Source organism: Mesorhizobium sp. WSM4898, assembly GCF_029625845.1.
In the GTDB taxonomy this organism is placed as follows: domain Bacteria; phylum Pseudomonadota; class Alphaproteobacteria; order Rhizobiales; family Rhizobiaceae; genus Mesorhizobium.
Map to the genome: position 1 here is coordinate 225,654 of NZ_JARTVQ010000004.1, position 184,128 is coordinate 409,781.

General features: G+C 63.3%; 172 protein-coding genes, 1 tRNA gene, 3 pseudogenes and 1 riboswitch (1 of these 177 cut by a window edge). Of the genes and pseudogenes, 71 read left to right on the forward strand and 105 right to left on the reverse strand.

Annotated features, from left to right (window positions below):
- Positions 1–452: the final stretch of a DegT/DnrJ/EryC1/StrS aminotransferase family protein gene (locus P9228_RS20395; protein ID WP_095823761.1), read on the forward strand. Its footprint begins 691 nt before the window's first position; 452 of the gene's 1,143 nt are visible here — the last part of the coding sequence; the start codon falls outside the window, past its left edge; its stop codon occupies positions 450–452.
- Between the two features lie 21 nt (positions 453–473).
- Here the strand turns inward: P9228_RS20395 and cysQ are convergent, their stop codons facing one another.
- From cysQ to cysD, 3 genes are read right to left on the reverse strand one after another with little or no spacing between them, the layout of a single operon-like run.
- Positions 474–1,259 carry a 3'(2'),5'-bisphosphate nucleotidase CysQ gene (gene cysQ / locus P9228_RS20400; RefSeq protein WP_278055475.1) on the reverse strand — a complete coding sequence of 262 codons (786 nt, stop codon included), beginning with the start codon at positions 1,257–1,259 and terminating at the stop codon, positions 474–476.
- Between the two features lie 10 nt (positions 1,260–1,269).
- Entirely contained in the window at positions 1,270–3,207 is a 1,938-nt protein-coding gene (cysN, locus tag P9228_RS20405; RefSeq protein ID WP_278055220.1) for a sulfate adenylyltransferase subunit CysN, read from the reverse strand.
- A 2-nt stretch (positions 3,208–3,209) separates the two neighbouring features.
- On the reverse strand, positions 3,210–4,115 hold the full coding sequence (gene cysD / locus P9228_RS20410) for a sulfate adenylyltransferase subunit CysD (RefSeq protein WP_066997810.1): 906 nt from the start codon (positions 4,113–4,115) through the stop codon (positions 3,210–3,212).
- 454 nt (positions 4,116–4,569) lie between these two features.
- Here cysD and P9228_RS20415 point away from each other — a divergent pair, with 454 nt between their 5' ends.
- Positions 4,570–5,859, forward strand: a complete 1,290-nt coding sequence (locus P9228_RS20415; RefSeq protein WP_278055221.1) for an O-antigen ligase — start codon at positions 4,570–4,572, stop codon at positions 5,857–5,859.
- On the forward strand, positions 5,856–6,791 hold the full coding sequence (locus P9228_RS20420; RefSeq protein WP_278055222.1) for an NAD-dependent epimerase/dehydratase family protein: 936 nt from the start codon (positions 5,856–5,858) through the stop codon (positions 6,789–6,791). The genes P9228_RS20415 and P9228_RS20420 overlap by 4 nt, the downstream gene beginning before the upstream one ends.
- Here P9228_RS20420 and P9228_RS20425 read toward each other — a convergent pair.
- From P9228_RS20425 to P9228_RS20435, 3 genes are all read right to left on the reverse strand, one after another.
- Positions 6,779–7,273: a sugar transferase gene (locus P9228_RS20425; RefSeq protein WP_127243227.1), complete on the reverse strand. Its 495-nt coding sequence runs from the start codon at positions 7,271–7,273 to the stop codon at positions 6,779–6,781. The two genes, P9228_RS20420 and P9228_RS20425, sit on opposite strands and share 13 nt — an antisense overlap.
- Positions 7,274–7,318: 45 nt before the next feature.
- A complete protein-coding gene (locus P9228_RS20430; protein WP_278055223.1) occupies positions 7,319–8,230 on the reverse strand; it encodes a glycosyltransferase family 2 protein in 912 nt (303 codons plus the stop codon).
- A gap of 84 nt (positions 8,231–8,314) precedes the next feature.
- Positions 8,315–10,351 carry a nucleoside-diphosphate sugar epimerase/dehydratase gene (locus tag P9228_RS20435; RefSeq protein WP_278055225.1) on the reverse strand — a complete coding sequence of 679 codons (2,037 nt, stop codon included), beginning with the start codon at positions 10,349–10,351 and terminating at the stop codon, positions 8,315–8,317.
- Positions 10,352–10,640: 289 nt separating this feature from the next.
- Here P9228_RS20435 and P9228_RS20440 point away from each other — a divergent pair, with 289 nt between their 5' ends.
- Positions 10,641–11,378, forward strand: a complete 738-nt coding sequence (locus P9228_RS20440; RefSeq protein WP_278055226.1) for a class I SAM-dependent methyltransferase — start codon at positions 10,641–10,643, stop codon at positions 11,376–11,378.
- Positions 11,375–13,168 (forward strand): capsular polysaccharide synthesis protein, encoded by a 1,794-nt coding sequence (locus P9228_RS20445; RefSeq protein ID WP_278055227.1) that lies wholly within the window; start codon positions 11,375–11,377, stop codon positions 13,166–13,168. Before P9228_RS20440 ends, P9228_RS20445 begins: the two co-directional genes overlap by 4 nt.
- Here the strand turns inward: P9228_RS20445 and P9228_RS20450 are convergent.
- The 8 genes from P9228_RS20450 to P9228_RS20485 form a co-directional block, all read right to left on the reverse strand.
- Complete coding sequence (locus P9228_RS20450) at positions 13,053–14,579, reverse strand: ABC transporter ATP-binding protein (protein ID WP_278055228.1); 1,527 nt, start codon at positions 14,577–14,579, stop codon at positions 13,053–13,055. The genes P9228_RS20445 and P9228_RS20450 overlap by 116 nt on opposite strands.
- Entirely contained in the window at positions 14,569–15,354 is a 786-nt protein-coding gene (locus tag P9228_RS20455) for an ABC transporter permease (RefSeq protein ID WP_278055229.1), read from the reverse strand. The genes P9228_RS20450 and P9228_RS20455 overlap by 11 nt, the downstream gene beginning before the upstream one ends.
- The gene (locus tag P9228_RS20460; RefSeq protein WP_278055230.1) at positions 15,351–19,244 is read right to left on the reverse strand and encodes a glycoside hydrolase family 99-like domain-containing protein; all 3,894 of its coding nucleotides are present in this window, start codon (positions 19,242–19,244) and stop codon (positions 15,351–15,353) included. Before P9228_RS20460 ends, P9228_RS20455 begins: the two co-directional genes overlap by 4 nt.
- Entirely contained in the window at positions 19,241–20,143 is a 903-nt protein-coding gene (rfbD, locus tag P9228_RS20465) for a dTDP-4-dehydrorhamnose reductase (RefSeq protein WP_278055231.1), read from the reverse strand. Before rfbD ends, P9228_RS20460 begins: the two co-directional genes overlap by 4 nt.
- Positions 20,140–21,306: a dTDP-glucose 4,6-dehydratase gene (rfbB, locus tag P9228_RS20470; protein WP_245433003.1), complete on the reverse strand. Its 1,167-nt coding sequence runs from the start codon at positions 21,304–21,306 to the stop codon at positions 20,140–20,142. The genes rfbD and rfbB overlap by 4 nt, the downstream gene beginning before the upstream one ends.
- An 11-nt stretch (positions 21,307–21,317) precedes the next feature.
- Positions 21,318–21,872 (reverse strand): dTDP-4-dehydrorhamnose 3,5-epimerase, encoded by a 555-nt coding sequence (gene rfbC / locus P9228_RS20475; protein ID WP_095800261.1) that lies wholly within the window; start codon positions 21,870–21,872, stop codon positions 21,318–21,320.
- Positions 21,865–22,755 carry a glucose-1-phosphate thymidylyltransferase RfbA gene (gene rfbA / locus P9228_RS20480; protein ID WP_095800341.1) on the reverse strand — a complete coding sequence of 297 codons (891 nt, stop codon included), beginning with the start codon at positions 22,753–22,755 and terminating at the stop codon, positions 21,865–21,867. The genes rfbC and rfbA overlap by 8 nt, the downstream gene beginning before the upstream one ends.
- A gap of 212 nt (positions 22,756–22,967) precedes the next feature.
- Positions 22,968–23,558 carry a biotin transporter BioY gene (locus P9228_RS20485; RefSeq protein WP_095778026.1) on the reverse strand — a complete coding sequence of 197 codons (591 nt, stop codon included), beginning with the start codon at positions 23,556–23,558 and terminating at the stop codon, positions 22,968–22,970.
- Between the two features lie 201 nt (positions 23,559–23,759).
- Here P9228_RS20485 and P9228_RS20490 point away from each other — a divergent pair, with 201 nt between their 5' ends.
- Positions 23,760–24,668, forward strand: coding sequence for an MBL fold metallo-hydrolase (locus P9228_RS20490; protein ID WP_278055232.1), 909 nt, complete (start codon positions 23,760–23,762; stop codon positions 24,666–24,668).
- A gap of 1 nt (position 24,669) precedes the next feature.
- On the opposite strand, the gene P9228_RS20495 is transcribed toward P9228_RS20490, so the two are convergent.
- The gene (locus tag P9228_RS20495; RefSeq protein ID WP_278055234.1) at positions 24,670–25,455 is read right to left on the reverse strand and encodes a DUF1499 domain-containing protein; all 786 of its coding nucleotides are present in this window, start codon (positions 25,453–25,455) and stop codon (positions 24,670–24,672) included.
- Between the two features lie 79 nt (positions 25,456–25,534).
- Entirely contained in the window at positions 25,535–27,163 is a 1,629-nt protein-coding gene (locus tag P9228_RS20500; RefSeq protein WP_278055236.1) for a fatty-acid--CoA ligase, read from the reverse strand.
- Between the two features lie 197 nt (positions 27,164–27,360).
- On the opposite strand from P9228_RS20500, the gene P9228_RS20505 reads away from it, so the two are divergent.
- Positions 27,361–27,717 (forward strand): hypothetical protein, encoded by a 357-nt coding sequence (locus P9228_RS20505; RefSeq protein WP_095777947.1) that lies wholly within the window; start codon positions 27,361–27,363, stop codon positions 27,715–27,717.
- A gap of 152 nt (positions 27,718–27,869) precedes the next feature.
- Entirely contained in the window at positions 27,870–28,259 is a 390-nt protein-coding gene (locus P9228_RS20510) for a DUF427 domain-containing protein (RefSeq protein WP_278055238.1), read from the forward strand.
- Between the two features lie 77 nt (positions 28,260–28,336).
- Here the strand turns inward: P9228_RS20510 and P9228_RS20515 are convergent, their stop codons facing one another.
- From P9228_RS20515 to ppdK, 3 genes are all read right to left on the reverse strand, one after another.
- Entirely contained in the window at positions 28,337–29,083 is a 747-nt protein-coding gene (locus tag P9228_RS20515) for a polysaccharide deacetylase family protein (RefSeq protein WP_170950236.1), read from the reverse strand.
- A 152-nt stretch (positions 29,084–29,235) separates the two neighbouring features.
- Positions 29,236–30,054 (reverse strand): glycosyltransferase family 9 protein, encoded by an 819-nt coding sequence (locus tag P9228_RS20520; protein ID WP_245322292.1) that lies wholly within the window; start codon positions 30,052–30,054, stop codon positions 29,236–29,238.
- Positions 30,055–30,460: 406 nt separating this feature from the next.
- Positions 30,461–33,145: a pyruvate, phosphate dikinase gene (gene ppdK, locus P9228_RS20525; RefSeq protein ID WP_095800265.1), complete on the reverse strand. Its 2,685-nt coding sequence runs from the start codon at positions 33,143–33,145 to the stop codon at positions 30,461–30,463.
- Positions 33,146–33,363: 218 nt separating this feature from the next.
- Here ppdK and P9228_RS20530 point away from each other — a divergent pair, with 218 nt between their 5' ends.
- The 4 genes from P9228_RS20530 (at position 33,364) to P9228_RS20545 (ending at position 36,028) form a co-directional block, all read left to right on the forward strand.
- A complete protein-coding gene (locus P9228_RS20530; protein WP_066997872.1) occupies positions 33,364–33,708 on the forward strand; it encodes a VOC family protein in 345 nt (114 codons plus the stop codon).
- 171 nt (positions 33,709–33,879) lie between these two features.
- A tRNA-Gln gene (locus P9228_RS20535) sits at positions 33,880–33,954 on the forward strand.
- A gap of 359 nt (positions 33,955–34,313) precedes the next feature.
- The gene (locus P9228_RS20540) at positions 34,314–35,261 is read left to right on the forward strand and encodes an ABC transporter substrate-binding protein (protein ID WP_278055243.1); all 948 of its coding nucleotides are present in this window, start codon (positions 34,314–34,316) and stop codon (positions 35,259–35,261) included.
- Positions 35,262–35,392: 131 nt separating this feature from the next.
- A complete protein-coding gene (locus P9228_RS20545; protein WP_066997878.1) occupies positions 35,393–36,028 on the forward strand; it encodes a TetR/AcrR family transcriptional regulator in 636 nt (211 codons plus the stop codon).
- Between the two features lie 61 nt (positions 36,029–36,089).
- Here P9228_RS20545 and P9228_RS20550 read toward each other — a convergent pair whose 3' ends face one another.
- From P9228_RS20550 to P9228_RS20560, 3 genes are read right to left on the reverse strand one after another with little or no spacing between them, the layout of a single operon-like run.
- Positions 36,090–36,761: a 4-carboxy-4-hydroxy-2-oxoadipate aldolase/oxaloacetate decarboxylase gene (locus tag P9228_RS20550; protein ID WP_067327894.1), complete on the reverse strand. Its 672-nt coding sequence runs from the start codon at positions 36,759–36,761 to the stop codon at positions 36,090–36,092.
- A gap of 35 nt (positions 36,762–36,796) precedes the next feature.
- Positions 36,797–37,819: an amidohydrolase family protein gene (locus tag P9228_RS20555; protein ID WP_067327893.1), complete on the reverse strand. Its 1,023-nt coding sequence runs from the start codon at positions 37,817–37,819 to the stop codon at positions 36,797–36,799.
- Between the two features lie 19 nt (positions 37,820–37,838).
- Positions 37,839–38,936: an alcohol dehydrogenase catalytic domain-containing protein gene (locus P9228_RS20560; RefSeq protein ID WP_164746630.1), complete on the reverse strand. Its 1,098-nt coding sequence runs from the start codon at positions 38,934–38,936 to the stop codon at positions 37,839–37,841.
- Between the two features lie 236 nt (positions 38,937–39,172).
- Here P9228_RS20560 and P9228_RS20565 point away from each other — a divergent pair, with 236 nt between their 5' ends.
- Both P9228_RS20565 and P9228_RS20570 read left to right on the forward strand, forming a co-directional pair.
- The gene (locus P9228_RS20565; RefSeq protein ID WP_278055248.1) at positions 39,173–39,526 is read left to right on the forward strand and encodes a DoxX family membrane protein; all 354 of its coding nucleotides are present in this window, start codon (positions 39,173–39,175) and stop codon (positions 39,524–39,526) included.
- Between the two features lie 28 nt (positions 39,527–39,554).
- The gene (locus P9228_RS20570; protein ID WP_067327891.1) at positions 39,555–40,094 is read left to right on the forward strand and encodes a cupin domain-containing protein; all 540 of its coding nucleotides are present in this window, start codon (positions 39,555–39,557) and stop codon (positions 40,092–40,094) included.
- 54 nt (positions 40,095–40,148) lie between these two features.
- Here P9228_RS20570 and P9228_RS20575 read toward each other — a convergent pair whose 3' ends face one another.
- Positions 40,149–41,048 (reverse strand): LysR family transcriptional regulator, encoded by a 900-nt coding sequence (locus P9228_RS20575; protein WP_278055477.1) that lies wholly within the window; start codon positions 41,046–41,048, stop codon positions 40,149–40,151.
- Between the two features lie 107 nt (positions 41,049–41,155).
- Here P9228_RS20575 and P9228_RS20580 point away from each other — a divergent pair, with 107 nt between their 5' ends.
- The 3 genes from P9228_RS20580 (at position 41,156) to P9228_RS20590 (ending at position 44,441) form a co-directional block, all read left to right on the forward strand.
- Complete coding sequence (locus tag P9228_RS20580) at positions 41,156–42,535, forward strand: aminomethyl transferase family protein (RefSeq protein WP_278055250.1); 1,380 nt, start codon at positions 41,156–41,158, stop codon at positions 42,533–42,535.
- Between the two features lie 156 nt (positions 42,536–42,691).
- The gene (gene purU, locus P9228_RS20585) at positions 42,692–43,540 is read left to right on the forward strand and encodes a formyltetrahydrofolate deformylase (protein ID WP_278055252.1); all 849 of its coding nucleotides are present in this window, start codon (positions 42,692–42,694) and stop codon (positions 43,538–43,540) included.
- 16 nt (positions 43,541–43,556) lie between these two features.
- On the forward strand, positions 43,557–44,441 hold the full coding sequence (locus P9228_RS20590; RefSeq protein WP_278055254.1) for a methylenetetrahydrofolate reductase: 885 nt from the start codon (positions 43,557–43,559) through the stop codon (positions 44,439–44,441).
- Between the two features lie 183 nt (positions 44,442–44,624).
- On the opposite strand, the gene P9228_RS20595 is transcribed toward P9228_RS20590, so the two are convergent.
- Complete coding sequence (locus P9228_RS20595) at positions 44,625–45,209, reverse strand: YceI family protein (protein WP_095781687.1); 585 nt, start codon at positions 45,207–45,209, stop codon at positions 44,625–44,627.
- Positions 45,210–45,243: 34 nt separating this feature from the next.
- A complete protein-coding gene (locus P9228_RS20600; protein WP_278055258.1) occupies positions 45,244–46,071 on the reverse strand; it encodes a hypothetical protein in 828 nt (275 codons plus the stop codon).
- Positions 46,072–46,425: 354 nt separating this feature from the next.
- Here P9228_RS20600 and P9228_RS20605 point away from each other — a divergent pair, with 354 nt between their 5' ends.
- The 7 genes from P9228_RS20605 to P9228_RS20635 all read left to right on the forward strand — a co-directional run bounded on the left by P9228_RS20605 (position 46,426) and on the right by P9228_RS20635 (position 52,615).
- Positions 46,426–47,220: an ABC transporter ATP-binding protein gene (locus P9228_RS20605; protein ID WP_245432996.1), complete on the forward strand. Its 795-nt coding sequence runs from the start codon at positions 46,426–46,428 to the stop codon at positions 47,218–47,220.
- Positions 47,217–47,927, forward strand: coding sequence for an ABC transporter ATP-binding protein (locus tag P9228_RS20610; RefSeq protein ID WP_066997920.1), 711 nt, complete (start codon positions 47,217–47,219; stop codon positions 47,925–47,927). The genes P9228_RS20605 and P9228_RS20610 overlap by 4 nt, the downstream gene beginning before the upstream one ends.
- A 1-nt stretch (position 47,928) precedes the next feature.
- Complete coding sequence (locus P9228_RS20615) at positions 47,929–48,216, forward strand: hypothetical protein (protein ID WP_067327883.1); 288 nt, start codon at positions 47,929–47,931, stop codon at positions 48,214–48,216.
- Positions 48,213–49,094: a branched-chain amino acid ABC transporter permease gene (locus P9228_RS20620; RefSeq protein WP_067327882.1), complete on the forward strand. Its 882-nt coding sequence runs from the start codon at positions 48,213–48,215 to the stop codon at positions 49,092–49,094. The genes P9228_RS20615 and P9228_RS20620 overlap by 4 nt, the downstream gene beginning before the upstream one ends.
- Entirely contained in the window at positions 49,091–50,092 is a 1,002-nt protein-coding gene (locus tag P9228_RS20625) for a branched-chain amino acid ABC transporter permease (RefSeq protein WP_278055266.1), read from the forward strand. The genes P9228_RS20620 and P9228_RS20625 overlap by 4 nt, the downstream gene beginning before the upstream one ends.
- 8 nt (positions 50,093–50,100) lie before the next feature.
- A complete protein-coding gene (locus tag P9228_RS20630) occupies positions 50,101–51,315 on the forward strand; it encodes an ABC transporter substrate-binding protein (RefSeq protein ID WP_278055268.1) in 1,215 nt (404 codons plus the stop codon).
- Positions 51,316–51,625: 310 nt separating this feature from the next.
- The gene (locus tag P9228_RS20635; RefSeq protein WP_278055270.1) at positions 51,626–52,615 is read left to right on the forward strand and encodes a membrane dipeptidase; all 990 of its coding nucleotides are present in this window, start codon (positions 51,626–51,628) and stop codon (positions 52,613–52,615) included.
- A 43-nt stretch (positions 52,616–52,658) separates the two neighbouring features.
- On the opposite strand, the gene P9228_RS20640 is transcribed toward P9228_RS20635, so the two are convergent.
- From P9228_RS20640 to P9228_RS20660, 5 genes are all read right to left on the reverse strand, one after another.
- A complete protein-coding gene (locus P9228_RS20640) occupies positions 52,659–53,285 on the reverse strand; it encodes an arylsulfatase (protein WP_336618891.1) in 627 nt (208 codons plus the stop codon).
- A gap of 108 nt (positions 53,286–53,393) precedes the next feature.
- Complete coding sequence (locus P9228_RS20645; protein WP_067327877.1) at positions 53,394–53,630, reverse strand: hypothetical protein; 237 nt, start codon at positions 53,628–53,630, stop codon at positions 53,394–53,396.
- 256 nt (positions 53,631–53,886) lie between these two features.
- Positions 53,887–55,218: an HlyD family type I secretion periplasmic adaptor subunit gene (locus P9228_RS20650; protein ID WP_067327876.1), complete on the reverse strand. Its 1,332-nt coding sequence runs from the start codon at positions 55,216–55,218 to the stop codon at positions 53,887–53,889.
- The gene (locus P9228_RS20655; RefSeq protein WP_164748217.1) at positions 55,211–56,944 is read right to left on the reverse strand and encodes a type I secretion system permease/ATPase; all 1,734 of its coding nucleotides are present in this window, start codon (positions 56,942–56,944) and stop codon (positions 55,211–55,213) included. Before P9228_RS20655 ends, P9228_RS20650 begins: the two co-directional genes overlap by 8 nt.
- A gap of 589 nt (positions 56,945–57,533) precedes the next feature.
- The gene (locus P9228_RS20660) at positions 57,534–58,916 is read right to left on the reverse strand and encodes a calcium-binding protein (protein WP_095823789.1); all 1,383 of its coding nucleotides are present in this window, start codon (positions 58,914–58,916) and stop codon (positions 57,534–57,536) included.
- A gap of 929 nt (positions 58,917–59,845) precedes the next feature.
- Here P9228_RS20660 and P9228_RS20665 point away from each other — a divergent pair.
- Positions 59,846–61,558 (forward strand): HAD family hydrolase, encoded by a 1,713-nt coding sequence (locus P9228_RS20665; RefSeq protein ID WP_278055275.1) that lies wholly within the window; start codon positions 59,846–59,848, stop codon positions 61,556–61,558.
- Positions 61,559–61,587: 29 nt separating this feature from the next.
- Here the strand turns inward: P9228_RS20665 and smc are convergent, their stop codons facing one another.
- The 3 genes from smc to P9228_RS20680 form a co-directional block, all read right to left on the reverse strand.
- Entirely contained in the window at positions 61,588–65,046 is a 3,459-nt protein-coding gene (smc, locus tag P9228_RS20670; RefSeq protein WP_278055277.1) for a chromosome segregation protein SMC, read from the reverse strand.
- A gap of 60 nt (positions 65,047–65,106) precedes the next feature.
- Positions 65,107–65,835, reverse strand: coding sequence for a DsbA family protein (locus tag P9228_RS20675; RefSeq protein WP_067327871.1), 729 nt, complete (start codon positions 65,833–65,835; stop codon positions 65,107–65,109).
- 197 nt (positions 65,836–66,032) lie between these two features.
- Entirely contained in the window at positions 66,033–66,533 is a 501-nt protein-coding gene (locus P9228_RS20680; RefSeq protein WP_067327870.1) for a DUF721 domain-containing protein, read from the reverse strand.
- A gap of 31 nt (positions 66,534–66,564) precedes the next feature.
- Here P9228_RS20680 and mutY point away from each other — a divergent pair, with 31 nt between their 5' ends.
- Both mutY and P9228_RS20690 read left to right on the forward strand, forming a co-directional pair.
- Positions 66,565–67,698 carry an A/G-specific adenine glycosylase gene (gene mutY, locus P9228_RS20685; RefSeq protein ID WP_095800286.1) on the forward strand — a complete coding sequence of 378 codons (1,134 nt, stop codon included), beginning with the start codon at positions 66,565–66,567 and terminating at the stop codon, positions 67,696–67,698.
- Positions 67,699–67,708: 10 nt separating this feature from the next.
- Positions 67,709–68,320, forward strand: a complete 612-nt coding sequence (locus tag P9228_RS20690; RefSeq protein ID WP_095800287.1) for an HAD family phosphatase — start codon at positions 67,709–67,711, stop codon at positions 68,318–68,320.
- Positions 68,321–68,365: 45 nt separating this feature from the next.
- Here the strand turns inward: P9228_RS20690 and P9228_RS20695 are convergent, their stop codons facing one another.
- A complete protein-coding gene (locus tag P9228_RS20695; RefSeq protein ID WP_095800288.1) occupies positions 68,366–69,499 on the reverse strand; it encodes a site-specific DNA-methyltransferase in 1,134 nt (377 codons plus the stop codon).
- 175 nt (positions 69,500–69,674) lie between these two features.
- Here P9228_RS20695 and P9228_RS20700 point away from each other — a divergent pair, with 175 nt between their 5' ends.
- Complete coding sequence (locus tag P9228_RS20700; RefSeq protein ID WP_127323564.1) at positions 69,675–70,364, forward strand: HAD family phosphatase; 690 nt, start codon at positions 69,675–69,677, stop codon at positions 70,362–70,364.
- 30 nt (positions 70,365–70,394) lie between these two features.
- Here P9228_RS20700 and P9228_RS20705 read toward each other — a convergent pair whose 3' ends face one another.
- The gene (locus tag P9228_RS20705; protein ID WP_128372353.1) at positions 70,395–71,138 is read right to left on the reverse strand and encodes a hypothetical protein; all 744 of its coding nucleotides are present in this window, start codon (positions 71,136–71,138) and stop codon (positions 70,395–70,397) included.
- 128 nt (positions 71,139–71,266) lie between these two features.
- On the opposite strand from P9228_RS20705, the gene thrC reads away from it, so the two are divergent.
- The 4 genes from thrC to P9228_RS20725 are packed head-to-tail and all read left to right on the forward strand — an operon-like array spanning position 71,267 to position 77,476.
- A complete protein-coding gene (gene thrC, locus P9228_RS20710) occupies positions 71,267–72,664 on the forward strand; it encodes a threonine synthase (RefSeq protein ID WP_278055280.1) in 1,398 nt (465 codons plus the stop codon).
- 14 nt (positions 72,665–72,678) lie between these two features.
- On the forward strand, positions 72,679–73,971 hold the full coding sequence (locus tag P9228_RS20715) for a pitrilysin family protein (RefSeq protein ID WP_066997977.1): 1,293 nt from the start codon (positions 72,679–72,681) through the stop codon (positions 73,969–73,971).
- A 16-nt stretch (positions 73,972–73,987) separates the two neighbouring features.
- Positions 73,988–74,584, forward strand: coding sequence for a GNAT family protein (locus P9228_RS20720; RefSeq protein WP_066997979.1), 597 nt, complete (start codon positions 73,988–73,990; stop codon positions 74,582–74,584).
- 3 nt (positions 74,585–74,587) lie between these two features.
- Positions 74,588–77,476, forward strand: a complete 2,889-nt coding sequence (locus P9228_RS20725) for an EAL domain-containing protein (RefSeq protein ID WP_095830423.1) — start codon at positions 74,588–74,590, stop codon at positions 77,474–77,476.
- Between the two features lie 136 nt (positions 77,477–77,612).
- Here P9228_RS20725 and P9228_RS20730 read toward each other — a convergent pair whose 3' ends face one another.
- Positions 77,613–78,221 carry a YqgE/AlgH family protein gene (locus tag P9228_RS20730; protein WP_066997984.1) on the reverse strand — a complete coding sequence of 203 codons (609 nt, stop codon included), beginning with the start codon at positions 78,219–78,221 and terminating at the stop codon, positions 77,613–77,615.
- 127 nt (positions 78,222–78,348) lie between these two features.
- Here P9228_RS20730 and P9228_RS20735 point away from each other — a divergent pair, with 127 nt between their 5' ends.
- From P9228_RS20735 to P9228_RS20745, 3 genes are all read left to right on the forward strand, one after another.
- Positions 78,349–79,155, forward strand: coding sequence for a protein-disulfide reductase DsbD domain-containing protein (locus P9228_RS20735; protein ID WP_278055288.1), 807 nt, complete (start codon positions 78,349–78,351; stop codon positions 79,153–79,155).
- Positions 79,156–79,294: 139 nt separating this feature from the next.
- Positions 79,295–79,777, forward strand: coding sequence for a peroxiredoxin (locus P9228_RS20740; protein ID WP_095800347.1), 483 nt, complete (start codon positions 79,295–79,297; stop codon positions 79,775–79,777).
- Positions 79,777–80,253, forward strand: coding sequence for a DUF2938 domain-containing protein (locus P9228_RS20745; protein ID WP_095781701.1), 477 nt, complete (start codon positions 79,777–79,779; stop codon positions 80,251–80,253). The genes P9228_RS20740 and P9228_RS20745 overlap by 1 nt, the downstream gene beginning before the upstream one ends.
- Positions 80,254–80,266: 13 nt before the next feature.
- On the opposite strand, the gene rnhA is transcribed toward P9228_RS20745, so the two are convergent.
- From rnhA to coxB, 11 genes are all read right to left on the reverse strand, one after another.
- Positions 80,267–80,800: a ribonuclease HI gene (rnhA, locus tag P9228_RS20750; protein ID WP_278055290.1), complete on the reverse strand. Its 534-nt coding sequence runs from the start codon at positions 80,798–80,800 to the stop codon at positions 80,267–80,269.
- Positions 80,797–81,759 carry a homoserine kinase gene (locus P9228_RS20755; protein WP_067327860.1) on the reverse strand — a complete coding sequence of 321 codons (963 nt, stop codon included), beginning with the start codon at positions 81,757–81,759 and terminating at the stop codon, positions 80,797–80,799. The genes rnhA and P9228_RS20755 overlap by 4 nt, the downstream gene beginning before the upstream one ends.
- A gap of 6 nt (positions 81,760–81,765) precedes the next feature.
- The gene (gene ispH, locus P9228_RS20760) at positions 81,766–82,770 is read right to left on the reverse strand and encodes a 4-hydroxy-3-methylbut-2-enyl diphosphate reductase (RefSeq protein ID WP_067327859.1); all 1,005 of its coding nucleotides are present in this window, start codon (positions 82,768–82,770) and stop codon (positions 81,766–81,768) included.
- A gap of 73 nt (positions 82,771–82,843) precedes the next feature.
- On the reverse strand, positions 82,844–83,599 hold the full coding sequence (locus P9228_RS20765; protein WP_278055292.1) for an SURF1 family protein: 756 nt from the start codon (positions 83,597–83,599) through the stop codon (positions 82,844–82,846).
- Positions 83,596–83,982, reverse strand: coding sequence for a DUF983 domain-containing protein (locus P9228_RS20770; RefSeq protein ID WP_278055294.1), 387 nt, complete (start codon positions 83,980–83,982; stop codon positions 83,596–83,598). The genes P9228_RS20765 and P9228_RS20770 overlap by 4 nt, the downstream gene beginning before the upstream one ends.
- Before the next feature lie 82 nt (positions 83,983–84,064).
- On the reverse strand, positions 84,065–84,946 hold the full coding sequence (locus tag P9228_RS20775) for a cytochrome c oxidase subunit 3 (RefSeq protein ID WP_066998007.1): 882 nt from the start codon (positions 84,944–84,946) through the stop codon (positions 84,065–84,067).
- A gap of 1 nt (position 84,947) precedes the next feature.
- Entirely contained in the window at positions 84,948–85,574 is a 627-nt protein-coding gene (locus tag P9228_RS20780; protein WP_278055296.1) for a cytochrome c oxidase assembly protein, read from the reverse strand.
- Between the two features lie 7 nt (positions 85,575–85,581).
- Positions 85,582–85,764, reverse strand: a complete 183-nt coding sequence (locus P9228_RS20785) for a hypothetical protein (protein WP_067327855.1) — start codon at positions 85,762–85,764, stop codon at positions 85,582–85,584.
- On the reverse strand, positions 85,761–86,705 hold the full coding sequence (locus tag P9228_RS20790; RefSeq protein WP_095823801.1) for a heme o synthase: 945 nt from the start codon (positions 86,703–86,705) through the stop codon (positions 85,761–85,763). The genes P9228_RS20785 and P9228_RS20790 overlap by 4 nt, the downstream gene beginning before the upstream one ends.
- Positions 86,706–86,775: 70 nt before the next feature.
- The gene (ctaD, locus tag P9228_RS20795) at positions 86,776–88,425 is read right to left on the reverse strand and encodes a cytochrome c oxidase subunit I (protein ID WP_066998019.1); all 1,650 of its coding nucleotides are present in this window, start codon (positions 88,423–88,425) and stop codon (positions 86,776–86,778) included.
- 38 nt (positions 88,426–88,463) lie between these two features.
- The gene (gene coxB / locus P9228_RS20800) at positions 88,464–89,336 is read right to left on the reverse strand and encodes a cytochrome c oxidase subunit II (RefSeq protein WP_245299655.1); all 873 of its coding nucleotides are present in this window, start codon (positions 89,334–89,336) and stop codon (positions 88,464–88,466) included.
- A gap of 339 nt (positions 89,337–89,675) precedes the next feature.
- Between coxB and P9228_RS20805 the strand changes: the two genes are divergently transcribed.
- From P9228_RS20805 to P9228_RS20820, 4 genes and pseudogenes are all read left to right on the forward strand, one after another.
- Entirely contained in the window at positions 89,676–90,209 is a 534-nt protein-coding gene (locus P9228_RS20805) for an invasion associated locus B family protein (protein WP_066998026.1), read from the forward strand.
- A 131-nt stretch (positions 90,210–90,340) separates the two neighbouring features.
- Positions 90,341–91,753 (forward strand): metalloprotease TldD, encoded by a 1,413-nt coding sequence (gene tldD / locus P9228_RS20810; RefSeq protein ID WP_067327853.1) that lies wholly within the window; start codon positions 90,341–90,343, stop codon positions 91,751–91,753.
- 79 nt (positions 91,754–91,832) lie between these two features.
- Positions 91,833–92,107, forward strand: a pseudogene (locus P9228_RS20815) (AbrB family transcriptional regulator).
- A 247-nt stretch (positions 92,108–92,354) separates the two neighbouring features.
- Complete coding sequence (locus P9228_RS20820) at positions 92,355–92,957, forward strand: transglutaminase-like cysteine peptidase (protein ID WP_278055301.1); 603 nt, start codon at positions 92,355–92,357, stop codon at positions 92,955–92,957.
- A gap of 155 nt (positions 92,958–93,112) precedes the next feature.
- Here P9228_RS20820 and P9228_RS20825 read toward each other — a convergent pair whose 3' ends face one another.
- From P9228_RS20825 to P9228_RS20835, 3 genes are all read right to left on the reverse strand, one after another.
- Entirely contained in the window at positions 93,113–95,818 is a 2,706-nt protein-coding gene (locus P9228_RS20825) for a caspase domain-containing protein (protein WP_278055303.1), read from the reverse strand.
- Positions 95,819–95,962: 144 nt separating this feature from the next.
- Entirely contained in the window at positions 95,963–97,204 is a 1,242-nt protein-coding gene (locus P9228_RS20830; protein WP_278055305.1) for a class I SAM-dependent RNA methyltransferase, read from the reverse strand.
- A complete protein-coding gene (locus P9228_RS20835; RefSeq protein WP_278055306.1) occupies positions 97,201–97,974 on the reverse strand; it encodes a TlyA family RNA methyltransferase in 774 nt (257 codons plus the stop codon). Before P9228_RS20835 ends, P9228_RS20830 begins: the two co-directional genes overlap by 4 nt.
- A 114-nt stretch (positions 97,975–98,088) precedes the next feature.
- Between P9228_RS20835 and P9228_RS20840 the strand changes: the two genes are divergently transcribed.
- Entirely contained in the window at positions 98,089–98,490 is a 402-nt protein-coding gene (locus P9228_RS20840; RefSeq protein ID WP_278055308.1) for a GFA family protein, read from the forward strand.
- Here P9228_RS20840 and P9228_RS20845 read toward each other — a convergent pair.
- The 6 genes from P9228_RS20845 to P9228_RS20870 all read right to left on the reverse strand — a co-directional run bounded on the left by P9228_RS20845 (position 98,487) and on the right by P9228_RS20870 (position 103,536).
- Entirely contained in the window at positions 98,487–98,771 is a 285-nt protein-coding gene (locus P9228_RS20845; protein ID WP_278055310.1) for a hypothetical protein, read from the reverse strand. The genes P9228_RS20840 and P9228_RS20845 overlap by 4 nt on opposite strands.
- A gap of 150 nt (positions 98,772–98,921) precedes the next feature.
- A complete protein-coding gene (gene dxs, locus P9228_RS20850) occupies positions 98,922–100,835 on the reverse strand; it encodes a 1-deoxy-D-xylulose-5-phosphate synthase (protein ID WP_278055312.1) in 1,914 nt (637 codons plus the stop codon).
- A 132-nt stretch (positions 100,836–100,967) separates the two neighbouring features.
- Complete coding sequence (locus tag P9228_RS20855) at positions 100,968–101,888, reverse strand: pirin family protein (RefSeq protein ID WP_095777992.1); 921 nt, start codon at positions 101,886–101,888, stop codon at positions 100,968–100,970.
- Between the two features lie 8 nt (positions 101,889–101,896).
- Positions 101,897–102,163, reverse strand: a complete 267-nt coding sequence (locus P9228_RS20860; protein ID WP_127215633.1) for a DUF2277 domain-containing protein — start codon at positions 102,161–102,163, stop codon at positions 101,897–101,899.
- A gap of 191 nt (positions 102,164–102,354) precedes the next feature.
- Entirely contained in the window at positions 102,355–102,606 is a 252-nt protein-coding gene (locus P9228_RS20865) for an exodeoxyribonuclease VII small subunit (RefSeq protein ID WP_095778033.1), read from the reverse strand.
- Between the two features lie 3 nt (positions 102,607–102,609).
- Positions 102,610–103,536 carry a histone deacetylase family protein gene (locus P9228_RS20870; RefSeq protein WP_066998053.1) on the reverse strand — a complete coding sequence of 309 codons (927 nt, stop codon included), beginning with the start codon at positions 103,534–103,536 and terminating at the stop codon, positions 102,610–102,612.
- Positions 103,537–103,650: 114 nt separating this feature from the next.
- Positions 103,651–103,829, forward strand: a riboswitch (cobalamin riboswitch).
- 42 nt (positions 103,830–103,871) lie between these two features.
- Between P9228_RS20870 and bluB the strand changes: the two genes are divergently transcribed.
- The 3 genes from bluB (at position 103,872) to P9228_RS20885 (ending at position 107,178) form a co-directional block, all read left to right on the forward strand.
- Positions 103,872–104,603, forward strand: coding sequence for a 5,6-dimethylbenzimidazole synthase (bluB, locus tag P9228_RS20875; protein ID WP_278055315.1), 732 nt, complete (start codon positions 103,872–103,874; stop codon positions 104,601–104,603).
- Between the two features lie 347 nt (positions 104,604–104,950).
- Positions 104,951–106,132, forward strand: coding sequence for an aminotransferase class V-fold PLP-dependent enzyme (locus P9228_RS20880; RefSeq protein ID WP_278055316.1), 1,182 nt, complete (start codon positions 104,951–104,953; stop codon positions 106,130–106,132).
- 191 nt (positions 106,133–106,323) lie between these two features.
- Positions 106,324–107,178 carry a D-amino-acid transaminase gene (locus P9228_RS20885; protein ID WP_278055317.1) on the forward strand — a complete coding sequence of 285 codons (855 nt, stop codon included), beginning with the start codon at positions 106,324–106,326 and terminating at the stop codon, positions 107,176–107,178.
- Positions 107,179–107,420: 242 nt separating this feature from the next.
- Here P9228_RS20885 and P9228_RS20890 read toward each other — a convergent pair whose 3' ends face one another.
- Complete coding sequence (locus P9228_RS20890; protein ID WP_095777995.1) at positions 107,421–108,401, reverse strand: hypothetical protein; 981 nt, start codon at positions 108,399–108,401, stop codon at positions 107,421–107,423.
- Positions 108,402–108,545: 144 nt separating this feature from the next.
- Positions 108,546–109,136: a TetR/AcrR family transcriptional regulator gene (locus tag P9228_RS20895; protein ID WP_066998060.1), complete on the reverse strand. Its 591-nt coding sequence runs from the start codon at positions 109,134–109,136 to the stop codon at positions 108,546–108,548.
- A 121-nt stretch (positions 109,137–109,257) separates the two neighbouring features.
- On the opposite strand from P9228_RS20895, the gene P9228_RS20900 reads away from it, so the two are divergent.
- A complete protein-coding gene (locus P9228_RS20900) occupies positions 109,258–110,481 on the forward strand; it encodes an MFS transporter (protein WP_095800305.1) in 1,224 nt (407 codons plus the stop codon).
- Between the two features lie 25 nt (positions 110,482–110,506).
- Here the strand turns inward: P9228_RS20900 and P9228_RS20905 are convergent, their stop codons facing one another.
- The 3 genes from P9228_RS20905 to aroC all read right to left on the reverse strand — a co-directional run bounded on the left by P9228_RS20905 (position 110,507) and on the right by aroC (position 113,386).
- Positions 110,507–111,043: a GNAT family N-acetyltransferase gene (locus P9228_RS20905; RefSeq protein ID WP_095800306.1), complete on the reverse strand. Its 537-nt coding sequence runs from the start codon at positions 111,041–111,043 to the stop codon at positions 110,507–110,509.
- A gap of 31 nt (positions 111,044–111,074) precedes the next feature.
- Positions 111,075–112,175, reverse strand: coding sequence for a 3,4-dihydroxy-2-butanone-4-phosphate synthase (gene ribB / locus P9228_RS20910; RefSeq protein WP_067327840.1), 1,101 nt, complete (start codon positions 112,173–112,175; stop codon positions 111,075–111,077).
- 101 nt (positions 112,176–112,276) lie between these two features.
- Positions 112,277–113,386, reverse strand: a complete 1,110-nt coding sequence (gene aroC, locus P9228_RS20915; protein ID WP_278055322.1) for a chorismate synthase — start codon at positions 113,384–113,386, stop codon at positions 112,277–112,279.
- A 212-nt stretch (positions 113,387–113,598) separates the two neighbouring features.
- Between aroC and P9228_RS20920 the strand changes: the two genes are divergently transcribed.
- Positions 113,599–113,856, forward strand: a complete 258-nt coding sequence (locus P9228_RS20920) for a DUF1344 domain-containing protein (RefSeq protein ID WP_066998075.1) — start codon at positions 113,599–113,601, stop codon at positions 113,854–113,856.
- A 207-nt stretch (positions 113,857–114,063) separates the two neighbouring features.
- Here P9228_RS20920 and P9228_RS20925 read toward each other — a convergent pair whose 3' ends face one another.
- The 4 genes from P9228_RS20925 to P9228_RS20940 all read right to left on the reverse strand — a co-directional run bounded on the left by P9228_RS20925 (position 114,064) and on the right by P9228_RS20940 (position 117,120).
- Positions 114,064–114,651: a histidine phosphatase family protein gene (locus P9228_RS20925; protein ID WP_095800309.1), complete on the reverse strand. Its 588-nt coding sequence runs from the start codon at positions 114,649–114,651 to the stop codon at positions 114,064–114,066.
- 52 nt (positions 114,652–114,703) lie between these two features.
- Entirely contained in the window at positions 114,704–115,522 is an 819-nt protein-coding gene (fabI, locus tag P9228_RS20930) for an enoyl-ACP reductase FabI (RefSeq protein ID WP_059186698.1), read from the reverse strand.
- A gap of 107 nt (positions 115,523–115,629) precedes the next feature.
- On the reverse strand, positions 115,630–116,556 hold the full coding sequence (locus P9228_RS20935; RefSeq protein ID WP_278055327.1) for a DnaJ C-terminal domain-containing protein: 927 nt from the start codon (positions 116,554–116,556) through the stop codon (positions 115,630–115,632).
- A gap of 99 nt (positions 116,557–116,655) precedes the next feature.
- Complete coding sequence (locus P9228_RS20940) at positions 116,656–117,120, reverse strand: RT0821/Lpp0805 family surface protein (RefSeq protein ID WP_067327836.1); 465 nt, start codon at positions 117,118–117,120, stop codon at positions 116,656–116,658.
- 40 nt (positions 117,121–117,160) lie between these two features.
- Between P9228_RS20940 and pdxH the strand changes: the two genes are divergently transcribed.
- Positions 117,161–117,778, forward strand: a complete 618-nt coding sequence (pdxH, locus tag P9228_RS20945) for a pyridoxamine 5'-phosphate oxidase (RefSeq protein WP_067327835.1) — start codon at positions 117,161–117,163, stop codon at positions 117,776–117,778.
- Between the two features lie 21 nt (positions 117,779–117,799).
- Here the strand turns inward: pdxH and P9228_RS20950 are convergent, their stop codons facing one another.
- Positions 117,800–118,552, reverse strand: a complete 753-nt coding sequence (locus P9228_RS20950; RefSeq protein ID WP_127241113.1) for a crotonase/enoyl-CoA hydratase family protein — start codon at positions 118,550–118,552, stop codon at positions 117,800–117,802.
- Positions 118,553–118,579: 27 nt separating this feature from the next.
- Positions 118,580–120,346 (reverse strand): acyl-CoA dehydrogenase, encoded by a 1,767-nt coding sequence (locus P9228_RS20955; RefSeq protein ID WP_278055329.1) that lies wholly within the window; start codon positions 120,344–120,346, stop codon positions 118,580–118,582.
- Between the two features lie 251 nt (positions 120,347–120,597).
- On the opposite strand from P9228_RS20955, the gene P9228_RS20960 reads away from it, so the two are divergent.
- The gene (locus P9228_RS20960) at positions 120,598–121,758 is read left to right on the forward strand and encodes a glycoside hydrolase family 25 protein (RefSeq protein WP_278055330.1); all 1,161 of its coding nucleotides are present in this window, start codon (positions 120,598–120,600) and stop codon (positions 121,756–121,758) included.
- A gap of 12 nt (positions 121,759–121,770) precedes the next feature.
- Here the strand turns inward: P9228_RS20960 and P9228_RS20965 are convergent, their stop codons facing one another.
- Positions 121,771–122,613, reverse strand: coding sequence for an AraC family transcriptional regulator (locus tag P9228_RS20965; protein WP_095801111.1), 843 nt, complete (start codon positions 122,611–122,613; stop codon positions 121,771–121,773).
- Positions 122,614–122,864: 251 nt separating this feature from the next.
- Here P9228_RS20965 and P9228_RS20970 point away from each other — a divergent pair, with 251 nt between their 5' ends.
- The 6 genes from P9228_RS20970 to P9228_RS20995 all read left to right on the forward strand — a co-directional run bounded on the left by P9228_RS20970 (position 122,865) and on the right by P9228_RS20995 (position 131,846).
- Positions 122,865–124,331 carry an alpha-glucosidase/alpha-galactosidase gene (locus P9228_RS20970; RefSeq protein ID WP_095800900.1) on the forward strand — a complete coding sequence of 489 codons (1,467 nt, stop codon included), beginning with the start codon at positions 122,865–122,867 and terminating at the stop codon, positions 124,329–124,331.
- Positions 124,332–124,439: 108 nt separating this feature from the next.
- The gene (locus P9228_RS20975) at positions 124,440–126,524 is read left to right on the forward strand and encodes an ABC transporter substrate-binding protein (RefSeq protein ID WP_278055333.1); all 2,085 of its coding nucleotides are present in this window, start codon (positions 124,440–124,442) and stop codon (positions 126,522–126,524) included.
- A gap of 111 nt (positions 126,525–126,635) precedes the next feature.
- Positions 126,636–127,643, forward strand: coding sequence for an ABC transporter permease (locus tag P9228_RS20980; RefSeq protein WP_066998120.1), 1,008 nt, complete (start codon positions 126,636–126,638; stop codon positions 127,641–127,643).
- Positions 127,644–128,777 carry an ABC transporter permease gene (locus P9228_RS20985; RefSeq protein WP_278055336.1) on the forward strand — a complete coding sequence of 378 codons (1,134 nt, stop codon included), beginning with the start codon at positions 127,644–127,646 and terminating at the stop codon, positions 128,775–128,777.
- 10 nt (positions 128,778–128,787) lie between these two features.
- Positions 128,788–130,458, forward strand: a complete 1,671-nt coding sequence (locus tag P9228_RS20990) for an ABC transporter ATP-binding protein (RefSeq protein WP_278055338.1) — start codon at positions 128,788–128,790, stop codon at positions 130,456–130,458.
- Positions 130,459–130,478: 20 nt separating this feature from the next.
- On the forward strand, positions 130,479–131,846 hold the full coding sequence (locus P9228_RS20995; RefSeq protein WP_278055340.1) for an alpha-glucosidase/alpha-galactosidase: 1,368 nt from the start codon (positions 130,479–130,481) through the stop codon (positions 131,844–131,846).
- A 101-nt stretch (positions 131,847–131,947) separates the two neighbouring features.
- Here the strand turns inward: P9228_RS20995 and purD are convergent, their stop codons facing one another.
- Positions 131,948–133,228 (reverse strand): phosphoribosylamine--glycine ligase, encoded by a 1,281-nt coding sequence (gene purD, locus P9228_RS21000; RefSeq protein WP_278055341.1) that lies wholly within the window; start codon positions 133,226–133,228, stop codon positions 131,948–131,950.
- Positions 133,229–133,632: 404 nt separating this feature from the next.
- On the opposite strand from purD, the gene ubiA reads away from it, so the two are divergent.
- Positions 133,633–134,616, forward strand: a complete 984-nt coding sequence (gene ubiA / locus P9228_RS21005; RefSeq protein ID WP_278055343.1) for a 4-hydroxybenzoate octaprenyltransferase — start codon at positions 133,633–133,635, stop codon at positions 134,614–134,616.
- Between the two features lie 163 nt (positions 134,617–134,779).
- Here ubiA and P9228_RS21010 read toward each other — a convergent pair whose 3' ends face one another.
- From P9228_RS21010 to P9228_RS21020, 3 genes are all read right to left on the reverse strand, one after another.
- Positions 134,780–135,346, reverse strand: coding sequence for a DUF6101 family protein (locus P9228_RS21010; RefSeq protein ID WP_067327821.1), 567 nt, complete (start codon positions 135,344–135,346; stop codon positions 134,780–134,782).
- Between the two features lie 184 nt (positions 135,347–135,530).
- Positions 135,531–136,961 (reverse strand): FAD-binding oxidoreductase, encoded by a 1,431-nt coding sequence (locus P9228_RS21015; protein ID WP_095800908.1) that lies wholly within the window; start codon positions 136,959–136,961, stop codon positions 135,531–135,533.
- A gap of 79 nt (positions 136,962–137,040) precedes the next feature.
- The gene (locus P9228_RS21020; protein WP_278055346.1) at positions 137,041–138,003 is read right to left on the reverse strand and encodes an L-threonylcarbamoyladenylate synthase; all 963 of its coding nucleotides are present in this window, start codon (positions 138,001–138,003) and stop codon (positions 137,041–137,043) included.
- A 276-nt stretch (positions 138,004–138,279) separates the two neighbouring features.
- Here P9228_RS21020 and P9228_RS21025 point away from each other — a divergent pair, with 276 nt between their 5' ends.
- Positions 138,280–138,762: a hypothetical protein gene (locus tag P9228_RS21025; protein ID WP_127246434.1), complete on the forward strand. Its 483-nt coding sequence runs from the start codon at positions 138,280–138,282 to the stop codon at positions 138,760–138,762.
- A gap of 57 nt (positions 138,763–138,819) precedes the next feature.
- Here P9228_RS21025 and glyS read toward each other — a convergent pair whose 3' ends face one another.
- Both glyS and P9228_RS21035 read right to left on the reverse strand, forming a co-directional pair.
- Positions 138,820–141,252, reverse strand: a complete 2,433-nt coding sequence (glyS, locus tag P9228_RS21030) for a glycine--tRNA ligase subunit beta (RefSeq protein WP_278055348.1) — start codon at positions 141,250–141,252, stop codon at positions 138,820–138,822.
- Between the two features lie 69 nt (positions 141,253–141,321).
- Positions 141,322–141,723, reverse strand: coding sequence for a DUF559 domain-containing protein (locus P9228_RS21035; protein WP_278055350.1), 402 nt, complete (start codon positions 141,721–141,723; stop codon positions 141,322–141,324).
- A 253-nt stretch (positions 141,724–141,976) separates the two neighbouring features.
- Between P9228_RS21035 and P9228_RS21040 the strand changes: the two genes are divergently transcribed.
- The gene (locus tag P9228_RS21040) at positions 141,977–142,159 is read left to right on the forward strand and encodes a hypothetical protein (RefSeq protein ID WP_127241108.1); all 183 of its coding nucleotides are present in this window, start codon (positions 141,977–141,979) and stop codon (positions 142,157–142,159) included.
- Here the strand turns inward: P9228_RS21040 and P9228_RS21045 are convergent.
- The gene (locus P9228_RS21045) at positions 142,156–143,100 is read right to left on the reverse strand and encodes a glycine--tRNA ligase subunit alpha (RefSeq protein ID WP_082954005.1); all 945 of its coding nucleotides are present in this window, start codon (positions 143,098–143,100) and stop codon (positions 142,156–142,158) included. The two genes, P9228_RS21040 and P9228_RS21045, sit on opposite strands and share 4 nt — an antisense overlap.
- Positions 143,101–143,272: 172 nt before the next feature.
- Between P9228_RS21045 and P9228_RS21050 the strand changes: the two are divergent.
- Positions 143,273–143,733, forward strand: a pseudogene (locus P9228_RS21050) (GNAT family N-acetyltransferase).
- A 49-nt stretch (positions 143,734–143,782) separates the two neighbouring features.
- Here the strand turns inward: P9228_RS21050 and P9228_RS21055 are convergent.
- From P9228_RS21055 to P9228_RS21075, 5 genes are all read right to left on the reverse strand, one after another.
- Positions 143,783–145,558, reverse strand: coding sequence for a tetratricopeptide repeat protein (locus P9228_RS21055; protein ID WP_278055355.1), 1,776 nt, complete (start codon positions 145,556–145,558; stop codon positions 143,783–143,785).
- A 187-nt stretch (positions 145,559–145,745) separates the two neighbouring features.
- Positions 145,746–146,162 carry a DUF1284 domain-containing protein gene (locus P9228_RS21060; protein ID WP_067327814.1) on the reverse strand — a complete coding sequence of 139 codons (417 nt, stop codon included), beginning with the start codon at positions 146,160–146,162 and terminating at the stop codon, positions 145,746–145,748.
- Positions 146,159–146,767, reverse strand: a complete 609-nt coding sequence (locus P9228_RS21065) for a biotin transporter BioY (protein WP_095830456.1) — start codon at positions 146,765–146,767, stop codon at positions 146,159–146,161. The genes P9228_RS21060 and P9228_RS21065 overlap by 4 nt, the downstream gene beginning before the upstream one ends.
- 209 nt (positions 146,768–146,976) lie before the next feature.
- Positions 146,977–147,642 (reverse strand): GntR family transcriptional regulator, encoded by a 666-nt coding sequence (locus P9228_RS21070; RefSeq protein WP_278055357.1) that lies wholly within the window; start codon positions 147,640–147,642, stop codon positions 146,977–146,979.
- A gap of 107 nt (positions 147,643–147,749) precedes the next feature.
- Positions 147,750–148,763 carry a polyprenyl synthetase family protein gene (locus P9228_RS21075; RefSeq protein WP_095801112.1) on the reverse strand — a complete coding sequence of 338 codons (1,014 nt, stop codon included), beginning with the start codon at positions 148,761–148,763 and terminating at the stop codon, positions 147,750–147,752.
- Positions 148,764–148,925: 162 nt separating this feature from the next.
- Here P9228_RS21075 and P9228_RS21080 point away from each other — a divergent pair, with 162 nt between their 5' ends.
- From P9228_RS21080 to moaB, 6 genes are all read left to right on the forward strand, one after another.
- Positions 148,926–149,150, forward strand: a complete 225-nt coding sequence (locus tag P9228_RS21080; protein ID WP_066999078.1) for a DUF2007 domain-containing protein — start codon at positions 148,926–148,928, stop codon at positions 149,148–149,150.
- Positions 149,150–149,944, forward strand: a complete 795-nt coding sequence (locus P9228_RS21085) for a methyltransferase (RefSeq protein ID WP_179294428.1) — start codon at positions 149,150–149,152, stop codon at positions 149,942–149,944. Before P9228_RS21080 ends, P9228_RS21085 begins: the two co-directional genes overlap by 1 nt.
- A 108-nt stretch (positions 149,945–150,052) precedes the next feature.
- Positions 150,053–150,910, forward strand: a complete 858-nt coding sequence (locus P9228_RS21090; protein WP_127241485.1) for a S49 family peptidase — start codon at positions 150,053–150,055, stop codon at positions 150,908–150,910.
- An 84-nt stretch (positions 150,911–150,994) separates the two neighbouring features.
- Positions 150,995–151,180, forward strand: a complete 186-nt coding sequence (locus P9228_RS21095; protein ID WP_066999017.1) for a hypothetical protein — start codon at positions 150,995–150,997, stop codon at positions 151,178–151,180.
- 26 nt (positions 151,181–151,206) lie between these two features.
- Positions 151,207–152,088 (forward strand): 4-(cytidine 5'-diphospho)-2-C-methyl-D-erythritol kinase, encoded by an 882-nt coding sequence (locus tag P9228_RS21100; protein ID WP_278055478.1) that lies wholly within the window; start codon positions 151,207–151,209, stop codon positions 152,086–152,088.
- Positions 152,088–152,636, forward strand: a complete 549-nt coding sequence (gene moaB / locus P9228_RS21105; RefSeq protein WP_278055360.1) for a molybdenum cofactor biosynthesis protein B — start codon at positions 152,088–152,090, stop codon at positions 152,634–152,636. The genes P9228_RS21100 and moaB overlap by 1 nt, the downstream gene beginning before the upstream one ends.
- A 14-nt stretch (positions 152,637–152,650) precedes the next feature.
- On the opposite strand, the gene P9228_RS21110 is transcribed toward moaB, so the two are convergent.
- Both P9228_RS21110 and P9228_RS21115 read right to left on the reverse strand, forming a co-directional pair.
- The gene (locus P9228_RS21110; protein ID WP_278055479.1) at positions 152,651–153,625 is read right to left on the reverse strand and encodes a hypothetical protein; all 975 of its coding nucleotides are present in this window, start codon (positions 153,623–153,625) and stop codon (positions 152,651–152,653) included.
- Between the two features lie 194 nt (positions 153,626–153,819).
- The gene (locus P9228_RS21115; protein WP_278055362.1) at positions 153,820–154,323 is read right to left on the reverse strand and encodes a glycosyltransferase; all 504 of its coding nucleotides are present in this window, start codon (positions 154,321–154,323) and stop codon (positions 153,820–153,822) included.
- Positions 154,324–154,471: 148 nt separating this feature from the next.
- Here P9228_RS21115 and P9228_RS21120 point away from each other — a divergent pair, with 148 nt between their 5' ends.
- Positions 154,472–155,626, forward strand: a complete 1,155-nt coding sequence (locus tag P9228_RS21120; RefSeq protein ID WP_127241487.1) for a PA0069 family radical SAM protein — start codon at positions 154,472–154,474, stop codon at positions 155,624–155,626.
- Positions 155,627–155,881: 255 nt separating this feature from the next.
- Positions 155,882–156,580 carry a ribonuclease HII gene (locus tag P9228_RS21125; protein WP_067327805.1) on the forward strand — a complete coding sequence of 233 codons (699 nt, stop codon included), beginning with the start codon at positions 155,882–155,884 and terminating at the stop codon, positions 156,578–156,580.
- Positions 156,581–156,814: 234 nt separating this feature from the next.
- On the opposite strand, the gene P9228_RS21130 is transcribed toward P9228_RS21125, so the two are convergent.
- From P9228_RS21130 to P9228_RS21160, 7 genes are all read right to left on the reverse strand, one after another.
- Positions 156,815–157,306, reverse strand: coding sequence for a F0F1 ATP synthase subunit B (locus tag P9228_RS21130; protein ID WP_066999035.1), 492 nt, complete (start codon positions 157,304–157,306; stop codon positions 156,815–156,817).
- 10 nt (positions 157,307–157,316) lie between these two features.
- Complete coding sequence (locus P9228_RS21135; protein ID WP_067327804.1) at positions 157,317–157,898, reverse strand: F0F1 ATP synthase subunit B; 582 nt, start codon at positions 157,896–157,898, stop codon at positions 157,317–157,319.
- Between the two features lie 62 nt (positions 157,899–157,960).
- Entirely contained in the window at positions 157,961–158,185 is a 225-nt protein-coding gene (locus tag P9228_RS21140) for a F0F1 ATP synthase subunit C (RefSeq protein ID WP_066999040.1), read from the reverse strand.
- Between the two features lie 79 nt (positions 158,186–158,264).
- Positions 158,265–159,026: a F0F1 ATP synthase subunit A gene (locus P9228_RS21145; protein ID WP_066999043.1), complete on the reverse strand. Its 762-nt coding sequence runs from the start codon at positions 159,024–159,026 to the stop codon at positions 158,265–158,267.
- A 65-nt stretch (positions 159,027–159,091) separates the two neighbouring features.
- Positions 159,092–159,484 (reverse strand): AtpZ/AtpI family protein, encoded by a 393-nt coding sequence (locus P9228_RS21150; RefSeq protein WP_066999046.1) that lies wholly within the window; start codon positions 159,482–159,484, stop codon positions 159,092–159,094.
- A 290-nt stretch (positions 159,485–159,774) separates the two neighbouring features.
- Positions 159,775–160,956: a cell wall hydrolase gene (locus tag P9228_RS21155; protein WP_067327803.1), complete on the reverse strand. Its 1,182-nt coding sequence runs from the start codon at positions 160,954–160,956 to the stop codon at positions 159,775–159,777.
- Positions 160,957–161,096: 140 nt separating this feature from the next.
- Positions 161,097–162,371: an MFS transporter gene (locus P9228_RS21160; protein WP_278055367.1), complete on the reverse strand. Its 1,275-nt coding sequence runs from the start codon at positions 162,369–162,371 to the stop codon at positions 161,097–161,099.
- 118 nt (positions 162,372–162,489) lie between these two features.
- Here P9228_RS21160 and P9228_RS21165 point away from each other — a divergent pair, with 118 nt between their 5' ends.
- Positions 162,490–163,407 (forward strand): LysR substrate-binding domain-containing protein, encoded by a 918-nt coding sequence (locus P9228_RS21165; protein ID WP_278055369.1) that lies wholly within the window; start codon positions 162,490–162,492, stop codon positions 163,405–163,407.
- A gap of 108 nt (positions 163,408–163,515) precedes the next feature.
- On the opposite strand, the gene der is transcribed toward P9228_RS21165, so the two are convergent.
- Both der and P9228_RS21175 read right to left on the reverse strand, forming a co-directional pair.
- Positions 163,516–164,946 (reverse strand): ribosome biogenesis GTPase Der, encoded by a 1,431-nt coding sequence (der, locus tag P9228_RS21170; protein WP_127246444.1) that lies wholly within the window; start codon positions 164,944–164,946, stop codon positions 163,516–163,518.
- Between the two features lie 6 nt (positions 164,947–164,952).
- Positions 164,953–165,618, reverse strand: coding sequence for a tetratricopeptide repeat protein (locus tag P9228_RS21175; RefSeq protein WP_066999055.1), 666 nt, complete (start codon positions 165,616–165,618; stop codon positions 164,953–164,955).
- 202 nt (positions 165,619–165,820) lie between these two features.
- Between P9228_RS21175 and P9228_RS21180 the strand changes: the two are divergent.
- Positions 165,821–166,822 (forward strand): annotated as a pseudogene (locus P9228_RS21180) (polysaccharide deacetylase); the annotation flags it as partial.
- Positions 166,823–166,916: 94 nt separating this feature from the next.
- On the opposite strand, the gene sbmA reads toward P9228_RS21180, so the two are convergent.
- The 3 genes from sbmA to P9228_RS21195 all read right to left on the reverse strand — a co-directional run bounded on the left by sbmA (position 166,917) and on the right by P9228_RS21195 (position 169,729).
- On the reverse strand, positions 166,917–168,176 hold the full coding sequence (gene sbmA, locus P9228_RS21185) for a peptide antibiotic transporter SbmA (RefSeq protein ID WP_127325099.1): 1,260 nt from the start codon (positions 168,174–168,176) through the stop codon (positions 166,917–166,919).
- A gap of 122 nt (positions 168,177–168,298) precedes the next feature.
- Positions 168,299–169,459: a YbfB/YjiJ family MFS transporter gene (locus P9228_RS21190; RefSeq protein WP_067327800.1), complete on the reverse strand. Its 1,161-nt coding sequence runs from the start codon at positions 169,457–169,459 to the stop codon at positions 168,299–168,301.
- Between the two features lie 72 nt (positions 169,460–169,531).
- The gene (locus P9228_RS21195; RefSeq protein WP_278055372.1) at positions 169,532–169,729 is read right to left on the reverse strand and encodes a hypothetical protein; all 198 of its coding nucleotides are present in this window, start codon (positions 169,727–169,729) and stop codon (positions 169,532–169,534) included.
- Between the two features lie 95 nt (positions 169,730–169,824).
- Here P9228_RS21195 and P9228_RS21200 point away from each other — a divergent pair, with 95 nt between their 5' ends.
- The 3 genes from P9228_RS21200 to P9228_RS21210 all read left to right on the forward strand — a co-directional run bounded on the left by P9228_RS21200 (position 169,825) and on the right by P9228_RS21210 (position 172,506).
- Positions 169,825–170,739, forward strand: coding sequence for a LysR substrate-binding domain-containing protein (locus tag P9228_RS21200; RefSeq protein ID WP_095823837.1), 915 nt, complete (start codon positions 169,825–169,827; stop codon positions 170,737–170,739).
- A 140-nt stretch (positions 170,740–170,879) separates the two neighbouring features.
- On the forward strand, positions 170,880–172,136 hold the full coding sequence (locus tag P9228_RS21205) for an aminopeptidase (RefSeq protein WP_278055373.1): 1,257 nt from the start codon (positions 170,880–170,882) through the stop codon (positions 172,134–172,136).
- Between the two features lie 22 nt (positions 172,137–172,158).
- The gene (locus P9228_RS21210) at positions 172,159–172,506 is read left to right on the forward strand and encodes a DUF488 domain-containing protein (protein WP_095823839.1); all 348 of its coding nucleotides are present in this window, start codon (positions 172,159–172,161) and stop codon (positions 172,504–172,506) included.
- Between the two features lie 197 nt (positions 172,507–172,703).
- Here the strand turns inward: P9228_RS21210 and P9228_RS21215 are convergent, their stop codons facing one another.
- The 9 genes from P9228_RS21215 to P9228_RS21255 form a co-directional block, all read right to left on the reverse strand.
- Positions 172,704–173,051, reverse strand: a complete 348-nt coding sequence (locus P9228_RS21215) for an ArsC family reductase (protein WP_082954003.1) — start codon at positions 173,049–173,051, stop codon at positions 172,704–172,706.
- Positions 173,052–173,235: 184 nt separating this feature from the next.
- On the reverse strand, positions 173,236–173,589 hold the full coding sequence (locus tag P9228_RS21220; RefSeq protein ID WP_066988871.1) for a nuclear transport factor 2 family protein: 354 nt from the start codon (positions 173,587–173,589) through the stop codon (positions 173,236–173,238).
- 107 nt (positions 173,590–173,696) lie between these two features.
- Positions 173,697–174,674 carry a 2-dehydropantoate 2-reductase gene (locus tag P9228_RS21225; RefSeq protein ID WP_278055376.1) on the reverse strand — a complete coding sequence of 326 codons (978 nt, stop codon included), beginning with the start codon at positions 174,672–174,674 and terminating at the stop codon, positions 173,697–173,699.
- Positions 174,674–176,203: an acyl--CoA ligase gene (locus tag P9228_RS21230; protein ID WP_278055378.1), complete on the reverse strand. Its 1,530-nt coding sequence runs from the start codon at positions 176,201–176,203 to the stop codon at positions 174,674–174,676. Before P9228_RS21230 ends, P9228_RS21225 begins: the two co-directional genes overlap by 1 nt.
- A 50-nt stretch (positions 176,204–176,253) precedes the next feature.
- Positions 176,254–177,840 (reverse strand): gamma-glutamyltransferase, encoded by a 1,587-nt coding sequence (ggt, locus tag P9228_RS21235; RefSeq protein ID WP_278055380.1) that lies wholly within the window; start codon positions 177,838–177,840, stop codon positions 176,254–176,256.
- 24 nt (positions 177,841–177,864) lie between these two features.
- Positions 177,865–178,665: an ABC transporter permease gene (locus P9228_RS21240; RefSeq protein ID WP_067327792.1), complete on the reverse strand. Its 801-nt coding sequence runs from the start codon at positions 178,663–178,665 to the stop codon at positions 177,865–177,867.
- The gene (locus P9228_RS21245; RefSeq protein WP_067327791.1) at positions 178,662–179,585 is read right to left on the reverse strand and encodes an ABC transporter permease; all 924 of its coding nucleotides are present in this window, start codon (positions 179,583–179,585) and stop codon (positions 178,662–178,664) included. The genes P9228_RS21240 and P9228_RS21245 overlap by 4 nt, the downstream gene beginning before the upstream one ends.
- Positions 179,582–180,664 carry an ABC transporter ATP-binding protein gene (locus P9228_RS21250; protein WP_278055481.1) on the reverse strand — a complete coding sequence of 361 codons (1,083 nt, stop codon included), beginning with the start codon at positions 180,662–180,664 and terminating at the stop codon, positions 179,582–179,584. Before P9228_RS21250 ends, P9228_RS21245 begins: the two co-directional genes overlap by 4 nt.
- 76 nt (positions 180,665–180,740) lie before the next feature.
- Positions 180,741–181,781, reverse strand: a complete 1,041-nt coding sequence (locus tag P9228_RS21255; protein WP_067327790.1) for an ABC transporter substrate-binding protein — start codon at positions 181,779–181,781, stop codon at positions 180,741–180,743.
- Positions 181,782–182,007: 226 nt separating this feature from the next.
- On the opposite strand from P9228_RS21255, the gene P9228_RS21260 reads away from it, so the two are divergent.
- On the forward strand, positions 182,008–182,709 hold the full coding sequence (locus P9228_RS21260) for a GntR family transcriptional regulator (RefSeq protein ID WP_164748502.1): 702 nt from the start codon (positions 182,008–182,010) through the stop codon (positions 182,707–182,709).
- Between the two features lie 9 nt (positions 182,710–182,718).
- Here P9228_RS21260 and P9228_RS21265 read toward each other — a convergent pair whose 3' ends face one another.
- Complete coding sequence (locus P9228_RS21265) at positions 182,719–183,804, reverse strand: ABC transporter ATP-binding protein (RefSeq protein ID WP_278055387.1); 1,086 nt, start codon at positions 183,802–183,804, stop codon at positions 182,719–182,721.
- On the reverse strand, positions 183,794–184,128 hold a 335-nt coding region (locus P9228_RS21270; RefSeq protein WP_278055389.1), incomplete at its 5' end, for a cupin domain-containing protein. The genes P9228_RS21270 and P9228_RS21265, both read right to left, overlap by 11 nt.

Consider the following 184,128-nt stretch of genomic DNA (forward strand, 5'->3'; position numbering starts at 1 on the left):
TCGGCATCAATTCCCGCCTCGACACGCTGCAGGCGGCGATCCTGATCGAGAAGCTCGCCATCCTCGAGGAGGAGATGGTGGCCCGCCAGGCGGTCGCCGACCGTTACGCCAATGGGCTTGGCGACATCGTCAAGGCATCACGCAATCTCGGCCACGGCCGCTCGGCCTGGGCGCAATATGCCATCGAGACGCCGAAACGCGACGGGTTGAAGGCCCATCTCGGCGAACAAGGCATCCCGTCGGTCATCTATTACGTGAAGCCGCTGCACGAACAAATCGCCTACCGCGATTATCCGCGTACGCCGACCGGTCTTGCGGTTTCGGAGAAGCTGCCGAAGCAGATCCTCTGTCTGCCGATGCACGCCTATCTCAGCGAAGCCGACCAAGACAAGATCGTCGAGACGATCCGCAATTATATCGGCTCCAACTCGGCGCAGGTCGCGGCTGCCTAATCTCGGCCCTTGAGCGGGAGATTAAACCTCCACGCCCTTCCCCGTCGCAATGAAATACGGGTTGGCGAAATCCGTGTCAGTGGCCTGGTTGCGTTTGCCGTAGACGAGCGGCTGGCCGTCCAGCGTGCGGGTCATGCCGCCGGCGGCGCGCAGCACCGCATCGCCAGCGGCCGTGTCCCATTCCATGGTGCGGCCGAAGCGCGGATAAACGTCGGCCTCGGCGGCGGCGAGCAGGCAGAATTTCAGCGACGAGCCTATCGAGACGATTTCGGTGGCGCCGAGATCGCGGATGAAGGCTTCGGTTTCCGGCGTGTTGTGCGAGCGGCTGGCGACGACGGCGAGCGGCGTGCCGCCTGCCCGCACGGTGATTGGCCGACGGCCGGCGATACGATAGTCGCCGTCGACGTCGATCGCTTCCGCCGTCCCCGCCCGACCGGAGAAGAAACGTCCTGTGCAAGGCGCGAACACGACGCCGACTTCCGGCACGCCGTGGCGCACCAGCGCAATGTTGACGGTGAAATCGGTGCGGCGGTTGACGAATTCCTTGGTGCCGTCGAGCGGATCGACGAGGAAGAAGGCACCGTCGAGGTCGGGCGTGGCAATACCCGCCGCAACCTCCTCCTCGGCGACGCAAGGGATGTCCGGATAAGCGGCGCGCAGGCCGGCCAGGATAATCTTTTCGCTTTCGCGATCCGCTTCCGTCACCGGCGAAGAGTCGGACTTGCTGTCGACGGCGCAGCCTTCGTGGAAAACGCGCATCACCGCGCGGCCGGCATCGAGCGCGAGGCGCTCGAACACGCCAAGCATTGCCGCGTCGTCAGATGCCGCCGCCATCGTCATACTGCTCTTCGGCAACGTCGCGCTCTGTCAGCCAGTGTTCCAGGGCTTCCGCCATCTCCTCGGGCGTCCTGCCGAGAGTCTTGAGGTGGATCTCGGGGTTCTCCGGCGTCTCGTAGGGAGAATCGACGCCGGTGAAGTTCTTGATCTCGCCGCTCAAGGCGCGGGCGTAAAGGCCCTTCGGGTCGCGGCGGGCGCATTCCTCGAACGGCGTGTCGACGAACACCTCTACGAATTCCCCCTCGCCCATCAGCTCGCGCGCCATGCGCCGCTCGGCGCTGAAGGGCGAGATGAACGAGACGATGACGATCAGGCCCGCATCGGCCATCAGCTTGGCCACTTCGGCGACGCGGCGGATGTTTTCGACGCGATCCGCGTCAGTGAAGCCGAGATCGCGGTTGAGGCCGTGGCGGACATTGTCGCCGTCGAGGATGTAGGTGTGGCGGCCGGACGCGAACAGCTTCCTTTCGAAGAGATTTGCGATGGTCGACTTGCCGGAACCGGACAGACCGGTGAACCAGAACACCGCCGGGCGCTGGTTCTTCAGGTCGGAGCGGCCACGCTTGCCGACGTCGAGCGATTGCCAATGGATGTTTTCGGCGCGGCGCAGCGAATGCAGGATCATGCCGGCGCCGACGGTGGCGTTGCTGATGCGGTCGATCAGGATGAAGGCGCCGGTCGTGCGGTTCTCGGCGAAGGGATCGAAGGCGATCGGCGCCCGGGTCGACAGGTTGCACACCCCGACCTCGTTGAGGTCGAGAGACTTCGCCGCCTCATGCGCGAAATCGTTGACGTTGACGCGGTATTTCAGATCGGTGACGGTCGCGCTCACCTGATCCGTTTCGGTGCGCAGGATATAGGACCGGCCGGGCAACAGGGCCTGCTCGTCGAACCAGACCAGATTGGCGGCGAACTGGTCGGCGACCTGCGGACGTGCGGCCGGTGATACCAGCATGTTGCCGCGCGAAACCTCGACCTCGTCCTCGAGGACGAGCGTGATGGCCTGGCCGGCAACAGCCTGCTCAAGGTCGCCGCCATGCGCGACGATGCGCTTGACCCGGGAGGCCCTACCCGACTTGGCGACCACGACCTCGTCGCCTTTGGAAACGGAACCGGATGCAATGGTTCCGGCAAAGCCGCGAAAATCGAGATTGGGACGGTTCACATACTGGACGGGGAAGCGGAACGGCAATTCGATCGCCGCCTCGTCGACAGACACGGTTTCCAGATGCTCGATAAGCGACGGCCCGGAATACCAGGGCGTTCGCTCCGAGCGGCTGGTGACATTGTCGCCGAAGCGCGCCGACATCGGAATCGGCACGATACTGTTGAAGCCTAGGCTTTGCGCGAAGTCGCCGTAGTCGGCGACGATCCGGTCGAACACGGTCTTGTCGAAGCCGACGAGGTCGATCTTGTTGACGGCAAGGACGATGTGGCGGATGCCAAGCAGCGAGGCGATGATCGAATGGCGCCGGGTCTGGCGCAGCACGCCCTGGCGCGCATCGATCAGCACGATGGCGAGGTCGGCGGTCGAAGCGCCCGTCGCCATGTTGCGCGTGTATTGCTCATGGCCGGGCGTGTCGGCGACGATGAACTTGCGCTTCGGGGTGGCGAAGAAGCGGTAGGCGACGTCGATTGTGATGCCCTGCTCACGCTCGGCCTCCAACCCGTCGACGAGCAGCGCGAAGTCGATGTCGTCGCCGGTGGTGCCGTGCTTACGAGAATCGTTCTCCAACGCGGCGAGCTGGTCCTCGAAAATCTGCTTGGTATCGGACAGCAGCCGGCCGATCAGCGTCGACTTGCCGTCGTCGACCGAGCCGCAGGTGAGAAAGCGCAGCAGCGATTTCTTTTCCTGCGCGGCCATGTAGTCGCGGATCGAATCGGTCGGGGCGAGGCTCGTGGCCAGGATGTGGCGCATGCTCAGAAATACCCCTCGCGCTTCTTCTTTTCCATGGAACCTGCCTCGTCGCGGTCGATGAGGCGGCCCTGGCGCTCGGAGGTGCGGGCGGTCAGCATCTCGCCGACGATGGCTTCGAGCGTGTCGGCATCCGATTCTATGGCGCCCGTCAGCGGATAGCAGCCCAGCGTGCGGAAGCGCACGAGACGGTTCTCGATTTTCTCGCCGGGGCGCAGTTGCATGCGGTCATCGTCCTTCATGATGAGCATGCCGTCACGTTCGACGACCGGCCGCTCCTTGGCGAAATAGAGCGGCACGATCGGGATGTTCTCCTGCAAAATATACTGCCAGATGTCGAGCTCGGTCCAGTTGGACAGGGGAAAGACGCGGATCGATTCACCCGGCGCGATCCGGGTGTTGAAGATCTTCCACATTTCCGGCCGCTGGTTCTTGGGATCCCAGGCATGCTGGGCATTGCGGAAGGAAAATATGCGCTCCTTGGCGCGCGACTTCTCCTCGTCGCGACGGGCGCCGCCGAAGGCCGCGTCGAAGCCGTATTTGTCGAGCGCCTGGCGCAGCGCCACCGTTTTCATCACATGGGTGTGGGTGTTCGAGCCGTGATCGAAGGGGTTGATGCCGTCGCGCACGCCGTCTTCGTTGACATGAACAAGCAGGTCGAAGCCGAGCTTCTGCGCCATCTGATCGCGAAAGGCGATCATCTCACGGAACTTCCAGGTCGTGTCGACATGCAGGAAGGGAAATGGCGGCTTGGCGGGATAGAAGGCCTTCATCGCCAGATGCATCAGCACCGAGGAATCCTTGCCGACCGAATAGAGCATCACCGGCTTGGCGAAAGAGGCTGCAACCTCACGGAAGATGTGGATGGATTCGGCCTCAAGCCGCTGCAGATGGGTGAGCGCGATGTTCATAAGCTATTGAGCGTTCTTTCGTGCCGGCCAGGCCTTGCAGCAGGCGATTGGCGCGGTTTGCTAAAACAGCCCGTCAAGCCCTGGACACTTGTCGCGGGCGTTCTAGCAGATCGCCATCGCCCATAACAATGCAAGACCCGCGCCGGGCACAGCGCTTTGGGAATGAATTTTCCAAGTGAGCTTGATAAGTCGGAAAATTCTCCCAGACAAGCCGAGCAATTGAAAGGGGCCGAACAAACCTATTTGCTTCGATCGGCTAGGTTGACTTCCAAGAGCTTTCGTCCACGCCGCCGATTTTTGGCTGGACATCCTTCGGTCGCCCTATCGGAGATCGGAGCCAGCCGCTATACCGGCGCGGGAGCGGGCGAGGCGCGGCAGAACGGGATCGGTCAAAGCCAATTGTTCGGTACCCCGGCGGGTCTGCGCACAACCTGGAAGATTGCGAAGCAAGGCATTGAACCCGTTTACATCGCTTCGGCGGCATCTCACGCCGACACAGATCAACATCTATTTCTCGATCGTCTGCTTCTTCTCGCCGCCGGTGCTGGGATCGGTGGTCAGCTTCGTTTTCAACGGCGGCGCGCTCTGGTCCGTATTTCTGCTCGCCATCAAACGGCGGCGGTTCAACATCGACCGGTCGATGCTGGCCATGACGGTGGCGATCTGTGCCTATTGCGCGGCCATCGTCCTTGCTTCGATCGTCAACGGCACGCTGGCGGCGGATCTGCGGTTGTTCCTGCCGCTGATCGCTTTCCTCTTCTTTCCGATCTCCTATTCGACCTGGAGCATCACGGAAAAGACCGTGCTTGTACGCATCGTCGTGCTGGCGAGCGCCGCGGCATGTTTCGGCGCGCTGCTGCTCGCCGTCGTTCAGTATTACTGGATCGGCACCAGGGCCGAAGGCGGTGCCGGGAATGCCATCGTATTCGCGACGGTGACCTGCCTGGCCGCGGCGATGAGCCTCGCAGGCGCGCTGTCGGGGATCGAGAAGCGCTGGAAGCTGCTGACTCTCGCTGCGCTGTCGGGCAGCTTGGCGGTGCTTTATTCGGGCTCCCGCATCATCTGGCTGGCGCTGCTGCTGGCGGGCATCGCCGTGCTCTCGATCAACCGGCGCCGGCTCAGCGGGTTGAAACTCGCGCGCATTGCGCTGATTGCCGGCGGCGCCTGCCTGCTGCTCGCCGCGATCGCGTTTCCCGTCATTGCCAATCGGGCTGACTTCCTTTTCAGCGACTTGGATGCGCTCACCACCAAGAACGACCATACGACGGCGCTTGGACTGCGGGTGGCGATGTGGGAGATCGGCACGAAGGCGTTTCACGAGGCTCCGATTTTCGGACATGGCATCACAGGCAGCCGGGCGCTGATGAAACAGGGTTTTCACGATCAATTTGGCATGGACGCGGGCTACAACCATTACCATAGCGGTTTTCTGACCGCGGCGGTGCAGGCCGGTTTGTTAGGGGCGTTCGCCTTGGCGGCGATCTTCGTCGTCGCGGCCTGGAACGCGGCAAGGGCGCTGCGCCGCAGCGCCGGCCCAGCGGAACGGTTCGGCGCAACGATGATCATCGTCACGGTCGTCACCTATCTCATAGGCGGGCTGACGGGTATCCTGGTCGGTCAGGACCTTCTCGATTCGACGCTGATGGTGTTCCTGGTTTCGGGAACCTATCTGGCTTGCGGACGAACGGTGCCGCCGACCGGCAAGAGCGCAGCCATTCCTTCGGCCGCCGGCCGGCGAACATGAAGGTCCTGGTCACCGGGGCGACGGGACTGATCGGACGCCAGGTGACCGGCCGGCTGCGTCAGGCCGGCTTCGACATGCGCATTGCGTCCCGCCGGCCGGAACGACTGCAGGCTGCGGGCGAGGTCTTTGCGCTGCCCGGCGCCGATGCGCCGGACGACGCCTTCCTGGCATTGATGCGCGAGGTGAGCCATGTCGTCCACTGCGCGGCGCTGAACAACGATCGGACTTTCAGCGACGCCGACCACCAGGCCGCCAATGCGACGCTGACCGCGCGGCTGGCCAAGGCCGCGGCTGCAGGTTGCGGCGGGCGCTTCATCTATCTTTCCTCGATCCGGGCCGTGGCGGGTCCCGGCTTCAGCGGCACGATCAACGAGGCGATGGCCCCTGCCCCGCAATGCGCCTATGGCCGCTCCAAGCGGGAAGGCGAGATCAGGATGATCGAGGCTTACGCCGGACGCCCGGATGCCACGGCACTGCGCCTGCCGCCCGTCTATGGGGAGAGCATGAGGGGCAACATGGCAGCGCTGATGCGGCTTGCCGACACCGCCCTGCCGCTGCCGACCGGCGTGCTGGCGGGTGTGCGCTCTCTGATCGCGTCCGACACCGCGGCGGGCGCGGTGCTGCACCTTGTCAGCCGTCCGGGACCGCTCCACCCGGCCTATGTCGCGGGCAACGCCGCCCCTCTTGCGACGTCCGAAATCATTGCCGCGTTCCGGCGTGGTTTCGGCCGTCCGCCGCGGCTTTTTCCCATGCCTGGGATGCCGCTGCGGCTGGCGGCAAGGCTGCTCGGCAGGCAGGCATCATGGCAAGCCTTGACCGCGACCCAGATCTGCGATCCGTCACTGCTGGCCGGGGAAGGTTGGATGCCGGAAACCGATACGCTCGGCCGGCTTGAGGAACTGGCGCGAAAGAAAGCCACTCAGGCCCGGTAGAATGTCCCCAGCAATATTCTGAGGTCGAGGCCGATCGAAGCGGCCTTCAGATAGGCAGCGTCGGTCTCGGCGCAGAGTTTCGGATCGGACATGTCGATGCCCTTGATCTGCGCCAGCCCGGTGATGCCCGGAAGCGCCGAAAGCACGCCCAGCCGCCGCCGGTGGCCGATCAGCTCCGTTTGCGTCGGCAGGCACGGACGGGGACCGACAAGGCTCATCTCGCCCTTGAGCACATTCCAGAGCTGCGGCAGCTCATCGATCTTGGTCGCGCGCAGCACCCTGCCCACCGCGGTGACCGACCCGGCAGGCGCCTCGTGCGTGGGCAAGGACGGGGTGTTGCGATGCATGGTGCGCAGCTTGTGGCAGGCAAAGACAGCGCCGCCGCGCCCGACGCGCGGCTGCGAAAAGATGGCCGGTCCGGATGACGTCGCCCTGACCGCCAGCATGGCGATCAGCACAACGGGAGACGTAACCGCCAGCATGACGGCCGCGATAGTCAGGTCGAAAGCCCGCTTAGCCGTCACGGCTCAGATCCTCCGCCAAAGAAAGGCAAGGTAGAGGCCGAGCGTGCCCATCAGGGTCTGCCGGTAGACGCCGCTTTTGCCGAGCAGGCGGAAGCGCCTGAGAGCATTGCCCTTGCGCGCCCTGATGAAGAGGCGAAGGCAACGTGCTGCATCGCGTGTAACGAGGTCGCGGTTGACGGCAAGGCCTCTGAGATTGCTGTCCGTCCAGGTGGCGAACTGGCCCTGGAACAGCCGCCCGAGCCTCGAAAGCCTTGCCCTCCAGGAGACGTTGGCGCCGACCAGGTTCGCCCCGTGCTGCCGGTATCTGACCAGCGGCCGCGGCTCGTAGCGGACCTTGCCGCCGGCAGCGGTGACGACGAGATAGGCCCACCAGTCATGGCTGACGAATTCGGTTCTTGCCGATGCCTTCGCCAGGAGGTCGCGCGCCGCGCGGTTGAAGAGCATGGTGTTGCCGCCGGCGATGCTCTGCACCAGGGCGTTGCGGAAGGATGGCGGGCGGTGGAACAGCGGCGAATGGCCGGCCGGGACGCCGGTCTCGGAAATGGTCGCCGTGCGCGAGCAGAACAGCAGCGGCATTGCCATATCCTGTGTCTCCATCCAGCGAATGGCGCTCTCCAGCCGGTCGGGCTCCCAGACATCGTCCTGGTCGCAAAAGGCGTAGTAATCGGCATCGACGCGCGGCTCGATGATCATCGAGCGGAAGTTGGCGGCGAAGCCGTTTCGCGGGCCCTGCACCACGGTAAGGGAGCCCTTGCTCCAGCGGGACCGCCACGCCTCGAGGATCGCGAGCGTGGCGTCCGTCGAGCCGTCGTCGGAAACCCAGAGATCGACATGGGGCCATGATTGCGCGAGCAGGGATTGCAACTGCTCGCCGATAAAGGCGGCGCCATCCCTCGTGCCCATGAGAACGGCCACGCGCTGATCGTTTCCGGTCACTGCTTCAGAACCCGCAGCGTTCGAACAGGCTTCAATAGCCGATTGCGGGCGGGCGGCACAGGCCTAGCCGATCTGTCCGGCCGCTTTCGGCACCGCCCGCTGGGGCGCGCCGCCAATGCCTTGCCCTGCCCGGTTGAGCCCGGCCAGGATCGCGAGCGCCGCGGCCTTGTCCTGGTCCCGTATGGCGGCCACCAGCGCCGGCAGCGCGGCCTCGATCCTCGGCCACTCGACGACGTCGGTCCTGAGGCCGAAGATCTTGGCGATGTCGAGCTTGACGACCTCCTCGCCTTCGCCATGCAGCGCCTCGTGCAGCTTCTCGCCGGGCCTGATGCCGGTGAAGCGGATCGGAATGTCGGTATAGGGGCTTTTGCCGGCCATGCGGATCATGGTTTCGGCGACTTCGAGGATCGGCACGGGCTTGCCCATGTCGAGCATGTAGATGGCGTAGTCGTCCCTGCCGTGGCGCCGCTCGGCATCGGCGGCCGACATGATGACGAGATCGACGGCCTCGGCCACCGTCATGAAATAGCGCGTCATGCGCCGGTCGGTGATGGTGACGGGCCCGCCGGCCTCGATCTGCGCCTGGAAGATGGTCGCCACCGAGCCGTTGGAGCCGAAGACGTTGCCGAAGCGCACGGCGATGAATTTGGTGCCGGGACGACGCACAGTTGGGGTGCCGGCATGGTGGCCGTTCAGCCCGCCGGCATGGAAAGGCGACGGCTCGGCGTGCGTTTCATGCAGCGAGGAGACGATCTGCTCGGCCGCGCGCTTGGTGGCGCCAAGCACCGAGGTCGGGTCGACGGCCTTGTCGCTGGAAATCAGCAGGAACTGCGGCACCCCGCATTCGGCCGCGACCTCGGCGCAGGCGAGCGTGCCGAAGACATTCGTTTCGATCGCCGCTTCCCAGTTCTCTTCCAGCAGCGGCACATGCTTCAGCGCCGCGGCGTGAAAGATGATCGCGGGTTTGAACTCGCTGACGAGGCGCATCATGTGCGGCCGGTCGGTGACATCGACGATGCGGCTGGCCAGCCGGTCGCGGTCTTTCTCGTCGATGATCTGATCGAGCTGGAAGATGCCGAACTCGGAATTGTCGGCCACCAGCACCGCCTCGGCGCCGAGCTCCAGCGCGCGCTTGACCAGCACACGGCCGATGGAGCCGGCCCCGCCGGTGACCAGCACGCGCTTGCCGCCGACGAAGACGCCGATGCGCGCGATGTCGGTGGCGACCGCCGAACGGCGCATGATGGTTTCCATCTCGACCGCATCGAGAACCAGCTTGCCGCCCCGCCCCAGCTCCGAAAGACCGGAGAACTGGACGACGGCGATGCCGCTGTGGCGGGCGACGCGCACCAGCTCGGCATAGTCCTCGATCTCGCGCTCGACCCCCTTGCCGAAGATCAGGAGGTCGAGGTTTTCCGTGCCCTTGACATACTCTTCCAGCACCTCGACCAGACGCGGCCGCAGCGCCACGACCGGAACGCCCTGGATCTGCGTACCGAGCGGCGCGCCGGCCTCCGTGGCCATGATGCCGGCGATGGCATATTCGGCCGGCACCGCCGTGCGGGTGAAGCGGACGATCACGTCGGCCTCGCTCAGCCGGCCGATGAACAGCGCCTGCTTGATCGACGCATCGCCGGCGGCGCGGCGCAGGATGCGCCAGGACGCACCGTCGCGCAGGAAACGATAGTAGAGCCTGGGTGCCGAAATGATGGTGAAGGAGACCAGGAAGAAGACGATGAACTGGCGCTCGTTGAGGCCGGCGACCGGCTGGAAAAAGGAGCGGAAGGCAATCGAGGCCAGATAGAGAACCACCGTCAGGCTGCCGCAGCCCTTCAGGATGTTGAAGAAGTCGGGCGTCGAGGCAAAGCGCCAGACGGTGCTGTAGAGGCCGCAGGTGCGAAACAGGAGATGGGCAAGGAGCACGATCAGCGCCCAGCAGGCGAGCCCGCCGGAGGAGAACGCATCGAAGGAAAGCCGCGACTGCGAGAGCGTGAGGCTGAGCGCCACCGCGATCAGGACCATGACGAGGTCCTGGACCATGATGATGGCGCGCCGCATCTTCGGTCGGAGGCCCGATACGGCTTCTACATAGGCGGTCATTGGGTAGTACTGAACTCCAGGCGCGGGAATACTATCAGAACGGCGCAGGACAGAACACCGTCCAACGCCACTCCAGATTGCAAATCCCCAACCCCGTCACCGGGTATGGCATTAGCGCGGAGTTGGGGGGAGAGCTAGGGGTTTTTTCCTGTTCTACTCGCCCACGAAGAATCGATTCACATGTTGCCTGTCGCGTTGCGGCAAAATAGATGTGTCGCTGGGTGGCATGCAGTCGGATTCTGGGCGGGACGCTCCACTGCTAAAGGCAGACGAGATTGGAGAGTCAGCAATGCAGGATGTCGACTTCAGAGAGCGTGTTTCAGGCAAGTCATATGTCAGCCTACTGGAAGATATCCACCGAGAGACGAAACCAAAGTCTTACTTCGAGATCGGCGTTCAATTTGGCGATACGATTAAGTTGGCGGAATGTGCGACGATTGGTGTCGATCCGCGTTTCAAATGCGAGACAAACATCATAGGGAGAAAGCCGAGCTGTCAACTATTTCAACAAACGAGCGACGCCTTCTTTCAGGAGCACAATCCGTCAACGATACTTGGCAAACACATCGACCTTGCTTTTCTGGATGGCATGCACCTGTTTGAATTCCTGCTTCGGGACTTTATAAGCACGGAAAAGTACTGCGCCCCTGAATCTATTATCGCCCTACACGACTGCTTGCCGCCGGGGTTCTATATGACTTCGAGGGACATCGCCGATGCGAACCACCCTCACTCCGCATTCCCAGGCTGGTGGGCTGGTGACGTATGGAAGATCGTGCCGACCTTGAAGCAATACCGGCCAGAGCTTTCGATTACGATTACGGATAGTGCGCCAACCGGGCTCGTCGTGATTACGCGCCTCGATCCTGCAAATGAGACACTTTCGGTCAATTACGAGAAAATCATCGCTGCCTTTGAGCCTATCGATCGGAATGAGTTCACTCGCTACTGGGCCTCGGTACCAATTGTTTCAGCAGGCTCTTTGGATCTCCAGGCATTCCAGCCCTTCCAACGAGAAAAACAATGATTCCTAGGATTGTCTGGATCCTGTGGCTCCAAGGACTCGAAACGGCGCCCGCGATCGTCAGAGCCAGCGTGAATTCTTGGGAAAGGGTCAACCCGGATTGGACGATACAAATCCTGAGCAGAAAGAGCCTGGGAGACTTTTTGCCCGAGGTGGACGACCCAAAGTCGATCCTCTCCATGTCACATCCGGACGCAACCTACAGTGATATTATTCGCATCGAATTGCTGTCGAGATACGGGGGGGTTTGGGTCGACGCTACTTGCTTCTGTCTGCAGCCTCTCAGCCGGTGGCTCGATGGCGTGACGTCAGAGAATTTTTTTGCCTTCGAGCGACCTACCCCGACACGAATGCTATCTTCATGGTTCCTGGCGGCCAGCCAGTCGTCTTACATCATCCATGAATGGCGCAAAAGGATCAACCGCCACTGGCAGAAGCGAACAGATGACCCGGATTATTACTGGTTTCACAATCTGTTTGGCAAAACCTACCAAGATGATGAAAAATTCCGTACCGTGTGGGACCGCGTTCCGAAAATATCGGCGGGCCCGCCACATATGTTCACACCTTATGAGACTAGGCTGCTTGGCCCAGTTTCAGAAGATGATCGACAGGTCGTGTTGTCTGCCAAAATTCCGGTCCTAAAGCTTACACACAAGGTCGACCACGGTGCGGCACGCGCTGGAAGTGTCTATGACTTTCTTTGCGACTACGCTAAGCTAATTTCTCGCCGCAGCACTGAGCACGCGAGCGGCCGATACACTGCAGTCTCCGGTAAGGTCTCCAAAACTCTGTCAGTTCTTTTGTGTTGGTATGGGTCGTTGGAGGGCAACGGAACTGTTGGAGATCTTTTCGCGGTTCAGAGCGTCGCTGATCGCTTAAAAGCGGCGGGGATAGGTTTCAGGCACCTAACAGCCAGTTCTGCCTTCGATATTTCAGGCCACAGAACGACTTGGGAAGAAGCCATCGAAAATGACTACACCACACTCGTTTTCGTGTGTGGTCCTGTCATCAAAAGTCATCCGATTGTAGACACGGTAATTCGCCGGTTTCCTTCGCTGCGAAAGATTGGGGTCAGTGTCAGCCAGTTCGCACCAGAACACGCCAACTACGTCCAGCCTTTCGACACTGTTCTGGCGCGCGAAGGAAGCCGTCAGCGTTTTGAAGACGTTGCCATTCTCGCTCCTCAGCCAGTCATCCAAAAGCACGTGCGAGAATTGGATAAACGCCTTGTCGTAGGCCTGGTGCTGCGCGGAGAACAGGGCGAATATGGACCTCAGACTTCGCTGCACGTCCGCACCAGTGCGCTCGTGGTCCACGTGCTCGAATCTCTCGCCGCCAAGCATCAAGTCGAGACGGTGGAGGTAGAACACCACTTGGCCCGCGCCGGTCGCCGGCCGTCTGAAATCGAAGCGTTGTATTCATCGTGCGATCTTGTGCTCACGTCCCGTTTCCATGGCGCAATTTTAGCCATGCGCAATGAAATTCCTTTCATCGCCATCGATCAAATTCGCGGAGGTGGAAAGTTGACAAATTTACTTTCCACGTCTGGATGGCCGTTTGTTTATCGGATTGAGCAGGCAAATATACAGGAAGTGAGCCGCGCTGCGTTGGAGCTTGCACATGGTCACAGTGGCGATCTCTTGCGTAACGTTACCGAGCGGGCGAAGACACGCGCTACTGAAACGCTGAATGCTTTGGAGGAATTGCTGGAGACAAAAGCACCTGCGATGTTGCGTCCAAGTTCACGCAACCTATTGCAGCGAGTTCGGGCTCGTTGGCGACGCGGATGAGTGCCCCCTCAACGATTTTGTGAAGCATACGAAAATCACCATCTACTGAACCTCGTACACCAGCGCTTACCAAATAAGATCCTGGTAACATTAAGCAGCTGAAAGTGAAGCTTATTTTCAGAGAAGAACCGACGGATACAAGCGGGATTCTTTCTCTTTTTACCTTGTGCGTATCCGTTCCTGCAATAACCAGACCCGTTACACTTTTGAATAAGAACTCGAATCCCACATCCATCGCCTCAGATGTGAAGTCAACCATATACTCAAATACATACCGCTTTCCCGCCTGCAAAACATTTATTTTCTCACCGCCAAGAGTCAGGACACTCATATCTCGGATGCGGGCTCCTCTCTCTTCAAGATAAATCGTAGACTTTGAACTTAGGTTGAGATCATAGTAGTCGGCGTCCTGCGCAATGACGCCGTTTGTTTCCGACTCCACCTTGGACGATACAACAACGGAATCAACTGTGGCTGACTCTGAGCTGGATAGCATTGAACAGGCCTCATTAGAAGAACCACCCTCTGCCGATTTTACGTGAGAGATAGAAGCATTTTTTTCGCCACTATCAACATCTGACCTTTGCGATTCCAGAAATGTTGTGTTAAGTTCTACGATCCCATTGCGAATTTCTTTCCCCATTTCGAGGCTTGCATTGACCAGTCGTTGATATTGGCTAGTGACGGTCTTTGGGCGGCCAATCATAATTACTTCGCCCGCATCGAGCAGTACAGCGCGATCGCAAAGTTGGACAATCGTCTGCGCCGCATGACTGACGAACAAAATCGTGCCGCCACGCTCTTTGATCTGTTCGATCCGCGCGAAGCATTTGCGGGAGAAGGCCTCATCGCCCACCGCTAAAGCCTCATCGACCACCAAAATATCGGGGTCGACATTGATGGCCACGGCGAAAGCTAGCCGTACATACATGCCGGACGAATAGGTCTTCACAGGCTGCTCGATGAAATCGCCTATGTCAGCGAAAGCAGCGATAGATCCGAAGCGCTTGTCCATCTCAGCACTGCTGAGCCCGAGGATAGACGCGTTGAGATAGGCGTTCTCACGACCGGTGAAATCTGGGTTGAATCCGGCACCCAACTCAAGCAAGGCCGCCACGCGACCGTTGACTGTGACCGAGCCGCTCGTAGGTTGCAGTGTGCCGCATATGATCTGCAGAAGCGTCGATTTACCCGAACCGTTGCGGCCGACAATGCCGACAGTCTCACCGCGCCGAACCTCAAGAGACACCTCGGTCAAAGCGGCAAAATCCCGGTAGTAACGCTTGGGCGCGCGCCCTACCAACCGCTGCAGTCGCGGCACCACCATCTGCCTAAGTCGATCCTCCGGCCGATCGAACATGAGGTGATGTTTGGAAACTGCCTTTACCGAGATGGCGATTTCAGAGGACATCAGCGAAGCCCTTCCGCGTGGCTTGGAAGAACAAGAATCCAAGCCCCGCAATGATCGCTGCCGCTATTGTATATACAGCCAGCGCCGACCAGTTCGGGATCTGGTCAAAAATTAGGACCTGGCGAGCCTGTTCTACCGGAATTGAAATTGGGTTCAGGGTCAGCCACGGTCGCACAGCACTCGGCAAGGCTTCTGCCGGCACAAAAATTGGTGACAGGAACATAAGCGCGCTTACGATAGGATTCAGAACTTGGCTGATATCCCGAAAATAAACCCCTGCTGCTGCGAAGAACCACGACAGGCCGATCAGAAGGAGCATAAAAGGAGCCACGACAATTGGGAGAAGTGGCGCCGTCAACGGGATTGAGCCTCGCGAAAGCAAAAGGAAAATGAGCATTACCAAAAAGCTCACCAGCATGTGAAACAGCGCAGCGGCTAGGGCAACCACGGGTAGGATTTCAAGCGGGAAAACAACCTTCTTAACGAAGCTGACATTTGCCAAAATAAGTGTCGGGGCCCTTGTCAGCATTTCGGAGAAGGTTTGAAAGAAGATGAGGCCCACGAACAATATGAGGGCGAACTCAGCTGTCGGCTGCGCATCGCCGCCGCCCGCCCAACGCATTCGCAGGACCGTGCCGAACATGAACGTATATACCGCCAGCATCAGCAACGGGGTCAGTAGCGACCACAAAATGCCGAGCATCGATCCCCGGTAACGACCAGCAACCTCCCGGCGCGTTAGGTTGACGATTACTTCCAAGTGGTTGAAGGTCACAGATTGATCACCTTGAGAAGAGCGCGGACGCGCTGCCTTAGCGCGCCTGTGTCGACTTGGGATGTTACTTCCCGCTGGGTCAAGTGAGGCTGGCCCGGGAACGGGCTTTCCACCATCTGCGATCGGCAGAGTAGAACTTCGTAGTCGAGCGAAAACACCGCGCTGGTGCGTGACAGCCACATTTCCGTGATGCCGTAGTCGTTCCAATAGCCGACCCAATCGTCGGGCATGACATCGATCAACTTGGTGCCGGGCTGGCACCAGACCACATTGGCGAAAGCCGAGCCATGCGCCCCAACGATTATTTTGGCACTTCGAAACAACCCCATCTGTTCGACGTAAGGAAGCTTGGATGGATCTATGGCAGTGAAGCCCAAGTTCTCCAGCGTTGAGATCACTTCGGCTTCGTTGTCGATGACGCGGTTTGAGTAGGTGTTGGCGCGGTCCCGCGCCAAGTAGATCAGTGCCGGGGCCTTGGACGCGCAGGGCAAAGCCGGTAGTGTGGCATATTGCGCTAAAGCGTCAGGGTTAGGATAATAGGTCGTGTTTGTCGTGAGGCCATTGCAGACAATCGCAGAGCGGAATCGGTAGGGGGTATGGGGAAGGATCAGAAAATGGTGCGGCAAGTACCCCCAGGTGGCCAAGATGCCACTCACCCATAACGGCGCATCATTCGGCAGCACTACCTTCAGACGCCCCTCTTTGATCTCCTTTTCCCAAAAAAGAATCTGAGGAACCACATCAAAGATGACGTGGCCAAATGCAAAGCTTGAATGAAGCGGCAAGATGACGTCTTCATCTATGAACTTGAACTTATTTGATAACAGAATGTACTTTTCGTCCGCTTCGTCCAGATAATCTAAAAGATTCAAATCTCGATAAACGTACCGGTACACGCGAATCGACTCTTCAACCAACGCTCCGCCTTGAGTAATTACCCCGATGGCTCGCGCGTGCGCCACGCAATTTAAAAATCGTCCAAATTGAAGCGGCACTGCATCAAAATGCTTCTCTGCGAAGAGATCGCTCAGCCGCTTCCGCTTCGTAGCATCCTTCCCGGCGGTCACCTCAACCCGTTTGCCAGTGACCGCCCTGCCGGGATAGGCGGTCAGGATAGCGTCGTTCCTCGCAGCCAGTAGCTCGGTTCGACTCTGGACTTCTCGCGCCGATCGGCCAAGAGAGACCGTCTCCAGAGCCATCGGGAGAGTATGTTGTCTCCCAGTAGCAGATGCCGCAAGGACGCGTTGTGAAGCTGACAACTGGCGCCACATTGACCGAGTTGGTCGCGCAAAGGCGCGAGCGGCTCGAAAGCCAAATCTGGCGATCTTGTAAGCTACCGGAGCGTGACTCAACAGGCTCTGTGTTTTCAACTTGATCGCGGCAAAACGCTGGGTCGGCACGTCTTCCACCCATATCGCGCTACTCGACACCGCGACGGAATTGTTCTCGTCCACGGAAGAGCGGAAAGGATGGGGATCAAAAACATCATCAAGGATAGATCTGCTCTCCTTGACTCGAAGGGTAGCATCCAGAAAAGCGCGGCCAAATTTTCTGTCGGGCTCAAGATGGCATCCTTCGGCCCATTCGTTCCACGCGTTTATGAAAACCAGGCGTTCGGTTGGGGCCCGCTCGGCTATAGTGCGAGACGTTGCGGCCCTCAACCAGCGCTCGTAGTTATCGGGGGTTGCGCCAAGCATCGCTACGGCACGACTGCCGAGACGGGCAGTGTTGTCCCACGACGGGACCACCGTGCGATAGACCTTCTTGTTCCGGTAATCACGTCGAAGGAAATCGCCAGCCACATCGGCATAATTCACGAACATTCCACCCAAGGGTTGGAACGGCGTAACCTCGCGGCTGATATTTTCCACCATCATATTGTGCGGCGGAAACTCGACCCCTGCATCGAAACCAAGACCTTCATAGTCTAGATTTCCATGCGTGAGCGCGGCGACGAGGTGGATTTCCCCAATACCGATTTTGCGGCAGTGCTCCCGCCACTTTGCGACGGCCTGCGCCGGTTGCGGAAGTTGCTGAGGCCGATAGACGAGCACAATTGGACGACCCTCGACGCGAAGGTACCGGTCATCGCGCAAGAACGGTGCTATACTCTCGATGAAACCGGCTTCATACCCCGGCTGATAGTCCTGTGAGATCAGCAACTGCTGCTCCGCACCATCCCAGCGCCGCGTCCAGTTTTCGTTTGCCCAAGACAAACAAAAGGGCATACGTGCCGTTTTGTCAGCGAGATAGGCATCGACAGGTTTATCCAACAGCCGCTTGCCGTCGTTGAACCAATAATAATGAAAGCAAAACGCATCAACACCGTACTGCTGAGCTAGCGCTATCTGCTCATGCTGCGTTTCGCGAACTCGAAGATCATAGAAACCGAGTTCTGTTGGCAAATGCGGTTGATAATGTCCTTCAAACAAAGGTGCTGCCTTCGTGACATTTGTCCACTCGGTAAAGCCCTTCCCCCACCAAGCGTCGTTTTCAGGAAAGGGGTAAAATTGAGGTAGATAGAACGCAATGTAGACTGATTTCTGAGACAATTCCTCTATCTTCCTTCTATTGTCCTCGACCTCCTCCTTAGTTTTTCTCGCATCCTCTTTGCTGCCGGCTATAAGGTTTTCGTTTTTTACAGTTATATTCTCTCGCCTTTTTAGAATAGCTTCTCGCTCAAGCGACGCCGGTATCTCCAAGTCGGCCAGTTGCCTTTCAGTTTGCTCCAACCGCGCTTTGACAGCATCCCCGCTCTCGACCAATTCGAGAATTTGTTTATCTTTCTGGGCGAGTAACTTGGATTGAGCATTTTTTTGCTCGGCCAACGCATCAGCTTCGGCCTGGACGCTAACGTTTTGATCTATCAACGTTTTGATTCTGTCGCTAAACGTGGCCCGTCTAGCATGCAACTCAAGAACGCAAGCTGCGCCGAATTGCCGTGAGCCGGCATCGAAACTGGTCTTAATTTGGCCCAATCCTATGAGGGTCCTCTCGTCGTTGGCATCTTTCTCAAGAGATCTAACCGCCAGATAGGTGTCTTTGGCCCAGTCTGCGATTTCGTCGTTTCCGAGTAGAAGTTCGGTCGTTGCCGTATGATGTTGATGCCTTGCGGACAAAAATCGGTCGATCTCTACCCTCGCCTCGGTGAGCGGCTTGGGCCAGTCTATTGACAACGTTTCGTCAACTCTTGCGATCGCGGGGTACCAATCAGTGACGAGGGATTCATAAGAAAGAAAGGCACGCGTCGCACCACGCGTCGCCCATTCAGAATCCAGTACATAGCGGAGCCAGAGCAGCGAAGCGTATGCAGGAGTCAATCCGTCGCGCTTCTTCAGTGACGCTATCACTGAGAGCGGATTGCGTACGGTTAGAACGTAGCGCATTTGAAAATTCATCGAGCCAAGGATTTCCTCGTAGAGAGGAACAAATCTTGAAATGCGCGGTTCTTTTAAAACGATTAGAGACTCATCACCGTACTCTGCCTCCACAATTCGAGCGACCTCGTTCTTGAAAAACTGTTTCCTGGCATTTGAGAGGCCACCGAGATCGAAAGACCGCCAGTCATCCCAGCTGCTGCCAGCTTCGGTGAGCATTTTTTCATTGAGCATATTGAGGCTGGTCGGCTCCCAATAGCCATTGGCATTGTTCTCGTCCGGAGCAATGACCTGTTTGGGAAGCGCCGCCCCCAGCAGGCTGATCGCCCTCGTCAGCGCGCTCGTGCCCGAACGATGCATGCCGAGCACCATGATGCAGGTGCGCTCTGCCGGCTTGGCCTTCGCTGACTTGGTATTCGCCGGTTTGCCGCCCGCGCGCTTCTTCGGCGCGACTTGATCGGCCGGCTGCGGCTTCGCGCCGTGCAATTGTTTCGGGGGCGGATTTTCGTTCATGCACTCAATGCCTGTTTCGTCTCGCCGCCCCCCAGCCGGCGAACCACGCTCTCCACCGCGACCCGCCACTCCGGCGCTGTCCACCCAAACACGTCCGCAAACTTCACGCTCGACAGCCGCGAATTGGCCGGCCGCCTTGCCTTGGTCGGATAATCCACTGTCGCGATGTCGCGCACGCGCGCGTACGGGCCACCAAACGCCCGGCTTGTGTCGAGGATGTGACGGGCAAAGCCGCTCCAGTTGGTCTCGCCGCTGCCTGTCAGATGGTAGATACCAAAGGCGGCGAAATTCTTGTCGTCTCGCAGCCTCGCCGCCGCATGCAGGATGGCGTCGGCGATGTCGAGCGCCGAAGTCGGATTGCCCCATTGGTCGGCGACGACCGAAATCTCGTCGCGGTCGCTAGCCAGCCTGAGCATGGTCTTGACGAAATTCCTGCCGAACGGGCTGTAGACCCAGGCGGTGCGCAGGATGAGGTGGCACGGGTTGGCGGCGGCGACAGCTTGCTCGCCGGCGAGCTTGGAGGCGCCGTAGACGCCGAGCGGGGCGGTCGCGTCGGTCTCGACATAAGCGCCGTCCTTGGCGCCGTCGAAGACATAGTCGGTCGACAAATGGATGACGGGAATGCCGAGCCCTGCTGCCGCCTCGGCCACCTTGCCGGCGCCGGTGGCGTTGACCGCGAAGGCCAATTCCTTCTCGTCCTCGGCCTGGTCGACATTCGTATAGGCCGCGGCCGAAACCACGATGTCGGGCCTTGCCTCTGCCAGCGCCGCAAACACCGTCTCGGGGCGCGCCAGGTCGAGCGCCGGCCGGCCGACGGGAACGACCTCGACATCCTTGCTGCCCCGCTCTATCAGGCTGGCGGCAACCTGGCCCTCGCGTCCGGTGACGGCAAGCCTCACGCGGCGCCCTCCCTGCTCTCGGCCTGCCCGTTTCCGACCTTCCTGACCGGGCTGTTTTCGATCGCCGCGTCTTCCATCGGGCCGTTCTCGATCGGGCCGTTTTCCATTGGACCCTGGCCCAGCCGCTCGCCATTGTAGCGCTGCTCGCGGATCGGGGCCCACCACCATTTGTTGTCGAGATACCAATCGACCGTCCTCGCCAGGCCGCTGTCGAAATTCTCCCGCGGCGCCCAGCCGAGATCGCGCGCGATCTTGGAGGCGTCGATCGCGTAGCGGCGGTCATGACCGGGGCGGTCGGTGACGAAGGTGATCAGGTCGCGGTAGCTTCTGCCGCCGGCGCGCGGGCGCCTCCGGTCGAGCAGATCGCAGATCGTCTCGACGACGCCGAGATTGGTGCGCTCGGAATTGCCGCCGACATTGTAGCTCTCGCCCGGCCGCCCTTTCGTCGCCACGAGTTCCAGCGCGCGGGCGTGGTCCTCGACGAACAGCCAGTCGCGCACATTGGCGCCGGCGCCGTAAACCGGCAGCGGCTTCTCGTCGAGCGCGTTGAGGATGACCAGCGGGATGAGCTTTTCGGGGAAATGGTAAGGGCCGTAATTGTTCGAGCAGTTGGAAAGCACCACCGGCAGGCCGTAGGTCTCGTGCCAGGCGCGCACCAGATGGTCGGAAGCGGCTTTGGACGCCGAATAGGGCGAGGACGGCGCATAGGCCGTCTCCTCGACGAACATGCCGCCGTCGAAGGGAAGGTCGCCGAACACCTCGTCGGTCGAGACATGGTGGAAGCGGAAGCCGGCCTTACGCTCCCCCGACAGCCCGCGCCAGTAGTCGAGCGCGGCGTTTAGGATGCGGTAGGTGCCAACGATGTTGGTCTCGATGAAGGCCCCGGGGCCGTCGATCGAGCGGTCGACATGGCTCTCGGCGGCGAGGTTCATGACGATGTCGATGTCGTCGCGGCGCAGAATCTCAAGCACCGCTCGCTCGTCGCAGATATCGGCCTGCTCGAAACGGTAATTATGCGCATTCTCGATCGGCCTGAGCGAAGCGAGGTTGCCGGCATAGGTCAGTTTGTCGAGATTGGTGACGCGGTGGGCCGGGTTGGCGCACAGATGCCGGCAGACGGCCGAGCCGATGAAGCCGGCGCCACCGGTGACCAGGAAATTCATGCCGCCCTCTCTCACGCAAACACCTCCGCCGTGGCGAGCAGAGACGCCTTGCGATCCTTGTCCGAAAGCTGGAATCCGCCTGGGATCGCCGGCCATTCGATGCCGATTTCGGGATCGTCGAAGCGGATCGACCTGTCATGCCCGGGCGAATAGGTGTCGGTCACCTTGTACAGGACTTCCGTGTGCGGAACGAGCGTGACGAAGCCGTGCGCAAACCCTTTCGGCACCAGGATCTGGTTGCCCTTCTCAGCCGATATTTCCAGCGCCACCCACTTGCCGAACGTCGCCGAGGAACGGCGGATGTCGACCGCGACATCGAAGACGCTGCCGCTTATCACGCGCAGCAGCTTATCCTGGGCGCGCGGCAGCAACTGGTAGTGCAGTCCGCGCAGCACGCCGGCGGCCGCGGAATAGGAGTGGTTGTCCTGCACGAAGGCGAGATCGATGCCGGCCTCGGCGAAACGCCCGGCATTCCAGGTCTCGCTGAAAAAACCGCGCGCGTCGCCGTGCCGCTTGGGCACGATCTCCAGCACGCCGTCGAGGCCGAGCGGCCTGACCTCAAGCAAACCGTTCCTCCGTCAGGTCGGCGGCCCGCTTGCGCAGATAGGCAGCGTACTCATTCTTGCCCAGGCGCGCGGCGCGCTCCAGAACCTTTTCAGCGTCGAGCCAACCCTGCTCCAGCGCTATCTCCTCCGGGCACGCGATCTTGATGCCTTGGCGATGCTCGATCGTGCGCACGAAAGACGATGCTTCGAGCAGGCTGTCATGCGTGCCGGTGTCCAGCCAGGCGTAACCCCTTCCGAGGCGGCGGACATGCAATTCACCACGCTCGAGATAGACATTGTTGACCGCCGTGATCTCGAGCTCGCCGCGCGCCGAAGGGCGGATCGTGGAAGCAATGTCGACGACATCATTGTCGTAGAAATAGAGACCGGTCACGGCCCAGTTGGACTTCGGCTTTTGCGGCTTCTCCTCGATCGTCAAAGCCTTGCCGGTGACCTTGTCGAAGGAGACCACGCCATAACGCTCCGGATCGTCGACATAGTAGGCGAAGACCGAGGCGCCGCCATCACGCGTCGCTGCCTCGCGGCAGAGTTGCGACAGGCCGCCGCCAAAATAGATGTTGTCGCCGAGGATCATCGACACACTGTCCCTGCCGATGAAGTCGCGGCCGATGATGAAAGCCTCGGCAAGACCATTCGGCTGAGGCTGCTCGGCATAGGAAAGCTCTACACCGAATTCGGAACCGTCGCCCAGCAAAGCCTGAAAGACCGGCAAGTCACGGGGAGTTGAAATGACCAGAATCTGGCGAATTCCCGCAAGCATCAGCACGCTCAGCGGGTAGTAGATCATGGGTTTGTCGTAGATCGGCAGTATTTGCTTAGAAACCGCTAATGTTAGGGGATAGAGGCGTGTTCCGCTGCCGCCGGCAAGGATAATTCCTTTCAACAAGCTCTCCTTGAACTACCGCGGCCCCCGCCTCGACGCCAAGTTGCCCGTGCTTATGTTTCGGGCACAGGCTTGTCAATTGTCGGCTTCATTTCTTCCCCGACGCTATTTCACTGCTTTCTACATCCGGCATGCGGCGATTGCGAGCGAATCCGGCGCAAAAGGGGCCGGCCGGCGCCAAGCGCCCACCGGCCCTTGTCATTTGGTCGCAATCAGGAGCGCTTGAGCAGCGCCCAGACCGCCGGCACGAGGCTCGCGGCCAGCGCCACCTTGATCAGGTCGCCGGCGATGAACGGCGCGACGCCGAACTGCCAGGACTTTTCCGGTCCGATGAGCGCCGCCAGCCAGGCAAAGCCCATCGCCATCATGACGATCTCGGCGGCAAGCATGGCGCCGAACAGCTTGAAGGGGTGGCGGTCCCAGCCGCGGTCGGCGGCCCAGCCGGCGATCGCCGCCATCACCACGAAGCCGGCAAGGTAGCCGCCGGTGGAGCCCAGCATATAAGCGATGCCGAGGCCCTTTTCCGGCGTGCCCTGGAACACCGGCAAACCAAAAGCGCCCTCGGCGAGGTAGAGAAGGAGCGTCGCGACGGCAAGACGCATGCCGAAGGCCGAGGCGATCAGCAGCACCGCAAGCGTCTGCAGCGAGATGTCGACCGGGCCCAACACCACTTTCGTCTTCGCAGACAGGGTGAGCAGGAGGGTTCCTGCAAGCGCCAGAAAGAGCTGGCTGGCAAGCCGGGCCGCGCCCTGGTCGGGCAGAGCGAGAGAAACGAGCGGGCGCATCGTGGTTGCAGTTGCCATGGTCTTCCCCATCGTGGCTGATTTGCTGGCTTTGAGGCGCGTCGCGGAGAAACGAGTTCAGGCGGCGCGCTTTAAGATTTCGTCCTGATGCGTGTCGTTCTCCCAAGACTGCTGCGCAGTTTTGGGCGACATGCATTGGTTTTCCTATATTGGCTTCCGCAGGATGCGGCAATCGTTTTGCCGCGAGCAGCAGGACCCGGCATGATGCTTGAATTCGACGCACGCTTCGCTCCTGCCTATGGCCAGGCGGTCACGGTCGCGCCGGACGTCCAGCGCGTCACGGCCAGGAATCCGAGCCCGTTCACCTTCCACGGCACCAACAGCTACCTCGTCGGCCGCGACACGCTGGCAGTGATCGATCCAGGTCCGGACGACGATGAGCATCTCGGAACGCTGCTCACGGCAATAGGCGGCAGGCCGGTCAGCCATATCTTCGTCAGCCATACCCACCGCGATCATTCGCCGCTCGCGGCGCGGCTGAAAGAACGCACGGGCGCTCCCGTGCTCGCCGAGGGCCCGCATCGGCCGGCGCGGCGGCTGCGCATCGGCGAGATCAATCCGCTGGATGCCAGTGCCGATTTGGGCTTCGTGCCCGACTTTGCGCTGGCGGACGGCAGCCTTACCCATGGCGACGGCTGGGCGATCCGCACCGTGCTGACGCCAGGGCATACCGCCAACCACGCGGCCTTTGCGCTGGAGGGGACAGGCATCCTGTTTTCGGCCGACCATGTCATGGCCTGGGCCACATCCATCGTGGCGCCGCCCGACGGGGCGATGGCCGACTATATGAAATCGCTCGACCGGCTGATCGAGCGCGACGACCGCCTGCTGTTGCCCGGCCATGGCGGACCGGTGACCGCGCCGCGCAGCTTCATGCGCGGGCTGAAGTCGCATCGCAAGATGCGCGAGCAGGCGATCCTGGAACGCATCCTGAGCGGCGACCGAACCATCAAGGAGATGGTCGCGGCGATCTATCGCGGCACCGACCCGCGGCTGCATGGCGCAGCCGGCCTTTCGGTTCTCGCGCATCTCGAGGACCTGGTGGCCCGCGGTCTCGTCGCCAGCGAAGGCGACCCGGCGATCGACGGGATTTTCAGGCCTGCCGGTTGACTCACTCGGCCGGCGCCGCGCCGACCTGGCCGGCGACCTCCTGATCGAGCTCGGCGAGGAAATCGGTGATACGGGCGGCATTGTCGCCCAAGTCATGACGCCCGTAGCGCGAGGCCGAACGCATGTCCACGACGACCGAATCGCCGTCGTCGGCGACGCGGATGGCCACATCTGCCGGCAGGCCGAGCACGAAGCCTCTCGCGACCGCGGTGATCGTTGCCTCGCTCTGGCCGTTGATGTCTGGATAGGGCGCGGTCAGTTGCCAGTCCCGCCGGTCGAGCACGGTCTCGACAGCATCGACCACGGTTTCGAAGGGCAGGTTGTAGCTGCGCCCGCTAACCAGCGGATATGCTTCCGCCTGCAGGCTCTGCTCGCCGGGCGTCGGCGGTGACAGCGCGTTCATGTCGCTTGTCCGGTCGCTGGTGTCGAGCGCCGGCGGGTCGTCGACGTCGGTCGAAATGTCGCGCAGCGGCGGATAGATGGTAGCCCAGTAGGCGGCGACACCGAAAGGCGCAAGCACCAGCACTGCCAGCAGGGCGCCGACGCTGAGATCGCGGCCGCCGCGGTCGCCGAAATTCCACAGCCTCGACAGCGCAAGCCCGGCGAGCAGCAGCGCGAGCGCCCCAAGCAGCGCGACGAGCGCCAGCACCCATAGGAAAGGCGGGGTGTCGACAAGGTCGAGGCGGTAGCCGGCAACGACGGTCAGCAAAAGGACGAGCGAGAATGCCCCGATCCGCCGCGACCAGCCGGCCGCCCTCGACGTCTGCCGTTCAGGAATTGTAGCCATCGTCTGCCGCATTACCCCAGTCCGCATCGAGACTTAGAGCTTTTTGCGCCAGCCTTGAAGCCGAAAGATTTAACAATCCTCAATCCGTCGGCAGCCGATACTCCTTGAATTGCTGGCGCAAGGTGGTCTTCTGGATCTTGCCCGTCGCCGTGTGGGGAATCTCACCGACGAAGGCGACGTCGTCGGGCATCCACCACTTGGCCACCTTGCCGCTCATGAAGGTCAGGATATCGCTCTTGCTCGGCTCCTTGCCCGGCTTGCACACGACCACCAGCAGAGGGCGCTCGCCCCATTTGGAGTGAGGCACGCCGATGGCCGCCGCCTCCGCCACATCGGAATGCCCGACGGCCAGGTTCTCCAGATCAATGGTGGAGATCCACTCGCCGCCCGATTTGATGACATCCTTGGCGCGGTCGGTGATTTGCATATAGCCGCTGGCGTCGATATGGGCGACGTCGCCGGTGTCGAACCAGCCGTCGGCGTCGAACTGCTCGGCGCCGACGCCGCCGTAATAGGCGCGCGCGACCGCCGGGCCGCGAACTTTCAGTCGCCCGAAGGTCTTGCCGTCCCAGGGCAGCGCGTTGTTCTCGTCGTCTGTCACCTTCATTTCAACGCCGAAGGGTGGGTGGCCCTGCTTGCCCTGGATATCGAGCCTGGCATCGCCGGTCAGCCCTTCATATTCCGGCTTCATGGTGCACAACGTGCCGAGTGGCGACATTTCGGTCATGCCCCAGGCATGCACCACCTCAACCGCGTATTTGCCCTGGAACTTGGCGGTGATGGCGCGCGGGCAGGAGGAACCGCCGATGACGACCTTGTTGAGATAAGGCAGCTTTTTGCCGGTCTCCTCGAGATATTGCAGCAGCATCATCCATACCGTCGGCACAGCGGCGCTGAAAGTTACCTTTTCGGTGTCGAGCAATTCGTAGATCGAGGCGCCATCCATCTTGCAACCTGGCATCACCAGCTTGGCCCCGATCATCGGCGCGGCCTGACCGAGTCCCCAGGCATTGGCATGGAACATCGGCACCACGGGCAGGACGACGTCGCGCGTCGAAACGCCCATGGCATCGGGCATGGCGGCCATCATGGCGTGCAGCACGTTCGAGCGATGGCTGTAGACGACGCCCTTCGGATCGCCGGTCGTGCCCGACGTGTAGCACATGCCGGCAGCCGTGTTCTCGTCGAATGTCTTCCAGGCGAAGGCGCCGTCGGCCTCGGCAAGCCATTCCTCATAGGCGACAGCGTTCGGCAACGAGGTTTGCGGCATATGCGCCTGGTCGGTCAGCACGATCACCTGCCTGAGCGACCTGACCTGGCCGGCGATCTTTTCCAGCAGCGGCACGAAGGTCAGGTCGACGAAGATCGCCTTGTCCTCGGCGTCGTTCATGATCCAGGCGATCTGTTCGGGAAACAGGCGCGGATTGAGCGTGTGGTAGATCGCGCCGATCCCCATGATGCCATACCAGGCCTCGATGTGGCGGGCGGTGTTCCAGGCAAGCGTTGCGATGCGGTCGCCGAGCCCGAAGCCGTCACGCTCTAGCCGCTGCGCCGCTTTGAGCGCCCGATGACGGACGTCGGCAAAGGTGGTGCGCACGATCGGGCCTTCGATCGAACGCGACACGATCTCGCGCCCGCCGTGCTGGCGTTCGGCGTGATCGATCAGCTTATGGCAGAGCAGCGGCCATTCCTGCATCAGTCCGAGCATCTCGGCTCCTCCCCTTTTTTCGCGCTTCCGCGTCATTGTTTCACGCATTGTGGAATGATCCGGCGGATTGTCCAGCCACCATAAGTCCAAGGCGGTCGGATGGGCGGAATGACCCGTGAAACCCGCCATAATCCGGCCATCGTCGCCGTTAAGATTCATTAATGGGCTGGGTGAGATTGGGGAATGGAGAGATTCGCATGGACGTGCAGCTCGATGAAAAAGCCCTCGAAAGCACGCTTGCCGAAAGTCTGGACGATCTGACGCCGGACTCCAAAACCGTTTCCGACGATGAATTTGCCGAAGTCGTCGGCGGCGCGCTGGAGGCCGTCGGCGGAACGCTGCTGTTCAAGATGTGCGTCGAGAATGACGGCGAAGGCCAGCATGTCGCTGCCGCAAGCGTCGGCGACGGCGGCAACCGCCAGTTCCTGCTGCTCACGCTGCCGACCGCCGGCGGCGCGCTGAAGGTCGAGACAGCGGCGAGAAGCAGCAATCCGGTCGCCGGCATCGCTGCCGCCTATGCCGGCCTCATGGACGCATTCAAGGCCGCCGCCTGACTGTCGGCGGTTAGAACATTATTTCGCTGCACGCGACGCGTCATCGCGCCGCCTTGCGCGAGGCGTCGGGCCGATCCACCTTTGACGGACGAGAGCGGTTCCGAACGGAAAAACCGCCGCGCACCTTCCTCAAACTGCCGATGAGACCCGTCTTGGACAAGCGTGCCAACCCCGCCCCCGGCTTTCAGCGCAATCCCGACAAGGTGATAACGATCGAGCCTTATCGCGGCGCCGTCACGGTCAGCGCCGGCGACGTCGTCATCGCCAGGTCAACCCGGGCCAGGCTCTTGTCGGAACCGCCCTACCCAGCGGTTTTTTACATCCCGTTCGACGATATCGATCTCAGCAAGCTCGCCAGGACCGAGCATTCGACGCATTGTCCCTATAACGGCAACGCGAGCTATTGGAGCGTGCTGCCGGCCGGCGACAGCGGCAGGGACGCGATGTGGGCCTATGAGCAGCCTTTCGACGAAGTGGTCGAGATCCGCGATCACGGCGCGTTCTATACGGGCAAGGTGACGGTCGAGACTAAGCCGGAGTGATAGACTGCGGCGGAAAGCATCGCGGATCTCCGAGGTCGCTGAGCCTCCCAGCCGTCGTCATCAACCTCCGCCACGGATCAATCCGTGGTGCCGTCGTTGCCGACGTCGTCGGCGTCGTCCAGCCGAACGAAGGTCAGGCCCTTCTGCTTCAGGGCGAGCAGGCCCTGGACGACACCCTCGCCCGCGGCATGGGTCGGTTGGTTGATGTGAGCGATGATGACGTCGCCATCCTTGGCAGCGGCGATGCGCCGGGCAGTTTCCTTGGCGCCGAGCAGTGAGCCGCCGTCGCCATTGACGGAAAAGCCCGCGACCTTGAAGCCCAGCTTGCGGATCATGGCGATCGCCGACGGGCTGTATTCGGCGGTGGCGCCGCGAAACCATTTCGGCGGCGGGCCGCCGGCGCTCGCAAGCGCCGCGGCACCCGACTCGACCTCGGCCTGAACGGCATCAGGACTGCCGGCACTGCTGATGCCGTAGATCTTGCGGGGCGTGTCGACCGCCGGGATGTGGCGGCCACCGTGGTTTTCCAGTTCGAACAGATCAGGATGCGCGCGCATGATCCCGACAGCGGCGGCGTTGCGCTTCAGCCAGATGCCGGTGACGAAGATAGTCGCGGGAATTTTGTTTTCTACCAGGGCCGAAAGAATGCGCGTATCGGTCTTCCCGCCGCAGGCGTCCAGCGTGAGCGCGACACGGCCACCGCCGCCTTGCGGCGTCAGATGCAACGTCGGTTCGACCAGCGTCCCGGCATTGCCAGCCGAGACCACGACAAGCGACAACGCGATCGCGCAAAGAGATTTTTGAAGCAAACCCGTCATTCCCATGCCCGGCCCGTCAAGCCGCTCAACCGCAAGATGGCGTCAACAAGACGCGCATCTAGGCGAAAATCGGAACGGTTCGCATCCGAAAAGCCACCGCGCGACAATTTGCATGGAGAGTAGCTGTAAAAGCTCAACACGCCTTTAGCAGACTTGAGCTAGACCGCCTGCTCAAGCGCCACGTCGGTACGCGCCAAAAGTTCGCGCACCGCCTCGACCACGGAATCCACTTCAAGGCGCCAGACACAGCATGCCTTGCTCGAATCGGTCCGACGGCACAGGTCGCCGCCGACGCAATCGCAGGGCATGGAGGGGCGCAACGAGATGCTGGGGACCCCGACCGGGCCCCATCGAACCGGATTGGTCCGGCCGAACAGACCAACGACCGGAGTGCCGGCTGCGGCCGCCATATGCATCGGGCCACTCTCATTGCCGAGGAATAACCTGGCCTCCTTGAGCAGCGCCAGCAACGTTTCGAGCGAGAGCGTGCCGACCAGATTGACGACCGGCGTTTTCGCTGCCGCCACGATCTTGTCCGCCGCCTCGTGCTCATCAGGGCCGCCGATCAGCACAGCGTCCAGGCCAGTTTCGGACGATATCCGTTCGATCGCGGCCGCAAAGCGCTCCGGCTGCCAGCGACGCCCGATGAAGCTCGCCCCCGCATGCACCGCCACGAAGGCATTTGGCCGCAAATGATGCTTGCTCAGCAAGGCGAGCGCTTGCGTCGTTTCGAAGGGCAGCGGACGGATAGCCGGTGCCCTGACGCGCAGGTCGACGCCGAGCACCTCGAGCGGCGACAAATAGCGGAAGAGATAATGTTTTTCGCCGAATCCGTACGGCTTCATCCTGACATTGGCAGGCTGGCGCTCAAGCCAGCGCAGAGGTCGCTCCGTCGGATAGTGGCCGACACGAATCGGGGCACGGACCAATCCGGACACCAGCCGCGAAGTCTTGGAATCGGTGATGTCGATGACCATGTCGAAGCGGTGCCGCCGCAAAGTTCGCACAACCCGGACAAGCTCGCGCCCGCGCTGGAGCGGCGTGCCGCGCATGCCGGCACGGCTGAACGAAACGACCTCGGCTGCGATGCCATGCGCTGTTAGAAATCCAGCAAACCTGGCATCGCACAGGAACACGACCTTCACACCTGGATATTCGAGCTGAAGGTTCTTCGCCAAGGCAGAGGCAAGCACGATGTCGCCTATGAACTTGGTCTGCATGATCAGGATCGATCGGAAAGAGGTGGGGGAAATCTGCAACATCTGTTTCACGCCCCGAGTAATTCGGAACCAGAAACTGCCCAGGAACGATGTCGAGATTGAGAACCAGCGCGCGCACGTTCGCGTGAGTTTCCATACGAAATCGTAAGATGGAGCGCGCCGTTCAGGCGCGCTTGGCTCTTCCCTTCGCGGCCTCCACGGCCGCCTGGGCCGCAGCCAGCCGGGCAATCGGTACACGGTAAGGCGAGCATGACACATAGTCGAGGCCGACCTCTTCGCAGAAGCGGATCGAGGCCGGGTCGCCGCCATGCTCGCCGCAAATGCCGAGCTTGATGTCGGGTCGTGTTCCCTTGCCCTTTTCCGCCGCAATCCGCACCAGTTCGCCGACACCGTCGATGTCCAGCGAAACGAACGGATCCTGTTCGATGATACCTTTCTGCCGGTAGGTTTCAAGGAAGGAGGCCGCATCGTCGCGCGAGATGCCGAAAGTCGTCTGGGTCAGATCGTTGGTGCCGAAGGAGAAGAACTCGGCCGCTTCGGCAATGACATGGGCGCGGATGGCTGCGCGCGGCAGCTCGATCATGGTGCCGGTAAGATAGTCGATCTTGGTGCCGGTCTCCTGCATGACGCTTTGCGCGACGGCATCGATGCGCGCCTTGACGTATTGCAGCTCCTTCACGAGGCCGACCAGCGGCACCATGATTTCGGGCACCACCAGCGCGCCGGCCTTGTGGCCGGCCTGAACCGCCGCCTCGAAAATGGCGCGTGCCTGCATCTCGGCGATCTCGGGATAGGAGACCGCCAGACGGCAGCCGCGATGCCCGAGCATCGGATTGAACTCATGCAGCGCCTCGGTACGCTGCCTGAGCTTGTCCGCCGGCACATTCATGGCGGTCGCGACCTCGGCGAGCTCGGCGTCGGTCTTGGGCAGGAATTCGTGCAACGGCGGGTCCAGCAGGCGGATCGTCACCGGCAAGCCCGCCATGATCTCGAACAGCTCGAGGAAATCCGAACGCTGCATCGGCAGAAGCTTGTCGAGCGCCGAGCGCCTGTCCTTCTCGGTGTCGGCCAGGATCATCTCGCGCATGGCGATAATGCGGTCACCTTCGAAGAACATGTGCTCGGTGCGGCAAAGGCCAATGCCTTCGGCGCCGAAGGAGCGCGCCATGCGCGCGTCGAGCGGCGTCTCGGCATTGGTGCGCACCTTCATGCGGCGCGCGGCATCGGCCCATTCCATGATGGCGGCGAAGTCACCGGACAGCTCCGGCTGCAGCATGGCGACGGCGCCCTTCAGCACCTGGCCGTTGCCGCCGTCGATGGTGATGATGTCACCCTTGCGGAAGGTCTGGCCCATCGAGATCAGCGTGCCGGCCTTGTAGTCGACTCGCAGCGAGCCGGCGCCCGAGACGCAGGGCTTGCCCATGCCGCGCGCCACCACGGCGGCATGACTGGTCATGCCGCCGCGCGTGGTGAGGATGCCTTCGGCGGCATGCATGCCGTGGATGTCCTCCGGGCTGGTCTCGACGCGCACGAGAATGACCTTGCGGCCTTGCGCCTTGGCATCCTCGGCCTCACCGGAGGAGAAGACGATCTCGCCGGTGGCCGCGCCCGGCGAGGCCGGCAGGCCGACGCCGATGACGTCGCGCGCCGCCTTGGGATCGATGGTCGGATGCAGGAGCTGGTCGAGCGAGGCCGGATCGATGCGGGCAACCGCCTCCTCTTTCGTGATCAGCCCGTCTTTCGCCATCTCGACGGCAATCCTGAGCGCCGCCTTGGCGGTACGCTTGCCGGAGCGGGTCTGCAGCATCCACAATTTGCCGCGCTCGATGGTGAATTCGAGGTCCTGCATGTCGCGGTAATGCTTCTCCAGCCGGTCGGAAATATCGACGAAGGACTGGAAAGCTTCCGGCATCAGTTTCTGCAGCGAGGGCTTGTCAGAGCCCGCAGCGATGCGCGCGGCCTCGGTTATGTTCTGCGGCGTGCGGATGCCGGCCACCACGTCCTCGCCCTGCGCATTGACCAGGAATTCGCCATAGAGCTGCTTTTCGCCGGTCGAGGGATTGCGGGTGAAGGCAACGCCGGTGGCGGAGGTGTCGCCCATATTGCCGAACACCATGGCCTGGACGTTGACCGCCGTGCCCCAGCTTTCCGGGATGTCGTGCAGGCGACGGTAGGTGATGGCGCGGTTGTTCATCCAGCTCGAAAACACGGCGCCGATGGCGCCCCAGAGCTGCTCGCGCGGGTCCTGCGGGAACGGCTTGCCGAGCTCCTCCTCGACCTTGGCCTTGTAGAGCGCGATCACACCCTGCCATTCGATGGCCGTCAGCTCGGTGTCGAGCTCATGGCCGAGGCTCGCCTTCTGGTCCTCGAGAATTTCCTCGAAAACCTCGTGATCGAGGCCCATGACGACGTCGGAATACATCTGGATGAAGCGGCGGTAACTGTCATAGGCAAAGCGGGCATCGCCGGAATCGGCGGCAAGCGCCTCGACCGTCTCGTCGTTGAGGCCGAGATTGAGCACGGTATCCATCATGCCTGGCATCGAAGCGCGGGCGCCGGAGCGCACCGAGACCAGAAGCAGCTTCGACGGATCGCCGAAATTGCGGCCGGTGAGCCTGCCGATATGGTCGAGCGCCGCAAGGACATCCGCTTCAAGCGAGGTCGGATAGGTGCGGCCGTTGGCGTAATAGGCATTGCAGACTTCAGTGGTGATAGTGAAGCCCGGCGGCACCGGCAGGCCGAGGCTGCACATCTCGGCAAGGTTGGCGCCCTTGCCGCCGAGCAGGTTGCGATCACCGGCTCGGCCTTCAGCGGCACCGTCGCCGAAGGTGTAAACCCACTTGGTCATGAATGCCCTCCAGGTCCCTTGGAAGATAGACAACACCCGGGCCAAGGCCCCGGTCCCCGCCCTTCCGATCCGAGCGATAAGATGCTGCATTGCGAAAGGCAAGCGCCGGCAAAGCAAGCGCCGCGACTACAATCGATTAAGCAAAAGCTGCGTCAAAAAGACTTGCCGGTGTGAGTTGCGCGAGATAGAACACAACAAGAACAAAGTGGAGTAGCGCGATGAAACTCGAGGGAAAACTCGACTATCTGGAACTTCCGGCCACCGGCGGCACGCTGGACAGCGTCAAATCCTTCTACAGCGCGGCGTTTTCCTGGTCTTTCACCGATTACGGGCCAACTTACTCCGCTTTTGCCGAGGGGCTCGACGGCGGCTTCCAGGCCGACGCGGGCGAAGCGCCCGCCAGACCGCTGCCCGTGCTCTATTCCGAAAACCTGGAGGAGACGCTGGAGGCCGTTGAGAATGCCGGAGGCAGCATCATCAAGCCGATCTTTTCCTTCCCAGGCGGCAGGCGGTTCCACTTCACCGACCCGGCCGGCAACGAGTTGGCCGTGTGGGGCGAATAGCCGGCAATTCCGGTCGCCGGATCGATCTCCCCTCCAGATTACGCCCGAACGCGGCGGCAATCCGCCGGCGCAGACATGCGGCAAGATTACTTTGGATGTCAGCGGTCCAAGCATTGAGCTTTCGACCGGCTCGTCCTATAAGGCCGCGCGCAGCGGGCACCGCCCGGCTGCTGGGGCGTCGCCAAGTGGTAAGGCATCGGTTTTTGGTACCGACATTCCCAGGTTCGAATCCTGGCGCCCCAGCCAACCATTTTTTATCTTTTATTCAATGATTTAGCTAAATCGATCAGGTCTTCGTCTAGGGCACTCGGCTAGGGCCTTGGATTGCGTGGACCGGCAGCAAGAATCTGGCGTCCGGAACTGGACTTAAGAGAAGCGGCGCCGTTTAGGACCGCTTCGAATTCACGATAGCATGTGCAGTATGGTGCCAAGGGCCGTAGCCCCTGTTGGCCGCTTTTCGCGATCGAGAGCACGCGGACCATTGTTCACGGTAGCTCAGTCAGCCGGGCTGCGAGGAAAAAAGCGCGGCCGATTGACATACCGCTTAGAATTCCAATACCTATAGTATTTAAACGCCCAGTGCTGAATACCGGCGGGAGGAGCCAATGGCCGAAAACACGACAGCTGATCCTTCCACGCCTGCCCAGCTTCGCCTCGCGGGCGGAGCGCAGGGATTCAATTGGCTTCCGGTCTTCCTTGCAGACGAGTTGGGATTATTCGGCAAGCACGGCATTGCCATCGAATACAAGCGCTTCGGCAGCGTCGACAAGGCAACGGGAGCTGTCCTTGAGGGTGAGGCCGACCTTGCGATTACGCCGCCAGAAGGAGCAGTCGCGGACTTCGTGAACGGTGGAGAACTGCGCATTGTTGCGGCCAATGCAGTGCGGCTGCCGATGTCTCTCGTGGCGCGGCCAGAAATCGCCACCCTGGCGGACCTTCGAGGAAAGAGGATCGGCACGTCCTCGCTCACCGAGGGTACTGCGATTTACACGCAGATTGTGCTGGCTTCCCAAGGACTGCACTACCCCGCCGACTACGAATTCGTGCTTGCGGGTATTCATACCAAACGGTGGGAGGCGCTGCAGGCCGGGCAAGTCGACTGTGCTCCCCAGCCCGCGCCGTGGAACTTCCTGGCCGAGGACCAAGGCTACAAGCTGATCGGCGAGGTCAATGAGTTCATACCCGAGATCCTCTTCACCGCGGTCATCGGCCGATCATCGTGGCTGCAAGCCAATCGAGATGTGGTCATACGCTTCATCAACGCCCTGATTAAGGCCCATGCGATCACCAATGAACCGGCGCGGCAGGACGTAACATTGCCGATCTTCCAACGCATCACCACGCCGGAAAGCTCCACCCTGGCCAATCGTGCTCTAGGATACATGCGTGACATGGGCATGTGGCCGGACAAGCTGGCCGTGCCGGCAAACGCATTGCGCACGACGATCGACCTGATGATCCGCGCGCATTTGCTCGATGAGGCCCTTCGGAGCCAAGCGCTGCACGCCTTCGATGCTTCTTACCTCGACGCCGCTTGCACCACTATCGGCTGAACCCATCCTGCCGTGCACCAAAGCAATCCCGCAACTGACCCCTCACCTTCGCTTGCCCTTGGAGGTCGACGACCCTAAGTTGCTTGCTCAGATACGCTGGGTATCCCGATACGTTCATTGGATGATCAAAGATGGCGCGACTGACCCGTGAACAAAGCCAAGCCTTGACGCGCGAAAAGCTTTTGGCTTCGGCCAGCGAGATGGTGGCCCGAGACGGCTATTCCGGCGCATCGATCGAGCGGATCGCAGAGGAGGCCGGCTTCTCGAAGGGGGCCTTCTACTCCAATTTCACGAACAAGGAAGACATCTTCCTGCAACTGCTGGAGCGCAACGCCGGCGGAGATGTGGTCGAACTGACCGAAAGGCTTCGCAGCGTTGACGAGCCGAAGGATGTCATCGAATCCATTTGCGAATGGGCCAACCAACGCGCCAAGGACAAGCGCTGGGGAACGCTGGCCATCGACCTGCTGCGCATCGCGCGCCGCGACAACACGCTGGAGGATCGGCACCTGCGCCTGTTCAGGGACCAGTGGGAAGGGCTGGGCAGGCTGTTGTCGGAGAAGCTGTTTCCGTATGGGGATGCGGAACCCCGGCCACTCTATGTCGGCGGTATCGTCCTCGAACTCGTCTATGGCGGCATGTCGAGTTTTATGGACGACAGGGCGCCCGGCGAAATGGTGCGGGTCGCGCTGACGTCGATGCACGAGGCTCATCTTTTTAGGCACAAGAACGGAAAGGCCGTGCGCAAGCGGACTGCAGCGTCCTGACGCGAACCATGCCACGCCACGTTGGAAGGCCGACCGATTCTCCTTCGTGGACGTCGGGTGCCTATTCGTAGACAAGTCCCTTCAAGCGCAGCCGTTCGCGCATTGAGTTGACGTCCAGGCTGAGCTTGCCTGCAGCGTAGAGGCGACGTTTGTCTTCCTCGGCCGCCTCCCGCTCTCGTGCCGTTCTCGCAACCAACTCGGCATTGGCACGGGGCACCACGCAGACGCCATCATCATCGGCGACGATCACGTCGCCAGGGCAGATGCGGGCACCGGCGCAGATGATCGGAACCTGGCAATCGCACGGCGTCTCCTTTACCGTTCCCTGAGCGAAGATCGCCTTCGACCAGACCGGGAACTTCATCGCTCGCAAAGCAGCCACATCGCGCACGCCGGCATCGATCACGAGGCCTCGGATGCCGAGCGCCATCGCCGATTCAGCCAGAAGGTCGCCGAAAAATCCGTCTTCGCATGGAGAGATCGGAGTCACGACGAGCACATCGCCCGGCCGCGCCTGCTCCAATGCAACATGAATGGTCCAGTTGTCGCCCGGCGCCACCTCGCAGGTAAGCGCATTGCCGCCGATCCTGGCGCCGTCATAGATGGGACGCAGCCGCGAGGCCAGCAGCCCCTTGCGTCCCTGGGCCTCGTGAACGGTTGCCACCCCCAGCGCGCCCAGTGCGTCGCACACTTCGATCGGCGTACGTTCGGTGTTTGTCACGACTTTTGCCATTGATATCTCCAGAGATTCGTGCCGGCCGGACCTCGCTAGCGACCCTGTCGCTTGAGCCTCTCGTCCAGCCGCGGGTAGACTTTGCGCGCATTGCCCTCGAACACCGCCGCGCGGTCGGCTTCGTCGAGGCCCAAAGCATCGATGTAACGGCGCGTGTCGTCGAAGTTGAAGCCGGTCAGCGGGTCAACCGCCTTGACCGCGCCCAGCAGTTCCGAGCCGAAGAGGATGTGGTCCGGACCGATCACGCGAAACAGCGTGTCGATCCCCGCCTGGTGGTAGACGCAGGTGTCGAAATAGACGTTGCGCATCAGGTGCGTGGCGAGATCCGGCTTTTCCATCATGATTGCCAGCCCGCGATAGCGGCCCCAGTGATAGGGAACCGCGCCGCCGCCGTGGGGAATGATTAGCTTGAGGTCTGGGAAAGCGCGAAACAGGTCGCCCTGGATCAACTGCATGAACACCGTGGTGTCGGCATTGATGTAGTGCGCACCGGTGGTGTGCAGGCAGTCCGAGCACGCGCCCGAGACATGGATCATGGCCGGCACCTGGAGCTCGACCATCCTCTCGAAGAGCGGATACCAGTAGCGGTCATAGATTGGCGGCGCGGACCAGAAGCCGCCGGACGGATCGGGGTTGAGATTGCAGCCGACGAAGCCGAGCTCGTCCACACAGCGCTCGAGTTCAGCCAGCACAGGAGCGAGGTCACCGCTCATCGACTGCGGCAGCTGGCAGACACCGGCAAAGTTCAGCGGGAACAGGTCCACGATGCGCGCAATGAGATCATTGGAGACACGGGACCATTCGGCATTCAGCGCAGCGCTGCCGACATGATGACCCATGCCCGAGGCCCGGGGCGACAAAATTGTCACGTCCGAGCCGCGCTCCTGCTGAAGACGAAGCTGGTTTTCTTCGACGGTCGCGCGAAGCGTCTCGTCGCTTATGGCGGGATAGACCGGACCTGCGTCGCGCTGGCCCTCGGCAAACGCCACCTGGGCCTTGCGATAGGCATGATGCGCCGGGGGCTCGGTGGTGTAGTGACCGTGGCAGTCGATTATCATGGCATTCTCCAACCGCAGCTCAGGGCTCCAGCACATAGTTGGTGAAGCCACCGTCGCCCGAGGCTACGCCGTTGATCGCCTCATTGATCTGGTCCAGCGGATAGGTGCGGGCTTCCAGCACGGACAGGTCGACCGCGCCAGACCGGACCAGCTCCGCTATCTCGATGCCCTCCGCGGTGCTGAGCCAGGCCGAACCGGTGAGCACCATCGAATTGTCCATCCACCATTTGGTGTTGAACAGCATGTCGGCGCCCGTACCGCCGATGTTGACGATGGTGCCGCCGCGTTTGACGCCCATCATCGCGTCCCTCATGGCGTTGACGTCGGCCACCGCGCCAAGGCTGTCGAGCATGAGATCCGCGCCGGAGTGGTGCTTGGAGCGCACCCAGTCCGCGACCTTGCCGTCCAGGCTGGAAAAAATCTCGATCCGGTTCGGCGCGAGGCGCTTCAGCTTTTCCAGCAATGGCTTGCCGCGCGCGACCGCGTAGATGGTGGATATCCCCATGGCGAGCGCGAACATGGTGGCGCCGACACCCAGCGTCCCGGTCGCGCCGTTGATGATCAGCGACTTGCCCGCAAGGTTGCCCAGCTTCTTGAGCGCCGAATAGGACGTGCCGAGATAGCCCATGCGGGCAGCCTGCGGAAACGTCATATTGTCGGGTATCTTGACGATGGCGCTCTGGGGCGCGCGCATGAATTGAGCGAAGCCGCCGCCGGGATAGCGCTTGTAGATTTCCAGGCTGTTGCGATTGAACCCGAAATATCCGGCGAAGGTGAAGTAGTCGCACTTCATCTGGTTGCCGCTGGCGCAGGCGTGGCAGGCACCGCACGAACGCAACGGATTGACGTAGACACGGTCTCCGGGCTTCAAGGCAACGACCTGCTCGCCCACTTCGTGCACGATGCCGGCGGGGTCAAGGCCAAACGTCGCGGGCTTGGGGGGCAGCGGCTGGTGAGGATACCAGTTCTCCCAGTTGTTCAGCACGTTGGCGAGGTTCGGGACCATACCGCAGGCTTTGACCTCGACCACGACATCTGTTCCGCACGCTCGAGGCTTGGCGATCTCCTCGATCCGCATTGGTTCGTTTACCGCATGCAACCGTGCGGCGCGCATCATCACTGTCACGATGTTCCTCCTCAAATACCGCCAAACCGGATCGAGTTGACATTCCGATTGGACTGTGGATACCGTACAGTATCTGGATTGGGAGACGCAAGACCCGATTTGCGGTGCCGGTACCAACCATCGCTGCTGCCCTCGGGCCTACGCTCGATTTCGCAGGGTGGCTGGCGGCCAAAACCGGGCCCGCTCACAACGACTGCAGCCGTCACGCTGCTGGGAGGAGACGTACAATGCCGTTCGAGTTGCAGCCTCAGGACTGCCTGAGGATCCTATGTGGAGTCTGGTTCCTGCCGCATCTGATCGGGAAGGTCAGGAACTTCGATAAGGCGCCGGTCACATTTGAGAAGGCCGGTCTGAAGCCTGGCAAGGCATTCCTTGTCCTGACAATCGTCCTCGAGGTGCTTGCCGCGCTCGGCATGATTTTCAACGTCTATTCGAAAGCAGCAACCGGTTGCGCGATCGTCGTGCTGCTCGGAGCAGCCTACGCAGTGGTGAAGATCAACGGCGCCAAATGGCGCTGGCAGCAGATGGGACCGGAATTCCCGCTTTTTTGGGCGCTCGCTTGCCTCCTCTCGGCACTGTGACTTTGAACATCTACCTGGGAGGTTTGATATGCAGGTTCGGCGCATCGTCACCGGCAGGGACAACGCCGGTAAGTCAGTGGTCGTCAGTGACGGTCCCTCCCCTGGGGAAATGGTCCTGCGCCACACGCCAGGTTTCGTATCGTCGCCACAGTGGAAAATCGAGGAGGCGCCAGAGCTGCGGAGCATCGACAACAAGGACCCCATGGAGACGACCGGCACCATGGTCATGCCGGCAGGCGGATCATCGTTCTGGATCATTACTTTCCCTCCCGACAGCGTCTACATGTCATCGGAATGGAACCCCGCGGTAGCTGGTCCCGAACTCATCGAGGCGTCACCTGGCATTGCCGAGCGGATGGAGCCGGACAGCCCTGGCATGCACCAGACCCCGACCGTCGACTACGTCACGGTGGTCAAGGGCAGACTGATCCTGGAACTCGATGACGGCAGGACTGTCGAGCTAAATGCCGGCGACACCGTAGTCCAGCAGGGCACTCGTCACGCATGGCGCAATCCAGGCGACCAGCCGGCGACGATCTCCGTGATCATGCTCGGCGCCACTGTCTGACGCGGCGGTTACCATCCCAGAGACCACACCAGCCTCGGCTGGGCTTCGGACCGCTCAGATCGTTGCCGCCACGTCGGCGAGGATCTGGCGCGTCCACGCATGCAGGCCCGAATAGTGAGAACGCTCGGTCCAATACATGTCGATCTGGATCAGCACCTCGAGAGGGAAAGGTTTTAACGTCAACTTGTCCGAAAGCCGGCGGGCCAGGCGATAGGGAATGGTCGCGACCAGCTCCGTGCCCCGGATCAATGCTTCAAGATTGTCGTGGCTCGGCACGATCACGCTCGGCGTAATCCTGACGTCGATTGCCCGAAGCGCCGCGAAGTACAATGCCTCCCACTGGCCATTGTGGGTCACGGCGATATGCCGCGTCTGCCGGTAGCGATCCATCGTCAGTTCGCCGGCCGCAAGCGGATGGCTGGAATCCATGATGCAAGCGTAGCGGTCGGTGAAGAGTTTGCGCCGGTAGTAGATATCGCCGAAAATCGCCACCGGGCCAAGCACGATATCGCAGATGTTTTCCTTGAGCTGCTTCTTGCCGTGGACGGCGGATTCAAAAATGTTGACCGCGATCTGGGGCGCCTGCTGCTGGACCTGGCGCACGAAGGCCGGCATCAGGAACATACGCTCGTGATGGTTACAGGAGATCGTCACGCTGCCCGTGGACGTAGCGGGATCAAAACCTTGCAGAGAGGACAACGCCTGCATGCGCTCGAGGACATCGCGCGCTTCCTGGGCGAGTTGACGGCATTTGTCCGTCAACAGGATCGAGTTGCCCTGCCGAACGAACATCGGGTCGTTGAAGGCCTTTCGAAGCCGCTTGATCGAATAGCTGATCGTCGACTGGTTGACGCCGAGGCGCTCCGACGCCTCTGAAAAGGACCGGCAGTCGTGGACCATGACCAATGCCTGCAAGGCATTCAGGTCGATCTGGGCAAGCTCCTCCGACAGCATGACGCCCACTCTCTATGCAAAATTTCGATCACCTGTATCGAACCTATTGGGTTGTTAGATGTCCTGCAAGGGCTTAGCCGGAAAGGAGCTGCACAGGAGGTTTGAAAATGGCTGCTAATCTCGAACAGAAGATCGCTGACGCTGGAAGCGCCCAAACCATGCTCTGGGAATCGCAGAGCCCGCCGATCGTCAGCACGCCGGTGACGGCGGAATTCACCAACTGGCGCGACGAACAGCTCGCTTGGCGCAGCAACGCCGTGCTCTATGACCAGTCGCACCATCTCGCCGACCTGAACATCCGCGGCAAGGATGCGCTGAAGCTCATCCGCGACACGGCGATCAACAGCGTTGAATACTTTCCCGTCAACGCCGCGAAGCAGTATGTAGCTGTCAACGACGAGGGCCAGCTCATCGGCGACAACATCCTGTTCCGCTATGAGGAAGACGAATTCCAGGCGGTGGGCATTCCGCCGACGATCAACTGGCTTCAATATCATGCCGAGACCGGCGGTTACGACGTCGAGCTTGTGCGGGACAATCCGTCCTATGCCCGCAAGGGAAATCCGCTGTGCTACCGCTACGAGATCCAGGGACCTGGCGCGTTCAACGTGATCCGGGAACTCATCGGCGGCGAGCCGCCGGATGTGAAGTTCTTCCACGGCACCCGCTTCACGATCGCCGGCAAGATGGTCCGCGCGCTTCGCCACGGCATGGCGGGCGAACCAGGCTTCGAGTTCGTCGGGCCCTGGGCCGATCATGAGGTCGTTCGGGCCGCTCTGCTCGAGGCGGGCAAAAAGCACAACATGATTCAGGTCGGCGGCCGGGCGTACCTGACCAACTCGCTCGAGTCCGGATGGCTTCCGCGCCCGTTGCCGGCGTTCTACTCGGGCAAGAGCACGGCGGGCTTCCGCAAGTGGCTTGGCGCGGACGAGATCGATGCCAATGTGTCTCTCGGCGGAAGCTTCTTTTCCGAGAACATCGAGGACTATTACTTCTCGCCCTACGACGTGGGCTACGGAAAGATCGTCAAATTCGACCACGACTTCATCGGCCGCAAGGCCCTCGAGGCCCAGGTCGCCGGCGACCAGACCACGGCCAACCGCAAGGTGACGCTGCAGTGGAACGGCGACGACGTCGCCAAGGCGTGGGCCTCGATGTACCAGCCAGGTGTCGGGGCGAAGTTCATCAACCTTCCGATCGCCCACTACGCGACCTATCACTACGACCGGGTCGAGGCGCCAAACGGAAGCTTGGCCGGGCGTTCGCTTCATACCGGATACTCGGCCAACTACCGTTCGATGATGTCGATCGCGGTCGTGGATGCGGCAGTGGCAGAGCCTGGCACCGAACTGGTGGTGGTCTGGGGTGAGCCCAAGCCATCCTCCAAGGTGCAGGTTGAAGACCACGTGCAGTTCAAGATCCGCGCCACCGTCCACCCGGCGCCGATCGACGCGCACGCACGCACCAGCTATCGCAAGAACGCCTAAGCCGCACGCCTGAACCGAGGGCGGCATCACGGCCGCCCTCCCCTCACGGCAACCGCACCCGACGACAACAGACTGGCGGGACCTCCTGCCGGTGTCGCCTTGCGACGCGAGAAACCGCCTTGCCCTTCAGCTCGGCCGTCAACCCGGAGACCGGGTATGGAAAAGTCCTATCTGCTTACGCTCCAATGCAAGAACCGGCCGGGCATCGTCGCCGGCGTGGCGAGCCGTTTGGCAGCACATGGCGCCAACATCACCGCGGCCCAGCAATTCGACGACTCCGAGACGGATCGGTTCTTCATGAGGGTAGCGTTCCATTTGCCTTCGCCCCTCGATGATCTCGCCGGGCGTTTTTCCGAGGAGGTCAACCGCTTCGGCCTGCAATGGACATTGCGGCCCCAGAACCTGCCCCGCAAGGTTCTGCTGCTTGTCTCGAAATTCGACCACTGCCTGGTAGACCTGCTTTACCGCCAACGACTGGGCGAGTTGCCCATGCAGGTTGTCGCCATCATCTCCAACCATCCGCGAGAAGGTCTCAACCTCACCTCCGACGACACCATTCCCTTCCACCACTTCCCGATCAGCCATGAGACCAAGGCCACCCAGGAGGCGAAGATCAAGCGCGTGATCGAAGATAGCGGCGCCGAGCTTATCGTGCTGGCCCGCTATATGCAGATCCTATCCGACGACTTCTCAGCCTATCTCTCCGGCCGCTGCATCAACATCCACCATTCTTTCCTGCCGGGGTTCAAGGGCGCCAAGCCCTATCACCAGGCGCATGAGCGCGGCGTGAAGATGATCGGAGCAACGGCGCACTACGTCACCGAAGACTTGGACGAGGGTCCGATCATCGCCCAGGACGTCGAACATGTGACCCATGCCGACACGCCCGAGGACCTCGTTCGCAAGGGTCGGGACATCGAACGCCGCGTGCTGGCCCGCGCGATCGCCTTCCACCTTCAGGATCGGGTCTTGCTCAATGGACGCAAGACCGTCGTCTTCGCCTAACAACGGAGCCACGCGCATGGAAAAAGCTGCTATCCGCCCCTCCTCTATCGACGCCTCGATCGAGATGGCGCCAAGCCAGGTGATCGACTCCCCTGACCTGCCGGGCCTTTTCCCGTCGGGGGTCCGGGTCTACATCACCGATATCGGCCTGGCGGACACGCCGACTCTGGTCAAGGCAGCGCGTCGCGGCGCGGACCTTGGCTACACCGCGGTTCCCCATATGGCCGCTCGCCGACTGACCACGCGCCAAGCGCTGGAAACGCGGGTGAAGGCTTTGGCTGAGGAAGCGGGTGTCCGCGACTTGCTCATCATCGGCGGCGACGTGGCTACCCCAGCCGGTTCATTTTCCTCCTCTTTCGAGGTGCTCGAGACTGGTTTCGTTGACAAGTACGGCATCACCGAGATCGGTGTAGCCGGCCATCCGGAAGGCAGTCGCGACTTTGGCGACGAGGCGGCGATTGCAGCGCTCCGGATGAAGAGCGCCTGGGCCGAGCGGACCGGGGCAAAGATGCGTGTCGTCACCCAATTTGGCTTCGACGCGGACAAGTTCATCGCCTGGGCGGACGGCCTGGCGGTTTCCGGGGCGGACCTGCCGGTCCATCTTGGCGTTGCCGGTCCCGCCAAGATCACGACCTTGCTAAAATACGCCGCCTTGTGCGGCGTCGGCAATTCGCTGAATTTCTTGAAAAAGCGCAGCGCCTCGCTTGCCGCCCTTGCCACCAGTCACTCGCCGGAGAGCTTCGTCGGCCCGATCGAGCACCATCTGCGGGCAAAGCCGGAGTCGGCAATCGCGCAGCTGCATGTCTTTCCGTTTGGCGGCATCAAGAATACGGCCAGGTGGCTCTACGAGCGTGGCTCGTGGCAAGACCTCGAAGCCGACGATCGCTCGTCGATCGCTTAAGCGCGCAGCCACCTCCCGAGAGCCGAGCCAGACCATGGCGCGCCGATCGTCGGCGCGCCATGGTCTCTCGTTGCCGCTACATGGGCGAATGTTGCGGCACGATTGCCACGCGCAGCCTATCAGTCAGCACCGCCGGACATCCGCGAGGACGTCCGGCGCGCTCAGGAGAACGCGAAGCCGCCGTCAGCTGCGGCCGCGCCCCTCCGTTTCAATGCGCAGCGTGACCTCGTCCCCGATCAGGGGAAGATTGGCCGTCATGCCGAAGTCGCTGCGCTTCAACTTGGCAGTCGCGCTGAAGCCGGCCTCAAGACTGCCGTCCCACGGGTTCTTGCCCTGGCCGTTGAAGGTCACGTCGAGCGTCACCGGCTTGGTCACACCGGCGATGGTGAGATCGCCCGTGATGGTGCCCTGCTTGTCGCTCGACTTGGTGAATTTGGTGCCGACGAAGGTGATGTCCGGAAACTCGGTGGCATTGAACCAGTCGGCGCCCTGGATGTCGCTGTCGCGCTGGGCATTGTTGGTGGAGATGCTGGACACCTTGACCTTGGCCTGCAGCTTGCTGGCCTCAGGCGCGTCCTTGTCGAAGGTGAATTCCCCGGAGAACTCCTTTGCGACGCCGATGACGTTGGAGAAGCCGAGATGATTGATGAAGAACACGATGCCGGAATGAACCGGATCGATGTCGAACGTGATCGGCTGTGCGGTTGCCGGCCCGATTGGCGCCGTTGCGAGTGCAGCTAGCAAAGCTAGTTTCAGTCTGTAGTTCATTCCATCCTCCTTTGTTGATGCACGAAAAGCGAATTCACAGCGGAAGGCTGAACCCCTTCCGTGCCAGCATCACTGCGACTGCCGCGACGGCCGGCACCAGGCAAAACCCTGCGAAGACGGACGTGGCGAGTGCAGGGGTTTTCTGATCGAGACGATCGAGGATCACGCGGCAGGCCGAAGGGACCAGGAAAAGCAGCAGGAGCACCGCAAGGGCGAGAAGGTCGATCTTACGAGTGATCAGCGCGACGGTCTGCGCCACAGCCATCATGCCCGCCGCTCCGCCGAGCAAGGATGCCCATCCGAAGCGGTAATTCGGCCGGGACAGGTGCCCAACCACGATGCCGGCGATGCCAAAGGCGACGCCAAGAGACAGTTGCAGGCTGGATGATGAAGCCCCCGTGAAGGCAATGGGAGCAAAGCCCGCGCTGGCAACCGCGAGCATGATCGCAGGGCGCAGGCCTGATCCCTCATCGGGATAGTCAGCTTCCCGATGAAGCGCATATAGCGCTGCCGCTCCGGCCAGAGCGGCGACAACCAGGTCGAGAGGCTGCGCCAGGGCAATCGTATCGCCGATGTAAGCTGCTGAGGCGACCGGCATTGCCGCCAACAGCAACTGTCCGAGCCTGCGGCTGCCTGTCCATTCCGTCGCCACGCCCAGGATCGATCCAACCGCCGCCAGGTAGAACACCTTGTTGACGGCGCCGACCGGAGGGAAGGAGGGAAGGCGATTGTAGGTCAACCAGTAGGACAGGAAGAAGCCGAGCGGGATCAAGAGATCGTACCAACGGCGATCGACGCGCCCCCATCGCATCAGGCCGCTCAAGGCGAACGACAAAAAGCCGCAAATGGCGACCGCCAGCATAACGGCCTCCTGCGGCGATCGGGCAACGCCAATCACGTCGCATTGCCGTTGTTGGCTACAGGATAGCGGGCACACGCTCGCGGCACCTTGCGGCAGGATGAAGTCACACCGTCCTCCCCGGTCTGAGTTCTCCATGACCGGCCCCTTCTGGATACCGGTCAGATTTCAAATACCAAAGCGTATCTCACTAACCTTGTCAATCCGACTGGGCAGCTGGCCGGAACCCGCCTCGCCTTCGTGCAGGTGCAACGGCGAAGTCGGTTGACATACGACTCAGACTTCAAATACTATATGGTATCTAAAGTGGGACAGACGCGGAAGCGCCGGTTCCGCTGACACGCCTGGGAGGAGTGCGTGGCTGTGCAGGAACATATCAACGCCTATTTGCCTGTGCTCGCGGCGGATGGCGTATCGGTCAGCTTCGGAGGCGTGCAGGCGCTCGACAATGTCTCGCTCGACGTCGGCGATGGCGAGATTTGCGGCTTGATCGGCCCGAATGGCGCGGGCAAGACCACCTTCCTGAATGCCATCACCTGCCTTGCACGCCTTCAACGCGGCACCGTAGAGCTGTCGGGTCGGATAATCTCCAATTCGGCGGTGCGCGACATCATCGGCCTCGGGATCGCTCGGACATTCCAAAATGTCGGCGTATACGGCTCGCTGAGCGTCCTGGAGAACGTCATGCTCGGCGCACACCACAAGATGGGTGGAAAAGTCGCGCGTGCCCTTCTCAATCCCTTCGGTGCGTGGGCCGAGGAGAAGACGGTCCGCCGCAAGGCTGAATCAATTCTGGATGAATTGGGAATGGCCGCATTATCGAGCGTGCGCGCTGACTCCCTGCCCTATCCCTTGCAAAAGCGGATGGAGATCGCACGCGCCCTGGCGGCCGAGCCCAAGCTCCTGTTGCTGGATGAGCCGGCCGGCGGACTGACCCATGGCGAGGTCACCGAATTCGGCACCCTCGTCAATACGATCCGGCACAGCCGCAGGCTCTCGATCCTCCTGATCGAGCATCACATGGGTCTGGTGATGAGCCTGTGCGACCGGATCCATGTGTTCCACCTCGGTCGAAATCTGGCGTCAGGACGCCCCGAAGAAATCAGGACCAATGAAGCCGTCATCGGCGCCTATCTCGGGAGGAGCACGTGAGACTGCTTGACGTCCGCAATCTCTCGGCCTCCTACGGCAAGGTACGGGCGCTTTTTGACTGCTCGCTCGCAATCGCGCAGAACGAATTCGTCGTCCTGCTCGGCGCCAATGGCGCGGGAAAAACCACTTTGCTGCGCGCGCTTTCGGGCACGATCCGCTCGGCCGGCGAGATCGCCTATATGGGAAGCGACTTGCAAAAGATGGCGCCGGAACGGCGTCTGCAACGCGGCTTAGCGCAGATTCCCCAGGGCAGAGGCACTTTCACGGAATTCACGGTCGACGAGAATCTGACGCTGGGCGCCACAATCGTCTCCGATGCCCGCCAGGTCCGACAGGACAAGGAGCGGTGGTACGATCGCTTTCCGCGATTGCGCGAACGACGCTCCCAACTGGCCGGCAATCTGAGCGGAGGCGAGCAGCAGATGCTCGCGGTTGCGCGAGCACTCATGTCGCGGCCAAAACTGCTGCTATGCGACGAGCCGTCATTGGGTCTCGCACCCGTCATCACGCGCGAAATATTCGCGATCTTCAAGGAACTCCGCGACATCGATGGCTTGACGCTCTTGGTCGTGGAGCAGAACGCGGACCTGTCGCTCAAGTTCGCCGACCGCGCCTATGTCATCGAGGCCGGGCATATCGTGGCCGGCGGCTCAGCCGGCGCGATACTTGCAGATGAGCATATCCAGAAATCTTACCTTGGGGACTAACGTGGCGACGTTTTACCAGATCATTGTTTGCGGCATTGCCCCAGGCGGAGTCTACGCCGTGCTGGTCATTGCCCTCGTGCTGGTCTCGCGTCTTACAAGGCGGGCGTCGGCCGACCGCCTCGATGCAGCCTCCTTCATCGACATTCACGATACCGCCGGACTGCCATTCCTGATGGTGGTAACCGCCATTTCCCCGTCCTCAAACGCCAGGGTTCCCTTGGCCAAGGCTCTCGGATCGAAGGCGCGCAGGTCGACGGCCTCGGCGTTGCAGTTGGGAGGCTGGGCTTGACCCTTTTCCTGCAAATCGTCCTCAGCGGTCTTGCCACCGGCGCCATCTATGCGGCTCTTGCCCTTGCACTGGTGTTGATCTTTCGCGCCACCAACGTCGTCAATTTCGGTCAAGGCGAAATGGCGACTTTCTCGGCATACTGCACCTGGCAGCTATGCCTGTGGGGCCTGCCATTGTGGCTTTCGATTGCAATCGGCCTGGCCGGTTCCTTTGTGCTGGGAATCTTGGCGTTTCGGGTCTTCGTCCGCCCGCTCCTGGCAGCACCAGTCGAGGCGACAGTGGTCGTCACGCTCGGCATGTTTGTGCTCTTCCAGGCGATGGTGACGTGGCTCTGGGGCGCCGAGCAGAAGCCGTTCCCCAGCCTTTTTCCCGAAGGCAGCTTCAGCCTCGGTGAGGTACAGGTGCTGGCTTCGTCGGCCGGTACCTTGCTGATCCTCATTGTCCTGGCCGCGGCCATCGCCTCCCTCTTCGCCTTCACAAGGCTTGGGCTCTCCATGCGTGCCGCGGCCTTCGACCGCGTTCGCAGCGTTCTGGTGGGCATCAACGTCGAGCGCATGTTGATGCTCGGCTGGGGTTTCGCCGCGGCGATCGGAATGATCGCGGCGGTGCTGGTCGCGCCACGGCTGTTTTTGAGCCCGACCATGATGACCCCGATCCTATTCTACGGCCTTGCCGCGGCAACCGTTGGCGGCTGGGACAGTCCGCTCGGCGCGATAGCCGGAGGCCTTCTGGTGGGCGTCAGCGAGAGCCTTGGCGCCAACTACATCGGCTTTCTGGGTGCGGACATGCGCATCGCGGTCCCGATCGGGCTCACCCTTTTCGTCCTGCTGGTCAAGCCGGTCGGTCTGTTCGGCTCACAGAAGGTCACCAAGCTATGAGCAACGACATTCGGCGCACGGTCGCGGCAACCGCTGGTTTTGTGCTGGTCGCCGCATTGCTGCCGGCCACTTTGTCAGGCTTCCAGTTGCAGCAGGTGAGCATCGCCATCTCCTATGCGGTCGCCATTCTTGGCCTCAACCTGCTTATGGGGTTTGCCGGGCAGATCTGCCTCGCCCAGGGGACGCTGTTCGGCATCGGCGCCTACGTCACCGCCATCTTGAACGCGACCTATGGCGTCCACCCGTTGGCGACCCTGCCTGCGGCAGCTGTTTTTACCGCGCTGGCCGGTCTCGTCGTCGGACTGCCGGCCCTGCGTCTGCAGGGGCTGCAACTTGCGATCATCACGTTTGGTGTCGCGGCGGCCTTTCCGCAGCTTCTGTTGAAGCTCGGCAGTTGGACGGGCGGAGTCTCCGCCTTGCCGATCGATTCCCTGGAGCCGCCTGCGTTCCTGGCCGATTACTCCGAGCTCTGGCTCTATCTGGTGTCGCTGGGGTGCGCCTGCGTCGCGGCATTCATCGTCTATCTCGTTCTCCTCGGCGACGTCGGCCGCGCGCTCCAGGCGCAACGGGACAGTCCGCAGATCGCGGAGGCTCTCGGCGTCAACCTGACCAAGACCAAGCTGTGGGCGTTCGCCATCAGCTCTGCGCTCGCCGGACTTGGCGGCGGCGTCTTCGCGATCCTCAACGGCTTCATCAGCCCGCAGTCCTTTCTCGCCTCACTTTCCATCACCATCGTGATCGGGAGCATCATCGGCGGCTCGACAAGCATTGTCGGCGCCTTCATCGGCGGGCTGTTCATCACCTTCGTCCCGACATGGACGTCCAGCATCAATCTCGCACTCGGCAACGTCATCTACGCGCTGGCACTGATCGGCATCATGCTTCTGGCGCGCGGAGGGGTTGCCGGTCTGCTGGAGAGACTCGCCGCTGCCTTGAAGGCGCGGTCGAACGCCAACGGCAAAGCCGGATCAATGAGCCAATCAGGGAGGAAGTTATGAGACCATGTATGCCAAGAATGCTTGCGACGGCGGCAATACTTGCGCTGGCCGTCGGTGTCGCTCCGGCGAAAGCTGACGAGACACCGGGCATCACCGACAGCACCGTGAAGATCGGCATCACCGGTCCGCTCACCGGTCCCGTCGCCGTCGTCGGCGCGGTCGCAGAAGGCATCCGCGCCCGGGTCGAGGCCGCCAATTCCCACGGCGGCGTCAAGATGTCCGACGGCAAGACCCGCAAGATCGAGCTCGTGATCAAGGACGACATGCTCGATCCGCAGCGAACGCTTGCGAATGTGCGCGAGATGGTGGAGCAGGACAAAGTTTTCGCTCTTGTCGGCACGGCTGCCACGCCGAACAATGTCGCCATCGGACGTTATATCGAACAACGCAAAGTGCCCAATGTCTTCATGTATTCAGGCGTCCACAAGCTGAACGCGCCGCACGAGGAAATAGGGTTCGTCCCGGCCTTCTCGACCGAGGCGGCGTCGTTCGCCACTTATCTGAAGGACAACAAGCCCGAGGCAAAGGTCGCGCTCCTCTATCTCAACACCGAGACCGGCGAAACCTTCATGAAGGCCTTCGACAAGGCCATCGACGGCTCAGGCGTCAAGGTCGTCGATCGGCAACCGGTGACTTCGCAGGATCCGACCGTCGAAACGCAACTGACAGCGCTCAAGGCTTGCGGCGCCGATACGCTGGTGATCATCGCCGCGCCGCAACAAGGCGGTGAAGCAATCCGCTTCCAGGCCGAGAGCGGCTGGAAGCCGCTGACGCTCGTCACCAACCTTTCCTCGGCCTACCCGATCCTGCAGGCGGTGGGGCTCGAGAACGCCAAGGGCATCATCACCTCGAATTTCCTGAAACCGATCGTTAGCCCGGAAAAAACCGGTGATGCGGGCATCGACCAGTATCTGGACGATATCGCCGCGGCCAAGGTCAACTTCGTCTTCGCCAACACGATCGGACAGGTCGGCTACGCGACCGGCGATGCTCTTGTGAAGGCGCTCGAGCACATGAAGAAGCCGACCCGGGCTGAGCTCCTCGACACCGTCTTCAACATGCAGAAGTGGGACGATCCACTATTGCTGGACGGGATCAAGCTGAACACCAAAGCCGGCTCCGATATTTTCCCGATTGAGGCACTGCAGCTCTATCAGTTCGACGGGCAGAAGTACGTGCCTGTTGGCAAGCTTCTGGATTTCGAGGGCAAGACGGAAGAGTAACGGACGATCGACACAGGTTGCTGCCGGCTGCGAGCGTCCGCGTTTTGCGGGCGCCTTTCTCGCGAGGACGAATTTCGATTTGTTTGAGCGATTCGTGGCCGACAATATCGTCGGCAGTCCTATCTGCGATCCGTTTTGCCGGAAGTCATTCGGCATAAGATGCTGGCGAAGGCGAATCCGGATTCCGTTGCGCGTGACGGCAGATCCAGCTTCAGGCAGTTTGCACCTGCTCTGCGTACCGGACGCAACTTCCCCATTCTAGCCAGTATGGTAGAGATTGGGGCTGGTGCAAATTCCGGTACGAACGGCAATGAACCTTCAAACCAGAGCCCGGTCCATTCTCGATAGCGAAGTCGTCTGGGACGCCCATTCCGGCTTCATGCCGGATCCTGCCGCGGACTTGAACAACCTGCGGATCTGGCGAGACGCCGGTGTCGACTATCTGTCCATCGATGTCGGGTTCGATCTTCTGTCCTGGGAAATGACGGTAACCAATCTCAGCTGCTTCCGCCACTGGATCCTGACGCATCCCGCCCACTACGTGCTGGTCTCGTCGGCCGACGAAATCCTCGCTGCCAAGGCGCAAGGCAAGCTGGCGGTCACCTTTGACATCGAAGGCATGAACGCCCTGGACGGCCGGATTGAGATGGTCGAGTTCTACCATGGCCTTGGCGTGCGCCAGATGCTTTTCGCCTATAACCGCAACAACCTTGCCGGCGGCGGATGCCATGACGAAGACCCGGGTCTGACCGCGTTCGGTCGGCAGGTGATCGACGAGATGAACCGCCTCGGCATGTTCGTGGATGTGAGCCACACCGGCTATCGCACCACCATGGACGTGATGGAGTACACGGACCGACCGGTCATCTTCTCGCACTCCAATCCGAAAGCGCTCTGCGCCCACGGTCGCAACATCACGGACGAGCAGATCAAGGCCTGCGCCCGCACCGGCGGCATCGTCGGCGTTGTCGGGCTCAGTCGTTTCCTTGGCGAGGCGCGCACCGATTCCGAACGGCTGGCCGACCATGTCGAATATCTGATCGATCTCGCTGGCCCACGCCATGTTGGCATCGGCCTCGACCATGCTTTCCCGGTCGAGATCGAAGGCATCGACGACATCATCGCCAGCAATCCGCATTTCTGGCCGAAGAGCGAATATGCGGGAGAAACGACCTATTCGGCACCAGCCCAAATGAAAGAGCTGACCGAGGTTCTGCTTCGTCGCGGTCAGCCGGAAGGAGCGGTCCGCGACGTCATAGGCGGCAACTTCATGCGCCTTGCCCGGGAAATCTGGAAATAACCACCGGAGCAGCTGTCGAGCGCTCCGTGGGACCTTCTTTTGGTCAGGCGGGTTGGTCCGCGCCAAGAAGGACGCGCAGCTTCGCGACGGCCGCATCCGGACTGGTCGATACGGGGATGTTCGTCGCCGCTTTGACCGCATCCCGCGCGCGCGCCATGGAGAACTGTGCCAAGACGATCGCATCGAAATCCTTCAGCTTGGCGGCTTCAGCCGCGATCAGCCGGTTGTGGGTTTCCACGTCTCCTGCACGCACCGCCTCGATCGCGCCCGGCACGAAATAGCTCGTGATGGTGGCAGCTTGGCCCATACGGGCGGCTTCGTCCCGGAACTCCTGCTCCATTCCTTCCCTCGACGGCGGGAAAGTGTAGAGCATTGCGGTGCGACCGCCACGGCGGATCGCCGTCTCAAACATGGCCTCGTTCGGTTTCAGAACCGGAACGTCCAGCTTCGCCGCGGCCTGTTCAATCGCTTGCCCGAACGCCGAGCAGGTGAACAGCACGGCATCGCTTCCGATCGAACGGGCATAGCTGGCCAAGGCCTCGACGCGCCGGACCATGTCGCTCGTCAGGTCAGCGGTTTTGGCGCGGTCCACTGCCAGGCTGTCCTCGAGGATATTGACGGTTTCGGCGCCAGGCCATCCCGCTTCGAACGCCCATCTGATCGGCTCCATCGAGATGGGCGTGGCATGGATCAGGGCAATGCGAGGCTGTGACGTCATTGTGCGAGACCGAATGATAAACGAGGCCGCCCCGAGAGCAAGCGGCGTTGGTACCGATGACTATTTCGGGGCTGCCGCCGCGAAGACCCATACGCTCTCGGCAGGGATCCGCGCCCATACATTGCCCGAGGCAAGTTGCCGCGCGCCGTGCGCCTTGGCGACGAAGTCGCCACGGCGCAGACGGTACTCCCGCTTGTCGCCGAGATAGATGCTGTCGTCGAGATGCATCTCGATGCCGTCCGGGTGCAAGGGACCGCGGTACTTCGAGATCGACACTCTCGCGATGGGCGGGATCATCCCGCTTATCCTTTCGAGGCCAGCTCACCATGGCAAGGAGGGAGGAAGGCGACCGCAGACCCAATAAGTGATCGCCCTTGCCCTCGATCACGTGGCGAGACAGCCATCACAAAGCCCGTCGCCTCGAGCGCTACGAGCGTGCGACGTTTTGGCCATGAAAACCGAGAACCGTGAGTGGCCGAACCCGGTTGCGCATAATCCGGCGGAAGAGTTCCACTTCGGGTAAGGTTGACGGCCGCAGGAGGCAGGATCGGGCCTATCTTTCCCGAAAGGCGCGCTGGAACGAATCCACCAGCGGCTTGGTCAGATAGCTCAGAAACGTTCGCTCGCCAGTTGAAATGAAGGTTTCGACCGGCATGCCTGGGTAGATCTGCTCGGGCTTGACCTGCGGTGGCAGCTTGTCGGCCATCTTAAGCCGCACGGTGTAATAGGGCTGTCCAGTGCTGGGAGTGGTCAGCCGGTCCGCCGAAATGTAGAACACCTTTCCCGGCACTTTTGGTGTTGTCCGTGCGTTCAGGGCCGTGAACATCATGTTCGCGCCTTGGCCGACTCGGATAGAATCGATGTCTTCAGGCTTGATCTTTGCCTCGACGATAAGTTCCTTCGTCGGCAGAAGCTCCATCGCAGGCTCGCCAGCACGAATGACGCTGCCTTCGGAATTGTAGAGAGAGCGGACGATGATGCCGTCCGCCGGGGCACGAATGGTCGTTCGCACCAGGACCGATCGAGCGGCGTTGATTTGTTCCTCAAGGTCGGCCACCTCTACCCGGGCCTTGTTCAATTCCGTGACGGCATCCTCGACCCGGGTGGTTGTTAGTCTTTCAATCTGCTGGCGCGCTTCCACGATCTGGGTGGCCGCGCTGGCGATTTGCGCCTCCAGCGATCCCTCCTGACCTACCAACTCGGCGGTGCTGCGCAGAAGATCGGTGTATTCGGAACGATTTGTCAGTCCCTTGTCGAGCAAGTGCTTTTTGCGTTCCGTCTCGGCATTGACGATCGCGAGCTGGTTTGCCGCAGCATCCTTTTGCGCCTTCAAGCCGGCAACAGCTTCCTGAAGGGCTGCCACCCGTTCCCTAAGGATCTCCTGATCTGCGCCATAGCGCGCTAGCCGAGCCCGGAACTCCTTGGTTTGCTCTGCAAAGACGTCACTGAATTCGGACGCGTCTGAGTAGGCGCCTAAATCGCGGGGCAGGACGATTTTCTCCAGGCCGTCCCGTTCTGCCTCGAGCCGCGCGATCTCGGCCTTTTGTGCGACCCACTGTTTGAGGACTCGGTTGAGCTGCGACTGCGCCACCGTTGGATCGAGCACGATCAGCGCCTGCCCTCGTAAGACTCTGTCACCTTCTCGAGCCTTGACGCTGCTGACCACGCCACCTTCGAGATGCTGGATCATGACATTCTGTCCAGCTGCTGCAATCACTCCTGGCGCGATCGTTGCTCCGGCAATCGGCGCCATTGCGCCCCAGAATACGAAGCCAAGCAAGAAAACGGACACGCTTGCATACCCCGCCAGCGTGATGCGATCTGTGCGTGTATCGACGTTGCGCTGCCAGCTATACGTCCTGGCGCCGATGGCTTGGCTAGTCATTGGCGACCTTTATCTCGCCTCGAGCAGATGAGGGGAAAGGCACCACTCCTTCGCGCGACTGAGAGGCTGCGGGCCACCCCGCTTGGGCGCGTCGCTCGACAAGTCTATCGAGCACGCCCTTGGTCAAACCGTAGATCTCGACCTGGCCATTGCGTAGCATCAATACGCGATCGCATTTGGAAGCGAGAGAGGGCCGATGGGTTATGACAAGCACGGTCGTTTTTCGTGAACGCGCCCCGCTAATCGCGCGCTCGAGCGCGGCTTCGCCGTTGGAATCGAGATTTGCATTGGGCTCGTCGAGAACCAGCACCTTGGGATCGCCGTAGAAGGCCCGAGCAAGCCCGATGCGTTGACGCTCGCCACCCGAAAGGCGAACGCCGGTCGGGCCGATCAGCGTCGAGTAGCCATCCCTCTGACCCAGGATGAGCTCATGCACTTGGGCCCGCTGGGCTGCTTGAACCAACTTCTCGCTGGGCGCATTCGGTTCGAACCGCGCGATATTTTGCGCGATGGTTCCCGGGAAGAGTTCCACATCTTGCGGCAGGTAGCCAATATGGCGGCCGAGTTGTTCCGGGTCCCAGTTCCGAATATCGCCGCCGTCGATCCGGATCGCCCCAGAGCGGGGCGCGATCGCACCGACGATGAGGCGCGCCAAAGTCGATTTTCCAGCCTGGCTCGGCCCTACGATCGCGACTGTCTCGCCGGCGGCGACCTCAAAGGTCAAGCGCTTGATCAGCGGCAGCGAGCCATCGGCCGCGCCCGGAAGATGATAGACTATTTGCTCCACGCTTAGCGCTCCTTCAGGAGCCGGCAATGCTACGTTCTCCTGGTTGTCGAGCCCGGACCGGAGAGCCGAAAGCCTCTTCCACGCAAGATTGGCGTCGATGATCTGCCGCCAACTCCCAATGATCTGATCAAGAGGTTGCAGAGCGCGCGCCGAAATCATCGAGGACGCAAATATCATACCGGCGGTCATCTCGTTGTGCAGAACCAGATAAGCGCCGGCCCCCAATATCGCGATCTGCAGTGTCGAACGAGTGGTGCGCGATACACCGCCATAAAACGAATTGATGCGAGCGAGCCCATCCGAGGCGTGTAGAGAGCCGGAAAAACGGGTGCCCCAGAATTCTATCGCGTTGGACACCATGCCAAGTGCTCGAACGGTTTCGAAGTTTCGGGCGAAAGCCTGCGCCGAATTCATCGAGGCGTTGAGACTCTCCGCCGCCTCCTTGCCAGGTCGCGAGCTCGCGACCTGGTTCAGCATGGCGATGGCGACCATGAGAACCGCCCCGACGACCGTCACGAGGAAGAGCAGCGGATGGATGAAATAGAGCAGGCCTACGAAAATCGGCCCGAAAGGAAGGTCGAAGAGAAAGAAAATCGTTCTCGAAGCGATGAAGCCTCGCACAGTGGCCAAGTCGCGCAAGGCTTGAACATCGCCGAGGCCAGCGCGAGGGCCACTCATTGCAGCGAGAAAAGACGATGTGCCCAAAGAGACATCCAGTCGCGCCGCGAGCCGGCTTGCGTATACACCCCGCACGACTTCGAGCACGCCGAAGAGCAAGAGCGTCGAAAGCGCAAGCAATGTTAGGTAGGTGAGCGTGTCCAAATTGGCGGCGGGCAACACCCGATCATAGACCTGCAGCATGTAGAGAGGCAGAACTAGCACCAGGGTGTTCATCACCGCGGAGAACAGGCCCATTTCGACCACGCTCTTCGACAGCACCCTTCTATTCGTGTAACTGGGCATCCCCGAAATCGTCTCTTTTGGTTAAGCGATCATTTTAGACAATGTTTATATATCATGCCAAGCAGCCGCGCTATCGCTTGCGACCTTTTGACAGCCTAGCCTCACTTTCACCGGAAGTTATCCACCGGGCATCCAGTTCGGCTGGGACGCCAGGAACCACCAATCCAGGATGGGGCTAAGCGTCTGATTCTCAAGCAGAGAATTGAATCGTCCAAACCTCGAAATTGCCCTAGTCAGCCAATCGTTTGCTGGCAGTGAAAATGACGTCTGCGAACGAGGCGGCGTGAAACTCTGGTTGCTACATGTTTTCCAATAATAGCGCCGCCGCCGCAGCAAGCTGGCCGCCGATAATGGTGTCGCCGCCATCGGCCCGATCGGTTTGGAATTGGTGATGGCAGCGCCGACCGCAAAGGCCGGCGCATGCGCATCCGCGGCGATCAATGTGGCCGACGTTTATGGCAACTTGATCGGCGTCCGCCGCCTTTCTGATCGGTGACCGTCGGAACCAGGCACGGCGGGGGGCGCGCCCGCCCCTCGCCATGCCATGGTCCGATCGCATGAACGATCAAACGACGAATACGTCGTGATAGGTCAGTGCCGCTCCGGGCTCCAGGTGGGCGATTTCCACCTGCGGGGCCGATCTCGAGCCGTCGGGATCATAGGACAAGACGCCCGTGGCCCGGTTGTAGAGCAGGTGATCGTTGCTATGGGTGGCGTGTTCTCGCAACTCAAAATACGACGAGTTCACCTGCGTCGGGCTGGACGAGGAACCGGCGCCGAGTTGGGTGAAGACGGCGTTGTCGAGATAGAGCGCGTCATTTACCGCGTCGAAGTCGGTCAGCGTGTCGACATTGCCGGCGCCATAGGCGGTGTCAAACACAAAGGTGTCGTGGCCCGCGCCGCCGGTCAGCACGTCGTTGCCACCCTTGCCCCGCAATGTGTCGTTGCCAGCCAGGCCATCAAAGGTATCGGCCGCGGCAGTGCCGACAAATGTATCGTTCCCGGTCGTTCCGTGGGTCGGGTCCGTCGGCAGGGTCGGAGATGACGGTAGCGGGTCGGTCGGCACGGTCGGAGATGACGGCAGCGGGTCCGTCCCGTCATGGGCTGCATGCCAGGCCGCCTTGGCGTTGGCCCAGTAATCGCGGGCCGCTTGGCCTTGAAGGACCGTCCAGCCGGCGGGCGGCATTGGATAATCCGCCGGCAGTGGCGTGTCGGAGAGGTTGAGATAGTAATTGCCGTGCGACTCGACCGTCTTGTCCCAGGCCCGCTGCACCCGCTCCAAGCCGTTGTGGTCAACGTCGGTGATCGCCACCACGCAGTCGATGAAGCGCAAGCTGGGAACGATATCGTCAGCGCCTGTGCCCTTGTCCAGTTTGAACGGCGAACCGTGCGTCATCTCGCCTTTGCGAAGATACTCTCCCATGCCTAGAAGCATGCCATCCATGGTGACCGTGTTGTCAGACCCATCGACGTCACCGTCGCCAAGGCTCACTCCGGAAAACACGTGGTCGAACAGCGAATCCCGGATGGTGCCGCCGATGACGTCGTCGTCCTCGACCGCGTCGTCTCGTGAGTAGCCGACATAGGTATCCTCGATGAGGAAGGTGCCAGTGCCGCCGACACGGATGCCATCCCAGGGCTTGGTGATCGTCCAGTCGTCGATGACAAAGTTGTGGGCTGAATTCACGCGGACTGCGGCGGAGTTGACGTAAACGTCCTCCCAGGCGCCGGTTTGGGAGACCGTGCCGTTGATCGTGCCGCCCGACGCCACGAGGTTGTCGCCGGGGTTGACGACCGCGAAGGGATAGAGGTTGGTGGAGCTTCCCTGATTGGCGACAATCCACGAGGCTTTGCTGGCATCGATAGTGGTGTCGGCGGGGAGACCGGATGCTTTATATTGGCGGTAGCCGTAGTCACCGCTCAAGACAATGGTATTCGTATCGGCCATTCTTGGCGACCTTTCACACCCCCACCCTTTCTGCCCAACATGCCTGAAGCCCGAATGGCTCGCGGCCAAAAGAGCCCAGGTTAGCGGTATGGAGCAAATCACAAAATTTAAAAAAAGTGTCTCAAAATGTAACAATATATCTCTCGCGGGAATTGGGTGGCGCGGCGATTTCAGCGCGGATTCTCTTCAGTGGTCTCAACGCGGCTTTCGATCCCTTGCCACCTCCAAAACCCACCGGCCTCGCAGGAGCAGTCCATGAGCGGAGACGGTGCGCACGGGTTCCATCGTTGCAAATCATCGAAATCCGGACGATTGGCGAGACGATCAAATTCGTCCGTGAGTTATGGGGCAAGAACGCACGCCGGGATGTCGAGCGCCCGGCAATGAACTGACCGATATTTGCGTCAGCTCGACATCACGCTCTCTCAATATGAAGTGGAAGTCCGTGCTCTGGTCGCGGCGAGCTGTGGGGCAGGTCCCTCGACAATATCGGCCCGACCTCCTATATGCTTCGCGCAAAAGCACGGAGAAAGGGTGTGTCCCGAGAGCGTGACGTGCTTATGTGGCGCGAAGCCGGGAAACTTGCGTTATCTGGCGACTATGAAGGATGGCTTGCCATCGAATGGGAGCTTCGTAGCAGAGGATTCTCACGCGCCAGGCTGTTGTTCGATAACGACCGGGTCCGAAAAAAATTGGATGAGATCTGCAAGAGGGCACAGGAGCAACGCGCCGACCCCAAACAGACCTAAAGACCAGAAACGCCCCGCCTTTCCAGAACCCAGCCAACCTTTCTCTCTTTCCGATGAGTTGCATTTCTCCACGCCAGGTTTCTCGCCAGGCAGGCGAAAGCGCCGGCCTAAACCTTTTCCGCCGACAGACGTTGTTTGTTCCAGACGGACCGAGCGACCGGCAGCGGAGAGGATCACCCGATGTATTTCATGGCACTGGCCACCGACTACGACGGCACGCTGGCGCATGACGGACTGGTCACCGCCAGCACGCTGTCGGCGCTGAAGAAGCTGAAGAAGTCCGGCCGCAAGCTCATCCTGGTCACCGGCCGCGAACTGCCCGATCTCAAAGAGGTGTTTCCGGAGGTCGGGCTATTCGACAAGGTGGTGGCCGAAAACGGCGCGCTGATCTACACGCCGGCGAGCGAAGAAGAGCAAACAATCTCGCCCTCGCCTTCCGCCGATTTCGTCGACAGACTGAAGAAGCGCGGCGTCAAGCCGCTCTCGGTCGGCCGCTCGATCGTTGCCACCTGGGAGCCGCACCAGGCCACCGTGCTCGACGTCATCAAGGAGCTCGGCCTTGAGCTGGAGATCATCTTCAACAAGGGCGCGGTGATGATCCTGCCCTCAGGCATCAACAAGGCCACCGGACTGGCGGCTGCGCTCAAGGACCTCAGATTGTCGCCGCATAATGTGGTGGGCATCGGCGATGCCGAGAACGACCACGCCTTCCTCAGGGCTTCGGGTTGCAGCATCGCCGTCGCCAACGCATTGCCCGCCGTGAAGGAAACCGCCGACCTCGTCACGAGGGAGGCGCGCGGCAAGGGTGTCGAAGAACTGATCGGCAAGCTGATAAAGCAGGATCATCTGATAGCTCGCAAGCGCTTGCGCGGCGTCCTGCTGGGAACTGCCAACGGCAAGAAGGTCTATCTGTCGCCCGTCGAGACCGTTCTGATCGCCGGAAGCTCCGGTATCGGCAAGTCGACATTGGCCACAGCGCTCACCGAGCGGCTTGCCGAACAGGGATTGCAGTTCTGCATTTTCGATCCCGAGGGCGACTATGACGGACTGGAGGGCGCCGTTCCGTTGGGTGATGGCTCGACTACACCCAGCAAGGAACAATTGCTGGAGCTGATCGAAAAGCCTAGCAACAATATCGTGGTCAACGGGCTGGCGCTGAAGGTCGACGAGCGGCCCGACTTCTTTGCCGAATTGCTGCCAGGCCTCGGCAGCGTCCGCTACCGCACGGCAAGGCCGCATTGGCTGATCATCGACGAGGCGCATCACCTTCTGCCCAGGCGCCGCGAGGACACGCGCGCGGTGCTGTCGCTCGAGCTGCCGGGCACGGTGCTGATCACCGTGCATCCGGAAGCGATTTCGACCGGGGTCCTGCGCCTGGTGACGGCGGTCATCGCGCTCGGTCCGAAGGCGAAGAGCGTGATCAAGACCTTCTGCAAGGAGGCCGGGCTGGAGGCGCCCAAGAGCATTCCTTCGCCGAAGGGTGACCGGGTTCTGCTGTGGCGGCCGCAGGACGGCAAGAAGCCGTTCACGGTCAAGGCGATCGAACCCCACCAATCGCTGAAGCGGCACAGCCGCAAATATGCCGAAGGCGAGCTCGACGAGGCCGGCAGTTTCTATTTCACGGGGCCGGAAAAGGCGATGAACCTCAGAGCCCACAACCTGATTATTTTCGCCCAAATGGCAGAAGGCATCGACGACAAGACCTGGGAATATCACCTGCGCGCCGGCGACTATTCCAAATGGTTCCGCCAACAGATCAGGGACAAGGAACTCGCCCGCGAGACGGCAGAGGCCGAGAAGGACAAGCGTCTATCGCCCGAGGACAGCCGCAAGCGCGTGCTGGAGGCCGTGCGCCGGCGTTACACGGCGCCAGCCACGGCACCGGAGAGGTAACTCAGTCGGTTCCGGACGCCAAGCCGCCCTCAACTCGCCTCGCGCATCGCCTCAGCCGCCTGCAGGTCGACCGAGACCAGCTGGCTGACGCCCTGCTCGGCCATGGTGACGCCGAACAGCCGGTCCATGCGCGCCATGGTGATCGGGTTGTGGGTGATGATGACGAAGCGCGTCTCGGTGGTCTTCGACATCTCGTCCATCAGATTGCAGAAGCGCTCGACATTGTGGTCGTCGAGCGGGGCGTCGACCTCGTCGAGCACGCAGATCGGCGCCGGATTGGTAAGGAAGACGGCAAAAATCAGCGACATGGCGGTGAGCGCCTGCTCGCCGCCGGAGAGCAGCGTCATGGTCTGCGGCTTCTTGCCCGGCGGGCGGGCGAGGATTTCGAGGCCGGCTTCCAGCGGATCTTCGGACTCGATCAGCTGCAATTCGGCCGTGCCGCCGCCGAAAAGATGCGAGAACAGGCGCTGGAAGTGGCCGTTGACCACCTCAAAGGCCGACAGCAGGCGTTCGCGGCCCTCGCGGTTGAGGCTCTGGATCGCCTGGCGCAGTTTTCTGATCGCCTCGATGATGTCCTCGCGCTCGGAAACGATGATTTCCAGGCGGTCCGACAGCTCCCTCTGTTCTTCCTCGGCGCGCAGATTGACGGCCCCGAGCCGCTCGCGCTCGATCTTCAGCCGGTCGAGCTGGCGCTCGACCTCGGCCATGTCCGGCGTCGGATCGTCGGTCTCTAGCCCGGTATGCTTGATGACGAGATGCGGCGGCGTGTTCAACGCTTCCTGGATGCGCGCCTCGACCTCGGCGCGGCGTTCGTCGGCTGCGGTCAGCCGCTCCTCGGCGCGGACGCGGGTCTCGCGCGCTTCGGCAAGCGACTGGATCGCCGCGGTCGCCGCCTTGTCGAGCTCGGCCTGCTTGGTCTCCGCTTCCTGCAGGCGATCGCCGGCGGCCTGGCGCAGCGCCTCGGCCTCGGAAAGCTGACTCAACAGCGCACGGCGCTTGGCGTCGATCTCGTCGGGCGCGTCGGCCAGCCGCTCGCGCTCAGCTTCGGCCTCAGCCTTGCGCTCGCCAAGCGCGGCGATCTGCGTCGAGGCGTTTTCGGCCCGCTCCAGCCAGTTCTTGCGCTCGGTGCCGATCGCGTCGAGCCGGCGCATGCGCGCTTCGGCCTCGCGCCGCAGGCCGTCATGCACGGCGCGCGTATCGGCAAGCGTGGCGCGGTCGCGAGCTACACTGGCGGAGGCCTGCTCGAGCTGGAGCTGCAGGTCGCCGAGATCGGGCGCGTCCCTGAGAATCTCCTCGGCTTCGAGGAAAGCGGCTTGCGTCTCTTCATGGCTGTCGACGATGCGCGCGCGGGCGTCATCCAAGGCAGCACGGCGGCTCGCCAGCTCGCCGCCGGCCTTCTCGGCCTCGGCCAGCGCGTTACGGGCGTCGTCCAGTGCGTGCTGGGCATCGCGGCCGGCCTGACGCGCGTTGCGCTCGGCCTCGCTCGCCTGGCGCATCGCCTGCTCGGCGCGCGCCAGCGCCTCCTCGGCCTCGCGCACGACGCGGGTCGCCTGCATGGCCTCGGCATCGAGCTCCGCCAGGCGGTTCTTCTGCGCCAGCCGCTGCGCCGCAGCGGTCGGCGCATCGGCGCTGGCCGTCAAGCCGTCCCAGCGCCAGAGCGCGCCGTCGCGGCTGACCAGCCGCTGGCCGGGCGCGAGCTGCGCTTGAAGATGACGGCCATCGGCGGCGTCGACGATGCCGATCTGCGCCAGGCGGCGGGCAAGCTGTGCCGGGGCGCGGACCACACTCGCCAGGCTCCTCACGCCTTTGGGCAGCGCCGCGTCACCCGGTTTAACCGCGCTCTCGCCCCAATGCACCGGGGCGCTGCGGTCGAGCGGCACGTCGAGGTCCTCGCCGAGCGCGGCGCCAAGTGCCGTCTCGTAGCCGCGCTCGACGCTGATCTGCTCCAGCACCGAAGGGAAGAGATCGCCGCTCGCGGCGTTGAGTATCTTGGCCAGCGTGCGCGCTTCCGTCTCGATGCGCTGCAATTCGGCCTTGGCATCCTGCAGAGGCGGACGGGCAGCACTTTCGGCGGCGCGCGCTTCGGCGACCGCCTGCTCGGCGGCGATGGCGCCTAGCTCGCTCTCTTCCAGCCGGGCAAGCGCGTCCTCGACCAGCAGCCGCTTCTCGGCGGGATCGGGCAGGCCGGAAATGCGCGCCACAATATCGGAGAGCTCGCGATCGACCTCGGCAAGCTGGCGAGCGAAGCGGTCGCGGCGCTCGGCGGTCTCACGCAAAGTGCGCTCGATCTGGTGGCGCGAGGCGGCCGCCTCGGCGCGTTCGGCCGTCAGCGCGGCAAGCCTGGCTTCGCTCTGCGAGAGCGTCGCGCCGGCCTGCTCGAAGGCGGCGCGGGTGGTGGCTTCGCGCTCGGCAGCACCTGCATTGTCCGAATTGAGCTCGGCTTCCTCGGCGCGGAGACGCTCGAGAATGTCGGCATTGTCGCGCACCATCCGCTCCTCGCGGGCGATGTCTGCATCGAGCTGTTGCAGGCGCCGCTCCAGCTCCGCCTGGCGCGAGCGGATGCGGCCGGCCTCTTCTTCGATCTGCGTCTTGGCGATCGACAGGCGCTGAAAGGCCGCCGCCGCGGCCGCTTCCGCGTCGCGCAGGTCGGGCAGGCGGTGGGCAGCGATGCCCTGCTCCCTCGCAGCGGCCATCTGGGCTGCGGCGCGGTCACCGACCAGCGTGGTCGCAACGGCAAGCGCCGAACGCGCTTCGCCTTCCTGAGTTTTGGCCAGCGTCCAGCGCAGATGCAGAAGCGTCGCCTCGGCCTTGCGGATGTCGGCCGACAGGTTCTTGAAGCGCGAGGCCTGGCGCGCCTGGCGCTTCAGGCTGTCGATCTGGCTTTCCAACTCGCCGACGACATCGTCCAGCCGTTCGAGGTTCTGTTCGGCCGCCTTCAGCCGAAGCTCCGCCTCGTGCCGGCGCGTGTGCAAGCCGGAGATACCGGCGGCTTCTTCGAGCAGCGCCCGGCGCGCCTGGGGCTTGGCCTGGATCAGCTCGCCAATGCGGCCCTGGCCGACCATGGAGGGCGAGCGAGCGCCGGTCGACTGGTCGGCGAAGAGCAGCTGCACGTCCTTGGCGCGCGCTTCCTTGCCGTTGATGCGATAGAGCGAGCCCGCCTCGCGTTCGATGCGGCGCGACACCTGCAATTCATCGGCGTCGTTGAAGGCGGCGGGCGCCGTGCGGTCCGAATTGTCGAGGAAAAGCGTGACTTCGGCGGTGTTGCGCGCCGGCCGCGTGCCGGAGCCGGAAAAGATCACGTCGTCCATGCCGGACGCGCGCATGTTCTTGTAGGAGCTTTCGCCCATCACCCAGCGCAGCGCCTCGACAAGGTTGGACTTGCCGCAGCCGTTCGGCCCGACAATGCCGGTCAGCCCGCGTTCGATGACGAACTCGCCGGGCTCGACGAAGGACTTGAAACCGAGGAGGCGAAGGCGCGAAAACTTCATTCGCGCCGCTCCGCAAAGACCGACATGCCGTAGCCAAGCAGCTTCGGCGCGGCCTGGACGTCAGAGCAGAGGGTCGATGATGGCCGACATTTCCTCAATCGACATCGCCCCTTTGTAGGTCTTTCCGTTGATGAAGAAGGTCGGCGTCGAGTCGACCTTGAACTCGTCCGCTCCGCGTTTCTGGACTGCTCTCACATCGTCCAGAAGCTTCTGGTCCGTCAAGCAGGCCTCAAATGACTCCTGTGTAAAACCGGCGAGCTTGGAAATCTGCAGCAGCGCTTCCTTGGTGTTGCTGACGCCGACCCAGCTCGGCTGCTGCTTGAACAACACGTCCACCATGGCGAAATAGTTGTCCTTGGCGCAGCGCGCCAGCATGAAGCCGGCCTCGGCGCTCGGGTCGAAGGGGAATTCGCGCAGGATATAGCGCACCTTGCCCGTGTCGATGTATTTCGACTTCAGCTCAGGGAAGGTTGTGTCGTTGAAATGCGCGCAATGCGGGCAGGTCATCGAGGCATATTCGACGATGGTGACCTTGGCGTCGTCCTTGCCGAGCTGCTTGTCGGGCAACGCGCCGGGCTTGAGCAGTTCCGCCATGTCGACGGTGCCCTGCGCTTCCGGCACCTGAGCGGCCGCGGGCGTGGCAGGCTTGGCTGGCGTCGACGGATTGGCGGGCTTCACATCGGCCGCCTTTGCCTCTTCACCCGAGTCGCTGCACGCGGCAAGCAGCGCCACTGCCGGAACGGCGGCCAGCGTGGTCAGAAGGTTTCTGCGAGACAAAGAGCGGTTCATGCGAATCACCTGATATCGGTTGGATTTTGCAATGCAAGGGCTAGAAAAGGCGAGAGTTGGCGCGAATTAAGGCATCGGCATCCCCAATCCAATCGCCAAATTTTTCGGGCGCGATCACGAATATGCGATATTGACGACAATTTTGCAGCGCGCTCCACGACTTTTCCCGAAACCGCCGGAACTTTCGGGAGACATGCTCAGGGCTTTTTTTGTCCGAGGATGGTCGCGCCGAGCCGCTCGAGCGAAGCGCGCAAGCCATCATCCTCGATCTTGCCGACCGTTCGCGCCAGCTTCGATTTCTCGGCCTCGCTGAGCGGCCTCGGTTGTGGTTTCGGCCGCGCTTTCGCCGAAAGGACCGGCTTCTGCAGGATCTTGATGCGGCCTATGGCGTTGAAACCCAGGAAGGCGTTGACGCGGTTGATGACCTCACCCGCCTCATGCTGAAGATGCAGCGCCGCCATGCCTTCGCAGGCAATGATCAGCACCGCCGGCTCGAACGGATCGTCCTCATGCAGGCGGCGCGGCCACTGGATCTTTTCCGGGCGCGAGTGGCTGGCCAGGCGCGGCCCGGCGATCTCTTCCCAGGACTGCACCAGCCCGATCGAGATGCCGGCGCGCTTCTTCAGGACAGGATCGAGGATCTCGGTCGCGAGATCGCTCACCGGAACGGGATTGCCGAAGGGCCTTTTCCCTGCCATGTGCGTTCTCCGATCCTAACTCACCCGATCAATGGCACCGCAAGACCAGACCCGCAAGGCCGCAGCCGAGAAGTGCGTATCCGGAGATAGCAGCATCGCCGTCCGCCTGCTTGCCTGGTACGACGCGCATCACCGCAACCTGCCCTGGCGCGTGACGCCGAGTGCGTTCTCGCGTGGGACAAAACCCGACCCTTATCGCGTCTGGCTCTCCGAGGTCATGCTGCAGCAGACCACGGTCGAGGCGGTGAAAGCCTATTTCCGGACGTTTGTCGAGAAATGGCCGACCGTCGAGGCGCTGGCGGCAGCGCCGGCCGAGGACGTCATGAAGGCCTGGGCCGGGCTCGGTTATTACTCGAGGGCACGCAATCTCAAAGCCTGCGCCGATCTCGTGGCGCAGCGGGGCGGCCGCTTTCCCGACACCGAGGCGGGATTGAAGGAATTGCCGGGCATCGGCGCCTACACGGCGGCCGCCATCGCGGCGATCGCCTTCGACCGGCCTGCCGCCGTCGTCGACGGCAATGTCGAGCGTGTCATCTCGCGGCTCTATTCGGTGGAGACGCCGCTCAGCGAGGCCAAGCCGGAAATCCGAGCGCTGGTCGAGAAGCTCGTGCCACGTGCAAGGCCCGGCGATTTCGCCCAGGCGATGATGGATCTCGGCGCAACGATCTGCACGCCGCGGCGGCCGCGCTGCACGCTGTGCCCGCTGCGCGAGGATTGCAGCGCGATCCTGTCAGGCGATCCGGAGCGCTTTCCAGTCCGCCTGCCCAAGGGCGACAAGCCGCTCAGGCGCGGTGCTGCCTTTGTCGCTCAACGCGATGACGGCGCCATCCTGCTGCGCAAACGGCCGGACAAGGGGCTGCTCGGCGGCATGACCGAGGTGCCGACCACGGCGTGGACGGCGCGGGCCGACGGCGCTACGACGGCGGACGCAGCGCCCATTTCGGCCGACTGGCGGCGCGCCGGGCGGATCGGCCATGTCTTCACCCATTTCGCGCTCGAACTCGACGTCTTCCATGCCCACATCAGGGGTGATGCGCCCAACGGGCATTTCTGGTCGCTAGCCCACGAAATTCCCGGGGAAGCGCTGCCCACCGTCATGAAAAAGGTAATCGAGGCAGCGATACCGGGCGCAACCAAAAAGCAAGCCCCGCTGCGCCCGCGTTGAAAGGACCGCAATGACTGACATCCGCCACATCGTGTTCGATATCGGCAAGGTGCTGATCCACTACGATCCGGACCTTCCGTTCAGCCGGCTGATCCCGGATGCCGAGGAGCGGAAATGGTTCTTCGACAATGTCTGCACCAGCGCTTGGAACATCGAGCAGGATCGCGGCCGCACCTGGCAAGACGCCGAGGCGCTGCTGATCGCCGAACACCCCGATCACGCCGAGAACATCCGCAACTTCCGCCGCTGCTGGCACGAGATGGTGCCGCATGCCTATGACGACAGCGTCGCCATCATGGTCGGCCTTATCGACAGGGGCCGCGATGTGACCATGCTGACCAATTTCGCCGCCGACACGTTCGCCGAAGCCCGCCGGCGCTTCGACTTTCTCAATCGGCCGCGCGGCGTCACGGTCTCGGGCGAGATCGGCCTGATCAAGCCGGACCAGGCCATCTACGACCGTCACGTCGCATCCTTCGACCTGGAGCCGGCCGCCACACTCTTCATCGACGACAGCCAGAAGAATGTCGACGGCGCCAAGGCCGCCGGCTGGCAGGCGGTGCTGTTCACCGATGCCAAGGCGCTTCAAGCGGATCTTGAACGGCTCGGGATTGCGGCCTGAACTGAATCACTTGCGGCAATCGGTTGAGCTTTCGATTCAAGCGGATCAGCCGCCTGCCCGCTCCATTCCGAGGCGGGCGATGCGGCGCAATTCGTCGATCGGGGTGAGGCCGCCGCTGCGCTCATAGTGCCAGAAGGTCCAGCCGTTGCAGGCGTCCAAACCCTGCACCTCGGCGCCGATCTTGTGGATCGAGCCGGCGCTGTCGCCGATGGCCAGCGTGCCGTCGGCGCGCACCTTGGCCGCCCAGCGCTTCTTGGCGTCGTAAAGTGTGGCGCCCGGCGCCACCAGGCCGGTGTCGATCAGGCTTATGAAGGCGACGCGCGGCTCGGCGCGCTTGCCGGACAGCACGGTGAGGTCGGCCTCATCCAGCGGGCGCACGGCGGCGATGCGCTCATTGGCGGCATCGATGTAGGATTGCTCGCGCTCGATGCCGACGAAGTGACGGCCGAGGCGCTTGGCGACCGCACCCGTGGTGCCCGAGCCGAAGAAGGGATCGAGCACGACATCGCCCGGCTTGGTCGAGGCCATCATGATGCGGGCCAGCAGCGCTTCCGGCTTCTGCGTGGGATGCAGCTTGTTGCCGTTCTCGTCTTTCAGGCGCTCGGCGCCGGTGCAGATCGGGAACAGCCAGTCCGAGCGCATCTGCAAATCGTCATTCGAGGCCTTCAGCGCTTCGTAGTTGAAGGTGTAGCCCTTGGACTTCTGGTCGCGCGAGGCCCAGATCATCGTCTCATGGGCGTTCTGGAAGCGGCGGCCGCGGAAATTCGGCATCGGGTTGGTCTTGCGCCAGACGACGTCGTTCAGGATCCAGAAGCCGAGATCCTGCATCCTGGCACCGACGCGGAAGATGTTGTGGTAGGAGCCAATCACCCAGATCGTGCCATTGGGCTTCAGCACGCGTCGCGCGGCAAGCAGCCAGGCGCGGGTGAAGGCGTCATAGGCCTCAAAACTCTCGAACCGGTCCCAGTCGTCGTCGACGGCGTCCACCTTGGACTGGTCGGGCCGATGCAGGTCGCCGTCGAGTTGCAGGTTGTAAGGCGGATCGGCGAAGATAACGTCGATCGACTTTTCGGGCAGCCTGTCGAGGGCGGCGACGCAGTCGCCTTTGAGGATCGTGTCCAGCCATTCGGACTGCTGGGGAGCGTGGGAAAGCTCGTCGAGAAGACGCACGGCAGACATCAAAACACCCAAAGCACGCGTTACGATTTACTGGCCGTTATGGTTACCGATCAGCGTAAACATTCGGTGAAGGTCGGGCGAGAGCCTGCGCCACTGATTTGCGAACATCGGCCCATTGGTGTATGCCGCGCCGCTTGGGCCAGTCAGGCCATTTTCCTCCCAGCTTCGGATTGCCATGCCCCAGCCAGACCTTGTCATCTTTGATTGCGACGGCGTGCTCGTCGATTCCGAAATCATCGCCGCGCGCGTCGAGGCCGAGCTTCTGACATCCGCCGGATACGAGATTTCGCCGGAGGAGCTTGCCGAGACCTATGCCGGACTGACCTTCAAGGACATCCTGATGCGGGTCGAGGAGAAATCTCACCTTCCTTTTCAGGCCTCGCTGATCGACCGCGCCGAGGAACTCGTCGATCGCAAGCTGCGCAGCGACGTGCGCATCATTGACGGCGCACGCGAGGCGGTGGCGGCGGTCACCGCGCCGCGCGCCGTCTGCTCCAATTCACGCACCGAGCGGATCGAGTTCATGCTTGAAAAGGTGCGCCTGCTGCCCTTCTTCGCCGGCCGCATCTTTTCGGGGCTCGACATCCCCGGCAAGAAGACCAAGCCGGCACCGGACGTGTTCCTCTATGCCGCCGAACAGCTCGGCGCCAACCCGAAGAACACTTTCGTCATCGAGGATTCGGTGCACGGCGTCACCGGCGCCAGGACGGCGGGCATGCGCGTCATCGGCTTCACCGGCGCGGGGCACAGCTATCCCGGCCATGCCGACTCGCTGACCGAAGCGGGCGCCGAAACCGTCATCCGCCGTTTGGCGGAACTCGGCAGCACGATTGCGGCATTGTCGGAGTGGTCGGAGGACGCTTAACCGCGGAAGCGCGATTGGCGGCGAACCAGATCAGTTTGTCGCCGCCGCGGCGACGCGCTTCTTCCTCTTGGCCTTGGACTTGTCCGTCGCTGCCGGCGCGTTCTCGTCATAGCCGGCATAGGCTTGGTAGTCGCGGGCGGTCGGCTCCGGCACCACGACATTGGTGTCGGTGAAGACGAACTGCGTCGCGGCAGACGGATCGGTGACCTGCACCTGATACTGATGAAGCTGCGAATAGAGCACGTCAGGCCCATGTTGGACCGCGATGCGGATCGGCATCGTCACGGTACCGGGCGTGAACAGCGGCCCCGGCACGACCTTACCGGCCACCGCGATCTTCATCGTCAGCTGGCCGTTTTCGTGAGTGCAGTCGCGTGTCACGTCGGTGATCGAGGCCTGATAAATGATCTTGGCGGGATCGCGATTGGGGTCGACGGGTTGACCGTTGGGTCCGGTCTGTGCGGCTGCGGCTGCCTGGGCTTCAGCGTCCGCCCCAGCATCGACTTTCTTTTTCTTCGTCTTGGCAGCGGTGCCCTTGGCATAGGTATTGAAGAAGGCGGTGCCGTCGCGCAGCGTCACTTTCGGACAGTAGGCGCGCAACTGGCTGGCAAGCACCTTGGGGTCCTGCGGCGGTGGCGGCGCGGTCGGGTCCTTCTTGCTGAAGCCGAAGTTCAAAATGCCATTGTCGCTCGATTGGCAGCCTGCGGCGGCAAGCATAAAGCCGGTGAGCGCCAGACCCGCGACAACACGGCGGTTGACCGAATAAAACCTCATGAACTGCACTTCCCTCTCACAAAGCCGGTGACGTATATCAACGCCGCGGCGAAAATGCGACTGAGCCGGCTCGGAAAATTAACCAATTTGCCGTGGTTGACGCGGCCGGCAGCAATGGGTTCTTGACGATGCAATATGTGAGTACCCGCGGGGATGCGCCCGTGCTTGGATTTTCGGACGCGGTGCTGGCCGGACTGGCGCGCGACGGCGGGCTTTACCTGCCGCGCGAATGGCCGCAGTTCTCGTCCGCCGATATTCGCGCCATGCGCGGCCTCGCCTATCCCGACCTTGCCATCCGCGTCTTGACACCCTTCCTCGGCGGCGAGATCGCCGCACCCGTCTTCGAACGGCTGGTGCGTGAAGCCTACGCGACTTTCCGGCACGATGCGGTCTGCCCGCTGGTGCAGACGGGCAAAAACACCTTCATCCTCGAGCTCTTCCACGGCCCGACGCTGGCCTTCAAGGACGTGGCGATGCAGCTGCTCGCGCGGCTGATGGACCATGTGCTGGCCGAACGGGGCAACCGCGCGACCATCGTCGGCGCCACCTCCGGCGACACCGGGGGCGCGGCAATAGACGCCTTCGCCGGCCGCGACCGCACCGATATCTTCATCCTTTTCCCGAACGGCAAGGTCTCGCCGGTGCAGCAGCGGCAGATGACGACGTCGAGCGCGGCGAACGTGCACGCGCTGTCGATCGAAGGCAATTTCGACGATTGCCAGGGCCTGGTGAAGGACATGTTCAACGACCACGGCTTCCGCGACAGGGTGTCGCTGTCGGGCGTCAATTCGATCAACTGGGCCCGCATCATGGCCCAGATCGTCTATTACTTCTCCTCGGCGCTGTCGCTGGGCGCGCCCGACCGGCCGGTGTCATTCACCGTGCCGACCGGCAATTTCGGCGATATTTTCGCCGGTTATGCCGCCAAGCGAATGGGGCTGCCGGTCGAGCGGCTGATCATCGCCACCAACGACAACGACATATTGGCGCGCACGCTTGCAAGCGGCGAATACCGCACCAAGGGCGTGTTCGCCACCACCTCGCCGTCGATGGACATCCAGGTGTCCTCGAACTTCGAGCGCCTGCTGTTCGAGGCGGCGGGCCGGGATGCGGCGACGGTCAGGCGCTACATGAACGGGCTGAAGCAGTCCGGCGCCTTTACCGTCGAAGCGGGCGAAATGGCGAGGATCCGTGCGGAGTTCGACGCCGGCCGCGCCAGCGTCGACGAGGTCGCGGCAACCATTCGCCAGACGCTTGAAGCGAGCAGCTATCTGCTCGATCCGCACACGGCCGCCGCTATGCACGTAGCGGCCGGCCATATGTCGGGCGCAGTGCCCATGGTGGTTCTCGGCACCGCGCATCCGGCCAAATTCCCGGCGGCGGTCGAGGCCGCCAGCGGCGTTACGCCAGCGCTGCCCGCTTGGCTCGCCGGCTTGATGACAGCCGACGAAAAGTACACCATACTTCCATCCGAGCTGAAAATGGTGGAAGAATACGTGAGCCGCCACACGCGGGCGGCCCGTTAGGGAGTAGTTGCCATATGGGTGTTGAGGTAAGCCGTCTGTCGAACGGCCTGACGGTCGCCACCGAAACCCTTCCAAGCCTCGAATCCGTTGCCCTTGGCGCCTGGGTCAAGTCGGGCGCACGCAATGAACGCGACGAAGAGCACGGCATGGCCCATCTGCTCGAACACATGGCTTTCAAGGGAACGAAACGGCGCAGCGCCTTCGAGATCGCCTCGGAAATCGAGAATGTCGGCGGCGAGATCAACGCGGCCACCAGCGTCGAGACGACCTCCTACTACGCCAGGGTGCTTTCCGCCGACGTGCCGCTCGCGGTCGACATCCTGGCCGACATCCTGCAGGAATCGGAGTTCGATCCGGAGGAACTGGAGCGCGAGCAGCATGTGATCCTGCAGGAGATCGGCGCCGCGCACGACACACCCGACGACATCGTCTTCGACCGTTTCACCGAAACCGCCTTCCGCCACCAGACCATCGGCCGCTCGATCCTCGGCACGCCGGAGACGGTCAAATCCTTCACCTCCAGGCAGCTGCACGATTTCATCGAACGGCAATATGGCGCCGAGCGCATGGTGATCGTGGCCGCCGGCGACATCAAGCACGACAATTTCGTGCGCGAGGTGGAAAGACAGCTTGGCGGCTTCCGCGCCAAGGCCACCAGCAACATCCCGCAATATGCGCAGTATGTCGGCGGCGACTTCCGCGAGGACCGCGACCTGATGGATGCGCAGATCGTGCTCGGCTTCGAGGGCCGCGCCTACCATGTGCGCGACTTCTACGCCTCGCAGGTGCTGTCGATGATCCTCGGCGGCGGCATGTCGTCGAGGCTGTTCCAGGAAGTGCGCGAGAAGCGCGGCCTGTGCTATTCGGTCTATGCCTTCCACTGGGGCTTTTCCGACACCGGCATTTTCGGTGTGCATGCGGCGACCGGACAGAGTGATATCGCCAAGCTGGTGCCGGTCATCATCGACGAATTGCAGAAGGCCGGGGAAAGCATCCAGCAGGATGAGCTCGACCGCGCACGCGCGCAATATCGCGCCGGCCTCATCATGTCGGCCGAAAGCCCGGCAAGCCGCGCCTCGCAGATCGCCAGGCAGTTGCTGCTGTTCGGGCGGCCGATCGCCAAGGAGGAGTTGATGGAGCGGCTGGCGGCGCTGACGGTCGAGCGGCTGACCGATCTCTCCTCGCGGCTGTTCTCGACCAAGCCGACGCTGACGGCGGTCGGCCCCGTGGGCACGCTGGCGCCCTACGAGGCGATCCTCGAATCGCTTGCGGGCCCGCAGACGACGGCTCGCAGGCTCGCCGTCTAACCTTCGTTCCAAAGTCGTGTTTGCGCTTCCTTTCTTTCGCCGCGACCTGCCGGCACTGAAGGGCGAAAAGGTCACGTTGCGCGTGCCTTTGACCAACGACTACCGCGAATGGTCGACGCTGCGCGGCGAAAGCCGCGCCTTCCTGGAGCCATGGGAGCCGCGCTGGCAGCCTGACGAGCTCGACCGCACCGCCTGGCGGCTGCGCATCGGCCGCTACCGCGAGGACTATGCGCAAGGCACGGCCATTGCCTTCTTCATCTTCGAGAAGTCGAGCGGCAAGCTCGCCGGCGGCATCACGCTCGGCAACATCCGCCACGGTGTCGCGCAAAGCGGCCACATCGGCTACTGGATCGGCGAGCGCTTCGGCGGCCGTGGACTGATGACCGACGCGGTCAAGGTGGTGTCGCGTTTTGCCTTCGATACGCTGCGGTTGCACCGGATCGAGGCTGCCTGTATTCCCGACAACGCACGGTCGATCCGCGTGCTTGAAAAAGCCGGATTCCGGCGCGAAGGACTTCTCAGATCCTATCTCCGGATCAACGGCATCTGGCAGGATCACTACCTCTACGCCCGGATCGCGGACGATCCGCCGGGTGATGGAACGAAGGGCTGATATGTGACGACTTTTTCGCGAATCGCGTCGCTGTTCGCCCTGATCCTGGCGCTCTTCGTCACGCTTTCAGCGGTTGCGCCGGCATTGGCCGTCGAGCCGATCAAGATTGCCCGCGACGACAAGGCGCTCGACCTTTCGGGCGCAGTCGAGATCTACCGGAACCAGGGCGAGAATTTCCAGGTCTCGACCGCGCCCGGCCCCGACGGCATCGTGCGGCGCATCGAGGTTGAGGCCAATGACGCGCGCTCGACCGGCGACTGGGCGGTGTTCGCGCTCGCCAACACCACCGACCAGCAGCTCGATAGGCTGATCGTCGCGCCGCATTTCCGCCTGGTGAATTCCGGTATTTTCTGGCCCGATCTCGGCTCGACGCGCATCGCGGCGATCACGCCCAGCGAAGGCTTCGCGCTCGACCGCCAGACCAGCCCCGACGCCGATGTGTTCCGAGTGACGCTCAACCCCGGAACGGTCGTCACCTTCATCGCCGAGCTCGCCTCGCCCAAGCTGCCGCAGGTCTATCTGTGGGACCCGGAATCCTACAAGGACTCGGTCAATTCCTACACGCTGTTCCGCGGCATCGTCATCGGCATCGCCGGCCTCTTGGCGCTGTTCCTGACCATCCTGTTCGTCGTCAAGGGAACCTCGATGTTCCCGGCCACCGCCGCGCTTGCCTGGGCGGTGCTCGCCTATATCTGCGTCGATTTCGGCTTCCTCAACAAGGTCATCGAAATCTCGCCCGGCAACGAGCAGATGTGGCGGGCCGGTACCGAGGTGGCGCTGGCGGGTACCTTCGTGGTGTTCCTGTTCGCCTATCTCAACCTCAACCGATGGCACGGCCATTTCAGCTACGGCGCGCTGGTCTGGATCCTCGGGCTGCTGCTGATTGCCGGCGTGGCCATCGTCGATCCGGCGGTCGCCGCCGGCATCGCCCGCATCTCGTTTGCCGCCACCGCGCTCACCGGCCTCGGCCTCATCATCTTCCTCGGAATTCGCGGCTATGACCGCGCGATCATGCTGGTGCCGAGCTGGGTGATGGTGCTGCTCTGGCTATGCGGTTCGTGGATGGCGATCACCGGCATGCTGGACAACGACATCGCCCAGCCGGCGCTCGGCGGCGGTCTGATCCTGATCATCCTGTTGATCGGCTTCACCGTTATGCAGCACGCTTTTGCCGGCGGCGCGCTGCACCAGGGCCTGTTTTCCGACCTCGAGCGCCAGGCGCTTGCAGTCGCCGGCTCGGGCGACATCGTTTGGGACTGGGACGTGCTGCGCGACCGCGTGGTGACCAAGCCCGACATCAGCCTGCAGCTCGGCCTTGCCCCTAACAGCCTTTCGGGCGCCGCCCGCAACTGGCTGCCGGTGCTGCATGCCGACGACCGCGACACCTTCCGCACAACGCTGGACGTGGTGCTGGAGCACCGCCGCGGCCGCGTGGCCCAGAATTTCCGCCTGCGCGGCGCCGACGGGCATTATCATTGGTTCGCGCTGCGCGCCCGCCCCGTAATCGGGTCGGATGGCGAGGTGATCCGCTGTGTCGGCACCATGGTCGACGTGACCGAGCAGAAGAAATCCGAGGAAAGGCTGCTGCACGACGCCGTGCACGACAACCTGACCGGCCTGCCTAACCGCGAGCTGTTCATGAACCGGCTGGAGGCGATCATCTCGATCGCCCGCACCGAGGACAAGGTGCGCCCGACCGTCTTCGTCATCGACATCGACCGTTTCAAGCAGGTCAATGACGGGCTCGGCATTTCGGCCGGCGACACCATCCTGCTGACCATCGCGCGCCGGCTGCACCGGCTCTTGAAGCCCAAGGATTCGCTGTCGCGCTTTGCCGGCGACCAGTTCGCGCTGATGCTGCTGTCGGAACAGGATCCGGCCCGCATCGCCGCCATGGCCGATGCCATCAAGCATGCGATCAACAATCCGATCACCTTTGCCAAGCGCGAGATCGTGCTCACCGCCTCGATCGGCCTGATCACCTGGACGACGGCGCAAACCTCGTCGGAGGACATGGTCAAGGACGCCGAGCTTGCTATGCATCAGGCCAAGCGTTTCGGCGGCGACAGGATCGAGCCGTTCCGGCCGGCCTTCCGCACCGTCGGCACCGACAGGCTGCAGTTCGAATCCGATCTTCGCCGCGCCATCGAGCGGCGCGAATTCACGCTTGCCTACCAGCCGATCGTGCGGCTGGAGGATGGCAGCGTCGCCGGCTTCGAGGCGCTGCTCAGATGGGATCATCCGCGGCGCGGCATGATCCCGCCGGGAGACTTCATCCCTGTGGCTGAGAATTGCGGCCTGATCGTGCAGCTCGGTCTGTTCGCCATGCAGCAGGCGGCTGAGGATCTGGCGGCCTGGCAGAAGCAGATCGGCGACGCGCCGCTGTCGGTTTCGGTCAACCTCTCCAGCCGGCAGCTCATCCGCCGCGACCTGGTCAGCGACGTGCGCTCCGTCATTGCGCGGGCCAACTTGAAGCCGCGCTGCTTCCGGCTCGAACTCACCGAATCGCTGGTGATGGACAATCCCGAGCAGACCGCGCATGTGCTGACCAAGCTCAAGCAGCTCGGCATCGGACTGTCGCTCGACGATTTCGGCACCGGCTATTCATCGCTCTCCTACCTGACGCGCTTCCCCTTCGACACGATCAAGATCGACAAGAGCTTCGTCGACGACGCAACGCCGAAACGTGCGGTGCTGCTCAAGTCCATGGTCAACATGGCCCATGAGCTTGGCCTGTCGGTCGTCGCCGAAGGCATCTCCGACGAGAGCGACGCGCTGGAGCTGCGCCAGATGGGCTGCGAGTATGTCCAGAGCTTCATGTTCGGCGCGCCGATGCCCGGCGAACTGGTGCTGAAGACGCTGAGGGAGCAGTACCCGCTCACTCAGGCTTAGAGAGCGTTGCTTCGGCGCTTACGAACTGCGGCGACCTTCCAACTTCGTTATCACCCTAAACGCTCAGAGCGCCGCCATTCCTCGGAGGTGATGACGAAGCCAAGGCGGGGTTCGACTGATCCCGCAGCAAAGGCGTTTAAGCGTGCCCCGCAGCGGCGCTCAAATGGGCGAGATCGATGCCGATCGAGGCAAGGATGCGATCGTATTTGCGCTCGATGTCGGCGTCGAAGAGCAGCTCAGGCGTCGCCGGGCAGGTCAGCCAGCCATTCTCGGCGATCTCGCTTTCGAGCTGGCCGGCGCCCCAGCCGGAATAGCCGAGCGCCATCAGCGCATGACGCGGGCCGCGACCCGTCGAGATGGCGCGCAGGATGTCGACCGTGGCGGTCAGGCAGATGTCGTCGGAGACGTTGAGCGAAGATTCCACGCGATAGTCGCCGGAATGCAGCACAAAGCCGCGGCTGCGGTCGACAGGCCCGCCATTGCGCACGACGAAATCGCGGGCATGCGCCGGCAAGCGGATTGCTTCCTGCTCGTTCACGATGCCAAGCTGCACCAGAAGGTCGGGGAACAGCATCTGCTGCGTTTGATTGATGATCAGGCCCATAGCGCCCTCGTCGCTGTGGGCGCAGATATAGATGACGGAGCGCGTGAAGCGGTCGTCCTTCATGCCGGGCATGGCAATCAGGAACTGATCGTCGAGAAAGCCGCGTCCGGCCGTCTTCTTTTTGTGGCGCAACAAGTCCATGGAGCTGAGGGTAACCCGTTTCCGCGGCGCCGAAAAGATGGTCAGGCTGCCCGATGTCACGCAAATATGATACCTGCAGGAACATGAAATCATTGCGCGGCCAAGAACGGGCGATCAAATCACCGTCATGCGATACCTGAATATTGTGGCTCTCGGCGCCGTCGTCGGCCTGGCAGCGGGGCAGCCGGCCGAGGCATCATCCTCGGCCTGGTACGACAGCGAAGGCGGCAAGGTGCGGCTGGTGACCAGCGGCAAGCCGGACGAGGCGGGCAAGATCCACGGCGTGCTCGACATCGCGCTGAAGCCAGGCTGGAAAACCTATTGGCGCGATCCCGGCGACGCCGGTGTGCCGCCGCAGATCGACATCTCGGCCAGCACCAACATCGCCGATGCAAAGCTGTCGTTTCCGCCGCCGCAGCGCCACGATGACGGCTACGGCAAATGGGCCGGCTATGACCGTCCCGTATCGCTGCCGGTGACCTTCACGCTGTCGGCGCCCGACCAGCCGGCGACGATCGATGCCAACGTCTTTCTCGGCATATGCGAGACGATCTGCATTCCGGTGCAGACGCGGCTCAGCCTCGATCCTGCTTCCGATCCGGACAACGCCACCGACGCGGCGCTGGTGAAGACTGCGCTTGCAACGCTCCCCGGCCCGGCGCGATCTGATTTCGGCATCCGCGTGCTGCCCGGCGATCACGAGACGCTCATCGTCGAGGCGCATCCGCCCGGCGATGCCGAGTCCGTCGACTTTTTCATCGCGGGGGAGCGCGACTATATGTTCGGCGCGCCGGTGCGCAGCGAGAAGGACGGCAAGCTTGTTTTCACCGTGCCGATCCTCGACCGGCCGTCGGCGACGCCCACGGACGGCGGGCTCTACTACACGCTGACAAGCGCCGAAGGTGCGGTGGACGGATTGCTGCCTTTCCCTTGAGCCAATTCGTCGTGGAGCCGCAATTGCGGATGGAAAACCGCTGGGCACTTTTCCTGGCATTGCTCTGAACGGTTGCGGAATGCGGCCCGGTTCGATATCGCAGGCACAGATCCTTCCCAATCTCCCAAACGAGGAAACCATGACCATTTCGGTTGGCGAAAAACTGCCCGAAGCGATTTTCAAGGTGATGACCGCCGATGGCGCCAAGCCGATGACCAGCGCCGAGATTTTCGCCGGCAAGAAGGTGGTGCTGTTCGGCGTTCCCGGCGCCTTCACGCCAACCTGCAGCAACAACCATCTGCCGGGCTATCTCGAGAACCACGACGCCATCGTGGCGCGCGGCGTCGACACTATCGCGGTCGTCTCGGTCAACGACGTCCATGTCATGGGCGCCTGGGCACGTTTCACCGGTGGCGAAGGCAAGATCCTCTATCTCGCCGACGGCAGCGGAGACTTCGCCAAGTCGGTCGGACTTGACAATGACCTTTCCGCGAACGGCATGGGGCTGCGCTCGAAGCGCTTTTCGATGATCGTCGATGACAGCAAGGTCGTGGCTCTCAATGTCGAAGCCAAGCCGGGTGTCGACGAGAGCGGGGCGGCCAAAATCCTCGAGCAGCTCTGATGCTCGACATTGTCTGGCGCGCCATCGCGATCGGCATCGGCGCCACGGTCTTCATGGACGTCTGGGCGATTATCCTCAACAAGGCGTTCGGGCTGCCGCGGCCGAATTGGGGCATGGTCGGCCGCTGGGTCCGGCATCTGCCCGAGAAGGTCTTCCATGACGATATCAGTCAGGCCGCGCCCTATACGCATGAAAAGGCGCTGGGCTGGGCGTTCCACTATCTCGTCGGAATTCTCTACGGCGTGATCCTGGTCGTGCTGGCGGGAACGGGCTGGCTGGCGGCGCCGACCTTCCTGCCGGCCTTCATCCTCGGCATCGTCACCGTCGGCGCCGGCTGGTTCCTGCTGGCGCCCGGCATGGGCGCCGGCTGGGCAGCGTCGAGGACGCCCAACCCGATGCTGGTGCGCGCGCTCAACCTCGTCTCGCACACGGTCTTCGCCCTCGGCCTGTTCTCCACGGCGCTGGCGATCCGGTAGAGGGTCAGGCGCGTCAATAGCTCTGGGTCGAGCGTCGGGGCGCGAGCTTCCTGGCCGGAGCGCCTTCCGGCTGCGGCGCAGCCGCAACCGGTGCCGGCCGCGCCTGCTTCGGCTTGAACGGCGCCATGCCTTGCCTTGCCAGTTCGTCGGCGCGCTCGTTCTCCGGGTGGCCGGCATGGCCCTTCACCCAATGCCAGATAACCTTGTGGCGCCTGTTGGCTTCGTCGAGCGCCTGCCAGAGCTCACCGTTCTTGACCGGCTTCCTCTCGCCGGTCTTCCAGCCGTTCTTCTTCCAGCCATGGATCCATTTGGAAATGCCGTCCATGACGTATTTGCTGTCCGTATAGAGATCGACCGTGCAGGGTTCCTTCAGCGCATCGAGCGCGCTGATGGCGGCAAGCAGTTCCATGCGGTTGTTGGTGGTCTCGGCCTCGCCGCCCGACAGCTCCTTGGTGATGCCGTTATAGCGCAGCACCGCGCCCCAGCCGCCCGGCCCGGGATTGCCCGAGCAGGCGCCGTCGGTGAAGATCTCGATTTGCTTGTTCATGTCAGTCCGTATTCGGATGGAGACTTAATCGCCCGGTGGAAGCGCATGCGGCGGATATATTCGGTCGGATCGCGCTTCATCACCAGCCCGCCGTTGGGAATGGTCAGCCAATCATAGAGCCTGGTCAGCATGAAGCGTAGCGCCGAGCCGCGCGCCAGCATCGGCAGCGCCGCTTTTTCCTCGCCCTCAAGCGGCCTCACCGACTGGTAGCCGGCAAGCAGCGCGGCCCCTTTGGTGAGGTTGAAGGAAAAGTCCTTCTCGAAGCACCAGGCGTTGAGGCACGTGGCGACATCATAGGCATAGAGGTCGTCGCAGGCGAAATAGAAATCGATCAGCCCCGACAGCTTCTCGCCAAGGAAGAAGACATTGTCCGGGAAGAGATCCGCGTGGATGATGCCTTGTGGCAGGCGGGTCGGCCAGTTGCGCCCAAAATCGAGGAAGTCCGCGTCGACTTCGGCCGCGAGCCCCAGCTCGACCTCGTCGGCGCGGTCGCGCGACGCCGCCCAGAGCTTGCGCCAGCCGTCGATGGCAAGCGCGTTCGGCCGCTTCATCGGGAAATCCCGCCCGGCGAGATGGAGCGCGGCCAACGCCTTGCCGACCTCGCCGCAATGCGCTGCCGTCGGGCGCCTCAGCGACAGGCCCTCGAGGAAGGTGATGATGACCGCCGGGCGCCCGGCGAGAGTGCCGATGACGGTTCCGTCATGCGCGGTGACCGGAAGCGGGCAGGAAATGCCTTTTCGCGCGAGATGGCCCATCAGGCCGAGGAAAAAGGGCAGATCGGCCTTGTCGACGCGCTTCTCGTAGAGCGTCAATATGTAGGAACCGGTGGAAGCATGGACGAGAAAATTCGAGTTCTCGGTCCCTTCGGCGATGCCCTTGTAGGACAGGAGCTCGCCCACCGGATAGGCTTTCAGAAACGCGCTGAGCTCGTTTTCGTTGACGTCGGTGTAGACGGCCATCTGGGTTTACGCGGCTCCGTTGACGAAGGCCATGTCAGCCGCCGTCAGTTCGACATCGCGCAACACCCGCATCACCGGAAAATCCTCCGTTTCCGTGGCCGTGATGGCCAGATCGATGGTGACGTCGAAGCGTTGCCGGAACGCGTCGATGATCTCGTCGACGATGATTTCCGGCGCCGAGGCGCCGGCCGACAGGCCGAGCGTCGAAATCCTGCCGATCTCATCCCACGGAATTTCGGAGGCCCGCTGCACGAGAAGCGACATCGCGGCGCCCGCGCGCTCCGCCACTTCGACAAGACGCCGCGAGTTGGACGAGTTCGGCGCGCCGACGACGAGGAAAAGGTCGGCACCGGCGGCCGTCTCCTTCACCGCCTCCTGGCGGTTGGTGGTGGCGTAGCAGATGGATTCGGCGGCCGGGGCGTGAAGCTCGGGGAAACGCTCTTGCAGCGCCCGGATGATGCCGGCGGTGTCCTCGACCGACAGCGTCGTCTGGGTGACAAAGCCAAGCGCCGCCGGGTCTGCCGGCACGAAGCTTGCCGCATCCGCCTCGGTCTCGATAAGGGTCACGGCTCCTTCCGGCAACTGGCCCATCGTGCCGATCACTTCCGGATGGCCGGCATGGCCGATCAGGAGCACATGGCGGCCGAGCCGCTGGTGCCGCATCGCCTGCTTGTGCACCTTCGACACCAGCGGACAGGTGGCATCGAGGTAGAACAGGTTGCGCGCCTCGGCGTCGGCCGGCACCGATTTTGGCACCCCATGCGCGGAAAAGACGACCGGCGACTGACGATGCTCGGGTGGGATCTCGGACAATTCCTCGATGAACACCGCGCCCAGGCTCTGCAGCCCCTCGACGACGTAGCGGTTGTGCACGATCTCATGGCGGACATAGACCGGCGCGCCGTATTTCTTCAGCGCCAGCACGACGATCTGAATGGCGCGGTCGACGCCGGCGCAGAAGCCGCGCGGCTGGCAAAGCCTGATCGTCAGCGGTGGCTTTTTTTCAATCATCAAAACGGGCCGGTTCAGTCGGAAAGCTGAAGGCGAAATGAGGCGTGCACCCCTGCCCTGTCAAGAGCGGCGCTCACTCCTCCTTCGCCGGGCGGCGAAGCCTGAGGATCAGCACCGCGGCAAGGGCGGCGGCAAGGCCATACCAGGTGACGGCATATTGCAGGTGGTTGTTCGGCAGATCGATGATGGTGACGCCGCCGACCGGCAGACCGCCGGGGTTAGGAGTCTTGTCGGCATCGATGAAGAAGGGCACCAGCACGGCTCCCGCTGGCAGACCGGCGCTCGAGGTCATGACGTCGCGGTCCTTCCAGTAGAAGATGTTCTTGGCGACGTCGTTGTCGGGCAGCATCATCGAGGGTTTTTCGGGCAGCGGATTGCGGGCAAGCCCGGTCACCGTCACCGTGCCGGCGACCTCGCCCTGCTTCCGCTTGGCCGGATCCTTGAGATCGTAAGGCACGAAGCCGCGGTTGACGAGTACGAAGCGGCCGTCGTCGAGCCGCAGGGGCGTGTAGACATTGAAGCCCGTGTCGCCTTCCCAAGTGGCGAAGAAATGGCGCTCGCCCTGGTGCAGGAAAGTGCCGGTTACAGTCACCGGCGTGTAGTCGACATCGTGTGTGGCGGCGAATTCTTTCTCGACATCGGTCAGTGGCAAAGGTGCCGCATGGGTGCGCTTGTCGATGGTATCGATCAGCCCTTCCTTCCAGTGCAAGCGCTGGACCTGCCACGTGCCGAGGCCGAGGAGAATGGCGAACAGGACAAGGCCGATCCCAAGCAGCAGCGCCGAGCGCGGCCGCGAAGCGCCGGCAGTCGAGGAGGTCGCATCGCTCATTGGCCGCTGTCCAGCCTGCCTTCCGCGGCCTTCTTGGAATATTGCAGGGTGATCAGCACGCCCTTGACCAGGCGCAGCGCCGCCAGGCTCAGCACCAGCGCCAGCGGTATCCACAAAATGAAATGCAGCCAGAGCGGCGGGCTCAGCGACACTTCCATCCACAGCGCCAGGCCGACGACGATGAAGCCGATGATGAGGATGACGAAGACCGCCGGACCGTCGCCGGCATCGGCAAAGGAATAGTCGAGGCCGCAACTGTAGCAGCCCCTGCCGACGGTGAGGAAGCCGGAAAACAGCTTGCCCTCGCCGCAGCGCGGGCAATGGCCGCGCAGCCCGGCCGAGATCGGGTCGACGGGTGGCCAGATTGCCTTGTCTTCGCTCATGTCCGCACCGTAGACCCGTTCGGTCAAAAAGATAAGGCGGCCACGTCGCCGCAGCCGCCTCGTGAACTCAATCCAAAGGGTCTCAGTGGGCTTCGATTACCGCGCCGCTCGAGGCCCAGACATAGATCGCGGTGAACAGGAACAGCCAGACCACGTCGACGAAATGCCAGTACCAGGCGGCCGCCTCGAAGCCGAAATGCTGCTTCGGGGTGAAATCGCCCCGCATCGCCCGGATCAGGCAGACGAGCAGGAAGATGGTGCCGATGATGACGTGGAAGCCGTGGAAGCCGGTCGCCATGAAGAAGGTGGCGCCGTAGATCGAGTCCTTGAAGCCGAACGGAGCGTGCATGTACTCGTAGGCCTGCACCATGGTGAACAGCATGCCGAGGCCGACGGTCAGGATGAGGCCGTTGATCAGGCCCTTGCGGTCGCCGTGCAGCAGCGAGTGGTGCGCCCAGGTCACCGTCGTGCCCGACAGAAGCAGGATGATGGTGTTGTAGAGCGGCAGGTGGAAGGGATCGAGAACCTCCAGACCTTTTGGCGGCCAAACGCCGCCGGTGAAGGTGGTGCGGGCATATTGCGCGGCCTCGCCCGGGAATAGGCTGGCGTCGAAGAAGGCCCAGAACCAGGCGACGAAGAACATCACCTCGGAGGCGATGAACATGATCATGCCGTAGCGCAGGTGCAGCGACACGACGCGCGTGTGGTGGCCCTCATGCGCTTCCTTGATGGTGTCCGACCACCAGGCGAACATCGTGTAGAGCACGATGATCAGGCCGATGAAAAACAGCCACGGATTGGCTATGTTGTGGCCGAATATTGGGAAGCTGCCGGCCTTCAGATACTGCATCAGGCAAACGCCGCCGACGGCCGTGACCAGCGCGCCGATCGAGCCCAGGAAAGGCCAAGGGCTGGGATTGACGAGATGGTAGTCGTGGTTCGGTTTTGCGTGCGCGTCTGCCATATCAACCCCCGAGGCTTGCTTCGGAATCTGGAACTTTGTTGCTGCTGCCAGCGGCCGGCGCGGACGACGCGACTGGCTGTTTCTTTTCGACCGGGAACATGGTGTAGGACAGGGTGATGGTCTTCAAGTCCTTCAGTTCCGGCACGTTGACGATGTCTGGATCGACATAGAACACGACCGGCATGTCCAGCGTCTCGCCGGGCTTCAGCGTCGTGTCGGTGAAGCAGAAGCACTCCACCTTGTTGAAATAGGCGCCGGCCATTTCCGGCTGCACGTTGAAGGAGGCGCGGCCGGTGATGGGGCGATCGAACTTGTTGGTGGCGGTGTAATGCGCCTGCGTGGTCTCGCCGATCTTGATCGTCACCGAGCGCGCGACGGGCTCGAACTGCCACGGAATGCCGTTGGTGTTGGCGTCAAAGCGGATGGTGATATCGCGGTCGAGCACGCGACCGGCATATTGCTTCTCGGCGCGCTGCGTCGTGCCGCCATAGCCGGTCACCTGGCAGAACATCTTGTAGAGCGGGACCGCCGCATAGGCCATGCCGACCATGCCGGTGAAGAAGGCAAGGCAGACCGCCACGACGATACGGTTGCTGTTCTTCCCGATGGGTCCGGTCTCGCCGCTCATCGCCGCCTCACATCAAATTCGTCGGTATCAGGCCGGAGGCATGGTGGCCGAAGCGCACGATGGTGGCGATGTAGAAGATGATGACGAGCGCGGCCAGCGCGACGCCGATGGCAACGGAGCGGCTGCGCCGCGCCTTCCGCTGGCGTTCGGTCAAGGTGACCAGTTCGAGGTTCTTGTCGGCCACGGTCATGCTCCCCCCATGACGAGGGCACGCCCGACCACGCTGTCGACGAGATAGGCGGCAAAGATTGCGAAGAGATAGAGCAGCGAATAGCCGAACAGCGCCTTGGCCGGCTTCATCGCGCGGTCGGCATCGCTCATGCCCAGCACCTTCCAGGCATACCAGACGAAGCCCAGGCCGAGCAGGACGGAAACCGCGCCATAGGCGGCGGTGGTGTAGCCGAGCAGCCATGGCAACACGCCGACCGGCGCCAGGACTAGCGCGTAGGCAAAGATCTGGCGGCGGGTCGAGGCGTGTCCGGCGACGTTCGGCATCATCGGGATGCCGGCGCGGGCGTAGTCGTCCGACTTGAACAGCGCCAACGCCCAGAAATGCGGCGGCGTCCACAGGAAAATGATCAGGAAAAGAATCAGGCTTTCGAGGCTGACCGATCCGGTCACCGCCGCCCAGCCGATCACCGGCGGGATGGCGCCGGCGGCGCCGCCGATGACGATGTTCTGCGGCGTCCAGCGCTTCAGCCACATCGTATAGATCACGGCGTAGAAGAAGATGGTGAAGGCAAGAAGCGCCGCCGACAGCCAGTTGATGAGCACGCCCAGCGTCATCACCGACAGCGCGGAGAGCACGAGCCCGAAGCTCAGCGCCTCACCCGGCGTGACGCGCCCGGCCGGCACCGGACGGCTCGCTGTCCTGGTCATCACCGCGTCGATATCGGCGTCGTACCACATGTTGAGCGCGCCCGAGGCGCCGGCGCCGATGGCAATCGCCAGGATCGCGATCACCGCCAGCAGCGGATTGATGGCGACCGGCGCGGCGACCATGCCGACAAAGGCCGTGAAGACGACCAGCGACATCACGCGCGGCTTGAGGAGGGCGAAGAAATCGCCCGCGGTGGCTTCCGACATGCGAAAGCCAACTTCCTCCATCAATTTGTGGTCGGCAAGGGCCATGCGTACTTAAAGTCCATCAATTCCGTTGGCCAAGACCGCCGGGCGAGCAGGCGGTCCTGTATCTGCGGCCTTACTTGATCTTCGGCAGCTGTTCCCACTGGTGGAACGGCGGCGGCGACGGCAGCTGCCATTCGAGCGTGGTGGCACCCTCGCCCCACGGATTGGCGCCCGCGACGCGCTTCTTCTGGAAGGCCTCGAACACGCCATAGAGGAAGATCGCAACGCCGACGGCGGCGATGTAGGAGCCGTAGGACGAGATCATGTTCCAGCCGGCAAACGCATCCGGATAGTCGACAGTGCGGCGCGGCATTCCGGCAAGGCCGAGGAAGTGCTGCGGGAAGAAGATCAGGTTGACGCCGACGAAGGTGACCCAGAAGTGGGTGTTGGCGATCACCGGCGAGTACATGTAGCCGGTCATCTTCGGGAACCAGTAGTACCAGCCGGCGAAGATGGCGAACACGGCGCCCAGCGACAGCACGTAGTGGAAATGGGCGATCACGAAATAGGTGTCGTGCAGCGAGCGGTCGAGGCCGGCATTTGCCAGCTGAACGCCGGTGACGCCACCGATCGTGAACAGGAAGATGAAGCCCAGCGCCCACAGCATCGGCGGCTTGAAGGAGATCGAGCCGCCCCACATCGTGGCGATCCAGGAGAAGATCTTCACGCCCGTCGGAACCGCGATGACCATGGTGGCGAACACGAAATAGCGCTGCGTGTCGAGCGACAGGCCGGTCGTGTACATGTGGTGCGCCCAGACGATGAAGCCGACGGCGCCGATCGCGACCATGGCGTAGGCCATGCCGAGATAGCCGAAGACCGGCTTCTTCGAGAAGGTCGAGACGATGTGGCTAACGATGCCGAAGCCCGGCAGGATCAGGATGTACACCTCGGGATGGCCAAAGAACCAGAACAGGTGCTGGAAGAGCAGCGGGTCGCCGCCCTGGTCCGGCACGAAGAAGGCGGTGCCGAAGTTGCGATCGGTGAGCAGCATGGTGATGGCGCCCGCCAGAACCGGCAGCGACAAGAGCAGCAGGAAGGCCGTGATCAGCACCGCCCAGGCGAACAGCGGCATCTTGTGCATGGTCATGCCAGGCGCGCGCATGTTGAAGATGGTGGTGATGAAATTGATCGCACCGAGAATCGACGAGGCGCCAGCGATGTGGAGCGACAGAATCGCAAGGTCCATCGCGGGGCCTGGCTGGCCGGATGTCGAGAGCGGCGGATAGATCGTCCAGCCGCCGCCGACGCCGAAGGCGCCGGGCGCGCTCGGTACGAACATCGAGCCGAGCAGCAGGAGGAAGGCCGGCGGCAGCAGCCAGAAGGAGATGTTGTTCATGCGCGGGAAGGCCATGTCCGGCGCGCCGATCATGATCGGCACCATCCAGTTGGCGAAGCCGCCGATGAGCGCCGGCATCACCATGAAGAAGATCATGATCAGGCCGTGCGCGGCGCCGAAGGCATTGTACATGCTCTTGCCGCCGTCGATGGCGGCATCACCCTGCATGCCGTAGACCATCTGCGCCAGACCGCTGAAGATCTGGATGCCGGGCTCCTGCAGCTCCATGCGGATGGCGACCGAAAGCGCGCCGCCGATAATCCCGGCCATGATCGCGAAGATCAGGTAGAGCGTGCCGATGTCCTTGTGGTTGGTCGAGTAGACCCAGCGGACCCAGCCATGCGGCCTGTGGTCGTGGTGGTCGTGAGCTGCAGCCTCTGCCATATTCCGCTCCGTTCCCTAATTCTTGCTAACCCGCGGCGTCAGTTGCCGGCGGCCGCTACCTTGTTGGTACCATCGATCTCGGCCATCAGCGCCTTGTTGGCGGCGGGCACGTCGGTCTTGGCCGTCTCCAGCCAGGTCTTGAACTGCGCGTCGGAGACGACGCGAACCGCGATCGGCATAAAGGCGTGATCCTTGCCGCAGAGCTGCGAGCACTGGCCGTAATAGAGGCCTTCCTTCTCCGCCTTGAACCAGGTCTCGTTGGTGCGGCCGGGCACGGCATCCATCTTGATGCCAAAGGACGGCACGGCGAAGGAGTGGATGACGTCGGTGGCGGTGATCAGCACGCGAGTCATGGTGTTGACCGGCACCACCAGCTCATTGTCGACGGCGAGCAGGCGCGGATAGAGGTTGCGGTCTTCCTTGCCGGCCTTGGCGCGGTCACCGTCCTGAAGGATCGCCGAGTTGAAGGAGAAGCTCTTGTCGACCTGGTATTCGTAGTCCCAATTCCATTGGTTGCCGGTCGCCTTGACGGTCAGCTTGGCTTCTTCCGGCGGGGTATACTGCGCGGTGAGCAGTTGGAACGAGGGGATGGCGATGAGCAGCAGCACGATGACCGGGCCGACGGTCCAGATCACCTCGATCAGCGTGTTGTGGCTGGTCCGGGAAGGAACCGGGTTGGCGCTCGCGCGGAACCGCAGGATGACATAGGCGAGCAGGACCAGCACCAGCAGGGTGATGACCACGATGAATACGAAGGTGTAGTTTCCGAACCATTCGATCTGCCGCATCATGTCGGTCGCAGGCGCCTGGAAGGCGGTTTCCCATGGCCGCGGCTGATCCGCATAGGCGGATGCGCTGGAGAGGAGCGTGCCCGCGGCCGCAGCACCTGCCAGAAGTCTGGCGCTTGCCATGAATTTTCTCATCGCCCTCTCGTCTCCCACTTCCTGCAATCGGATCGCACCAATAACGAACGACGCCGGGATGGGGAATCCCGGTCTGTCCCTAAGGTGGTTCAAACCATACTCTATTTCCCTCCGCAAGGAAGGAGCGGGCGAAACCGTGCGGCATTTTTGCGCGCAGCCCGAAGGGCATCCCCGACCATCGCCGCCCCCGCGCCGGGTGGTCGCAATTCGGGCGAATTTGCTCTGGAAAAGCGCGTAATTGCCGGTATCTGGGCGGGCTGGCGACGGTCTCGTCCTTTACTTGGCCTTGGCGCAGCTTAAAGTGCCGTGATTCGCAATGGAGCCGTTATGACTTCCTGGCTTTCGAGACCCCTGGCGAAGGTTATCTTCCTTGCCGCCTCGCTTAGCGCCAGCGTGGCGAACGCCGCGCCACCGCAGACCGCGGCGCCGCCCAGCGGCACGGTCAAGTCGACGCATGGCGCGTGGTCGATCATCTGCGACACGCCGGCCGGCGCAACCTCCGAGCAATGCGTGATGATGCAGAACGTCGTCGCCGAGGACCGTCCGGAGATGGGGCTTTCCGTCGTGGTGCTGCGCACCGCCGACAACAAGGCGGAGATCCTGCGGGTGCTGGCACCGCTCGGCGTGCTCCTGCCCAACGGGCTCGGCCTCAATGTCGACGGCAAGGACATCGGCCGCGCCTATTTCGTGCGCTGCTTCCAGGACGGCTGCTACGCGGAAGTGATCCTCGAGAAGCCACTGCTCGACACGCTGAAGAACGGCACGTCGGCCACCTTCATCGTGTTCCAGACGCCGGAGGAAGGCATCGGCATTCCGGTCGATCTGAAGGGATTCGCCGAAGGCTTCTCGGCTCTGCCCTAAGTCCAGCGGCGGCAACGCGGCCGCCAGTCGGCTCGGGGCGATGACGATCGCGTGTGAAGGCCGGCGATTGTCTTGACCTCACTTCGCCCCTACATCGGGGGAATGCGAAACCGCCAGCGGACAGCCCTGCCATGAACAGCCTGATCGGCCAATTCGACATTTCCGACGACCGCGTCAAAGAGATCGTCGCCGATACCATCAAGGGCGCCGACGACGGCGAGTTGTTCCTCGAATACAGCGAGAACGAAGCGCTGATGTTCGACAACGGCCGGCTGAAGACGGCGAATTTCAACACCGACCAGGGTTTCGGGCTGCGCGCCGTCGCCGGCGAGGCGAGCGGCTATGCCCATTCGAGCGACCTGTCGGAAGCCTCGCTGCTGCGCGCCGCCGATGCCGTCTCCGCGGTCAAGGGCGGCTATTCCGGAACGCTTGCCGCAGCGCCCGCGCGCACCAATCGCCACCTTTACGGCGACGAGAATCCCATCCCCTCGCCCAGTTTCGAGGCCAAGGCGAAGCTGTTGCAGGAGATCGACGCCTGGCTGCGCGCTGCCGATCCGCGCGTGCGCCAGGTGACGGCCTCGCTCGCCGCCTCCTGGCAGCATGTCGAGATCGTGCGCGGCGACGGCCAGGTGGTGCGCGATATCCGCCCGCTGGTCAGGATGAACGTCTCGGTGGTGGTCGGCGATGGCGACCGCCAGGAGAGCGGCTCCTACGGAATGGGCGGCCGCAAGAGCTTTGGCGAGTTCCTCACCGAGGAGAGTTGGAAGCACGCCGCGCGCGAGGCGCTGCGACAGGCGCTGGTCAATCTCGAGGCCGTTCCGGCGCCGGCAGGCACATTCGACATCGTGCTTTCCAGCGGCTGGCCGGGCGTGATGCTGCACGAGGCTGTCGGCCATGGCCTCGAGGGCGACTTCAACCGCAAGAAAACATCCGCCTTCGCCGGCCTGATGGGCAGCCAAGTAGCGGCAAAGGGCGTCACCGTCGTCGACGACGGCACGATCGCCGAGCGGCGCGGCTCGCTTACCGTGGACGATGAAGGCACGCCTTCGGCGCGCAATGTGCTGATCGAGGACGGCAAGCTGGTCGGCTACATGCAGGACCGCCAGAATGCGCGGCTGATGGGCATGAAGGCGACCGGCAACGGCCGGCGCGAAGGCTATGCCCACCAGCCGATGCCGCGCATGACCAACACCTACATGACCTCGGGCGATACCGCGCCGGAAGAGATCATCGCCTCGGTCAAGAACGGCATCTATGCCGTCTCCTTCGGCGGCGGCCAGGTCGACATCACCTCAGGCAAGTTCGTGTTCGGCTGCACCGAGGCCTACATGATCGAGGACGGCAAGGTGACGCAGCCGATCAAGGGCGCAATGCTGATCGGCAACGGGCCCGACGCCATGCACCGCGTCACCATGGTCGGCAACGACATGAAACTCGACAACGGCATCGGCATGTGCGGCAAGGCCGGACAGGGCGTGCCGGTCGGGGTCGGCCAGCCGCATCTGAGGATGAACCAGATGACGGTGGGCGGCACCAGGGTTTGAGCGCGCTCAATCCGGCAGGCTTGAATAGCACTCCGCCGCTTGAGTATCTTACCTGTGTCTTACATGGGGTAAGCTTGCGATGGCTGGTGCCGAAAGACTCATAACCACCGTCTCGATCAAGGGACAAATGATCCTCCCCAGCGCCATCGGAAAACGGAGAGACTGGGGTGCCGGCACGCGTCTGCAGGTCGAAGACACACCAGGCGGTGTTCTTCTGAAGCCAGCGCCGGCCTTCACCCCGACGCGACCGGAAGGCGTGTTTGGCCTGCTGCCGCACCGCGGCAGCCGAAGACGCTTGAAGAGATGAACGCGAGTGTCCTTGCCGAAGCGCGGCGGCGCCATGCTCGCAATTGATACCAACCTTGTCGTCAGACACCTGACGAACGACCATCCTGAACGCTCACTTCGATCCGGCCGGAAAGCTCACACCTAGCTACCTGCCGGAGCGCGAACACAATCGTGTTAGCAGATTATTAATTGTTCAATTGCTTTGGCCGACGCTTCCGACTTAACTATCAGCAGTCTTCTCGTTGCGGTGGTGTTGGCAGTGCTGCGTTCCCCTGGCGTCCTGACCTCTTCATTCCTCCTTGGCCTTTGCTCAGTGATCGGTGTGACGTCGCTTTGCGTCGACACGGCGGCGGCGCAGTCGACATTGTTCAAACGGCCATCGAGTCCGGTCGACCTGCGCTCCGCCACAGTGGGAGGACGTACCAGCGTCCCTTATGGCTGGATCGATTTCTGCCACCGCCGGCCGAAAGAGTGCAAAGTGCCTGCCCTGCAGCCGGCGAACGTCAAGCTGACCGCGCAGAACATGCGAACCCTCAAGCGCATAAACCAGAAAGCGAACCGCGCCATCAAGCCCGTCAGCAACTATGATCACTGGGGCACGATGATGGACCACTGGGACTATCCGGTGGACGGCAAGGGCGACTGCAAGATCTACGCGCTCTACAAGCGCAAGCTTCTCATGGAAGCGGGATTTCCCCGCCAGGCGCTGCTGATGACGGTGGTGCGCAACCTGAACAACGAAGGCCACACCATCCTGACCGTGAAGACCGACAAGGGCGATCTCGTGCTCGACAATCTGGTCGACGAAGTCCGGCCCTGGAACGCGACCGGCTATTATTTCCTGAAGCGCCAGTCGCAGCAAAACCCGAATATTTGGGTATCGATCAATCAGCGCGGCGGCACGCCGAAAACCTGACGGATGCCGCCAGGCTCGCAGACCGGACGGCCTGGACAGCCGAGGCATCCCGCTTTGACGGTTGATACGCCCTACAGACCGGCGCCCCCTGCCTTGCACGTTCATGGCCGAAAAATCGGCTCGCAAAGGTAAGGCGCAGGCTCGACCGCGCCAACCTATTGGTTGCAGGCCGGCTCGCCCTGCTGTCCGCAAGAGAGCTTCTTCTTGGGCTGCGGCTTCTCCCGGGGGACACTCCGCTCTTGCATCTGCGGCCTCGGCTGCGAACGGAATTCCGGGCGAGGCTCCGATCTCTGCCGCCGCAGCACCTGCTCGTTAGGCCTTTCCTGCCTGAACTGGCGCTGCGCATTGTCGTTCGGCCTGTTGACTTTGAAGTTGCGCTGGACGGTGACATCCCGGCCGGCGGAACCTTCTTCGTTCTGCAGCCGGCGCAACGTCCTGCGCCTGTCGTTCCCGCTGGCCGAGCCCTGATTCTCGTCGGAGAACAGGGTCGGACTGTTCCTCCTGAGCCGCTTCTGCACGGCCGGTCCATTGTCGGTTGGCCCACCACTAACGCTCGGCAGTCTGCGGAACTTCTTGCTCTTGGCCGAGCCCTGGTTGTCATCGGAGAACATTTCGGGGGTGTTCTTTCTGAGCCGCTCGCGCACGCTCGGCCGGTTCTCGGCCGGCATCCGGTTGACGGTAGGCAGCTTGCGGACCTTCCTGCCCTTGTCGCTCGCGGCGGCCGAACCTTGTTCGTTCGGTTCGACCACGGACTGGCCTGCGGACAAATCCTTGCGCGTCAGCTTCCTCGGCTTGCCACCGCTCCGTTCGGATAAAGCCTTGGGATTGTTCTGCCTGAACTTCTCCCGCGCGCTCTGCCCGTTGTCGGCCGGCGTGCCGTTGACGGCGGGCAGGTTGCGGAGCTTTTTGCCCCTGTTCCGATCCGTGTCCTGCTTCCCGGTCCGGTCAGGACCGGCATTTCCGATCGCCTCTTGGTTGCCGCCCGAGACGCCTTGCCTGCCGGGTTGCCTCTTCAACTTGTTGCCGGGCAAGTTCTGGCCGTCGGGCGCCGGCTTGCCGTTGACCAGCGGCAGCCTCTTGCCATCGGCTCCAGGCAAAGCGTGATCGGTTGAGAGCTTGCCGGTTCTGGACGAGGTCTCCGGCGAGGTGTCAGGCTGCTGGCGCTGGATAACACGCTGACCAGGCTTCGGCGGCAGGGCGCCCTGTTGCTGCTGATTGGATGTGGCCTGACGGAACTTGGCCGCCCTCTTCTGCAGAAGCGGCGGCAGGGGAACCTTGGCCGCCAGCGCATCGGCGCGGCCACCAACGGCGCCTTCCATCGTTTTCCGGGCTGTACGGCGGTCAAGCTGAACACCGGCGCTCGGTTGCGCGGCCCGATCGATGGTCTCGTTTTTGATCGTCGTGTTGATGGTGTTGATGACCGTCGTGTTGTGGATGTTGTTGAAGATGATGGCGTTCGGCGGCGGCACGACGTGGCGCGGCGGGTTGATGAATACGGGGATCGGCACGAATACCGGCGTCGGCAGGATGAAGACGTCGACCGGCGGCGGAGGTGGCGGAAGCACGATGAAATCCGGCGGCGGCGGCGGCAGGAAGATCACCGTGATCGGCGGCGGCGGTTCGAAGTCGAAATCGGGATCGTCGAAATAGAGCACCGGCCGGTCGATATAGATGATTTCCTCCTCCGGCGGCGGCGGCAAATCATACTCATAGACGGTGAACTCCTCCGGCGGCTCCAGGGCAGCGTCGAAATGTTCGAGCCGCCGTCGTGCGTCCCAGGCATGCGGACCACGCGGATAGCGCCGCAGATAAGACCAGTAGGCTTCCGGCGTGTCCTCCAGCCAGGTCTCGCGCCAGGTGATCGCCTCGCGCCGCGCAGCGACAATGGCGCGCACGCGCTTAGCCATCGGATCGTGTGGATAGGCGACGAGGAAATCCTCGTAGCCGCGCATCGTGTCGCGGTCGAGAGCCGCGATATAAGCGTCACGAGCGTCGAAATCCTGGATCGCCCTGGTCCGGTTGGAGCGGGATTCGGCCTCCGAAACCTTGGGCGCGGGCGCGTCCGCGGCACGGTCGAAGAAGACGAAAGGCGCGGTGATCTTCGAGGCATGCCACGGAACTTCCGCGCCTTGCGTCATCTCGTTGACGCGCAGCCGCGTGCGGTCGAACACCTCGTCAACCGACAACCCGCCCTCGCGTATCATTTCGGCGAGCGCCTGAGCATAGGCGCCGTAAGGGCCCTTGCCTTCCGGCGCGACCGTTCCCGGAGCCGCGTTGAACGCAATCAGCATGTTCGGGTCGGGATCGACAAGCGCGAGACCACCGGCCAGGGGCTGGCTCATCTTGGGCAAGGCATCAGGCCGCGCCGCGTCGAGCACGACGATGTTTACCTTCGTCGGCAATCCGGCCAACGACCGGGTGACATCGGAGAGCCGCATCGCCTGAAGCGGCACGTCGGCTGGACTGGCGATCTGGGCATCGACCGGAAGAAAGTAGTTCTCCCCCTCGAACTGCACGCCGTGGCCGGCAAGATAGACGAAGACGACCGCGTCGGGACCGGCGGCGGAAACCTTGCCGAGAAAATCGCGCAGCGCGCCGCGCAGCGAGTCCTGATCGACATCGCGCGCGCCGACGACGTCGAACCCTGCCGCCTGCAGGGTCTGCGCGATCAGGCCGGCGTCATTGGCGGCAGTCGCGAGCTCGCCGGACTGATAGGCGCCGTTGCCGATGACGAAGGCGAGACGTTTTTGCTCTTGCGCGAGCGCACCGGTCGCGGACGCGGCGCCAAAAGCGATGAGAACGATGAGGCTGAGGAATTTTAGAAGCGTCTGCATGGCAATGCGCTGTCCGTTATCCGCCATCCGCCATCCGCTTATTTCAGTAACGCCGAAAGAGCAGGAATGTTTCCCTAACAGCGCAAAACTAAGACCTGCAAGAAGGCGGCTTTAGGGCGCAAATTTCGGAAAAGAGAGGCTTCAAGTTTCTTGCGAACCGGCTCTCGCGGACTACCGGCGCCGCTTCGGCTTCTCCAGCAGCGCGACGGCCTCGACATGCGGCGACCACAGGAACTGGTCGATCGGCGTCACGCTCTTCAGTTGATAGCCGCCGTCGATGAGGATGCGCAGATCCCGCGCCAGCGTCGTCGGATTGCAGGAGACGGCCGCGACCAGCGGCACGTCTGAGCGGGCGATCTGCTTGGACTGATCCTCCGCGCCGGCGCGCGGTGGATCGAAGACGAGGCCGTCGAAGCCGCTCAACTCCTTGAAGGTCAGCGGCCTGCGGAAGAGGTCGCGACGCTCGCTGGTCACGCGCTTCAAGCCGCTGGCGAAGCGGAAAGCACGGTCGAGCGCGGCCAGCGCTGGGGCGTCTCCCTCCACGGCATGCACTTCCGACTTCGCCGCCAGCCGGAGCGCGAAGCTGCCGCAGCCGGCGAACAGGTCGGCGATCTTCTTGACACGCGACAGGTGCTGGCAGACGAGACCGGCCATCGTCTGCTCGGCGGCCTCCGTCGCCTGAAGGAAGGCGCCGGGCGGCAGGGCGACGGCGACCGAGCCGAACTGCACCACCGGCTTCTTCGGCTCCACGATCACCTCGCCGTCGATCGAAAGCCTCGCCAAGCCCGCGGCCATCACAAAATTGGAAGCGATGCGGCGCTGGTTTTCGCCGAGCTTGCCCGCGTCATGGACGGCGACATCGAGGCCGGACGCCGTGGCGGTGACGGTCATGTGGAAGGCTTTCGGCGTCGCGCAGACCAGTCCTGCCAGTCTTCGCAAAGGATCGAGCGCATCAACGATTGCCAGCAGCGAGATCGGGCATTCCTCGATAGGAATGATCTCGGAGGAGAGCGCGCGCACGAAACCGAGCAGCATGCCGGCCTCGGTGCGCCGAGCGCTGAAGACGACGCGGCGGCGCGTGTGCGGCGCGCAAGGCACCAGCGCGTCGATCTGACCAGCGATGCCCTTGATCTTGAGCGCCTGCACCACGCGTTCGCGTTTCCACTGCCGGTAGCCGTCGGCCTCGAAATGCTGCAACGCGCAGCCGCCGCATTCGGTGAAGTGGCGGCAGGGCGGATCAACCCTAAGCGGTGAAGTCTCAACAACCGACATCAGCGTCGCGCGGTCCTTCTGGCGCGCGGCGGTGACCGTCTCGCCAGGCAGCGTGAACGGGATGAAGACCTCACCGCCATCGGCACCGGCGATGCCGTCGCCCTGCGAACCGAGCCTTGTGATGGTGAAGCGCGCGCTCATGGCGATGCCGCGTCCTTGATCGCGGCGAGAAGGAACTCGCGGTTGCCGTCGCCGCCCTCGATCGGCGATGGATGCAGCCCAAGCACGCGCCAGCCCGGCATGCCGGCAAGCCAGTCGCGCAAACCGGCGGCGATGCGCTCGGCCCCGCTCGGGTCCTTGAGCAGTCCGCCCTTGCCGATCGCCTCGCGACCCGCCTCGAATTGCGGCTTGACGAGAAGCAGCGCCCTGGCGCCCTCGCCCGCCAAGGCCAGCGCCGGCGGCAGCGCCAGCTTCAGCGAGATGAAGCTGACATCACAGACCAGGAAATCCGGAACGCGGTCGCCAAGATCGGCGGCGGTCAGGTCCCGCGCATTCAGCCCTTCAATGACCGTGACCCGCCGATCGGTGGCAATTTCCGGGTGCATCTGGCCGTGACCGACATCGATCGCCGTGACATGGGTAGCACCACGCTCGAGCAGCACCTGGGTGAAGCCGCCGGTCGAGGCGCCGATATCGAGCGCCTCATGCCCAGAGGGATCGAGGCCGAAATGGTCGAGGCCGGCAATCAGCTTCAGCGCCGCGCGCGACACATAGGCCTGCGCCGGATCGTCGACGGTAACGACACAGTGTGGCGCGACGGGCTGGCCCGGCTTGCGGGCGACTGCGCCGTCGACAGTGACGGTGCCGCGTTCGATCGCGTCGCGGGCGCGGGAACGGCTGGCGAACAGGCCACGTGCGACGAGCAGTTCGTCGAGACGCGGACGCGCGCTGGCGGGCAAAGAGGAACTCATCGGCCTTCATTGGCGAAAGCCGGCGGCGAAGGCAATGGCAGCCCTGTTGAATATAGCGCGGGGCACGGCAGAATGCCGGTGCCTATAGTCCGCTCACCCGGGCGAGGAGGAGCCATGCTGAAGGGAACCTGCCATTGCGGCGCCGCTCACTGGACGCTGGAAGGCGATCCGGGATCGATCACCGCCTGCAACTGCACCCTTTGCCGCCGCTACGGCACGCTCTGGGCCTATGACTATGTCGACGAGCGCATCCGCATCGCAGGTCGGACGAGCTCCTACAGGCGGGTCGAGGTGGCCGAGCCCGCGCTGGAAATCTTGTTCTGTCCGAAATGCGCCTGCGTGCTCGCCTGGCGCGGGTTGCGCCCCGGCTCGAGCGGCCGCATTCGCATCGCCGTCAATGTCAGGCTGGCCCCGCCGGAGGCGGTCGCCGACCTGCCGATCGAGCATTTCGACGGCCTCGAAACGTTCGACGACCTGCCGCGCGACGGCCGCTGCGTGCGCGATATGTGGTTTTAGAAAATAGTCCGCGAGACCGGGCGCTCGACCGCCGGCATCAGGCCGTCATTGTGGGAGGCCTGCTCGCGCGGCTCAGCAGGAGCCGGCGCCGTCGGCGCGGCTTCCTGCGGCACCACCAGTTGGGGAGCCTGCTTGTAGGAGAAGCCGCCGCGGATGTTGCCCATCTTGCCGGCAACGATGTCCATCACCGCCTTTTCGAGGTTGCGGTCGTAACGCGTTTCGGCTGCCACCGGCGCGGCCATGGCACTCAGCAGGGCCATGCCGCAAAGGAACGATTTCATTGTTCTTATCCCCTGCCTAGGACCAGGGTTTTAGCAGGGCGCCCGTTGAAAATCGGCCAAAAGACAAGGTAACCGAACGGCCAAATGAAAACCTAAACAAACAGTTGCAGCCGCAGCCAGCAAACTCGATCGGAGAGCTGAGTTTTCGATTCAGGCGCGCTGCGCCTGCATTCCATGGCCGAGTGCGGCGAAAACCGTCCGCACGATGCCGGTCGTGTCGAGGCCCGCGTCGGCATACATCTTCTCAGGCTTGGCGTGATCGGTGAACTCGTCCGGCAAGACCAGCGGGCGCACCTTGAGACCGTTTTCCAACAGGCCTTCATGGGCAAGGAAATGCAGCACCTGGCTGGCGAAGCCGCCGACCGCGCCCTCCTCTACCGTCACGAGAACCTCATGCGAGCGCGCGAGGCGGCGGATGAGATCCTCGTCCAGCGGCTTGGCGAAGCGAGCGTCGGCAACGGTGGTCGAAAGGCCCGCGGCGCCGAGTTCCTCGGCGGCCAGCAGGCAATCCTGCAGCCGCGTGCCGAACGAGAGCAGCGCCACCTTGGTGCCTTCCTTGAGAATGCGGCCTTTGCCGATCTCGAGCACTGAGCCGCGCTCCGGCATGTCGACGCCAACGCCGTTGCCCCGCGGATAGCGGAAGGCGATCGGGCCGCCGTCGTAGTCGGCTGCCGTGCGCACCATATGGCGAAGCTCCGCCTCATCGGCGGCGGCCATGACGACGAAGCCGGGCAGCGAGGCGAGGAAGGTCGTGTCGAAGGCGCCGCAGTGCGTGGCGCCGTCGGCGCCGACGAAGCCGGCGCGGTCGATCGGGAAGCGCACCGGCAGTTTCTGGATTGCCACGTCGTGCACCACCTGATCGTAGGCGCGCTGCAGGAAGGTCGAATAGATGGCGGCGAAGGGCTTGTAGCCTTCGGTGGCGAGGCCGGCGGCGAAGGTCACCGCGTGCTGCTCGGCAATGCCGACATCGAAGGTTCGGGCCGGGAACACCTCGCCGAAGAGGTCGAGGCCGGTGCCACTCGGCATGGCGGCGGTGATCGCCACGATTCGTTCGTCCTCGCGCGCCTCCTGGATCAGGCTCTCGGCGAAGACCTTGGTGTAGCTCGGCGCGTTGGCCGGCGCTTTCGCCTGCGCGCCGGTGATGACGTCGAACTTGTTGACGCCGTGATACTTGTCGGCGGCGGCCTCCGCCGGCGCGTAGCCCTTGCCCTTCTGGGTGACGACATGGATCAGAATGGGACCGTCGCCATTGTCGCGGACGTTCTTCAGCACCGGGATCAGGTGCTCCAAATTGTGTCCATCGATCGGGCCGATGTGGAAGAATCCCATCTCCTCGAACAGCGTGCCGCCGGTGACGTAACCGCGCGCATGCTCGACGGCGCGGGTGATGGCGCTGTCGGCGCGCTTGCCGAGATAGGAGGTCAGCTTCTTGCCGAAATCGCGCAGGCCGAGATAGGTCTTGCCGGAGGCAAGCCTCGCCAGATAGGCGCTCATTGCGCCGGTCGGCGGGGCGATCGACATGTCGTTGTCGTTGAGGATGACGATCAGGCGGGCATTGAGCGCGCCGGCATTGTTCATCGCCTCATAGGCCATCCCGGCGGACATGGCGCCGTCGCCAATGACGGCGATGACATTGTTGCGGCCGCCCGAGAGGTCGCGGCCCATCGCCATGCCGAGGCCGGCCGAAATCGAAGTCGAGGAATGCGCTGCGCCGAAGGGGTCGTATTCGCTCTCTGCGCGCCGGGTGAAGCCGGAGAGACCGCCTTCCTGGCGAAGCGTGCGGATGCGGTCGCGGCGGCCGGTCAGGATTTTGTGCGGATAGGCCTGGTGGCCAACGTCCCAGATCAGCCGGTCTTCTGGCGTGTTGAAGACATAGTGCAGCGCAACCGTAAGCTCGACGACGCCGAGACCGGCGCCAAGATGGCCGCCGGTGTGCGACACCGCATCGATCAGCTCCGCGCGCAGTTCGGTCGCCAGCTGCGGCAGCTCGCTTTCATCAAGCGTCCGCAAATCCGCGGGGATGCGGACTTTGTCGAGGAGCGGCGTGTCAGGCTTCGGGTTCACTCTGGGACGGCCTGTCAACTTAACCTTGGGTTAACCTTCAAATATGCGCTTTGCTATGCGCGAGATAGGCTGATGGCGCGCCAATGTAAATGCGTGTCAGTGACGCGCCTGGCGCAGAATGTCCATCCTGCGCTAACCTTCCGGCAGCGGAATGAATTCTTCCTCATCGCCAGGAACGATATCGAAGCGGCCCGTCTTCCATTCTTCCTTGGCCTGCTCGATGCGTTCTTTCGAGGACGAAACGAAATTCCACCAGATATAGCGCTTGGAGCCCAGCGACGCTCCGCCGAACAGCATGAAATGCGCGCCGCGCTCGGACGACACGACGATTTCCTCGCCCGGTTTGAACACCAAAAGCCGCTCGGCCGGGAAACGGTCGCCGGCAATCGAAACCTCGCCCTCCAGCGTGTAGATGGCGCGTTCCTCGGCGTCGCCGGGGATTTTGACGCTGGCGCCCGCCGCCAGCCGCAGATCGGCATAGAGCGTTTCCGAGGCGGTCGCGACGGGCGAGCGCAGCCCGGAAAATTCGCCGATGACGACGCGGCCGCTAACGCCCTCGGCATCGATTTCGGGCAGTTGGACGACCGACGTGTTCGCGAACACCGGGGCGATTTCTTCCTTGCTGTCCGGCAGCGCCAGCCAGGTTTGCAGGCCGGAAATCGACATCGGCGCGCCGCGCAATTCCTCGGGCGTGCGCTCGGAATGAACGATGCCGCGGCCGGCGGTCATCAAATTCACGTCGCCCGGCGCGATCACCATTTCGGTGCCGAGCGAGTCGCGATGCCTGATCTTGCCGTCGAACAGATAAGTGACGGTGGAAAGCCCGATATGCGGATGCGGGCGCACGTCGATCGCATGGCCGGCGCGCAGGATGGCCGGACCCATGCGGTCGAAGAAGATGAACGGACCGACCAGCCTGCGCTTCGCCGTCGGCAAGGCGCGGCGAACCTCGAAGCCGCCAATGTCCTTGGCGTTCGGAATGACCATCAACTCGATCTGGTCGCAGGCGAAGGCGTCGCCGGCCTCAGGATCGTTGCCCGGAAAGAAGCTCATGACCGGCGTCAGGCGAAGCGGAGCGCGGATCGGGCCTTCGCCTTGGCGGCCTCATCCTCGCGGTTGCGCGGATGCTGGGTGGTTTCGAGGCTGTCAAGCAGCTCGCGCGCGGCGGCGGCGATCGCCTCGACGGCGTGGTTGAAGGCATGCTCGTTGCGCTTGGACGGCTTGGTCGCGCCGCTCAGCTTGCGAACGAACTGCAGCGCCGCGTCATGGACCTCGTCGTCGGTCGCCGGCGGATCGAAGTTGAACAGGGTCTTGATGTTTCGGCACATGCTTTAACTCCTTACCTGCTTTCTGCCCGAAGCGGTCTGACATTGTGCACCGAGGTGTGTTGAGATTCAGGTCAGACCGAGCCGAAAATGGCGGGTTCCGAGAACCGGACCGGAGCGTACTTGAAGGACGTGAGCACCGGAACCGCAGAAAGCCGCGTTTGCAGGCGGCCTCACCTGAATATCAATACACCTCACTCGGCGTCGAGCGGCTCCGTTCCAACCGGCTTGCCGTCGCGCGAGAGCCTGATCTTCTCGACCTTGTCCTCGGCGGCCTTGAGCAAGCGGTCGCAATGAGCCTTCAGCGCCTCGCCGCGCTCGTAGATCTTGATCGACTGGTCGAGCGGAACGTCGCCGCGCTCCAGATCATCGACGATCTTCTCCAGCGCGTCGAGCGCCTGTTCGAAGCTCATCGCCTTGACGTCTTGGTTAGCTTCATCAGCCATCATTCATCCCTTCATCAGCCGCCCGACATGGGCGGCGACCGAAAATGCCAATCCTTGCAGATCGTAACCGCCCTCCAGCAGGCTGACGAGCCGGTTGCCGCTGTGGCGCCCGGCGCGCTCCATCAGCTGGCCGGTCGCCCAGTCGAAATCATCCTCGGTCAGGTTGATCGCGGCCAGCGGATCGCGATGGTGCGCATCGAAACCGGCGGAAATGATGATCAGATCCGGCTGGAAGGCGTCGATCGACGGCAGCACGCGCGACAGGAAGGCGTCGCGGAACGTGTCGCTGCCGGTGCTCGGCGCAAGCGGCGCGTTGACGATGTTGCCGGCGCCGGTCTCGCTCTTGGCACCGGTGCCCGGATAAAGCGGCATCTGGTGGGTCGAGCAATAGAGCACCGACGGATCGTCCCAGAAAATGTCCTGCGTGCCGTTGCCGTGATGCACATCCCAATCGACGATGGCGACGCGCTCGGCCAGATGCTTCTCCTGCGCATAACGGGCGGCGATCGCCGCGGTGTTGAACAGGCAAAAGCCCATCGCGGTCGCTTTTTCGGCGTGATGGCCGGGCGGACGCGCGGCAACGAAGACATTGGCGGCACGGCCCTCGAACACATCGTCGACGGCGGCGTTCGCCGCGCCGATCGCCGTCACCGCGGCCTGCCAGCTTTTCGGGCTGGCGCTGGTGTCGGCATCGATCGAGACGATCCCCGTCTCGGGAATCGCAGCGCGGACACGGCCGACGAAATCCTCCGGATGCGCGTAAAGGATAGTCGCCTCGTCGCCTTCCGGCGCCTCGACGCGGTCGAGGGCCGAAAAAGCCTCGTCGTCGAGCACGCGCTCGATGGCGCGCAAACGGTCGGGCCGCTCGGGGTGGCCGGGCGGCGTGAGGTGTTCCAGGAATACCGGATGAGTGTAAAGACGAGTGGTCATGGCGCCTAATCTAGGCACCTGTCGCACGGATAGCCATGTTCCAGCGCCGAATGATTGGGGAAATCGCGCCCAATCGTGTCGCTGGCGGCATTGGCCCGGCTTCGGCTTCGCGATAAGGTCGCGTCGCTGCCTGGTGCCCGCAACGCGGGAGAATCGGGAACACGGTTGAAATCCGTGGCGTGCCCAACGCTGTGAGGGGGACCGCGCCGGCAAACGCCACTGTCCCAGACGGGAAGGCGCCGGATGCGGGTCGATCCCGAGCCAGAAGACCGGCCCGGCAGACATGGTCATCCGCATGGTCAGGCGGAGGACTGCTTATCGCAAGGGGACAAGCGATGCAGGCACGAACAGCCGCCGCCGGCGGCGATGACTTTGACCAATTGGCGCGCGACGCCGTCTACCGGGCCATGTTCACCCGGCGCGACGTGCGCAGCCATTTCCTTACCGACGATCTCGACGACAGCGTTTTGGCGCGGCTGCTCACCGCGGCACACCACGCGCCGTCGGTCGGCTACATGCAGCCCTGGAACTTCATCATCATCCGGGACGCCACAAGGCGGCGGCAGGTGCGCGACCTTTTCCTCGCCGCGCGCGAACAGGAACTGCCGGCGATCGAGGTGGAGCGGCGGGCGCTCTACCGCAAGCTGAAGCTCGAGGGCATCTGCGAAAGCGCGCTCAACCTCTGCATCACCTGCGACCGCCAGCGCTCGAAGAACTCGCCGCTCGGGCGCTGGCACAATCCGGAGATGGACCTCTACAGCACCGTCTGCGCGGTGCAGAATTTCTGGCTCGCGGCGCGGGCGGAAGGCGTCGGGGTTGGCTGGGTGAGCATCATCGAGCCCGAAGCGCTGAAGCGACTGCTGTCGATCCCCGAGCACGTCACGCCGATCGCCTATCTCTGCGTCGGCCGCGTCTCGGAATTCGCGCCAAGGCCCGACCTCGAAGCGCATGGCTGGGGCAAGCGCCTGCCGCTGCCCGAGCTGGTGATGAGCGAGACCTTTTGCGGCGCCGGCGAGGCGCCGCTCAAATCGGCGATCGCTCGTCTCGGAGAACGATTGAAGCCTTAGAACCGCTCGGCGTTCCATAGACCCGCCCCAACCGCAACGCGCCATCGCGCTTCGCGTTTGCGCAATGGCGCATTGGAAAGCCTGACCGTCGTTGCCCGCTCAGAAAACCGGGGATTGTTCGCGCATCGCTCGACAACGTGACGGTTCTTCCTGGCGTGATTGGGCCGGATCTCCGCACTCCCTTCCTCACGGCTAACCCTGTGCCAAGCGATGTCGTTCTCGGGCTTCAGCGTCTCGCGAATTCACCGGCGTTTCGCAATTAAATTCTGTCTTGTCATGTGAATAGGCAGATTGAGCTGGGCTACGGCGCTTATTGTCGGGCGATAGATGAGACCCGGCGTGTTCCCATGAATTTTTTTGCAATAGATCGGTCCGCCGAACATGAGGACGAAGCGGAATGGGAGCGCATCCGCGCAAAATACCCCCCGCAAGAACCATTCCTCAACTTGAACAACGCCGCGGTCAGTCCTCCACCGACTGTTGTCGAGGAAGCGACGGTTGACGCCTACCGCTTCATCAGTCGCAATCCCGACTACAATATGTGGAGCAAGCTCGACACAGCACTTCCTCATATCAAACGCGAGCTGGCGGAACTGATCGATTGCAGCCCCGGAGAGATCGCGCTGAACCGGAATTCGTCGGAGGGTCTTTCGACAGCGATCTTCGGAATACCGCTGACTAAGGGCGATCAAGTGCTGATCTCGCCTTGGGACTACCCCAGCGTTCGTGCGGGCTGGCTGCAGCGGCAACAGCGCGAGGGCATCGAGGTTTTAAACTGCACCTTCGACCTCATGGACAGCGACGACGACATCATCGAATCCTATGTTCAGGCGATGACCCCGCGTACCCGCGTCCTGCAGCTGACCCACATGTACCACTGGAACGGGCGTGTCCTGCCGGTGAACCGGCTCTGCGAAATCGCGCGGGAGCGCGACATCATGACTGTCGTCGACGGTGCCCAGACTTTTGCTCAGATGCCGGTCAGCTTCCGCGAACTCGATTGCGATTTTTTTGTCACCAGCCTGCACAAGTGGCTCGGTGCTCCTATCGGCAACGGGATGCTGGTCGTCAGCGAACGCCGGATCGATACCACCTGGCCATTGCTTGCACCTTTCGACCAGCCCGCGGTGCACATAGACAGGTTCGACCATTGGAATCTCGGCACCTACAATTCCGCTGTCCAGGCAGGAATCGCGCCCGCAATTCAATTCCACAAGGCGATCGGCGCGGAACGGATGCATGCGCGACTGCGCGAACTCACCCGATATTGGGTAGGTCTCGTCCAGGACATTCCCGGTTTCAGGCTCCATACGCCGACCGACACGGACAGCCTCGCTGCGATAAGTCTGTTTTCGATCGACAGCATCGACATGCAGCAACTCGAGCGCGACCTTCGCGAGAAACACCAGGTCCACGTGAAATACCGCAAGGTCGAGCACGTCGAGGGTTTGCGGGTTTCGCCACACATTTACATGCTTAAGCGCGATCTTGATGCCTTTGTCGCCGCGCTGCGAAGCGCTGTGGAGTGAACCGACGAATTTTCTCTGGCTGTGCCCGACCTTAGCCGTCTGCTGTCTGGCGAATAGCGTTTTCGCAGTCGAGGGGTGCAGGATGGCAGCGCCGCTATTTGCGCTTAAAGCTGCCCAGGCCTGCACCCTGACAAGAGTTCAATAGTTTCGCTCAAGGCGGTGAGCGTGGTCTGCATTTTTGAGGTCGATCAATGCGCCAAGTCTACGTGAGTGGATCCTATCTACCGGAAAGCGAGGCCCGTATCTCGGTCTTCGATCGGGGCTTCCTGTTCGCCGACGGAGTCTATGAGGTCACGCTCGTTCTTGATGGCAAGCTCGTCGATTTTGCCAGTCACATGGCGCGCCTGCGGCGATCGCTCCGTGAGCTCGATATGCCGTTCTCCCTGACCGAAGCAGATCTTTTGAAGATCCACAGGGAGCTCATTGGACGGAACAATGTATCCGAGGGACTTGTCTATTTGCAGATCACCCGGGGCGCGGCCGACCGCGATTTCATATTTCCTACTCGGGATACGCCCAACACCGTGGTGCTCTTCACACAAGAGAAGGCATTTGTCGAAAATCCGGTCGCCATACGCGGCCAGCACGTCATAACCGTGGAAGATCTCCGGTGGCGGCGCTGCGACATCAAAACGGTGCAACTCCTGTATCCCTCCATGGCCAAAATGCAGGCGAAATCACGCGGCGCCGATGACGCATGGCTAGTGAGGGATGGTTACGTCACGGAAGGCTCTTCCAACAACGCCCATATCGTGACTTCGGATGGGACGATCGTCACGCGGGATCTCTCGAGCGATATCCTGCACGGGATTACCCGGGCAGTCGTTCTGCAGTGCGCAAGTGAACTTCATCTGCGGGTGGAGGAGCGCCCATTCACAGTAGTAGAGACCAGACTTGCGACGGAGGCGTTTTCAACGTCATCATCCGGGCTGGTGAACCCGGTGGTCAGGATGGATGGTGCGCCGATCGGCAACGGGCTGCCGGGCGTAGTCACCCGGCGGTTGCGACAAATTTATCTCGATAGAAGCCGAGCATCGGCGATCTAGCGTTGATCGTCGACGGTGTTCTCTGCGGCGTCAAACCTCGATACGCAACCTGCCGGTGGCGTTACTCAGGGCGCATATAGACCGCGCTAACTCAAGCACTCCTGACGCCAGCCCTGCACGTGAATAGCTCGCCCGAGCACTCGCGGCGCCCAAGTAGCTTGACAAGGCCGCTGCTAGACTGGCGTTCGCGCCAGATGCTGTCGGCGATCCTTCCATTGGCGAGGCATCTTCTCTGACTCTAGTCAAGCGGTCCTTGGCGAATCCCAGCGCGAGCCGCCGAAGGGGCTGAGCGCCTTGTCGCGCAGCTCCCTGAACTTGGACGAGGCTTCGGCCAGGCGCCGGTCCCATTCCGGATTGGGGACCTGGCCCTCGATGGTGGCGAAGTAGACCTGCATCAGCGAAGCGATGGCGAAGGGCTCGATGAAAGCCGCCTTGAAGGCCCAGGCGAAGACGATGGCCAACACGAAGGCCCAGCCGGCAAGCTGGCCCGGCATGGCCCAGAGGATCGCGGCGGCGGGCGCCAGCATCAAAAGAAAGATGACGAAGGAAACACCCCACATGATCACCGCCAGCCAGACGGCGTTCTTGACCATCAACTTGCCGTTCTGCGCGTAGAGCACGACGCCTTGCCTGGCGGTCTCGAAAGGCGAGTTGGAATTGGTGCGGATGTTGTAGCCGAGGATGATCTCGTCGACATAGGTCAGCGACAGGCGGATGACGGTATTGATGAAGCTCACCAGACCGCTTAAGCCTGGAATGGGTAGGAACGCAGCAATGCCGCCGATCAGCCCTGTGATGGCGCGGATGGCGCCTTTCACCAGCTGGTCGACGACGAAAAGGATGTTGGCCTCGGCGAAGCGCTTCGTCACCACTTCGCGCGCATAGGCGATCTGGCCCTGGCCGTCGGGAACGTCCTGCCCGTCGATCAGATGGACCATGACGGCGATATGGCCTGCCTTGAGCACATAGAGAATGTATTCGCGGATCCAGTAGACGGCGATCGAGACCACGCCGAAGCCGACGACCCCACCCCACAAGGCAAAGGACATCGGCCCGTCCGGATCGGTCGAGATGTGGCCGACGCCGTAACCGACGCTGGCGCCGGTGCCGGTCGCCGTTATGTAGGCCACCGTGATGCCGAAATAGACGATGATGCGAAAGACGATGAACGGCCACGTCCGCATCATGATGGACACCGACCGGCCGATGCTGAAGTCCCACATGGCCCCGACCCTCCGCCTCAGAGAATTGGCGGGAGAGGATGCGCTCGCTCCTGCCAAAGTCAATGTCGGAGGGATTTTGAGCGGGGGACAATTGTCTGAGGCAGCGCGGACCCGAGTGATTGCCCGGAACGCCGCGACCGGATGCTATTTGGTTTTCAGGCCTTCCAGCAGCTGCTTGAACGCCGCCACAACCTTCTTCGACGTCGCTTCCGGATCCTTGGCATTGGCGATGCGCTGCGAGGCCTGGCTACTGGCGCCGTTGATGAGCCGCGCTGCGGTCTCGGGGTCGAGATCGGGAACGACGACGCCCTCCTCCTGCAGCTTTGACAGGTGATCGGTCATTGAAGCCGTGCAGGCGCTGGCGTTGGGCCACTGAGCCGGATCGCCGAGCACGGCCGGGCCGTCCCTGAACATGATGCGCTGGATTTCCGGCTCAAGCGCCATCTCGATATAGGTGGTGCATTCGTCGACGAAATGCTGCCAGCGAGTAGGCGCCCGCGAGGCCACCTCGTTCACCCGCGCCGCCATCTCGGCGTCGATCTCGGCGATCACCGCCTGCAGGAGCCCCTTCTTGTCGCCGAAATGATGATAGAGCGCGCCGCGCGTCAGACCCGCCGAAGCGGTGAAATCGTCCATCGAGGCCTCGGCATAGCCGATCGTGCCGAAGGCATGGCGCGCGGCCGCGATCAGCTTGGCGCGCGTCTCGGCGATCATCTCCTTGCGGGGTTTGTGCATGGCTCCTGGTCTTATTCACATACGCGTCGTATGCTAATTGACATACGCGACGTATGAACTATCTGACATTCATACGCTGCGTATGTAATTGCGGCGCCTTCCCTTGTCGAGGAACGGGACCATGCGAAACCCATATTCGGAAATCTTTCGGGCTCCTGGCACGAAGAGCTTCGCCGCGGCAGCCTTCATCGCCCGGCTGCCGATCGCCATGGCGCCGATCGGCATTGTGGCGATGCTGTCACAAACGCATGGCGAGTACTGGCTGGCCGGCGCCGTCTCGGCCACATACGCTTTGGTCAACGCCTTCCTGTCGCCGCAGGTCTCGCGGCTGGTCGACCGCCTCGGCCAGAGCCGGATTGCCGTGCCGACGACACTTGTCTCGGCGCTTGCCTTCGCGACCTTGATCGTCGCGGCCAACCAGCACTGGCCGGTGTGGACCTTGTTCCTATCGTCGCTGCTTGCCGCCTTAATGCCCAGCATCCCGGCGCTGGTCAGGGCGCGCTGGACCGAGATTTTTCGCGACCGCCCCGAGCTCAATACGGCCTTCGCCTTCGAATCGGCCGCGGACGAGCTGGTCTATGTCGCTGGGGCATCGCTGTCGGTGGGCTTGAGCGCCGCGCTATTCCCGGAAGCCGGGATGGTGGTGAGCACCTTGCTGCTCGCCTTCGGCTCGGCGGCATTCCTGCTGCAGCGTTCGACGGAACCGCCCATTCGCCCGGCCGAGGATGGCGCGGCCGGTTCGGCGATCCGCCTGCGGCCGGTGCAGATCATCACCTTTGCGCTGATCTTTGTCGGCGCGACCTTCGCAACCACGGAAGTCACCACCGTTGCCATTACTGAAGAGCTGGGCCAGCCCGAAGCAGCCAGCCTCGTCATCGGCGTCTATGCACTGGGATCCTTCGTGCTCGGCATCATCGTCGGCGCGCTCAGTTTGCGCACGCCGCTGCAACGCCAACTCGCGATAGCTGTCGCCGTCATCGCGCTCACCACGCTGCCGCTGCTTTTTGCCGACACGGTGCCGACCCTGGCGCTAGCCGTCTTCGTCAGCGGCGTTGCCATCTCGCCGACCTTCATCACCGCCTTTGGCCTGATCGAACGCCACGTGCCGCCGGCAATGCTCACGGAAGGCGTGACCTGGGTGACCACCGGGATCGGCATCGGCATGGCGCTAGGCTCCTTCGCCGCCGGCTGGATGGTCGACACTTTTGGACCGCAGAACGGGTTCTGGGTGTCGGTGGCGGCAGGCTCAGTCGCTTTGGTCACCGTGCTCGCCGGCCAGTGTCGGCTGGCGACGCCGGACTGCGACCCGAATGAATGCGAAGCGGCGATTGCTCCGGCTGGATGATACCGATGCATCCGGCTCTGGCTGCCTATATGTCCTGCTTTTGAACGAACTTCGCCGCCGGGACTGCGTAAAGCCCCGTCGGCGCGCCATGGAGCATGATCTCCCGCTCGAAGACGAAGCCGCATTTCTCCAGCACGCGCCGCGATGCCGGATTGGCGGGACGCGCCAGTGCGATCACCCGATCGGCGCGCAAGGGGCCGAAAGCCGCGTGCAAGGTCCCCCGGACCAGTTCCGTCGCGTAGCCATGCCCCCAGGTCTCGGGATGAAGATGATAGGACAGGTTCAGCCCATCGAAATCGCTCGATAAGGTGACACCGCCGAAGCCGATCAGCCTCTCGTTGGCTTCGACCGCCCAGCGACCAAATCCGTGCCTGTCCCAATGATCGATGTCGCGAGCGAGCCTTGCAGCGCTCTGCTGCGGCGTGTCCGGCGTCGGGTCGGGGCGATGCGCCACCAGTTCGGGGCGCGAAAAAAGATCGGCCAGAAACTCCAGATCCGCCTGTTTGGGCCGGCGCAGCAGCAATCGTTCGGTCTGCTGGCTGACAGGCAATGGCGCGGCCATCGTTTTTCTCCGCCGCCTGTCGGCCGAAACGTCAGAGAATTTCCGTTTTGGCGATGTGAATGCCGAATCCTTCGAGGCCGACATAGTGGCGCTCGCGCGAGGCGATCAGGTTGATCGAGGAAATGCCGAGATCCTTGAGGATCTGCGCTCCGAGCCCGATCTCGCGCCACTCGTTCTCGCGCCGGCGCGCCTCTTCGTGATCCTCGCGGTCGCCGCTTTGTGGCCGCTTGCGCTCCTGATGGGCGACGCCGACCGAGCCTTCGCGCAGGTAGACGATGACGCCACGCTTGCGCTCGCCCATCGCCTTCATGATGTGGTCCAAGCGGTGGCTGGTGCCGAAGACGTCGGTGACGACGTCTTCCGAATGCAGCCGCACCGGCACCTCCTCGCCGTCGCGGATGTCGCCGAAGACGACCGCGACATGGTGCATGGAATCCCAGGGCAGCGTGTAGGTGAAGACCTGCGCCTTGCCGCCGGGCGTCTCGATGTCGGAGCAGGCGACGCGCTCGACCAGCGTTTCCTTGCGCTGGCGATAGGCGATGAGATCGGCGACCGAAACCTGCTTCAGCCCGTGCTGCGCGGCGAAAGCCTGCACCTCAGGTCCACGCTTGACGGTGCCGTCGTCGTTGACCAGTTCGGAGATGACGCCGATCGGCGGCAGCCCGGCGAGTTTGCACAGGTCGACCGCGGCTTCCGTATGGCCCGAGCGCATCAAGACACCGCCTTCGCGCGCGATCAGCGGGAAGATGTGGCCGGGCCGCACGAAGTCGGAGGCACCAACATTGCCATTGGCGAGGTTACGCACGGTGAGCGTGCGGTCGTCCGCCGAAATACCCGTCGTGGTGCCGTGCTTGAAGTCGACGCTGACGGTGAAAGCCGTGGTGTGGGCGGAATCATTGTCGGCCACCATGGGCGCAAGGTTTAGCCTCCTTGCGTCCTCGCGCAGCATCGGCGTGCAGACGATGCCGGAGGTGTTGCGGACGATGAAGGCCATCTTTTCCGGCGTGCAGTGGACGGCGGCAACGATCAGGTCGCCCTCGTTCTCGCGCCCATCATCGTCCATGACGACGACGATCTCGCCGCGCTCGAAAGCGCGGATCGCTTCGACGATCTTCTTCTGGTCGTATGGCATGGACGCTCGCTAGCTCGCTTGGGGAATAGGGCGGTAAGGGAGTAGGGGAACGGAAAAAGTTTGGCGTCGCCGAATGCGACGTAACATACTCTCCTGCTGCCTTACTGCCCTCCTCCCCTTCCCGTCTGTCCTCTATGGCGCAGATAATGATCCGCAATCGCGCAGGCAACCATGGCCTCGCCGATCGGCACCGCGCGGATGCCGACGCAAGGATCGTGGCGGCCCTTGGTCATGACCTCGACGTCCTTGCCATCCTTGTCGATCGATTTCCGCGGCGTCAGGATCGAGGAGGTCGGCTTGACGGCGAAGCGGGCGACGATCGCCTGGCCGGTCGAGATGCCGCCGAGGATGCCGCCGGCATTGTTGGACAAAAACACCGGCTTGCCGTCATTGCCGATCCGCATCTCGTCGGCATTCTGTTCGCCGGTGATGCGGGCGGCTTCGAAGCCGTTGCCGATCTCGACGCCCTTGACGGCGTTGATCGACATCAGGCCGGAGGCGATGTCCTGGTCGAGCTTGGCATAGATCGGCGCGCCGAGGCCCGCCGGCACACCTTCGGCGACGATCTCGATCACCGCGCCGACCGACGAGCCGGCCTTGCGAATGCCGTCGAGATAGGCGGCAAAGACCGGAACCGAGGCCGGGTCGGGGGTGAAAAACGGGTTTTCCGCATCGCCGATGAAATTCCAGTTCCAATTGGCGCGATCGATTGACTTTTCACCCATCGAGACCAGCGCGCCGCGCACCACCATGCCCGGCACCACCTTGCGTGCCAGCGCGCCGGCCGCCACTCTGGCTGCCGTCTCGCGCGCCGAGGAGCGGCCGCCGCCGCGATGGTCGCGCAACCCATATTTGATCTCATAGGTGTAATCGGCATGGCCCGGCCGGTACTGGCGCGCGATCTCGCCGTAGTCCTTGGAGCGCTGATCCACATTTTCGATCAGCATCGAGATCGGCGTGCCGGTGGTGATCATCGTCTCGCCGTCCTCGTCGAGGATGAAGCCGGAGAGGATCTTGACCTCGTCCGGCTCGCGGCGCTGGGTGACGAAGCGCGACTGGCCCGGGCGGCGCCGGTCGAGCTCGGCCTGGATGTCCTCGCGCTTGAAGCGGATCCCGGGCGGGCAGCCGTCGACAACGCAGCCAAGCGCGGCGCCATGGCTTTCACCCCAGGTGGTGACGCGGAAAAGATGGCCGAAGGTGTTGTGAGACATGGAAAAAACGCCCTGCCCGGCGCGGACCCGGTTCGCCGGTTCAAGCGTGCCTTCTATTGGCGTTTTCCACAGCGGTCAAACGGTGATCGGATGCATCAATCTGTGATCTGGAGGATTTAGTTTTGACACATTCGGTTGGTTTCTGCTCTCTTCCATCCGCCGTTGAGGATCCGCCGTTGCTCATGCCGGCGCAATGACCAAAGAGGACGACGATGCGTACCCTGATTGGCGCCGCCTGCGCCATGTTGCTCATTTCCACCGCTGCCGCGTTCGCCGGCCAGACCGAAGGCTTGATCAAGAAGGTCGACAAGGACACGCTGACGCTGACGCTGGACGACGGAAAGTCCTACAAGCTCAACGCCGAAACCGATCTCGACGCGCTGAAGCCCGGCATGGATATCGTCCTCGCCTACGACGTGACCAATGGCGAGAATGTCGTGACCGATATGCAGCTGCCGGACAGCGACTAGAATCATCTGCGCCGCGAGGTCTTGGCTGACGGCGCAGTACGTTGGTAGCAGTACGTTGGTAGAGGACACCTTTGCCAATAGTCCGAGCGCCGAACGTTTCGTCATCCTGGAGCGAAGCAAGTGGCGCAGCGACGCAAACGCAGATTCCAGGATGGCGACGTTCGAGGCCTTCGGCCTACCTCCAACACACGGCCTGAAACGCAGGCCCTACAGCCACTCCAGGGTGCGGCCCTCGAGCCGTAGCAGGCGGTCCTGCGGTACGTCGAGGCTGGCGGCTTCCTGCTTGGAAATGCCGGTGACGAAGCGGAAGAAGCAGCGCATGATCCCGCCATGGGTGACGCAGACGGTCGGCTGGCGAAGCGCGTCGAACCAGGGTTTTATCCGCTCGAGCAGCATCTCGTAGCTTTCGGCGCCCTCGCCGGGCGGCTGGAAATCCCACTTCGCGGCGCGGCGGCTTTTGGTCGAACCCGGGACACGCTTTTCGAGTTCGGCAAAGGTGAAACCCTGCCAGTCGCCGAAGCTTAGCTCCACCAAGCGCGGATCGGTGCGATAGGCGAGCGGGTCGAGACCCATCGCCGCGCGCATCAGTTCCATCGTCTCGCGCGTGCGGCGCATCGGGCTGGCGACAAAATCGAAATCCGCGGCGTTTCCGATAAGGTCCGCCAACCGTCGGCCGTTTTGCGTCGCCTGCTCGCGGCCAAGTTCGTTGATATCGGTATCCGCCTGGCCTTGCAGCCGACCCTCGGCGTTCCACTGCGTCTGGCCGTGGCGCGCGATGTAGACGAGCGGATACATCAGGTCTCCGGAGGTCGGGCCAGGGCCTGGACGAATAGACAGGCGGAGAGAACTAGTCCTTGACGGTCGAGATGTCGGGCGCGTCGACCGCCTTCATGCCGACGACATGGTAGCCGGAATCGACGTGATGGACCTCGCCGGTCACGCCGCGCGACAGGTCCGACAGGAAGTAGACGCCGGAATCGCCGACTTCTTCCTGCGTCACCGTCTGCTTGAGCGGCGCGTTGTACTCGTTCCATTTGAGGATGTAGCGGAAGTCGCCGATGCCGGAGGCGGCAAGGGTCTTGATCGGGCCGGCCGAGATGGCGTTGACGCGGATCTTCTTGGCGCCGAGGTCGACGGCGAGATAGCGCACGCTGGCCTCGAGCGCCGCCTTGGCGACGCCCATGACGTTGTAGTGAGGCATAACCTTCTCGGCGCCGTAATAGGTCAGCGTCAGCAGCGAGCCGCCTTCGCTCATCAGCGGCTCGGCGCGCTTGGCGATGGTGGTGAAGGAAAACACCGAAATATCCATGGTGCGCAGGAAATTATCGCGCGTCGTCTCGACATAACGGCCGGTCAGCTCGTCCTTGTCCGAGAAGGCGATGGCATGGACGAGGAAGTCGAGCTTGCCCCAGTGCTTGGCGATGTCGGCAAAGACTGCGTCCAGGCTTTCCGGATCGGTCACGTCGCAATGGCCGGCGACATGCGCGTTGAGTTCCGCCGCCAGCGGCTCGACGCGCTTCTTGAACGCCTCGCCCTGATAGGTCAGCGCGATTTCGGCGCCGTGATCGACGCAAGCCTTGGCGATGCCGAAAGCGATCGACCGATTGTTTGCGACGCCAAGGATGAGGCCTCGCTTACCGGCCATCAGGCCCTGTCCACCCGCCATGTGCGCAATTCTCCGCAAGAATGTCTGCTTTGTGGAGCCCTATCGCACAGGCACAGGGCCCCTTCAAGCGTCGAAAACAGACTGGCTTGAGGAGAAAACCGCTTCGATCAGCCTTTCCGCTTGCGCATCAGGGCTTCGAGATCGGCGTCTCCACCCTCCGGCAGCATCAGCCGCACATGGGCGTAGAGATCGCCATGGCCACCTACTTTTTCCGGCAGGCCCCTGCCCTTCAGGCGCAACACCTTGTCCGAGCTCGACCATGCGGGAACGTTGACCGCGAGCTTGCCGGTCGGCGTCTCGACGGCCACCTTGGCGCCGAGCACCGCGTCGGCGAGTTCGATAGGCAGGTCGACATGCAGGTCGCGGCCCTCGATGCGATAGCGCGGATGGCGGCGAATGTGGATCTTGACCAGCGCGTCGCCCGGCTGGCCGGGCCCCTGCTCGCCCTGACCCTTCAGGCGGATGGTCTGGCCCTCCTCGACATAGGTGGGAAGCTTGACCGCCATCTTGCGGCCGTCAGGGAACATCGCCGTCACCTTCTCCGCGGTGGCGGCCTCTTCGACGGTGATGTCCAGCGTGACATTGAGGTCAGGCGCCTGGACCGGCTGGCGACGGTTGCCACGGCCTGGACCGCGCCCACCCGAAAAGGCCTCGCCGAAGATCTGGCTGAAGATGTCGCTGTTGCCGTCGAAAGGATCGCCGCCCGGACGACCGGTGCGGAATTCGAAATGCGCCCCGCCGGGGCCCTGCTGACGGCGGAATCCGGCAAACGGATCGCCACCGGCCGCGCCCTCGAAGCCCTGGAATCTCGGCTTGCCGTCGGCGTCGATCTCGCCGCGATCGTAAGCTGCGCGGCGCTTCTCGTCGCCGACGATCTCATAGGCCTGGTTGGCGGCCGCAAAACGCTCTTTCGCCTTCGGATCATTCGGATTCTGGTCCGGATGATGCTGCTTGGCGAGCTTGCGGTACGCCGATTTTATTTCCTTGGCCGAGGCGTTCTTGGCAACGCCCAGCACCTCATAGGGGTCGCGCATGCTTCCTGCCTGAAAGAGAGATTGGGTCCACAGTTGCCCTCTATATGCGCTCGCATAGGAAGAAATTCCAGTGGTGCAAGATGCCAATGGAGACTGAAATTAGAGCGCCTTGAACTCCTGCATGCGCCAGCCTCCGGCGTCGGCAATGCACAGCTCGCCCTGATACATGGCGACGCCGTCGAAACTTTCCCGCGTCGCGTTGAAGCGGCGGCAGGTCAAGCCGCCATCCTTGAGTTCCACCAGCTCGGTGATCGAGCCGCGGGAGCCGGTGCCGGCATTGGCCCATGGCACCGCCTGGCCGCCGAGCTCCTGGATGTCGGCGGAAGACACCGCATTGCCGATCGTGGTCTGGTCCGAGTCGTTGTCGCTGCTTGCCGGCACGGCGGGCGCGGACGGCGCGCTGGAGGTGATGATCGAGCGGTCAACCTCCGCCTTCTCGAGGCTGAAGCCGCCGGCGCCACAGGCCGCGAGCGGAAGCGCCAATGTCAGCAACGCAGCCTTGGCGCTGGCCGAAGCAATAACGCTCCATTGCCCGCTGTCAAAAGCTTGCGCGATACGCGACAATCGGCGAACTCCTCCCGCAACGTTAAAAATTTGGAAAACTATGAACGAAAGCGAGTTAACAAGCGGTGACTTCGCCGAGGCTTTGGAGCCGTTCCGGCTGTTTGCCGAGTGGCTGGACGACGCCGTCAAGAGCGAGATCAACGACCCCAACGGCGTTGCGTTGGCAACCGTCGACGCCGACGGCATGCCGGATGTGCGGATGGTGCTGCTCAAGGGGTTCGACGAAAGGGGATTTGTCTTCTACACGAATTTCGAGAGCGCCAAGGGCCGCGAGATTCTTGGCAGCATGAAGGCGGCGATGTGCTTCCACTGGAAATCGCTGCGCCGCCAGGTGCGCGTGCGCGGGCCGGTGGAGATCGTCAGCGACGCCGAGGCTGACGCCTATTATGCGACGCGGCCGCGCGGCAGCCGCATCGGCGCCTGGGCCTCCAAACAGTCGCGGCCGCTGGAAAGCCGTTTCGCGCTGGAGAAGGCGGTGGCCGAATACACGGCGCGCTATGCGATCGGCGAAATCCCCCGGCCGAAACACTGGTCGGGCTTCCGCATCCTGCCGCAGACGATCGAGTTCTGGCACGACCGCCCGTTCCGGCTGCATGACCGCATCGTGTTCTCGAGAAACGACGCCGGCGGCTGGGACAAGACGCGGCTCTACCCCTGAGGTCGCCGAGAGCGGAGATTTTCAGCCTTTCTTGCGGGTCATGAAGGCGGTCAACGCCGCGCGCGCCTCGTCGGACTTCAGCCGCTCGCGGAAATGCTCGCTCTCGACCTTGATGCGGGCGACGATTTCCTTGCGCGGCTCACGCATCAGATCGCGGGCAATCTTAAGCGCCTGCGGCGGCTTGGCGGCGATCTCGGCCGCCGCAGCCAGCACCGCGCCTTCCAGCTCGTCTTCCGCGACCACATCGTAGATCAGGCCGGCGGCCTTGGCGCGCTCAGCCGAAAAACCTTCGCCGAGACCGAGCAGCGCGAAGGCGCCCTGGCGGCCGAGGACCTGCGGCGCGAGCAGGCTCGAGCCGGCCTCCGGCACGAGGCCGAGGTCGACGAAGGGCGTGCGGAAGAGCGTTCGCGGCGTGGCGAAGGTCAGGTCGCAATGCAGATTGAGCGTGGTGCCGATGCCCACCGCTATGCCATCGACACCCGAGACCATCGGCTTCTCCGCCTTGGCCAGCGCCATCAGGAAATCCCACACCTCATTCCCCCCCTCGCCGCCGGTGGCGATCACCAGGAAGTCCGCAAGGTCGTTGCCGGAAGAAAAGGCACCGGGCACCCCGAGAAAGACATGGACGCGAACGGTCGGGTCGGCATCCCCTTCAGAAAGGGCGGCCGACATTTTCGCATACATGGCACGCGTCAGCGCGTTCTTCTTGTCCGGCCGATTCATACGGATGATCTGCACGGCGCCCCAGCGCTCGATGAGGATATGGTCGGTCACGGTCGGTTCCTTCGGCTGACTGGCTGTTCAGGCGATCAGCGCCTTGCCGGCGGCGGCGAGGCTTTCGGCGCCGTCGATGACGCGCTCCTTGAGCGCGCGCGTCTCGCCTAGGAGATTCTCGGCAAAGAATCGGCAAAGCGCGACGCGGCCGCGGTCGGCTAGGCCGCCTTGCGCCAAATAAGCGCCGCCGGCGGCGAGCGAGATTAGGCGCAGATAGGGCGTGGCGCCGGCCATCGCGGCATCGGCCTTGCCGTCGGCCAACAGCCTTTGCAAGAAGCGCGTTGCCTCGTCGAGATCGGCAAGCGCGCGATCGAGATTGTCGGCGGTGCGGCCAAAACCTTCGATGTTGGAGGTGCGCACCGCATCGGCCATCGCTTTCAATTCGCCGATATAGCGATGCACGTGCGCGCCGCCGCCGAGCGGCAGTTTTCGCGAGACGAGGTCGATCGCCTGGATGCCGTTGGTGCCTTCATAGATCGGCGCGATGCGGGCGTCGCGATAGAGCGCCGCCGCGCCCGTCTCCTCGATGAAGCCCATGCCGCCATGCACCTGGATCCCCAGCGAAGCGACCTCGACGCCGACATCGGTCGAAAAGGCTTTTGCCAGCGGCGTCAAGAGATTGGCGCGGTCGCGCCAGTTGGCGGCGGCCTCGCCCTCGGCGACACGGGCACGGTCGATGGCGTGCGCACAGGTATAGGCGATAGCACGCGCGATCTGCGTCAGCGCCTGCATGGTGAGAAGATTGCGCTGCACGTCCGGGTGACGGACGATCGGCGCCATGCCGGACCCTGAATAATCAGATGCCTTGCCCTGCCGGCGCTCATTGGCATAGGCGATCGCCTTCTGCGTGGCGGTTTCGGCCACCGCAACGCCCTGCATGCCCACCGCGAGACGAGCGTTGTTCATCATCGTGAACATGCAGGCCAACCCTTTGTTCTCCTCGCCGACCAGCCAGCCGATGGCGCCGGGCCTCATGCCCTCAAAACCGTCGCCATAGATCATGGTGCAGGTCGGCGATGCATGGATGCCGAGCTTGTGCTCGAGGCCGGAACAGAAGACGTCGTTGCGGGCGCCGAGCGAGCCATCGTCATCGACCAGGAACTTCGGCACCAGGAAGAGCGAGATGCCGCGCGTGCCGGCGGGCGCGTCGGGCAGCCTCGCCAGCACCAGATGCACGATGTTGTCGGTGAAATCGTGCTCGCCATAGGTGATGAATATCTTCTGGCCGAAGATGCGGTAGGTTCCGTCGGCGGCAGGCTCGGCACGCGTGCGCAAAGCGGCGAGGTCCGAGCCCGCCTGCGACTCGGTCAGGTTCATCGTGCCCATCCACTCGCCCGAGACGAGCTTCGCCAGGTATTTGGCCTTGAGCGCCTCGGAGGCGTGCTTGTCGAGTGCCTCGACCGCGCCCATGGTGAGCGTCGGGCCGATGCCGAAGGCCATCGCGGCGGAGTTCCACATCTCGAGCGCGGCGACGGCTAGCATGGTCGGCAAGCCCTGGCCGCCATATTCGGCCGGCCCGGACAGCGCGTTCCAGCCGCCTTCGATCCAGCGCCGGTAAAGCTCCTTCCAGCCGGGCGGTGTGGTGACAGAAGCGCCCTTCAACACCGCGCCATGCTCGTCGCCGATCTTGTAGAGCGGCGCAACCTCCTCGCTGGCGAAGCGCCCGGCCTCGGCCAGGATCGCGTCGACCAGGTCCTCGCCGAGGTCGCCGAAGGTGCCGTCGTCCAGCGCCGGCTTCAGGCCGGCTACCTGCTTCAGCGTGAAGGCGATGTCCTCGACCGGTGCGCGAAACATGTTTGCTGCTTCTCCTCCAGTGCGGCCAACCGTAGTCGCGTAGCCGAAGCGAGGCCATTCATTCTTGGGGTTGGCCTGCGTCCTTCTTTTTACGTAAACGTCAAACACGCGGATTTTGCAAGCGTTGACTCCGTCATCCACGGCCGGAGAGGTTCAGTCGCTGTTCCGGCGCTGAACACCTCGCGGTTTGACAGCACTTCCTTAACCATAGCGGTTCAGGATCGTCGTCTGGTCAGTGGGGACACCCTGATTTGAAAAAGCCGGCGCGCCCTCTTCGCCGCCTGGCGCTTCTCGCGGCTGCGGTTGCGCTGGGCACGGCGGCAAAGGCCTCGGATTTCTCCGAGCCGTGGAAGAATGCCGACCGCGCGCTGGTGATCGACGCCTACGAATATAACTCCATCGATTGGGCTGAGCTTGCCACCGACAAGCGCATTGTCGGCTTCATCAACAAGGCGTCCGACGGGCTGCCGCCGCCCTATTTCTGCTTCGGCGACGAGACAGAGGTGAAGCTCTGCAAGGCGCTGTGGAAGCGCCATGCGGTGACGCGCGAGCTTTTCCAGACACGCAAGGTGGTGGCGAAGGCGCTCGGCCTGAAATGGGGCGCCTATCACCTCGCCCGCCCCGGCAATCCGGTCGAGCAAGCCAACAATTTCATCGATTTCGCCGAGCCGGCGCCGGACGATCTCATTGCCCTCGACATCGAGGGCATCGACCCCACGCAATGGATGTCGCTCGAGGATGCGGAAGAATTCGTGCGCCAGGTGCATCGCCGCCTCGGCCGCTTCCCGGTGCTCTACTCGAACGGCAAGACCGCCCAGTACATCGCCGACAACCGTTACACCTACCGGCTGTTGTCGCGGTTGCCGCTCTGGTATGCGCGCTACAAGCCGGACATCGACGTGCATTTCCCGATTGGCAACTGGCAGGGTTACGCGCTCTGGCAGTTCGCGGCAAAGGCGAATTGCGGCCGCTTCAGCTGCCCCTATCGCGTGCCGGGCACGCCCAACGACATCGACGTCAGCGTCGCGCCGATGAAAGCCGATGCGTTGCGCCAGCAATGGGCCTTTGGCGGCCTGATCGACGTGCCGGCGGATTACCTCGCCTCGATCCCGGTGCCGATCCCGCGCGAAGCGGGCCTCGCCGGCAAGGTCACCATCACCTATGCCGATGTGGCGACGCCGCCGACCATCGAGGAAATGGTCGCGGTGCTCGGCGCGCGCTGGGAGAAATTCCGCGACGGATTCCGCATGCCGGTGGTCAAGACCGTGCCGCAGCGCCCGAGCTTCGGCATCGTGCAATATGTCGCCTGGAAACGGGCCGGACAGCGCACGCCCGAACAGCTCGACGCCGCCTTCGCGGCCGCCGATCCGGTCAGCACTGCATCGACGACGCTCGACCACCGCAGGCAGTAGTCAACGGCAGCGTCAACGATGATTGCCCAGGCTGGCATACATGCCGGTGGTGCGGAACTGTGTGGGCGTGATGCCGTAGCAGCGGCGAAACACCTTGGAAAAGTAGTTCGGGTCGTCGAAACCGCACAGAACAGCGACTTCCTTTACCGGCAGGAAATCGGCCTTGGTCAGCAACTTGGCGGCGCGCTGCAGCCGCTGCTGCAGGACGAATTCGGCCGGCGGCAATCCTTCGCTCTCGGCGAAGCAGCGCGAGAAATGGGCGCGGCTGAGGCCGCTGATTTCGACCAGCTCCGCCACCGGCAGCGGCTTGTCGAGATTGGCGTTGATGTGATCGATGACCGGCTGCATGGCGCTCTGCTTCTCGGCGAAGGCGTGCGAGCCGAAGACATCGTCGTAAAGCGCCATCGCCGCCTCATAGGCGATCGCCGAGGCCGCGCCCGGCGAGGCGGCGCCCTTGATCAGGCGCAGGCTGCAATCGGCAAGGTGATCGATGGTCGCCGGCTGCAGCCGGAACACGGGACCTGAGACGCTGAGGATCGACTTGTGGACGCGGAGCGCCTCCTCGCCGTTCATCGATATCCAGAAATATTCCCAGCGGTCGCCCTTGGCCAGCCAGTAGCGATGGTTGTGCGGCACCAGCACCAACAGCGTATCGTTCGCCTGCAGGCGGTAATTGCGGCTTTCATAGCGCAATTGTCCGGTGCCGCTGATCGTATGCTGGAGCACGGTAAACGGGATCTGGCCGCGCTTTCGCCCGTCCCAGTCGTAAGTCTCGTCCTCGCGCACCTCGTAGCCGGTGCTGGTCGGCATGGCGTGCAGGCGCTGGCGCCCGCGCGGCAGCGAGATCGTGCGCATTAGCTTTCCATTGGCGATCAGATCCTGCAGCACAAAATTACCCTCGAAAGCATAATCCTTCTCTGGCCGCGCCGGCGAATAAGCGCATAATCCGGCTCACTCAAGAACGGGAAAGACCCGCGGTCGAGGAGCGGGCGGGAGGAGAAAGAGCTGGATTTCCGGCTCCACATGGCGAGCGCGCCTGCCGGCGCGCGGCCATATCCTCCCTTGCTGCTCCTTGCCTAACATTCGATTGGATCGAGGTGAAGGTGATGAGCTTCAAAATCGCTATTATTGGCGCCGGCAGCGTCGGCTTCACCAAGAAGCTGTTCACCGACATTCTCTGCGTGCCCGAATTCAAGGACATCGAATTCGCGCTGACCGACATCAGCGAGCACAATCTCGGGATGATCCAGGCGATCCTCGATCGGATCGTGGAAGCAAACGGGCTGCCGACCAAAGTGACGGCGACGACCGACCGCCGCAAGGCGCTGGAAGGCGCGCGCTACATCATCAGCTGCGTGCGCGTCGGCGGTCTCGAAGCCTATGCCGACGACATCCGCATCCCGCTGAAATACGGCATCGACCAATGCGTCGGCGACACGATCTGCGCCGGCGGCATCCTCTACGGCCAGCGCAACATCCCGGTGATCCTCGACTTCTGCAAGGACATCCGCGAGGTCGCCGAGACCGACGCCAAGTTCCTGAACTACGCCAACCCGATGGCGATGAACACCTGGGCCGCGATCGAATACGGCAAGATCGACACGGTCGGGCTCTGCCACGGCGTGCAGCACGGCGCCGAACAGATCGCCGAGGTGCTCGGCGCGAAGTCGCCCAGGGAGCTCGACTATGTCTGCTCCGGCATCAACCACCAGACCTGGTTCATCGAGCTCAGGCTGAACGGCCGCGCGATCGGCAAGGACGAGCTGGTCGCCGCCTTCGAAGCGCATCCGGTCTATTCGAAGCAGGAGAAGCTGCGCATCGACGTGCTGAAGCGCTTCGGCGTGTATTCGACCGAAAGCAACGGGCATCTGTCCGAATACCTGCCCTGGTACCGCAAGCGCCCCGACGAGATCACACGCTGGATCGACATGTCGGACTGGATCCATGGCGAGACCGGCGGCTATCTGCGCTACTCGACCGAGACCCGCAAATGGTTCGAAACCGAGTATCCGCAGTTCCTCGAAGCGGCGTCGAAGCCGATCGACCCGGCGAGGCGCTCCAACGAGCATGCCAGCCACATTCTCGAGGCGCTGGAAACAAACCGCGTCTACCGTGGCCATTTCAACGTCAAGAACAACGGAGTGATCACCAACCTGCCGCAGGACGCCATCATCGAGTCGCCCGGCTTCGTCGATCGCTTCGGCATCAACATGGCCGCCGGCATCACACTGCCCGAGGCATGCGCCGCCACCTGCATGTCCTCGATCAACGTCCAGCGCATGTCGGTGCATGCCGCGATCGCCGGCGACATCGATCTCTTGAAGCTCGCCATGCTGCACGATCCGCTGGTCGGCGCGGTGTCGACGCCGGAGGAGGTCTGGCAGATGGTGGACGAGATGGTCGTCGCCCAGGCCGCCTGGCTGCCGCAATATGCCGACGCCGTGCCGGCGGCAAAGGAGCGGCTTGCGAAGTCGAAGGTCAAGACCCGCGAATGGGCGGGCGCGGCGCGGCGCAACGTCCGCTCGATCGATGAACTGCGCGCCGAAAAGGCGGCACTGAAACAGGCCGGCTGAGATTTCGGGCAGGCGGACCTGCAGGAGGCAGGTCAGCCGAAACGGTCCCCAAAATAAAGATCAAGCGGCGGGCAAGCAGCAGACGTTCAAAACATTTGGGAGGAGACAATGAGGAACTTACACAGAATTGGCATTGCCGCCGGACTGGCGCTCGGCGTTTCTATTCCGGCGCTCACCGCTTTCGCTTCGGAACCGACGATCCCGCCGGAGCCGGCGACATTCCCGGCCGAGGGCAAGATCCATTATGTGGCGCGCGACTCCATCCTGGAGTTCAAGGCGCTGCCCGATTACCACGAGCCGGACTGGGTGACGCAGAAATACGTCAAGACCGGCAAGCTGCCGCCGCTCAAGGACAGGCTGCCCAAGGAACCGCTGGTCTTCAAGACCGCCAACATGCCGGACGGCATCGGCGTCTATGGTGACACGATGCGCCATGTCATCGGCGGCAGGCCGGAAGGCTGGAACTACGCTGCCGGCCAGACGCAAGGCTGGGGCGGCATCGACATCGCGCTTTCCGAATGCCTGACACGCACCGCGCCGCTGTTCCAGGTCGACGCCAGGGACACCGAGCCGCTGCCGAACCTCGCCAAGAGCTGGGAATGGTCGAAAGACGGCCACAAGCTGACCATGCATCTCGTCGAAGGCGCCAAATGGTCGGACGGCGCGCCCTTCAACGCCGACGACGTCATGTTCTACTGGGACGACGAGGTCGTCGACCCCAACGTGTCGCCGCTCAACGGGGCGACGCCCGAAACCTTCGGCGTCGGCACGACGCTCAAGAAGATCGACGACTACACCGTCGAATGGACGTTCAAGGAAGCGTTTCCGAGGCAATATCTCTATGCGATGGCCTACGGCACCTTCTGCCCCGGCCCGGCGCACATTTTGAAGCCGCAGCATCCGAAATATTCGAAGAACACCTACGACCAGTTCAAGAACGCCTTCCCGCCGGAATACATGAACATGCCGGTGATGGGCGCCTGGGTGCCGGTCGAATACCGCCCGGACGACATCATCGTCATGCGGCGCAATCCTTACTACTGGAAGGTCGACGAGAAGGGGAACCAACTGCCTTATCTCAACGAGCTGCAATACAAGCTCTCGACCTGGGCAGATCGCGACGTCCAGGCCGTCGCAGGCTCGGGCGACTTCTCCAATCTCGAGCAGCCCGAGAACTTCGTCGCCTCGCTGAAGCGCGCGGCTGACAAGAACGCGCCGGCACGGCTTGCCTTCGGTCCGCGGCTCATCGGCTACAATCTGCGTATGAATTTTTCCGCCAATGGCTGGGGCAACCCGGACGAGCGAGGCCAAGCGATCCGCGAATTGAACCGCAACGAGGATTTCCGCAAGGCCGTGACCATGGCGATCGACCGCAAGGCGCTCGGCGACTCGCTGGTCAAGGGACCGTTCACCGCCATCTATCCCGGCGGCTTCTCCTCCGGCACCAGCTTCTATGACCGCAAGTCGACGGTTTATTACCCGTTCGATCTCCAAGGGGCCAAGGCCGAGCTCGCCAAGGCCGGTCTCAAGGATACCGACGGCGACGGCTTCGTGAACTTCCCGGCGGGCACCGCCGGCGGCAAGAATGTCGAGATCGTGATGCTGGTCAACAATGACTACACCACCGACAAGAGCCTTGCCGAGGGCGTCGTGGCGCAGATGGAGAAGCTTGGGCTGAGGGTCGTGCTCAACGGGGTCAACGGCACGCAGCGCGACGCGATCCAGTATTCCGGCCGCTTCGACTGGCTGATCCGGCGCAATGACCAGGAGCTCACCTCCGTTGTGCAGAACACGGAGCAACTCGCTCCGGTCGGTCCCAAGACCAGTTGGAACCATCGCGCGCCTGAAAGCGGCGAAGTCGATCTGATGCCGTTCGAGAAGGACCTCGTCGACATCGTGAACAAGTTCGTCACGACGCAGGACAACGACCAGCGCGCCGACCTGATGAAGAAGTTCCAGAAGATCTCGACCGAGCACGTCTATAATGTCGGGCTGACGGAATATCCCGGCGCGCTGATCGTCAACAAGCGCTTCTCCAACATCCCGCAGGGAACGCCGATCTTCATGTTCAACTGGGCCGAGGATTCGATCATCCGCGAACGCGTCTTCGTCGCAGCTGACAAACAGGCGAAATATGAGCTCTTCCCCGACGAGCTTCCCGGCAAGCCCGGAGACAAGGGGCCGATGAACTAGTTAACCTCCCTGACGAAGAGAACTCCGGTCGCGCCAGCTGGCGCGGCCGGACAAAGCCAAATCTCCGGTGCCCCCAAGGCGCGACCGGCCAGCAAAGGAAGCCGACCATCCATGTTGCGATTCCTGCTCATGCGCATAGCGTCGGCGCTTCCCGTGCTCGCCATCTTGAGCCTGGTCACCTTCGCCATCATCCAGGCGCCGCCGGGCGACTATGCCGACTACATCAAATCGCAGCTCATCAATCAGGGCGGCGCCTCCTATGCCGAGGCGGATGCACAGGCCCAGGCCTACCGGAAAGAACACGGCCTCGATAAGCCGCTGCCCGTTCAGTATCTCAACTGGATCGGCGGCATCGTCACCCGCGGCGATTTCGGCTACAGCCTGTATTACAACAGGCCGGTGGCGGACGTGGTCGGCGAGCGCCTGCCGCGCACGCTGCTCCTGGCGCTGGTCTGCCACCTGCTCGCCTCGGTGCTGGGCATAAGCTTCGGCATTTGGGCGGCGACCCGCCAGTATTCCTGGATCGACTCGACGCTCTCGGCCATCTCCTTCCTCGGCATGACGGTGCCGCGCTTCCTGATGGCGCTGATCATCGTCTACCTGCTGGTCTTCCAGTTCAACGTGTCGGAGATCGGCAGCTTCTTCTCGCCGCGATATGGCGGCGCGCCATGGTCGTGGGCAAAATTCCTCGACCTGGTCAAGCATGTCTGGCCGGTGGTGGCGATCGCGACCTTCGGCGGGCTCGCCTACAATATGCGCGTCATGCGCGGCAACCTGCTCGACACGCTCAACGCGCAATATGTCGAGACGGCCAAAGCCAAGGGCCTGACCGGTGGCGCCGTGGTGATGCGCCATGCCGTGCCCAATGCGCTGCATCCATTGGTCATGTATCAAGGCGTGGTGCTGCCCTACATGCTGACCGGCGAGATCGAGACGGCGATCATTTTCGCGCTGCCGACCGTCGGGCCGGCGATCGTGGGCTCGATGGCGGTGGGCGACGTCTATGTGACGGCAACCTTCATGATGGTTCTGTCGGCGACGCTGATCGTCGGCAACATCATCGCCGACATGCTGCTGGTCCTGCTCGACCCCCGCGTGCGCCAGTTCGGGGAGCACTAGATGCTGGCCCGCGATCCCTCACCCCCGCCACCCGCCGAAGGAGCCGCGATTCCGGCCGCGCATGGCAACGAGAGCTACATCGCGCTTGTCTGGCGCCGGCTGAAGCGCTCCTGGACCGGCATGGCCGGGCTATGCCTGGTCGTGCTGCTGCTTCTCATGACCCTGTTCGCGGAATTCCTCGCGCCTCTCGACCCGAAAGCGACCGATATCGCCTTCGCGCCGCCGCAGATGGCTAGCTTTCACGACAAGGACGGCAACTTCGTCGCGCGGCCAAGGATTTACGCGCTGGCCGAATCGACCGACCTCGACCCGGTGACCTTCCAGCCGATCGTCGGCCCCGATTACGATCATCCACGACTGCTCGGCTTCTTCGTCGAGGGCGCGCCCTACAAACTCTTCGGCCTCATCCCGGCGAACCGGCATTTCTTCGGCTCGATGGACGGCCAGCCGGTGCATTTCCTCGGCACCGACAAGTTCGGCCGCGATGTGCTGTCGCGCGCCATCTACGGCTCGCGCGTCTCACTGATGATCGCGCTGACGGTGGTCTTCATCATCACCCTGATCGGCACCAGCGTCGGCATGGTGTCCGGCTATTTCGGCGGCCGGTTCGATGTCTGGATGCAGCGCTTCGTCGAACTGGTGCTCGCCTTCCCGCAACTGCCGCTTTACCTGGCGCTGACGACGCTGATCCCGGTCACCGCGCCGACCAATGTCTTTCTCGCCTTCGTCATCATCGTCATGTCGGCGCTTGGCTGGGCGCAGATGTCGCGCGAGGTACGCGGCAAGACGCTGGCGCTGGCGCGCATCGACTATGTGCGCGCGGCCATGGCGGTGGGCGCCACCGATCGGCGGATCATCATCCAGCACATCTTTCCCAATGTGATGAGCCATGTGATCGTCGCCGTGACGCTGGCGATCCCAACGGTGGTGCTTCTGGAATCCTTCCTCGGCTTCCTCGGCTTCGCGGTGAAGCCGCCGCTGATCTCGTGGGGCCTGATGCTGCAGGACACCGCGACCTATTCGGTCATCGGCACCTATCCGTGGATTCTGTCGCCGGTCGGCTTCGTGCTGATCACGGTCTTTGCCTTCAACGCGTTGGGCGACGGCCTGCGCGATGCCGTCGATCCCTATTGAGGTGGCAGGAATGACGACGATCGCGCTTGCCGAATCCTTCGCTCCCGCCGTCCGGCTCGACCATGACGGACGCCAGGACCAGCCGGTCATCGACGCCCGCAACATCGAAGTCGCCTTCAAGGTCGAGCACGGCATCGTCGAGGCGGTTAAGGACGTCTCGTTCCAGCTCTATCGCGGCGAGACGATCGCGATCGTCGGCGAATCCGGTTCCGGCAAATCGGTGACGGCGCGCACCGTCATGGGGCTCTTGTCGCGGCGGGCAACGGTATCGCCGAGGTCAAGCGTCGACTATCTCGGACAGAACATCCTGAAATTCGCCGAGAGCGCCCGGCGCAAGCTGCGCGGCAACCGCATCTCGATGATCTTCCAGGAGCCAATGAGCTCGCTCAACCCGATCTATTCGGTCGGCAGCCAGATCGTCGAAGCGATCAGGGTGCACCGCAAGGTGAGCCGCAAAGAGGCCTGGGCGCGAGCGCTCGAGCTTTTGCGGCATGTCCAGATTCCCGAACCCGAAGCACGCCTCAAGCAGTATCCGCACCAGCTCTCCGGTGGCCAGCGGCAGCGCGTCATGATCGCCATGGCCTTGGCCAACGAGCCCGATGTGCTGATCGCCGACGAGCCGACCACCGCGCTCGACGTCACCGTCCAGGCGCAGATCCTCAACCTGATCCGCAATCTGCAGAAAGAAATGCGGATGGCGGTGGTTCTGATCACGCACGATCTTACCGTCGTGCGCAAATTCTCCGACTATGTCTATGTCATGCAGCATGGCGAAATGCGCGAGCATAACGTCACCGAGCGGCTCTTCGCCGATCCGCAGCATCCCTACACAAAGCGGCTGCTCGCATCCGAACCACACGGCCGGCCGAAGCCGCTGCCCGAAAAGTCCAGCACGATCCTCGAGGCGAACGGCGTGCGCGTCTGTTTCACGCTGCGGCACGGTACGTTCCTGAAGCCGGACTGGCGCGAGTTGGTTGCGGTCGACGATCTCGACCTCAAACTTTGCCGTCACGAGACGCTGGCCCTGGTCGGCGAATCCGGTTCCGGCAAGACCACTTTCGGCCAGGCGCTGCTTCGGCTGCTCGACGCCAGGCGCGGCGAGATCCGCTTCGATGGCCAGCCGATCCAGGATCTCACGCGCGTCGAGATGCGGCCGCTGCGCTCGCGCATGCAGATCGTCTTCCAGGATCCGTTCTCCTCGCTCAACCCGCGCATGACGATCGGCCAGATCATCGAGGAAGGCCTGGTCGTGAACAGGATCGGGGCCACACGGCGCGAGCGGATCGAGCGGGTGCGTGAGGCGCTGGTCAGCGCCGGCATGCCCGGCGATATCCTGTCGCGGTTTCCGCACGAATTTTCGGGCGGCCAGCGGCAGCGCATCGCGATCGCGCGGGCCATCGCACTGGAGCCGGAATTCATCCTGCTCGACGAGCCGACATCGGCGCTCGATCTTTCCGTCCAGGCGCAGATCATCGACCTGCTGCGCAAGCTGCAGGACGAGCGCGGCTTGAGCTATCTCTTCATCTCGCACGACCTCAAGGTGGTGCGGGCGCTCTGCCACCGCGTGATCGTCATGCAGCACGGCAAGATCGTCGAACAGGGGCCCGTAGACGAGGTCCTCACCAGTCCCAAGACCGCCTACACCGAACGGCTCGTCCGGGCCGCTTTCGACGTGGCGTGACCATATTCCGGAGGCTCACAGTGGCAAGAAATCCCAGGATCACCTTCATCGGCGCCGGCTCGACGGTGTTCATGAAGAACATTGTCGGCGACGTGCTGCAGCGCCCGGCGCTGTCGGGCGCGACGATCGCTTTGATGGACATCAACCCGCAGCGGCTGGAAGAGAGCGCCATCGTCGTCAACAAGCTGATCGCGACCCTCGGCGTGAAGGCGAAGGCCGAGACCTATTCCGACCAACGCAAGGCGCTGTCCGGTGCCGATTTCGTCGTCGTCGCCTTCCAGATCGGCGGTTACGAGCCCTGCACCGTCACCGACTTCGAGGTGCCGAAGAGATATGGCCTGCGCCAGACGATCGCCGACACGCTGGGCGTCGGCGGCATCATGCGGGGCCTGAGGACGGTGCCGCATCTGTGGAGGATCTGCGAGGACATGCTCGCCGTCTGCCCCGACGCGATCATGCTGCAATACGTCAACCCAATGGCGATCAACACCTGGGCGATCGCCGCGAAATTCCCCCAGATCAAACAGGTTGGGCTCTGCCATTCGGTGCAGGGCACGGCGATGGAGCTGGCGCACGACCTCGACCTTGCCTATGAGGAGATCCGCTACCGCGCAGCTGGCATCAACCACATGGCGTTTTACCTCAAGTTCGAGCATCGCCAGCCGGACGGCTCCTACCGCGACCTCTATCCCGACCTTGTCCGCGCCTATCGCGAAGGCCGCGCGCCGAAGCCCGGCTGGAACCCGCGCTGCCCCAACAAGGTGCGCTACGAGATGCTGACCCGGCTCGGCTATTTCGTCACCGAAAGCTCGGAGCATTTCGCCGAATACACGCCCTATTTCATCAAGGAAGGTCGCCCCGACCTGATCGAGAAATACGGCATCCCGCTTGACGAATATCCGAAGCGGTGCATCGAGCAGATCGAACGCTGGAAGGGTCAGGCGGAGGCCTACCGCTCGGCCGACCGGATCGAGGTCGAGCAGTCAAAGGAATATGCCTCCTCGATCATGAACTCGGTGTGGACCGGCGAGCCGTCGGTCATCTACGGCAATATCCGCAACAATGGCTGCATCACCTCGCTGCCTTTAGACTGCGCGGCGGAAGTGCCGTGCCTGGTCGATGCTTCCGGCATCCAGCCGACCTATACCGGCGAGCTGCCGCCGCAGCTGACGGCGCTGATCCGCACCAACATCAATGTTCAGGAATTGACGGTGCGGGCGCTGATGAGCGAGAGCCGCGAGCACATCTACCACGCGGCGATGATGGACCCGCACACGGCGGCCGAGCTCGATCTCGATCAGATCTGGTCGCTGGTCGACGACCTGCTTGCAGCGCATGGGGACTGGTTGCCGGCCTGGGCGCGACCAGGCAAGAGCAAGGCTGCCTGATTAGAGCAATTTCAGGAAAAATGAAAGCGGTTCTCCGTCCGAAATTGCGTCAAAACAAATAGACGGGAGATTTCGCCGTTTCCGTGAAACGGTGAAATGTCCTATTTGCCGGTCTGCTCGCGCTCGACGGCGCGCCAGCCGATGTCGCGGCGGAAGAAACCCTGCGGCCAGTCGATATGATCGATCGCCCCGTAGGCCTTTTTTTGTGCCTCCCCGACGGTTGCGCCGGTTGCGGTGACGTTGAGCACGCGGCCGCCATTGGCGACGAGCGCGCCGCCATTGATGGCGGTGCCCGCGTGGAAGATTTCGGCGCCGTCGCTGGCGGCCTCGTCGAGACCACGGATCACCGAGCCCTTTTCCGGCGTGCCGGGATAGCCCCTCGCCGCCATCACCACGGTCAGTGCCGCCTCGTCGCTCCAGCGCGCCGACATATGCGCGAGCTGGCCGTCGACGGCGGCGTTGAGCAGGACGAGCAGGTCGTCCTTCAGCCGCATCATCAGCACCTGGCATTCGGGATCGCCGAAGCGGGTGTTGTACTCGATCAGCTTGGGGCCTTGGTCGGTGATCATCAAACCGGCGAAGAGGATGCCGGCGAAAGGCGCGCCGAGATTGGCCATGCCGCGCATCGTCGGCTCGATGATCTCGCGCATGGTGCGCTCGGTCATCTCGGGCGTCATCACCGGCGCCGGCGAATAGGCGCCCATGCCGCCGGTGTTCGGACCGGTATCGCCGTCGCCGACGCGCTTATGGTCCTGCGCGGTGCCGAAGGGCAGCGCGGTGGCGCCGTCGCAGAGGCAGAAGAAGCTTGCCTCCTCGCCGGTCAGATATTCCTCGACGACCACCTCGGCGCCGGCGGAGCCAAAAGCGCCGTCGAAACAGGCCTCGAGCGCGGCAAGCGCCTCCTCCAGCTTCATGGCGATGGTGACGCCCTTGCCGGCGGCAAGGCCGTCAGCCTTGATGACGATCGGCGCGCCCATCTTTTCGACATAGGCCTTGGCCGCGGCGAGATCGCCGAAGCGGCCGTAGGCTGCGGTCGGAATGTTGAACTTGGCGCAAAGATCCTTGGTAAAGCCCTTCGAGCCTTCGAGCCGCGCCGCCGCCTTGGAGGGGCCGAAGACGCGGATGCCCCAGGCGCGCAAATCATCGGCAATGCCGGCCACCAGCGGCCCTTCCGGACCGACCACGACGAGGTCGATCTTCTTCTCCTGGCAGAAGGCGGCCACAGTGGAGTGGTCGGCGATGTCCAGCTTGACCAGTTCGGCGAAACGGCCGATGCCGGGATTGCCGGGCGAAGCATGGAGCTTCGTCAGCAGCGGCGACGCGGCGATCTTCCAGGCAAGCGCATGTTCGCGGCCGCCGGAGCCGAGAAGAAGAACGTTCATGGCCACCTCTTGCTGATCGTCTCCCCGAACCCGCTATTGGTCCAAGGGCGACGGGTCAAGGCATCTTGGCGTTTCGGGGGGCGATTGCACACGGGAAGATTGCCCACATCAAGACGCAATGAGGCAATTTGCCGGTGGGAAACCGATCCCGCCCGGCCCAATCCGAAGTCGACTCAGCTCCGGAAAACGACAGGGAACCAGTCCTCGCGCAACTTCTGGCCGGGCTTGATGTGCTTCCCATGCAGCGCATTGTTCTCGCCCACGACGCGCGCCTGCGCCTATCGAAGGCGGCACTCGCCTTCATCGAGACAGCGAAAGCATGGTTCGCCAGTCACGATGTTTTCACTGCCTGAGCGACAACGCGGCTGCTTGACGGCGCCCATCGCTGCTGCCACTCCAGCACGATGGAAACCATCCAGTCGAAAGCAGCCCAGGGCCGCGTCGCGGACGCGCCGAGCGGCCATTGGGTTTACCGGGTGCTGCCGCGCTGGCTGTGGCCCTATGCGCAGCTTGCGCGCTGGGACCGGCCGATCGGCTGGCAGCTGCTCTTGTGGCCCTGCTGGTGGTCGGCGGCTCTTGCGGCCAGCGCCTATCCGCGGCCGACGGATCCGCTGCTGACGCTGTTGCCCGCGCCCTGGTACCTGTTCCTGTTTTTCATCGGCGCCGTCGCCATGCGTGGCGCTGGCTGCACCTACAACGACATCGTCGACGAAGACATCGACAACCAGGTCGAGCGCACCCGCTCGCGGCCGCTGCCGGCCGGCAAGGTGAAGCGCCGCCAGGCCTGGGCGTTTCTGATCATCCAGGCGCTGGTTGGGCTCGCAGTGCTTTTGCAGTTCAATAGCTTCGCCATTCCGCTCGGCATCGCCTCGCTGGCCATTGTCGCGATCTACCCGTTCATGAAGCGCATCACCAATTGGCCGCAATTCGTGCTCGGGCTCGCCTTCTCCTGGGGCGCGCTGATGGGCTGGGCGGTCGAGTTCGGCGATCTCGATGGCCCCGCCATCATGCTCTATCTCGGCTCGATCCTGTGGGTGATCGGCTACGACACGATCTACGCGCATCAGGACAAGGAAGACGACGCCATCGTCGGCGTGCGCTCGACGGCACGCCTGTTCGGCGACAACACCAAGACCTGGCTCACCGGGCTCTATGGCGGCACGCTTGCCTGCTTCGCCATCGCCTTTGCCTCGGCTCAAGTGCCGATGCCGGCGCTGGCCGGGCTGATTGCCGCCGGCGCGCATATGGCGCGCCAGATCATCCGGCTCGACATCAACGATCCCGATCAGTGCCTGAAGCTGTTCAAGTCGAACAACCAGGTCGGCTGGCTGATTTTTCTGGGGCTGATCGGCGGGGCGTTTTGGGTGGTGCTGAAGCCGCTGGTGTAGCGCCTCTCCTTCTCCCTTGTCGTGGGAGGGTGGATCGGCGCGCAGTGCCGAGACGGTTGAGGGTGTTTCAGCGGAGTGAGAGCTCGGCGTTTCCTGGAGAACCCCTCATCCGTCGCCTTCGGCGACACCTTCTCCCACAGGGGGGAGAAGGGAAGGGTCGCAGCTATTCGCGCGCGATAATCTCCTCACCGCCGACGACGAGACGCAGGCCGAGATTGCCGGTCCTGCGGCGGGCGAGGAAGCGCGGGCGGCGCATGTTGGAGACACGGCCCTGGCGGCGTTCCTGCGGCGGCAGCGCTTTGATTGCGGCGCCCAGCGATTCCTCCAGCGTGCGGGCGACGCCGTCGGCCTCGATCAGAAGCATCGGCAGGCGATAGGCGTCGGCCCAGGCGCGCCAGTCGGCGGCGACGTCGTCGAGATCGTCGGCGACCAAAAGCGGCACCGACAGCATCGGATCATTGTGCAGAAGTTCCAAAGTCACGGTGACATTGCCGTCCGGATCCTCCATGGCGCGGGCGGCGACACCACGGAAGGCATTGGCGGGCAGCGCGATGATCGCCGGCACGCCGCTCATCTCCAGCGTGCGGCGAATGACGGCGCCGCGCGGGTCGATGGTGAAGGTTACATCGCCATAGTCGTCGCGCGTGGCATAGCTTACCATCTGCGGCAGGCGAAACGGGTCGAGACGCATGTTGCGCCCCGCCCAGACTGGCTTCAGTCCAGTGTTCATCGAATGCCTTCCTGTTTCTCCTGAGGGCCGTTTTCCGGTTCTCTCCGGGCCGGTTTTTCCGGCCTCGTTATGCGGGAAACATTAGCGCTCGCTTCTTACCGCCGCGCTTAAGAAAGTCAGTTAAATTTTGCTGATCGGAGCCGATGGTTATCGGAATGCGACCAGCCACAAGATGTTGGAAGAATTAGATAACCTTACCGGGATTCATGATGCCGGCCGGGTCGAAGGCCGCCTTCACCCGGCGCATCAGATCGATCGCCATTGGCGGGGCCGTGGCGATCAGCTCGTCGCGCTTCAATTGGCCGATGCCGTGCTCGGCCGAGATCGAGCCGTGGAAGGAACGCACGACATCGTGCACGGCCTTGTTCATCGGGTGGTAGAGCTCAAGGAACGGGTCGTCCTGCCAATCCAGAGGGCGAGAGATGTTGTAGTGAAGATTGCCGTCGCCCATGTGGCCGAAGCAGACGACGCGGGCGCCGGGACAGACAGTCTGGACCACGCCTGCCGCCTTTTCGATGAACTCCGGGATCGAGGCGATCGGCACCGAGATGTCGTGCTTGATCGAGGCGCCCTCCGGCTTCTGGCATTCGGGCAGCGTCTCGCGGAAATTCCAGAAGGCGTCGCCCTGGGCAAGACTTGCCGACACCACCGCATCGCCGACGATGCCCTGCTCGAGGCCGGCCGAAAGAATCTCCTCGATCAGCGCCTTGCCATCTTCTTCCGAGCGACCTGAAGAGACCTGCATCAGGGCATACCACGGCCAGTCATCCGCCAGCGGTCGGGTGATCCCTTGCCCATGCTTAAGCGTGAAGTCGTAAGGCCGTTTGGCGATCAGCTCGAAAGCCGTGAGCGAAGCACCGGCGCGATCCATCGCCAAGCTGAACAGCGAGAGCGCTGCCTGAGGCGACGACAGGCCGGCGAAGGCAACCTCCCTGCCCTTCGGCTTCGGAAAGAGCTTCAGCACCGCGGCGGTGATGACGCCGAGGGTGCCCTCGGCGCCGACGAAGAGGTTTTTCAGATCGTAGCCGGTGTTGTCCTTCTTCAGCTTGCGCAGATCGTCGAACACTTCGCCGGTCGGCAGCACCACTTCGACGCCGAGGCAAAGCTCGCGCGCATTGCCATAGGCAAGCACGCCGGTGCCCCCGGCATTGGAAGAGAGATTGCCGCCGATCTGGCAGGAGCCTTGGGCCGCAAGCGACAGCGGGAACAGCCGGTCGGCAGCGTCGGCCGCTTCCTGGAGCGTCTGCAGGATGACGCCGGCCTCGGCGGTGATGGTGTTCGACAGGACATCGATTTCGCGGATGCGGTTCAGCCGCGACAGCGAGAGCACGATGTCGCGGCCGGACTTGTCCGGCACTTGGGCGCCGACCAGCCCGGTGTTGCCGCTCTGCGGCACGACCGGCGTGCCGGTCTCGGTCGCGAGCCGCATGATGCGGCTCACTTCCTCGACGCTGCCTGGCCTCAGCACCAGCGGTGTCCGGCCATGCCAGAGGCCGCGCCGTTCGGTGATGTATGGCGCGATGTCAGCCTGATCGCGCAGCGCGTATCTGTCGCCGACGATGGCAGCGAAGCGGTCGATGAGGGCAGGATCGAGGTCGAAGGGCTGGTCGTTCATGCGCCCAAACCTAGAGCAATTCCAGGAAAAGTGTGAAGCGGTTTTCCGTCCGGAATTGCGTCAAAACAAAGAGATAGGCTCAGTCGATCTTGTCACGCGGGGCGGCGGCGCGCGCGAGCCGGTCGTTGATCGCCTCGCCCAAGCCGTCGGCCGGGATCGGCTCGACGGCGATAGTGGGCGCGCCGCTGCGGTCGAGCGCCTGCATATAGGCGAACAGATTGGCGGCGGCCTCCCGCAGATCCCCCGCCTCGGAAAGATTGCGCAGCGCCACGGCATCCTGCCAGCCTTCAGCGCGAGCGCGGCCGAAGGCGAGCAGCGCCTCGCCGCTCGTGAGCTTGCCGACGTTGAGCCGCATCGATGCGCGCGGCGCGTAATGCGAGGCGAGCATGCCGGGCGCCTGGATTCCGGTAGCGCCGCGGATCACCTCAATTCCGGCGACCGCTCCAATGTCCCGGGCAGCGATGCCGCCGGGTCGTAGCAGACGCAGCTTGCCGTCCTCGATCTTGACGATCGTCGATTCCAGGCCGACGGGCGTCGCGCCGCCGTCGACCACCAGCTTGATCTTCCCGCCGAGATCGGCCGACACGGCCTCGGCCGTCGTGGCGCTGATCCTGCCGGAGGAATTGGCGCTGGGCGCCGCGAGCGGCCGGCCTAATCTCGCGATCAGCTCGCCGCCGAAGCCTCTCGGCATGCGCAGCGCGATCGTGTCAAGCCCGGCTGTGACGAGCGGATGGATGCCGTTTTCCGCGCGCTGCGGCAACACCAGCGTCAGCGGACCGGGCCAGAAAGCTTCCGCCAGCTTTGTTGACAATGGATCGAACGCAGCAATGCGGGTCGCCATGGCGAGGTCGGCGACGTGGGCGATCAGCGGGTTGAAGCGCGGGCGCCCCTTGGCCTCGAAGATACGCGCCACGGCAGCCCCATTGGTGGCGTCACCTGCCAGTCCGTAAACGGTCTCGGTCGGGATGGCGACAACATCGCCGCCTTCGAGCAGCGCCAGCGCCCTTTCCATCGCCTCGCCGACGCCAAGTATCTCAGCCAAATTCACCACCGATCCTGAACATGCCGGTCCCGTAATACGGCTTGGAAGCAGGGGCAAGGGCGGGCATTGGCGATTTATCAATCCCTAAAATGTTAGGTTTCCGCGCAAGCCGGCATCAATTCGCCGACGCTAGGGTGTGGATTTCCGGTTGGTGGGCGGAGAGTTGTCGTGATGCGTATGTCTTGCTTTGATGCAATTGCGAACGGAAAGCTGTTACGTCCCTTTCCTGGAATTGCTCTAGGAGCGGTCGTTATCGGTCTTCTGGCGACGAGCGGCTTGGCACAGGCTTCGTCCATCGTCGTGCTCGGCGCGGCGACCTCGACGCCATCCATTGTCAGGCTGGCCGCGATCGAGCCCGGCAAGGCTACACCGTCAGTTGTGGCGCTCGGCGAGCCGGTGCCAGCCGTCACCGATGAGAAAGTGGCCGCGATCCCGGAGAAATCCGGACAGAGGCACGCGCAGGCGCCGACGATCATTCGCGGCGGCATCGTCGGCGGCGCTTCGGCGACGCCTGCGGCGACTGCCCCGGCCAAAGAGGCCGCGACACCGGCAAACGGCACCGCGCCCGCCGCCACGCCTCCCAACGGTACGGCTGCGGCCACGCCCCCCAACGGCACGGCTCAGGCTGCCACCAACGGCGATACCAAGGCTTCCGAGAACAACCCCGCCACGACGGCAACCGCGTCTGGCGGCGAGACGCAACCGGAAGCCCAACCGGAAGCTGCCCCGACGCCGCCGCGGTTCAGCAAGGCGATGTAGGCGCGACGGCCTCCCGCGCCTTACGGAGCATGCAGCTTCCGACCGGCATTCTGGTTGTCAGCCGACGATTTTTGAAAAATCGGCGACCTGGTCGGTGGCGGCGCGGATGCGAGCAAGCAGGGCCAGGCGGTTGGCGCGCACGGCCTGGTCCTCATCATTCACGAGAACCCCTTCAAAGAATGAATCAACTGGTTCACGCAAGACGCTAAGCGTCAGCATGGCGGCGGAAAAATCTTCGTTTTGAATCGCTTGGCCGGCTTCCTTCTCGGCCTGATTCACCGCGGCCGACAGCTTCTTTTCCGCATCCTCGCGGAACAGCGCCGGCTCAACAATCTCGGCGACCCGTGTTTTCTTCTTCTCCTCGGCAGCCAGGATGTTGGCGGCGCGCTTGGTACCGGCGAGCAGGTTCTTGCCATCCTCCGTGTCGAGGAACTTGCCCAGCGCCTCGACGCGGCGAACGATCTGCAGAAGGTCGTCGGACTGCGGCGTGATGACGGCGTCGATAAGATCGTATCGTGCACCGCTTTCGCGGAGATATACCTTGAGGCGGTCATGGAAGAAGCCGAGGAGATCCGAAATTTGTGCGGCATCGCCGGCGAAGCTCGCAAAGGCGTTGGCGAAGACCGATGTCAGTCCGAGGCGAATGCGGTTCTCGATCAGGATCCGGACCACGCCGAGTGCAGCTCTTCTGAGCGCGAACGGATCCTTGCTGCCTGTCGGCTTTTCATCAATCGCCCAGAAGCCGGTCAGCGTGTCGAGCTTGTCGGCCAGCGCGACAGCAATCGACACCGGGTCGGTCGGCACCCGGTCGGACGGGCCTTGCGGTTTGTAGTGCTCCTCGGCGGCCGCGGCCACCGACGGATGCTCACCCTGGAGCAGCGCATATTTGCGGCCCATGGCGCCCTGCAATTCCGGGAACTCGCCTACCACCTCGGTCTGCAGGTCGGCCTTGGCGAGCACCGCGGCGCGGGCGACGAGCGCGGTAATCTCCCCTCTCGAGGGGGAGATGTCGCCAGAGGCGACAGAGGGGGTCGTCTCGCGTGGAGTGCCAACCTCTTCCCTCTTCGAAATGCCAGAATGCGTCGCACCAGCCGAAGCAACCCCCTCTGGCCTGCCGGCCATCTCCCCCTCAAGGGGGGAGATCGACTTCGCCACCGTCGGCGCCAATTCCTCGGCCAAGCGCTTGATGCGCGCCACGCGCTGCCCTTGTGTGCCAAGCTTGGCATGGAAGGTCACATTGAGATGGTCAAGGCGCGCCATGCGCTGGTCGAGCGGCTTCTTTAGATCCAGCTCGAACTTCGCCGCCGACTCTTGCAGCGTGCCGAGGTCGGGCAGATCGCCCTGGTCGGTCTTCCAGAAATAGAGGGCGTCTGAGAGACGCGCCCGCACCACCTTGCCATTGCCGTAGGCGATCTCTTTGCCGCCGTCCTTCGCTTCGATATTGGCAACCAGGATGAAGCGATCGGAGAGTGGCGATTGGCCAATCTCCCCCCTTGAGGGGAAGATGCCCGGCAGGGCAGAGGGGAGTGCCTCGCGCTGAGAGAACGGCGGGACGGCACCCCCCTCTGTCGGCTTCGCCGACATCTCCCCCTCTAGCGGGGAGGTTGGGCGCGACGTCACGAAGCATTTCTGATTGGCGCGAATGGTTAGGCGAATGACCTCGGCCGGGATGGTGAGAAAATCCTGCTCGAACTCGCCCATCAGCACGACCGGCCACTCGACCAGGCCGGAGACCTCTTCCAGCAGGCCCTCGTCCTCGACGAGATCGAGGCCGTTGGCGAAGGCGACATTGCGGGCATCGGCCAGGATGATCTCCTTGCGCCGGTCGGCATCAAGCACGACCTTGGCCGCTTCGAGCTTCGCCACATAGTCGTCGAAGCGGCGCACGGTGATCGGGCCCGGTGCATGGAAGCGGTGGCCGTAGGTGACGTTGCCGGAGCGGATGCCGTCGATCTCGAAATCGACCACCACCGGCTCCTCGGTCTCCGGGCCGAAGGTGCAGACGATCGATTGCAGCGGCCGCACCCAGCGCAGCGAGCCGGGCTTGGCCGAGGCCGCGCCCCAACGCATCGATTTCGGCCAGGGAAAGTTCTTGATGATGCCCGGCACCAGCTCGGCGATGATCTCTTCCGCCGCCCTGCCCGGCTTCGAGATGTGGGCGACGTAGAAGTCGCCCTTCTTGGGATCGGAATGGACATGCGCCTCGGCGATCGACGAAAGGCCGGCCTTGCGCAGAAAACCCTGCACCGCCTGGTCGGGCGCGGTGGTCGAGGGGCCCTTGATCTCCTCGCGAATGTCCTTCGAGCGCGCCGTCAGCCCGCGCACGTCCAGCGCCAGGCGGCGCGGCGTCCAGTATTCGCGCGCCGCCTCATAGGTCAGACCCGCCTCGACCAAGCCGTCGGTCAGCATCTTGCGAAGATCGCCAGCCGCCTTGCGCTGCATGCGCGCGGGGATCTCTTCCGAGCGGAGTTCTAGGAGTAGGTCAGGCATCAGTTAGCTCCTTACCCTCCCCTTGATGGGGAGGGTCGGCGCGCAGCGCCGGGGTGGGGTGGCGGGGTTTCAGCCGCCAGCACCTTCGGCACCATCGCGCAGACCAAGGTGTGATTTTCGTTCTTCCACAGCCGCATAGATTGTATCGAGAACGGAATCCAGTTCGTTTTTTATCTCGTGGTTCCAGAAGCGGACGACGCGATAGCCCTGGCTCTCAAACCATCTCGTTCGGACTGCATCATGGCACTGCTGGCCATCAAAGCCATGTTGGAAGCCATCCACCTCGATGATCAGCTTCAGCCGATGGGAGATAAAGTCAGGATAATAACCGCCAACCGACGCTTGTCGACGAAAGTGCGTTCCTTCGACCGGAATACGCCAGAGGTGCCGCCACAGCCTGCGTTCCTCCTCGGTCATTGCCGCGCGCAGCCTTCGTGCGGACTGCAGCTTGAACCGATCAAGTTTTGGCATAGGGAAGCGCCCGTCGCCCCCACCCGCCGCTTCGCGGCGACCTCCCCCATCAAGGGGGAGGTAGAGGGCGCATAGCAACTCGGCTCGCGCCTGTCACCCTGCCTGCCGGTCGGCAGTTCGAGCTATTTCAGGAAATTTTCAGTTCTTTGTCGGGACGACACGAGCCCACCCGTCATAAGAACAGACACCCCATGAACCAAACACAGTGCTGAAGCGACCAACGCTCAGACGGAGAACTATTGGCTGAACGACCATGAAGACGGCATCGAGAATCCTGCAGATCCTGGCACTGAGCGCCTGCTTCGCCGCCCAGATGCATGGCACATTCTCGATGCCGGGCGTGCGACAGGCACTGCGGACGATTGATGCCGCGACAGTCCAGATCACGTTGCCGATTGCAGCCGCCGCCGAGATCGCCAGCGAAACTTTGGGCTAAGTCGCCAGGCCGCCCGCCCGCGTCTGCAGGAACGCCTCTCCGCAAGCCTTGGCAAGGTTGCGCACGCGCAGAATGTAGCTCTGGCGCTCGGTCACGGAAATCACGCCGCGGGCGTCAAGCAGATTGAAGACGTGGCTGGCCTTGATGCACTGGTCATAGGCGGGGAAAACCAGACGGTGCATCGACGAATTGTCGTTCGACGCCGGCGCGCCGGCGGCGAGCAGCGCCTTGCACTCGGCTTCGGCGTCCTCGAAATGCCGAAGCAGCATCGCCGTGTTGGCGAATTCGAAATTGTGGCGCGAATATTCCTGCTCGGCCTGCAGGAACACGTCGCCATAGGTGACCTTCTCAGGCCCCTCGCGGCCGTTGAAATTCAAGTCATAGACATTGTCGACGCCCTGCACATACATGGCGAGGCGCTCGAGCCCATAGGTGAGCTCGCCCGCCACCGGCGCGCATTCGATGCCGCAGACCTGCTGGAAATAGGTGAACTGCGACACTTCCATGCCGTCGCACCAGCACTCCCAGCCGAGGCCCCAGGCACCCAGCGTCGGGCTTTCCCAATCGTCCTCGACGAAGCGGATGTCATGCAGCAGCGGATCGACGCCGATGGCTTCCAGCGATCCGAGATAGAGCTCCTGCAGGTTCGGCGGGTTCGGCTTCAGGATCACCTGATATTGATAGTAATGCTGCAGCCGGTTCGGGTTCTCGCCGTAGCGGCCGTCCTTCGGCCGGCGCGACGGCTGCACGTAAGCCGCGTTCCAGCGCAACGGGCCGAGCGCGCGCAAAGTGGTGGCGGGGTGGAAGGTGCCGGCGCCGACTTCCATGTCGTAGGGCTGCAGGATGACGCAGCCGTAAGCTGCCCAGTAGTTGTGCAAGGTCAGGATCAGCCCCTGGAAGGAGCGGCTGGGATGCATGTGGGCAGGGATCTCGACGGTCACGGCGGCCTCGGAAAGCGCTGGGAGTGGGCTTTCCCTAGTTGCCGGGCCGGCAAGCGTCAAGGCAGGGCGCCGCATCGAGGAGAGGTTGAACGCTTTGCCGGCGGCTGGCCCATTGAAGGCCGCTCACGCGGGCCGTTTGCTTCGGTGAGCCGCAACGACAAAGGTTCCCGCCATGCTCGGTCAACTCACTGTCCGCCCCGTCACCCAGCAGGACAACGAGCAGTGGCTGCCGCTCTGGGACGGCTACAACGAATTCTACGGCCGCTCGGGCGAGACCGCGCTTGCCGGGAGATCACCCAGATGACCTGGTCGCGCTTCTTCGACGCTTACGAGCCGGTGCATGCTCTGGTGGCCGAGCGCGACGGCAAGCTTCTCGGCCTCGTCCATTATCTCTACCACCGCTCGACCACGGCGATCGGGCCGAACTGCTATCTGCAGGATCTCTTCACCTCACAAGCCGCGCGCGGCCAAGGCGTCGGCCGGGCGCTGATCGAAGGCGTTTACGAGCGCGCCAAAGCCGCGGGCTCGGGTCGCGTCTACTGGCTGACGCACGAGACCAACCACACCGCCATGCAGCTCTATGACAGGATCGGCGAGCGCTCGGGATTCGTCGTCTACCGCAAGATGTTTTGAAACGTTGCGGGGCCCCCAAGGGCCCCGCCAAACTGCAGAAATGTGCGCCTCAGCCCTTCGGCGCCGCCGGCGGGACCGGTTTCACCTTCGGCGTTTCCTGCGCCGTGTTGGACTCGATCGGCGGCAGGCCCTTGAGCAGCTTCTGCTGCAAGGTGGCGAGCACGTCCGGGTCCGGCTTCAGGTCGCGTGCCTGGGTCCACTGGAAGGTCGCTTCCAGCTTGCGGCCGACGCGCCAATAGGCGTCGCCCAGATGGTCGTTGAGAACCGGATCCTCGGGCTTCAGGGACACGGCTCGCTCCATTTCGCGCACGGCGTCGTCGAAGCGGCCGAGGCGGTAATAGGCCCAGCCAAGCGAGTCGACGATGTAGCCGTCGCTTGGCCTGAGATCCACGGCCTTCTGGATCATCGCCAGGCCTTCCTTGAGGTTCATGTTCATGTCGACCCAGGAATAGCCGAGATAGTTCAGAACCTGCGGCTGGTCGGGCTGCAGCTCCAGCGCCTTGCGGAAATTGGGCTCGGCCTTCGGCCATTCCTTCAGCCGCTCATAGGCGATACCGCGCTGGTAGAAGATGTTCCAGTTGGCGGCGGTCGGCGTCTTCTGCTGTTCGACCGCCTTGTCGTAGAGATTGGCAGCCGAACGGTAGTCCTCCTTGGAGGAGTAGACGCCGCCAAGCGCCAGGTAGCCGCGCATGTCGGTCGGGTGCGCATCGACGTAGCCCTTGAGATGCGCGATGGCTTCGTCGTGACGGTCGATGTCGGCAAGGTTCAGGCCAAGCTGCAGCTCAGAAAGCTCCTTCAATGGCGAGGAGGCCGGAATGCGCCGATAGAGCGCGATCGCGCCTTCGCCGTCCTTCAGCTGCTCGGCGACGGCGGCCAGCTGCACGAGGGCGGCGTCGCTGTCAGGCTTCAGCGCCAGCGCATATTGCAGATAGAGCCTAACGAAAGGCTCGCCGCCGCCACGGTTGAGCGCGGTGGCGAGGTCGAGCAGCATTTCCGAGGCGCCGTCGGCCGGGGTAGCGACCAGGGGCTCGATCTTGTCGCCTTTGCTGATCCTGTCGCGCAGCGTGGTGATTTCGAGCTTGCCAGGCGCGAAGGCTTCGGCCTGGTTCAGCACCGCCATCGCCTTTGTCTTGTCGCCCTTGCGGGCGAGGAACGAGGCATAGGCCTGGGCATTGCGCATCCACGTCTCGGGCGCGGAGCCGCCGGCGGCGGTATCGGCCAGGGTGGCGGCGTAGATCTCATCGGCCTTGGCGGAAAGGCCGGCGGCGTCGGCGATGAGGGCGCGATGGAAGGACTTGAACAGGCCGAACCAGTCCGGCCCCTTGAGCTTGTCGATCGAAGCCATCGCCTCGGAGGCATCGCCCGCGCCTTCCTTGGCCCAACCGTCCATGACGCCGGAGAGCAGCCGGTCGAGATCGGATTCGAGCGACAGCTTCAGCCAGTACTGAGCCTTGGCATAGTCCTTCTTGTGGAAGGAATCGACGGCAAGCGCCAGACGCGAGAAGCGCTCAACATCGGGAACTTCCTTGAGCTTGTCGGCATAGACCAGCGATTCCTCGAAGCGGCCCTGGGCGACCAGCGCCAGCATGAGGCTCTGCTGCAGCTCGGTGTCATTGGGGGCAAAGGCCAGCGCCTGCTTGTAATAGGCGATGGCATTGTCGAGATCGTTGTCGCTTTCGGCAATATGGGCGGCAAGATAGGCGCCCGAAAAGGACGTGATCTGGACCGGTTGGGAGTTTTCCTTGGCATGGGCAGGCAGCACCGACAGCGCCACACCCGCTAAAAATGCCAGCCTCGTCAGCCAGCGCGCACGTCCTTGCCGCATTGTATCCCTTTCAGCCAGACGCGATCCCCCCTTGGCGGACCGCCCACAGAGTCGATGTTTTCCCGACAAAGCATGGCCTTTTTGGGGTCAGGCTTCAATCCGCAGCGAATCACAATGCAATCATCGGGCTTAAAAAATACGGCGTGCGTCCAAAAAGTCCGGCGCGGGAAGCCGCAGACGGCGCCGCCTAAAGACGCGTATCTTGGAATCCGCTGAGGGCAACCGCGCTGCACAGGTCGGACCATTCGCAGCCCGAGCACGCCTGACGCGTCAGGCCAGAGGAAAACGCCTTGCGCATCGGCGCCAGGCTGGAGGCATCCAACACGAGCCGATCGCCGGCCTGGACGGACCGGCCCAGGAGAGCGCCGACGTCGCGCGCCGCGAGCCCGTCGCGCTCGGCGGCGCCTTCGCCCAGGCAGTGCGGCTCGGGCTCGACCAGCATCGGGGCGCAGATGTCGTCCGGCCCGGACACGATCAGGACCGCCTCGCCGTCGCCCAGCCGCTTCACCACCTTGTCGTAATTGGCGGTGAAAGCGGGCGAGTAGCCTTTGCCGACATAGGTCAGCAGGCAGAGCAGATGATGGGCGCGCAGCCTGACGGTCATTGCGTCTTTGACGAGCGGTCGCGCGGTTCGGCCCGATAGGTGGAAAAGAGCTTCAGCGTCGCGGCGCCCAGCGCCGACTTCAGGAGGCCGCCGACAATGAAGGGTAGGAAGCCGAAGGTGATGGCCTTCTCGGCGCCGATCATGGCGGCAAGCCAGGCCGTGCCGAGAACCAGGCAGAGAAGGTTGCCGATGAGCATGGCGGCGAAGGCAAGCATCACCCGATTGCCGTTCCAGCCGCGCTCGGCCAGCCAGCCGACGATCGCACCGACGATCGGGAAGGAGAAGAGATAGCCGCCGGTCGGGCCCATAAAATGCTGCACGCCGGCCGCACCGCCGGCCAGAACCGGGAAGCCGGCGGCACCCTCGACAAGCCAGGCCGCGATGGTCAGCGCGCCGAAGCGCCAGCCATAGAGCGCACCGACCAGCGTCACCGCGAAGGTCTGCATGGTCACCGGAACCGGCACCATCGGCACCTCGATATAGGATGACAGCGCCAGGAACAGCGAGCCGAGGACGACGGCGCCGAACTGCCAGGCAACGGAGCGGCTGTGCAGTTGGAGCGGGCTGAAGGAAGACTGGCGGGTCGAAACGGCGATGTTTGTCACGGTGAGGTCCCTGGTTGAGTTGAAATTATAGATAATTCCTGCAATCGATCTATTATCGAATCCACATTTTTGCGGAGATAGCAAGCGCTGCCTTGCGGAGGCAGATCGCAGGAGCAATGAGGCTCAGCCATTCACCGGGCATTGGGGCACCCAAACCGACATTTGACTGCTACGGAGCGCAGAAAGGCAGCTGTGTCTGCGTTCTCGCGCTAGCCGACGATGGCGAAGCCGTCGCGAGTCCTGCCGGAAGCGGTCTTGACCGGTTTCTGCCCGATCCATTGCACATGCCGGCCGAGCGTGGCGGCAGCCGATTCCGTGTTGCCTTGCCTCAGCGCGCTCAGGATCGCGCGGTGATCCTGATCGGTGCGGGTCTCCCATTCGGAGCGCCAGGCGGCGAACAGGAAACGCGCGCTTGCGGCATGCAGGTCATCGATGGTGGAAAGCAGGCGCGGCATGTTGCAGGGCGTCAAGATCAAGCGGTGGAAGGTGCGATTGGCCTCCTCCCAGGAGCGGACATCGCGGGATTTGTCGCCCGCCTTGGTCGCCTCCTCGGCGCGGTCGAGGATCGCCGGCGTCAGATGCGGCGCGGCGTGGCGCAGCGCCAGCACTTCGAGCGCCGCGCGCATCTCGGCCACTTCCCTGACCTCGCCGAGATCGAAAGCGGCCACACGCACGCCGCGGCGCGGCTCGCTGATCGCCAAACCCTGCGCCTCGAGGCGGCGGAAGGCCTCGCGCACCGGCACGTGGCTGGTGCCGAATTCCTCGGCGACATGATCCTGGCGCAGCCGCGATCCGGGCTCGATAGCGCCCGAAATGATGCGGTCCGCCAGTTCCTTGCTGATGCGGACGGCGATCGTGTCCTCTGTGGTGGCCATGTTTTATAGATAATTTGCTGAGCTGCCGTTTGTCGAGACGGCCAGAGCGGAATCACAGGCGCCCGCCCGGCGGACGCCAGGCGATGCCAAGGAGAACTGACAGGCGCTCAGTTGACGCGGCTGATGCAGAAATCGATGACGTCGATCAGCGCCGATTTCTGCGGCGTCGCCTCCAGCGGCGCGAGCGCGTCGCGGGCGATCTCGCCGAAGTGACGGGCGCGGCCAATCGTGTCGGCGATGGCGCCATGGCGGGTCATCAGACCGATCGCCTTTTCGAGCCCGGCATCGTCGGCGACATTTTCCTCGATGGCGCGCTTCCAGAAGGTGCGCTCGGCCTTGGTGCCCCGCCGATAGGCGAGGATCACCGGCAGCGTCACCTTGCCCTCGCGGAAATCGTCGCCGACATTCTTGCCGAGATCCTTGCTGGAGCCGCCATAGTCCAGCGCGTCGTCTATGAGCTGGAAGGCAAGGCCGAGATTCATGCCATAGGATCGCAGCGCCGCCCGGTCGGTGCGGGAAGCGAGCGCGATCACCGGACCGACCTCGGCGGCGGCCGAGAACAGGGCGGCGGTCTTGGCCTTGATGACGGCGAAGTGCTCGTCCTCGGTGGTCTCCAGATTCTTGGCAGCCGCAAGCTGCATCACCTCGCCCTCGGCGATGATGGAGGCGGCGCTCGACAGGATGTCGAGAGCCTCCAGCGAGCCGACTTCGACCATCATGCGAAAAGCCTGGCCGAGCAGGAAGTCGCCGACCAGCACGCTCGCCTGGTTGCCCCAGATCATGCGCGCCGTCTTCTTGCCGCGGCGAAGCGCGCTCTCGTCGACGACGTCATCGTGGAGCAGCGTCGCGGTGTGCATGAATTCGACTGCGGTGGCGAGCTTGACGTGCCCCTCGCCCGCATAGCCGAACATCTGGGCGGCGGCGAGCGTCAGCATCGGCCGCAGCCGCTTGCCGCCGGACGAGATCAGGTGGTTGGCGACCTCCGGGATCATCTCGACGTCGGAGCCGGCCTTCGACAGGATCAGCTCGTTGACCCGTCCCATGTCGGCTGCCGTCAGGTCGATGAGATCCTGGATGGAAGCAGGTTCCCGCTTGCCTTCGATATTCAGAACGACACCCACCACGATCACTCCCGTCTCATTGACGCGCCCGACAACACCCTGGTCCCGGTGGGACTCTAGGTCGGCACAACCGCGCACGGCAAGAGGCGAATTGGCGCGGTTTGGCTGGCGCTGGGCGGCCCCGGCGTTTACATGAGCGCCGCAACCTGCGATTTTCATTCCATGATCGAGCTTGTCCGCACCAACGACGCCGTCCTCATCTCCTTCGTCGAATCGCTCATGCGCGACGCCGGCATCGCCTGCTTCGTCGCCGACCAGAACATGAGCGTGCTCGACGGATCGATTGGCATCCTGCCCAGGCGCGTCATGGTCGATGCCGAGAAAGCCGATGCCGCACGGCGCATCCTGAAGGATGCCGGCATCGAGAACGAGATCCGCCGGCAATAATGGCAGCATCAACCGCCCTCGCCCCGGACACGCCGGCCCACACGGTCGACGCCTTCCATCGCGGGCGCTTCTGGCTGGTGCAGCCGCGACAAGGCCACCGTGCCGGCATGGACGCCATGATGCTGGCCGCTGCCGTCCCATCCGGCTTTTCCGGCCGGCTCGCCGATTTCGGCGCGGGCGCCGGTGCGGCGACGCTCGCCGTGCTGTCGCGCTGCCCTTTGGCACACGCGGTTCTGGTCGAGCGTTCCGCGGAGATGGCGGCCTTTGCCGCGGCCACGCTTGCCCACCCCGGGAACGCGCATCTCGGCGACCGCGCCTCGGTGCTTAAGGCCGACGTCACGCTTGCGGGACGGGCACGGCACGGAGCCGGACTTGCCGACAATTCGTTCGACTTCGTCGTCATGAACCCGCCCTTCAACGCGGCGCAAGACCGCGCCACGCCGGACGCGCTGCGCAGAGAAGCGCATGTCACGGAGGACGGCCTGTTCGAGCGCTGGATCAGAAGTGCGGCCGCCGTCGTCAAGCCGCGCGGCGGACTGGCGGCGATTGCGCGGCCGGAGCAGCTTGTCGCCATCCTGGATGCGATGGAAGGCCGCTTCGGCGATGCCGAGATGCTCTGCGTGCACCCGCGCCCAGACGCGGCGGCGATCCGCATCGTCGTCAGGGCGGTGCTCGGCGCGCGCGGAAAACTGTCGATCCGGCCTCCGCTCACCTTGCACGGCGCATCCGGCAACGAGCCGACGGAGCGGACCGAAATGATCAACAACGGGCTGGCGTCGCTGTTCGGCGATTGATCAGAGGCCGGCGATGCGGCATTGCCGTTGCGCGGCGAATTCCTACATGCCCGGGAGCAAGGATGAGGTCTGACCTTGCTCTAGCATCTCTTGTGGAGACAAGCTTTCGTGAAACGCTTCTTCAACCGCCTGCTGCCGAAATCCTGGCGCTCGACAGTCGTCACCATTCCGGTCATCAGGCTGCATGGCACGATCATGCCCGGCGGCGGCCAGTTACGGCCAAGCCTGTCGCTCGCCTCGACGGCCGGGCTCATCGAGAAAGCGTTCGGCTTCGACGCGCCGGCGGTTGCGATTTCGATCAACTCGCCGGGCGGCTCGCCGGTGCAGTCGCGGCTGATCTTCAAGCGCATCCGCGACCTGGCGGCAGAGAAGGATAGACGAGTGCTCGTCTTCGTCGAGGATGTGGCGGCCTCCGGCGGCTACATGATCGCAATCGCCGGCGACGAGATCTTCGCCGACCCTTCCTCGATCGTTGGCTCGATCGGCGTCGTCTCCGCCTCCTTCGGCTTCCCCGAGCTGATGAAGAAGATCGGCATCGAGCGGCGCGTCCACACCGCGGGCCAGAACAAGGCCGTGCTCGACCCCTTCAAGCCGGAAAAGAGGGAAGACGTCGAGCGGCTGAAAGCCTTGCAGCTCGAAGTGCACGAGACCTTCATCGATCTCGTCAAGGAACGGCGCGGCACCAAGCTCAAGGACGACCCGGATCTGTTCACCGGACTGTTCTGGACCGCCAAGAAGGGTCTCGAGCTCGGCCTCGTCGATGCGCTGGGCGACATGCGCAGCGTGCTCAAGACCCGTTTCGGCGAAAAGACGCAGCTCAGGCTGATCACCGCGCCGCGCGGGCTTTTCGGCCGTTTCGGCTTGTTCGGATCGCGTTTTTCGGCGCCGGACATCGCCGCGGCCGCGGCCAGCGGCGTCATCGATGCGGCGGAAGAGCGCGCGCTGTGGGCGCGCTTCGGGCTTTGAAAAAGCCATGATTGCGTCTAGCATGGCCGCTTGACCGACCCATCCGGCCGGCCTTGCCGCGAGAAACGCGGGAGGAGTTGTGAGATGCCGCAGATCATTTTCTTCGTTGTCGTCGGCGCCGCCGCCTATTTCGGTTATCGCGCTTTCGTACGCGAGGCCGAGCGCGTGACGGCCAAGATCCGGCGCACCGAGAAGCAGGCGGCCAACGGCACGATGGGAACGCTGGTCAAGGATCCGAAGACCGGCGAGTACCGTCTGGCCAAGGACTGAACACCATCTCGCCAGCAGCCGACATTCTGGAGGCCGAGGCCAAGTCCCGGACATGGCTTGCGCCTGCCAAGATCAACCTCGCGCTGCACGTCACCGGACGGCGCGCCGACGGTTATCACCTAGTCGACAGCCTTGCCGTGTTCACGCGCTTCGGCGACCGGCTCGAGATCGAGCTGGCGCAAGACGATGCGTTCTCGGCGTCTGGTCCCTTCGCCGCCGGCGTGCCAATCGATGGCGACAATCTGGTACTCAAAGCGCGCGACGCGTTGCGGCGGGAAGCCGGCGCGCAACAGGCGCCACCAGTCGCCATCCGGCTGGAAAAGAACCTGCCGGTCGCTTCCGGCGTCGGCGGCGGCTCGAGCGACGCGGCGGCGGCGCTCAACGGCCTTTCGCGCCTCTGGGAGCTCGACATCGGGGAGGCGGGGCTGGCGCGGATCGGGCTGACGCTCGGCGCCGATCTCCCGATGTGCCTCAAGGCAAGGCCGCTAATTGCGCGCGGCATCGGCGATGAACTGTCGCCGCTGACGGAGTTTCCGGCGCTTGCGCTGGTCCTCGTCAACCCGGGCGTCGCCGTTTCGACACCCGAAGTATTCAAGGCGCTTTCCGGACCTGACAATGCGGCATTGCCGCCGCTGCCCGGCCGGCTCGATTTTCACGGCATACGCAATTGGCTGGACACGACGCGGAACGATCTCGAACCTGCCGCTCGCGCCATCCAACCGGCGATTGGCGATGCGCTCAAGGCGCTGAAAAAAGCGGGAGCCGCCTTTGCCCGCATGTCGGGCTCCGGCGCTACCTGCTTCGGCCTGTTCGAGACTGGCAATGTCGCCAAGCGCGCGGCGATCGACATCCGCCGCCGCCATCCCGGTTGGTTCGTGGCCGCGACGCGCAGCATGGAGACCGACTGATGGCCAACGAAAGCCGCCCCTTCATCCCGGTGCGCATCGCGGTGCTGACCGTTTCCGACACGCGCAGCCTGGCCGAGGACAAATCCGGGCAGATATTGGCCGACCGCATCGCAGAGGCTGGCCATATACTGGTGGCTCGCGACATCGTCACCGACGACCGCGAGAAGATCCGCGAAAAAGTGCTCGCCTGGTCGAGGGATGAAACGGTGGACGTCGTTATCACCACGGGTGGCACCGGCTTCACCGGCCGCGACGTAACGCCGGAAGCGCTGGAGCCGATTTTCGAAAAGCGCATGGACGGCTTTTCGGGAGTCTTCCACCGGATTTCCTATGACAAGATCGGCACATCGACGATCCAGAGCCGGGCGACCGGCGGCGTCGTCAACGCCACCTTTATCTTCGTGCTGCCGGGCTCGCCCGGCGCGTGCAAGGATGCTTGGGACGGCATCATCAAGGCGCAGCTCGACTACCGGCACATGCCCTGCAACTTCGTCGAGATCATGCCGCGGCTGGACGAGCACCTCAGGCGCGGCGGCAAGCCGGAGTAGCGGCCCCGTCCGGCTCAGCGGATGACCGGCTCGCCGTGGAAGCGGCGGCGCGACGGCCGCGAGACGCCGAAGCCGATTTCCATCATCAGCCGCGGCGTATGCGTCGGCACCGTTCCCATATGGAAGCCGAACGGATCCTCGACGAAGCCGAGGCCCGCCTCGCCCGTCAGCGTCGCAGCGCTTTCCGGACCGTAGACGTCCAGCACGTCTTCCGCGGGGTGGCCGACCAGAAGCGTGAGCTGGTGCTTGAGCGCGCGGCGCCTGTGGCTGCCGCGGACATAGACATGCGGGCCGGTGCCGGCGTCGACCGGCACCAGATAGAAGAAGAATTTCAGCATCCGCCAATCGTCGAGATCGAAATGGTATTTGCCGAGCGAGGCGAGATTCTTGTCGGCATCCGAGGCCTTGCCGGTCGGAAAGCTCCACCACACGCGCGTCGTGATCAGTTTCGCCTGGCCGCCGAGATAGTGCTGCGCGACCTCGAGGAGCAGCGGATCCCGCTGGATGGCAAGCGCCGCCGGGCAATCGAGAATGCGTTCGAAATAATGCCCGCTGAGCAGCGAGCGGCCGAAACGCTTCTCCGCCTCGGCATGGTCGCCCGGCATGAATTCGAGACGGCGGTCGAAATTGCCGAAACAGGGCGTGCGTTGCGCAAAAACGGCGATCTCCTCATGGATCGCCGACGGCAGCGTGAACCCCGAAAACAGTCCATCGGAGCGAAGCGCCGCGACCACCGCCTCGCGATCGACGCCGGCAAACATCGTCTCTCCCGCATTGTCGAGCGGGCGAACGCGTCTGGCGCCTAGCCAGTGCATGCGGCGCCCCGGCATGGTGCGCGCCAGCACGAACATCGGCAGCCAGGCCGGATTTTCGCGTAGATCTTTCAGATAGGTCGGGATGCGCACGGCGATGCGCCTGAACAGGCTGCCATTACGAGCGATCGCCTCCAGGCTGGCCGCGCCTGAATTGTCTGGAGTACCAAGGTTCATCGGGTTCCTCGTATGCATGGCGTCCGACGAAGCGCCAGCCGTCTGCCGCTTCATCGTCACCCAATCCCGATTGTCCCGCTTCAAGCAGATGCTAATCCACTGCAGGTTTTTGTGCAATGCACAATAGAATGGGCCGGCAAAGTTCGCGGCCTTTTTCTCTCTTTTCGCCTTCTGGAGAGAAGGAGGGCATGCGCTCACTTCGGCGGCGCCACCCAGATTTCGGCAATCAGCCTTCTGGTGGCGAGGCCGCGCGCCAGGGCTTCGGCGCTGCGGGCGCTTTTCGCCAGCACCGTGGCCTGGCGCTTGCTGATGACAAGCCCTTCCTCCAGAGCCCGGTTGCCCGAAAAAACCCGGACCAGAAACGGCGTGCGATTGCCGCGGGCGCGTGAAAAACGCGCCGGCATCGTCTGCCTCGCCGCGTGAGCGACGACGTCGTCGATCCAGCCTTCGGCGAGCCGGGCGCCGGGTTCCAGAAGCAGGAGCCAGTCGCCCTTGGCCTGGCCGATGCCTGTTGCGATGCCGCCGGCGACGAGGTGGCAGCCGGCATGCTCGGCGACGCGATGCGTCTGGTCGGTCGAGCCGGTGTCGCAGACGATGACGTCGCGCACCACGCCCTCGACCGCGCCGCCGATCAGCGAGGCCAGCGTGCGGGCAAGGCCTTCTTCGTCGTTCCTGGTTTCGATGAGGACGCTGAGCATTTTAGCCGAATAGCGGAAAGCGCGGCGCTGCGCCAGATGCGCGTTCTGAACGAAAAAGTTCTTGCTTTGTTCTCATTGGCAAAATAGGAATAGTTTCATGAACAGAGCGATTCGACAGCCTGCCGACAGTCCCTGGGAGAGGGCGAAAATGGAACAGATCGTGCGCGCCGACATTGCCGCTTTCGGAGCAGGCAGAGCCGAGATGGCAAATGCAATGATAGAACAGAGCGGCATGCGCGTGCGGCCGGACCGCAATCGCGGACGCTCCGCGGGCATCAATCCGTCCGGCCGCTTCGAGCCGGTCAGCCGGCATGTGTTCGACGATGGCTGGAACTCGCTGGAGGAACTGCCGCCGTTCAAGACGGAGGTGCAGGTCGAGAAGCCGCGCACCATCATCACGCGCAACGAGTCGCCGGACATTTCCTTCGATCGTTCGATCAATCCCTATCGCGGCTGCGAGCATGGCTGCGTCTACTGCTTTGCCAGGCCGACGCATTCCTTCATGGGCCTGTCGCCGGGGCTCGATTTCGAATCCAAGCTCTTTGCCAAGCCCGATGCGGCGCGAATGCTGGACAGGGAATTGTCGAAGCCCGGCTACCAGCCGCGCACCATCGCCATCGGCACCAACACCGATCCGTATCAGCCGATCGAAAAGCAATACCGCATCATGCGCGAGATCCTGGAGGTGCTGGAGGCGCGTGGCCATCCGGTCGGCATCGTCACCAAGTCGGCACTGGTGACGCGCGATATCGACATCCTGTCGCGCATGGCCGAGCGCGGGCTCGCCAAGGTGGCGCTGTCGGTGACGACGCTCGACCGCATGCTGGCGAGAACCATGGAGCCGCGCGCCTCGACGCCGACAAAGCGGCTGGAAGCGATAAGGCAGCTTTCGGATGCCGGCGTCCCCGCCTCGGTGATGGTGGCGCCGATCATTCCCGGCCTCACCGATCCGGAGATGGAGCGCATCCTCGATTCGGCGCGCGCCGCCGGCGCCAGAGAGGCAGGCTATGTCGTGCTGCGTCTGCCGCTCGAGGTGGCGCCGATCTTCAAGGACTGGCTCTTGCGCCATTATCCGGATCGCTACCGGCATGTGATGTCGCTGATCCGCTCGATGCGCGACGGCAAGGACTACGATTCGGAATGGGGCAAGCGCATGAAGGGCGCCGGACCCTATGCGTGGCAGATCGGCCGGCGCTTCGAGATCGCCGCCAAGCGGCTCGGCCTCAATGCCGAGCGGCGGCAGCTTCGGACCGACCAATTCGTCGCAGGCTCCGGCGTCGGCGAGCAGTTGATGCTGCTGTGAAGACAATGCCGGCCGCGAAGGCCGGCGCCAAGGCAACTCGGGAGGCAGAGTTTTGCGCCCGGATTGCGATTCCGCTAACCCTCTGTTTTGATGTAACTTCGTACGGAAAGCCCGCTACGCACTTTTGCTGGAATTGCTCAAGAATCCCGTCCGGCCCAGTCCCCCGGCCGTGAGACGGTGCCCTCCCGGTCCGACGCCCCATCCGACCCGGAGGGACTTGCGGAGAATCGGAGCCGATGCGAACCTCGCCGCACCATGGCTCGCGCGCGTTCCGATTCTCCGCTTCTCTTCGAAATGGTCGAGAAGCCCGACTTCTCGATTGAAACGAAAGCGATGGCCGAGGGGCTGTGGCCGGTAGCGGGGATGGACGAGGCGGGCCGCGGGCCGCTTGCCGGTCCGGTGGTGGCGGCGGCCGTGGTGCTCAACCCGGCCAACATTCCCGAAGGGCTCGACGATTCCAAGCGCCTCACCCATCTGCAGCGCGAGGCGCTGTTCCTCAAAATCCTGGGCTCGGCGCTCAGCGTCTCGATGGCCTCGATCAGCGCCGAAGGCATCGACAACAGCAACATTCTGAAAGCCAGCCTGGAAGCCATGCGCCGCGCCGCCGCCGGACTGTCGCTGCCGCCCAAACTGGCGCTGGCGGACGGCCGCGACGTGCCGCCAGGGCTCACCTGCGAGGGACGCGCGCTGATCAAGGGCGACCAGCGCTCGCAATCTATCGCCGCCGCCTCGATCATCGCCAAGGTGATGCGCGACCGCATGATGTGCGGCTGCGGCGGCCATCATGAGCATTACGGGTTCGAAATGCATATGGGCTACGCGACGGTCCGCCACCGGACCGCGATCGAGGCGCATGGCCCGGTGGCGCGACTGCATAGGGCGTCGTTCGCACCGTTCCGGTTTGGCGGCGTCGAGGTGGCGGAAGCGGAAGAGAGCTTCGAGGGAATAGATTAATCTTCCCCGTCGGGGGGGGGAAATGGCCGGCTGGCGGAGAGGGTCGTCGCGCGTGAAGCACCGACGCCCTCTTTAGTCGCACAAGGCGTCGAGCTCTACGCGCAACGATCCTCTCTGTCGGCTTCGGCGAAAGCTCCCCCTCAAGGGCCCCTCAAGGGGGAAGATTGTTCGCGCCCAAAACAAAAAAGCCGCCGGGTTGCCCAGGCGGCTTCATGTCAGCAACGGCAGAGCCGCTCAGTTCAGCTTGGCCTTCACGTCCTGCAGCGCCGACTTGAACAAATCGGCGCCGGCCTTGGCGTCGACCTTGGCGGCAAGCAGCGCACGGGCGGCCTCGACGGCGATGTCGACGGCGCTGGCACGCACCTCGCCGATCGCTTCGCGCTCGGCCTGGCTGATCTTCTGCTCGGCAAGCGCCGTGCGCCGGGCGACGTAGTCCTCGGTCTTCTTATGCGCCTCGGAAGCAAGGAGCTCGGCCTCGCGCTTGGCGGCGGCGACGATGTCGGCGGCCTCCTTCTCGGCTTCCTTGCGCTTCTGCTGGTATTGGCCGAGCAGCTGCTGGGCCTCTTCGCGCAGGCGGCGCGCTTCCTCGAGTTCGCTGCTGATCTTGGCCGCACGGGAATCGAGCGACTTTGCGAGCATGCCCGGCACCTTCAGATAGATGACGGCGCCGAGGAAGATGATCAGGGCAATGGTGGCCCAGAGCGTGGCAAGTGATGTGGCGTCCATGATGGCCTCCTCACCGGGTCGCGGATTTGACCGCGGCCGAAATCTCGGCCTTGTCGGTCTTGCCGCCGACCAGCGCCTCGACGATGGCCGACGTGGTGTCCTCGGCGATCGTGCCGACTTCCTTCATCGCCTTGGCCTTGATCGAGGCGATGCTCGCCTCGGCCTCGCCGAGCTTCTTCTCGAGTTCCGTCTCGAGCTTCTTGCGCGTGCTTTCGGCTTCGCTCTTGGCGGCGTCGCTCGCCTGCTGGCCGATCTTGTTGGCGTTGGCCTTGGCTTCCGCCAATTCCTGCTCATAGGCGGCAACGGCAGCGTCCGCCTCGCCCTTCAGCCTGGCGGCGTGGTCGAGATCCTGGGTGATGCGATCGTTGCGGACATCGATGATACCGCCGATGCGCGGCATCACAACCCGCTTCAGGAACAGATAGAAGAGCCCGAAGGTGATGACGAGCCACAGGATCTGCGACGGGAAGGTCTCGGCATTGAACGGCGGGAACGTGCCATGCTCCTCGGCAGGCACGGCGGTGCCCGCATGCGTATCGCCCTCGGCCGTGGCCGGCGCGGATTCTTGCGCAAAGGCAGATGTCACGAACATCTCATTCCCCTGTCCATACGGCGGGGCCGCACCATGCGGCCCCTTTCGTCAGCGCGTGGTTCTTACCTGAAGACCAGCAGCAGCGCGATGAGGAGCGAGAAGATGCCCAGCGCTTCGGTCACGGCGAAGCCGAAGATCAGGCGGCCGAACTGGCCGTCAGCGGCCGACGGGTTGCGGAGCGCACCCGAGAGATAGCTGCCGAAGATGTTGCCGAGGCCGATGCCGGCGCCGCCCATGCCGATGCAGGCGATACCAGCGCCGATAGCAGCTGCTGCAGTTGCGTCCATTTCAAAACTCCTGTGGTTTTCGTAATCGTTGCGGTTGGTACGTTGGGTATGCTGGCGCCGGGGCGCCGGTGAAAATCGATCAGTGGCTCGGGTGCAGAGCGTCGTTCAGATACATGCAGGTCAGCACCGCGAAGACGTAGGCCTGCAGGAAGGCGACCAGCAGTTCCAGCGCCGTCAGGGCAACCGCCATGGCGAGCGGCAGGACCGAGCCGGCGATGCCGACCGCACCCAGCGCGCTGAGGCTGACGACGAAGCCCGAAAACACTTTCAGCGTGATGTGGCCGGCCAGCATGTTGGCGAAAAGACGAACGGAGAGGCTGACCGGACGCGAGACAAAGGAAATGACTTCGATCGCCACCACCAGCGGCATCAGATAGCCAGGCACGCCATGCGGCACGAACAGCTTGAGGAAGCCGAGGCCGTGCTTGGCGAAGCCGTAGACGATGACGGTGCCAATGACCAGGATCGCCAGCGTGAAGGTGACGATGATGTGGCTGGTGACGGTGAAGAAATAAGGGAACAGGCCGATCAGGTTGGCGACCAGCACGAACATGAACAGCGAGAACACCAGCGGGAAGAACTGCATGCCCTGCTTGCCCGCCGCATCGCGCAGCATGTTGCCGACGAACTCATAGGCCATTTCCGAGACCGACTGCAGGCGGCCAGGAATGAGGGCGCGGCTGGCGGTGCTCATGTAGAGGAAAGCGGAAGCGACGGCGATCGTCACGACCATGAACAGAGCGGAGTTGGTGAAAGAAATGTCGTAGCCGCCGATATGAAGCGGGATGATCGGATGGATCTGGAACTGGTGGATCGGATCGACCTGGTCAGCAGCAGCCACTTTAAATCCCCGTCAAAGCCACAACCGGCTTCTTAAGTTTCTTTCGCGCCTTGCGGCGCCTTACTTCAGTCCTTCGGTTCGGGCGGCTTGCCGCCCTGGCCGAATTCCGATGCAAGTCCCGACGAACGCAGGACATTGAGTATACCGGCGCCAAAACCCAGCAGCAGGCCGACGATCAGACCCCAGGGCGCGATTCCCGCCAAGCGGTCGATGATCCAGCCCAGGCCGACACCAACCACCACTCCGGCGATGAACTCGCTGGACAGTTTCAGGGCCTGACCGTAACCGGTCGCAGCTTTCGCTTCGTCTTTCCCCTCGAGCCGGTCCGTGCGTCTTGATGCAAGCGATGCTTCAAGCTCGCGCCGGCGGCGCTCAAGTTCGTCGTCGCGGATGGTGGCTTCTGGCTGCCTGCCGCGGCCGGTTTCTCCGGTTCCGTCTGGCCCGTTTTTGTCGGCCATCGCAACCCCCCTGCCCGGGCAGACGATCACCGTCCGTCCGCTTCTAAAGTCGCCGGCAACATAGTTAGCGGGTCCGCGCCCGTCAAGCCACGGGCCGAACTTCAAAGCGATGTATTTTCCGCTTTCAAATCAATGGCTTATCCGGGTGCGACATCGTGCCCGTCACGCCTGTGCGAGGACTCGGCGCGAATCCGGGCGACAAGCCGCGCTGATCGGTGCGCGCAGCAAACGAGAAAGAGCGTTGCCGCGGGGTGCCGATCAAGCGGCTCAGTTCGAGCCGCCTAAACGGCTCAGCTCCAGCCGCCGCCATAGGTGCGATAGAAGATATGCAGGCCGATCCTGGTCATGCGCTGCATGGCGCGCGCCCAGCCCGGATGGACGTAATTGGCGTAGTAATGCGTCGAGGATCCGACCTCGGGGATGAAGATCTTGCCGGCGGTCACCGCCATGGCGACATCCTGGGCGGTCTTGTACGCGACGGGGTCGTTGATGCGCTTCTTCCTGCCGTCACAGGCGAAGGAGAACTGGCAGCGGTTGAACCAGTTGTCGTTCTGGTAGACGACACCGCAGATCGTCTTCGGATAGGCAGGGTTGCGGACGCGGTTGAGGATCACCTGCGCCACCGCGGCCTGGCCGCGCACCGGTTCGCTGCGCGCCTCGAAATAGATGCCCTTGGCGAGGCATTCCTGTTCCGGCTTGGAGAAGACGGCCGCAGGCAGCGGATTCTGCATCCAGGCGTGATCCCCCTTGCCCATCGGCGGGATGAAGCGGCCGTCATTCGGATCGTCCTGCAGCAGAGCCTCAAAGGGCGAGGCCTTGGCATAGTCCGGCGCCGACTGGGCATAGGCGGTGGCGAGGATGTCCGGCTTGTCGTTGTTGACGAGAGCGACGAGAGCCGCCGGCAAATCCGGATCGGGCTTCTTGTCCTCGCGGATGTGGAAGGCCTGGGCGATCTGGATTTCCTTGCCCTTGATGCCGGGCTTGGCGAAAGTCAGCTTCAGGCCGCTGTCCATCGCCGGACGGAGCAGCGAGGAGGTGCGCTCGAAGATGGAGCCGGCGCTGAAATTCTTCGGCGGCGCAACGGGCGACACCTGGACGAGGCGGCCCTTCTTGTCGGCGCGCACGACGCGGTCCTCATCGGGCGTAGCGCCGGCGACATTGCCCTTGCCGCGGAGCGCCACCGTGCCAACGCCAGGCAGGTCCACGCCGGAGCCGGAGATCGAGCCCGTGGCGGCCGAATCGACGAACGGCATCTCGGCGGCGTGCACCGAGCCGGCGACGGATTTTTCGACATAGGCATTCCAGCGATGACTGGGCGACTCCAGCCCGGACACGAGGCTTGCCATATCCTGGTAAGCGACGACGGACGGAAAGCCGACCCAGAAGCCGAGCCCCAGAACCAAAGGAGGAAGGAAGGAACGTTTATTCGCAACGGCGGCGGCGACGAGCCGCGTAAGAACGCGTCGATGCACGGAACTCTCCAGAAACGCTACTGACCCCGGAGAGCCAAAATGAAGCATTAACCTTGATGGGGGGTTAACGGCACCGATCGTGTTTTTTTCATGTTGCAGATAAGCCGGCCTCCGCCAGCTGTGGAAAGCCGGCGAAAACGTCAGGCCGTGCGCAGAAAAATCGGCCATGCGATCGCCGCGCAGATCGCGGCCGCCAGCCACACGCCCGGCCATGCGAAGAGAAGCAGAAGCCAGGGAATGGCGATCGGCACCAGGCAGAAGCCGACAAAGACCAGAGTGTTGGCGAGGCTGAGCGCGGTGCCGACATGGCCGGCACCGGCAAGTGTCGCAAGCTCGGTATAGGCAACGCCATGCCAGGCCGATACGCAGATGCCGGCTACGATCACCATAAGGGGCAGGAGCAACAGCAGCGACGGCTGCCTGGCTGCAGGGATGGCCAGAACCCATAGCACCAGGAAGGCCAGCGCGCTCAGCGCGCTGCAGAACCTCAGGAACGGCCTTCGGTTGCGGTGGCGGTCGGTGTAGCGGCCGCTCCAGACACGCATCACCATGGCGCCCGTCTGCACGGCGGCGAGGGTGGCGCTGGTCACCCATGTGCCCGTGCCGGCAAAGTCGTGCAGGAAGACGGAGGCAAAGGTGAGCACCGCCACCTGCGGGAAGCAGAGCAGGCCGATGGCTGCCGAGATGCGCCAGACCTCGATGTTGCGCAGCGGCGCCGGGCCGGTCGTGACGGCGGCGGCATGCGCGTCGCCTTGCGTCGGCGGCTCCTGCAACCAGCGCCGGGCAAAGCAAGCCGAGAGCGCGGTGAGAGCCGCCAGCAGGCCGAAGACGGCGGCGAAGCCGAAGCCCAAGGCTAGCCACGGCAGGACGAGCGCGCCGAGCCCGCCGCCAAGCGGCACCGCCGTCTGCCTGATGCTCATGGCGAAGCCGCGCTCGTCTTCGCCGAACCAGCCCATGATGGCGCGGCCGCTGGAGCCGTTGACGCTGCCGCCGAGCAGGCCTGCAACGAGCAGGCTGGCCGAAAGCAGCACGACACCGGGAGCGGCTGTTTTCGTCGGCACGACGAGGATTGCCATGGCAAAAAGCCACACGGCCGTCGCGCCGAGCCCGGTCAGCAGCACGCGGCGGTCGCCCCAGCGGTCGGTAAGCACGCCCCAGGGCAGTTCGCTGAGCGCCACGCCGAGGCCGAGCAGACCGAGCGCAGCGCCGAGCGAGGCATTGTCGAGATGGTAGTCCTGGCGCATCACCACAGCCGTCGCCGGGATGCCGGAGAAGGTAGCGGAGAAGCCGGCATTGGCGGCGACGCCGATGCCGAGCACTTTCCATCGATGGGTGGGCCCGAAGGCGCGGCCAGCCGAAGCGGCGGCGCCTGCCGCGGGCCGCCGGCAATCGTTGCGAGTTACGATGGCGGACATGATCTCGTATTCCCTCTGCGCCGGTCGATCGGTCTTGACCGGTCGGATGTAGCGCCATAGCTTCATCCAGAAAATCAGCAAGTTTTTGATCGATAATCCTGAAAATAAGGACGATCTCATGCGACGCGTCACATTCGACCTCGACGTGCTCAGGACCTTCGTCACCGGCATGGAGCTTGGCAGTTTCGCCAAGGCGGCCGAGCGGCTCGGCCGCTCGACCTCTGCCGTCAGCGCGCAGCTGAAGAAGCTGGAAGAACAGGCGGCGACCCCGGTCTTCCGCAAGGCGGGGCGCGGCCTGGCGCTTACCGAAGCCGGCGAGACGATGCTCAGCTATGCGCGGCGTCTCATCGAGCTCAATGACGAGGCGGCCTCAGCTATCCGCGACGTCGAGCTGGAAGGCTGGGTGCGGCTCGGCCTGCAGGAGGACTTCGGCGAGGCCGTGCTGCCGGAGGTGCTCGGCCGGTTTGCCCGTGCGCATCCCAAGGTCCGGATCGAAGCGCGGATCGGACGCAGCCATGAGCTCGCCGAGCGCGTCGTCTCAGGCAGCCTCGACATCGCGCTGGCCTGGCACGACGGCACGATCCTGCCCTACAGCCGGCATGTCGCCGAGGTGCAGGCGCGCTGGATCGGCCCGGCGAAACCGATGCAAGCCGGCCACAATGGTGAAGCGCTGCCGCTGGTGTTGTTCGAGGCGCCATGCCTGCTGCGCACCGTGGCGACCGAGACGCTCGACCGCGCCGGCCTCGCCTGGCGCATGGCGTTCTCGAGTCCCAGCCTCGGCGGCATCTGGGCGGCGGTCGCCGCGGGTCTCGGGCTGACGATCCGCACCGATATCGGCCTGCCAGCCACTGTCAGGGCGATCGCGCCGGGCGTGCTCGGGCTGCCGCTCCTGCCGATGATGGCGCTGCATCTGCACCAGAAGGATGCCGAGCTCGATCCGGTGGCGGCACGGCTGGCAGAGATATTGCTGGAGGCGGCGCTGGATACGCTGCCGGAGGGAGCGCGTTTCGGCGAGGGCTTGCGAGCGGTCGCGTAGGATTCCACGCTATTCTTCATCCTCGAGCGGAGCAAGGAGCGAAGCGACACGGCACAGACCCGTGAATGACGACGGGAGGGGCGCTGCCGACCCTTTCCAACAAAGGGCTCAGCGCTTCTTCGCCCGACCTGCGAAAGGATTCTCCGAGGTGCGCAGCGCCATGCGGATCGGCACGCCGGGCATGTCGAAAGCCTCGCGCAGGCTGTTCGAGAGGTAGCGGACATAGGATTGCGGCATCGCGTCCGGGCGCGAGCAGGAGACGACGAAACCCGGCGGCCGGGTTTTTGCCTGCGTGACATATTTGATCTTCAGCCGGCGGCCGGCGACGGCGGGCGGCGGATGATGCGCCAGAATGCCTTCCAGCCAGCGGTTGAGCTTGCCGGTCGAGACGCGGCTGTTCCAGACCTTGTGCGTCTTGATGACGGCGTCCATCAGCCGATCGAGGCCGCGCCCGGTCTCGGCAGAGACCGTCACCGCCTGAATGCCGCGCACTTGGGGAAGCAACCGCTCGGTCTTTTCGCGCAGCTCGGCCAGAAGCTCCTGCGGGTTGTCGATCAGGTCCCATTTGTTGAAGGCGATCACCGGCGCGCGGCCCTCGCGAATGATCAGGTCGGCGATTTGCAGGTCCTGCTTCTCGAAGGGGATGGTGGCGTCGAGCACGATGATGACGATCTCGGCGAAGCGGATAGCGCGCAGGCCATCCTGCACCGAAAGCTTCTCGAGCTTTTCCTGGACTTTGGACTTGCGCCGCATGCCGGCGGTGTCGAACAGCTTTATCCGGCGGCCGCGCCAGTCCCAGTCGACCGAGATGGAATCGCGGGTGATGCCGGCCTCGGGTCCGGTCAGCAGCCGCTCCTCGCCGATCAGCGCATTGATCAGCGTCGACTTGCCGGCATTGGGGCGGCCGACCACGGCTATGCGCAGCGGCTTGGTCTCGTCATAGGCCGGCTCGGCGTCGGGGTCGGCGATATCCTCGCCGATAAGCACCTCGCTCACGGCGATCTCATCGCCCGGCTGTTGCGCGTGCTCGCCGAAGGCGCGTTCCTCGCCGAGTGCCGCGATCACCGCATCGCGCAGATCGGGCATGCCTTGGCCATGCTCGGCCGAGACGGGGATCGGCTCGCCGAGGCCGAGTTCCCAGGCTTCCAGCATGCCGCCTTGCGCGCCTCGCGCTTCCGCCTTGTTGGCCACCAGCACCACCGGCTTGCCGGATTTGCGGACCACGTCGGCGAAGGTCCGGTCGTCGGGCATCAGGCCCGACTTGGCATCGACGGTGAAGAAGATCAGGTCGGCCTCGCGGATGGCGATCTCGGTCTGCTGGCGCATGCGGCCGGGCAGCGTCGAGGCCGCCGCATCCTCGAAGCCGGCGGTGTCGATGACGTCGAAGTGAAGATCGTAAAGCTTGGCGGCATGGACGCGACGATCGCGCGTCACGCCCGGCGTGTCGTCGACAAGCGCCAGCTTCTTTCCCACCAGCCGATTGAAAAGAGTCGATTTGCCGACATTAGGCCGGCCGATGATGGCGACTTTGAACGTCATCCGGGGTCACGAAGCGTTGCCCGACCCGCGGATCAGCTCGGACATCAACTGCGCCCGCTGGCGCGCATTGCGCGGGGCGCCGTCATCCGAAGCGATCTGGTCGAACAGTTTCAGCGCATCCGCCGACTTGCCTTCCTTCCAGGCGGCAAGGCCGAGCGCCTCACGCGCCGAGCTGCGCAGCGGATTGGTGTCGGCGGTGAGCGCCTCGACACGGCTGGAGACATCGGCAAACGAGCCGTGATCGACCAGCAGCAGCGCCGCTCTCAATCGCGCCATGTCGCGGATGCCTGCGGGAATGGCGCTGTCGGCCGCGACCGCATCGAAATCCTTGACGGCGGCGTCGACGTCTCCCTTGTCGGCCTTGACGGTCGCGGCCCGCATGCGGGCGAGCAGCGGATAGGCGCCATAGCCATCCTTTTCCAGCTGATCGAGAGCGGCGATCGCCTCGTCGTTCTTGCCGTCATTGGCGAGCTTGAGCGCCTGCGAGAAGGCATCGCCCGACCGGTTGGCGCGGGTCTCGTCCCAGTAGCGGTAGCCGACGAAGGCGGCAGTCGCCACCACGATCAGGATCGCGGCACCGAGCAGGGCCGGACCAAAGCGGTCCCACAGCGCCTGCGCCTGCTCGCGACGAATCTCTTCGTTGACTTCGCGGATAAAACTGTCGTCCGACATCAATCAAAAACCATTGCGGCCCCGGAACGGAGCGCTTCTTGAGCCCCGCGTTTTAGCGAAATTTCGTCGGCATGGAAGAGGGATCGCCGGAAAATCGGCGGAGGCTCCCAGTGCCCCACAGGCCTTGCCGGAACGCATCGATGCTACATTTGGGCGATAGACGGCTTTCCTACAGCCCCAAAGGTTGCCCAAAAGGTTGCCAGTGCCACGTTCGTTCCGCGTCCTTGCGTTCAGCCTCGCCTGGCTTGGCTCCGGTGGCACGGGGCTTGCCGATCCGCCGAAACCGATGGCGGCGAAACCAAAGCAGATCGTGCTTATCTCCTTCGACAGCGCACGCGAGATCTCGCAATGGGAGCGCAGCCGCGCGCTGGCAAAGCGCACCGGCGCGCATTTCACGTATTTTCTGTCCTGCGTCTTCCTGCTCTCGCCGAAAACGCGCGCCGAGTACGTCGCGCCCGGCAAGGGTGCAGGCAAATCGAATATCGGCTTCGCCGCCTCGGAGCAGGATGTCGCGGACCGGCTGCAACAGATCCGGCTCGCGGCCGCCGAAGGTCACGACATCGGCAGTCATGCCTGCGGACATTTCGACGGCAAGGGCTGGAGCAAGGCCGACTGGCTGGCCGAGTTCTCAGCGTTCCGCCGCATCCTCGAAAATGCCTATGCGATCAACGGCATTTCGCCGGAGCCGCCTGGCTGGCGTGATTTCGCCCGCCATGCCGTGATCGGTTTCCGCGCGCCGTACCTCTCGGCCGGCAGGGCCCTTTACGAAGCGCTGCCCGAGGCCGGCTTCCAATATGACGCAAGCGGTGTCTCGAACGGCCCTGCCCTGCCGCGCGCAAAGGACGGCACCACCCGCTTTGCATTGCCGCAGATTCCGGAGGGGCCGAAGTCGAAGCGGGTGGTGGCGATGGACTACAACCTCTATGTCCGCCATTCGGGCGGCTTCGAGAAGCCGTCGATGGCGGGCGAGTTCGCCGACCGCGCCTATCGGGCGTTTCGCGCCGCCTTCGATGCGCAATACAACGGCAAACGACTTCCGCTGGGGCTCGGCTTCCACTTCACGCAGATGAATGCCGGCGCCTACTGGAACGCGCTGGAGCGCGTTGCCGGTGAAGTCTGCGTCATGGAGCAGGTCGAATGCATCAGCTTCCGCGACTATATCGAGCGGCAGCGCTCCGGCGATGCACGGGTTGCCGGGGGGGGGGGGGGGGGGGGGGGGGGGGGGCGCCCCCCCCCACTTCCAATCTCTTGCCTGGGCGCAATTCCGGACGGAAAGGCGCTCCGCAATTGTTCCGAGTTCAGGCCGGATCCTCCGCGCTCTGCCGCGCGAGATAACGCTGGTCGATGTCTGGCAGCGGCTCGCCTTCCAGCGTCGCCTCGAAGGCGCGCAGGCGCTTGTGCACTGACTGCAGCTCGACGATGGTCGACCAGGAATTCAACAGGAACTGCAGCGAATTCGTCACCTTGCCGAAGGCGTTCGAAATCTGGTTCAGCGCACCGAAGGTGATCTTGTGCGCAACCAGCGAGGGCCCGAGGATCAGCAGCGAGAAGATGTTGTCGGCCTGCAGGTAGGTGTACCGGACGACGTTGAAATAGATGTAGTGGAAATAGAGCCTGAAGTAGTTGCGGCGCACATTGTCGAACAGTTCCGTCGTCGTCGCCGGCTGCGCCCGGTCGGGATGGTCTTCGCCGTAGACGAGTTCCTTGCGATAGGCGGCCTCGACGCGCTGGTTGCGGAACTGGAGGCCCGGCAGCTTGATGCCGGCGAGCATCACCGAGGCCGTGCCGAATATGCACCACCCCAGCGCGGCAACGACCAGGGGCTGCGGCACCGCGCCCAGGATCGGCAACTCGGTGATGTGCGCTTGCAGCTGGATCATCACCGGCAGGAAGGCGATGAGGGTCATGATCGACTGGACGAAGCTCGAGCCCAGGTCCTCCATGATCTGCGAGAAGCGCATCGTATCTTCCTGGATGCGCTGCGAAGCGCCCTCGATGTGGCGCAGCCGGCCCCAGTTCGCCATGAAGTAGTCGTTCATCGCCGTGCGCCAGCGGAAGATCCAGTGGCTGACGATAAAGGCGTTGACCACCTGCACGTTCATGCCGACCAGCGCCAGCCAGGAGAAGTCGGCCAACCCCTTGTAGAACTCGATGTCAGTCGATGGCGTCGTCCCCGACATCAGCCCCTGGACATAATCGAAGAAAGGTCCGTACCAGTTGTTGACGGCGACGCTGACCTGCACGTTGAAATAGATGAAGAAGAGAATGACGGCGGTCATCAGGATCGACCAGTTCTGCCACGGATGCGGAGCATACCAGCTCCAGAACGCGTAGAAGATCGCCACACAGGCCACGAAGTACATGTAGAACCACAAGAACGGCTTCGACCATAGAACCGCGATGCCGATGATGGGCGGCGCACCCGCAGCCGCTGGCGGCATGCCGAGGATGGCGCCCAGCTGTTCGCCGCCGAAGAACCAGAACAGGATCGCCGCAAGGCTCCAGAGGGCGGCCGAGGTGAAGAAAAGCTTCGGCTGCGGGAAGAAGGATACGAACACTGTGGCGGGTTTCCTCGGTCTGACCGCAAATCAGCGGCGTTGCTGTTCGGCGGGCATAAGGTCACACATTACTGGGAAAGAAAATGCCCGGCCCGGCGCCCGGCACCGAACAAGACCACAAATCATGGCGATTTTGGTGCAGCCGACCAGGCAACGACGCCGGAGACCAGCAGAGCGGCAGCCGCCATGATCGAGGCGAGCACATAATTGCCCGAAGCCTGGGCGAGCAAGCCGGCGGCAATCGGACCGATGATCTGGCCGAGGCCGAAGGCGGCGGTCATCACCGCGAAGATGCGGCGCGGCGCCTGCGGCGCAAGCTGCCTTGCTGCCTGCAGGCCGAACGCGGTGATGGCAATGAACGTGCCGCCGAGCAATATGGCAGCCAGAAGCGGCCCGCTGAAACCTTTGACGACGACGCTGGCGATGACGCCGATCACTTCGACCAGGCAGCTCACGGCATAGGCCGTATAAAGCCCGATCCTGCCGGCGAGCTTTTGCCAGAACCAGGTCGAGGGGAAGCCGGCAAGACCGGCGATCATCCAGACCGAGGCCTCGAAGACGCGTCCGCCGCCGTCCTGGCGAACGATGGCGACCAGAAAAGTGGCCGTCACCACATAGCCCAAGCCGAACAGCCCATAGGCAAGGATTATCTTCGTCAGCGATCTATCCTTCGGCAACGCCGGTTCAGGCCCGTCGATGCCATTGGCGGGCGTGGCGGAGCCCGCGAGGATCGCGACGAGGAGCAGGCCGACAGCGGAAATTGCTCCCGACCATAGCCAGCCCGCGGGCCAGCCGGCATGGGCCGTGACGAGGATGGCCAGCAGCGCCGAGGACGCCGCAATGCCCAGGCCGACACCGCCGAAATGCAGCGCTTGCAGATCGCCGCGGCCTGCCTTTGCAAGATGGCTGAAGACGATCGACGACATGAAAACCATGACGAAGGCGCTGGCCAGGCCGGCGAGAAAACGAATGGCGAGGAAAGCGGCCATCGTCTCGTTCAGTCCCATCGAAGCCGCGAGCACGGCGCTCGCGGCAAGGCTTGCGAACATCAGCAGACGCTCGCGGCCATGCGCCCAGCCGCCGGCCGCGGCGAGCGCGCCAATGAGATAGCCGAGATAGTTGGCGGAAGCGATCCAGCCGGCGTCTGCCGGCGTCAGGTGCAACTCTTCCATCATGCCGGGCAGAATCGGCGTGTAGACGAAGCGGCCGATGCCCATGGCGACGGCGAGAGCCGTCATGCCGGCGAGGGCAAGGCGCAAGGGAGATGGCGAAGCGGCTTTCATTGCAGCGCAGCATAAATGTGTGCACGTGCGAAACAATGCGATTGCGTTGGGCCAGGCCGGCTTGGCCCGCCTTCAGCGGCAAGCCGTCTCGTACACCGTGCGGCCGGCCGTGAGCCGGAACGGCATATCGCCGAGCTCGCGCTCCGACATGGCGTCCAGCACCGGATGCGACAGAGGATCGACCGTCCAGCGGGCAATCTCGCCGTCGTCCTGCCAAGCCTGTCTTGGCTCAGCGCCGGAAAGCCCCTTCAGCAAAGAGAAAATCTTCATCGACCTGCCTCCAAGCCCGGTTTGCCTCGCTAGAATCCGCTTTTCTTCGGCACGTTTCAATTGAGATTTGAGACCAGCAAGTTTAGAAAAACTGGATGACGATCCTGAACCGTGTCCACCTCAATGGCTTGCGTGCCGTCGAAACCGTTGCCCGCGTTGGATCGCTTGCCGCGGCGGCTGCCGAACTCAATGTTTCGGTCAGCGCCGTCAGCCAGCAGATCAAGCGCACGGAAAAACAGCTGGGGCAGGCGCTGTTCGAGCGGACGTCCGGCGGACTCGTGACAACGGAATTTGGCGTCGTTTTCACGGCCCGGCTGAGCGCCGGCTTCCGCGAGCTTGCGCAAGCGGTGGCGTTGGCCGACGAGGCAACGGAATGCACCCTGGTGGTGTCGGTGGCGCCCGCCTTCGCCTCGAAATGGCTGTTGCCCAGGCTGTCGCGGCATTTTGCCCGCCATCCCAACGTGCTCTTGCGCATAGACGCTTCAGGCAGGCTCGCCGATCTCGACCATTCCGATATCGACATTGCGATTCGGATGGGCGACGGCGCTTGGCCGGGAGTAAACGCGGAACTGCTTTTGGCGCAGGAAGTGTTTCCGGTCTGCGTACCAGCGATCGCGGCCAAGCTGAACTCGATCGAGGACCTGGCGCGGACCTGCGCCATCACCGACGAGCGGGCAATGATCAGCTGGGATAGCTGGTTCAAGGCGGCCGGCGTCGAGCCGGTCACTTTCCAAAAAGGCGCGCGCTTCACCGATCCGATGCTCTGCCTGGAATCTGCAATCGCCGGCCATGGCGTGATGCTCGCCTGGCAATTGCTGACCGCCGATGCGCTGGCCGATGGCCGGCTGGTCGCCCCTTTCGGCGTGCGAGCTGAAAGCGGGCTCGGCTACTGGATGGTGACCTCGGCCACCAAAAGCGAAAGCCGAAAGGTGCGCGACTTCAAGGCCTGGGTCCGCGAGGAGATCGAAGCGACCAAGGCGCAGTTCCGGGCGCTCGACAGCGCCGCCTGAGCTCGTTTGAGCATGATCTTGTCCGAACGCCGCCATGCACTTTTCGCGATCATGCCTGGAGGCCCAGTCGATCGCGGTGGAAAGGCCGGGCGCAGCGGTCTATGTAAGGACCAGACCCCACAATCATGGCAGGCAGGATCATGACCACACATTCGCGCGGCGTCTCGGCAACCATCGACCCGGTGAAGCTCGACAGGCTGGCCGAAGTCGCCGTCAAGGTCGGGCTGCAGCTGCAGCCGGGACAGGACCTGGTGCTGACGTCCTCGATCGCGGCGCTGCCGCTGACCCGGCGCATCGTCGAGCATGCCTATAAGGCCGGCGCCGGGCTGGTGACGCCGATCTTCAACGACGACGAGATCACGCTGGCGCGTTTCCGCTATGGCGCCGACGCCGGCTTCGACCGCGCCGCCGGCTGGCTTTACGAAGGCATGGCGAAAGCCTTCGCCAACAATGCGGCGCGGCTTGCGGTGCGCGGCGAGGATCCGTCTCTGCTGTCGGCGCAGGACCCGGCCAAGGTGGCGCGGGCCAACAAGGCGAATTCGATGGCGTACCAGCCGGCGCTCGAAAAGATCACCGGTTTCGACATCAACTGGAACATCGTCGCATATCCGGATGTTGCCTGGGCTCGCCAAGTGTTCCCGGGCGAGCCCGACGATGTCGCGGTGGTGAGGCTCGCCGACGCGATCTTCTCGGCCTCGCGCGTCGATGTCGAGGATCCGATCGGCAACTGGAAGGCGCACAACGCGGCCTTGGCCGAGCGCACGAAATGGCTGAACGAGCACAATTTCCACGCGCTGCATTTCACCGGACCGGGCACCGACCTCACCGTCGGCCTGGCGGAAGGTCATGAATGGATGGGCGGCGCTTCGACGGCGAAGAACGGCATCACCTGCAATCCGAACATCCCGACCGAGGAAGTCTTCACCACGCCGCATGCGAGGCGCGTCGAAGGCCATGTCTCCTCGACCAAGCCGCTCTCCTACCAGGGCACGCTGATCGACGAGATCTCGGTGCGCTTCGAGGGCGGTCGGATCGTCGAGGCCAAGGCCTCGAAGGGCGAGGACGTTCTGAAGAAGGTGCTGGACACCGACGAGGGCGCGCGCCGGCTCGGCGAAGTGGCGCTGGTGCCGCATTCCTCGCCGATCTCGAAGAGCTGCCTGCTGTTCTTCAACACGCTGTTCGACGAGAACGCCGCCTGCCACATCGCGCTCGGACAGTGCTATTCGAAGTGCTTCGTCAACGGCGGCTCGCTCAGTCAGGACGAGATTGCCGAGCGCGGCGGCAACAAGAGTTTCATCCACATCGACTGGATGATCGGCTCGGACAAGATCGACATCGACGGCGACGGCAAGGACGGCAGCCGCGTGCCGGTGATGCGCAAGGGCGAGTGGGCCTGAGAGACCCGACGCGGAGACAGCCTTGGACGTGGCGGTAAAGCGCGTCTACGAAGCGCCGGAGAGGAGCGATGGCCAGCGTGTGCTGGTAGACCGCGTCTGGCCGCGCGGCGTCTCCAAGAAGGACGCCGCGCTGGACCTTTGGCTGAAGAAGATCGCGCCGAGCACCGAACTGCGCAAATGGTTCGGGCATGATTTCGAACGATGGCCGGAGTTCCAGAAGCGGTACTGCGCCGAGCTGGACGGCAACGAGGAGGCTGTGGCGCAGCTGCGAGAACTGCTGCGCCACGGCAAGGTGACGCTGCTCTTCGGCGCGCATGACGAGGCGCATAACAATGCGGTGGCGTTGATGGGGTATTTGCGGAGGGAGTAACCTCTCTCTCGTCGTCATCCTCGGGCTTGACCCGAGGATCCATGCCGTGACTGTCACCGAAGGACGCAAAGGAGCAGAACTCTTAAACCGCCACAACGCTTTAGCGTCGCGGCATGGAATCCTAGGGTCTGCGCGCGTCGCTTCGCTCGTTGCTCGCCCTAGGATGACGAGGGATAGTGTGCCGCGCCTGCCGAATCCTACTTCACCGCCTCTTCATAAACATCCGGCTTGAAACCAACCAAGATGCGGCCACCCACCTCCAGCACGGGCCGCTTGATGATAGTGGGCTTGGCGAGCATCAGCTTCTTCGCTTTCTTCTCGTCGAGCGCTTCCTTATCCTTCTCCGGCAGTTCGCGAAAAGTCGTGCTGCCCTTGTTGAGCAGTCTCTCCCAGCCGACCTTATCGACCCAGCCATTCAGCCTTTCCGCCTCGATCCCTTCGGCGCGATAGTCATGGAAGCGGTAGGGAAGGTCGCGGCTCTCCAGCCAGACGCGCGCCTTCTTGATCGTGTCGCAGGTGGTGATGCCGTACATGGTGATCGTCAATTCGGACCTCGGGCGGATGGATTGCGAATCTGGCCGAATCCTAGGCTTGCCTTGCCCGCTTTGCCAGCGTGACTACGTGAAGACGATTTGGCGCTCTCCATGGCGGCCGGAATATCATCTTGGCCGCCATGTCTGATTTTCAGATCCTGCAACGAAGATTCGGAATGCCAGACGCCGATCGGCTTCAATAGTAGAAGCGCTCTTCGCTGATCTTGCCGTTCTTGACCGTATAGAGGCCAACCTCATCCATTTTGACGCGTTCGCCGGTAGATTTGGGCGTCACGTCAAAGGTGAAGCGCAAGGCGAACTGGTCGCCATTGACGTAGGGGCCCTCGATCGAGCCGCCGTGAACCTCATGGTTCGCTTCCCACCATTCGCCCTTCTGCTTTACGGCGTCCCTGCCGCTGCAAACGGCCATGGGCCCTTCCATCGCCTCGTAGCTGACGATGTTGTCGGCATTGTATTTCGCGGCAGCGCCGCGGTTGTCGCCCTGCTTGAGGAGTTCGGTGAAATGCTTGGCGACTTCGGCAGTGGTCATGATTTCCTCCCGGTTTGGACAGACCCCAGATAGGGAGCTCCCTCGTGACCTGCCATCGCCGAAGCGTCGGTAGCTGACAACTCGTGTCAGGATCGAATGCCGGTCTGCTAATAACACCCGCGCTGGATCGCCAGCCGGCGCACCAGCGCCTGCACGGTGTCGATGGCGGGCGTCGGCTGGCCGGTGAGGCGGCCAAGCTCCTGCACTGCCGTGATCAGCGCGTCGACCTCCATCGGGCGGCCGCGTTCGAGGTCCTGCAACATCGAGGTCTTGTGCCCGCCGACATCGCCGGCGCCCTTGATGCGCCGGTCGACGGGGATCAGGAAGCGCACGTCGAGGCGCTCGCCAATCGCCTGCGCCTCCAGCATCATGGCGCGGGCGACGGCCCGCGTGCCTTCATCGGCGACGATCGCCGCAAGCGTGCTGCCGGTCAGCGCCGAGATCGGGTTGAACGAGAGATTGCCCCAAAGCTTCACCCAGATTTCCGACCGTATGTCCTCGCGGACCGGCGCCTGCAGCCCGGCCTTGACCATCTCGCGCGCCAGCACACTCACCCGCTCGCTTTTTTCGCCCGAAGGCTCGCCGAGCGAAAAGCGCGTGCCCTCGACATGGCGGATTCGCCCGGGCGCATCGACCTCGACGGCCGGATAGACGACGGAGCCGATGATGCGCTCAGGCCCGATGGTCTCCCAGATCTTTCCGCCGGAATCGACCGCATCAAGCCGCGTGCCTTCGAGCGCGCCGCCGGCCTTGTAGAAGTACCACCAGGGCACGCCGTTCTGCATGGTGACGACGGCTGTCCCCTCGCCCAGCAGCGGTGCAATCTCGCCCAGCGCCGGCGCCAGAGAATGCGCTTTCAGCGCCAGCACCACGTAATCCTGAATGCCGAGTTCTTCGGCCGTGGCCGCTGCTCTCACCCGGGCGATCGTCTCCTTGCCGTCCTCGATCAGGCGTAGGCCATCGGCCTGGATCGCTTCGAGATGCGCGCCGCGCGCGACGATCGACAGATCGACGCGGCCGGCAATCGCCAGCTTGGCGGCGAGATAGCCGCCGATGGCGCCGGCGCCGAAGACTGTAATGCGCATCAGCTCAAACCGAGTTTTGCCGCGAGGCCTATGCGCTGCAATTTGCCGGTGGCGCCCTTCGGGATCTCGTCCAGGATCACCACCTTGCGCGGCACCTTGAAATCGGCGAGCCGAGTCGCGGCAAAGCCGCGAATGTCGGCCTCGCTGGCGCTCTGGCCTTCCCGCAGCACGACAGCGGCAGCCACTTCCTCGCCGAGCTTGTCATGCGGCATGGCGAAGGTGACGACCTGCGCCACCGCCGGATGATCCATCAGCACGCCGTCGACCTCGAGCGGAGAGATCTTTTCGCCGCCGCGATTGATGATCTCCTTCAGCCGGCCGGTGACGCGCAGATAATTGTCCTCGTCCAGCACGCCCTGGTCGCCGGTGTGGAACCAGCCATGCGCGAAGGCGCTGGCGTTGGCGTCCGGATTCTTCTCGTAGCCGGCGGTGACGTTCGGGCCGCGAATGACGATCTCGCCGATCTCGCCGGGCTCGAGCAGCCTTCCATCCGGCGCCATGACGGCCACTTCCGGTCCGGCCGAGGCGCCGACGCTGCCCGGCTTGCGCAGTCCGGGTGGCAGCCGGTTGGACGCCATCTGGTGCGCAGCCTCGGTCATGCCGTACGCCTCGATCACCGGACAGCCGAAAGTCGCCTCCAGCTCTGCCATGACCTGCGCCGGGAGTGAGGCCGACGACGAGCGGATGAAACGCAGCTTCGCTTCGGCCAGTTGCTCGGGATTGCGCGCGGCGCGCGGCAGGATCGCCTGGTGCATCGTCGGCACCGCCGTATACCAGGTTGGCTTCGCTTCGGAGACCCATTGGAAAAAGCGCAGCGCGTTGAAGCCCGGCGTGCAGAAGACGCTGGCGCCGGCGGCGAGCGAGGATAGCACCGCCGCGATCAGCCCGTGGATGTGAAACAGCGGCATGATGTTGAGGCAGCGGTCGGCCGAGCCCAGGCCCAGCGTGGCGCCGATATGCGCGGCCGAGGCGGCGAGGTTGGCGTGGCTGAGCGGCACCAGCTTCGGCCGCGATGTAGTGCCGGAGGTATGCAGAAGGAGAGCGGTGTCGCTGTCTTCGGCCAAGCCGGAGGCAACCGGCGGCCCGACCGGGCCGCCCTCTATGGTGAAGATGCCGGCCGGCGCGCCTTCAGGCACCGCCAGCCGCAGCACCGCAATGCCGAGGCGTTCGGCAACTTCGACCGAGGGTCCTTGCTCGTCCTTGCCGACAAGGATCGCCTTGACGCCGATGTCGCTGAGATAGAAATCGAGCTCGTCGGCCCGGTAGGCTGGATTGAGCGGCGCTGTGGACGCCGCTGCGGCGACCGCGATGAAGGCCGTTGCCATCTCCGGGCCGTTCGGGAGCACGATGGCAACGCGGTCGCCACGGCCGATGCCGAGCGTGTTGAGCCGGGTCACGGTCTCTTGGATCAGACGCCGCAGCCCGCCATGCGAGAGCACTGTCCGGTCGGGCGCGGCGATGGCTGGCGCATCTTCGGCGCCGGGCGCGAGGCGATGAGCAAGATCAAAGGGTTTTTCGCTTGTTGTCATGGTTCCAGACTATGTTTCGAACGATCGGCCGATGTCCAGCAAAGGGCTGCTCAGTATCCGAGCGCCAAGCCGTCCTTGCGCGGATCGGAGGCGCCGGTCAGCGTGCCTTTTTCCCAATCGATGAGCACCGCCTGCCCGCCGCCGAGCGGATGGTCTGGCTCGACAACACGATGGCCGCGGCGGCGCAGGCCTTCGATCGTATCGGGACGCACGCTTCGCTCGGCTTCCACGACGTCGTGATTGTAAAAGACGCGCGGCGCATCCAAGGCCTGCTGCGGATCCATGCCGAAGTCGATCATGTTGGTCAAAAGATGGACATGGCCGAAGGGCTGATAGCCGCCGCCCATGACGCCGAAGGGCATCACGGCACGGCCGTCCCTCACCATCATGCCCGGCATGATCGTGTGCATCGGCCGCTTGCCCGGCGCTATTGCGTTCGGATGCTTCGGATCGAGCCGGAACGAAGTGCCGCGGTTCTGCAGCACGACGCCGGTCTTCGGACCGACGACGCCGCTGCCGAAGGAATAATAGGTCGAGTTGATGAAGCTCACCGCGTTCCGGTCGCGGTCGACGACGGTGATGTAGACCGTGTCGCTGCCCGGCAAATCGACGCGCGGCAAATGCGTCATGGCGCGTTCCCGGTCGATCTCGGCGCGCAGCCGGTCGGCATAGGCGATGGAGAGGAGTTCCTTCACCGGCACCGCAACGTGATCCTGATCCGCGAGCAGATTGTCGCGGTCGCGATATGCCAGCCGGCCGGCCTCGATCTCCAGATGCAGGCGCTCTGCGCCATTCGGTTCAAGCGCGCCGAGATCGAAGCCAGAGAGCACGTTCAGCATCAATAGCGCGGTCAGGCCCTGATTGTTCGGCGGCATCTGGTGGATGTCATGACCGCGATAGGAGGTGCTGACCGGCGTCTTGTAGTCGCCTTTCGTCGCGGCGAAATCGTCCAGCGTATGAAGGCCGCCGAGTTGGCGAAGCCGACCGACGATGTCTTCCGCAACAGCGCCTTCGTAGAAACCGGCGCGGCCGCGCTTAGCGATGATGCGCAGCGTTTCCGCCAGTTCCGGCTGGCGATGCACATCACCGGGCTTTGGCGGCTTGCCGCCCGGGAGGAAAATGCGCGTCGCCACTTCGTCGGCCGACAGGTCGGTTTCCGGATCCTCCCAGTCGAAGGCGACGCGGTCGTGTACGACGTAGCCTTGTTCGGCGTAATGGATGGCGGGAGCGAGCGCTTCGGCTATGCCCTTTCGGCCATGGTCTTCCAACAGCCGACACCAGGCGTCGACGGCGCCGGGAATGGTGACCGCGTGCGCGCCCTGCTTCGGCAGCTCGCTGAAACCTCTCTCCAGATACCAGTCGACCGTAGCGGCCTGGGGCGCGCGGCCGGAGCCGTTGAAGGCGATCACATTGCCTTCTCCCTTCGGGCAGTAGAGCACGAAGCAGTCGCCGCCGATACCGGTCGATTGCGGCTCGACAACCGCCTGCACGGCCGCGGCGCAGACAGCCGCATCCATGGCGTTGCCGCCGGACCGCAACATGTCGATGGCGGCAAGTGTGGCGAGCGGATGCGAGGTCGCGGCCATGGCTTCGGTGGCGCGGACCGGCGAGCGGCCTGGAAACTGGAAATCACGCATTCTGTTCGAGGTATCCCTGTATTCTCAACGTCCGCGGCCGAAAAGCTGGGCGGCGGACAACAAGACGATCGATAGCACGATCAGGCAAGTCGAAATGGCGGCAATCGTCGGATCGATCTGGTCGCGCAATGCATTGAACATGCGGCGCGTCAGCGTCGTGGTCTCACCGCCCGAGATGAAGAGGGACACCACCACCTCGTCGAAGGAGGTGATGAAGGCAAAGAGCGCGCCCGAGACGATCGAGAAGCGCAACTGCGGCATGGTCACCTGGAAAAAGGCCGCGAAGCGGCCGGCGCCAAGGCTGCGCGCCACCATCTCCTGGTTCATGTCGTAAGAGCGCAGCCCCGACAGGACGGTGAGCACGACCAGCGGCAACGCCTGGACGGTGTGGGCGATGACGAGGCCGGTCAGCGTGTTGTTGAGGCCAATGCGGGCATAGAGAAAGAAAGTGCCGATGCCGATCAGGATGACCGGAATGATCAGCGACGCCGTGAGCAGCGCATTGATGGCGCCGGTCAGCCTGAGCGTGCCGGCGTTGATGGCATAGGCAGCTGCGGTGCCGAGCGGCGTCGCCACGATCGCGGTCATCACCGCCACCTTCACCGAGACGATGGTGGCGTCGCGCCATTCGACGGAACCGAAATAGCTCTCATACCAGCGCAGCGACCATTGCTCGGGCGGGAACTGCAGCAGCGTCGAGCCGGAGAAGGACATGATGACAATAATCACCGAGGGCGCGATCAAAAACAGCATGACGAGGCCGCCCAGCAGATAGAGCCAGAGGCGTTGCCAATGCGTTATAGGCAGGCTGCTTTCGGCGCTCATCGCTGGCTCCAAACGCCGGTGGCGCGCGCGCCGAGCAGCCACTGGAAGAAGCCGAGCAGCGCCAGCGTGACGGCAAGCAGCACGACGCCGAGCGCAGCACCCGCGCCCCAGTTCGAGTAGAGGCTGGTCGCCTGCTCCATGCGCATCGCCCACATGATGACCTTGCCGCCGCCCATCAGCGCCGGCGTGACGAAAAAGCCGAGGCAAAGCACGAAGACGATGACCACGCCGGAGGCGAGGCCCGGCAGCGACAGCGGGAAAAAGATCTGCCGGAAGGTGGCGGCGGGGCTGGCGCCGAGATTCATGCCGGCGCGCAGGCAGTCGACATCGATGGTCTTCATCGAAGCATAGAGCGGTAGCACCAGGAAGGGCAGCATGATGTGGGTCATGCCGATGACGACGCCGGCAAAATTGTTGGCGAGCGGCAGCGGCTGGGCGATCACGCCGAGATCGATCAGCCAATTGTTGATCAGCCCCTTGCGCTGCAGGATGACCAGCCAGGCATAGGTGCGCACCAGCACCGAGGTCCAGAACGGCAGGATGACGAAGATCAGGCAGATCGAGGCGGCGCGGCGCGGCAGTTGCGACAGCATATAGGCCAGCGGGTAGCCGAACAGCACGCAGGCGCCGGTGACAACAAAGGCAACCTTGAAGGTGGTCGCGAAGGTCTTGATGTAGGACGCCTGCTCGAAGAAGCGCGCGTAATTGGCGAGGCTGAGCTGGCCGCTCTCGTCGAACAACGACAACCAGAACAGCCAGCCGATCGGTACGATGATGACGGCGAATACCAGGAACAGCCCGGGCGACAGCAGCGCCAGAAGCCCCAGCGCCTGGCGCCTGGCATCCGAGCGCAATGCCCAGGCGTTGAGTTCCCCGTCCTGCCCGACGGCGTGACCAAGACTGGCGGACCCGACGCTCATTGATCCGACACCAGCACGACGTCCTGGGCATCGATGCCGAGCGCGATCGGCTCGCCCGGCGCCGGCAGCTTCGCCAGCACGTCGCTGCGACAATAGTCGCGCAGCGTCACCTGGCGGCCGTCGCGAAGCGTCGCATAGCAGATGAAGCTGTCGCCCTGATAGATGACATCGCCGACCGTTGCCGGCAGCGCGTTGACGGGACGTGCCTGATCCGCGTCGGCGAGCAGCCGCAATTTCTCCGGCCGCACCACCATCAAGTGCCGACCGGCGGACGGCGCCGGGTCATTCATGCGCAGCTTCCGATCCTCATACCAGACGCTGCCGTTGCGGCATTCGACCGGGATGAAATTGGATTCGCCGATGAAGCCGGCGACGAACTTCGTCTTAGGCCGGGCGTAGAGCACCTCGGGCTGGTCGATCTGCTCGATGCGTCCGGCATTCATGACCGCGATGCGATCGGACATGGTGATCGCCTCGCGCTGGTCATGCGTGACGTAGACCGTTGTCATGCCGAGCCGCCGATGCAGGTTGCGCAATTCGATCTGCATGTGCTCGCGTAAGCCTTTGTCGAGCGCCGACAGCGGCTCGTCCATCAGCACGATGCGCGGCTCGAAGACGATGGCGCGGGCCAAAGCCACGCGCTGGCGCTGGCCGCCGGAAAGCTGGTCGACGCGGCGCTGGCCGAGACCTTTCAGTTGCACCAGGTCCAGCGCCCGCTCGACACGCTCGGCCGTTTCCACCGCCGATACGCGCCGCTGCTTCAGCGGAAAGGCAATGTTGTGGAAGACGTTCATGTGGGGAAATAGCGCATAGTTCTGGAACACCATGCCGATGTTGCGCTTGTGTGGCGGCATGGTGATGATCTCCTCGCCGCCGACCTTGATCGAGCCGGCATTGGCTCGCACGAATCCGGCCAGGATCATCAGCAGCGTGGTCTTTCCCGACCCCGACGGACCGAGCAGCGTCAGGAATTCACCGGCCGCGACATCGAGGCTGAGATCGCTCAGGATGGAGAGCGCGCCGAAGCGCTTCTCGATACCGTGGATGCCGATGGGGAGCGCTGACGGCGCAAGAGACAAGAGCATCTCCTTCAACTCCGGATCATTGATGGCGCGGCGGAGCAGCGCCTCTGCGCGCCGCTCCGCCGCGCAGTCGTCATTGCTGGATCAGGTTGTTGAACTTCTCGGTCGCCTCGACGAGGTTGTCGCGCCAGAACTCGGGATCCTGAAGCACCTGCTTCTTGACGTTATCGGGCGCGGAGTTGATGTCCTTGATGCGCTCCTGCGGGATCTTGCCGGTCTCGAAGGCCTTCTCGTTGGCCGGGCCGTTGTCGACATAGAGCGGCAGATTGGCCTGGAGGTCGGGGCTGACGAACTTGGCCAGCGCTTTCATCGCGAGGTCCTTGTTCTTCGAGCCCTTCGGGATGACCATGCAGTCGGCGGTGAGGACGCCCTGGTCGAAGGAGAAGCTGACGGGTGCGCCTTCCTTCCTCAGGGTGCCGGCGCGGCCGTTCCAGATGCTTGCCATATCGACCTCACCGTCCTTGACGAGTTGCATGGCCTGCGCGCCCGAGGTCCACCAAGCGTCGATGTGACCCTTGACCTTGTCGACGGATTGCAGCGCGCCGTCGATGTCGACCGGATAGACCTTGTCGATCGGAGTGCCTTTGGCGAGCGCCGCGACGCTCAGTGTCTCCGTCGCCTGGCTGCCGGAGAGCGCCCGCCGGCCCGGGAACTTTTCCACGTCCCAGAAATCGGCCCAGGTCTTCGGTCCCTTGTCGCCGAAAACATCGGTCCGGTAGATCAGCACGACGGACGTGTAGGAGATGCCAACCCAGTCGTCATGGACGAGCTTCGGGTTGATGCCGCTCTTGTCGATGACGTTGTAGTCGAGCTTTTCGAACAGGCCCTCCTTGGAACCGCGCGCGCATTCGTCGGCGCCAAGCTCGGTGATGTCCCATTTCACCGCATTGCCGGTGACCTGCAGGCGCACGTCGTCGAGGCCGTTGGTGGTGTCCTGCTTGATGGTGATGCCGAGCTCCTTGGCCGTCGGATCGAAGAAGGCCTTGGTCTGTGCCTCCTGATAGGTGCCGCCCCATGAGGCGACGGTGATGGTGTCGGCGGCCGAGGCCGGAACGGCGGCCGAGGCCAGCAGGCCGGCTACGGCCAGACCGTGAATGCAAAGTCTCTTCGTCATTTTCGCTTCTCCAACCGGTGTTCCCATTATCGTTGATTTGGTATGCGAATTTGTATACAATTTTGAGTGTAATTCTCCGGAAGCCGATGTCAACATGTGCCGAGCGTTTTTTGGGCGGCGATGAGTTGAGGCTTCGGGCCTGGAGCGTTTGATACGGCCCTGTTTCAAGCAGGAGCCAAAAGGCACTAGACTGCGAATCTGTGACTGACCGTTGGAGGCGGGACGCTTGAGCAAGGAGAGAAAGAACACGCTGCGCGATTCGGTGTTCGAGAAGCTGAAGGCGTTGATCATCACCGGCCAGATCCCGCCAGGCGGCCGCGTGACCGAGAACGAGATCGCCGAGCGCCTGAAGGTGAGCCGCACGCCGGTGCGCGAAGCCTTCAACCGTCTCGAGCGCGACGGCCTGGTGATCGGACGTCCGCGCCAGGGCTATATTGTTGCCGAGTTCAACCTGACCATGTTCCGCGAGGCCTTCGACATTCGCGAGCTGCTCGACGGGCGCGCGACCGAGCTGGCAGCGGCGAACGCGACCGCCGCCGACAAGGCGCGGCTGCGCCACATGCTCGCCGAATGCGAACGGCTGGCGGCAATCCCCGACCGCAGCACACGAGAGAAATTTGAGGAGCTGCAGGTCGGCATCGATCTGCACCGGGTGATCGCCGAGATCAGCGGCAACGAGATGCTGCACGGCATGCTTTGCGGCATCCTCGACAAATGCCAGCAATATGTGTGGACCGAGCTTCTGTGGCTGGACGAGTGGAAGCTCACCCGCGAGGAGCATACGGGCATCGTCGACGCGATCTGCGCCGGTGATGTCGCTTTGGCCGGCGAGCGCGCTCGCGCGCATGTGCGCGGCTCGCGCGAGAACATCCTGCGCCTGCTGCAGGCCAAGTCCGATTATCAGGGCTTTTTCGCCAAGGCTTCGTGAGGCCGGCGATCAGTTCGAGAGCACAGGGCAGTTGGCGCCACGCCGCAGGCTGATGTGCGCTACGTCGCCGATGCTGAATCGAAAACCGTCGGCGCGGCGTGGGGCATCGATGACGATTGCAGTCCCCTGCCCCAGTTCGGCGTGAAGGCGCAGCGTGCGACCGTGGAAGACGATGCCACTCACCCGGGCCGGCGCGGTGCCTTCGGCGGCCTCGGTGGCCGCCACAAGATCCTCCGGACGAACGCCGATGGTTCGTGCGTCGCCGACAGCCGGTGTCTCGCCGGTTTCCAGTATGGCCTCCAGCGGCAGCTCGCCGGCGGTAAACCGCAGCCGCTCGCCGTCGCGCCCGACAAAGCGTGACTGCAGGAGATTCATGGTGCCGATGAACGAGGCGACGAACCGCGTCGCCGGACGGTCGTAAAGCGTCGCGGGCGGCGCGATCTGCTCGATGCGGCCCTTGTTCATGACGACGATGCGGTCGGAAATCGACAGCGCCTCGGTCTGGTCGTGCGTGACCATGATGAAGGTGGTGCCGAGCCGGGACTGCAGTCGCTTGAGCTCGACCTGCATCTGCTCGCGCAGATGCGCGTCGAGGGCCGACAGCGGCTCGTCGAGCAAGAGCACACGCGGCTCGCAGACGATGGCGCGGGCAAGCGCGACGCGCTGGCGCTGACCGCCCGACAGTTCGGAGATGCGGGCGCGCAGCTTGTCGGCTAGGCCGACCATGTCAAGCGCCTGACCGACGCGCTTGGCCTGCTCGGTACCGGACAGTTTGCGCAGCGAGAGGCCGAAGCCGACGTTCGCCGCGACGTCCATATGCGGGAACAGCGCATAGTCCTGAAAGACGGTGTTGACCGGACGGTCGAAGGGCCTCAGACCGGTGATGTCACCGCCTTCGAGCAGCACTTTGCCGCTGGTCGGGCTCTCGAAGCCGGCGATGACGCGCAGGCTCGTCGTCTTGCCGCAGCCTGAGGGGCCAAGCAGGGTCAGGAACTCGCCCGCCGCAATGTCGAGATCGACCGCATCGAGCCCGACCACGCCGCCCGGGAAGACCTTCGAGACGTTCTCTAGACGAACGAGCGCGTCAGGCGCCATCGCGCACCTCGGAGGGTTTTGTCGTGTTGACCCACAGGATCTGGCAGCGCTCGGCGCCCGGATTGCGGAAGGCATGCAGCAGCGTGCTCTTGAAGCCAAAGCTGTCGCCGGCCTTCAGCACATAGGCCGTGGCGTCAACCACCAGCTCGACCTCGCCCGTCATCACAAAGCCGAATTCGTGGCCGGCATGGGCATAAGCCTCGGCGGTGCCGCCGCCGGCCTCGACCGTCACCAGCATTCCGGTGAGTGTGGCGGCGGGCGGCGACAGCAGCGCCTTGGCGATGCCCTCGGACTTGACCGGGATTGGGGGGGGGGGGGGGGGGG

Bases quoted from the DNA above. Each gene is read 5' to 3' on its own strand.
- cysQ (WP_278055475.1), bottom strand. From the start codon at position 1,259: ATGCTTGGCGTGTTCGAGCGCCTCGCGCTCGATGCCGGCCGCGCGGTG.
- cysN (WP_278055220.1), bottom strand. From the start codon at position 3,207: ATGCGCCACATCCTGGCCACGAGCCTCGCCCCGACCGATTCGATCCGC.
- cysD (WP_066997810.1), bottom strand. From the start codon at position 4,115: ATGAACATCGCGCTCACCCATCTGCAGCGGCTTGAGGCCGAATCCATC.
- P9228_RS20420 (WP_278055222.1), top strand. From the start codon at position 5,856: ATGAAGGTCCTGGTCACCGGGGCGACGGGACTGATCGGACGCCAGGTG.
- P9228_RS20425 (WP_127243227.1), bottom strand. From the start codon at position 7,273: ATGCTGGCGGTTACGTCTCCCGTTGTGCTGATCGCCATGCTGGCGGTC.
- P9228_RS20435 (WP_278055225.1), bottom strand. From the start codon at position 10,351: ATGACCGCCTATGTAGAAGCCGTATCGGGCCTCCGACCGAAGATGCGG.
- P9228_RS20440 (WP_278055226.1), top strand. From the start codon at position 10,641: ATGCAGGATGTCGACTTCAGAGAGCGTGTTTCAGGCAAGTCATATGTC.
- P9228_RS20445 (WP_278055227.1), top strand. From the start codon at position 11,375: ATGATTCCTAGGATTGTCTGGATCCTGTGGCTCCAAGGACTCGAAACG.
- P9228_RS20450 (WP_278055228.1), bottom strand. From the start codon at position 14,579: ATGTCCTCTGAAATCGCCATCTCGGTAAAGGCAGTTTCCAAACATCAC.
- P9228_RS20460 (WP_278055230.1), bottom strand. From the start codon at position 19,244: ATGAACGAAAATCCGCCCCCGAAACAATTGCACGGCGCGAAGCCGCAG.
- rfbB (WP_245433003.1), bottom strand. From the start codon at position 21,306: ATGAATTTCCTGGTCACCGGTGGCGCCGGCTTCATCGGCTCGGCCGTC.
- P9228_RS20485 (WP_095778026.1), bottom strand. From the start codon at position 23,558: ATGGCAACTGCAACCACGATGCGCCCGCTCGTTTCTCTCGCTCTGCCC.
- P9228_RS20490 (WP_278055232.1), top strand. From the start codon at position 23,760: ATGATGCTTGAATTCGACGCACGCTTCGCTCCTGCCTATGGCCAGGCG.
- P9228_RS20495 (WP_278055234.1), bottom strand. From the start codon at position 25,455: ATGGCTACAATTCCTGAACGGCAGACGTCGAGGGCGGCCGGCTGGTCG.
- P9228_RS20500 (WP_278055236.1), bottom strand. From the start codon at position 27,163: ATGCTCGGACTGATGCAGGAATGGCCGCTGCTCTGCCATAAGCTGATC.
- P9228_RS20505 (WP_095777947.1), top strand. From the start codon at position 27,361: ATGGACGTGCAGCTCGATGAAAAAGCCCTCGAAAGCACGCTTGCCGAA.
- P9228_RS20515 (WP_170950236.1), bottom strand. From the start codon at position 29,083: ATGGGAATGACGGGTTTGCTTCAAAAATCTCTTTGCGCGATCGCGTTG.
- P9228_RS20520 (WP_245322292.1), bottom strand. From the start codon at position 30,054: ATGGTCATCGACATCACCGATTCCAAGACTTCGCGGCTGGTGTCCGGA.
- ppdK (WP_095800265.1), bottom strand. From the start codon at position 33,145: ATGACCAAGTGGGTTTACACCTTCGGCGACGGTGCCGCTGAAGGCCGA.
- P9228_RS20530 (WP_066997872.1), top strand. From the start codon at position 33,364: ATGAAACTCGAGGGAAAACTCGACTATCTGGAACTTCCGGCCACCGGC.
- P9228_RS20540 (WP_278055243.1), top strand. From the start codon at position 34,314: ATGGCCGAAAACACGACAGCTGATCCTTCCACGCCTGCCCAGCTTCGC.
- P9228_RS20545 (WP_066997878.1), top strand. From the start codon at position 35,393: ATGGCGCGACTGACCCGTGAACAAAGCCAAGCCTTGACGCGCGAAAAG.
- P9228_RS20550 (WP_067327894.1), bottom strand. From the start codon at position 36,761: ATGGCAAAAGTCGTGACAAACACCGAACGTACGCCGATCGAAGTGTGC.
- P9228_RS20555 (WP_067327893.1), bottom strand. From the start codon at position 37,819: ATGATAATCGACTGCCACGGTCACTACACCACCGAGCCCCCGGCGCAT.
- P9228_RS20560 (WP_164746630.1), bottom strand. From the start codon at position 38,936: ATGATGCGCGCCGCACGGTTGCATGCGGTAAACGAACCAATGCGGATC.
- P9228_RS20565 (WP_278055248.1), top strand. From the start codon at position 39,173: ATGCCGTTCGAGTTGCAGCCTCAGGACTGCCTGAGGATCCTATGTGGA.
- P9228_RS20570 (WP_067327891.1), top strand. From the start codon at position 39,555: ATGCAGGTTCGGCGCATCGTCACCGGCAGGGACAACGCCGGTAAGTCA.
- P9228_RS20575 (WP_278055477.1), bottom strand. From the start codon at position 41,048: ATGCTGTCGGAGGAGCTTGCCCAGATCGACCTGAATGCCTTGCAGGCA.
- P9228_RS20580 (WP_278055250.1), top strand. From the start codon at position 41,156: ATGGCTGCTAATCTCGAACAGAAGATCGCTGACGCTGGAAGCGCCCAA.
- purU (WP_278055252.1), top strand. From the start codon at position 42,692: ATGGAAAAGTCCTATCTGCTTACGCTCCAATGCAAGAACCGGCCGGGC.
- P9228_RS20590 (WP_278055254.1), top strand. From the start codon at position 43,557: ATGGAAAAAGCTGCTATCCGCCCCTCCTCTATCGACGCCTCGATCGAG.
- P9228_RS20595 (WP_095781687.1), bottom strand. From the start codon at position 45,209: ATGAACTACAGACTGAAACTAGCTTTGCTAGCTGCACTCGCAACGGCG.
- P9228_RS20600 (WP_278055258.1), bottom strand. From the start codon at position 46,071: ATGCTGGCGGTCGCCATTTGCGGCTTTTTGTCGTTCGCCTTGAGCGGC.
- P9228_RS20625 (WP_278055266.1), top strand. From the start codon at position 49,091: ATGAGCAACGACATTCGGCGCACGGTCGCGGCAACCGCTGGTTTTGTG.
- P9228_RS20630 (WP_278055268.1), top strand. From the start codon at position 50,101: ATGCCAAGAATGCTTGCGACGGCGGCAATACTTGCGCTGGCCGTCGGT.
- P9228_RS20635 (WP_278055270.1), top strand. From the start codon at position 51,626: ATGAACCTTCAAACCAGAGCCCGGTCCATTCTCGATAGCGAAGTCGTC.
- P9228_RS20640 (WP_336618891.1), bottom strand. From the start codon at position 53,285: ATGGAGCCGATCAGATGGGCGTTCGAAGCGGGATGGCCTGGCGCCGAA.
- P9228_RS20645 (WP_067327877.1), bottom strand. From the start codon at position 53,630: ATGATCCCGCCCATCGCGAGAGTGTCGATCTCGAAGTACCGCGGTCCC.
- P9228_RS20650 (WP_067327876.1), bottom strand. From the start codon at position 55,218: ATGACTAGCCAAGCCATCGGCGCCAGGACGTATAGCTGGCAGCGCAAC.
- P9228_RS20660 (WP_095823789.1), bottom strand. From the start codon at position 58,916: ATGGCCGATACGAATACCATTGTCTTGAGCGGTGACTACGGCTACCGC.
- P9228_RS20665 (WP_278055275.1), top strand. From the start codon at position 59,846: ATGTATTTCATGGCACTGGCCACCGACTACGACGGCACGCTGGCGCAT.
- smc (WP_278055277.1), bottom strand. From the start codon at position 65,046: ATGAAGTTTTCGCGCCTTCGCCTCCTCGGTTTCAAGTCCTTCGTCGAG.
- P9228_RS20675 (WP_067327871.1), bottom strand. From the start codon at position 65,835: ATGAACCGCTCTTTGTCTCGCAGAAACCTTCTGACCACGCTGGCCGCC.
- P9228_RS20680 (WP_067327870.1), bottom strand. From the start codon at position 66,533: ATGGCAGGGAAAAGGCCCTTCGGCAATCCCGTTCCGGTGAGCGATCTC.
- mutY (WP_095800286.1), top strand. From the start codon at position 66,565: ATGGCACCGCAAGACCAGACCCGCAAGGCCGCAGCCGAGAAGTGCGTA.
- P9228_RS20690 (WP_095800287.1), top strand. From the start codon at position 67,709: ATGACTGACATCCGCCACATCGTGTTCGATATCGGCAAGGTGCTGATC.
- P9228_RS20695 (WP_095800288.1), bottom strand. From the start codon at position 69,499: ATGTCTGCCGTGCGTCTTCTCGACGAGCTTTCCCACGCTCCCCAGCAG.
- P9228_RS20700 (WP_127323564.1), top strand. From the start codon at position 69,675: ATGCCCCAGCCAGACCTTGTCATCTTTGATTGCGACGGCGTGCTCGTC.
- P9228_RS20705 (WP_128372353.1), bottom strand. From the start codon at position 71,138: ATGAGGTTTTATTCGGTCAACCGCCGTGTTGTCGCGGGTCTGGCGCTC.
- thrC (WP_278055280.1), top strand. From the start codon at position 71,267: ATGCAATATGTGAGTACCCGCGGGGATGCGCCCGTGCTTGGATTTTCG.
- P9228_RS20715 (WP_066997977.1), top strand. From the start codon at position 72,679: ATGGGTGTTGAGGTAAGCCGTCTGTCGAACGGCCTGACGGTCGCCACC.
- P9228_RS20730 (WP_066997984.1), bottom strand. From the start codon at position 78,221: ATGGACTTGTTGCGCCACAAAAAGAAGACGGCCGGACGCGGCTTTCTC.
- P9228_RS20735 (WP_278055288.1), top strand. From the start codon at position 78,349: ATGCGATACCTGAATATTGTGGCTCTCGGCGCCGTCGTCGGCCTGGCA.
- P9228_RS20740 (WP_095800347.1), top strand. From the start codon at position 79,295: ATGACCATTTCGGTTGGCGAAAAACTGCCCGAAGCGATTTTCAAGGTG.
- P9228_RS20745 (WP_095781701.1), top strand. From the start codon at position 79,777: ATGCTCGACATTGTCTGGCGCGCCATCGCGATCGGCATCGGCGCCACG.
- rnhA (WP_278055290.1), bottom strand. From the start codon at position 80,800: ATGAACAAGCAAATCGAGATCTTCACCGACGGCGCCTGCTCGGGCAAT.
- P9228_RS20755 (WP_067327860.1), bottom strand. From the start codon at position 81,759: ATGGCCGTCTACACCGACGTCAACGAAAACGAGCTCAGCGCGTTTCTG.
- ispH (WP_067327859.1), bottom strand. From the start codon at position 82,770: ATGATTGAAAAAAAGCCACCGCTGACGATCAGGCTTTGCCAGCCGCGC.
- P9228_RS20765 (WP_278055292.1), bottom strand. From the start codon at position 83,599: ATGAGCGATGCGACCTCCTCGACTGCCGGCGCTTCGCGGCCGCGCTCG.
- P9228_RS20770 (WP_278055294.1), bottom strand. From the start codon at position 83,982: ATGAGCGAAGACAAGGCAATCTGGCCACCCGTCGACCCGATCTCGGCC.
- P9228_RS20775 (WP_066998007.1), bottom strand. From the start codon at position 84,946: ATGGCAGACGCGCACGCAAAACCGAACCACGACTACCATCTCGTCAAT.
- P9228_RS20780 (WP_278055296.1), bottom strand. From the start codon at position 85,574: ATGAGCGGCGAGACCGGACCCATCGGGAAGAACAGCAACCGTATCGTC.
- P9228_RS20785 (WP_067327855.1), bottom strand. From the start codon at position 85,764: ATGACCGTGGCCGACAAGAACCTCGAACTGGTCACCTTGACCGAACGC.
- P9228_RS20790 (WP_095823801.1), bottom strand. From the start codon at position 86,705: ATGGCCCTTGCCGACCACAAATTGATGGAGGAAGTTGGCTTTCGCATG.
- ctaD (WP_066998019.1), bottom strand. From the start codon at position 88,425: ATGGCAGAGGCTGCAGCTCACGACCACCACGACCACAGGCCGCATGGC.
- coxB (WP_245299655.1), bottom strand. From the start codon at position 89,336: ATGGCAAGCGCCAGACTTCTGGCAGGTGCTGCGGCCGCGGGCACGCTC.
- P9228_RS20805 (WP_066998026.1), top strand. From the start codon at position 89,676: ATGACTTCCTGGCTTTCGAGACCCCTGGCGAAGGTTATCTTCCTTGCC.
- tldD (WP_067327853.1), top strand. From the start codon at position 90,341: ATGAACAGCCTGATCGGCCAATTCGACATTTCCGACGACCGCGTCAAA.
- P9228_RS20825 (WP_278055303.1), bottom strand. From the start codon at position 95,818: ATGGCGGATAACGGACAGCGCATTGCCATGCAGACGCTTCTAAAATTC.
- P9228_RS20830 (WP_278055305.1), bottom strand. From the start codon at position 97,204: ATGAGCGCGCGCTTCACCATCACAAGGCTCGGTTCGCAGGGCGACGGC.
- P9228_RS20835 (WP_278055306.1), bottom strand. From the start codon at position 97,974: ATGAGTTCCTCTTTGCCCGCCAGCGCGCGTCCGCGTCTCGACGAACTG.
- P9228_RS20840 (WP_278055308.1), top strand. From the start codon at position 98,089: ATGCTGAAGGGAACCTGCCATTGCGGCGCCGCTCACTGGACGCTGGAA.
- P9228_RS20845 (WP_278055310.1), bottom strand. From the start codon at position 98,771: ATGAAATCGTTCCTTTGCGGCATGGCCCTGCTGAGTGCCATGGCCGCG.
- P9228_RS20855 (WP_095777992.1), bottom strand. From the start codon at position 101,888: ATGAGCTTCTTTCCGGGCAACGATCCTGAGGCCGGCGACGCCTTCGCC.
- P9228_RS20860 (WP_127215633.1), bottom strand. From the start codon at position 102,163: ATGTGCCGAAACATCAAGACCCTGTTCAACTTCGATCCGCCGGCGACC.
- P9228_RS20865 (WP_095778033.1), bottom strand. From the start codon at position 102,606: ATGGCTGATGAAGCTAACCAAGACGTCAAGGCGATGAGCTTCGAACAG.
- P9228_RS20870 (WP_066998053.1), bottom strand. From the start codon at position 103,536: ATGACCACTCGTCTTTACACTCATCCGGTATTCCTGGAACACCTCACG.
- bluB (WP_278055315.1), top strand. From the start codon at position 103,872: ATGCAGGCACGAACAGCCGCCGCCGGCGGCGATGACTTTGACCAATTG.
- P9228_RS20880 (WP_278055316.1), top strand. From the start codon at position 104,951: ATGAATTTTTTTGCAATAGATCGGTCCGCCGAACATGAGGACGAAGCG.
- P9228_RS20885 (WP_278055317.1), top strand. From the start codon at position 106,324: ATGCGCCAAGTCTACGTGAGTGGATCCTATCTACCGGAAAGCGAGGCC.
- P9228_RS20890 (WP_095777995.1), bottom strand. From the start codon at position 108,401: ATGTGGGACTTCAGCATCGGCCGGTCGGTGTCCATCATGATGCGGACG.
- P9228_RS20895 (WP_066998060.1), bottom strand. From the start codon at position 109,136: ATGCACAAACCCCGCAAGGAGATGATCGCCGAGACGCGCGCCAAGCTG.
- P9228_RS20900 (WP_095800305.1), top strand. From the start codon at position 109,258: ATGCGAAACCCATATTCGGAAATCTTTCGGGCTCCTGGCACGAAGAGC.
- P9228_RS20905 (WP_095800306.1), bottom strand. From the start codon at position 111,043: ATGGCCGCGCCATTGCCTGTCAGCCAGCAGACCGAACGATTGCTGCTG.
- ribB (WP_067327840.1), bottom strand. From the start codon at position 112,175: ATGCCATACGACCAGAAGAAGATCGTCGAAGCGATCCGCGCTTTCGAG.
- aroC (WP_278055322.1), bottom strand. From the start codon at position 113,386: ATGTCTCACAACACCTTCGGCCATCTTTTCCGCGTCACCACCTGGGGT.
- P9228_RS20920 (WP_066998075.1), top strand. From the start codon at position 113,599: ATGCGTACCCTGATTGGCGCCGCCTGCGCCATGTTGCTCATTTCCACC.
- P9228_RS20925 (WP_095800309.1), bottom strand. From the start codon at position 114,651: ATGTATCCGCTCGTCTACATCGCGCGCCACGGCCAGACGCAGTGGAAC.
- fabI (WP_059186698.1), bottom strand. From the start codon at position 115,522: ATGGCGGGTGGACAGGGCCTGATGGCCGGTAAGCGAGGCCTCATCCTT.
- P9228_RS20935 (WP_278055327.1), bottom strand. From the start codon at position 116,556: ATGCGCGACCCCTATGAGGTGCTGGGCGTTGCCAAGAACGCCTCGGCC.
- pdxH (WP_067327835.1), top strand. From the start codon at position 117,161: ATGAACGAAAGCGAGTTAACAAGCGGTGACTTCGCCGAGGCTTTGGAG.
- P9228_RS20955 (WP_278055329.1), bottom strand. From the start codon at position 120,346: ATGTTTCGCGCACCGGTCGAGGACATCGCCTTCACGCTGAAGCAGGTA.
- P9228_RS20965 (WP_095801111.1), bottom strand. From the start codon at position 122,613: ATGCGCACGATCTCGCTGCCGCGCGGGCGCCAGCGCCTGCACGCCATG.
- P9228_RS20970 (WP_095800900.1), top strand. From the start codon at position 122,865: ATGAGCTTCAAAATCGCTATTATTGGCGCCGGCAGCGTCGGCTTCACC.
- P9228_RS20975 (WP_278055333.1), top strand. From the start codon at position 124,440: ATGAGGAACTTACACAGAATTGGCATTGCCGCCGGACTGGCGCTCGGC.
- P9228_RS20980 (WP_066998120.1), top strand. From the start codon at position 126,636: ATGTTGCGATTCCTGCTCATGCGCATAGCGTCGGCGCTTCCCGTGCTC.
- P9228_RS20985 (WP_278055336.1), top strand. From the start codon at position 127,644: ATGCTGGCCCGCGATCCCTCACCCCCGCCACCCGCCGAAGGAGCCGCG.
- P9228_RS20990 (WP_278055338.1), top strand. From the start codon at position 128,788: ATGACGACGATCGCGCTTGCCGAATCCTTCGCTCCCGCCGTCCGGCTC.
- purD (WP_278055341.1), bottom strand. From the start codon at position 133,228: ATGAACGTTCTTCTTCTCGGCTCCGGCGGCCGCGAACATGCGCTTGCC.
- ubiA (WP_278055343.1), top strand. From the start codon at position 133,633: ATGGAAACCATCCAGTCGAAAGCAGCCCAGGGCCGCGTCGCGGACGCG.
- P9228_RS21010 (WP_067327821.1), bottom strand. From the start codon at position 135,346: ATGAACACTGGACTGAAGCCAGTCTGGGCGGGGCGCAACATGCGTCTC.
- P9228_RS21015 (WP_095800908.1), bottom strand. From the start codon at position 136,961: ATGAACGACCAGCCCTTCGACCTCGATCCTGCCCTCATCGACCGCTTC.
- glyS (WP_278055348.1), bottom strand. From the start codon at position 141,252: ATGCCTGACCTACTCCTAGAACTCCGCTCGGAAGAGATCCCCGCGCGC.
- P9228_RS21035 (WP_278055350.1), bottom strand. From the start codon at position 141,723: ATGCCAAAACTTGATCGGTTCAAGCTGCAGTCCGCACGAAGGCTGCGC.
- P9228_RS21040 (WP_127241108.1), top strand. From the start codon at position 141,977: ATGAAGACGGCATCGAGAATCCTGCAGATCCTGGCACTGAGCGCCTGC.
- P9228_RS21055 (WP_278055355.1), bottom strand. From the start codon at position 145,558: ATGCGGCAAGGACGTGCGCGCTGGCTGACGAGGCTGGCATTTTTAGCG.
- P9228_RS21060 (WP_067327814.1), bottom strand. From the start codon at position 146,162: ATGACCGTCAGGCTGCGCGCCCATCATCTGCTCTGCCTGCTGACCTAT.
- P9228_RS21070 (WP_278055357.1), bottom strand. From the start codon at position 147,642: ATGGCCACCACAGAGGACACGATCGCCGTCCGCATCAGCAAGGAACTG.
- P9228_RS21080 (WP_066999078.1), top strand. From the start codon at position 148,926: ATGATCGAGCTTGTCCGCACCAACGACGCCGTCCTCATCTCCTTCGTC.
- P9228_RS21085 (WP_179294428.1), top strand. From the start codon at position 149,150: ATGGCAGCATCAACCGCCCTCGCCCCGGACACGCCGGCCCACACGGTC.
- P9228_RS21095 (WP_066999017.1), top strand. From the start codon at position 150,995: ATGCCGCAGATCATTTTCTTCGTTGTCGTCGGCGCCGCCGCCTATTTC.
- moaB (WP_278055360.1), top strand. From the start codon at position 152,088: ATGGCCAACGAAAGCCGCCCCTTCATCCCGGTGCGCATCGCGGTGCTG.
- P9228_RS21110 (WP_278055479.1), bottom strand. From the start codon at position 153,625: ATGAACCTTGGTACTCCAGACAATTCAGGCGCGGCCAGCCTGGAGGCG.
- P9228_RS21115 (WP_278055362.1), bottom strand. From the start codon at position 154,323: ATGCTCAGCGTCCTCATCGAAACCAGGAACGACGAAGAAGGCCTTGCC.
- P9228_RS21120 (WP_127241487.1), top strand. From the start codon at position 154,472: ATGGAACAGATCGTGCGCGCCGACATTGCCGCTTTCGGAGCAGGCAGA.
- P9228_RS21125 (WP_067327805.1), top strand. From the start codon at position 155,882: ATGGCTCGCGCGCGTTCCGATTCTCCGCTTCTCTTCGAAATGGTCGAG.
- P9228_RS21130 (WP_066999035.1), bottom strand. From the start codon at position 157,306: ATGGACGCCACATCACTTGCCACGCTCTGGGCCACCATTGCCCTGATC.
- P9228_RS21135 (WP_067327804.1), bottom strand. From the start codon at position 157,898: ATGTTCGTGACATCTGCCTTTGCGCAAGAATCCGCGCCGGCCACGGCC.
- P9228_RS21140 (WP_066999040.1), bottom strand. From the start codon at position 158,185: ATGGACGCAACTGCAGCAGCTGCTATCGGCGCTGGTATCGCCTGCATC.
- P9228_RS21150 (WP_066999046.1), bottom strand. From the start codon at position 159,484: ATGGCCGACAAAAACGGGCCAGACGGAACCGGAGAAACCGGCCGCGGC.
- P9228_RS21160 (WP_278055367.1), bottom strand. From the start codon at position 162,371: ATGTCCGCCATCGTAACTCGCAACGATTGCCGGCGGCCCGCGGCAGGC.
- P9228_RS21165 (WP_278055369.1), top strand. From the start codon at position 162,490: ATGCGACGCGTCACATTCGACCTCGACGTGCTCAGGACCTTCGTCACC.
- der (WP_127246444.1), bottom strand. From the start codon at position 164,946: ATGACGTTCAAAGTCGCCATCATCGGCCGGCCTAATGTCGGCAAATCG.
- P9228_RS21175 (WP_066999055.1), bottom strand. From the start codon at position 165,618: ATGTCGGACGACAGTTTTATCCGCGAAGTCAACGAAGAGATTCGTCGC.
- P9228_RS21190 (WP_067327800.1), bottom strand. From the start codon at position 169,459: ATGAAAGCCGCTTCGCCATCTCCCTTGCGCCTTGCCCTCGCCGGCATG.
- P9228_RS21195 (WP_278055372.1), bottom strand. From the start codon at position 169,729: ATGAAGATTTTCTCTTTGCTGAAGGGGCTTTCCGGCGCTGAGCCAAGA.
- P9228_RS21200 (WP_095823837.1), top strand. From the start codon at position 169,825: ATGACGATCCTGAACCGTGTCCACCTCAATGGCTTGCGTGCCGTCGAA.
- P9228_RS21205 (WP_278055373.1), top strand. From the start codon at position 170,880: ATGACCACACATTCGCGCGGCGTCTCGGCAACCATCGACCCGGTGAAG.
- P9228_RS21220 (WP_066988871.1), bottom strand. From the start codon at position 173,589: ATGACCACTGCCGAAGTCGCCAAGCATTTCACCGAACTCCTCAAGCAG.
- P9228_RS21225 (WP_278055376.1), bottom strand. From the start codon at position 174,674: ATGCGCATTACAGTCTTCGGCGCCGGCGCCATCGGCGGCTATCTCGCC.
- P9228_RS21230 (WP_278055378.1), bottom strand. From the start codon at position 176,203: ATGACAACAAGCGAAAAACCCTTTGATCTTGCTCATCGCCTCGCGCCC.
- ggt (WP_278055380.1), bottom strand. From the start codon at position 177,840: ATGCGTGATTTCCAGTTTCCAGGCCGCTCGCCGGTCCGCGCCACCGAA.
- P9228_RS21240 (WP_067327792.1), bottom strand. From the start codon at position 178,665: ATGAGCGCCGAAAGCAGCCTGCCTATAACGCATTGGCAACGCCTCTGG.
- P9228_RS21245 (WP_067327791.1), bottom strand. From the start codon at position 179,585: ATGAGCGTCGGGTCCGCCAGTCTTGGTCACGCCGTCGGGCAGGACGGG.
- P9228_RS21255 (WP_067327790.1), bottom strand. From the start codon at position 181,781: ATGACGAAGAGACTTTGCATTCACGGTCTGGCCGTAGCCGGCCTGCTG.
- P9228_RS21265 (WP_278055387.1), bottom strand. From the start codon at position 183,804: ATGGCGCCTGACGCGCTCGTTCGTCTAGAGAACGTCTCGAAGGTCTTC.